This window comes from Psychrobacter sp. NPDC078929 (genome assembly GCF_050267985.1).
GTDB lineage: Bacteria > Pseudomonadota > Gammaproteobacteria > Pseudomonadales > Moraxellaceae > Psychrobacter.
Genome location: NZ_JBNNFX010000003.1, coordinates 57672 through 251679 on the forward strand (window position 1 = coordinate 57672; position 194008 = coordinate 251679).

The 194008-nt window shown below is 42.8% G+C and carries 161 protein-coding genes, 3 tRNA genes and 1 pseudogene; 78 read left to right on the forward strand and 87 right to left on the reverse strand.

Annotated elements, in window-relative coordinates:
• The first annotated feature begins 513 nt into the window (after positions 1–513).
• The 6 genes from yajC to ACQKCG_RS02610 all read left to right on the forward strand — a co-directional run bounded on the left by yajC (position 514) and on the right by ACQKCG_RS02610 (position 7259).
• On the forward strand, positions 514–843 hold the full coding sequence (gene yajC, locus ACQKCG_RS02585; RefSeq protein ID WP_057759529.1) for a preprotein translocase subunit YajC: 330 nt from the start codon (positions 514–516) through the stop codon (positions 841–843).
• Between the two features lie 392 nt (positions 844–1235).
• Complete coding sequence (gene secD / locus ACQKCG_RS02590; protein WP_101205370.1) at positions 1236–3113, forward strand: protein translocase subunit SecD; 1878 nt, start codon at positions 1236–1238, stop codon at positions 3111–3113.
• Between the two features lie 9 nt (positions 3114–3122).
• The gene (gene secF, locus ACQKCG_RS02595) at positions 3123–4385 is read left to right on the forward strand and encodes a protein translocase subunit SecF (protein ID WP_201606740.1); all 1263 of its coding nucleotides are present in this window, start codon (positions 3123–3125) and stop codon (positions 4383–4385) included.
• 231 nt (positions 4386–4616) lie between these two features.
• Entirely contained in the window at positions 4617–6023 is a 1407-nt protein-coding gene (locus ACQKCG_RS02600; protein WP_427585019.1) for an MATE family efflux transporter, read from the forward strand.
• A gap of 155 nt (positions 6024–6178) precedes the next feature.
• Complete coding sequence (locus ACQKCG_RS02605) at positions 6179–6910, forward strand: AzlC family ABC transporter permease (protein WP_427585020.1); 732 nt, start codon at positions 6179–6181, stop codon at positions 6908–6910.
• Entirely contained in the window at positions 6900–7259 is a 360-nt protein-coding gene (locus ACQKCG_RS02610; RefSeq protein WP_427585021.1) for an AzlD domain-containing protein, read from the forward strand. Before ACQKCG_RS02605 ends, ACQKCG_RS02610 begins: the two co-directional genes overlap by 11 nt.
• Positions 7260–7377: 118 nt before the next feature.
• Here the strand turns inward: ACQKCG_RS02610 and purF are convergent, their stop codons facing one another.
• From purF to ACQKCG_RS02665, 11 genes are all read right to left on the reverse strand, one after another.
• Positions 7378–8913, reverse strand: coding sequence for an amidophosphoribosyltransferase (purF, locus tag ACQKCG_RS02615; RefSeq protein WP_201566719.1), 1536 nt, complete (start codon positions 8911–8913; stop codon positions 7378–7380).
• Positions 8914–9149: 236 nt separating this feature from the next.
• Positions 9150–9647, reverse strand: a complete 498-nt coding sequence (locus tag ACQKCG_RS02620; RefSeq protein ID WP_427585023.1) for a CvpA family protein — start codon at positions 9645–9647, stop codon at positions 9150–9152.
• A 30-nt stretch (positions 9648–9677) separates the two neighbouring features.
• Positions 9678–10712 carry a quinone-dependent dihydroorotate dehydrogenase gene (locus ACQKCG_RS02625; RefSeq protein WP_057759514.1) on the reverse strand — a complete coding sequence of 345 codons (1035 nt, stop codon included), beginning with the start codon at positions 10710–10712 and terminating at the stop codon, positions 9678–9680.
• A gap of 214 nt (positions 10713–10926) precedes the next feature.
• Complete coding sequence (locus ACQKCG_RS02630; protein WP_227543679.1) at positions 10927–11328, reverse strand: DUF4870 family protein; 402 nt, start codon at positions 11326–11328, stop codon at positions 10927–10929.
• Positions 11329–11530: 202 nt separating this feature from the next.
• On the reverse strand, positions 11531–12100 hold the full coding sequence (gspM, locus tag ACQKCG_RS02635) for a type II secretion system protein GspM (protein WP_427585025.1): 570 nt from the start codon (positions 12098–12100) through the stop codon (positions 11531–11533).
• A 32-nt stretch (positions 12101–12132) separates the two neighbouring features.
• Complete coding sequence (gspL, locus tag ACQKCG_RS02640; RefSeq protein ID WP_427585026.1) at positions 12133–13404, reverse strand: type II secretion system protein GspL; 1272 nt, start codon at positions 13402–13404, stop codon at positions 12133–12135.
• A 160-nt stretch (positions 13405–13564) separates the two neighbouring features.
• Positions 13565–14023 (reverse strand): SixA phosphatase family protein, encoded by a 459-nt coding sequence (locus ACQKCG_RS02645; protein ID WP_427585027.1) that lies wholly within the window; start codon positions 14021–14023, stop codon positions 13565–13567.
• A gap of 57 nt (positions 14024–14080) precedes the next feature.
• Positions 14081–15373 (reverse strand): NAD(P)H-dependent glycerol-3-phosphate dehydrogenase, encoded by a 1293-nt coding sequence (locus tag ACQKCG_RS02650; protein WP_427585029.1) that lies wholly within the window; start codon positions 15371–15373, stop codon positions 14081–14083.
• Positions 15374–15499: 126 nt separating this feature from the next.
• Entirely contained in the window at positions 15500–16114 is a 615-nt protein-coding gene (locus ACQKCG_RS02655) for a nitroreductase family protein (RefSeq protein WP_427585122.1), read from the reverse strand.
• A gap of 166 nt (positions 16115–16280) precedes the next feature.
• On the reverse strand, positions 16281–17381 hold the full coding sequence (gene zapE / locus ACQKCG_RS02660; RefSeq protein ID WP_427585030.1) for a cell division protein ZapE: 1101 nt from the start codon (positions 17379–17381) through the stop codon (positions 16281–16283).
• A 133-nt stretch (positions 17382–17514) separates the two neighbouring features.
• Positions 17515–18174: an alpha/beta hydrolase gene (locus ACQKCG_RS02665; protein WP_102094774.1), complete on the reverse strand. Its 660-nt coding sequence runs from the start codon at positions 18172–18174 to the stop codon at positions 17515–17517.
• A gap of 302 nt (positions 18175–18476) precedes the next feature.
• Here ACQKCG_RS02665 and ACQKCG_RS02670 point away from each other — a divergent pair, with 302 nt between their 5' ends.
• The 3 genes from ACQKCG_RS02670 (at position 18477) to xseB (ending at position 21053) form a co-directional block, all read left to right on the forward strand.
• Positions 18477–18845: a hypothetical protein gene (locus ACQKCG_RS02670; RefSeq protein ID WP_102090963.1), complete on the forward strand. Its 369-nt coding sequence runs from the start codon at positions 18477–18479 to the stop codon at positions 18843–18845.
• 371 nt (positions 18846–19216) lie between these two features.
• On the forward strand, positions 19217–20749 hold the full coding sequence (gene xseA, locus ACQKCG_RS02675) for an exodeoxyribonuclease VII large subunit (protein ID WP_427585031.1): 1533 nt from the start codon (positions 19217–19219) through the stop codon (positions 20747–20749).
• 58 nt (positions 20750–20807) lie between these two features.
• Positions 20808–21053, forward strand: a complete 246-nt coding sequence (gene xseB / locus ACQKCG_RS02680) for an exodeoxyribonuclease VII small subunit (protein WP_101205385.1) — start codon at positions 20808–20810, stop codon at positions 21051–21053.
• 94 nt (positions 21054–21147) lie between these two features.
• Here the strand turns inward: xseB and pncB are convergent, their stop codons facing one another.
• The 4 genes from pncB to ACQKCG_RS02700 all read right to left on the reverse strand — a co-directional run bounded on the left by pncB (position 21148) and on the right by ACQKCG_RS02700 (position 27449).
• Positions 21148–22374 carry a nicotinate phosphoribosyltransferase gene (gene pncB, locus ACQKCG_RS02685; protein ID WP_201606755.1) on the reverse strand — a complete coding sequence of 409 codons (1227 nt, stop codon included), beginning with the start codon at positions 22372–22374 and terminating at the stop codon, positions 21148–21150.
• 272 nt (positions 22375–22646) lie between these two features.
• The gene (locus ACQKCG_RS02690) at positions 22647–23558 is read right to left on the reverse strand and encodes an ATP-binding cassette domain-containing protein (RefSeq protein WP_427585032.1); all 912 of its coding nucleotides are present in this window, start codon (positions 23556–23558) and stop codon (positions 22647–22649) included.
• 85 nt (positions 23559–23643) lie between these two features.
• Positions 23644–25572, reverse strand: a complete 1929-nt coding sequence (locus ACQKCG_RS02695) for a glycine betaine ABC transporter substrate-binding protein (RefSeq protein ID WP_427585033.1) — start codon at positions 25570–25572, stop codon at positions 23644–23646.
• A 392-nt stretch (positions 25573–25964) separates the two neighbouring features.
• Entirely contained in the window at positions 25965–27449 is a 1485-nt protein-coding gene (locus tag ACQKCG_RS02700; RefSeq protein WP_427585034.1) for a coniferyl aldehyde dehydrogenase, read from the reverse strand.
• Positions 27450–27859: 410 nt separating this feature from the next.
• On the opposite strand from ACQKCG_RS02700, the gene lipB reads away from it, so the two are divergent.
• From lipB to ACQKCG_RS02715, 3 genes are all read left to right on the forward strand, one after another.
• Positions 27860–28699 (forward strand): lipoyl(octanoyl) transferase LipB, encoded by an 840-nt coding sequence (gene lipB / locus ACQKCG_RS02705; protein WP_134292504.1) that lies wholly within the window; start codon positions 27860–27862, stop codon positions 28697–28699.
• A 194-nt stretch (positions 28700–28893) separates the two neighbouring features.
• Positions 28894–29424, forward strand: a complete 531-nt coding sequence (locus tag ACQKCG_RS02710; protein WP_057759479.1) for an inorganic diphosphatase — start codon at positions 28894–28896, stop codon at positions 29422–29424.
• Positions 29425–29602: 178 nt separating this feature from the next.
• Entirely contained in the window at positions 29603–30070 is a 468-nt protein-coding gene (locus ACQKCG_RS02715) for a hypothetical protein (RefSeq protein ID WP_427585035.1), read from the forward strand.
• Positions 30071–30217: 147 nt separating this feature from the next.
• On the opposite strand, the gene ACQKCG_RS02720 is transcribed toward ACQKCG_RS02715, so the two are convergent.
• The 5 genes from ACQKCG_RS02720 to ACQKCG_RS02740 all read right to left on the reverse strand — a co-directional run bounded on the left by ACQKCG_RS02720 (position 30218) and on the right by ACQKCG_RS02740 (position 35087).
• Positions 30218–31033, reverse strand: coding sequence for a sulfite exporter TauE/SafE family protein (locus ACQKCG_RS02720; protein WP_427585036.1), 816 nt, complete (start codon positions 31031–31033; stop codon positions 30218–30220).
• 113 nt (positions 31034–31146) lie between these two features.
• Positions 31147–31662, reverse strand: coding sequence for a flavin reductase (locus ACQKCG_RS02725; protein WP_420230432.1), 516 nt, complete (start codon positions 31660–31662; stop codon positions 31147–31149).
• 105 nt (positions 31663–31767) lie between these two features.
• On the reverse strand, positions 31768–32796 hold the full coding sequence (locus ACQKCG_RS02730; protein WP_427585038.1) for a methionine synthase: 1029 nt from the start codon (positions 32794–32796) through the stop codon (positions 31768–31770).
• Positions 32797–32850: 54 nt separating this feature from the next.
• Positions 32851–33888 (reverse strand): DUF1852 domain-containing protein, encoded by a 1038-nt coding sequence (locus tag ACQKCG_RS02735; RefSeq protein ID WP_427585040.1) that lies wholly within the window; start codon positions 33886–33888, stop codon positions 32851–32853.
• A gap of 311 nt (positions 33889–34199) precedes the next feature.
• Positions 34200–35087: an SDR family NAD(P)-dependent oxidoreductase gene (locus tag ACQKCG_RS02740; protein WP_057759469.1), complete on the reverse strand. Its 888-nt coding sequence runs from the start codon at positions 35085–35087 to the stop codon at positions 34200–34202.
• A 220-nt stretch (positions 35088–35307) separates the two neighbouring features.
• Between ACQKCG_RS02740 and ACQKCG_RS02745 the strand changes: the two genes are divergently transcribed.
• Positions 35308–35709: a DUF1622 domain-containing protein gene (locus tag ACQKCG_RS02745; protein WP_427585041.1), complete on the forward strand. Its 402-nt coding sequence runs from the start codon at positions 35308–35310 to the stop codon at positions 35707–35709.
• A gap of 89 nt (positions 35710–35798) precedes the next feature.
• Here the strand turns inward: ACQKCG_RS02745 and dusB are convergent, their stop codons facing one another.
• From dusB to ACQKCG_RS02760, 3 genes are all read right to left on the reverse strand, one after another.
• Positions 35799–36833 (reverse strand): tRNA dihydrouridine synthase DusB, encoded by a 1035-nt coding sequence (gene dusB, locus ACQKCG_RS02750; protein ID WP_427585043.1) that lies wholly within the window; start codon positions 36831–36833, stop codon positions 35799–35801.
• Positions 36834–36954: 121 nt separating this feature from the next.
• Positions 36955–39000 carry a BCCT family transporter gene (locus tag ACQKCG_RS02755; protein ID WP_427585045.1) on the reverse strand — a complete coding sequence of 682 codons (2046 nt, stop codon included), beginning with the start codon at positions 38998–39000 and terminating at the stop codon, positions 36955–36957.
• 313 nt (positions 39001–39313) lie between these two features.
• A complete protein-coding gene (locus ACQKCG_RS02760) occupies positions 39314–39754 on the reverse strand; it encodes an HIT family protein (protein ID WP_427585046.1) in 441 nt (146 codons plus the stop codon).
• 233 nt (positions 39755–39987) lie between these two features.
• On the opposite strand from ACQKCG_RS02760, the gene ACQKCG_RS02765 reads away from it, so the two are divergent.
• The 3 genes from ACQKCG_RS02765 to ACQKCG_RS02775 all read left to right on the forward strand — a co-directional run bounded on the left by ACQKCG_RS02765 (position 39988) and on the right by ACQKCG_RS02775 (position 44401).
• The gene (locus tag ACQKCG_RS02765) at positions 39988–40800 is read left to right on the forward strand and encodes a hypothetical protein (RefSeq protein ID WP_427585047.1); all 813 of its coding nucleotides are present in this window, start codon (positions 39988–39990) and stop codon (positions 40798–40800) included.
• Between the two features lie 220 nt (positions 40801–41020).
• Complete coding sequence (gene ilvD, locus ACQKCG_RS02770; RefSeq protein WP_427585049.1) at positions 41021–42907, forward strand: dihydroxy-acid dehydratase; 1887 nt, start codon at positions 41021–41023, stop codon at positions 42905–42907.
• A 246-nt stretch (positions 42908–43153) separates the two neighbouring features.
• Complete coding sequence (locus tag ACQKCG_RS02775) at positions 43154–44401, forward strand: cation:proton antiporter (RefSeq protein WP_427585050.1); 1248 nt, start codon at positions 43154–43156, stop codon at positions 44399–44401.
• 55 nt (positions 44402–44456) lie between these two features.
• Here ACQKCG_RS02775 and ACQKCG_RS02780 read toward each other — a convergent pair whose 3' ends face one another.
• From ACQKCG_RS02780 to ACQKCG_RS02795, 4 genes are all read right to left on the reverse strand, one after another.
• On the reverse strand, positions 44457–45893 hold the full coding sequence (locus tag ACQKCG_RS02780) for a serine hydrolase domain-containing protein (protein WP_427585052.1): 1437 nt from the start codon (positions 45891–45893) through the stop codon (positions 44457–44459).
• A 211-nt stretch (positions 45894–46104) separates the two neighbouring features.
• Positions 46105–46677 carry a beta-lactamase hydrolase domain-containing protein gene (locus ACQKCG_RS02785; RefSeq protein WP_427585054.1) on the reverse strand — a complete coding sequence of 191 codons (573 nt, stop codon included), beginning with the start codon at positions 46675–46677 and terminating at the stop codon, positions 46105–46107.
• A 57-nt stretch (positions 46678–46734) separates the two neighbouring features.
• Complete coding sequence (locus ACQKCG_RS02790; protein ID WP_427585055.1) at positions 46735–47649, reverse strand: MaoC family dehydratase; 915 nt, start codon at positions 47647–47649, stop codon at positions 46735–46737.
• A 324-nt stretch (positions 47650–47973) separates the two neighbouring features.
• Positions 47974–49374 (reverse strand): 3-oxoacyl-ACP reductase, encoded by a 1401-nt coding sequence (locus tag ACQKCG_RS02795; protein ID WP_427585056.1) that lies wholly within the window; start codon positions 49372–49374, stop codon positions 47974–47976.
• Positions 49375–49923: 549 nt separating this feature from the next.
• Here ACQKCG_RS02795 and ACQKCG_RS02800 point away from each other — a divergent pair.
• The gene (locus tag ACQKCG_RS02800; RefSeq protein ID WP_427585057.1) at positions 49924–51453 is read left to right on the forward strand and encodes an acetyl-CoA C-acetyltransferase; all 1530 of its coding nucleotides are present in this window, start codon (positions 49924–49926) and stop codon (positions 51451–51453) included.
• A 185-nt stretch (positions 51454–51638) separates the two neighbouring features.
• Positions 51639–52718: a polyphosphate kinase 2 gene (ppk2, locus tag ACQKCG_RS02805; RefSeq protein WP_404692351.1), complete on the forward strand. Its 1080-nt coding sequence runs from the start codon at positions 51639–51641 to the stop codon at positions 52716–52718.
• A gap of 165 nt (positions 52719–52883) precedes the next feature.
• On the opposite strand, the gene ACQKCG_RS02810 is transcribed toward ppk2, so the two are convergent.
• The 10 genes from ACQKCG_RS02810 to rsmG all read right to left on the reverse strand — a co-directional run bounded on the left by ACQKCG_RS02810 (position 52884) and on the right by rsmG (position 62841).
• On the reverse strand, positions 52884–53231 hold the full coding sequence (locus tag ACQKCG_RS02810; RefSeq protein ID WP_057759448.1) for a PilZ domain-containing protein: 348 nt from the start codon (positions 53229–53231) through the stop codon (positions 52884–52886).
• A 98-nt stretch (positions 53232–53329) separates the two neighbouring features.
• The gene (locus tag ACQKCG_RS02815; RefSeq protein WP_427585058.1) at positions 53330–54460 is read right to left on the reverse strand and encodes a DNA polymerase III subunit delta'; all 1131 of its coding nucleotides are present in this window, start codon (positions 54458–54460) and stop codon (positions 53330–53332) included.
• A 104-nt stretch (positions 54461–54564) separates the two neighbouring features.
• On the reverse strand, positions 54565–55377 hold the full coding sequence (kdsB, locus tag ACQKCG_RS02820) for a 3-deoxy-manno-octulosonate cytidylyltransferase (protein ID WP_427585059.1): 813 nt from the start codon (positions 55375–55377) through the stop codon (positions 54565–54567).
• Between the two features lie 49 nt (positions 55378–55426).
• Positions 55427–56557, reverse strand: a complete 1131-nt coding sequence (gene lpxK / locus ACQKCG_RS02825; RefSeq protein WP_427585060.1) for a tetraacyldisaccharide 4'-kinase — start codon at positions 56555–56557, stop codon at positions 55427–55429.
• Positions 56558–56623: 66 nt separating this feature from the next.
• Complete coding sequence (gene msbA, locus ACQKCG_RS02830) at positions 56624–58345, reverse strand: lipid A export permease/ATP-binding protein MsbA (RefSeq protein WP_427585123.1); 1722 nt, start codon at positions 58343–58345, stop codon at positions 56624–56626.
• A gap of 141 nt (positions 58346–58486) precedes the next feature.
• On the reverse strand, positions 58487–58918 hold the full coding sequence (locus ACQKCG_RS02835) for an ExbD/TolR family protein (protein WP_057759437.1): 432 nt from the start codon (positions 58916–58918) through the stop codon (positions 58487–58489).
• 65 nt (positions 58919–58983) lie between these two features.
• Positions 58984–59709, reverse strand: coding sequence for a MotA/TolQ/ExbB proton channel family protein (locus ACQKCG_RS02840; protein ID WP_201606777.1), 726 nt, complete (start codon positions 59707–59709; stop codon positions 58984–58986).
• An 85-nt stretch (positions 59710–59794) separates the two neighbouring features.
• The gene (locus tag ACQKCG_RS02845; RefSeq protein ID WP_427585062.1) at positions 59795–60946 is read right to left on the reverse strand and encodes a ParB/RepB/Spo0J family partition protein; all 1152 of its coding nucleotides are present in this window, start codon (positions 60944–60946) and stop codon (positions 59795–59797) included.
• A 158-nt stretch (positions 60947–61104) separates the two neighbouring features.
• On the reverse strand, positions 61105–61884 hold the full coding sequence (locus ACQKCG_RS02850; RefSeq protein ID WP_102078567.1) for a ParA family protein: 780 nt from the start codon (positions 61882–61884) through the stop codon (positions 61105–61107).
• A gap of 240 nt (positions 61885–62124) precedes the next feature.
• The gene (gene rsmG / locus ACQKCG_RS02855) at positions 62125–62841 is read right to left on the reverse strand and encodes a 16S rRNA (guanine(527)-N(7))-methyltransferase RsmG (RefSeq protein ID WP_238068330.1); all 717 of its coding nucleotides are present in this window, start codon (positions 62839–62841) and stop codon (positions 62125–62127) included.
• 357 nt (positions 62842–63198) lie between these two features.
• Here rsmG and ACQKCG_RS02860 point away from each other — a divergent pair, with 357 nt between their 5' ends.
• The 3 genes from ACQKCG_RS02860 (at position 63199) to ACQKCG_RS02870 (ending at position 68153) form a co-directional block, all read left to right on the forward strand.
• Positions 63199–66039 (forward strand): AAA family ATPase, encoded by a 2841-nt coding sequence (locus tag ACQKCG_RS02860; protein WP_427585063.1) that lies wholly within the window; start codon positions 63199–63201, stop codon positions 66037–66039.
• A gap of 226 nt (positions 66040–66265) precedes the next feature.
• Positions 66266–67408: a helix-turn-helix transcriptional regulator gene (locus ACQKCG_RS02865; RefSeq protein ID WP_427585064.1), complete on the forward strand. Its 1143-nt coding sequence runs from the start codon at positions 66266–66268 to the stop codon at positions 67406–67408.
• A gap of 97 nt (positions 67409–67505) precedes the next feature.
• A complete protein-coding gene (locus ACQKCG_RS02870; RefSeq protein WP_298807832.1) occupies positions 67506–68153 on the forward strand; it encodes a TerD family protein in 648 nt (215 codons plus the stop codon).
• Between the two features lie 127 nt (positions 68154–68280).
• Here ACQKCG_RS02870 and ACQKCG_RS02875 read toward each other — a convergent pair whose 3' ends face one another.
• Both ACQKCG_RS02875 and ACQKCG_RS02880 read right to left on the reverse strand, forming a co-directional pair.
• A complete protein-coding gene (locus ACQKCG_RS02875; protein ID WP_414558453.1) occupies positions 68281–69264 on the reverse strand; it encodes an ion transporter in 984 nt (327 codons plus the stop codon).
• A 177-nt stretch (positions 69265–69441) separates the two neighbouring features.
• Entirely contained in the window at positions 69442–69696 is a 255-nt protein-coding gene (locus ACQKCG_RS02880) for a hypothetical protein (protein WP_427585066.1), read from the reverse strand.
• Between the two features lie 282 nt (positions 69697–69978).
• Between ACQKCG_RS02880 and ACQKCG_RS02885 the strand changes: the two genes are divergently transcribed.
• Positions 69979–70608: an OmpW/AlkL family protein gene (locus ACQKCG_RS02885; protein WP_102078562.1), complete on the forward strand. Its 630-nt coding sequence runs from the start codon at positions 69979–69981 to the stop codon at positions 70606–70608.
• A gap of 195 nt (positions 70609–70803) precedes the next feature.
• Here the strand turns inward: ACQKCG_RS02885 and ACQKCG_RS02890 are convergent, their stop codons facing one another.
• Together ACQKCG_RS02890 and aceE are read right to left on the reverse strand one after the other, a co-directional pair.
• Entirely contained in the window at positions 70804–72522 is a 1719-nt protein-coding gene (locus tag ACQKCG_RS02890) for a 2-oxo acid dehydrogenase subunit E2 (RefSeq protein ID WP_427585067.1), read from the reverse strand.
• A gap of 28 nt (positions 72523–72550) precedes the next feature.
• Entirely contained in the window at positions 72551–75361 is a 2811-nt protein-coding gene (gene aceE / locus ACQKCG_RS02895) for a pyruvate dehydrogenase (acetyl-transferring), homodimeric type (RefSeq protein ID WP_427585068.1), read from the reverse strand.
• A 583-nt stretch (positions 75362–75944) separates the two neighbouring features.
• Here aceE and ACQKCG_RS02900 point away from each other — a divergent pair.
• The 5 genes from ACQKCG_RS02900 to ACQKCG_RS02920 all read left to right on the forward strand — a co-directional run bounded on the left by ACQKCG_RS02900 (position 75945) and on the right by ACQKCG_RS02920 (position 87252).
• Entirely contained in the window at positions 75945–77972 is a 2028-nt protein-coding gene (locus ACQKCG_RS02900) for a hypothetical protein (RefSeq protein WP_427585070.1), read from the forward strand.
• A gap of 241 nt (positions 77973–78213) precedes the next feature.
• Positions 78214–78678 carry a hypothetical protein gene (locus ACQKCG_RS02905; RefSeq protein WP_427585071.1) on the forward strand — a complete coding sequence of 155 codons (465 nt, stop codon included), beginning with the start codon at positions 78214–78216 and terminating at the stop codon, positions 78676–78678.
• 66 nt (positions 78679–78744) lie between these two features.
• A complete protein-coding gene (locus ACQKCG_RS02910; RefSeq protein ID WP_427585072.1) occupies positions 78745–80850 on the forward strand; it encodes a beta strand repeat-containing protein in 2106 nt (701 codons plus the stop codon).
• A 139-nt stretch (positions 80851–80989) separates the two neighbouring features.
• Positions 80990–86320: a hypothetical protein gene (locus ACQKCG_RS02915; RefSeq protein WP_427585073.1), complete on the forward strand. Its 5331-nt coding sequence runs from the start codon at positions 80990–80992 to the stop codon at positions 86318–86320.
• 155 nt (positions 86321–86475) lie between these two features.
• Positions 86476–87252 carry a hypothetical protein gene (locus ACQKCG_RS02920; RefSeq protein WP_427585074.1) on the forward strand — a complete coding sequence of 259 codons (777 nt, stop codon included), beginning with the start codon at positions 86476–86478 and terminating at the stop codon, positions 87250–87252.
• Between the two features lie 116 nt (positions 87253–87368).
• On the opposite strand, the gene ACQKCG_RS02925 is transcribed toward ACQKCG_RS02920, so the two are convergent.
• The 4 genes from ACQKCG_RS02925 to glpK form a co-directional block, all read right to left on the reverse strand.
• Positions 87369–88061 carry a TetR/AcrR family transcriptional regulator gene (locus ACQKCG_RS02925; protein WP_427585075.1) on the reverse strand — a complete coding sequence of 231 codons (693 nt, stop codon included), beginning with the start codon at positions 88059–88061 and terminating at the stop codon, positions 87369–87371.
• 236 nt (positions 88062–88297) lie between these two features.
• Positions 88298–89320, reverse strand: a complete 1023-nt coding sequence (locus ACQKCG_RS02930; protein WP_427585076.1) for an endonuclease/exonuclease/phosphatase family protein — start codon at positions 89318–89320, stop codon at positions 88298–88300.
• A gap of 266 nt (positions 89321–89586) precedes the next feature.
• The gene (locus ACQKCG_RS02935) at positions 89587–90099 is read right to left on the reverse strand and encodes a hypothetical protein (protein WP_057759401.1); all 513 of its coding nucleotides are present in this window, start codon (positions 90097–90099) and stop codon (positions 89587–89589) included.
• Between the two features lie 247 nt (positions 90100–90346).
• On the reverse strand, positions 90347–91957 hold the full coding sequence (glpK, locus tag ACQKCG_RS02940) for a glycerol kinase GlpK (protein WP_427585078.1): 1611 nt from the start codon (positions 91955–91957) through the stop codon (positions 90347–90349).
• 568 nt (positions 91958–92525) lie between these two features.
• On the opposite strand from glpK, the gene ACQKCG_RS02945 reads away from it, so the two are divergent.
• The 5 genes from ACQKCG_RS02945 (at position 92526) to ACQKCG_RS02965 (ending at position 98887) form a co-directional block, all read left to right on the forward strand.
• Positions 92526–94184: a TolC family protein gene (locus ACQKCG_RS02945; protein ID WP_427585079.1), complete on the forward strand. Its 1659-nt coding sequence runs from the start codon at positions 92526–92528 to the stop codon at positions 94182–94184.
• 102 nt (positions 94185–94286) lie between these two features.
• A complete protein-coding gene (locus ACQKCG_RS02950) occupies positions 94287–95153 on the forward strand; it encodes a YihY/virulence factor BrkB family protein (protein WP_427585080.1) in 867 nt (288 codons plus the stop codon).
• A gap of 48 nt (positions 95154–95201) precedes the next feature.
• Positions 95202–96401 carry an HlyD family secretion protein gene (locus ACQKCG_RS02955; RefSeq protein WP_427585081.1) on the forward strand — a complete coding sequence of 400 codons (1200 nt, stop codon included), beginning with the start codon at positions 95202–95204 and terminating at the stop codon, positions 96399–96401.
• A 3-nt stretch (positions 96402–96404) separates the two neighbouring features.
• Positions 96405–97712, forward strand: coding sequence for an ABC transporter permease (locus tag ACQKCG_RS02960; protein ID WP_427585082.1), 1308 nt, complete (start codon positions 96405–96407; stop codon positions 97710–97712).
• Positions 97712–98887: an ABC transporter permease gene (locus ACQKCG_RS02965; protein ID WP_427585083.1), complete on the forward strand. Its 1176-nt coding sequence runs from the start codon at positions 97712–97714 to the stop codon at positions 98885–98887. Before ACQKCG_RS02960 ends, ACQKCG_RS02965 begins: the two co-directional genes overlap by 1 nt.
• A gap of 103 nt (positions 98888–98990) precedes the next feature.
• Here ACQKCG_RS02965 and sthA read toward each other — a convergent pair whose 3' ends face one another.
• From sthA to ppsR, 3 genes are all read right to left on the reverse strand, one after another.
• Complete coding sequence (sthA, locus tag ACQKCG_RS02970; protein WP_427585084.1) at positions 98991–100640, reverse strand: Si-specific NAD(P)(+) transhydrogenase; 1650 nt, start codon at positions 100638–100640, stop codon at positions 98991–98993.
• 100 nt (positions 100641–100740) lie between these two features.
• On the reverse strand, positions 100741–101142 hold the full coding sequence (locus tag ACQKCG_RS02975) for a DUF4377 domain-containing protein (protein ID WP_347161993.1): 402 nt from the start codon (positions 101140–101142) through the stop codon (positions 100741–100743).
• Between the two features lie 129 nt (positions 101143–101271).
• Positions 101272–102168, reverse strand: a complete 897-nt coding sequence (gene ppsR / locus ACQKCG_RS02980) for a posphoenolpyruvate synthetase regulatory kinase/phosphorylase PpsR (RefSeq protein ID WP_101205440.1) — start codon at positions 102166–102168, stop codon at positions 101272–101274.
• A gap of 702 nt (positions 102169–102870) precedes the next feature.
• On the opposite strand from ppsR, the gene ppsA reads away from it, so the two are divergent.
• The 8 genes from ppsA to ACQKCG_RS03020 all read left to right on the forward strand — a co-directional run bounded on the left by ppsA (position 102871) and on the right by ACQKCG_RS03020 (position 111488).
• Positions 102871–105255 (forward strand): phosphoenolpyruvate synthase, encoded by a 2385-nt coding sequence (gene ppsA / locus ACQKCG_RS02985; protein WP_427585085.1) that lies wholly within the window; start codon positions 102871–102873, stop codon positions 105253–105255.
• A 114-nt stretch (positions 105256–105369) separates the two neighbouring features.
• Positions 105370–106353 carry an RDD family protein gene (locus tag ACQKCG_RS02990; protein WP_427585086.1) on the forward strand — a complete coding sequence of 328 codons (984 nt, stop codon included), beginning with the start codon at positions 105370–105372 and terminating at the stop codon, positions 106351–106353.
• A 284-nt stretch (positions 106354–106637) separates the two neighbouring features.
• A complete protein-coding gene (gene rpsF, locus ACQKCG_RS02995) occupies positions 106638–107042 on the forward strand; it encodes a 30S ribosomal protein S6 (protein WP_101205443.1) in 405 nt (134 codons plus the stop codon).
• 16 nt (positions 107043–107058) lie between these two features.
• Positions 107059–107289 (forward strand): 30S ribosomal protein S18, encoded by a 231-nt coding sequence (gene rpsR, locus ACQKCG_RS03000; protein WP_010198808.1) that lies wholly within the window; start codon positions 107059–107061, stop codon positions 107287–107289.
• 20 nt (positions 107290–107309) lie between these two features.
• Entirely contained in the window at positions 107310–107816 is a 507-nt protein-coding gene (gene rplI, locus ACQKCG_RS03005; protein ID WP_424510025.1) for a 50S ribosomal protein L9, read from the forward strand.
• A gap of 354 nt (positions 107817–108170) precedes the next feature.
• Positions 108171–108410: a hypothetical protein gene (locus tag ACQKCG_RS03010; protein ID WP_101205444.1), complete on the forward strand. Its 240-nt coding sequence runs from the start codon at positions 108171–108173 to the stop codon at positions 108408–108410.
• Positions 108411–108880: 470 nt separating this feature from the next.
• Positions 108881–110239, forward strand: a complete 1359-nt coding sequence (locus ACQKCG_RS03015; RefSeq protein WP_427585087.1) for a GntP family permease — start codon at positions 108881–108883, stop codon at positions 110237–110239.
• 112 nt (positions 110240–110351) lie between these two features.
• The gene (locus ACQKCG_RS03020) at positions 110352–111488 is read left to right on the forward strand and encodes a glycerate kinase (RefSeq protein ID WP_427585088.1); all 1137 of its coding nucleotides are present in this window, start codon (positions 110352–110354) and stop codon (positions 111486–111488) included.
• 115 nt (positions 111489–111603) lie between these two features.
• Here ACQKCG_RS03020 and ACQKCG_RS03025 read toward each other — a convergent pair whose 3' ends face one another.
• Positions 111604–112473, reverse strand: a complete 870-nt coding sequence (locus ACQKCG_RS03025) for a LysR family transcriptional regulator (protein ID WP_427585089.1) — start codon at positions 112471–112473, stop codon at positions 111604–111606.
• Positions 112474–112580: 107 nt separating this feature from the next.
• On the opposite strand from ACQKCG_RS03025, the gene ACQKCG_RS03030 reads away from it, so the two are divergent.
• Complete coding sequence (locus tag ACQKCG_RS03030) at positions 112581–113081, forward strand: lactoylglutathione lyase family protein (protein WP_427585090.1); 501 nt, start codon at positions 112581–112583, stop codon at positions 113079–113081.
• Between the two features lie 338 nt (positions 113082–113419).
• Positions 113420–114232 carry an enoyl-CoA hydratase gene (locus ACQKCG_RS03035; protein ID WP_427585092.1) on the forward strand — a complete coding sequence of 271 codons (813 nt, stop codon included), beginning with the start codon at positions 113420–113422 and terminating at the stop codon, positions 114230–114232.
• A gap of 189 nt (positions 114233–114421) precedes the next feature.
• Here the strand turns inward: ACQKCG_RS03035 and ACQKCG_RS03040 are convergent, their stop codons facing one another.
• The 3 genes from ACQKCG_RS03040 to ACQKCG_RS03050 form a co-directional block, all read right to left on the reverse strand.
• Positions 114422–114760 (reverse strand): RidA family protein, encoded by a 339-nt coding sequence (locus ACQKCG_RS03040; protein ID WP_055124581.1) that lies wholly within the window; start codon positions 114758–114760, stop codon positions 114422–114424.
• Positions 114761–114923: 163 nt separating this feature from the next.
• Entirely contained in the window at positions 114924–116171 is a 1248-nt protein-coding gene (locus ACQKCG_RS03045; RefSeq protein WP_102094905.1) for an NAD(P)/FAD-dependent oxidoreductase, read from the reverse strand.
• A 263-nt stretch (positions 116172–116434) separates the two neighbouring features.
• Complete coding sequence (locus ACQKCG_RS03050; RefSeq protein ID WP_102094906.1) at positions 116435–118633, reverse strand: ATP-dependent helicase; 2199 nt, start codon at positions 118631–118633, stop codon at positions 116435–116437.
• A gap of 409 nt (positions 118634–119042) precedes the next feature.
• Between ACQKCG_RS03050 and ychF the strand changes: the two genes are divergently transcribed.
• From ychF to ACQKCG_RS03070, 4 genes are all read left to right on the forward strand, one after another.
• Positions 119043–120134: a redox-regulated ATPase YchF gene (ychF, locus tag ACQKCG_RS03055; RefSeq protein ID WP_102094907.1), complete on the forward strand. Its 1092-nt coding sequence runs from the start codon at positions 119043–119045 to the stop codon at positions 120132–120134.
• Positions 120135–120262: 128 nt separating this feature from the next.
• Entirely contained in the window at positions 120263–120871 is a 609-nt protein-coding gene (locus ACQKCG_RS03060) for a hypothetical protein (RefSeq protein WP_102094908.1), read from the forward strand.
• Between the two features lie 273 nt (positions 120872–121144).
• The gene (locus tag ACQKCG_RS03065; protein ID WP_102094909.1) at positions 121145–122560 is read left to right on the forward strand and encodes a deoxyguanosinetriphosphate triphosphohydrolase; all 1416 of its coding nucleotides are present in this window, start codon (positions 121145–121147) and stop codon (positions 122558–122560) included.
• Positions 122561–122664: 104 nt separating this feature from the next.
• Positions 122665–123345: a TetR family transcriptional regulator gene (locus ACQKCG_RS03070; protein WP_102094910.1), complete on the forward strand. Its 681-nt coding sequence runs from the start codon at positions 122665–122667 to the stop codon at positions 123343–123345.
• A 22-nt stretch (positions 123346–123367) separates the two neighbouring features.
• Here ACQKCG_RS03070 and gspK read toward each other — a convergent pair whose 3' ends face one another.
• From gspK to ACQKCG_RS03100, 6 genes are all read right to left on the reverse strand, one after another.
• The gene (gene gspK / locus ACQKCG_RS03075; protein ID WP_228153259.1) at positions 123368–124435 is read right to left on the reverse strand and encodes a type II secretion system minor pseudopilin GspK; all 1068 of its coding nucleotides are present in this window, start codon (positions 124433–124435) and stop codon (positions 123368–123370) included.
• A gap of 48 nt (positions 124436–124483) precedes the next feature.
• Entirely contained in the window at positions 124484–125347 is an 864-nt protein-coding gene (gene gspJ / locus ACQKCG_RS03080) for a type II secretion system minor pseudopilin GspJ (protein WP_102094911.1), read from the reverse strand.
• The gene (gene gspI, locus ACQKCG_RS03085; protein ID WP_371546706.1) at positions 125344–125814 is read right to left on the reverse strand and encodes a type II secretion system minor pseudopilin GspI; all 471 of its coding nucleotides are present in this window, start codon (positions 125812–125814) and stop codon (positions 125344–125346) included. Before gspI ends, gspJ begins: the two co-directional genes overlap by 4 nt.
• A 38-nt stretch (positions 125815–125852) precedes the next feature.
• A complete protein-coding gene (locus tag ACQKCG_RS03090; RefSeq protein ID WP_371546707.1) occupies positions 125853–126479 on the reverse strand; it encodes a prepilin-type cleavage/methylation domain-containing protein in 627 nt (208 codons plus the stop codon).
• A gap of 409 nt (positions 126480–126888) precedes the next feature.
• Positions 126889–127572 carry a TetR/AcrR family transcriptional regulator gene (locus ACQKCG_RS03095; protein ID WP_057759351.1) on the reverse strand — a complete coding sequence of 228 codons (684 nt, stop codon included), beginning with the start codon at positions 127570–127572 and terminating at the stop codon, positions 126889–126891.
• 233 nt (positions 127573–127805) lie between these two features.
• On the reverse strand, positions 127806–128594 hold the full coding sequence (locus ACQKCG_RS03100) for a TatD family hydrolase (protein ID WP_102094913.1): 789 nt from the start codon (positions 128592–128594) through the stop codon (positions 127806–127808).
• Positions 128595–128847: 253 nt separating this feature from the next.
• Between ACQKCG_RS03100 and ACQKCG_RS03105 the strand changes: the two genes are divergently transcribed.
• On the forward strand, positions 128848–129513 hold the full coding sequence (locus ACQKCG_RS03105; protein WP_102094914.1) for an acyltransferase: 666 nt from the start codon (positions 128848–128850) through the stop codon (positions 129511–129513).
• A gap of 21 nt (positions 129514–129534) precedes the next feature.
• On the opposite strand, the gene ACQKCG_RS03110 is transcribed toward ACQKCG_RS03105, so the two are convergent.
• Together ACQKCG_RS03110 and tsaA are read right to left on the reverse strand one after the other, a co-directional pair.
• Positions 129535–131334 carry a GspE/PulE family protein gene (locus ACQKCG_RS03110; RefSeq protein WP_102094915.1) on the reverse strand — a complete coding sequence of 600 codons (1800 nt, stop codon included), beginning with the start codon at positions 131332–131334 and terminating at the stop codon, positions 129535–129537.
• A gap of 104 nt (positions 131335–131438) precedes the next feature.
• Complete coding sequence (gene tsaA, locus ACQKCG_RS03115; RefSeq protein ID WP_102094916.1) at positions 131439–132323, reverse strand: tRNA (N6-threonylcarbamoyladenosine(37)-N6)-methyltransferase TrmO; 885 nt, start codon at positions 132321–132323, stop codon at positions 131439–131441.
• 456 nt (positions 132324–132779) lie between these two features.
• On the opposite strand from tsaA, the gene ACQKCG_RS03120 reads away from it, so the two are divergent.
• Both ACQKCG_RS03120 and ACQKCG_RS03125 read left to right on the forward strand, forming a co-directional pair.
• Entirely contained in the window at positions 132780–133553 is a 774-nt protein-coding gene (locus ACQKCG_RS03120; RefSeq protein ID WP_025650828.1) for a ferredoxin--NADP reductase, read from the forward strand.
• A 139-nt stretch (positions 133554–133692) separates the two neighbouring features.
• Positions 133693–133778, forward strand: a tRNA-Leu gene (locus ACQKCG_RS03125).
• Between the two features lie 490 nt (positions 133779–134268).
• Here the strand turns inward: ACQKCG_RS03125 and ACQKCG_RS03130 are convergent.
• From ACQKCG_RS03130 to ACQKCG_RS03185, 12 genes are all read right to left on the reverse strand, one after another.
• Complete coding sequence (locus ACQKCG_RS03130; RefSeq protein ID WP_427585093.1) at positions 134269–134481, reverse strand: hypothetical protein; 213 nt, start codon at positions 134479–134481, stop codon at positions 134269–134271.
• Between the two features lie 3 nt (positions 134482–134484).
• Positions 134485–134724 (reverse strand): hypothetical protein, encoded by a 240-nt coding sequence (locus ACQKCG_RS03135; RefSeq protein ID WP_427585094.1) that lies wholly within the window; start codon positions 134722–134724, stop codon positions 134485–134487.
• Between the two features lie 3 nt (positions 134725–134727).
• The gene (locus tag ACQKCG_RS03140) at positions 134728–134982 is read right to left on the reverse strand and encodes a hypothetical protein (protein ID WP_427585096.1); all 255 of its coding nucleotides are present in this window, start codon (positions 134980–134982) and stop codon (positions 134728–134730) included.
• 9 nt (positions 134983–134991) lie between these two features.
• The gene (locus tag ACQKCG_RS03145; RefSeq protein WP_427585098.1) at positions 134992–135480 is read right to left on the reverse strand and encodes a hypothetical protein; all 489 of its coding nucleotides are present in this window, start codon (positions 135478–135480) and stop codon (positions 134992–134994) included.
• A 131-nt stretch (positions 135481–135611) separates the two neighbouring features.
• The gene (locus tag ACQKCG_RS03150) at positions 135612–136193 is read right to left on the reverse strand and encodes a hypothetical protein (RefSeq protein WP_427585099.1); all 582 of its coding nucleotides are present in this window, start codon (positions 136191–136193) and stop codon (positions 135612–135614) included.
• The gene (locus ACQKCG_RS03155) at positions 136190–138436 is read right to left on the reverse strand and encodes a DUF3631 domain-containing protein (protein WP_427585100.1); all 2247 of its coding nucleotides are present in this window, start codon (positions 138434–138436) and stop codon (positions 136190–136192) included. The genes ACQKCG_RS03150 and ACQKCG_RS03155 overlap by 4 nt, the downstream gene beginning before the upstream one ends.
• Positions 138433–138792 (reverse strand): CHC2 zinc finger domain-containing protein, encoded by a 360-nt coding sequence (locus tag ACQKCG_RS03160; RefSeq protein WP_427585102.1) that lies wholly within the window; start codon positions 138790–138792, stop codon positions 138433–138435. Before ACQKCG_RS03160 ends, ACQKCG_RS03155 begins: the two co-directional genes overlap by 4 nt.
• Positions 138792–139013: a hypothetical protein gene (locus ACQKCG_RS03165; RefSeq protein WP_427585103.1), complete on the reverse strand. Its 222-nt coding sequence runs from the start codon at positions 139011–139013 to the stop codon at positions 138792–138794. The genes ACQKCG_RS03160 and ACQKCG_RS03165 overlap by 1 nt, the downstream gene beginning before the upstream one ends.
• Positions 139006–139281, reverse strand: coding sequence for a hypothetical protein (locus ACQKCG_RS03170; RefSeq protein ID WP_427585104.1), 276 nt, complete (start codon positions 139279–139281; stop codon positions 139006–139008). The genes ACQKCG_RS03165 and ACQKCG_RS03170 overlap by 8 nt, the downstream gene beginning before the upstream one ends.
• Positions 139281–139514: a helix-turn-helix transcriptional regulator gene (locus ACQKCG_RS03175; protein ID WP_427585106.1), complete on the reverse strand. Its 234-nt coding sequence runs from the start codon at positions 139512–139514 to the stop codon at positions 139281–139283. Before ACQKCG_RS03175 ends, ACQKCG_RS03170 begins: the two co-directional genes overlap by 1 nt.
• Positions 139515–140184: 670 nt before the next feature.
• Positions 140185–141492, reverse strand: coding sequence for a tyrosine-type recombinase/integrase (locus ACQKCG_RS03180; RefSeq protein WP_427585107.1), 1308 nt, complete (start codon positions 141490–141492; stop codon positions 140185–140187).
• 296 nt (positions 141493–141788) lie between these two features.
• The gene (locus tag ACQKCG_RS03185; protein ID WP_057759343.1) at positions 141789–142034 is read right to left on the reverse strand and encodes a hypothetical protein; all 246 of its coding nucleotides are present in this window, start codon (positions 142032–142034) and stop codon (positions 141789–141791) included.
• Between the two features lie 506 nt (positions 142035–142540).
• On the opposite strand from ACQKCG_RS03185, the gene dinB reads away from it, so the two are divergent.
• The 7 genes from dinB (at position 142541) to infA (ending at position 151079) form a co-directional block, all read left to right on the forward strand.
• Positions 142541–143626, forward strand: coding sequence for a DNA polymerase IV (gene dinB / locus ACQKCG_RS03190; protein WP_102094917.1), 1086 nt, complete (start codon positions 142541–142543; stop codon positions 143624–143626).
• A gap of 170 nt (positions 143627–143796) precedes the next feature.
• Positions 143797–144999, forward strand: coding sequence for a tRNA preQ1(34) S-adenosylmethionine ribosyltransferase-isomerase QueA (gene queA, locus ACQKCG_RS03195; protein ID WP_102094918.1), 1203 nt, complete (start codon positions 143797–143799; stop codon positions 144997–144999).
• Between the two features lie 110 nt (positions 145000–145109).
• Positions 145110–146867: a type IV pilus assembly protein FimV gene (locus ACQKCG_RS03200; RefSeq protein ID WP_102094919.1), complete on the forward strand. Its 1758-nt coding sequence runs from the start codon at positions 145110–145112 to the stop codon at positions 146865–146867.
• A 51-nt stretch (positions 146868–146918) separates the two neighbouring features.
• The gene (locus tag ACQKCG_RS03205; RefSeq protein WP_427585108.1) at positions 146919–148595 is read left to right on the forward strand and encodes a FimV/HubP family polar landmark protein; all 1677 of its coding nucleotides are present in this window, start codon (positions 146919–146921) and stop codon (positions 148593–148595) included.
• A gap of 163 nt (positions 148596–148758) precedes the next feature.
• Positions 148759–149859, forward strand: a complete 1101-nt coding sequence (locus tag ACQKCG_RS03210; RefSeq protein WP_427585110.1) for an asparaginase — start codon at positions 148759–148761, stop codon at positions 149857–149859.
• 43 nt (positions 149860–149902) lie between these two features.
• The gene (gene truA, locus ACQKCG_RS03215; RefSeq protein ID WP_427585112.1) at positions 149903–150736 is read left to right on the forward strand and encodes a tRNA pseudouridine(38-40) synthase TruA; all 834 of its coding nucleotides are present in this window, start codon (positions 149903–149905) and stop codon (positions 150734–150736) included.
• 121 nt (positions 150737–150857) lie between these two features.
• A complete protein-coding gene (gene infA, locus ACQKCG_RS03220) occupies positions 150858–151079 on the forward strand; it encodes a translation initiation factor IF-1 (protein WP_021814850.1) in 222 nt (73 codons plus the stop codon).
• A gap of 260 nt (positions 151080–151339) precedes the next feature.
• Here the strand turns inward: infA and ACQKCG_RS03225 are convergent, their stop codons facing one another.
• The 5 genes from ACQKCG_RS03225 to leuC all read right to left on the reverse strand — a co-directional run bounded on the left by ACQKCG_RS03225 (position 151340) and on the right by leuC (position 157074).
• On the reverse strand, positions 151340–152461 hold the full coding sequence (locus ACQKCG_RS03225; RefSeq protein WP_427585113.1) for a L,D-transpeptidase family protein: 1122 nt from the start codon (positions 152459–152461) through the stop codon (positions 151340–151342).
• A gap of 379 nt (positions 152462–152840) precedes the next feature.
• The gene (leuB, locus tag ACQKCG_RS03230; RefSeq protein ID WP_427585115.1) at positions 152841–153944 is read right to left on the reverse strand and encodes a 3-isopropylmalate dehydrogenase; all 1104 of its coding nucleotides are present in this window, start codon (positions 153942–153944) and stop codon (positions 152841–152843) included.
• A gap of 62 nt (positions 153945–154006) precedes the next feature.
• The gene (locus ACQKCG_RS03235) at positions 154007–154726 is read right to left on the reverse strand and encodes a hypothetical protein (RefSeq protein WP_427585116.1); all 720 of its coding nucleotides are present in this window, start codon (positions 154724–154726) and stop codon (positions 154007–154009) included.
• Positions 154727–154862: 136 nt separating this feature from the next.
• Positions 154863–155513 (reverse strand): 3-isopropylmalate dehydratase small subunit, encoded by a 651-nt coding sequence (gene leuD, locus ACQKCG_RS03240; protein ID WP_424510179.1) that lies wholly within the window; start codon positions 155511–155513, stop codon positions 154863–154865.
• Positions 155514–155655: 142 nt separating this feature from the next.
• Positions 155656–157074 carry a 3-isopropylmalate dehydratase large subunit gene (gene leuC / locus ACQKCG_RS03245; protein ID WP_057759320.1) on the reverse strand — a complete coding sequence of 473 codons (1419 nt, stop codon included), beginning with the start codon at positions 157072–157074 and terminating at the stop codon, positions 155656–155658.
• A 374-nt stretch (positions 157075–157448) separates the two neighbouring features.
• Between leuC and ACQKCG_RS03250 the strand changes: the two genes are divergently transcribed.
• Both ACQKCG_RS03250 and putP read left to right on the forward strand, forming a co-directional pair.
• Positions 157449–158321, forward strand: a complete 873-nt coding sequence (locus tag ACQKCG_RS03250) for a LysR family transcriptional regulator (RefSeq protein ID WP_101205469.1) — start codon at positions 157449–157451, stop codon at positions 158319–158321.
• A 457-nt stretch (positions 158322–158778) separates the two neighbouring features.
• Entirely contained in the window at positions 158779–160278 is a 1500-nt protein-coding gene (gene putP / locus ACQKCG_RS03255) for a sodium/proline symporter PutP (protein ID WP_298807952.1), read from the forward strand.
• 558 nt (positions 160279–160836) lie between these two features.
• Here the strand turns inward: putP and ACQKCG_RS03260 are convergent.
• The 3 genes from ACQKCG_RS03260 to ACQKCG_RS03270 form a co-directional block, all read right to left on the reverse strand.
• Entirely contained in the window at positions 160837–162192 is a 1356-nt protein-coding gene (locus tag ACQKCG_RS03260; RefSeq protein ID WP_102094927.1) for an outer membrane protein transport protein, read from the reverse strand.
• A gap of 313 nt (positions 162193–162505) precedes the next feature.
• Positions 162506–164005, reverse strand: coding sequence for an outer membrane protein transport protein (locus ACQKCG_RS03265; protein WP_102094928.1), 1500 nt, complete (start codon positions 164003–164005; stop codon positions 162506–162508).
• 222 nt (positions 164006–164227) lie between these two features.
• A complete protein-coding gene (locus tag ACQKCG_RS03270; RefSeq protein WP_102094929.1) occupies positions 164228–164485 on the reverse strand; it encodes a SlyX family protein in 258 nt (85 codons plus the stop codon).
• 231 nt (positions 164486–164716) lie between these two features.
• Between ACQKCG_RS03270 and ACQKCG_RS03275 the strand changes: the two genes are divergently transcribed.
• The 6 genes from ACQKCG_RS03275 (at position 164717) to ACQKCG_RS03300 (ending at position 171088) form a co-directional block, all read left to right on the forward strand.
• The gene (locus ACQKCG_RS03275) at positions 164717–166660 is read left to right on the forward strand and encodes an ATP-binding cassette domain-containing protein (RefSeq protein ID WP_102094930.1); all 1944 of its coding nucleotides are present in this window, start codon (positions 164717–164719) and stop codon (positions 166658–166660) included.
• A 521-nt stretch (positions 166661–167181) separates the two neighbouring features.
• Positions 167182–167766 carry a ubiquinol-cytochrome c reductase iron-sulfur subunit gene (petA, locus tag ACQKCG_RS03280; RefSeq protein WP_057759305.1) on the forward strand — a complete coding sequence of 195 codons (585 nt, stop codon included), beginning with the start codon at positions 167182–167184 and terminating at the stop codon, positions 167764–167766.
• A 22-nt stretch (positions 167767–167788) separates the two neighbouring features.
• Positions 167789–168994 (forward strand): cytochrome b, encoded by a 1206-nt coding sequence (locus tag ACQKCG_RS03285; protein ID WP_179798892.1) that lies wholly within the window; start codon positions 167789–167791, stop codon positions 168992–168994.
• Positions 168994–169707, forward strand: coding sequence for a cytochrome c1 (locus ACQKCG_RS03290; protein WP_101205476.1), 714 nt, complete (start codon positions 168994–168996; stop codon positions 169705–169707). Before ACQKCG_RS03285 ends, ACQKCG_RS03290 begins: the two co-directional genes overlap by 1 nt.
• A gap of 195 nt (positions 169708–169902) precedes the next feature.
• Positions 169903–170517: a glutathione S-transferase N-terminal domain-containing protein gene (locus tag ACQKCG_RS03295; RefSeq protein WP_058024136.1), complete on the forward strand. Its 615-nt coding sequence runs from the start codon at positions 169903–169905 to the stop codon at positions 170515–170517.
• Positions 170518–170650: 133 nt separating this feature from the next.
• Positions 170651–171088 carry a ClpXP protease specificity-enhancing factor gene (locus ACQKCG_RS03300; RefSeq protein ID WP_102094931.1) on the forward strand — a complete coding sequence of 146 codons (438 nt, stop codon included), beginning with the start codon at positions 170651–170653 and terminating at the stop codon, positions 171086–171088.
• 149 nt (positions 171089–171237) lie between these two features.
• Here the strand turns inward: ACQKCG_RS03300 and dcd are convergent, their stop codons facing one another.
• The 5 genes from dcd to ACQKCG_RS03325 all read right to left on the reverse strand — a co-directional run bounded on the left by dcd (position 171238) and on the right by ACQKCG_RS03325 (position 175784).
• Positions 171238–171813: a dCTP deaminase gene (gene dcd / locus ACQKCG_RS03305; protein ID WP_058024138.1), complete on the reverse strand. Its 576-nt coding sequence runs from the start codon at positions 171811–171813 to the stop codon at positions 171238–171240.
• A gap of 176 nt (positions 171814–171989) precedes the next feature.
• Positions 171990–173216, reverse strand: coding sequence for an iron-sulfur cluster carrier protein ApbC (apbC, locus tag ACQKCG_RS03310; RefSeq protein WP_102094932.1), 1227 nt, complete (start codon positions 173214–173216; stop codon positions 171990–171992).
• Positions 173217–173420: 204 nt separating this feature from the next.
• The gene (locus ACQKCG_RS03315) at positions 173421–174221 is read right to left on the reverse strand and encodes a 3-hydroxybutyrate dehydrogenase (protein WP_102094933.1); all 801 of its coding nucleotides are present in this window, start codon (positions 174219–174221) and stop codon (positions 173421–173423) included.
• A 128-nt stretch (positions 174222–174349) separates the two neighbouring features.
• Entirely contained in the window at positions 174350–174979 is a 630-nt protein-coding gene (locus tag ACQKCG_RS03320) for a 3-oxoacid CoA-transferase subunit B (RefSeq protein WP_102094934.1), read from the reverse strand.
• Between the two features lie 103 nt (positions 174980–175082).
• Entirely contained in the window at positions 175083–175784 is a 702-nt protein-coding gene (locus ACQKCG_RS03325) for a CoA transferase subunit A (RefSeq protein ID WP_102094935.1), read from the reverse strand.
• A 364-nt stretch (positions 175785–176148) separates the two neighbouring features.
• On the opposite strand from ACQKCG_RS03325, the gene ACQKCG_RS03330 reads away from it, so the two are divergent.
• The 3 genes from ACQKCG_RS03330 (at position 176149) to ACQKCG_RS03340 (ending at position 179916) form a co-directional block, all read left to right on the forward strand.
• A complete protein-coding gene (locus ACQKCG_RS03330; protein ID WP_228153261.1) occupies positions 176149–177006 on the forward strand; it encodes a GntP family permease in 858 nt (285 codons plus the stop codon).
• Between the two features lie 231 nt (positions 177007–177237).
• Positions 177238–179331, forward strand: a complete 2094-nt coding sequence (gene metG / locus ACQKCG_RS03335; RefSeq protein ID WP_102094936.1) for a methionine--tRNA ligase — start codon at positions 177238–177240, stop codon at positions 179329–179331.
• 18 nt (positions 179332–179349) lie between these two features.
• On the forward strand, positions 179350–179916 hold the full coding sequence (locus ACQKCG_RS03340; protein ID WP_102094937.1) for a DUF2441 domain-containing protein: 567 nt from the start codon (positions 179350–179352) through the stop codon (positions 179914–179916).
• 93 nt (positions 179917–180009) lie between these two features.
• On the opposite strand, the gene ACQKCG_RS03345 is transcribed toward ACQKCG_RS03340, so the two are convergent.
• Positions 180010–180411, reverse strand: a complete 402-nt coding sequence (locus ACQKCG_RS03345; protein WP_102094938.1) for a hypothetical protein — start codon at positions 180409–180411, stop codon at positions 180010–180012.
• 604 nt (positions 180412–181015) lie between these two features.
• Between ACQKCG_RS03345 and ACQKCG_RS03350 the strand changes: the two genes are divergently transcribed.
• The 11 genes from ACQKCG_RS03350 (at position 181016) to ACQKCG_RS03400 (ending at position 193748) form a co-directional block, all read left to right on the forward strand.
• Entirely contained in the window at positions 181016–182065 is a 1050-nt protein-coding gene (locus tag ACQKCG_RS03350) for an ABC transporter substrate-binding protein (RefSeq protein WP_102094939.1), read from the forward strand.
• Positions 182066–182142: 77 nt separating this feature from the next.
• On the forward strand, positions 182143–183183 hold the full coding sequence (locus tag ACQKCG_RS03355; RefSeq protein WP_102094940.1) for an ABC transporter substrate-binding protein: 1041 nt from the start codon (positions 182143–182145) through the stop codon (positions 183181–183183).
• 446 nt (positions 183184–183629) lie between these two features.
• A complete protein-coding gene (locus tag ACQKCG_RS03360) occupies positions 183630–184529 on the forward strand; it encodes an ABC transporter permease (RefSeq protein ID WP_102094941.1) in 900 nt (299 codons plus the stop codon).
• A gap of 64 nt (positions 184530–184593) precedes the next feature.
• The gene (locus tag ACQKCG_RS03365; protein ID WP_057759272.1) at positions 184594–185388 is read left to right on the forward strand and encodes an ABC transporter ATP-binding protein; all 795 of its coding nucleotides are present in this window, start codon (positions 184594–184596) and stop codon (positions 185386–185388) included.
• A 215-nt stretch (positions 185389–185603) separates the two neighbouring features.
• Entirely contained in the window at positions 185604–187925 is a 2322-nt protein-coding gene (locus ACQKCG_RS03370; RefSeq protein ID WP_427585117.1) for an FdhF/YdeP family oxidoreductase, read from the forward strand.
• 94 nt (positions 187926–188019) lie between these two features.
• Positions 188020–189102, forward strand: coding sequence for a formate dehydrogenase accessory sulfurtransferase FdhD (gene fdhD / locus ACQKCG_RS03375; RefSeq protein WP_240990899.1), 1083 nt, complete (start codon positions 188020–188022; stop codon positions 189100–189102).
• 785 nt (positions 189103–189887) lie between these two features.
• Entirely contained in the window at positions 189888–191537 is a 1650-nt protein-coding gene (locus ACQKCG_RS03380) for a sodium:solute symporter family protein (RefSeq protein WP_322868758.1), read from the forward strand.
• 84 nt (positions 191538–191621) lie between these two features.
• On the forward strand, positions 191622–191756 hold the full coding sequence (locus tag ACQKCG_RS03385) for a putative transporter small subunit (protein ID WP_219621825.1): 135 nt from the start codon (positions 191622–191624) through the stop codon (positions 191754–191756).
• 181 nt (positions 191757–191937) lie between these two features.
• Positions 191938–192011, forward strand: a tRNA-Cys gene (locus ACQKCG_RS03390).
• 124 nt (positions 192012–192135) lie between these two features.
• A tRNA-Leu gene (locus ACQKCG_RS03395) sits at positions 192136–192222 on the forward strand.
• Between the two features lie 164 nt (positions 192223–192386).
• Complete coding sequence (locus tag ACQKCG_RS03400) at positions 192387–193748, forward strand: tyrosine-type recombinase/integrase (RefSeq protein ID WP_427585118.1); 1362 nt, start codon at positions 192387–192389, stop codon at positions 193746–193748.
• Positions 193749–193879: 131 nt separating this feature from the next.
• Here ACQKCG_RS03400 and ACQKCG_RS03405 read toward each other — a convergent pair.
• Positions 193880–194008 (reverse strand): annotated as a pseudogene (locus ACQKCG_RS03405) (IS5/IS1182 family transposase); the annotation flags it as partial.

The window sequence follows — 194008 nt, forward strand, 5'->3', positions numbered from 1 at the left end:
GTAAAAGGAAGATAATGTCATGAGCAATTTATATTGATTTTTAGATTATCTTTAACAAAGTAATAAAAGACATCTGTCTATCGTATAAATAGTTACTCAAAGCTGATTTAATCGCTATTTCAAAGCCATACTATGCTTCAATAAGCCGTAATATGGTTCAATATGTAGCATACTAAATCCATGCAATCATTGCCATTTGATAGTAGCATTGATGATACCATTTCACAATAAGTCACCATTTTTAAGTTTTTGTTTTTTGATGACTTTTATTGCCCTACTATTAACGGTTGTATGACGACATCTTTACTAGCCAATTCATGACAGCTATTTAGCCTGAGGCTTTATATAGATTATCTGAATATAGTAAAAACATTGTTGTCCTACCCATTGGCTGATAGTATGCCTTACGCTAAGAAAAACACGCTCAGCCTATGATTAACAGTTACCATGTCTGGGATTTTTTGTTACTATGCGTCTAATTTTATTATTGTCTATGACTTACTGAGAGATATTATGAGCTTATTTATTCAAGCTGCCCATGCTGCACCAGAGACTGCAGGTGCTGCAGGTCTATTCGGTCAGATTTTACTGCCTGTTGCGTTTTTTGCAATTTTTTACTTCTTGGTCATTCGCCCGCAGTCTAAGCGTACCAAAGAGCACCGTGCCATGGTTAACGCATTAACCGTTGGTAGTGAAATCATTTTTGCTGGTGGTTTAATGGGTCGTATCAAAGCAATCGAAGGCGATTACGCCGTCGTGAGCCTAAACAACAATACTGACGTCAAAGTACAACGTGCTTCTGTTATTTCAGTATTGCCTGCTGGCACGATCGAAAGCGTCTAATGAGAATGTTCACTAGCTTTTATTAGTGAAAATTTATTAGTGAACATTCAATAGTCGTCACATTAATGAATGTAATGACTAAAAAATGACCGTATATAATTTACGGTCATTTTTCACTATTAACACAGTAAGGTAAAATTGCTATATAAATTAGGCTTACTGTTTAGATGTCCTATCTTTATCCAAGTCAGCCATATGATTTTTGGTGACCAGATAAACAGACATCTGTATTATTTGCTTTACTGTTTTATGCGTTACTATCATCGCGGATGATCGCAATGGTGCATGATGACGGCTGCTGAACATAGCACTCGACCGTTGCTATCGCTAACTTCCCATCTGCTAACTTGTGGCCTACGTCGCCAGTCGTTTATCAACTTAAAGAAGTGATTATGCAATATCCCGCTTGGAAATACTTACTAATTGCCGTCGTGCTACTCGTTGCCGGTCTATATGCTGCCCCCAACCTTTATCCTGACGAACCTGCTGTGCAGATTACGAGCGCAGCCGCAGGAACTCAGCTGTCTGAAGGCATCTTAACCGAGTCTCAAAGCTTACTCGAAGAGGCAGGTCTAGATAACCACGATGGTACGTTTGAGGGCAACAGCGCGCTGGTACGCCTCAACAACCCAGTCGATCAGCTAAAGGCGCAAGAAGTGCTACGTCAAAACTTGGGCGAAGACTATGTCGTTGCCCTTAACCTAGCACAAACTACTCCGCAGTGGCTACGTGATATCGGTGCAAGACCGATGAAGCTTGGTCTTGATTTGCGTGGTGGTGTACGCTTTGTTCTCGAAGTCGATATGGACAAGGCGCTTGAACAGCGTTTGACCAGTGCCAGTCGCGATATGCGACGTGAGCTACGTGCTGAGCGAGTAGCAATCAAAGGTATCAAAACCGAAGATCGCGGCGTGGTATTGCACTTTGCTGATACTGATACTCGTAACCGTGCACAGAACGTATTACAAGGCTCAATGAGCAATACGTTTAACTTGCAGTCTTCTATTGATGATCAAGGTCCTGCATTGGTCTTATCGTATAACGATGCGACACTTGACGAAATCAATAGCTACGCGGTCAACCAGAACTTAACGACTCTACGTAACCGTATTGCTGAGCTGGGTGTTACCGAAGCTTTGGTACAGTCGCAAGGTGCTAGCCGTATCGTTGTTGAGCTACCTGGTGTACAAGATACTGCTGAAGCAAAACGTGTACTTGGTCGTACTGCAAACCTTGAGTTCCGTATGGTGGCAGAAGATGCTGATACCTATACTGGCGGCATACCTCCAGCAGGTACAGAGGCATTCCCATTTGAAACACTCGATGGCCCTCCTGTATTGTTAGATCGTCAAGCGATCGTCACAGGGGACAAAGTAACCAACGCACAAACTGGCTTGGATGAAAGCGGTCTACCTGAAGTAAGTATCACCTTGGACAGTGCTGGCGGCAAGCTCATGCAGAACGCCACTCGTACAGCTGTTGGTCAACAGATGGCTGTATTGTTCATTGAAAACAAACAAAGAATCACTTACGAAGAAGATCCAGCCACTGGTGAGACGACTGAAGTACGCACACCTTACGCTGAAACCAAGGTCATCAACCGCGCCAACATTCAGGCGGTACTGGGTTCGTCATTCCGTATTACTGGTCTAGATAGTAGTGCTGAAGCAGCTGAGCTTGCGCTATTGCTACGTTCAGGCGCACTTGCTGCACCGATGTACTTCGTAGAAGAGCGCACTATTGGTCCATCACTCGGTCAGGAAAACATCGATAAAGGATTGTTCTCTACGCAGGTCGGTTATCTATTAGTCTTCGCGTTTATGATTATCTTCTATCGTCTGTTTGGGGTGATTGCCAACGTTGCGCTAGCCGTTAACGTTATTATTATCATTGCGATTATGTCAATTTTGGGTTCATCACTTACCCTACCTGGTATCGCAGGTATCGTTTTGACCATCGGTATGGCAGTTGATGCCAACGTACTGATTTTTGAGCGAATACGAGAAGAGATTGCCAACGGTGTACGGCCAAAATCAGCCATCGTGGCAGGTTTTGATCGCGCATTTAGCAGTATTTTTGATGCCAACATTACAACCTTATTGGTCGCGTTTATCCTATTTGCGATTGGTACTGGTCCGATTAAGGGCTTTGCGATTACGCTAGCTATTGGTATTGTCAGCTCGCTATTCACCGCTATTTTGGTGACACGTGCACTGGTACAAATTGCTTACGGTAAGCGTAAATCCATCAAAAGTCTGAGCATCGGTTAGGAGAATATTATGGCGATCGATAATAACAACCCTTTAGAACAGCAGAATAATCCTGATCGAAATGGCTCAAACGGTGACACGACCAATGCAAGTACGCGTCGCCGTAACAAACCGCGTCGTAATGGTAAAGGTAGCAATACTAAAACCAATAACCCTACTACCGCAAAGTCAGGCAAAAGCCCTAGTCGTCGCGGCGGTAAAGGTCAAAATGCTAAAGACAGTCAAGCACTGTCTACCGCTGTTGATTCTGACGTAATATCAGGTGACGCCGCTGATGATGCCGCAGCTGTTGCTGAAGGTGGCATCAAAGCGGTTGGTAACCAGCGTATCATTCCATTTATGAAGATAGAAAAGCCGATGGCACTACTGTCTTTATTTATGGTGATCGGTAGTATCATTGCTATCGCGGTAAATGGTCTGAACTTAGGACTAGACTTTACTGGTGGTGTCTCTGCTGATGTGCGCTATGAGCAGCCTGTTGAGCAAGTTGCTGTTGTACAAGCACTAGCAGACAATGGTTTCGATGATGCGGTTGTACAGTATCTAGGTACTCGTGAAGAGCTATTGGTACGTTTGCCCCCTCAGTCTGATAACGTCGATGGGCTAAGCGCAAATCTGACGCAAGCATTGGCACTACCTAGCAACACCGCTACGATTAGCAACGTTAACATCATTGGTAGCCAAGTTGGTAATGAGGTTTATTTAAACTCAGTCATGGCATTGGTATTGGCACTGGTATGTATGCTTGGCTATGTTGCCCTACGCTTCCAGTTCAAATTGTCTTTAGGTGCTGTACTATCACTGTTCCATGATGCCGTCGTAACCATTGGTGTATTTGCACTATTCGGCTTCCCATTTGACTTAACGGTATTGGCTGCGGTATTGGCGTTGATTGGTTATTCATTGAACGATACCATCGTTGTCTATGACCGTATTCGTGAAAACTTCCGCCGTGTTCGCGGAATTACGCCAGAACAGACGATTGATTTGTCATTGACCGAGACGCTACGCCGTACGATTATGACCATCTCAACCGTTTTATTGGTCGTACTAGCCATGCTCTTCTTGGGCGGTGATGGGTTATACTGGTTCTCAGTAGCTCTGTTTATTGGTTTGCTTGCGGGTACTTACTCATCAACTTATATTGCCAGTTCGATTCCGCTGCGCATGGGTCTGTCGCGTGATGATTTTATCGTAAAAGTAAAACCAGAGTTTGAAGAAGAAATCGTTACTTTCAATGATCCAAAAATGTTTGAGCAAGACAACGTTTAGTAAGGTATATTCGATGGTTTGATACGCTGAAATAGCGTGTTATCACATTCTATATAATTACTGATTGCACAGATACAACGTTTAAATAAGAGCACCTGACTTATGAATAATGAGTCTAGGTGCTTTTGTCTTTATAGCTATTTTGTCTCTTACATTAAATGTACTGCCTTACAATTTTATTATTATTTAACGAATATACCTCTTTATCGTTCACGTATAAACGAGTCACCCATGTCAGCTAAATCCGCACCTTCTCACGCGATGCCACCTATTGACACAAGCTATAAGCGTATTGTCGCGATTGCATTGCCTGTACTGCTAGCCAATTTGGCCATGCCATTGCAGAGCGTTATTGATACGGCCATTGTTGGCAATATGAATGACACAGCGAAACTTGCTGGCATGGGTTTGGCCATACAGCTGCTGTCGCTATTGCTTGTTAGCTTTAACTTTTTGCAGTATGCATCATCTGGGCTTGCTGCGCAGGCATTGGGACAGCTGGCGAATAATACTAGCAATACATCGGCCGTATCAGTGCCCACGCCTTTGCTGTCTATCTTGCAACGCGCGTTACTATTGGCGTTTGTTATTGGAGCAATATTGCTACTGGCAAAGCCCTGGCTGATTGATTTTGGCTTACAAGCACTATCAGCCAATCCTGAGAGTGGACGCGCAGCGAAAACCTACTTAGACGTACGCTTTTGGGGCGTGATCGCAGAGCTGATGAATTTTGCATTTATTGGTTGGTTTGCAGGACAAGGTAAGACCCGTTATATGCTTTATCAACAGGGCTTTATTGCCGTACTTAATATCGTACTAACTCTGTTTTTTGTATTTGCAATGCAGATGGGATTGGCTGGTGTCGCACTAGGAACGACTATTGCATTTTGGTTTGGAATACTGATGGCACTGTGGTTGAGCCGCAAACATTTAAAAATATCGTGGTCTGTATTATTCAAAGCGGATCGACAGTATTTTACGAAAGAAAAGATGCTTAGGCTATTTTCTTTAAACAAAGATATCTTTGTACGTACTCTTATTTTAACGCTAAGCTTTGCTTGGATTACTCGACTATCTGCCCAAAGCGGTGATGTCATACTGGCTGCCAATGCTATTTTATTGCAAGTATTAAGCATATCTGCTTTCGCTCTTGATGGCGTCGCTGTCTCTGCTGAAACGCTAAGTGGACAAGCTGCAGGAAGACGTGATTGGCTACGTTTTCGTATTATTGTGAAGCGTACAGGCGTGGTTAGTTATGGCCTTGCTATCGTGTTAAGCGCCATTTGGTGGCTTTCGATGCCTATGTATTTGGGATTCATGACCAATATTGAGTCGGTGTTTACCCTCGCCTATGACTACCATTTATATGCCGTATTATTGCCTCTGGTTGGTGTTGGTGCCTACTGGCTGGATGGGATATTTTTTGGTTTGACGGCTGGTAGCGTGATTCGTAATGCGGCGCTGATACTGGCTGCTATTTTCTTCCCTTTGAGCTGGTTGCTCTATCAGCAATGGGATATGACTGGTATTTGGCTTAGCGTGTGGTGTCTATTATTATTGAGACTAGTCATTCTAGGTGGATTTTTGTACCGTGCCAATCAGACTGGCAGTTATGAGAAACTACAACCTGAAGCTTAGTTAGTTTTATACTATGTTTGCTCTATCAATTTTCGATAAATCATTTTTATTAAGCTCGTTTTTCATTTTTTAATTTTGCAGCAATACCGTTTGAATTAATAATTTTTATATCGATAGATTTATAAAAATATCATAAGAAAAATTTAGGATGTCGTGTGAATACTCATTCAAATGAATTAAGCCATCAACATGAAAACCGCTACCACTGGGCTGAGGGCTTTAAGAAAAGCTTGCCAGTTGCTATGGGATATCTGCCTGCCGGTATTGCCTTTGGTGTACTCGCACAGGTAGCAGGTATCCCGATATGGGCAACGATTATGCTCAGTATCGTTCTCTATGCTGGTGCAGCTCAGTATGCTTGTCTGCCAATGCTAAGCGCTGGCCTACCGATTGGCAATATCGCCACCAATATTGCCGCGATTAATCTACGTCATGTATTCTATGGTATGCCGTTATTACAGTATCTACCAAAAAATAAGCTGGCCAAGACATATTGTCTGTTTGCTTTGACCGATGAGACTTTTTCGATCATGACAAGCTTACCAAATGAGTCACGACGAGCCTTGATACTTCCTATTAGCTTATTTAACCAAAGTTGGTGGGTACTCGCGAGTACGGTTGGCGTAATGATTGGCAGTACACTCAGTGACTTGGTGCCAAATTTAGATTTTGCGTTGGTTTGTCTGTTTGCAATTCTCGCTTATGAGCAATTTCAAAGCATCAAACGCTACTTCCCGATTGGTATTGCCGTGCTTGGCTTAATCATTGCTTCGCTATTTACCAGTGACTGGTTGCTACTAGTAGCCATTACTATCTGTATGTTTATGATCTTGGTACGTGGGTTTTTGATAGAGCGTCAAAAGACGGGAGAACCTCATGACCAGTAGTTATCTTATTTTTGCCACGCTTGCTATGGCAGCAGTGACCTTTATTACTCGTGCATTGCCAGCACTGATACCTAGAAAGCTGCTGGATACACCTTGGCTACATCGGTTAAATGAGAGCTTACCGTTATCGGTAATGGTATTGCTTATTTTGACTAGCCTTTCCTATCAGGACTTATCGACGACTGTTACTTTAAATGACACCGAACTACATCTATTAATGGCGCAAGTCGGCGCACTTATTTTGGTATTGTTTATCTATCATATCAGCCGTCAGCTTTTGGTCAGTATGGTTGTCGGTATAGCAGCAATCAATGGTTTATTTTGGTTATTTAGCAGTTTTTTAGGCTAAAACTGTTTCGACCATTTATAAAACGCCAGTACCCTTAGCGATATTTTAAACATAAAAAAGCTAGATTCTATTTAGAATCTAGCTTTTTGTTATCTGAAAACAATGGCTTTAGTTTAGCTTAAAGCTCTTCTACACCCATCATGTCAACTGGGGTATCAGCCACTATTTGTACGCCTTTTTTACCAGTCTTGGCAGTATCGTTACGCTGCTCTTGCAGGTGATCAAGATACGCTTCATTGATCTGGCCAGTGATGTAGCAGCCGTTAAATACCGCACAATCAAAACCTTCCACTCGGCTGTGTTTGGTATCTTTTACCGCGTCGATCAAATCATCCAAATCTTGGAAGATCAAACGATCAGCACCGATAATATCACGTACTTCTTCGACACTATTGCCTGAGGCAATAAGCTCGCTACGTACTGGCATATCAATGCCGTATACGTTTGGAAATTTCACTGGTGGCGCAGCGCTGGCAAAAAACACCTTGTTAGCACCAGCATCTCGTGCCATTTGAATGATTTCATGACAAGTCGTACCACGAACGATAGAATCATCAACCAACAGTACATTTTTGCCTTTGAACTCTAGCGGCACAGCGCTGAGTTTCTGGCGAACTGATTTTTTGCGCTGCTGCTGACCTGGCATAATAAACGTACGACCGATGTAGCGGTTTTTCATAAACCCTTCACGGTACTTGACGTTCATTTTTAGCGCCAGCTCCATCGCTGAAGTACGCGATGTATCTGGAATTGGAATGACCACATCGATATCATGATTCTCACCCCATTCAGCAAGGATTTTATCTGCCAGTTTTTCGCCCATGCGTAGGCGTGATTTGTAAACTGAGATGTTGTCCATAATCGAATCTGGACGAGCAAAGTAAACATATTCAAAGATACAAGGCGTGTATTCTTTTTGCTCGACGCACTGATGCGTATGCAGTTTATGGTTCAAATCAATGAAAATTGCTTCGCCTGGTTTTACATCACGAACGATAGTAAAGCCAGAACCTGTCAATGCAACTGATTCAGAAGCAACCATATACTCAGTGCCGCCATTCGGTGCCATACGCTTACCAAAGATAAGTGGACGGATACCGTTTGGATCACGGAATGCAAGTAAGCCATGACCCGTGATCAGAGCTACAACGCCGTAAGCACCTTCACAGCGTTTATAGACAGCTTTTACTGCTTCAAAGATATCATCAGCCGTTGGATGTGTTTTACCTAGATTCTGCATCTCATGTGCCAGTACATTCAACAGTACTTCAGAATCTGAGTCAGTATTAAGGTGGCGGCGATCTTCGATGTACAAAGATTTGGCCAAACTCTCAGCATTGGTCAAGTTACCATTATGCGCAAGGGTAATACCATATGGTGAGTTGACATAAAATGGCTGCGCTTCGGCGCTGCTAGAAGTACCAGCTGTCGGGTAACGAACGTGACCGATACCGAACTTACCAACCAGTTTCATCATATGACGATTCATGAATACGTCACGTACCATGCCATTTTCTTTACGTAGATAGAGTCGTCCATCTTGCAAAGTGACAATACCTGCTGCATCTTGCCCGCGATGCTGTAGCATCGTCAAACCGTCATAAAGAATCTGATTGACTGGTTCGTGAGCTGCAACTCCAATGACTCCACACATAATAGCTATATCCTATTTTGACTCATACATTAGTACGACAATAACGGCAAACTTAACGACAGTATATTGCTAAAATCATTCACTGTCGTACGCCGCTAACCTGATGATATTGTAAGAAACTTAACGAGATTTTTCGATAATCTATGTTTGATTATCAGTGACACGTGCAAACATTTAGAAGTATAAAAAGAAGTAAAATAATGGACAGTTAGATAAAATAATAGGCAATTCAACAATTACGACTGACTGACCTGATCCCAAGCCATGCCTAATACGTCTGATACCAAAGCCTTGCCCATCGGTGCATACGGCATTAGCTCAGGCGCTAGTACGGAGGTTTGCCACTGCGGCATCTGTACTAGCAATGGCGCACTGACGCTCAGTACAACCAAGACCATTAGTACGTTTTTGGCAGCACCCAGTAAGCCGCCCGCCATCTTGTCCAAGACGCCCAAACGTAAGGTTTTAAGCACGCCTGAGAACACAAAAGCCATCAGATGCATGACTGCCAATATGGCAATCACTACCAATAAAAAAGCCATGGCCATCTGTAACACAGGGTTTTGTACGATACCCGTTAATTGGGGTGACACTACTCCTGCCAACCTAGTAGCAGCGATAAGAGCGATAAACCAACCTACCAAACCTATTGCTGTTTTAATCAGTCCTACTTGAAAGCCGCGCCATAAGCCAATCAAGACAACAGTAGCAATCACAATATCTAAACCACTCATGCTTTACGCCTTATTACCTTATTTATTGGATTAACTTTCCATGGCATCGTAATAGCCACCGATTGCCTGAATGCAAGACTGCACCAGCCCAGGACCACGATAGATAAGCCCCGTATAGAGCTGAACCATGTCTGCGCCTGCTTCAATTTTTTTGACGGCTTTAGCACCGCTATCGATACCGCCCACGCCTATCAAAGCGACTTTACCATCTAACTGATCAGAGAACTGTTGCAAAATCTGGGTACTAATATGACTCACAGGACGACCTGATAGACCACCCATTTGATCACCATCACGCAAGTCTTCGACACCTACGCGGCTCAATGTCGTATTAGTAGCAATCAAACCATCAATTTCAAAGTCTATTAATTGCTGCGAGATATAATCAACTTGTAATGGCTCTAAATCTGGAGCAACCTTAAGCACTAATGGGACATAAAAACCATATTCAGTAGCCAACTGACTGTGACGGTTTTTAATCGTATCCATCAACTGAGTTAGTGCTTCACCACTTTGCAAATCACGTAAATTTTTGGTATTTGGCGAGGAGATGTTGACCGTAATGTATGAGGCATGCGGATACACACGCTCTAAGCAATACACATAATCATCAGCGGCTTGCTCTACTGGCGTATCGGCATTTTTACCAATATTAATACCAATATTGCCTTTATATTTACAGCGTTTGACATTGTCGATCAGATAATCAACGCCTTCATTGTTAAAGCCCATACGATTGATAATCGCGTCTGCTTGCTTGATTCTAAACAGCCTTGGCTTGTCGTTGCCTACTTGCGGTCTTGGCGTGACGGTTCCTACTTCTATAAAACCAAACCCTAGCTCAGCCAGCGCGTCAATATAATCGCCGTTTTTATCCAAGCCTGCTGCCAGACCAACTGGATTAGAAAACTGCAAACCCATACAGTCTGTTGGTTGCATTGACTGACCATACGCCAAGCCTAAAACACGCGCTTTATGCGCTTTATCCAATAAAGATAGCGTCATCTCATGGGCGTGTTCAGGATCCATATTAAACAAAAAAGGACGAAGTAAGGCATAAGACATAGTGATGGCAGACCCTGCTTGGAAGAAATAGTGAATAAAAAATGCGAATGAAATCGGGCGCAGCGATTATATCAGCTTAACAGAAATAAGAGCAAAGTTTCAGTCGCTAAATTTCTACATTTAAGCGGTAACCAGTGCTGATGAATCTCTGCTACATAACGATGAATTGTCGTTTTCTAAGCTAAAGACATAGCACAAAGGCACTCTTAAACATCTAAGGTACTGGACGTCCATCAGTCAACGCAATCCAACCACGTATAATGCGATATAAATGCCAGATAAAGGTAAAGGTCATAATCAGCAAACCAAGCCCAGCCAATAATATTGAACCAATAGCGATATTGCCACTATCCGCTAGTACGCTAACGCCAAAGCCTCCTAGCGCAAAGGTAATCAAAATAATGCCAATGACGAACCAAACAACACTGTACCAAAAGGTCTTGATTTGCCAATCGAAATGCGTGGCTAGCCATGAACCATTAGCATCATGGCGCTTGGCATAGTTCATGACAATCGGCACAATCCACAACAGACCTGCAGTAAAGTAGCTGATCACATATAAGAAATAAGTGATATGGTTATAAGTAATTAAAGAACGGCGCTTATCGTTGCTCATACTGTCCCGCATTATGTGAGGTTTTCCTTACTGGTAATATTTTTATTCAATAGTCATATGGTTAACTATTTAATGGAGCCGGATAAATGGCTTTTCAATGATACCAACGATAAAGCATTATTTTGCTGTCGAGGATTGAGTGTCGAGTACTAGACACACAGTATTATAAGTATCTAAAATTTCTATCACAGTCTGACGCGTTTTAAGAAGTGACCGTTGCTTGTACCTGAATAGATTTATTGGTCAGGTCTTGCTGCATAGATAGCTGTGTAAATTGCCAACCTTGCTGTTCAAGCTTACCCAGTGCAGTGCTGACAACCGCTTGACTAGGATGCGTAAAGCTCAGTTGCACTGCATCACCAGTCGCAACCACCTGAGCACCTGCTATACCTGAGTTATTGAGCAGCGCATTGATACGACTAGCGGGTGGCATATCAGCCTCTCCAGTAGCGTTGTTACCAGAATTCAATGCACTATTATCAATATTACCTGCTTGAGCACGCAACCAAAAATAATCCGCCACTTGCTCCTGATAGTCGTTTTTACTATCGCTCGCTGCTTGATGAACGCTATAGCCACCATAGCCGCCTATAAACAACAGTAAAAATATAGACAATATAGCTAATGCTAGCTGATCACGTGGAGGTAATGCTTGCCAGCGCGTCGTTAGTACATTTTGATAATTATTCATACGCTCTGACAATACATGAGCCTTAGTACTGGTTGCAGAGACAGCTGCATTACGTTTGGTACGGCGTTGTAATCGTTTCATGTTTTGACCTTTATTACCAATACCTTGATGAGTTACGACGCTGTCGCATTGCTTGCCATGTCGCTGTTTTCTGCAATATTATTTTCTACCACATTGACAGTGACTTGACCACTAAACTGACCTTGGTCATTACTATTCACTTGTGCAAGTTTGGCATTTAAGCCTTGTGCTACCAGCGTGCTCGTAAATTTATCAAGACTACCGCGATCTGGAGCAATCAAGGTAAAACTGAGCGCTGATGGCTGCATTACCAGTGACTGTGCATGCAATGAGGACTGTTTAATTAATGGTGATATGCGTGACAGTGCGGCCATATGTGATGCAGGCGCTTGGCTATCGCTACGCAGTTTTGGTTGCAGCTGTACTTGCAGTTTAGTGCGCGTACTCAGTGGCTCATCGGCGAACCAAGATTGATATTGTGCTGCAATTGCAGTCTTGGTTGCTGCGGTTGCTTCATTATATTTATACCACTGTACGCCATCGGTTGCTATTTGCAGCACTAACGCTGATAGCGCAACCATCATCGCCACTCGCAAATATGGTGATAATTGTGAATCAGTAGATTTCATAAAGAAATTAAGCGCGTGACGTTCGGGACTGTCAATTGGCTTAGGTACTGTAGGCAGGGTCGTCAGCAATAGCTGATGATCGGTGATCAACATTTTAGTTTGCGCCACTAAATCCATGGTCGATGATAAATCTAGTGAGTCAAGCGATGCGTCAACAGGTGCCTCAATAGACGGCAGCACCATTACCTCACTCAAATGCGGGAAACGCTCAAACATTAGCGGTAAATAGCTGAGGGCCATACCCTGACGCAATGATTGGCGTAACAGCATAGTCTGCGAGTCTTGATAGAGGATCACTTGTTGACCTGCGCCCTCTTCTGGCGGTGGCAACAATAAAAAATCTGGCAGTAACGCTACTATATTCATACCGGCTAGCTGCGCACTTTGCTGCCATGCCTCAATATCGTTTTGTGCCAGTGCATACAGTTGCGTCGTATCAGCATGGCTCAATTGGCGGATGTTCAATTGCTCAATAGGCGTTAATGAGGTTTCTTCAAATAAGTACTGCTTACCACTATTACCAAGCTGTTTAAGCTGAGCAACATTAAGCGCCGTATCCACTTGCAACGCATGACTTGAGGGGAAATATAAACAAATTGCCTTTTGGCCATTCGATTTATGATGACCATAGATAGTTTGTAACTGTTGCCAACCATCAACCGTCTGCCATTTCTGTACATCTTCGCGCCAGACAGCTAGCGGGCTATGCTGCGCTCGTAACCAAACATGTAACACTAAACGTGTCCTCGATTATTGCTGCGGTTATAAAAGTACTGTGATGAAGCAGTGCTACTATTTAGAAAGGATTGAGTCATTTTATCTGCTGAGCCAGTCGCTTAATTGGCATGATTGCCTCACTCTGAATTCACCCTATCTAAGAAATGGCTAAGTCAGCCTAGTATGGTTGATCAGGTACAAAACGATCCACTTCAGTGGCCATCCCAGTCATAACAAACTCCATTTCAAACACTCTGGCTTCTGCCAAAGAGAATGACTCAGGATAATCACCAGTCAACAAGCCTTCGATATAAGCGACGATTGACATATGACAAACAACGACCAGACATTCTGCATCAATATTCGCAATATCAATTAAAGCCTCACGGGCATCATCAGAGGGCGTGATATTATCTTGTACTGTTGAAAGTACGTTTGGCATTCGTGACTGGAACGCACACAAAGTCTGCTGCGCTCTCGTATAAGGGCTAACCACAAAACGATCTGGGCTATAGTGAGTGGTCACATACTCTGCCGTTTGTGCTGCTTGATGCTGACCAAAGTCCGTCAGCTGACGTGCGCTATCTGGACGTGTCTCATCTTCTGCTTGACCATGACGTACTAATATAATTTTCATAACCTTCCTTGGAGCGCTAAGTTCGACTTTCTTAATACTGATTTTTAACGGTGTGTCTTACTTATCAGCATCACTGTCTTTGCTTTTAGTATTGCTACCAGAGGTTTTCATATGAGCCGTAAGCGCAGCATTGCTATGATCATGCGCCATGACAAACTCAACATCGCTACGGAATCCTGCTTCCATTAGATGTAGCGCAACGCCTAGAGCGGCCTTGTCTTCATAAATGACCGCATAGAGCGCATGAGTAATTGGCATATAGATACCCGCTTTGGTCGCTTTTTCATGTACTTGCTGAATGGTATTTACCCCTTCAGCAGTTTGGCCAAGCTTTTTGACCGCAGCATCAATACTCATACCGCGTCCAAGCATATTACCGATACGATAGTTACGACTTAGCTCTGAGCTACAAGTGGCGTATAAGTCGCCTACCCCTGACAAGCCCAAGAAAGTGAGCGGATTGGCACCTTCCTCAACGCCAAAACGACTCATTTCTGCCAAAGCACGAGTAAGAATCATCGCTTTAGTATTCTCACCTACTTCGTAAGCGGCTGCCATACCCATGGCAATTGCGTAGATGTTTTTTAGCGCGCCGCCAAGCTCGACGCCGCGTATATCATCACTAGCAAATACTCTAAAGAAAGCACTATGTAATGCTGCTTGTACAGCATGACGTAATGGTTCCGACTCACTTGCGATAACCGTAGCAGATGGCATATTTTTCATGATTTCGATAGCGAGGTTCGGTCCTGACATAACGCCAAAGTTCACTTCTGGCAACACTTCTTTGATGATATCACTCATCATCGCAAAGGTGTCTTTTTCCATACCTTTAGTCAACGATACAATGGACTGACCACTGATAAAAGGCGCGATGTTTTTTAGCGTTTCACGAAAGGCTAAACCTGGCACAGCAATAAAAATAATGTCTTTATCTTTGACACTTGCCGCCAAATCATGGCTGTATTTCAGTCGATCATCAAGCTTATAGCCTGGTAGATACTTTTTATTGGTCTGTGTTTTCGCCATTGCTTTTACCGTACGTTTGTTACGTACCCATAGCGTGGTATCACAGCCATTACGTGCGGCTAAATTTGCCATTGCCGTACCAAAGCTACCACCACCTAAAAACGCCAAGCGCAGCTTGGTAGGATTGCTATGAATGTCTGCCATATCCTTTGCCACAGCTGATCCAACAGGACTAGGGTTTGACTTTTTACGGCCAAGACCTGACTTGGTTGCTCGCTCAAGAATACCTGCAAGCATACCATTCTGCTTTTCAGACGACTCTTTGTCCGTCTCATTATTAGCACTGGTATTGTTTTTATTACTATTGTTAGGGCTTGTCATGTTCTTTTATCCGTGTTGACTGACGTATTATCAATAGAATCTATCGTGCTCAGCGACTGGCCTTATTATCTTTGAATTACAACTTTGTGCAATTATAATCTTATTAATAGACAGCACTGAGCTACATTACGACTCGAAGCGAACTAGCGGTTCGATATCGATAGGTTTGCGTTTGGACTCATCCTTGGGACTTGTGCCAGTATAAACAAAAGCGGTCACATAATCATCTGCGCCTACGCCAAAATATGCTTTTACCGCAGGCTCATTACATAGCAGCCCAGTGCGCCAAACCGTACTAAACCCTTGAGCTTTTAATGCCAAAATTAGGTTTTGTACAGCAGCACCCGCACTGAGCATTTGCTCAAAAGGTGGCACTTTTTTGTGCTCTTGCATTTGAGTCACAGCCGTTATGATCAGCGGCGCTCGCAGCGGCATATTTTGAGTTTTAATGATGGTCTTCTCAGACAACTCTTCGCCATCTTGTAGCGCTTTTGCTTGGGCTGCTTCGAGCAAGGCACGGCCTAACTCATGGCGCGCCTCACCTTGCGTAACTATGAAGCGCCACGGACGCAATTTTTTATGATCTGGCGCAGTTGCCGCACACTCAATGGCAGATTCAATCTGCGCACGCGTCGGTGCTGGCTCATCTAGATTGCCCATGCTGCGTCTTGAATTTATCCAACCTATCAGCTCATCACTGGTAGATGAGATATCATTCGCTGCTACGTTCTTCACAGGCAGTTTTTTGCCTTCTATTTCTTGGCTTTCATTATCTGATATAGTCACTGTTTTATCCTTATTTATTATTATCTATCACTACTTATTATTTATAATATCATTTTCTTATTTTTTAACAGCTATAGAGCAGTTGAGAACTACACGCAGGCAGTCTCAACTCAGCAATAAACTACGCAACATCTTCGACTCGGTGGTCCATGCGTAGATAGTCCTCTGACTGCATCTCAAGCAGACGTGAGCGAGTACGTTCAATCTCAAACGCCAACTTCTCTCCTTGGTACAAGTCTAGAATAGGTTGCTCTGCCCGTACCAATAGTTTTACACGGCGATCATAAAATTCATCCACGAGGTAAATGAAACGGCGCGTTGGATCACGCAAGTCGTCATCTAGTGCTGGCACAGAGTCAACTAAAACGGTACTAAATCGTTTGGCAAGCTCAATAAAATCAGCGGCTGATCGCGGCGCCATACAGAGATGACGGAAGTCACAGAATAAGATATCTTCGGTACAAGCGTTGATTTTTACTTCTCGTCCATTAATAGTAATGGGCTCTTTACTGATTTTCTGATTATTCGACAAGCTCGCAAAACGGTTGGCTAACCAATGGTAGTTCGCCTTAGTAAGCGGCGCTTCGTATAACTCAGCTTGCTGCAATACGCGCAGACGATAATCAATTCCCGAGTCGATATTCATTACCGTGGTATGACGCTCAACTTCCGAAATGGCAGGCATAAAACGGTCACGATGTAAGCCGTCTTTATACAGTCCAGCTGGCTCAATGTTTGAGGTGGCAACCAAAGTAATGCCGCGATTGAACAGCATAGTGAACAAATCGCCCAATATCATGGCATCAGAGACATTAGAAACAAAAAACTCATCAAAACAGATGATAACCGCTTCTTTATAAATAATATCAGCGACTTTCTCTAACGGATCACTCTCACCTTGTAGTTTATTAAGCTCTCTATGGACACGCTGCATAAAATGATGAAAATGCAGACGCATCTTGCGCTCGATGGTCAATGAGTCATAAAACATGTCCATCATCCACGTTTTACCGCGGCCGACACCGCCCCACATATAAAGACCCGTTGGCGCGACTGGCTTAGATTTCAAAAAGCCAAAAAAACCTTTCTTTTGCGGTGCGCTATTGATGAGCTGATGGTATATCTCATCAAGATAGCTCATGGCCTGAAATTGCTGCTCATCCCGAGTAAACTCATCTGTACTGACGGCTTTCTCGTAACGTTGCAATGGAGATAAACTCATAATACGACTCATCGTTGAATTAAATAAATATCAAAATAGTAGGATAATTTAGCATAACGCTGGTACTACCAAGCAAGCCATGCTAAACCATATCAAAACGGAAACCATCAAGCTGAGCTAGGTAACAAATAAATTAGCTGTCCTGCCCAAAGCTATGCTTGTCTAATAAGCCCTTGAGCTCTGATAAGCGACCATGGAAAAAGTGACCCGCGCCATCGACCACGCTGACTTCAATGCCTAATCGGTCTGCAAATGCCTGCATATTGTCAGGTTCAATCACTTCATCCGCATTACCATAAATCTCAAAAGTTCTATCCGCAGGCAAATTAATATCAGTACTGTCGTTTTTTTCGACTGATGGTGCGATAAGGGCAATTTTCGTCACTTCAAAGTCACCCAGCCCCCATATATGTGCGGCCTCAAGCACTTGTTCAGCCACGCGTGCTGTGACATAGCCACCAAAAGAAAAACCACCCAGCCATAGCTTTCGAGCATTGGTTTGTTCAGCAATCCATTGTAGCACGGTCATTGCATCGACCACTTCACCTTCCGCATAATCATGCTCGCCTGTCGATTGACCGACACCGCGAAAATTAAAGCGCACCACATGCATACCATTATCACGGGCAAAGCGATACATAGTGGTGACCACCTTGTTATTCATCGTACCATCAAACAATGGATTGGGATGGCACAGCAGCGCCACCGTGTCTGTATTTGGATCATTAGGATTGTCATTTTGCCACAGTGCGTCAACCTCGAGCACGCCAGCAGGAGCAGGAATCAATTGCATAGTATTACTTATTAATAAAAAATGAATGGGTCAATTATCCTAGATACAATTTATATTTCAAGTGATTTGCTGTGTACGGATGCGACTTGTTTTATTTTTGGTCAATAACGGTTGTCTGTAGTTTTACAATATTGCTGTTCTTGAGGTTGCAAATTGATTTATATTCAGTGCAAGGTTCATCGGCAATATACCCGTAATACAGCACACAATAACTGTCTAGACAGGTAATATCTAGATAAGCTACATTCATAAAGCTTTGCCCATAGCTAAGACGTTCTGTTTATATAAATCAGGAATTATTTATGAATACTTTTAATAAAACTGCCAGTTTGACGGCAACGTTAGTGGCTGCACTTGCTTTGAGCGCCTGTCAAAGTACACCTTCTTCACCAGTGATTCAGCGCGCCAACTCTATCTATGAGACAACCGGTATCGCTGATACCAAAGTCAAAGCACAACAAAATGCAATCGATAGTGCTCAAAAAACCTGTCGAAGCAAGCAAGTGATTATCGTTGATGATAATGTCAAATATAATGGTATCTTAAATGAGCGTACTGGCCGTATGGTTGGCCAAGTAGGTGCTGTCGTTGGCTCGATATTTGGCACGGGTACACCAGATTTGTCACGTAGCGATGATTATGAATACACCATTAACTTCCGCTGCCAATAAACATAGTCAATACCATATAAATCAGATACAGTGTCAGGCTCACTCAATCTACTATTTGTAGCACTTTCACTCGCCTTCCTTGTATCTGAATTATCTTGAACCGACTATATCTAGCTAAAAATACCCATCTACTTTTCTCTACACGACAACTTCTTTTAGACGGAAACAGATTTACGATCTAACCGCTAACATTAAGTGATATACAATCCTTCTTTGATTAAACAGCCAACAAACTGAGATATAGATAATATATCAATCAAAGCTTGTTGGCTTCGCTTTTTGTGCGCGCTGTTTTAAGTTAAACTGTTCCCTATTGTATTTAACCTGCCCTCATCAGCTTTTTCTGTTTTAATCATCTTTGGTCTTCTATCATGCGCAAACCCAATCTTTCAAACACCAAACAAGCCAAAGTATTAACGCCTGCTAAAGATTTGGCCACTCTAGAGGCAGAACTCGCTGAGCAGGAAGACCATCTAGAGGATACAGTCCTACGCCTAAGTGATTATTTATCAGCGGTTGAGATGGTCATCAAACAAACTTTTGATCACCGTGTCTGGGTAAAAGCTGAAATCCGTAATCTGTCGAGTAAAGGTGGTCATTACTACTTTGAACTGGCAGAAAAAGATGACGATGGCAAAGTGGTCGCCAGCTGCCGTGGCAATCTATGGCGCTTTAAAGCTGCTCGTGTATTAGCTAAGTTTGAACGTGCGACTGGCATGCCGCTCGAGCGTGATTTGACCGTACTCCTTAAAGTATCGGCAGGGTTCCATGCCCAGTACGGCTTTTCAATCACCATTGAAGATATCGATCCCAGCTATACACTAGGCGACTTAGCACGGCAATATGCAGAAATGGTTGACCGCCTAACAGGTGAAGGGTTATTACATCTCAATCAGCAGCTACCTGCCCCTTTTGATATTGAGCATGTGCTGGTCATCGCCCCTGAAAAGGCAGCTGGATTGGGTGATTTTCAAGCAGATGCCGATCGCTTAGCCAGTACAGGTGCATGTCACTTCCACTATCATAATGCGACTTTTCAAGGCAATCATGCACCCGCCGAGATACGCCAAGCCATCGTTAGCGCCCAGCAGCAATTTTACGATACTTATCAGCGTCTACCAGACTTGTTGGTTATTATTCGCGGCGGCGGTGCGGTTGGCGACTTAGCTTATCTCAATGATTATGAGCTGGCAGCTTTGGTTGCTGAGCAGCCTATTCCTGTCTGGGTGGGCATCGGTCATGAGCGTGACAAGGTCATCTTAGATGAAGTGGCACATACTAGCTTTGATACACCCTCAAAGGTGATTGCTGCTATCCATAGCCACTTGGCCCAGCTCGTCACTCAGACGCTACAATATCAAGCTCAAATCAAGCAAGCGGCACAGCGTCAATTGAATACTGCCGAGCAACAAACCGCACGCCAATTAAGCCAAATACAGTCGCAAACGATTGGCCAACTAACCGCTCTACGAAAAGACAGTGATTATGCATGGCGCAGTATTCAGCAAAGTGCCCAGCGTCAAGTAAAGCAAGCTATCAGACTGACAGCTGAGCGATACACACAAACGCAAACCTTGGCGCATCAACAGCTCGCAAAAGCCGCTACCAATAGCAAAAGTCATCAAGAGTCAATCATGCAAAACGCACAGCAGCAAATTGTGCAAGCACAGCGTGATAGCGAACATCTACGTGATATTGTGCTATTACATCGACCGTCTCGCGTACTCAAGCAGGGCTACACCATGCTCACGGATGCTAAAAACAAGCAAATACTCACTAGTAGTACCCAACTCTATCCTGAGCAAACCGTCAATATCATTTTAAAAGATGGCAACGCAAAAGCGCAGATTATCGATGTCACTATGGATAAAGAAGCAACGGAAACCTCAGGCGCTCTAACTTAACCACATAATAATATCTACAGATTACTCATCTACTTATCTTTAAAAATTAGGAAATTTTATGACTACCCCTACTCGCCGACGCAAAAAAGCCGCCCCAAAAACCTTTAAGGCGGCTTATGATATTTTAAAAACCAATGCGGCTGAACTACAGCAACAAGATGAGCCTGATATTGATAATCTAATGACAACGGTTGAAGAGTCTATTGCCGCTTATCGCGTTTGCGAGACTCGTATCAATGCTGTACAGCAAGCATTGGATGCCGCCTTTGCCGAAGAAAAATCTACTAGCAGTGTTGATAGTTAAATAAAAATCAGCCACTAGATAGCAGCTGATTGGTCAAACCAAGCGCATCAATCTTATTTGGCACATTTGGCAATGCAACAGTTTGATATTCGGTTTATTCTGGTTCGTCAACTTCAAAGACTTGGCGCAGGTAGGCAAGATACGTGTCGTTATTAATCATGGTCTTGCCTGGGCTATCAGACAGCTTTGCAACTGGCTGACCATTGCACTCTACCAACTTGAGCACGATATTAATCGGCGTAATGCCCATATCATTGGTTAGATTGGTGCCGATGCCGAAACTGGTTCTAATGCGACCTTTAAAGTATTGATGCAGCTCCCACGCCTTCTCTAAATCTAACCCATCGCTAAAAGTTAGAATCTTGGTTTTTGGGTCTATCTTTAGCTTCTCATAATGGGCAATCGCCTTATCACCCCAAATATATGGGTCGCCGCTATCATGACGCAGACCGTCGAATAGTTTAGCAAAATACAAATCGAAATCACGTAAGAACGCATCCATGCCGACTACGTCTGTCAATGCAATACCTAAGTCGCCACGATACTCATGCACCCACGCTTCAAGCGCGGCCTTTTGTGAATCTCGCAGACGCACATCTAATGCTTGAAACGCCTGCATAAACTCGTGCGCCATGGTGCCTATTGGCGTCATTCCTAATTGCTTGGCCAAATATACGTTTGATGTACCACCAACTATCTTTGGCTCGGCTTTATGTAACGTTTTCACTACGTGTGCTTGCCAGCGTCGACTAAAGCGTCTACGCGTGCCAAAATCAGCGACGATAAATGGCGGTGTATACTGACCGTACTGGGTTTGCTTTTCGGCATATTGATGTAATAGCGCTACTTTTGCATCGAGGCGACGTTGTCCTTCTTCAATCACGCTGTCATTAGATAGCGCATTAAAATACAGCTCATTGACAATAGCCAGTACAAATACTTCAAAGAACATCGCTTGAATCATCGGCCCTTCGATATCGATAAACAGGCGACCTTTATCGTCTGTACTTACCGTAATAAAACGACGCTTTAGCTTAAATAGCTCTAGATAGTCAACGAAATCTGAGCGAATAAAGCGTAAGCTACGCAAGTACTCGAGCTCATCTGGCAAAAATCGCAATTCGCATAAGCTGTCTAGTTGCTGCTCTAGATCTTTTTGGATATCAGCCAACGGATAGGCTGCATCTTTGTTATTACGGCAGCGAAAGCGATAAACACCATGGGTTTGCGGGAACTGATGCAGCATGGCTTGTAACATCGTAAATTTGTACAAATCATTATCAAGCAATGAAGTAATAATAGGTGCATAAGAAACGGTCATGCTATGGCCTTAAAAGTGCAAAATAAGAAACAAACGTCATTTGATAGACAAAGCGACATCATATGTGGACGATAAACAATACACGCTCATTCATTATGAGCCATCGATAAACCGTTCAGTATAACGAAGTTTGGTATTTATTTCAGAGTTCACTTTTGATTGCAGCAAAATGATAGTGAAAAGCCAGTAAAATGATTGCGATTATTTACACCATTCATAAAAACATTGTATAAGTCTATCCAGACAATCTATTCATAAATGGTTAGCACAACCTATGATTTTGCACTCATAAACTGCTCGACGTAGTCATCAGCAGGATTATGCCGCAACTCGCTTGGCGTCCCCGTTTGTATGAGTCGACCACCATTTAGCATACTGATACGCTGACCTACTTTGACAGCTTCATCGATGTCATGGGTAATAAATACAATGGTCTTGTTCAATCGATCTTGTAATTCGAGTAGTTGGTCTTGCAACTGAGCGCGAATGAGCGGATCAAGTGCAGAGAACGCTTCATCCATTAGCAAAATTGGATTATCCGTCGCTAAGGCACGAGCCAAACCAACGCGCTGCTGCATTCCCCCTGAGAGCTCATCAGGGTAGCTGTTTTCCAAATTGGATAGACCTACTTCATTAAGCCAATGTCGAGCCGTTTCGTGTCGCTCGTTTACGCTCATTTTTCGGACACGCAGACCATAAGCGACATTTTGTATGACCGTCATATGCGGCACTAAGCCGAAATGCTGAAAAACCATACTGACGGTCTGCTGACGATAATGCTGCAACTGTTTATCGTTGAGCGCTAAAATATTAATAGCCGTAGCAGAACGCTCTTCTACTACCGTACTTGTATTATCTGTCGCTGATTGCCTATCAGTCGTTGTATGAGTCGCATCTTCTCTATTCAGAGCAGTATCTACCCATATCTCACCACTGGTTGGATCTATCAAGCGGTTAATATGGCGTATCAGCGTTGACTTGCCCGATCCTGATAAACCCATGATGCAATGCAACTCGCCTGCCTTGATATCTAGATTGATATCATACAGACCAACTGAATAGCCGGTTTGCTCTTTTACTTTGATGCTATCCATACCCTCAGCCAGCAATGTCAATGCAGACTGTGCTTGCGTACTACTGGCATTATAAATCTTACTGATATTTTTTAATTGGATATGATTCATCGGTGCTCTCACTATTCACGTGGTTTTTAGTATTAGGGCTTCGGTCAATTACCATGGGTCCAATCGTATACCACTAGATAATTTTTTATCCAATCGGACGTCTGCCTGCTTCGATGGTTTTTTGACGGGTACGCTTACCTTGACCAAATGCTTGCGTAATACGGTCAATGATAATGGCAACGATAACGATGGCCGTACCTGCTTGTAGACCTTGACCGATATTGAGCGTTTGGATAGATTGCAATACATCTTCACCAAGCCCAGGAGCACCAATCATTGAAGCCAATACCACCATGGCAAGTGACATCATCACAGCCTGATTGATACCTGCCATAATACTGGGCAGCGCTTGTGGCAATTTAATCCAGAGAAGTAGCTGTAGGTGGGTACTACCAAAGGATCGTCCTGCCTCAACCATTTCATGATTGACTTGCGTAATCCCTAATGTCGTCAGACGAATCAAGGGTGGCAAAGCATAAATCACGGTCGCGAATAACGCAGGCACTTTACCAATACCAAACAACATCAGCACTGGTATGAGATATACAAAACTCGGCATGGTCTGCATGATATCTAGCACTGGCGTCACAATCTTGCGTAGCAGTTTGCTACCTGACATAGCGATACCAATAGGAATACCAATCACCACCGTGACCAGTACCGATACGATAAGCAGCGCTAAAGTATCGATCAGTGCGCCCCATAAGCCAAAAGCACCTATCAAAAACAGCCCTGCACCGCATGCCAGCGCAAACCAAATCTTGCGGACACCAAACCAGCCAAGCACAGTCACAAATGCAATAATCAGCCAAGGCGGGATAACCGTTAATAATCGTTCAATAGGTAGTAGCAAATAAGTAAGCGCCATCGTGCTAATAGTACGAAATACATCGCCATAGTTTTGGACAACATTTGCTAAAGCATTATTAAGTGGGGTCTCAAGCGACCATGAAGGAAAGCTTGATGCGAGCGCTGACGCATTGATACTAGATGCAGTTGCTTCTGTAGAGATAGCACCCGTTGAGCTAAGACCTAACTTGGTAGCGAGATTGGTAGCGGCTTCATCGGATAACCATGCTTGCCAAACCTCTGGGTTGTCACGCAAAAACACCATGGCTTGCTCATCACCAGTGCGTTTACTTTCGCTCATCTCCAAGATAGCACCGTTTAGCTCATCAGAGGTAAATTGCACCTTTTCAAAGACAGCTGCTAGTTCAGGATTGGATTCGATAAATGGAGTAGAAACAGCAATACCTAACGGCGATACTGGGAATCCTGACACGCAATCCATCTTACCATCAGCGAGCAAAAGGTTTTGCCAACAAGCATCCTCATAAGCTGGAAACTCTAATGGCGCAAGGTCATATTTGGCCATTAGCCCAGTAGGTTGCCAGTAGTAAAATAACAGTGGCTTATGCTGTTCGAAAGCGGAGGCAATTTCGGCATCAAGAGCAGCACCTGTACCAGGGTGTGCGTTGTTGAAAAGGCTGTCTAGACCGGTGGTTTTTAGCAAACGTGTGTTAAAAATCTCACACGTCCAACCAGAGGGACAGTTCATAAAACGTGATCTACCAGGATCTTCAGGGTCTTTAAATAGCTCCGTATATTTAGGCAGATCTTGATAGCTGCGAAGTCCTGGATTCTCTTCCAAGACGTATCGCGGGACATACCAGCCTTGAGTTGCACCACCTTTTAGCGTATCGCCGATGATGGCCACTTTATTTTGCTCAATGGCTTTTTCCATGATTGGCGAACGGCCAACCCACTGCTCCCCGATGACCTGAATGTCATTCTGTGAGAGCGCTGTATCAAGTGCAGGCCCTGCTCCTGGTACTTCTTCTACTGTGCAGCCGTATCCGTCTTCTACGATATATTTGAGTACGCCGGAGGTAAATTGCCCACTCTCCCAGGTTAGCGCCCCAAATTTAATCGGCGAGTTGCAGGCTGCAGACGCCGATACAGGCAATAGTATCGCGCTCATCCACAGTAAGCTTAATGCAATCCATTGGCGCATACTCTTTCCTATTATTATGTTGTATCGGCATGAAATCACTATCAAAACAATAGAACTAAAAAACAGCTGAAAGGTCTATATCAAGTTTACCAATGCTGGCTCTAGACCATTCAGCTACTATCTACTGTTGTTTAGACTTACTACAAAGTGTAGCGATTTATAGAAGTGATGACAAACGCTTATTTGTCGATTAACGCATTAGATAAATTTACGATAATTTTGATAAAGCTCTTATGAAAAGTCGCTCTTAATTTTAGAAATCTATATTTGTAAATTGGTATTTTAGATAAAAAAATAGCACCTATCTGGATAGGTGCTATTGGTTATGGTATCGATTAAAAAGGTCACTATTAATTTCTATAGCTACTATAAAATGTCTAACTCAAGAATTGTTATTTCAAAAACAGCGCCATCGCCTTTTTAAACAGTCCACCATAAGGCGGCAATAATAAATTCAAGCCATTGAGCTTAGTTTGGACAAAAATCGGCTTCATATGGCTGAGACGTTCAAAGCCAGCCTTACCATGGTACGCACCAGTACCAGAGTCACCCACGCCACCAAACGGCAAGTCGTGCTGAGCCACATGTATCAAAACTTCGTTGATACATAAGCCACCCGAGACCGTATTGTTACGCACGTTTTCGATACTGCTGTAATTGTCACTAAACACATATAGTGCCAATGGCCGTGGACGCGAGTTCACAAAGTAAATGGCATCATCAAGCGTCTCATAATGCATCAGCGGCAAAATCGGGGCAAAAATCTCATTTTGCATGAGGTCGCTGTCAGGCTCAGGCTCGCTGACGATGACTGGCGGCATTAAACGGGTCTCTATATTAGATTCAACGGCAGTTAACGCATGTAACTCGCCGCCTGTTAGCGCATCTAGATAGCCTTTTACCCGTTTGAACTGCTCACCATTAATAATGCGAGAATAATCTGGGTTTTCTTCGATATCAGGATAATGCTTGGTCATCCACTCTTTTGCGAGTTGGATAAACTGGTCATGGTATTGACGCTGAATCAAGACATAATCTGGAGCAATACACGTCTGCCCAGCATTTAGTGTCTTACCCATCATCACTCGATTGACAACAGACTCTAGATTGGCATCATCTAGTACGATTACAGGTGATTTACCACCAAGCTCAAGCGTCACTGGTGTTAAATTGGGCGCAGCGGCAGCCATTACCTTTTTGCCCACCGCAGTCGATCCGGTATATAGAAGATGGTCAAATGGTAGCTCACTAAAGGCGGCGGCAATCTCAACTTCACCGAGCACCACACAGATCATATCTGGCGAAAAATAACGAGCAATGGCGTCAGCAAACGTCTGAGCAAATTGCGGCGCGGCCTCACTCATTTTGACCATAATTCGGTTGCCTGCGGTGATTGCATCAATCATCGGGCCAATTGCTAAAAATAATGGATAGTTCCAAGGCACCATGATACCGACCACACCCAATGGCTGAGGCTGAATTTCATTATGGGCTGGCATATATAGCGCTGAAATAGGCGCACGATGTGCTTTCATCCACTTTTTGCCGTGTTTCTTGGCGTGGCTGATACCGGTAAAGCTAGGAAACAACTCAGCAAACTGCGTCTCTGACTGGCTACGATAGCCAAAGTCTGCACTAATCGCCTTTGCAAAACTCTCTTGGTTATCGCTAAGCATCACTTCTAGATTGTCTAGCTGCGTCGTACGTGTGCCCCAATCATTGATTGGCTGGGTACGGCTTAACATTTGCAAGCGTGCAAATTGCGCTTTCATCTCATCGATAGTCTTCGCCGTACTTAGTGCTTCAGGCACACGCTGCAGCGCAAAACCGGTCTCGGTCACTGGCTGCTCATGGGCGCTTTGGTTGCTATCTGTCATTTGTCTTCCTTGTCATAATCATAATAATAGTCATAAGGTTTGTAATCACTATACTATATTGGGTTAGAGGCTCTATCTTTCTTTCTAGTCAGGTGCACTCTTTGATAACCTACTCTGACTATAAACTTCATCAGATTCCATTCATCACACTTTAATGTAGCGCATCGACTGAGCAATGAACAGCATCTTTGGTTGACTACTGCGTCTGTACTAGCAGTACCTTTATAAGCGACTTACCACTGTTCTATACCTATTATTTCATCATCAATTGCTAGCTGTTTATTATTAGCATTTACGCCATTTACAGACATTGCACCAGTATATATCTTTGGGCGATAGTCGCCAAAACTGCTACACTACCGATGAGCATTATTTATTTTAAACTTGATAATAATAAGACAGATACTCTCATGCAAAATGACACACAACCCCTCAATGATACGCTTGTCAGCAAATCTCTATCAGCGGCCGATTATGTCCCTACTCTCGATGCGATGCTGGCACGCACCCTCGAACGTATCGACCTAAAAAAACAACAAGGGCTGCGTACGCCTGATGAATTGTGGATTGTCGATCATAACGATGTCTATACACTTGGACAGGCAGGCAAAGAAGAGCACATATTACAGCGCACTGATACGCCTATCATCAAGACCGATCGCGGTGGTCAGGTGACATGGCACGGTCATGGGCAGCTGGTTATCTATTGGTTGTTTGACTTAGACAGTCTCAAATGGAGTGTACGCAATCTCGTCTCCCATGCTGAGCAAGCGATAGAAGACGTCATCAATGACTGTTTGAGTAGCTCACCATCTAATAGTGATAATATCAGTGCTCATGCACGCCGTGATGCCCCAGGTGTCTACTTATATGCAGATACTGCTGCAACAGATGACAGCACCTCTACAGATGACAACTCTCTTGATAATAAGATTATGCTGGGCAAAATGGCCTCGCTAGGCTTTAAGATTAAGCATGGCTTTAGCTACCATGGTATTGCGATTAATTTAAATTGTGACCTATCTTCATTTAACGCCATCAATCCTTGTGGCTATGCTGGCATGCAAATGTTGCGATTGTCTGACTTTGTAGCCATGCAGACAGATTCAGAGCAAACAGAGCCAGATGCGCAGACTGAGCAGCAAATGAGCGATTCATTCAGCTATGAGACAGTCACTCAAAAACTTATTGATAACATCGCCAAGCGTCATGCTGGGCTGATTGAGTTGCGAGCTATCTCGCCCAAGTAAGTTCTGAGCCTATTTTTGCATAATCTTTTTTTGCATAATATCTTGCACGCTTAGACTTAAATATTAAGAGAAAATTCAGTACAAACTTGCTATAATCGCATGCAGTACAAATTGGACGCAGCAATTATCCTTGCTGTATCCCTAGCTCAACCCCTTATTCAAACATCTAAAACAAAAGCAAATTGGAGCATTTTATGGCAGATTTTAACAAAATTTTGGACGCAGGCGACGTAGACGGCGGCATCATCAATGTAGTAGTAGAGATCCCAGCTGGTAGCAGCCATAAAATTGAGTGGAATCGCGAATTGGCCGTATTTGAGCTTGATCGTATTGACCCACAGATTTTTGCCAAACCTTGTAACTATGGTTTCATCCCACAAACACTTGACGAAGACGGCGATGAGCTTGACGTATTGCTATTGACTGAGCAGCCATTACCGACTGGTATTTTCTTAAAAGCAAAAGTTATCGGTGTGATGAAGTTTGTTGATGATGGTGAAGTAGATGACAAAATCGTTGTTGTCCCTGCTGATGACCGTGACACAGGCAATGCTTACAACAGCTTAGAAGACCTACCAAAGCAGCTGATCAACCAATTAGAGTTCCATTTCAGTCATTACAAAGACCTGAAAAAAGCTGGTACGACGGTTGTTGAATCTTGGGGTGATGTTGCAGAAGCGAAAGAAGTCATCAAAGAATCTATCCAACGCTGGAAAGACCTATAATTTATTAAAATTGGCATAAATGCTAATCATAGATAAATACCAAAATACCGCGATCGCAATGTGATCGCGGTATTTTTTTGTTTGAATACTCTGTGTGTAACTTGAATACTCTATATGTAAAATGGTTATAATAAACGCGACTACTCATTCACACGCATACGCCGTAATAAGGACAGCCATGTTTAACCCCGACCCTAGCAAAAAGCCGGTCAATACCAAGTTGCCAAAAGACGTCATCATGATGGTCGAAAAAAACAACTTGGTAATGGCCATCAAAACGTTGGCGGCAGACGAAAACATCAGTATGGATGAAGCCAAAACTAGGATTGATGCTTATGAGACCCAGCTAAAAGTAAAGCAACAACAGAAGCTCAATACCATCGCTAATAAACAAGGCATTCCTAATCAGGCCATTAGCTTTGATAGAGAGCAAGAAACCGAAGACAATCCTGAACCCCTGGTAAAAAACCGCGTAAAAGCCGCTAGTCAGAAACAAGACTTTAAAAGCCTACAAACTGGTATGGATAGTAAATTAAACGACTTGGGATACAAGAAACCTCTACTGCCCTATTGGCTAAAACGACTGCTCGTCATTGCTGTCTTGATGATAGGAATATTTTGGATATTATGGCAAGTATTTGGTTAAGTGATTTAGCTAAATAAAGGACTGAATAAACATACCTTCTATAAAACTGCATACTGGCTAGCTATAATTTAAGAATGTAGCTAGTCAGCATGCTAACTGAAAACCTGCCCTTGAATCTTTTCACAGCGTCCACTAATCTAAAACTACTTAAAGCAATCCTTTATATAAGAAGTAACAGCCTACGAGGGTTAACAGTACTGCAAAGCATTTTTTCAGCAACTGTGGCGATAATGCATGAGCAACTTTTGCGCCTAGCTTGGCGGTGAAAAAGCTCATGATACTAATGCCCAAAAAAGCATAGATATGGACAAAGCCAATCGTATTGGGCACGTCGACTTGAGCTTGCATGCCAAAGAACATAAATCCTAGCGCACCTGCAATCGCGATAGGCAATCCACAAGCGGCTGAGGTTCCAACGGCTTTTTGCATAACCACACCGTAACGCGTGAGATAAGGTACGGTTAAGCTACCACCGCCAATCCCAAAAATAGCAGAAGCAATACCGATACCCGCCCCTGCTGCTAATTGCTTAGGCTTTGAAGGCAAGGCTATATGGACATTACCAGCATCGTTATTTGCTTTCTTTTTGCCACCCATAAACATTTTATAAGCGACCCAAAGCAAAAACACACCAACAATCAACTGCAGATATAAACCAGATATCTGTCCTGCGATCCCTGCTCCTAAAAAGCAGCCTATTGCTAAACCTGGCGTCAGATTTTTAAAGACAGGCCACATGACTGCGCCTTTCTTGTTGTGCGCCATGAGCGAGCTTATGGACGTAACGATAATAGTCGCCAGTGAAGTACCCAAGGCCAAATGCATAATAGTGTCAGGACTGTAACCCATTTGCGTAAAGACGATAAATAGCAGTGGTACGATAATAGTGCCACCGCCTACTCCAAATAGCCCCGCAGCAAATCCTGCTAGCGCCCCTATTATTAAAAAAGTTATTAATTCCACAGGATAGTTACTTCTTATTTAGATTTAATGAGATGATTATTATAGTTAAACGACTGCTCAATATTGCACGAGCAATAGCCCATAGGCTTAGGTGTTGAATAATAGGTATTAGATTAAATAAGTTCCACTTGCCCTACTCTAGAATAGGCACGGTTAAAATAAACCAACCCTTCATCAGTTCCGCCTTGTGGCTCAGCCTGATTGATGGCGACAACGCGGCACATAAAGACACTATGCGTACCGACTTCTTGAATTTGTTCAATCTCACAATCAAAGCTGACTAAGGCATCCTCCAATACAGGAGCGCCTGTTTGTAATTGTGTCCAAGAACCATATTCAAACCGTTCTTCTGAACACAGTTTAGAGGCAAAAGCATTGGATAGCTGCTCATGTTGCGCGCCTAATACATTGACACTTAAAATCTTGTTTTCCAGAAAATAGCCATGTGACCGAGACGTTTGATTCATACAGACAAGCAAGGTCGGCGGTGTGTCTGTGACACTACATACTGCCGATGCTGTAAACCCATGCATACCCGTTGCACCTGCTGTGGTCACCACATTGACCGCAGTCGTTAGCAAAGACATGGCATCTCTAAAGTCGGTCGCGTCAATCCTATCTTTAATCATTGCTTCAATCCCGAGAAACGTTAAAAAATAACGTTAAAAAATTGTGCTTCAATTTTAGTTTTGTAAGGGAAATTCTTTAAATAGAATTTCCTAAACGGCTAAACTCTAAGCAGTCAGTTCTTGACGAACGATTTGAGCACCAGCGCTTAAGGCTGCGAGCTTACCACGTGCGACTTGGCGAGACAAAGGTGCCATGCCGCAGTTGGTCGCAGGATACAGCTTATCAGCATCGACAAATTGTAGCGCTTTGCGTAGCGTATCTGCCACCTCTTCCGGTGTCTCGATAGTGTTGGTTGCCACATCAATGGCACCGACCATCACTTTTTTACCACGAATCAATTCAATCAGATCCATAGGTACACGTGAGTTTTGACACTCCAGTGAGATGATATCGATTTTCGACTGTTGCAGTTTAGGGAACGCTTTTTCATATTCGCGCCACTCTGAGCCCAGTGTCTTTTTCCAATCGGTATTGGCTTTGATGCCGTAGCCGTAGCAAATATGTACTGCTGTTTCGCATTTTAGACCTTCAACAGCACGCTCTAAAGTTGCAATACCCCAGTCGTTCACATCATCAAAGAATACGTTAAATGCAGGCTCATCAAACTGGATAATATCGACGCCAGCCGCCTCTAATTCTTTTGCTTCTTGGTTCAGGATTTTAGCAAATTCCCAAGCCAATCTTTCACGGCTTTTATAATGACCGTCATATAACGTATCAATCATCGTCATCGGCCCTGGCAGCGCCCATTTAATTGGCTGATCGGTTTGCTGACGTAAAAACTTGGCATCATCAACGAATACGGACTTTGGACGGCTCACCGCACCAACGACTGAGGGCACGCTCGCATCATAGCGATTACGGATTTTTACCGTCTCACGCTTCTCAAAGTCGACACCATCAAGGTGTTCGATGAACGTAGTCACAAAGTGCTGACGGGTCTGCTCGCCATCACTGACAATATCAATCCCTGCATGCTTTTGCTCTTGCAATGAAACGCGTAGCGCATCTCGCTTGGCTTCAAGCAACTGCTCGCCCTCTAACGCCCAAGGCGACCAAATTTTCTCTGGTTCTGCTAGCCAAGAAGGTTTTGGTAAGCTGCCAGCAGTAGACGTCGGTAATAGTAGTTTCATACGAGTTATCTTCTAATTAATTTATTTTTTATTATGTTGATGAGTGATGCTCAGTTAAGCGGCTTGCTTCCTAGCCGTTTCTTTATCAGCAGCTTCTTTTTCAGCAGTATCGCCTGTTACATCATAGCTTTCAGCCCATTCCTCAAGGATTGTTTGATACGGCTTAATAAAATGCGTCTCAGTAAATCTGCCTTGGGTCACTGCCATTTGACTACGCTCGGCGCGGTCATAGACCACTTGCGTCAATGAATAATCTTGGTAATTCAGGCTAGGTTGATACACTTGTCCAGCGCTTGAGTTGGCATTGTAAATCTCAGGACGGTAGATCTTCTGAAAGGTCTCCATAGTACTAATTGCACTAATCAGCTCAAGATCGGTGTAATCACTGAGCAAGTCCCCTGCAAAATAAAATGCTAATGGCGCGGCGCTACCTTCAGGCTTAAAATAACGTACCGTTAATCCCATTTTATGAAAATAGTCGTCGGTCAACGAGTATTCATCTTGCTTGTACTCAATGCCCAATACAGGATGCTGATTGACAGTACGGTAGTAAGTCTTGCTGGTTGACACGCTCAGGCAAATCACAGGTTTTTTGTGAAAGTGAGCGTTGTAAGCTTCTGAATTCAGTAAGTATTGAAACAGCTTGCCGTGCAACTCACCAAAATTATCTGGCGTTATGGATGCTAGGTTTTTGTCGCGATGCTCTGGTAACACAATACTAAAGTCATAATCACGTACATAAGATGAGAAGCTGTTGCCAACCATACCGTCGATACGCTTGTTTTCTTTGTGATCCACAATCGTTGTTTTTAGCGTTTCGATAATAGGAAACGTCTGACCATTGCCTTTAACATCTAGATCGACAGAAATGATATCAACTTCAACAGAATAACGATCTGCTGTCAGATTATCCCAATGCGCCAATGCATTGAATCGATTATTGATCATGGTTAACGTTTTGCGTAGGTTCTCTTGGCGGTGCTCGCCGCGTGCCAAATTTGCAAAGTTAGTCGTCAAACGCGTGCTATCTGCAGGCTGATAGTTTTCGTCAAAACGAATGTGCTTAATTGAACAATTGAATTCTTTACTCATGGTGATCCGCTACCTTATTTATCTGAGATAAAACCAAATCTGTGTATGAGGTGAATCATACCGAAATCTAAACATGAATAAAAACGATACAATTTAAACATAAGATGAATATTATTCATCTTATTAAAAACTAGAGATACAAAGGAAATCTAACAGTGCAAGTTTTAAGGATTTATTTAACGTATAACTAAGCCTTTCACATACTGGCGGTGAAGAAGGTTCTTATACTGCTTAAGCATATTTTTATGGCATAAAAAAAGGATACCGTAGTATCCTTTTTCATCGTATTCAAAGCTAATAATAAATCGACTCTAGTGATGCTCACCAGGAAGGATTTTGGCAAAGGCGCGCTGAGCAAGGTTAGGCTTGCTATCCGTCGTTTGCGCAGCGGTCGAACTTGGGAAAATACGATAGCCAATGGACTGAACGCCAACGTTAAAGGCTGGTACCAGTGAATAAGTCGCCGAGGCAAATTTACCCATATTACTAGCAATGCTATTTGGCTTATGAACGATGGCTTTTGCGACCATCATCGCTGCTTCATCGGGCATCAGTGCTGGCATGTAACGATACAGCTTGGTTGGCGCAATCATCGGGGTACGCACAAGTGGCATAAAGATATTGGTTACTTTGATATTATCGCCTTTGACTTCAGCAGCCAAACAGCGACTAAATGCATCTAAAGCCGCCTTTGACGCGACATACGCTGAAAAGCGAGGGCTGTTTGCCAATACCCCAATTGAGGATATGTTCACGATTTGACCAGTTTGACGACCAATCATCGTTGGCAAGAAACCAAGAATAATTTTGACCGCGCCAAAATAATTAATCTCCATGGTACGTTCAAAATCATGAAAACGGTTGACCGACTCATGCACTGAACGGCGAATCGAACGACCCGCATTGTTGACTAGTACATCGACATGCTTAAAATCAGCCAAAATCTTTTCACTGGTTTTTTCAATCTCATCCATATTGGTCAGATCACATGGATAGTAACTGGCCGCGCCGCCAAGTGTTTCAATATTTTCCTTGACCATTTTTAGCTTATCTTCAGTACGGGCCAGCAAAATAACATGCGCGCCGCATTCACTGAGCAAAAAAGCCGTACGCTCGCCGATACCACTTGAAGCGCCTGTGATGATAATATTCTTGCCTTTGACGGCTTTGGTGATTGCTTTTTTCGAGAGATTGGCCATAAAAAGTCCTTTTCGTTTATTCTATAGTTATTGGTATTCGGTTATAGCATAGCAAAAAATGTCGTATGGAGTGAACAAAACCATAGTGGGCGTTAGCTAACGGGACTTTTACAAATTTCGTCGTCAACATAAATATTTATAAATACATTTTTAGCTTATTGTTAAGTGCTAAGTACTAAGTGTTAAGCTTTTTTCTAATCTATTATGAGGAGTATCTGCTTTGATAGACACACTAACTCACTATATCGACTTAATTGCCAAAATGATCGAAGTCATTGGCGTCCTCATTATGTTTTTTGGGCTATTTCTTGCTTTATATAGAGCTTTTCGAGCGTCGGGGCATTTCAACAATGATACCTACGTCGAGATCAGACAGACCGTAGGCAAGTCTATATTGTTGGGGTTAGAGGTGCTAATTGCCGCTGATATCGTGGCTACTGTCGTCACCGAGCCATCGCTACGCAGCGTACTGGTGCTAGGTTTTATCGTACTGATTCGAACCTTTTTAAGCTTATCGCTACAGGTTGAATTAGAAGGACGATTCCCTTGGCAAAATAGAAAACCTGCGCCTGACAAACAGTCTGATACTGATCATAAGACTGTACCAATTGATAAAGCATAGCTGTTATATAAAAGAGCTATCGAAAGGCAAGACGTAAAAAGTACTGTGAAAAGTAACTAGCACTGATTTATAAAACAATATTTAAACGATTACGACTCATGTGCCTGTAAAAAAGTCTCGACCACTTTGAATTGCCCAGCGGTGCTTTCTTCACCATACATCGCCTGTCTAAAGGCGTTGGAGTTTGGAATCCCTGTCGTATACCATGCAATATGTTTGCGAGCGATACGGCAGCCTGAGTACTCCCCATAGAAATCATAGAGCTCTTGCAAATGGGCTAGTACGATCTCTTTTATCTCACTAACGCTCGGTGCCTCTAGACGCTCGCCAGTACGCAAGAAATGCTCAATATCGCGAAATATCCATGGTTGCCCTTGTGCAGCACGCCCAATCATCACCGCATCACAGCCTGTCATCTCATACACGTGTTGGGCTTTTTGTGCGCTATCGATATCGCCATTGGCAATGACAGGAATACTGATGCTTTCTTTGACTTCGCGTATTAGCTCATAGCGTGCATTGCCTGTATACATGTCTTCACGCGTACGGCCATGAATAGCAATCGCAGCAATGCCTGCCTGCTCAGCACGCTTGGCGACTCGTAAGATGTTTTCACGACCATTTTCAAAACCTAGACGTGTCTTTAGCGTGACAGGTGCATCAACGGCATTGACCGTTGCATCTAGCAAACGCGCGACCAAATCTTCGTCTTGCAACAATGCAGAACCTGCCAGCTTACGACAGACCTTCTTGGCCGGACAGCCCATATTGATATCGATAATCTGCGCACCATTATCAATTTGATAACGGGCCGCTTCAGCCAGTTTGTCCGGTTCAGCACCTGCTATCTGTGCCGAGATAGGCGCAATCTCATTGTCAAAATTGGCACGGTACAAGGATTTTTTGCGTGCATAAAGCGCCGTATCAGCGATGATCATCTCGCTGACCGCATGACCTGCGCCAAATGATTTGCACAATCGACGAAAAGGGTTGTCCGTCACGCCTGCCATCGGTGCGACCATCAAACGATTTTCAATCGTCAGGCCACCTATGTTCAATGGCTGCAACAATGGATGATCAGACAAAGTCGAGGACGAAGGTGAAATGGGAGAATCAATAGACATAAGAAAACGGCTTGATTTGTAAAGAAAACAAGCCGTTATTCTAAGGATTCCTGCGTTTATTGCAAGCGATTAACGTGAATAGCTTGCATAAGCGTTGGTCATTTTTGATACATTTCATGCATTATTTATCAAGCACACTGCCCTGCTCTAGCGTGATGTCATCATCATGCTCTTGCATGCGCCACGGTAGGCTATCAGGCGATACATTAAGGAAATGTAAATACTTCTCAAACTGATCAATGATGTCATTAATCACTGATTCAGATTTGTAGCCGTATAAATCATAGGTCTGACCACCACGGCGTAGATACACCTCAGCGCGATGATGGTGCTCTTGTGGCAAGGTATCTGCGCTGTCTTCAGTATAATAATCAGGCGCATCATGCTCAGATAAGCGCACCTCATACCAAAACTCGACATCGTCACCACGCTGTAGCTCTAATACGGCTCGGTTATTGACCGCGTCATAGTTGACCTCAGTCGTCCAGCCGGTTTCTGCAAATTTGGACGACACCTCCATCATCGAAGGCATAACTACTTCTTTAATATAGCTAAGAACCTTTTCACGCGTTGGCTTATCGGTCATATAATCAATACGCTCACGCCATGCAGACGGTTTGAGTAAATGCGGCGGCAGTCTGTTGTCATTACCAAGGCTTTGATTGCGATGGCCTTCGATACGTAACGCGCGCCACATACCAAACATAGAGATCAGAATAATAATGGCAAAAGGTAACGCACTAACGATAGCCGCTGTTTGTAGGGCTTCTAAACCACCTGCAAGTAGTAATACTGCTGCGACAGCACCTTCAGTCACTACCCAAAAGCTACGCTGCCACCATGGTGTATCACTGCGACCACCTGCCGCTAGCGAGTCAATTACCAATGATCCAGAATCCGATGACGTCACAAAAAAAGTAATAATCAATAAAATGGTCAACGACGACACAAATTCAGTAAACGGTAGATTCTCTAGCAGTTTAAACAAAGCAATCGCTTGGTTGTTTTGTACTTCATTGATTAATGAGGTATAACCATCGACCATAATCATATGTAGTGCGGTATCGCCAAACACCGAAAACCAAAAGAATGTAAAGAAAGTCGGTACTAGCATCACACCCAATACGAACTCACGAATAGTACGACCACGGCTAATCTTGGCGATAAACAGACCTACGAAAGGTGCCCATGCAATCGTCCATGCAAAAATAAATAAAGTCCAGCTGCCGATCCAATTGCTATTCTCGTATGCCTGCAAGCTAAAGGTACGTTCAACGATGTTACCCAGATAGCTACCCGTATTTTCCATAAAGGCATTCAAGATAAAAATGGTCGGACCGACAACAAATACGAACAGCATTAATGCAGTTGCCAATAGCATATTTAAAATAGATAAGCGTTTTACACCCTTATCCATCCCTGCCAATACCGATACCAATGCCGCGGCGGTCACCAAGGCAATGGCAATCACCTGCACGGTCGTATTCACTGGAATGATATCTGGCAATAGATAATTGAGTCCCGCATTAATTTGCGACACCGACAAGCCAAGACTGGTAGCAATACCAAACATCGTACCTAATATCGCAAACACATCGACTGTATGACCGATAGGGCCATGAATCCTGTCACCAATAATCGGGTACAGCGTCGAACGTATTGATAGTGGTAAACCATGACGAAACGCAAAATAAGCTAGTGATAAACCAACGACACCATAAATTGCCCAAATATGAAAACCCCAATGAAAATACGCTATTTGCATCGCCTCTTTTGCCGCAGCAATAGTCTGCGGATCCGACATTGGCGGACTAGAAAAGTGCATTACTGGTTCCGCTACCCCATAAAACAGTAGCGCAATCCCGTAACCTGCCGAAAACAGCATGGCAAACCATTCAAGGAATCCGTACTCCGCCTCAGCATGATCAGGGCCTAGCTTGATACTGCCATAAGACGAAAACGCCAGTACAATAATGAACATCAAAAACAGTGCCACTGCCAGCATATAAAACCAGCCGAATGTCTCAGTCGTAAAACTAAGCACATCACTAAACAGAGCACCCGCTGCTTCAGGATTAATAGCCGTACCAATGACCAATAGCAGCATAATAATTGCTGCAGGTACAAAGACTGGTAATAAAATAGTCGAACGAGGTAATTTACTCATGAAAGATAATATCCTCAAAAGTTGACGATGCCTTTTTATAGAAAAGTTTTAATTAAGGCAAAGATTAGAAAATGTGTGTGAATGGTTATAATAATTATCACACTCTTTTCCAAAACCCTAGACAAGCGTTCAACTCGTAACATGACTTTAACGAATGTTACATGACTATTACCAAGAAAATAAAAAAGGCAGCTTGCTAGCTGCCTTTGGATTGTATATGTACTCTACTTTGGTAATTTATAATCTATAAATGCTCGCTAATTCATAAATACCAGTATTTGTTGTACCTAAACAGAAGCAATCTGTTTCCTAACTAAGCATCAATCACTGCCGCCAACTTCTGCGCAATATCTGCCAAATCATTGTTATCAGCTTGGGTCACTGCATGACGACCCAATTCATGGATACTTGATGGAATGAGATGCACATGATAATGAAAGACTGTTTGACCTGCTTGTGAGCCATTCAACTGCATTTGGATAACGCCTTCACGCTCAAATACTTGGCGCTGAGCTTGCATGACTTTCTTAGACGTCATTAGCACCGCAGCAGCATATTCAGGCTCAAGATCCGCCAAATCAACGGCTTTCTGTTTTGGTATGACCAATACATGGCCTTCTGCTTGTGGCATGATATCCATAAAGGCCAGCGTTTTATCATCTTCATATACTTTGTGATATGGAATATCACCATCTAACATTTTGGCAAAAATATTATTGTCGTCATAAGCAGTCTTTTGATTTACTTCAGTCATTATTTTTTCCTTTAAGAGTTTTATTATTAGTTAATTAATAGCTCAATAGCTATCCAAAATAGATAAAAGCATCTGTCATATAGTGGACGAAATATAACTTTAGTACAAGTCAGTATGACAACCGAATTTGAAAAATATCAAGCCATATTCCAACCATGCTAGCTCACTAATTTGTTGGCGAGTCATGCCCTTAAAATGTTATATTAACCCTCTATTTTAATAACGCTATGCTTATGGATTTGCCTACTTTGCCAACCAATAGATCAGATAGCCTAGATAACGGCGACCCGTTTTCAACACTCAATGACAATGCCCAAACGTCTGGATCAAATGTCTCTGTGCCTGATAGTACTGGCTTAGAGCAAATTAGTACTGAGCCTGACAATAGTACTCAAACTATCGATCCAAGCGCTATCATATTAGCAGAAGCACTAACTGATAAAGCCATCAGCTGGCAGATACACAATTGTAAAATTATAAAGAAGACTGTCACGCAAGATTTGCCACTGCCTTTTTTGTATCACTATGACAGTTTAGATGATGCGATCAAACAAACGCACCCGCTCACTCCTGAGTTACTGCTTCAATTCAATACACCCATGTCGGCTCATGAGGCTGCCAAGTTAATTGGCATTGACGAGGAGCTGCTGACCAGTCCTTGGCATGTAAAAATTATCGGCTCGTTAGTGGTATTTAGTGAGGCATTGCAGTTGGCTGTACGGCTACATTGGACCAATACGGGTAAAGAGACGCAGCAGGTATATATTAAAGATGCTGCCGACGCTATTATTGCCGCTTTTAAAGACTGGCAGTTTTTTGGTCGTGTAGACGTCCTGTATAAAAACACTAAGCAAATATTAATTAGTATTGACGAGCAAAACCCTAATACGCAGGCACTACCTGCCGAGTCACTGCTGACGATTGAAGCTATTGGCGATTATCAGCAGCTACTGGCTACTCATGCGCTTGCAGCCATTGTAAAACTAGAAGCAGACAAAGCTGATCTTCCTTGGTTTGACAAAGCCATATTAGAACGTATTGAGTAGCTATTTTGAATAACTGTTTTTTCGCTCATCGCTTTTGGTTATTAATTCTTTATTATTAATTCACTGTTATTAGCATATTGTTTTTAGTTATTCATATCTAATGGTATGGTAACGAATTAGTATTATTCACTAGTACTCACTCTCTATAAAAAGCACACTATCCCTATTAAAACTGAGGGTGCACATTTTAACAACCCCGCCTATTTGTAAGGAATATCACATGGATTATCGCTCAAAAACCTCTACCGGCGGTCGTAATATGGCAGGCGCGCGCGCATTATGGCGTGCAACCGGCATGACTGACGGCGACTTTGGCAAGCCAATCATTGCGATTGCTAACTCTTTCACCCAGTTTGTACCCGGCCATGTGCATCTAAAAGACCTTGGACAACTGGTCGCCCGTGAGATTGAGCAAGCAGGCGGCGTTGCCAAAGAGTTCAATACCATTGCGGTCGATGATGGTATTGCGATGGGCCATAGCGGTATGTTGTACTCGCTACCAAGCCGTGATTTGATCGCTGATTCTGTCGAGTATATGGTCAATGCCCACTGTGCAGATGCGCTAGTTTGTATTTCTAACTGTGACAAAATCACTCCGGGTATGTTGATGGCCGCCATGCGCCTTAACATTCCAGTGGTATTTATCTCAGGTGGTCCAATGGAAGCGGGCAAAATCTTAGCCAGTACTGTTGGTAAGAGCCACAATACCGATAGTAGTGACAGCAGTGCTGTTCGCAAACTTGACCTTGTCGATGCGATGATGGACGCTGCTGATGATAGCATCAGTGATGAAGACGTCGCTGCTATTGAAGCCTCAGCCTGCCCTACTTGTGGCTCATGCTCTGGTATGTTTACCGCCAACTCGATGAACTGCTTGACCGAAGCTTTAGGCCTAGCACTACCAGGTAATGGCTCACTGCTAGCTACTCATTCATTACGCCGCGAGCTATTCTTAGAAGCGGGTCGTACCATCGTGTCGCTTGCTAAACGTCGTTATGAGCAAGATGATGACTCTGTACTACCACGCTCTATCGCTACCAAAGTCGCTTTTGAAAATGCCATGAGCTTAGATATCGCTATGGGCGGCTCAACCAATACCATCTTGCATCTACTTGCTGCGGCCAATGAAGCAGAGATCGATTTTAAGATGGCTGATATTGACCGTTTAAGTCGCGGTGTACCTTGTCTGGCAAAAGTAGCCCCTGCCTCACAGAAATACCATATGGAAGATGTGCATCGTGCTGGCGGTGTCTTTGCATTACTCGCTGAGCTTGATCGCGCTGAGTTATTAAAGACTGACGTGCCGACTATTCATAGCACAACGATGAAAGAAGCAATCGACAAGTGGGACATCATGAACCCTGATAATCATGAAGCTCGCGCACGCTTCCTTGCAGCACCTGGTGGCGTACGTACTACAGAGGCGTTTTCACAATCAAAAGAGTGGTCAAACCTCGACGTCAACCGTGAGTCAGGCTGTATCCGTAGTGCCCAACATGCCTACTCTACAGATGGCGGCTTAGCCGTACTATATGGCAATATCGCCGAGCGCGGCTGTGTGGTCAAAACCGCAGGCGTTGACGAAAGCATCTTGACCTTTACTGGTCGTGCGCGACTATTTGAATCACAAGATGATGCGGTTGCTGCGGTATTGGCTGACGAAATCGTTGCAGGCGATGTCGTCATCATTCGCTACGAAGGCCCTAAAGGTGGCCCTGGTATGCAAGAGATGCTGTACCCAACGACTTATCTGAAGTCAAAAGGATTGGGTAAAGAATGTGCTCTACTGACAGATGGTCGCTTCTCTGGTGGTACATCAGGTCTATCAATTGGTCATGCTAGCCCAGAAGCTGCTGAAGGCGGTGCGATTGGTTTGGTTGAAGAAGGCGATAGTATTCATATCGATATCCCAAATCGTACCATCAACATGCAAGTAAGCGATGCAGACTTAGCCGCTCGCCGAGAAGCCATGGAAGCGCGTGGACGTGATGCATGGAAACCTGTCAACCGTGATCGTCATGTCTCGCCGGCATTACGTGCTTATGCTGCTATGACTACCAGTGCTGATACTGGTGCCGTACGTGACGTGAGCCAAGTCGAGCGCTAGTCTGTAAACTAAATGCTCCAGACATACTGATAAGAATATTAAGCCTGCGCAATGCAGGCTTTTTTTTCACCAAAAAACAACGTAGCTGTCGTTTTGATAACTATTTTTTGCGGTAATTATTTTATTTTGACGTCATGATAAAGAGTATCAGTGACTGACTATCAACTATTGCTGTTAATTGTCATCAATATCTAAAATTACCTTCTTAAAATCGACCCTTAAAACATAACGACGTGCGTAAACCTTATGATTGAAAAATATAACTTATTCTTATTAATCTGCGGGATTGCCTTTTTACTAGGGGCATTGTTTCCTGTTATTTTTAAGCGCACCTCTATCTCATTACCGATGCTCCAAGTCAGCTTCGGTCTGATGATGGGCTACTGGTGGACGTCTTTATCCTTTTTAGACCCACTTGATAACGGTTTACTCATCGAAAAGCTGACTGAGATTGTTGTATTGGTCTCATTGGTTGGTGCTGGTATTAAAATCGACACTGAGTTGTCTTGGCGATTGTGGCGACCAACGGTAAGGCTACTACTCATCACCATGCCTATTGGTATTTTTGCGATGGCAGTCTTGGGGTATTACGCGTTTGGCTTAAGCCTTGGTGCTGCTATTCTGTTGGGTGCAGTGTTAGCACCTACTGATCCCGTGTTAGCTTCGAGCATTCAAGTGGGACCTCCCAATACAGGAGGAGAAGACACACCGCGCTTTACCTTAACATCAGAGGCCGGGTTGAACGATGGTTTGGCTTTTCCGTTTGTATATCTAGCGATTAAGATTGCAGAAGCGTTCAGTGAAGGCAAAGCCTTTACTTACGAGATGCTATGGTCGTGGTTTACTCATGATGTCTTGTGGAAGATTGGCGCAGGCGTAGTGGTGGGTGTATTAGTTGGTAAATTATTGGCCAAAATCGTGTTTTCTAAACATACCCGTGAGACTACCATCTCGCAAGGTTATGTGGTTATTGCGTTGACGCTACTAGCCTATGGTCTTGCAGAGTATGTACACAGTTATGGCTTTATCGCTGTATTTGTGGCCGCATTTGCGTTTCGTCGCTCGGAGTGTGAGCATACCTATCACCAAAAACTGCATGATTTCGCTGAGCAATCAGAAGGCTTATTGATGTCATTAGTGCTGGTTATCTTCGGCATGTTCCTTGGTCAAGGGTTGCAAGCAGGTGTCGAGCTGACATGGCGCGTCTATATTGTCAGCTTTACCTTCCTATTACTTATACGTCCGATTGGTGGGTTTATTGCTTTATCAGGATTGAACTTACCTCATACCGAAAAATATGCGATATCGGCTTTGGGTATTCGTGGTATCGGTACCTTATATTATCTGTCCTATGCGCTCAATCAAGGATTTTTCGCAGATGAAGATGCGCTCAAATTGTGGATTGTCTGTTCGATTGTCATTTTGACTTCTATCTTTATCCACGGTCTTAGCGCATCAAGACTGCTTAAAATGACACCAAAAAAGCAGCATTAAAATTAATGTTGCTTATATTTAAAACAGAATCAATTCGCGATTAAAACTAGCATAATTAAAGTATCTCTTCTACCCAGCTCAAGACGGCTTCTGTTAATGCAAACTGACGAACGTCATTGAGCATAGTGGTATCAAAATTATGAATAAAAGCAAATGACAATTGGCGCTCAGGGTCGCACCAAGCAACCGAGCCGTTATACCCCATATGCCCAAATCCTGATAATGCAGGACTCTTTCTCTTATCCGTATCCTCGTTGTTAACATACAGGCTAAATAATCTATGATAGCCCAATCGCCATTTCATAGCCGCTGGCATAACCGCATCTAAACTCTCAACCTGCGGAGTAGATAACTGCTCAAAAGTAGCACTATCGATCAGTATTTTTCCTTGCCATATACCGCCATTAGCGAGCATTGCGTAAATCGTTGCCAGTGCTTTAGCGGAAGCGACACCATTTGCCGCTGGAATAACAGCCTGTAATGTTTGACTCTTATGACAATCAAGGGCATGTTTGCCAGCAGGTATCAGCGCCGCCTTATAGTTTTTTAGATTGAGCTGACTGGTATTGAAATATAAGCTATTAATACGCGCAGTATTTAATACAGGCTGTGCGTTATCAATATCAGAGCTATCTAGATTTTCATCAAGGCTGTCATCAAGGCTACTTTGCCTCTCAGCTGCACGCTTGTCGTTTATCATTTCCTGCTGCCAGCAATGATAACTAGGTAAGCTTGCATAAGTACGTAAAGTCTCTTGAGAGTCTACTTTTAAGGTTGGTTTTTGGCGTCTCGATTTTAATTGGGAGCTCGTATCCTCTGTTTCTTCAAAATCTTTGGCCAATTTTGCCACCTGATCTACTTTGCTATCTGGTACACCAAAATAGCAGCTGTCGGTGATACCCAGAGGCTCTGTTAGATACTGCCGCAGTGCTGCAACGAATGGTAAATTCGTAACCGCCTCTACTAAGCCGCCCAATATCCAACCGTAGACCAACGCACTATAAGCGCTGTCATATTTGGGCGCATCTTCGGGAGAGGTAATGGGCATCGCTGCAATGTGGCGCAGCATCGTATCCCAATCGAGTACTGTCTCACTATCGACATCGATACTTTGAATCGAAAACAAATCGGCCTGATGCGACATGACTTGTCGCAACGTAATTTGGTCTTTGCCGTTTGCAGCAAACTCTGGCCAATAATGGGCAATAGGTTTGTCATATTCAAGCAGCTGCTGCGAAACCAGCACATGAACCAACGTTGCCAATACCCCTTTACCAGTAGAAAAGTTAATTGCCAACGTATCGGGCTGCCATGACATATCAGGACGCGCCATACCTGTACTGGCTTGCGCAATGCACTGACCTGCTTGATACACGGCCACAGCCCCGCCAGCAGGTGCATCATCAAGCTGTAAATCTGTCAGTAATTGCTGTAATTTTTTTTGAAAGTCAACGTTTATGGGTGTATTAGAATTTTCTGTATTGTGATCCATTATTATTACCTTGCTCCAGTGATATGAATTATTCTATTTTTAAGATGATAGTAATACACAAGCTATATAAAATATTCGAACCAGTATAAATGAATTATGAGCCAATAAAAAAGGCCACCTATTGGTCGCCTTTTTTATTATTTATTTCGATAATATTTTTAGAGTTTGCTCACGTCTCAGACAGCATTGAAATGCAGTGCTGTAAATTTAGTTAACGCGGTACTAGCAAACGATTATGAACTTCTTGTTCAAGCTTGGTCAAACCATGACTGCGACCACGTTCCATCGCTGTATCCATCTTACGTCCACGCAACCATCCTGCCCGCAGCGCTATTGCAGCTCCTACTCTATTACCCGACCCACAGTGCATAGCGACTTTTTTGCCATGATGTTGACGTAATACATTATCAAACGCCAATATCTTAAGCTGCTTTAGCTCTTTAGCACCGCTGATAGGCAGTTGTTCGTAGTGCATACCTGCTCGCTCAACTGCTGATGCCTCATCAAAGCTCAACTCATCATCAGGCTGCAAGTTGATGACCAGCTCGACGCCCGCTTTCGCTAAAGCCGTAACTTTTTCGTCATCTAATGCACCGCACACGATAGTGTTTGCATCTGGACGAAAATAAGGCTCAAAGATATCGGCCAAATCAACGCCATTATCGGCACTAAGATGAATGTTAGCGCCGCTATCGTTAGCAGAGACCGTATCGGTTGCTATCGAGCTATCTGTTTGATCTACGTCTATCGCGTTTTCTTCTGAAGGCATGTTTTGTGAAGTCATAATAATAAATATGTACGTTAAATATGGCTGTTAAATAGAAGCTTTATAATACTTACTCTACTTGCTGTCGCTCTTTAGGGTTACAACACCCGCCAAATGCGGTTTATTGTTTTTAGAGCTATATAATCCAAACTCACAAGTATCATCTACGTTTTTGAGCTGGGCTACTGGCTCAGCAATCAGCTCTACTTCAGCTGGTAAAAAGATAGGCAGCTTAAATGAGACATCAATTGTGTAAGCATCAGGCAAGTCACCCATTAGAGCAAGGCACTTAGCCTTTGACCACATACCATGTGCAATCGCTTTAGGGAAACCAAACGCACGTGCTGATAGTGGATGCAAATGAATTAAGTTAAAGTCGCCTGAGACAAAGGCATAACGACGACCGATATCTTCTGGCACTTCAAAAATGCTATGGACACCTTGTTCGTTTACTTCAGGCTTGACCATTACCGGACGCGGCGCGCTCTTCTTATCTTTACTGCTAGGTTTTTTGCTACGTGATAAATAAGTCGACGTACCTTCCCAGATGACTTCATCTTCTGACTTTACGATAGTCACGAAGTCAAACTGCTGACCTTGGGCATGATCGCGTAGATTATCAAAAGTGACGGACATTGCTACCGTTTCACGCTCTCCAATCGGACGATACTGAGTGACGCTATTATCGACGTGAACAAGACCCAACATGGCAAATGGGAACGGCTCTTTGACCATCATGTTCATCTGCAGCGTCTGTGATAATACCGAGAAGTAAGTCGCTGGCACTTTACCATCATCAGCAAAACCGCAAATTTTGCGATAGTCATCTAGGTTTTCTTGATCGATATGCAAGTCATCTACATAGTAAGTAGATTGTGGCAACTGGTCTCTACTGACCTTGCCACCATTACCGATAGGCAATAAGCTTTTGACAATATTGGCATAAGTGGTGTGCGCTTTTGGCAACGCATCATAATGTTTGTCTGACATAAGTACATCCTAAGTGTGGCTTGAACAAGTTCTTTAACGTATATAAAAATAATCTGCAGTCATTGACTAAAGCCTACTATTAAATCATCTAATAATCATTAAATTTAATCAACCTCATGAGTATCTTTAATAGCAAAAAATAGTTTGGCTATTGGTTCTTGTGTTTTTATCATAAAAAAGCCACCCTTGGGCAGCTTTATTACACTTTATCAGAGATTATTTCGTAAGCATATGTGATACAAACGAGAAATAATAGCTCATATGATACAACTACTGTCTCTATCTGTACCTTGTTTCTCACATATACCTATCAATTAATCAACATTATGCACCAAGTAAGCTTTGACCACAGACGCGAACCGTGTTGCCATTTAGACCGCCAGACGCAGGTGACGCGAACCATGCGATAGTCTCAGCCACATCTACTGGTAAGCCGCCTTGGCTCATTGAGTTCATGCGGCGACCAGCTTCACGAATAGCAAATGGAATGGCTTCTGTCATTTGGGTTTCGATGAAGCCAGGAGCGACTGCATTGATCGTCATACCTTTAGCATTGTCTTCTAATTGCTTGGCAGTTGCGTTAACCAAACCAATCACCCCAGCTTTAGAAGTGGCATAGTTAGTCTGACCCATGTTGCCAGCGATACCTGAAATTGATGATACACATACGATGCGTGCATTTTCTTTCAGTACATCATTGTCCAACAAGTAGCGATTCAATCTAGCGATACTGCCCAAATTGATATCGATGACCATGTTCCATTTTTTCTCATCCATCTTAGCCAACGTCTTATCACGAGTCACGCCAGCATTATGGATGATTGAATCTAGGCCACCACGTTTTTGGGCAGCGTCAGCGATTTCTGCACCAGCGTCTTCACTAGTGATATCTACTGTCAAAGCAGAACCACTGATTTCGCTAGCAACTTTTTGTAGGTCAGCTTGCTGCTGCGGTACATCTAGACAGATAACATGAGCCCCTTCACGAGCCAATACACGAGCGATAGCTTCGCCAATACCGCGACTTGCGCCAGTCACCAGCATCGTCTTGCCGCCCAAAGGCTGGTTCCAGTCAACATCGACTGAGCTGCCTTTACTGACACGTACTACTTGTCCTGATACGTAAGCTGAACGAGCTGAGGTAAAAAAGCGTAAGGTTGAATCTAGGTTTTGGTCTGCGCCTTCTTCAACATAAATCAGCTGCGCTGTGATACCGCGCTTAAACTCTTTACCCACTGACTTCACAAAACCTTCAAGCGAGCGTTGAGCCATTGCTGATTCAATATCCGTGATGTTCTCTGGCGTACGACCAACCACAATCACACGGCCTGATTTTTCTACGCGGCGCGCAACTGTATGGAAAAACTCATAAAGCTCTTTTAGCTGTTCAGCATTGCTGATATTGCTGGCATCAAAAAGCAGTACTTTGAATTGATCATCGCCGCCCGTGTTGGCTTTTGCCTCTACGCCTGCATCAGCAAGTGCGTCTTTGATATCATCGCTGCTATTTACATATACTTCAGCATGCACATCTGACAGGATACGGGCAACAGACTCACTGACACTTTTGTCATCACCAGTAGCACGGCCAACCAATACGCTACCACGCACCAAACGCTCGCCGCTTTCGAAACGATCAAGCGTCGTTGGCATCGGCAAACCTAAGTTTTTTGCTACTTTTTTGCCAATAGAAGATTGAACAAAATCACCGTAACGGTCTGACATAATATAATCCTTATAATTAATGATTCGTATAATAATAAAAAATGCAATGAATCTATTATATAGAGACATTGACATCGTCATTATTTAAATTTAGTAAATCGCCTCAAAACTAGCCTAACTATACACTTCCCTTATAAACAAGTCCAAAAACAGATAATGTCTACAACAATCTGTAAACAAGTCAGTATACAAGCCAGTCGTTTTTAGCAGCGTTAAGCGCCACTATAACATGTTAAAATCTGACCTATAGGTTATGGCATACTTAATTATTGATAACAATATATTATCAAACGTACTGTTATGCAATGCTAATATTTCTTACTAGTCAGTCTATTAGAGCGATGCGTCATGGTCATGAATCTACTACCGACCTCATACAAGCGTCACATAGTTTGCTAAAGAGATACATTAAGTGAATAAAAAACGCCTTATGATAAACAGCTGTATTGCGTAATAAGTGATAATATTTGCTTGTATAAAATAACTTAACTATTTTTTATTATTACCTATCACTTTTTACTTCTACCCATACTTTTTAAGGATAATATTATGAGTAATAAAAACAATCATCCAGATAGCCCTGTAGTTGAAAGTACAGTTGTTAAAGCAACGGATACAAAATCAGATACAACAAAAAAAGAAACCGCTGCAAAAAGCACCTCGACTAAAGACAATAGCTCTAAAGAAACTAGTGCTAAAGAAACTGTTAGCAAAAAAGCGGGCGATGAAAAAGTAGAAACCACTGCTGCCAAAAAACCTGCTCCAGCTAAAAAAGCCAGCGCGACCAAACCAGCTTCAAACCTAAACCGTGTTGCGATTTTAGGTGGTAACCGTATTCCATTTGCACGTTCAAATGGATCATACGCTGATGTTAGCAACACAGACATGCTAACAGCTGCATTGGACGGTTTGGTTGAGCGTTATAACCTGCAAGGCGAAACAGTAGGCGAAGTGGTATCTGGTGCAGTCATGAAACTTAGCCGTGATATCAACCTTACTCGTGAAGCCACATTGAATACCGCGCTAAACCCACATACGCCAACTTATGATATCTCACAAGCTTGCGGTACTGGCTTACAAGCGACCTTTGCTTCTGCTAACAAGATTGCACTTGGTCTGATTGATTCGGCGATTACTGGCGGTGTAGATACTACTTCTGATGCTCCTATCGCTGTCGGCGATGGCTTGCGCAAAGTACTGATCAAACTTGGTGCAGCAAAAGACAACAAACAACGTCTAAAAGCACTAATGGGTCTAAATCCAAAAGACTTAATCGATTCACCACAAAATGGTGAGCCGCGCACTGGCCTATCAATGGGCGATCATCAAGCGATTACCACGCTTGAATGGAATATCAGCCGTGAAGCACAGGATGAGCTTGCATTTAACAGCCATCAAAACCTAGCACGCGCTTATGACGAAGGCTTCTTTGACGACTTGATCACGCCATACAAAGGCTTAACTCGTGATAACAACTTGCGTCCAGATACTACATTAGAAAAACTGGGTAAATTAAAGCCAGTATTTGGTAGAAAAAATGCCAATCCAACGATGACAGCTGCCAACTCTACGCCGCTTACTGACGGTGCTTCTTGTGTACTACTAGGTACTGATGAGTGGGCAAAAGAGCACGGGCTAAAACCACTTGCTTATATCGTCCATCAAGAAACCGCAGCGGTAGACTTCATCGGTAAATCTGGCACCACAGAAGGCTTACTAATGGCACCAGCTTATGCGGTACCACGTATGCTTGAGCGCGCTGGTCTGACTCTACAAGACTTTGACTTTTATGAGATTCATGAAGCCTTCGCTTCACAAGTACTATCAACCTTAGCTGCTTGGGAAGATGAGAAATTCTGTGAAGAGCGCTTAGGCTTAGATGCACCACTAGGTTCTATCGATCGCAGCAAATTAAACGTAAACGGTTCATCACTAGCGGCAGGTCATCCATTTGCAGCAACTGGTGGTCGTATTTTAGCTACTGCTGCTAAATTATTGGATCAAAAAGGTTCGGGTCGTGCACTTATCTCTATCTGCGCAGCAGGTGGCCAAGGCGTGACTTGTATCCTAGAAAAATAAGCTTGGTTACTTTTAAGTGAAAAAGATACGCTGACTTATTATTTTAATCAGTACATATCTATTAATAAAAAATGCCCTTTAATTTATTTAAAGGGCATTTTTTATTGTCTGTACTTTGCTATGATAGAAACGACCTAGATAGTAGCCTCTTAAAAAAGCCGATACGCAAAACAAAGGTAATATTTATGGGTAAGACAAAAATTTTATTAAGAAAAATGAGGCAAGTCATTTTTGGCTCTGAAAAACTGGTGATGACAGAACCGCTTGCAACCGCTGATTTTCAATCTCTAACGACTGAGGAGGATATAGATCGGTACCATCAGGAACAAGCCATTCTTACTGAACGCATCGAAAAAGACATTCTTGATGATGATTTACGTCGAAAAATGCACCAAGACTTAATCGATACATATGATGAAGAACTAGAAAATGAAATAGATGACTATGCACGTGACTTTCGTTTTAACGGACGTGAGATGAGCGAGCAAGAAAAACTGGATCGACGCACCTACTTTCAAGAGTTGGTACGACTACAGCGAGAACTGATAAAACTACAAGATTGGGTCGTTGATCGCGGTGAGCGTATCGTCGTTATCTTTGAAGGGCGGGATTCTGCTGGTAAAGGTGGCGCCATTAAACGCATTACCCAACGATTAAACCCACGCGTGTGCAGGGTAGCTGCCCTGCCGGCTCCCACTGAGCGTGAGCAAACACAGTGGTACTTCCAACGTTACGTGGCCCACTTGCCTGCAGCAGGCGAAATCGTATTGTTTGACCGTAGTTGGTACAACCGCGGAGGCGTTGAGCGTGTCATGGGGTTTTGTACTGACGCGCAATATGAAGAATTTTTTCAATCAGTACCAGAGTTTGAGCGTATGCTCGTACGCTCAGGCATTCGCTTAGTAAAATACTGGTTTTCTATCACTGATGATGAGCAACATGCACGATTTATGAGCCGAATATATGATCCGCTAAAGCAGTGGAAACTCTCACCAATGGACCTACAGTCGCGCCGACGTTGGGAAGATTACACCAAAGCAAAAGAAACCATGTTTGAGCGCACTCATATCCCTGAAGCACCTTGGTGGGTTGTCGAAGGCAATAACAAGAAGCGAGCACGATTAAATTGTATTGCCCATTTGCTCGACCAAATCCCTTACAAAGAAGTGCCTCGTGACGAAATTGAGTTACCCAATCGCAAACGCGATGATGAGTACTACCGCGAACCTATTCCCGATGATATGTATGTGCCGCCTCGTTATTAAGCGACTAGCGCCTACTACTATAAAAATCTAAAGAAAATTGATCTAAAAAAGCAGCCTTACTAAATAATAAGGCTGCTTTTTTTATATTAATAAGTTCAAAACCACAGCCAAACTTATTAAAGATACAGGTGTGATTTCTAGATACTACCTAGTTATTAATAGATACTACATAGTATAAGTCGATTGCAAGCTATCGATTTTTCCCGCTAGTAGGCGCTCAACCTCATTCTTGATTCTTTGGCCAGAGACATCACTACCAATTTGTACAGCAAACCCTGCTGGGCGACTACCTTGACTCTTAGAGTTAATCCAAACCACCTTACCATTCATTGGTAGGCGTTCACTAGAGTTGGGTAGCGTGATAGCAATAAACACTTCATCACCCAATTGCTGAGCTTTGTCAGACGGTACAAACAAAGCGCCATTACTGACAAATGACAAATAGCTGGCATATAACATTTCGATACTTTCATAATGACAGGTTAAAATCCCGCCACGTCCTGGCATTGCCATAGTCAGCTTCCTTCATCAACTGGGTTTAATATATGTATATAAATAATTGACAGTATATTGCAAATTTTCGAACACTAATTAAGCGTTAAAACATGGCTCTATAAGCTTGCTAACTCTTGCATTAGCTTATCATAGGCAAATTTTTCTTGCACATTTTGTTGCAGTGCAATTTTGGTCTGCTGCACGCTGTTGGCAAATGCTTCTAACCCGTTATCAGTAGGCTGATAAGTCGCCAATATCGTTGATAGATTGACATCCTTTTGTAGTTCAACAAGGCCTAAACAGACACGGCGTATATCAAGGAGCATCAGCTCAGACAGCTGTATAAATTCTTTAATATTGAGCTGACCTTGCCAATAATCACTTGCCGCCACGCCACTGCGTTTACCACTACGTAGCGCCTGCCATGTGGTCAACCATAGGCTGCGCTTGTTATACCATGGTACTTGTGCCAAAGCTATAGCAGCTAACGGCGCACCGTTGGCCAGTTGTATTAACTGTTCAATCGCAGCGGTACCGACGGCTTCGCGGTTAATCGTATGACCTAGCGCCTGCGTCACATAATCGATAGCAACAGTTGGCTCAATTGTCTGTAGTGCCAACTGTTGCACACGACTCTTAATCGTTGGCAATAGCTGAGCAGGCGTATCACTAATCAAAAACAGATGCACCTGCGCTTGCGGTTCTTCCAATGTTTTAAGCAGCGCATTGGCAGCGGCTACTGTCATTTTTTCAGCATGATCTAATACACAGATACGCATTCCTTGCCCGCCTTGATAAATAAAAGGCTGCAAAGCACGAATGTCATCTACTTTGACTTTAAGAGCACTATTGCTAGTAGCTTTAGCGCCTTTTTTATCTTTTGTACTACTTGATTTTTCTTGAAGCGCATCGCTTTCGGCACTGATGGGCATACTAACGAGTGGTAATACTTGCAAGCTTGGATGAGTTCCCGACTTGAGCCACTGACAGCTCTCACATACTTCGCAAGCACCTAGTGGGTGTGCGCCACGCTCACGGCATAATAGCCAAGCGACCAATCGCCATACAAAGGCGCGTTTGCCCATACCTTGCATACCAGCAGCGAGCAATGCATGCGGCAAAGACTGCTGCTTAAGTACGCGCTCGGTCAACTGTAACCACAATACTTTTTGCCATGGCAATAGTGGTGCAAAATATATACGGTCTGTGTTATCTAGTGCGTCCATATTTCCTGTCAAATCATTCATGGTTATGGCTCTATCACATTGATTAGGTACTTTAGGTATAGCCACGACAACGATACTTTAGCGTTGTATGAAGCTTAAAATCGCACGCAACTTTGCTCAGACTATTACTTATGAGAGTTATGAAAGTTATCTAAGCTCATCGCGTTTAGACGGTCTAAATCTTCTTGTGTATCGACACCCGCTGGTAACTGACAGGCCGCTTCTGCGATAGCGATATGCTGACCATTTTCTAAAACACGTAACTGCTCTAAGCTTTCAAGTATCTCAAGTGGCGTTTGTGGCCAGTTTACGAACTGCTGTAATAGACTGACACGATAAGCGTATAAACCCAAATGGCGATAGGCGTTCTTTGGTGAGTGCATCTGATTATTATCAGCTAATACAACATCACGATCACAAGGAATCGGTGCGCGGCTAAAGTAAAGCGCACGTTGTAAGTTATTAGCAGATTGGCTGACCACTTTTACTACCGATGGCCGCTGGAACGTATCATAGTCATCGATAGGCTCACAAAGTGTGGCCATCACGCTATCCTCATCTGCTACCAAAAGCGCCTGTACTTGCTCTAAAAGTAATGGCGGTACAAGGGGTTCATCGCCTTGCATATTCACCACAATATCTTGGTCAGCCCAACCTTTGATAGCTGCTACCTCTGCCAAACGATCTGTACCTGAAGCATGCTCACTACTGGTCATAACCACATCAAAACCTGCATCGGTGCAAACTTTTGCGATTTGCTCATCATCAGTTGCTATACACATGTCATCAGCAAAACTTGCTGTCTGCGCTTTTTCTGCTACCCAAAGTATCATTGGTTTACCATGAATATTTAACAATGGCTTACCAGGTAGTCGTGTACTCTTAAAACGTGCAGGAATCACGATATGGGTTTTGGCAGGTGTGGTGACGAACGACATGGCGTATTCCTATAAAAATTATACGGCGATTTAAAATATTAGCTGATATTTATAATGAGGCTGAGGTGTTCATATCATGGTCGATACGAATCCCTAGCGCCTTTAGCTGCGCATCTAGATTATGGTAACTATTCTCAGATAATACAGCCGTCACTGGCAATACCCATAGTCTATTGACAAGTTCTACATACTCATCACTGAGTGCTTGTGTCGCTGTATAGTCTGCCAATAATGCGCTGATTTTTACCGCATCTTTACTGGTTACGATGATAGGATAATCACTATACTGTAAAAGCTCAGCCAAACTAAAATCATAGTGATCAGGGTAAGGATGCCCCATGACCTCAAAGCCAATAGATTCTAAGGTATCAAAAAACCGCTGTGGATAGCCGATACCACTAACAGCATGGACGCGGCTATTATTAGTAGGTTTAACACTATTTAGTTGAGCTGCACTCGATGTGGGATTCCATAGACGTTGCAACTCACCAGCTTGCAAATGCATGGTCAAACGGTCAGCAGACTGTATCTTATTATCACTTCTAGAAGTCTGAGTTGAATCTGTAATTGGCTTTTCATGATAGATAACATTTGCACCTTCTAATCGTGACATCGGCTCACGCAAAAAACCTGTTGGTAATAGCTGCTTGTTGCCAAACCCACGGGCGGCATCTACCACAATCCATTCGATATCACGCTGTAGTGCATAATGCTGCAAACCATCATCTGCAATAATCAATTGCAAATTAGGCTCTGCCTTTAATAGAGTGGCAATCGCTTGCTGACGATTGGGACACACTGCCATAGCAGCGCCTGTCATATGAGCAATCAAACAAGGCTCATCCCCTACTACATGGGGTAAGCTGGTAGCACTAACCAATGCTGGCATTTGACTCGTATCACCGCCATATCCGCGACTGATTACCCCTACTTTTATGCCTTTTTTTTGTAAGTAGCTGACCAGAGCAATAATCAGCGGCGTCTTACCACTACCGCCCACACTGATATTACCAATGACCATCACAGGAATAGGCGCTCGATAGCTTGATAACAGGCCAGCCTTATAAGCTTGACGACGCAAGAAGGTGATGAAACCGTACAACCAGCTGATAGGCAGCAACAACCACAACCAAACAGCTTGACGTTGCCATGCGCGGGTGACTGTCGTCTCAATACTCATTAATCAATATCGCTTATCTTATTGGTTCATGGCTGCATAAAAATTGGCTAAAAACTTCTAAACTGACTACTCGAAATCTCGAGCATACATTTGCGCATAGTGGCCTTGTAGCTGCATTAACTCATGATGCGTTCCTAATTCAACAATCTGGCCGCCATCCATTACAGCAATACGATCCGCCGATTCGATAGTTGTCAATCGATGGGCAATGACCAATGTAGTACGGTCTTTCATTACATTATCGAGCGCTTGCTGAATATAATATTCAGACTCATTATCAAGTGCGCTAGTGGCTTCATCTAAAATTAGAATCGGTGCATCTTTTAGTAGCGCACGAGCAATAGATAAACGCTGACGCTGACCACCAGATAGTTGCAACCCTTCAGCACCAATTTCACTCTGATAACCGTTTGGCATTTTCATAATAAAGTCATGAGCGAAGGCATCTTTTGCGGCTTGTTCAACCTCAGCTTGAGTCTTGTCAGCTAGGCTGCCGTAAGCAATATTATTAAATACAGTAGTATTAAACAATACTACCTGCTGGTTCACCATTGCAATCTGGGCACGCAGACTCTCTAACTTAATGTCTTCGATTGGGATACCATCCAATGTGATTTGCCCTGAAGACGTCTCTAGAGTTCGTGTTAATAAATTAACCAATGACGACTTGCCCGCGCCACTTCGCCCTACTAATGCAACTGTCTCGCCTGCTTTAATATTCAAGGTAAAGTCACGTAGAGCCACCGTCGAATCTGGATAAACCAAGCTGATATTATCTAACGACATTTGCCCTGATAGCGCTTTGCTGATTGTGCCCGTGTCTTCTTCTTCTGGCTCATCAAGTAGCGCAAAAATCGACTCACCGGCAGCCAGACCTTTTTGCAGCTTCTGATTAATATCGGTTAGTGAACGTACTGGCTTACTCAATAAACCTGCTGCTGCAATGTAAGAGATGAACTCACCTGCTGAAATATCATCTATTACTGCAGGTCGCAACGCAAGCCAGACGACAACGGCCATCGCAACCGCCATCAACAGCTGTACGGCTGGCGTATTAATACTATTGGTAACAACCACCTTCATACCTTGGCGTAAGTTTTTCTTGGATGTTTTGTCAAAACGTGCTGACTCGTATGATTGACCACCGTAGTTTTTGACCACTTGATAGCCGCCGATGACTTCATTGGTAATGTGACTGACATTACCCATCGTCTCTTGGATACCTTTTGAGAGCTTAAGATAGCGCTTTGATGCAATGCGCACTAGCCATAGTATTGGTGGCAGTACCACAAATAGAATAAGCGTTAGACGCCAATTGCTATAAAACAAAAAACCAATCAACGCGACAACGGTCAAACCATCACGCAGCAAGGTCTTCATTGAGTCTGTACTGGCAGCCGTGACTTGCTCAACATCAAATATCAATTTCGATGAAATCGTACCGGCTGGATTGGCCAAATAAAATGAACTAGGCAAGCGCAGTAATTTATTGAAAACTTCTACACGTAGCTCATAGACTAAGTTGCGTGAGACCAATGCAGAGTAATAGTTACCCAAAAAACTACCAACCCCGCGCACAAAGAATAGCAATATAATCAATAGCGGAAATAAGGTTTGTTTGCTTCGATCATTTTGATTGATAGCATCAGTAATATATTGCAGAAGCTTGGCGGTCCAAATCTCTGTCCCTGCATTAATTGCAAAACCTAACGCTGTCAATAGCAATGCCCACCAGTAAGGCTTTAAATACCTTAATAAGCGTAATAGTGTCTTACTCTTAGGCGTAATGGGCGATACTGCCGATGCATTTTTATCAGAAGATTTTTTAGAGTCAGGTGAATAAGCTTGGCTCATAAAAGCCTCAATTTGGGTATCGTGGTATGAATGGGCTGTGTGTCACACAGTTTTATGATGATAAGGCTATATATTTTATTGCGGCAGCGTTTGGCCAAGTGGCACCACTGTACTAATGTTTAAATTCAAAAATCCGAGCTTTCCAGCGATATCCATTACTCGTACCACAGACTGATGCGTCGCATTGGCATCCGCTGCAATGACAAATAACATATCGCGATTGCTGCCCGCCTCTTGCTGCAACATACTGGTCAGTTCAGCCTCATTGCTACTAGCAAGTGTAATGCCGTTGACCAAATAGCTACCATCTTCTTGCACAGCTACTTCGATACTGTTGTTTTGTTCTGTCAGTGCGACACCTTCCGCTTCAGGAAGGATAATATTTAAACGACTAAAGTGATTAAATGAGGTAGCAAGTAATAAAAACACAATCAAAAAAAGTAAACAATCAATCATCGGTGTTAGATTAATTTCAAGTGGTTCAACCGTTGGTTTTCTAAAACGCATATCAATCTCTTTAATTCAGCTACCATTTATAGGCTTAAGATTTCTATTCTTTAAAACCGCATTGACTACACTGCCGCTATGCTAGTCTTATCCGAATCCAACCCACCGAATGAACGTTCTTGCACAATACTATCTTCTATTGACGTACGGCTAGAAGATGTAGATGGCTGCGTACTAGCAAGCAAGTGATAGTCATACAACTCTTGAATCATAAGCCCTGCTTGAGTCTCAAACTGAGCATTAATATCAATGATACGGCGCTGAAAATAACGATAAGCAACCAGCGCAGGGATAGCAACAATCATACCTGCAGCGGTAGTTATTAGTGCCTGTGATACACCAGCGGCTAGCATCGTCGGATCTTGCATTGCGCCATCGGTAATCGCTAAGAATGAAGAGATGATTCCTAGTACCGTACCTAATAGACCAAGTAACGGCGCTATCGCACCGATAGTGCCTAACATATTGATGTTTTTTTCCAACTGATGAACTTGGACGCTGGCACGATTTTGCATGTGCATCGTCATCGACTCTAGCCCATACTGACGATATAGCAACCCCGTTGCCAAGATATCGCCAAGCGCCGTCTTTTCTTTTACATTCATCAATTGTGTGCGGCCAATATCGCCATTTTCACGTAAACGAGTTATTAGCTGTTCGCGCAACCTGCTAGGAGCGACTTTGTTAAACTGTAGCGTATGGCTACGTTCAATAATGATGACTAATGCCAATATAGAACAGACCACGATAGGTGTCATTAGCCAGCCACCTGCTTTTACCAACTCCCACATACCTACTCTCTTCCATATTTTTGCAAAAATAAATGTTCAGAGGCGACTTAGCAATTGGATAGATACGGCTAACTCGCAAACGTTATTAAGCTTGAGCTTCTATATGTTTAATCAACGCAGCTAATTGGTCTTGATTGTGGAAAAATATCTCAACACTACCTTGACCATCTTTTTTATGCTTTAGTTTGACTTCAGCACCAAGCATGTCTGTCAATCTTTGGGTCAAACGCTCTACATCACGAGATTGCGCTTGTTCAGCACGATTGATTTTGGGCGCTGGCTGCAAAATCGATTTGACCAATTTTTCAGCCTCTCGCACGGTCATACCGCCATCAATAATTTTTTGCGCGATGATAGGTTGTTGTTCAGAGGACAATGCTAAAAGTGTACGAGCATGACCCATATCTAGCGCACTGTTGGCTAAATGGTCTTTTACTGTATCATGCAGCTGATTTAAACGAAGTAGATTCGATACTGTCGTACGCGCCTTGCCAACGACTTCAGCGATCATGGCATGACTCATACCAAATTCCGTATGAAAGCGCTGCAATGCTGCCGCCTGCTCAATCACTGACAAGTCTTCACGCTGAATATTTTCAATCAGTGCTAATGCAATTGCCAACTCATCAGATAAGGCACGCTCAATCGCAGGGATAACCGCTTTTCCTGCCATTTTTGCTGCGCGCCAGCGGCGTTCACCAGCGATAATTTCGTGAGTGACAAACGCTTCACTCTTATCTTCGTTTGCCAATAGCGGGCGGATAACGATAGGCTGCATCACGCCATGCTGCTCGATAGAAGACGCCAATTCTGCAAGTGCCGTCTCACTCATATCACGACGAGGCTGGTACTTACCTGCTTGCAAACGTGTGACATCAATCTGCACAAGGCTAATCTGGTCTTCAGTTGCGCTCGTATCTGCACTATTGCCACGCGATTTATTGAGCGACGCCTTGCTAGTAGTACGAGGTGAACGTGACGTGCGAGTACTACTCTCACTAGCAGCATCGTTATCAGTAGTCTTCGCAGATGATTTTTTACTGGCTTTTGTCGGAGTGATATCAGGCGCTATATCTGTGGATACAGTATCTACAGGCGCATTGGTATCTGGCGTAGCATTGTCACGCGCCACCATGTCGTCTTGCAAGGCAGAGGCGGTAATTTGCTTTTCTTTTTTGATTGACCCTAATAAGGCATCTAAGCCCCGATTAGCAGCCAACCCTCTTTTCTTCGCCATGATTACCTATCCTCTAACGCTAAAATAAAAGCCAATTGATTACTGATGCGGCTTACTAAATACAATGTTAAGTGCTCTATGCTTATGCTATTCATTTACTGTCTTGATCAGTGACACTTTTTATCTAAAAATCCTTTGTGAGAGACTTTAGATAAAAACTAGCTGCTTTGCTTCATCACTTCAGCGGCAAGCTTTTGATATGCGCGTGCACCTTTTGACCATCTCTCATACGCAATAACTGGTAAGCCGTGAGCAGGAGCTTCTGCCAAGCGAATATTCCTTGGAATATGAGTCTTGTACATGATATCGCCAAAATGCGCTTCTAGCTCAGTAGAGACATCACGAGCAAGCGTATTACGCGCATCAAATAGCGTTCTGACCACACCGCGAATATACAGCTTAGGGTTCAACTCTGTTAGGCGTTCAATCGTTTGTGATAAGTCAGCCAATCCTTCTAGTGCATAGTACTCACACTGCATAGGGATAATCACACTGTCCGTAGCCACCAACGCATTAATCGTCAGTAGATTCAAACTAGGCGCACAATCGATAATCACATAATCGTATGGCTGTTTTTGTGTAGATACCTGATCGTTAACCAATTCGGCCATGGCGGTTTTAAACAGTTCATGACTATCGGTCTTGCTCATTAGCGTAATGTCCATGCCAGCCAAATCGCGATTGGCACCGATGACATCGAACCCTGCAGGACTAGTAACAATTGCTTCAGACAACGCGACGCCATCTAGCAAAACGTCCGCTATGGTAAGATCTAACTCGTTTTTGTCAACACCTGTACCACTGGTCGCATTACCTTGTGGGTCTAAGTCAATCAGCAGTACATGCTTGCGTTTAGCGGCCAAGCTGGCGGTCAAATTTACTGCCGTTGTGGTTTTACCCACACCGCCTTTTTGATTCGCAATTGCTATGATTTCCATACACTCACTCAATTTTATTAGGGTCTATTACTTTTGACTCGGTTGGTACAATTATTTTTTTATTCAATCTTGTGCAGCGACACTCGCTCAGTATTTAAAAATAAGCAATTTATGGTCTAAAATGCTCAGTTTGCGTTCGAGCATTTTAAATGCTTTTAAATACTATGTCATTTAGATACAGACGTAAACTGTGTTTCACAAAAAACAGGGCCTGTTTCATGACTGCGAAGTATTTATGGCTTAACTGTCTTTAGCAGACATTTCAATTAAATGGCGACTGTCGTGCAAACGTGGCACCGTCAGCTTAATGGTTTTGATATGCCAATCGCTATCGAGTGCTTGCAGCTCTTCTTCATTCGGGACTTTGCCTTTCATAGCACATAAGAAGCCACCATCTGCCAATCTTGGCTGCGCTACTTCTACAAAATCTATCAAACTGGCGAACGCTCGCGATGTCACCACCGCATAACTTGCTTCATGCGCTTCAATACGCGATGCGATCGGCTGCATATTACTCAAACCGAGCTCGCTGCTGATTTGCTTGATAAAGCGAATTTTCTTCTGATTGCTATCAAGCGCAGTACACTGGCGCTCAGGCTGACAAATGGCAATAATCACTGCTGGCAACCCTGCTCCCGTGCCGATATCTAGCAACGATCCGGCGGGTAAATGCGTTATAATAGACAGACAATCTATCACATGCTTGATCAGCGCTTCTTCTGGATCAGTGATGGCGGTCAGATTATACGCTTTATTCCATAGTAAAAGCTGGTCTAAGTACAATAATAACGTGCGCTGCTGCGTTTCACTTAACGGCAGACCCAGCTCATTTATCGCTTGCGCTAAGATATTGGCCAGCTTTGGCAGTTGCGCACCAAGCTTTACGAAACCAGTCGGATCAATATTGATATTACCCACACTAGCAGACGATGAAGAGTTTTTAGCGGAAGCTGACATACAACGAGTTATCCAGTTTTGACTTGTGAACCGTTTATTTTATCATGCAGTCTGCCCATTGAATAGTTGCAGATTGCGCCAATGTGGGACATCTTATACTATCTACGCTTATCATGAGGCGTTATTCTGCTTTGATTGCCTCCAATTCGCTGATTAAGTCATTTGTTTTTTACCAGTTTTACTCAATCATTTGTCTAAATATGATACAAAACTGCGCTTAATGACTTCGCTAATAGGTGACTATATCTTGTAAGATGTCATGATTGACTATAAAAAACTCAGAATACGCATGAACAGATAAGATCAATCACTCCTCATATTCCTTTAATACTTTTTAAGATGATTTTTCAAACGCCTATGACAGAACAACCCTACACCCCTATATCGCAAGTATCAAAAGACGCTAACAATATGGTAGTACCTGCTACCGATACAAAAAATCCTAAGCAAACAGCACCTGATACCCCAAACCCTATCTTCACAGAGGTTCAGCAAAATTGTCGCATTTCCGCTGAGCAATTAAAACGCTATAGCAACCCTGATGAATTGCCTACAGACACGCGCACTGCGCCCGACTTAGATGTGGGCTTCGGTCAACAACGCGCGCTCAAAGCATTACATACAGCGCTAGATATCAAAGCCAGTGGCTACCATGTGTTTGCCGCTGGTGAAAACGGTTTGGGCAAGCGTACTGTCATTAGTCGTCTGTTAACACGTATTGCCGCCGACGCACCAACGCCAGATGATTGGGTATACGTGCATAATTTCACTGATCCACGCACACCATTGGCGCTGCGTCTACCAGCTGGTCAAGCCTCGCTATTACAGCAGCAAGTTAATAACTTATGGCAGCAAGCAAAAAAGCGTTTGAGCCAACGCTTTCGTAGTGATCAATACCAAAGCAAAATCGAAGCCATCAAAAACAGTACCCATCAAAAAGAAAGTCATGCCTATGACGCGCTTAATGCTGAAGGCAAACAATATGACCTAGCATTGACGTTTCGCTCGTTCGATAATAAAGCAGTATTTGTTCATCCTAGTCAGCTGCCTACAGAAAGCAACAGCGGTGATAACAAACAGGTAGAAACATCTAACAATCAAAAAAATTCAGAAAAGCTCGATGATAGCGAAAAAGTTAACATTTTGAGCGATGAAAACACTGAAAGTAAAGAAAATAAAGATTCTACATATGGCAATAATGAGTATGAAGCTGAGCTGAATAACTTTGTACAAAAGAACCATATGCAAAAGCGCCTGAGTCAATTGACTATCGCCTTAGAGCAACTAGAAGACGAAGCCAATGATGAAATAGAGGCATTACATCGTAGTATTGCCCAACGTGCTTTACAGCCATTATTTACTCCTATTTATGAGCAGTTTGCGACTCATCCACTTGTCGTGGCATATCTCAAGGCTGTATTTGATGACATGGTCACTCACGTAGAGCGTATCGTCAATGGCGATGATGAGGAGTTTGTGACAGCAGTGTTGGCTACGACGCCCAGTCGTTATGCAGTCAATGTTATTGTCAGTCATACACCTGACAGTGGCGCACCTGTGGTCTTTGAGGATTTGCCAACCCATCTCAATTTGTTAGGGCATGTCGAGCAAATCACCCAATTAGGCACAGTAACCACTGACGTGAGTATGATTCGTGCAGGTGCTCTACATCGCGCCAATGGCGGCTATTTACTGTTAGAAGCTAGCCACGTCCTTGAGCATCCTTATGCATGGCAGGGCTTAAAGCGCGCATTACAATCACGAAAAATCAAACTGTCTAGTCTAGAACAAATGCTGACGCTAACCGGTAGCTTGTCTCTCTCACCAGCGCCTATTGATTTAGATATCAAGGTTATCTTGTTAGGGGAAGCAGATTTATATTACGAGCTGCTAGAGCTTGAGCCTGAATTTGATGCAGTATTCAAAGTCCGAGCTGATTTTCATGACGATGTGCCTCGTACCACTGAGCATGAATTGGCACTGGTCGCAAAAATGGCTGATATCATTGACTACGCCAACCTTTACCCGTTTGATAGTAGTGCGCAGGCCACGCTACTTGAGCACTTAAGCTTGCAAGCTGAAGAACAAGATCGCTTAAGCCTACACAGTGACTTATTGATTAAACTACTGCATGAGTCAAACCGTCACGCTCGCTTAAATAATGAGGCTATGGTGACGGCAGATCATGTCACTCAAGCAATCGATGACATGGATGAGCGTTCAGGATATTTGCGCGATCTGTACTGGGATGAGCTGAAAAACGGCCAGCAGTTGATCCAAACGCAAGGCGATGCTATAGGGCAAGTTAATGCATTGACTGTAGTCAGTTATGCAGATAGTGAGTTTGGCATGCCAGCACGTCTTACTGCGGTCATTCAGCCCAATATTGGCACAGGTGAAATTCTTGATATTGAGCGTGATGTAGACTTGGGCGGTAGTTTACACGCCAAAGGCATGCTGATTATGACCAGCTATTTGCGCGCGCTGTTTAGTCAACATCATGCGCTGAACTTTAGTGCCTCACTGGCGTTCGAGCAGAGCTACGCGCAAATCGATGGCGATAGTGCTACCGTTAGCGAAGGCTGTGCATTGCTATCCGCGTTAGCAAATGTGCCTATCAATCAGTCTCTTGCGATTACTGGATCTATGAACCAGTTAGGCGAAGTACAAGCAGTTGGTGGCATCAATGCCAAAATCGCAGGTTTCTTCGACGCATGCCGCGAGCAAGAGCTAACAGGCGATCAAGGCGTCGTCATTCCGATGGCTAATGTCAAACAACTGATGCTACGTGACGACATTATCGATGCAGTAAATAGAGGCAAATTTCATATTTATGGCGTCTATACTCTAAGTGAGGCCCTGACGCTGATGACTGGCTTGCCCATCAACACCATGAATAAAAAAGGCCGTTATCGTAAAGATACTTTATTTGGCAAAGTATTAAGCCGTCTGATGCTATGGGATGAAAACCAAGAAAGCACGGACGACATAGATGATGAAAAGTCCAAAAAGAAAGCGAAGAAAAAGCGTAAAGAAAAACGTCAAAAGAAAGAAGATAAGAGAATAAAAGAAAAGCGTAAAGATGAGAGAAGTAATGAGAAAGGTAGCGAGACAGGTAGCAAGCAAAGCGATGCTAAGCCTATTGATGACACCCTAAACGATAGCGAGACAACAGCTGTCGATGAAGATGGCAATTAAAATTTGAACGGTACTACCGATAAGCACGCACATTGCTGTTCGACTAGATTCATTGTTATGTTTATGGCTAGATCGAACAGCAACCATTGAATAGCAACTATTAAATAAACATACGCATGCATGAACGTCGCTAGACGCTACGCTGCTTTTCTGCGATGATTAACGGTCCCTGATCGAGTATATCGTGCCAGAAACCGACTTGTAACTTCATAAAGGGTATCTCTTAATGACTGTACATCCTACTGATGCTGATAACATCCAAGCTCAGTCCAATCCTAGTGAGCAGGCAAGTGCGCTTGCAACTGTAAACACTGGTACCTCAAAAGAGGCCAATGCCGCCAATATTAGTGACAATCGACATGGTGCGGCAACGACTGCTCGGCAATGGCAAGTACTATCACAACTGCAGCGTAATCGCTGGGTAGGCACCACGCATATTTATGAGCAACTGATGATGGCAGGCTTTGATATCAGCCTACGTACTGTCCAACGCGATTTGAATGCCCTTGCCAAACGCTTCCCTATCGAAAAAAACAATGCCAATCCTCAAGGATGGCGCTGGAAAGAAGACGCTCCATTACAAAGCTTGCCGCATATGAACTTATCACAAGCGGTTGCTTTTAATATGGTCGAGGCCAATCTGACCCAGTTACTGCCACCTGTTATCTTAGATGAATTATTTCCTTGGTTTGACTTAGCACGGCGACAGCTCAAGAACAGCAAAGTGACCCACTCTTGGATAGACAGAGTGCGTATTGAGCCTGCCACACAGCCACTCATCGCACCAGATATAGATTTGGACAGTAAAGACAATATTTACCACGCGCTATTTTATCAGCTGCAAATCCATGCTTGTTATACTCGTAGCAACAAATTACAAGCTAGCGAATACATCCTAAATCCAATCGCGATTATCCAGCGTGGCGTGATTATCTATCTACTGGCAACTCGTACCGACGATCCAGAAGCCACCATTCGCACCTTTGCCTTACATCGGTTTGATAGTGTTGAGATTCTCGAAACCGCTGCAAAAACACCGGAGAATTTTCAACTTGATACGTACTTAGATGAAGGTAGCATGGGCTTTAGCCACCCACTGTTTGGCGAATTGGACGAGCGTGGCAAGAATACCGCTGTTGAGCTTAGGTTCACTAGGCAAGCAGGTAAAAGTCTGACTGAAAGTAAGCTTAATGACGATCAAACCGTGATGCTAAATGAGGATAACACCCTTACTGTAAAGGCTACTGTTAATTTAACCTCACAGCTGGTCTGGTGGCTACGAGGATTTGGTAGTGGGTTATTAGATGCTAAGCCTGAGCTGCTCTATCAAGCGGTATTAGATAAGTCTTCGACAGCAATCAGTGAGTGATATCACTGGTATTAAGCTTGCGCAAATTACCATTACTCAAGTAAGCAGTCACTAAATCTAGATAACGGTTAGAAACTAAGAATAAAAAAGGAAAGTTATGTCGACCACTGCCCCATCACCACTGTTGTCAGATAGTTTACGAGGACTGGGACTAGACGCAGGGACTTTGTTCTTTGCGCTCAATTATGAATTTACCAAAATTGAGCCAAAAGGCATGTTTAAGCGCTTCAAAAAAAATCAAAGCGCGATGGATATTGATTTGGCTTGCGTGTTGTACGATGATAATTGCGTCATCAGTGACATCGTTTGGTTTAAGCAATTACGAGATAAAGCTGAGTCGGTCAAGCATCAAGGAGACAGCTTAAATGGTAAGGATCGCGGTGAACAAGCCATGTATCTTGCCCCACTTGATCAAGAACAAATCAGATTGGAGCTCGAAAAAATTCCCGCTCATATTACTCATATTGGTTTAATTGCCAACTCATACCATGGCCATTCGTTTTCTAGAGTCAAGAAAGGCGAAATTCATCTGAGTGACGATGAAGGAAACCGTTGTTTTGAAGTCAACCTTAAGCAGCTCCCACGCGACTGCACCACGCTATGGGTAGCGCATTTGCGTCGATCTGTTGACGACTGGCATTTAACATTGCAAAACTTACCACTCACTGCAGAAGATCTAGCAGATGCAGCACAAGAAGTGGCTCATGAGTTAGCACGTGCACTGCCTATTCCTCAGGGGATATAAGAGCAACTAGTCATCGAATATAAAAGAGGTCTTGTGCTATGTAAACACAAGACCTCTTTTTATGAGCAAAGCATTGACTGTAATTAACTGCTAAAAACCTATCTGTTCTAAATCATCTTACACTTCGCTATAAAACTTCACCGCAATGCGGACAGAAGTTCTTTTGGCGAGTCTCAACTTCTTTCTCACGCCGTTCAAGCTCTTGCTCTCGCAGTACCTGTAAGACGATATTTTGTGCCTGTTCTTTATCTAAACCCAGCTCTCGACGAATTTTATCAATCATCATTTGATTCTGCACCAAATCAAAATCGCTATCAATTAACTGCTCACGAAAATGCTGTTCAAGCTCTTCACGGCGCTGAGCCAATTCATTTGCCAATCCTGTCGCTAGAATACCAGCTGGCAGTGCGGCGAGACCAACGCCCAATATCGTAATGACGGCACCCAATATTTTGCCCGCATTAGTAATTGGTGTGACATCTCCATAGCCTACGGTTGTCAGTGTCACCACAGCCCACCACATCGCTTTAGGTATGGACTCAAACTCGTCTGGCTGTGCGTGATTCTCCACTAAATAAATACCGCTAGAGGCAGTCACAATCATAATAATAAGAATAAAGATAACGGCTTGAAACGAACCTCTTTCCTTGCTAATCACGACTAGCAAGATACGCATTGAGGCAAAATAACGCGTCAATTTTAGGATTCGAAATAAACGTAAAATACGTAAGAAACGCAAATCAATATTGACAAAGAAATTCAAAAAGGCGGGCACGATGGCTACTAAATCAATCAATGCGGATGGACTTCTAAGCCAATCCCATCGCTGTTTCCACGTTGTATTGTCAGGCTTTGCTTCAGCCACACTCCACAGACGCAGTAAGTACTCAATCGAAAAGACAATGATAGAGAAGTTTTCGAATAAGGTGAAGTAATCTTGATAAGGGTAATACCACTGATCGACAGACTCCGCTATTACAGCCGCTACGTTAGTCATAATCAAAAATATAAGAAAATAATCAACGTAACGGCTAAATAACGTGTCATGTTCTTCATTTTGTAAAATATCATAAACAAAATGACGCAAGCGCCGTATAGATTGGAATAACATGCCAGCCCTATGCGGTGAAATACCGATTTGATATTAGTAGAATAAAACAACGGTCAAACCATAAAAACCAAACTTTCATCACAGGACATAGGATATATTTGCAGCAATCATCCGTGACTTTTATCAGAAGCACTTCATTTCAGTACTGACCTATCCATTATTAGCCATGACTATCGGCTATACAAAATGCAGATAATAAATATAGACCGATACCAGCAGTATAAACACAATTAGTAGAATAGAGAACCTTAAGAACTGTTCGTCAGCGCGAAGCTGCTGGCTAATATCTTGCGCAGGTATCAAAAACAAGTGACATTCAGGACAACAAGAGTCTACTTGACTCAGTATTTTCATCGTACGCGCATTCGTACAGCGTAGAGGGGAGTTACTGCAATAGCCAAGCATAATATATTGCACCTCTTGTTGAATCATAAATAAGAGATACCGACTTACGTCAATGACACTTACTTAAAAAGCAGCTTTTGCTGTGTTTAATTATAGACTGTAGACAATTGAATTACACTTAAATGTAATTTATTGCAGAAACATTGCTAATTTACATTCAAAACCTTACCAGTAATAATGATTTTCGTATTATAATAGACATTAAATGTTACAGATTAAACTTTAATCATAACATTATGTATCAGTAGCTAATGCCATCCCTCATTAGCAAACTGCTGATAATTTTTTATTACGTTAAGGAATGAAATGATGAAACTACAATCCCTAGTTTTAGCGACTGCTGCTGCACTTACAATGACAACTGCTTTTGCAGTCCCTGCTGGTACTTGGTCTGTTGCTGCTGGCGCGCACATGGTTGATCCAAAAAGTGATAATGGTCAATTAGCTAACGGCACTTTAGCTGTAGAAGTTGACGACGACATTCGTCCAACTATCAGTGGTGAGTACTTTATCGCTAACAACGTTGGTGTTGAACTGCTAGCGGCGCTTCCATTCCATCATGATTTTGATCTAAATAATGCTGATGGTACACCAGCTTTGAAAGGTAAAACACAGCATTTACCACCTACTCTTTCTGTACAGTATCACTTCGATAATGACAGTATGCCAATGAATATCAAGCCTTTCATTGGCGTTGGTGTGAATTACACAACCTTTTTCAAAGAAAGAATTTCTACTGGTGGTGACTTAGACCTTGATGATAGCGTTGGTGTGGCTGGTCATGTTGGTCTTGATATTCCTTTTGCTCCTACCGAAGCTTTCCGTATCGATGCTCGTTATATGGACATCAAAACGGACGCTACTTTAGATGGTACAAACCTTGGCGAAATTGACATTAGTCCTTGGGTATATGGCGTAGCATTCGTTAAACAGTTCTAAATTAGTAAAGATACCATGTGTAATAAAAGCCAGCTTGATAGCTGGCTTTTTTGTGCCTATTAATTACGGCTACTACCGTTTTTCTACACCAGCTACTAGGCAATTATTTATAAAAATAGCTAATAATATACAAGAACAAATAATCTCCATAAAAAAGACCACCCGTGGGCAGTCTTTTTGTATTGCTAGTTAGCTTTAGATCAAGATACGACGTGGGTCTGCTAATAGCGTTGCGATATAACGAGTAAACACAGCAGCGTCTGCGCCATTAATCACACGGTGGTCATAAGACAAAGACAGTGGCAACATCAAACGTGGCTCAAAGCTTTGTGTTTTCGCATCCCAACGTGGCTGCATACTTGCTTCAGAGACACCTAAGATACCAACTTGTGGCCAGTTAACTAACGGCGTAAAGGCGGTGCCACCCAAGTTACCTTGGCTCGATATGGTAAAGCTTGCCCCTTGCAAATCTTTGGTACTGAGCTTCTTATCACGAGCTTTTACAGCAAGCTCGCCGATCTCAATCGCAATTTGCTTCAGACCTTTATCTTGTACGTTTTTGATAACAGGTACGATAAGACCATCATCTGTTGCCACAGCAATACCCATATTGACACTTTTACGCAATATGACCTGAGTATTGTCATCACTCAAGTGACTGTTGAATCGTGGATGCTGGGTCAACGCGTAAGCAGTTGCTTTAACCACAAAGGCCAAGATAGTAAAGCCAATACCTTCAGCTTTCATGCCACCTTTTAGCTCACCGCGTAGTTTTTCGGTCTCAGTGATATCAGACAGATCGAACTGCGTTACTTGCGGTAGCAAAGTATTGTAGTTGAGCTGTGGTATCGAGACTTTCTGCAAGCGGCTGAGGTCTTGTGTTTCTGTCTCACCCCAGATCTCAGCGTTACTCATGTCAGGCAGCTTCGGTAGACCTGAGCTAACAGGATTACTGCTCACAGGTGCCGCTTTCTGCTTGGTTAGACTGTTTTTAACATGTGCAAACAAGTCTTCTTTTAGAATGCGATCGTTTAGAGCTGAACCATTCACTTGTGTGATATCCACACCTAACTGACGCGCTAGTTTACGGACGGCAGGACCTGCATACACATCAACCAATTTTTCATTGACCTGTGCTTCAGTTAACTTACCCTCTGTTTTGCTAGCAGCTGTATCAGTATTGGTCGGTTTGGCAGCTTGTTTTGGCTCGCCAGTAGTTTTAGCAGCTGGTTTATCTTCTGTTTTGGCTGGTGCTGACTCTTGTGGCTTAGGAGCTTCAGATTCACTATCACTAGCATCATCTGTACTACTTTCCATGATGACGATAAAGTCCTGACCATTAGCAACCATATCACCTGCTTCGACCAAGATTTTCTCAATCTTGCCGGCAACTGGCGCTGGCACTTCAACTGAAGCTTTATCTGATTCGATTAGCAAAATGGACTGCTCAGCGCTAACAGTATCACCAACGCTCACCATGATTTCAGAAACTTGTGCCTCGTCAACACCTAAATCAGGTAATGCATGAGTAGTTGCTTTACCAGCATTAGCGGCTGGCTTGGCAGCAGACTCTGATTGCTTTGATTCAGTTGCAACAGGCTCAGGTTTTGATTCTGGTTTAACATCGTCTGTGCTGTTCGCTTCTTGCTCTTCAGCAGCATTTTCATCGTTGCTTTCTGCGCTATCATCTGCGCTTTCAAGCTCAATCAGCACCATACCTTCGCTGACTTGATCACCGATAGCAACGCTAATCTTAGTCACTTTACCAGCAGCAGAGCTTGGTACTTCAACCGATGCTTTGTCAGATTCTAATAATACAATGTTGTCGTCTTTTGCAATGACATCACCAACTTCTACCATAATCTCGCTGACTTCGGCGCTGTCCACACCTAAATCGGGGGCTTTAATGTCCATGATTTATTTCCTCGTCTTATGGTTATTATTATTTGACATCTTTATCATCAAGTACATTTGCATCTGCTTGATCTTCAGCACGACCTTCATTACTGATTTCATCATCGTCTTCAGCGATAAACTCAGGTACAGGATTTGGATTTACGTTACCTGGCGCTGGTGCATCTGGAGACTGGTCATAGTAAGATTGCTGTTGCCATGCAGGCGGATGATCCACATCGATACCTAAGCTTGAAATCGCGTCTTTAACCAAACGCATCTCAACTTCGCCTTCATCGGCTAGGCGTTTAAGCGTAGCCACAACGATATGCGCCGCATCAACGTTGAAGAAACTACGTAGGTTTTCGCGTGTATCAGAACGGCCATAACCATCGGTACCTAGAGTCGTGTAAGGACGGTTGTCTGGCAACCAAGCACGAATCTGCTCTGAGTAGTTACGCATATAATCTGTCGCTGCAACCACGATACCTTCGTGCGGTGCTAATTGCTCAGTAACCCAAGGCACTTTCTCTTCATCCATTGGATGTAGACGGTTGTAATCGTCACAAACCATACCATCGCGAGTCAACTCATTAAAGCTGGTTACACTCCAAACGTTAGACGTAATATTGAACTCGTCTTTTAATATCTGTGATGCTTTCTGTACTTCGCGTAAGATAACACCAGAACCTAATAGCTGTACTTGTGTTGAACCATTGTCCTCTAACAAGTACATACCACGTTTGATACCTTCCTCGCTTCCTTCTGGCATAGCAGGTTGCTCGTAGTTTTCGTTCATCAATGTCAAGTAATAGTAAACGCGCTCGCCTTCACCATACATACGGCGTAAACCATCATGCATGACCACAGCTAGCTCATAACCAAAGCAAGGATCATAGCTGACGCAGTTTGGCACGACATTGAACAGAATCTGTGAATGACCATCTTGATGCTGTAAGCCTTCGCCATTAAGCGTCGTACGACCAGCAGTTGCGCCTAACAAGAAGCCCTGTGCTTGACAATCACCTGCCGCCCAAGCCAAATCGCCCACACGCTGGAAACCAAACATTGAGTAATAGATATACATCGGAATCATCGGTAATGCGTTCACAGAATAACTGGTTGCCAATGCAATCCAAGTGCTCATTGCGCCTGCTTCGTTGATACCTTCTTCTAACATGTGACCATCGATGGCTTCTTTATAGCCCATCAACGCTTCACTGTCTTCTGGTGTATATTTTTGGCCAACAGCCGAGTAAATACCCAACTGACGGAACATACCTTCTAGACCAAACGTACGCGCTTCGTCAGGTACGATTGGTACGACGCGATCTTGGATGTCTTTGTTTTTAAGCATCGCAGATAGCAAGCGCACAAATACCATCGTCGTAGACTGCTCTTTACCATTACTGCCTTTTAATACCCGATCAAACATTGATAATTCAGGGATATTCAGTGGAATATGACCACTACGGCGGTTTGGTAGATGACCACCCAATGCTTCACGGCGACCTTTTAGATACTTCATCTCTGCCGAACCTTCTTCAGGACGGTAGAATGGTAGGGTCTCTAATTGCTCATCGGTAAATGGCAAATCAAAGCGATCACGGAAATAAACAAGCGCCTCTTGATCAAGCTTCTTCACCTGATGCGATTTGTTGACTGCTTGCGTTTGAGCAGATAAGCCATAACCTTTAACGGTCTTAACCAAAATAACCGTTGGTTGGCCTTTGGTTTTCATAGCTTCACTAAATGCAGCATAAACTTTAACTGGATCATGGCCGCCACGGTTTAGACGTGAGATTTCTTCGTCAGACAACGCATCTGCCATCTCTTCTAGCTCTGGATATTTACCAAAGAACTCTTTGCGAGTAAATTCAGGCGTACGCGCTTCATATAGCTGATACTCGCCATCCACCACTTCTTCCATACGTTGTTTAAGCACACCCGTATGATCTTTACCAAGTAATGAATCCCAGTTGCCGCCCCAAATGACTTTGATGACTCGCCAGCCTGCGCCGCGGAATACTGACTCTAGCTCTTGAATGATTTTACCGTTACCACGGACTGGACCATCAAGACGCTGCAAGTTACAGTTGACTACCCATATTAGGTTGTCCAGCTTCTCACGACCTGCCAGAGAAATAGCACCCAAGCTTTCTGGCTCATCCGTTTCACCATCACCTAAGAATGTCCAAATCTTACGACCTTCTTTTTCTAGCAAGCCACGGTTTTCCATATAACGATGTACATGGGCATGATAGATAGACATGATTGGGCCAAGTCCCATTGATACCGTTGGGAACTGCCAGTAATCAGGCATGAGATATGGATGCGGATAGCTTGATAGACCTTTACCACCTACTTCACGGCGGAAATTATCAAGCTGATCTTCGGTCAAACGACCTTCTAAATAAGAACGGGCATAGATACCTGGCGCTGAGTGACCTTGATAATAAATCATGTCACCACCGAAGTGATCGCTAGCGGCGCGGAAAAAATGGTTAAAACCTGTTTCATAAAGCGTTGCACTAGAGGCAAATGTCGCTAAATGACCACCCAAGTCGTCATCATTTTTATTGGCACGCATGACCATGGCAAGTGCATTATAACGAATCAAAGCACGTATCTTACGCTCCATGCCTAGATCGCCTGGGTACATTGGCTCATCTTCAACAGCGATACTATTGACATAAGCGGTGTCTAGTCTGTTGAACGGAAGACCTTCTTGAACCGCCATATTGTATAAGGCTTTTAGGAGAAACTGAGCACGATCCTTGTCTGCGTGTTTGACCACAGATTCAAAGGCTGCCAGCCACTCTTGGGTTTCGGTGCTATCAGCATCCTTATAATAATTCATTGTTGTTAATCCTTTTATATCAGTCATACCTACCTAATGGCAGGGCTTCATTGAAAAATGCATGATGAGAGATTGGTTTACTTATGACATCCTTGCTACGTCCAAGCATTCCATTGTTTTGTGCGATGATATACAGCTTGATTATAAAAATAGTATTACTCATATCGACAAATGCATCAAATCAACACATCTGCCAAACCGTCATAATGCTATAGCTATTCGTTTAATCATTATTTGACTATGACATTCCATTATAAGCTTTTACGGGCTAGTTGTTTATGGCTGTAGAGAAATGATGAAATAACAAGTATTTTTTAAATAAATAATGATTAGTTGTTAGGTAAATATTATTAACCATTATTCCGTTGATACCAAGATTTTAGTAATAGGTAGATGAAATTTGCTGTCCATAGCGGTAGATATCTGCTTTTTTAATTAATAAATACACTAATCGAAAATACACTTCTTGTTACTCATACCCTATAAATAGACATTCGTCTCATTTGTGTATATTAATTGTGATTTAAGTATTATTCTTATTATAAGATTATATGTATATTCTATCCTTGTTCTTGGAGCTATTATGAACCCGTATATTATACCATCGACTCTAAAGTCAAGAGTAACGCGTTGGATAGCTCTACCATCCTTATTAATCCTGCTACCTAATTATTTAGCTTTTGCAGCGATAACAACATGTCCTGCTGGTTACATTTCTGATGAGTTTTCAAGCACTGATTACAGCAACTTAGGATCGACAACATCACCACCTATTCTTGGTGTAAACCAACTTTTAAATGGTCTTAAAAGTGAAAGTTACACTGTTGCTTCTAACAGTTTGACTACTACTGGCAGTTTAGATGCAGGTGGCTCAAACTTTTATATACCTAAAACGCTAGCAGGCAACCTTCAATCGTTTGAATTTTTTCAGGACTTCGTTACCAAGGAATCCACTCGTACGGTTTCGTATACTTTTAAAAATAAGTTTGATGATCAACCGCAAGCCCTTACTAATGTAAGCTTAAGTATATACGACATAGATACAAACTATTTGGGAGTAGCTTACAATACTAGATTTTTTGAATTTTCTGACCAAGTTACGATAACAGGTATTACTAGTTCAGGCACAAGTGTAATTCCAATTCGAAAGTATAGTGGTGCTGGAATGACAACTACTGCACCTTATCGTCAAACTACTAGTACTAGTAGCGTTCTGTGTGCTACAGATTCTGTAGATGAAAAGTGCAAGGTTTCCGTAGCTTTTGATCAGCCCGTAGTCAGAGTGAATGTGACTTATGGTAATAATCCTGACCTGAGTTACTATGATTTCAGCACTTTTGGTAATCCTGGTGATCAGCTGATTAATGTCGTATTTGATGGATATTGCTACCAACCACAGCCACGCTTAACATACTCGAAAGCGCTTTCGACTTCTCGTAAAAAAAATACGGATCAATTCACTGTTCAAATTAAAGACAATGCAGATAATTCGATAGTTACGAGCGGCATTACTTCTGTTACTACAACAGGTTCAAATAGTACTGTCACGACTGGTACAGGTACTACAGGAACTTTCAAAGTTAACCCTACCAAAACCTATACATTGACAGAGTCAGGCTCAGGATCGACAAATTTAGCAGATTATAATGCCTTATATGCTTGTAGAAAATCAGATGGTACATCCGTTAGCACTTTAGACCCAAAAAACCTTAAGCTAACTTACGGGGATAATTGGGCATGTACAATCATAAATGATAGATCCAATTATGTCTTTTCAGGTACAGTATTTAACGATAACGGTAATGTTTTAAATCCATCTAAGGATGATATATCTAGCAAGTACTTAAATAATAGCCTTTATTTTAATGGCAAATACGATTCACCAACTGAATCTGGGATCCCCTTTACCACTGGTCACACCATTACTTTGAATAAATGTGCCGGTGATAGTGGGACGTTTTCACCTCAAACAGTGAATATCAATAGTGACGGTACCTACAGCTTCAATTTGACATCTGCACAAGTTGGCAGTTACACAAGACTCTGTGTCACTCAGAATGAACCTAGTAATTATACATATTCTGTAGACACGACAAGCGATGTGCGACAAATAAACATTATTAATAGTCAGTACAACTATCCTAGCAATGATTTCGGTGATGTTATTCAAGAAAATGCCGCATTGGTATTGATCAAAAGTCAGTATATTCATGACTGTAGTCTAAATAACCTTGCCACAATTGGTGTTAATTATGAAGGTAGTGCTAGTAGTGCGTATAGTACAAAACCTATATCTAACATTATTCCTGGACAATGTATCGCTTATAGAATTGAAGCTATCAATCGAGGTAATGTTTCTCTGACAGATATTGTTATCAAGGATAAGCTACAGAGTAAAAACGACTCTAATAATTCGCTAATTACCTCTACCTTAGCCAATCCAACACCTATTGGTGAAAATAGTGGTACTCCATCATTTGCAACAAACTCAGTATCTATTGGCAACAACGGTATAGTTACTACCAATACTTTCTCTTTAGGTACTACCACCACTACTCGCCGTCAGGCTATTCGTTTTAATACTAAATACGGTACTACCATTAGTAACTAAACACCTGTTTATTAAACCTTTACTCAAGCCCTGTCTAACCAGACAGGGCTTTTACCGTTTGTATCCTCCAAAATGCCAGTTGTCATTTTTGTGATGATTAATTGTATTAATTACGTGAAAATAGAAGAGAGGGAGATAGATGCCTTTTAAAACGATGAATGATATTAGATTACTAGCTCCTCCATCATGATATACGACGTTCGCTTTTTACTGATAGTCATGTTCTAAGAAAGGATTTTATATGAAACGTTTTAACCTATTACATAATGTCATGCTAGCAACTTTTGCCTCTGCTTGTTTGCTAGGTACTGCTCATGCTGACGACGCTCTAAAAATGGAACTAACAGCCAATCAAGTCATAAAGAATGCGGAAGGTAAAACAGTCTATACGCCAGTGCGCACCGCACCGGCAGGTACTGTGATTCAGTATAAAGCGAATTATACCAATACTATCGATAAAGATATTAACGATTTAATGGTGACGCTACCCATTCCTGCCAACATGACATTTACTGGTGATGCAATGCCTGCAAGTGCACAAGCCAGTATCGATGGTGAGAATTACGCTGATATACCACTTATGCGTAAAGTCGATGGCAAAATGGTCAAGATTCCATATTCTGAATACCGCACCTTACGCTGGAATATTAAGTTATTGCCAGCTAAAAAGTCAGCAGCTGTTGCTCTCAATACCACCGTTAATTAATTCAATAGACATTAAACCTTCACGCTTTTAACGTTTCAATTTTTAATCTTAACTCTGGAGCATTATATGAAATCAACCACTTTCAACTATAGCCTGCTAGCTGTCGGCGTCGCCGCAGTAATGGGTGTGTCTACTGGCGCTAATGCAGCGACCCCAGCTAACGCTGTAACAGCAGGCGCTGCGCCAATTATTAACGTAGCAACTGCAAGCTACAGTGTTGCTGGCGTCAGTCAGCCATCTGTAACCTCTAAACCAGTAACCGTTAACATTAGCGAAACGGCTAACTTTGCACTCACATCGACTGTTGATGATGGTAGTATTGGTGACGATACTGCTATCAATCAGACTGCTACGCCAGGTGGTACAACTACCTTTACTCATAATTTAACCAACACGGGTAACGTGACGGATACTTATACCATTAACACCACAGGTAATGACTCATCACTAGTAACGGCTGATCCCAACTACCCTTTAGGTACTGCGCCTGTTACGTTTACTATTGTACAAGCAGATGGCACTCCTTTAACTACTGCTCAGATAAACGCTTTAAATGGTCAAGCGCAGACAGGTACCCTAACTAATGGCGGTACTATTAGACTACAGCCAGGTACTAGAGCTAACTTAAGCTACGAAGCAGCTACGCCAGACAATCGTAACGGTAATGACAAAGGTGTAGGCACATTAACAGCGACCAGTACTTTCTTTACTGCTAATAATGCACCTGATGCGACATTGGTGAACGAAAACCAAACTATCGTGAGATTGCCTACCTTTAAAATTGTAAAAACAGCGACCAGTACTGTCGATTTGACAGTCGACAACCCACAGATTGCTTATAGTATCGTAGTCACTAACGCGATTACTGACTATAGTGCTGCTGCGACTGATATTGTTATCAGAGATGTCCTTCCTGTAGGTTTGAGTTTACCTAATGGCACAGCATCAGACGTGACCGTAACTGGTGGTGCTGGTACCGCTACGATTTCTACTGTTGGTACTCGACAAGCTATTAATGTTGCCGTAGCGAACTTAGCTGTTGGCGCAAGTCGCACGATTACTTTCACGGTTAACGTCGATAAAGATCAGTTTACATCTGCTAATAGTTCAGTAACTAACAACGCAGAAGTCTACGATAAGTTTGTCGGTCCGGTTAGCCCGCTACCTGCTAATCCTGTACTTGGTACTGACTATGATATTTTGGATAGTACAGATAGCAAGATAGGTGTTACTAGAATACCTGATGATGCGGGTGAAGGTAACGGCGCTGGTATAGATAGTCCTGGTGTGACTAGCTTTACCAGACGAGCGGTTATAGTGAGCAATCCAACGACTAGAGAAGTTCCCCCTGCTTCAGGTACTGCTAGTCAAGCGACTCATTCAACTCTCATTACTAACAGCGGTCAAGATGGTGAAGGTACCAATGCTAACCCATTGACTTTCACTATTGCTGATGGTGGCAATAATGGGGCTGTCAGACCTGTTACTGGTCCTGTTAGTGCTACTTATACGCCGCCTGGCAATGGCGCTTCGGTTACTATAACGCTGCAACCTACCGTTGCTGATGGTAATACATATACTCTTAATAGCACTACACTACCAACCGCTCAATTTCCAAATGGTATTGCACCTGGTGGCACATTAGCAATCAACTACAATGTGTCGTCGGGCAATGTAACTGCTCCTGCAACTGTTGCTGATGCTGCAGCTGTTGGTAGCACTGAAACTTCTGTTGTAACACTAACACCTGCTGGTATTAATGCACCTGCTGCTACTACAGTGACTGATACGACTAACGTTAGAGGTTTAACTTTAGTGAAGTCTCAAGCATTAGATGCGACTTGTTCAGGTACGGTTGCTGCAAGTACCTTTATTCAGACTGCGATCGATGCGGAACCTGATCAGTGTGTTATCTATCGTATTCAGGCGACTAATACTTCTTCAGCAGCGTTGGGTTTTAATCTTAACGATTTAACCATTTCGGATTTGTTGTCTAACTTTTCAGCTGGTGCGGATTTAGTAGCTGGTTCACCTGCTACTTCTGCGACTGCCTCATCTACTGCAGGCATAGCTAGTACTACCAGTACTGCAGTCCTTGGTACTAACTATACCCTAGTTCCTCAGGGCGTTGGCACCTTGACTTTTAAAATCAAAATTAAAAACGCTCGTTAATTGATATTTAACATTTCAAAGTCTATAAGCTTCACAAGACGCTTATAGACTAACGCTCCAGCTTGACCTAATTGATTTTGATGAGCCAAGCTGGAGAATTACTACCCGACCCTTTTATATTTTATTGGATAAGCGACACATGACTAAATCTTTAATGACACCGTCTAATCGTATTACGTTGCATACAGCGAAGATCTCTGCGCTGACGGCTGCAATGTTGCTTATGCAATCAAATATGGCGTTTGCTGCGCCCACCACTCTCGTACAAACTATCAACAATATCGCTAATGCTTCTTATGACGTCAATTCTATCAAACAGAATAGCATTTCAAACCAAGTTCAAGTCAAAGCCTCTGCCTTACCTGACTACGGTATTAATTTAACTCAGCAACCCTTGCGTACTGTCGCACCCAACACACTGGTGAATTGGGTTAATGTTCTTAGTAATACTAGCTATAGTGATCAGACTATTGAGCTGACGCTTGATGTATCGCCAACTCTATCTAATTTGAAAGTTTATCAAGACTTGAATAAAAACGGCATTGTCGATAGTGGTGATACACAACTGATTCTTGATAACATGAGTGCCCAAATCAAGCTTGGTCAGAGTGAAAACATTCAGTTTATTGTGCAAGCTCTATCAGATGCTAATGGTAAGGATGGAGATACTGCTGACATTAAGATTGGTGCAGTTGTATTAGAAGACCCGTCAGTGACTAGCGTGAGTGCGACCGATAGTTTAGTCATTATCGAATCTGGTATCAAATTCACCACTCCTAAATTTGATGAAAGCAAAACGATTTCACAAATTAATGATGACGTTTATGTCAGTGCCAGCTATGCGCAATGTAATGTACAAACTGACAAGCCTGATCAAGTATGGGTAACCATCAAATCAGCTAACCCGCCCATTGGTAGTGGTGATAGCTACTCACTTAAAGCTATAGAAACCGGTAATAACACAGGTAAATATCAGCTATCAGCAGCCACTCAAAATAACGCTAACGCTATTGACGATAAGCTTATCCAAACGTTGAACAGCGACACATTGACTGTCAGTTTAGATGCTTGTATCGCCCCTTCGGTTGGCATTGATGCTGATGAATTGCCAAATGCGTCTGACTTCACCGTGCGTATCAGTGATCTGAGCTCACAAATTAATATCGTCGATGACAACCCAGCTTTAGTTGTTACAAAGGAAAGTGACGTAAAAAGTGCTGAACTCGGCGATTATGTCAGCTATACCATCGAAATCAAAAATAGCGGTAAGTCTACTGCTTACGATGTACAACTAAAAGATGCCTTACCACGTGGTTTTGACTACGTTGAGAATAGTGTACGTGTTAGTCCAACGACTGATATTGATATCAATCAAGCACAGACCACCGAGTTTAAAGCTGATGGTAAATATCAGGTATTGAACTTAGGCGATATGGCAAATGGCGAAAGTAAAAAAATTACTTATCGTGTGCTTGTTGGTGCTTCATCACTAGGTGGTAATGGTATCAACCGCGCAATCGCAGTTGCTAACAATGAGCAAGGCCAAAGCTTAGTATCAAGAGAAGCACAGTGGAAAATCGACGTAGAACGCGGCGTCATGAATACTGACGGTATCATCGTTGGTAAAGTCTATCACGATATCAACCGTGACGGTATTCAACAAAAAGAAGATGGCGAGCTTGGGGTTGCTGGTGTCCGTATATATATGGAGAACGGCAACTTCATCGTTACTGATCCTGAAGGTAAATACAACTTTTATGGGGTCAGTGCCAAAACACACGTACTAAAAGTAGATAGCACGACGATCCCTAGAGAAACAGAGCTGGTCACCCAAAGCAACCGTAATGCGGGTGATGCTGGCAGCCGTTTTGTCGATTTGAAATATGGCGAGCTACATCGTGCAGATTTTGCGATTGTGGGCGGCATGGGCGATAGTACTGAGCGTCTGAACGCCGAGCTAATCGCTCGTAGCAAATCAGTGAGTGCTAAGAATGATACGCTAGAGCAAGCGGTAAAAACAGCGCTAACATTAGAGCCAAACTACGATGCCGACACGACTGATAATGTCGATGCAAGTGGCTGCAATATCAATAGCGACCTAGACCTTGGTAACAACTGTGATTCTGCTATTGTCAACGATATGATTGGGGATGCGACCAATCGTGTAGACATGGCTGTGACAACGGTTGCACCTCCAGTAGAAAAAGAGCTCGAAGAATATCTAAAAGAAGTGGCTAACAATAATGTCACCTTCATTAACCTAAATGAAGGTCAACAGCTCAGTACTTACAAGCAGATGGTACAGGTACAAGCACCACTTGGTTCAATATTTACTCTATACGCCAATGGCAAAGCGATATCAGAGCAGCAAATCGGTAAAACTGCTGAGCAAGAAAAACAGAATGTAACGGCTTTCGATTACTATGCTGTTGATTTACAGCGCGGCAAGAACACCTTACGTGGTGTTGCGACTGATATAAATGGTCAGGTCATCTCTGAGCAGACGATTAAGGTATTAACTCCTGATAGCTTACAAGCTATCGACTACCGTACTCAAGCACAGTTAGTTCCAGCTGATGGCATTAGTGAATACCAAGTCGTCATCAGCCTAAAAGATCGCGATAATCGTCCTTATATTGGTACTACTTCTCTTACGCTTGATACTAATATCGGTCGTATCAATCTAAAGGATGACAGTCAAGATAAAGCAGGCACTCAAATCACTGTTTCTGGTGGTGAGCTATTAATACCCGTAATTGCACCTAGCGTACCAGGTAAGGGCGAGCTAGTAATTGACACTGGTAGCAGCAAACAAATCATTCCGTTACAGTTTACTGCTCAACTACGTCCACTACTTGCTGTTGGTATTGTAGAAGGTGCTATTTCACTAAAAGACTTTGACGGTAGCAGCATTACCGATGCTCAAGGTGCATTTGAACAAGAGCTAAATGACTTTGCTGGTAACGATGATTACACAGCTTCTGGTCGTGCCGCGATGTTCCTAAAAGGAAAAGTACGCGGCGACTATCTGCTTACGCTTGCATATGATAGTGATAAAAAAGGCGAGCGTTTGTTCCGTGATATCGAGCCTGGCGAATACTATCCTGTCTATGGCGATTCATCAGCTAAAGGCTTCGATGCGCAGTCTACTAGCAAGCTTTACGTGCGCCTTGATAAAGGCCGTTCGTTCGCTATGTATGGTGATTTAAAAACTCAGATTGATGACGACGAAGGTATCAAGCTTGGTCAATACAACCGTACATTAACTGGTCTAAAGGCTCAATTTGAAGATAGCAACACTCGTGTTACTGCCTTTTTAGCAGAAACCAGTACTAGCCAACGTGTAAATGAGACTCGCGGTTTAGGCATTTCAGGCCCATATCCATTGGCTGAGAACTTCGATGCGGTATTAGAAAACTCTGAAACGGTTGAAGTTATTACTCGTGATGCCAACAACCCTGGACTCATTATCAATCGTGAGACGCTTACTCGCTTTGCTGATTATGAGATTGACCCTATCAGCCGCAGCTTATTCTTGACGGCACCGATTGCTAGTCAGGATATCGAAGGCAACCCTATCTATATCCGTGTCACTGTCGAAGTTGATGAAGGTGGTGAGGATTACTTCGTTGGTGGTATTGCCGCGAAGCAGCAACTAACGAATAAGGTCGCCATCGGTGGTAGCTATGTGAATAGCGATGACCCATTGAACAAAGAAGAGTTGGCTAGTGTTAATAGTGTTGTTAAATTCAATGATAAGCTAAAGCTGGTCGCAGAATATGCGATGAACAAAGCTGAGAATCCAAATTTTCAGTCAAGCAATCAAATCAACGCGACAGAATTGACTGATAGTGATGTTGAAGGTAACGCACTACGTATTGAGCTTGATTTTGATAATAAGAAAAATACGCGAGCTAAAGCTTATTATAATGATGCTGACGAAGGTTTTGTCACTGGTGCATCACCACTTACTGCTGGACGTACTGAGTCTGGTGTAGAGGTTACTCATACTCTAAATGATAAGCAGACTGCTCTTAAGTTAGAAGGCGTACGCACAGAAGAGCATACTACTGACGCTAGCCGCGAAGGCGTGCAAGCAAGCGTTGAGCATCGTTTAAGTGAAAACATCGTTGGTGAAATTGGGGTTCGTTATTACAAACAAGACGCGACTGCTGCCTCACGTAATACTCAAGCCGCGACAGACGTTGTAGATATTACAGACGACACTTTGTTTAATGATGACATCATCAATCAGTCAGCGTTGAGCAGCGTTAGTAATGCTGAAGAAGATATTGAAGGTACGACTGTTCGTGCTCGTATTACCTCTCGTCTACCTAAGTTGAATAATAGCTTGGTATTTGCAGAGTATGAGCAAGATATCAAAAATAGCTCACGTAATGCAACTTCTATCGGCAGTGAGACACCGCTCGGAAATCTAGGTCGACTATACGCACGTCATGATTTGATTAATAGCCTATCTGGTACTTATGGTCTTGATGATACAGATGAGCGTCAACGTACCACTGTTGGTTTTGATGCCACTTACATGAAAGATGGTAAGGTTTATAGCGAATACCGCATGCGCGATGCCATTAGTGCACGTGAGGCAGAAGCAGCTATTGGTCTAAAAAACAAGTGGTATGTTCAAGAAGGGCTAACCTTAAATACTTTATTTGAGCGTGTCGAGTCTCTGGAAGGTGAAGAAAGCAACACTGCAACAGCGGCAGGTATCGGTGTTGAATATCTTGCTAAAGAGAACTATAAGGCATCAGGACGTTTTGAAAAACGTTGGGGCGAAACAAGTGATACGCTACTTGGTAGTGCTGGTATCGCCTATCGCTATACTGATGAGGTTACCTTCTTAGCCAAAGACATCTACTCAAGCACTGACTATAGTGATGGTGATCGCACTATCAATCGTTTTCAGCTAGGTGCTGCGTATCGTGACTACGATAGCAATCAGTTAGATATGCTTGCAAAATTCGAATATCGTTTGGATGATAATAATACTGGCGATGACGCTTATCAAAAAGACACCATGGTTTGGTCATGGAATGGTAATTACCATCCTACGCGTCCGTTGACGTTGTCTGGACGTTATGCTGGTAAGTATACAGAATACGAAGCAGATAGCTTAACCAGCGATAACACGGCTCATGCTGTTTATGGCCGCGGTCTTTATGACATCAGTGAGCGCTGGGATATTGGATTACAAGCAGGCACTTACTGGAATGAGCAAGCAAATGACTTGGCTTATATGCTTGGTGCAGAAGTGGGTTATAGCCCAATGACCAACCTTTGGTTATCACTTGGTTATAACTTCATGGGCTTTGAAGATGAAGATATTGCTTATGACGACAGTACTCAGCAAGGTGCTTACTTTAGATTGCGCTTTAAGTTCGATGAAGACTTATTCAAACGTGAAGACCCACGTAAGAACCAACGTCTAAGCAGCAATTCTGCATTTTAATTGTCTGTTACTAATGATACTGTCGTAAGTACAATCTTATGACAGTATCATGCTTGTCTTATGACAAATTATTTTGTCATTCGATAAACAACTAAGTCAGCCCTAGTAATGGTAAATAATACCAACGTTTATTACCTTAACATAAGGTTTACACCATGTTTGATTCAACCATCAAAGCAGCACCTTTCAAGCGCTCAATATGCGTTACACTATCAGCTTTATTTTCGTTAACCTTTATGCAGCCAGCTTTAGCTAAGAGTGAGACTGTCCAAGTGGCTAACTCAACTAGCATGGCTGAATACTGCCGTGATGATAGTCAGACTCAAGCACGCTCTTATAGATATCAAAGCGAACAGCAGCGCCTATTAAATTGTATGGTCACGCAGTTAAAACCCTATCAACAAAAAGACAAGACAGCCGCTCAACAGTATTTCGCTTACAAAGCGCAAGCGTGGTTGAACTATGCTATTCATCAAGACAGTATGAATAGCCGCTCATCCGCAGGTCAAGTTGCGTTAGAAATGGCAGAACCTATATTGCAAGCGCTAGATAATGACACGATACAAGACTTGGGCTTGCATCAAGATATTCCGTCTACCTCTGCCTTAATGCGTCCTGATCTATGGGCAACTTTAAGCGCACTCAAAGATGGTGATGGCATAGCGTCAGCACCACGTGAGATGGCATTCAGTGAAGTGGCTTTGATTTGGGCAGCAACCAATCAATGCGCGCGAGGTTGGCGCGAATCTGGTATGCATTTTCGCATGGCAGACCGTTGGCTCGAACAAGCTCGCGAAGCTTACGTCAATGCCAATGACTCACAGACCAATGTAGCGCTAGAGAAGTCAATAGTCAGTTATCATAAGCAGTACTCGCCTTTAGACGCGAGCGATGATACTTGCCGTGGACAAGATTTGACGTCTAACCGTTAGAATAGTCGCTGTTTTATTAGAGATATTAATCTGTATTATTTCCAGTCCTATACTAAAAACTAAACATAAAAAAGCCGACCTATTTGTCGGCTTTTTTATGTTTAAAGTAAGCTCAATTAGCGGTTTTTACGTGGCAACTTTTCTGGTAGGTAACAACGTAAATAAGCAATAAATGCTGTATTTGCTTCTTGGATATACTCTTCAGTAATACTCTGATGACGGCGATAAGACAACGTAAAGATAGCATTTACGATGCTATAAGCAATCAACAAGGTATCTTGGATATCGTGGAAGTTTGGCATCTCATAACGCTCTGACAAACGCTTATAGACCAGATCAACGATTTGATGATCCATATCTTCACCAAAGCTGTCACCTTCAAAATCAGGTGTATTGGTGTCATAGATAAGCTTGGCTTTTGTCTCATCATTATGGAATATCGTAATACAACGATCGATAAGCGCCGTTAAATACCCTTGCCATCTGTCATAGTTGCCAATATCAACCGTCTCTATCATCTCTAATATTTCAATCGCATTCAAAAAACGCAATGCTAAAAATATTGCTTCAATATTAGGGAAGAAATGGTAAGCAGAAGCTCTTGGTATGCCCGCTTCTTCACACACAGCTGCTAACGTAATATCGTTAATAGCATGCGTTTCGCTCAATTTTTTGGCACCAGCCAATAGTTTTTGACGACGTGCACGGCCTTGCTGGCTAGTAAACTTAAACTTATTAGGTACAAGCTTCTTTGCCAATTCCGAATCCACCAACACATCTTCGATCTTTTCGTCTTTGTTATCACTCATTGTAAATCTCTTAATGTTACGCCCTATTTTATAAATATAACTTTCATCGAATAGTAATTATCCTCAAATCAAGGATAGTTGCCTGTTGGCTAAAATATAAAGCCTATATGGTCACTACTATATTCAATGCAGAGGCATCATAAACGCTTGTATAGCATCAAGCAAGGGACATGAATAGGTTAAAAACAATAATACGCTCAGCAATTTAATAGAGCTAACCGTCTAATTTTATAAAGTTAATCTTTGAGTTTTATTTTCGCCCTTATAATACCATGATCGGTCACTCTATCGTCATAGTCCCATTTCAAATGATCATTAAAATAATCGACTCGTTCAACATGACCAAGTGAAAACTTACTATCAGGCAAAAACTCTTCAGAGACAAATAGCTGATCGATAACTTCTGGCATACCTTGATATATATGGGTGTATGCGACATCTTTCATCCAACCATACCGTGCTTGAATACGAGCAGCATCAAAAAGTGCAACATCACGCATACTTTTATCGTAATTCACTTCCCCAGTTTCTGTCATCAACTGAGTAGTCACGCTACCTGTAACATCATTCATATCGCCCAATAGAATCAATGGTTCACGGGTATGTTGCAATCGCTCTATAATAGACATACGGATGGAGGCCGCTTCTGCCGCGCGCATACATAAACTACGAAGCTTGGCGCGAACTCGAATATTCGGATCGTCCATATCTTCTAATAGGTCACCATTTTCGTCACGTAAGAAAAAAGCACGTTTGCTTTTTAGATGCGCTGTAATAATAGTAATGGGCTGCCCATACGCGTCAACACGTAACACTAATGGAGGACGGTTGAAGCGTTGATAGGGACCGATATCAGATACATCAATAATGGCTTTTGGTGCTATATCTTCTAGCAAACTGGTTTCTAACTGCTCAAATCGGCTGATAATACCGACAGCAGGTGTATTCTGTGCACCCATGCCTTTGGTATATATACTCGCGTTATCGTTACTTGCAAGTGGAATGACCGCATGTTCAGGCTTGAAACCTAATGAAACAGCCAGCGCCTCTAATGCATTACTATCCCAAACCTCTTGTACTGCGATAATGTCAGCATGCGCTTTAGCCAATAAATCTGTAAGACCTCGCAGCTTATGTTCGTAGGCTTTATCGTTATAAGCTGGCGCATTTTCATAATAAGTTCGATTAGGGTTCGCAAAGTTCAGCAAGTTGGCCGTTGCGATATAAAACTGTTTATGACCTTCAGTGTTATTACTCATATATTCCCCATCGCTCTCATTATTATAGTACATAATATTCACGTATGTGTATACGCTGCAAATTTTATGCCTAAAAAAACTTCCAAAGTTAAACCTTGGAAGTTTTAAGATAGCATAAATGTTGATAAGTAGATTTACTAATAGAACTGGACATACAATTAATCTATTTTAGGTAGTGATATAGCAATCTCTAATATTAGCTAATTACTAAGTGCATTGGTCGCCAAGATGTTTGCCCAACCGCTCTATTAGTGACTTAAACTCTCTTATGATACGCGGTTCCATGCATCACGTGATGCTTGACGCGCTTCGTTCCATTCCATACGAGACTCACCTTTTACTTCGTGCCATGAACGCTCTAAATCTGCTTCATGATCTTCAAAACGAGCATCTACTGGATAACGAGCACGGTTCGCATAACCAACTGCATATGCTGGATGCAAATCACGGTCGAAATCGTATTCTTCTCTATGGTAATCGGCGTTTGCATACTCTGCACGCCAGTACGCTTCTTCGTGAGTTGGGTCAATAGCTTCTGCTGCTGCATGACCTGCGCCGCCACCAACGATAGCACCAATAGCACCACCAATTAACGTACCTAGTGGACCTGCCATCGTACCGATAGCTGCACCTGCTGCTGCACCGCCTACACCGCCGATACCTGTACCTACTGGATGTGAACCTGGCTCACCGGTAATGATGTCTGCGTTTAAATCTTCTTTTGTCTCTTTTGACATATGTTTTACTTCACTGCGATCGATAGCATCGTGGTTACTCATAGTATTGTCCTTAAATTATTTATTATTTATTGAATTATTTATTTGCTAATTATTAGCAGTCTTACTAAATCCAATTGAAGTATAAAAATTTATAGGTAAGGACAGATAGGCCGATTATGTAAACTGTGTCCATATTACGATTATCTTGCGTTACAGCCTGTATCTTTATCACATTTGTGTACGGCAGCCTCATACTTTGAGTAATTATAAATGTACGATCACAATGAATTTACTAAGTAAATCAATCTTATAACGGCATTAGAGACCTTTTGATAGCCTGCTGCCATTTAGCAAGATGTCGCTCACGAGCATCAGCCGACATACTTGGTTCAAACACGCGATCTACCTGCCATGAAGCTTTCATGGTCGATTCGTCATATAACCCAGTCTTTAAACCTGCGAGGAGTGCTGCGCCTTTTGCCGTAATCTCTGTATCTCTAGGACGTAATACCGGAACACCCAACAAATCTGCCTGAAATTGCATGAGCAAATCATTATTTGCAGCGCCGCCATCTACTCTCAGCTCAGTCAAAGGATGAGGGCTGTCCTTTTGCATAGCGATAAGCACATCATAGGTTTGATAAGCAACGGCCTCCAATGCAGCGCGTGCAATATGTGCCTTAGTAGTACCGCGGCTCATACCAGTGATGCTAGCACTGATATCCGAACGCCAATAAGGCGCGCCCAATCCAGTAAAAGCAGGTAATAGAACAACATCTTCGCTACTGTCTACTTGACGGGCTAGGTCCTCGACATCACTACTCTGCTGAATCATACCCAAATTATCACGCAGCCATTGAACGATAGCCCCCGCCATAAAGACACTGCCCTCTAGAGCATAAGTGACTTCCTTTTTAGGTGGCTGTAGCATGCGTTTGCCTGACTGTACAATTTGATCAAATGACAAATTATCAGGACGAATTGGTGAGGTTTTACGTTGCCACGCGATGGTGGTTAGCAGCTTATGCTCACTCAACTTTGGCTGCTGCCCAATATTCATTAGCATAAAGCAGCCTGTACCATAAGTGTTTTTGGCCATACCTGCATCAAGACAACCTTGTCCAAAGAGCGCTGCTTGCTGATCACCCAATACTGCTTGAATGGGTATTTGCTTTGCAAACAGGCCTTTTTTAGTTTTGCCAAAATCACCGTCGGATGGTAGTACTTTAGGCAATATATTCATAGGTATAGCAAAACGGTCACAAAGTGTCTCTGACCATTCCAGCTTATGAATATCGAATAACAATGTGCGAGAAGCATTGGTCACATCAATGACATGTTCACCGCCTGTGAGCTTATAAATCAGCCAACTATCAATCGTGCCGACCGCTATCTCACCTCTGCTGGCTCGTACACTCAGCTTCGGGTTGTTTTCGAGTAACCAAGCAATCTTACTGGCACTAAAATACGGATCTAAACGCAGACCTGTAATACGCTGTACTTCATGTGCCATATTGACACTATCAATGCTCTGATGCACAGGGTCATTCATGCTATTGGTAGCGCTTTCAGCAGCAAGCGTCTTACAGTAATTTGCGGTACGCCTGTCTTGCCAAATGATGGCAGGAGCCAGTGGCTTGCCAGTTTGCTTATCCCACATCACAATCGACTCACGCTGATTGGTAATCGCGATACTGGTAACGTCAGTGGCAAGCAACCCTGCCCGATTAATAACATCATGTGCACAGCTAATCTGAGTTTGCCAGATCTGCTGTGCATCTTGTTCAACGAATCCAGCTCTTGGTGTTTGCAGCGTCGTTGGCTGTTGTACCATTTTGATAGGACGCGCATGATCATCGTACAATATCGCTCGACTCGATGTGGTCCCTTGATCCAACGCTAAAATATACCCTGCCATGACACATCCTCTGCTAATATTGTTTATTCTGTTTGATAGCCATTTAGTGACTATTCATTGACTGATTGACTGATTGACTGATTGACTGATTGACTGATTGACTGATTGACTGATGCTTATTGAGCATTTTCTATTTGTTAATTACTGCCTAAATTTTTCATAATGAGATTAAAAACAAAATCTAACTAAAAATAAATTGCTTGAATTGAAAACGTCTTGTTGGCTATTTGGCTATGTTGTTACTTATAAACAGATATTTAAAAATTAAATCAATCCTCTATCATACCGCTACTGGTCGCACAATAGAAAACGGCAAAATACTGAGCATTGACCCGTCACCATTGTGGCTCTACAGTGTACCTCTTATGACGAATGACCGCTTGTTAGCACTTTTAATATAGACGTATTTTTATATTAGAATATGAATAATTTATTTGAGCATTATTTTTTGCGAGCTAACGAATAGTCTATAATGGTTCAGCGACTTTATATTCTGAGTGATGAAATCTATTGGTACTGTTCCTTATTTTATAATACCTTACATTCTAATTAATGGCTTATGTGACTTATGAAATTCATTTTATCAGCGCTACCGACTGCTATGATGACAGTTGCAGTCATGAGCGTGCCTGTCATGACTTATGCGAGCACTGACGCTGACAGTATAGAAGTGTCAGATGATGTTACACCAGTGGCGGTAACACAAATCATAGATACTGGTAGTCCGACTGATAATGATAAACCAGCTGTAGCGCCTTTTGATACAGTACCAAACCCTCAAAACGCTGAATCGCAGACACTGTCTACGCTTATTGACCCTATCACACATAAAGCTGTCGATAACAGCTATGCACTCGACGTCTCAAGCTTTTTGAGCTTAGAGCAAGCCCAGAAACTGCTGGTACAAGTATCACCTAAAATTGCTGCCAATCAAGCAGCGATTGCTGCCAGCGAATACCAAACTGACGCGCTCAGAACTATCGACAATCCGCTCGTATTTGCTCGAGTATCTGCCAGTGCCTATCATTTAGACGAGGATATAGATTTATCTTCTCTCAGAAGCGGTATCGTCAACGAAGTAAATAATGGGGTAGATAAAATAGTCCCTCGTACGGCAGACCTACCAGACTTTGGTGAGCTGGTCGGTGAGCGTATTCCCGATTCTTATAACCTCAAGCGCTCAGGCTCTACGTCGGGTGCAGGTCTTGGTGTCGTTTGGCCTATTTATACTGCTGGACGTACGGACGCACTGACTGGCGCCTCGGATGCACGTACGCAGGAAGCGATGGCTGATAGCGTACTGGATAAAAATGAACTTTATAATACGTTAATTGAGCGTTATTTTAAGGCACAGCTAGCGATTATCGCTGCTTACTTACGAGAAGACGCTTACGATACATTGCAACAGACCGACCATATGGCCGAGCGTCTGTTTGAAGAAGGTTTTATCTCACGTGTCGATAGACTAGAAGCGCAGTCGGCGCTTGCGGATGCCAAGAGTGAATCCGTTAATGCCAATAATGACGCGCGCCTAGCTATGATTGCGCTACAGCGTCTACTACGTACCGACTATCGCATCAAGCCGACCACGCCATTGTTTGTCTCTAGTCACCCCCTACCAGATGTGAGCTACTTTCAGGACTTGGCACTAAATAACCATCCTGGACTGCAAAAAGTTGCAGCCAAGCGGGCACAGGCTCAGCAGTTACATGCGCTATCAGATACAGGCTATAAGCCTACGGTATTACTATACGGTTATGGTCAGGTAGAGAAAGATCCAAGCTGGGTCGCTGGTATATCTGCCAGTTGGAAACTATGGGGCGGACTCGATAAAGCCGCATCACTAGCATCCAGTAGTGCCAAAATACGTCAGGCCGATCTCTCTGAGATTGAAGTCAGTGACAATTTATTGCTACTAGTAGAAAAAAACTGGCACGATGTCAATAATGCTCAATCACGCTATCAGGCATTGCAAAGTAATGTTGATTTGGCAGCAGAAGTATTGCGACTACGACGCTTAGGATTACAAGAAGGTGTAAATACCACGGTTGATGTAGTGCAAGCACAAACGCAATCACTTAAGGCACGTACTGAGCAAGCACAGGCTGCTAATGACTATGTACAGTCACTGGCTGCCCTTATGCAAAGCTGTGGTACGCCACTTGCTTTTAATGCTTATCTCAACGCCGCTGACATTCAATTGCCTACTTTATATACTGAGCAATGATGTAACGTGAGAAGCCATAAGTCGTGCTGATAAACGCTTTGTATTACTATGAAGCTGACATCAAAAATACTATTACCTACCTTATTATGAACAGCTGCTTTTATGAAAAAATTGACCTCTGAATCGATAAAAAACTGGCTACAGACGTTACTAGAAACGTGGCGTATTGCCAATAATTCTAACGTTTGGGCGCATTGCGCAAGCGTAGGTTTCTTTGGATTCTTATCAATTTTTCCCGTGATGGCTGTGTTTGTCCTACTTTATGGTCTTGCGTTTTCTCCCGCCGAGATGCAAGAGCAAATCTCGCTTTTGAGTCAATTTATACCTGATACAGTATATGAAGTGCTCAACTCCCGTCTGAGCGAGTTGGTTTCTACAACTACGTCTGCTCTGACTTTCAGCCTGCTTATATCGTCCTTGCTCGCACTTTATGCGGGCTCTAAAGGTATTAAGTCTTTAATTATTCTTATTAACCTTGCGTTTCATATTACGCAGGAGCGTAGTTTTGTACAAAGCACGATCCGCGCAGTTGGTTTGACCTTTGCAGCAGTAATCGTATTGATTATCGCGGTCTCTTCTATCGCGATTATTCCTTTGGGAGCCGCCTACTTTCCTTTCCCTCAGATAGCAAAGACAATTGCGCTTTGGAGCAGGTGGCCAATATTGACGGGTATCATATTCTTAAGCTTTTTAGGTCTTTATCGTCTAGCCCCAAATCGTGATGCTGTTGCCCTCAAAAAATTGATGCCGGGCGCTGCGTTAGCAACGGTTTTATGGATTATATTGTCCATCTTGTTTTCAATTTATGTGCAAAATTTTAATAATTATAGTGCTGAGTTTGGCGCGCTTTCAGCTGCCGTGGTCATTATGCTATGGCTCTATTATTCAGCATTTATCGTCGCCCTTGGTGCTATTTTTAATTCTGAAACCATAGACAACGCCAAGCCTTATGCGTTTCGAGTGTACTAGTAATAAACCCTTTATTTTCAACTTTGTTGCTTTAGGAATCTCATTGTCATGACAGAATTACCACGCGAATCAGACGACTCAAATAAATCAACTGATGCAACCGAGTCAGTGACCTCTCAAGATACACAAAATTCAGTCGATCCTGTAGAAGACGTGTCTGATATTGAACCAGAGCAACCGACACCTACTTATAATCGTAGCGCCTCTAAAACTGACAAATCTGCGCGTATGAAAAAAGGATTACTTGCACTATTCATACTGATTGTCCTTGGTACGATTGCGTACGGCTTATACAAAAGTAACGCGCATAGCGAGCCAGAAGTTATTACGCTGCAAGGACAAATGCAGATGCAGCAAACGTCTATCGCTGCAAAAGTACCAGGGCGTATTGCCCAGATTATGGTAACAGAGGGTGATACGGTAACGGCAGGTCAGCAACTGGTTGAGATGGATTCGCCTGAGATTAATGCCAAGATTAATCAAGCACGTGCTGGTAAGCAAATCGCACAAAGTCAATTAGATAAAGCAGAAAATGGTGCGCGCCCGCAAGAAATCGCCCAAGCAAAAGCCGCTTGGCAAGCTAATAAAGCGGCGTCTGACTTAGCAGAAAATACCTATCAGCGTGTCAATCGCCTTTACGAAGAAGGTTTGATGGCGCGACAAAAGCGCGATGAAGCATATGCGCAATATCTTGCTACTCAAGACCAAACCGAAGCAGCCCGCTTGCAGTATGATTTGGCACTAGAAGGCGCACGTACTGAAGATAAGTCAGCGGCCACTGCACAAGTCGCACAGGTCGATGCAAAACTTGATGAGGCGTTAGTAGCAAAAGAGGAAGCGAACCTAAGAAGTCCTATCGCTGGTATCGTTGATAATGTCATCGTGAGTGTTGGAGAAGTCATCGGTCAAGGGGTTCCGCTCCTGACGTTGGTAGATACCAATGACCAATGGGTAGTACTTAACGTCACTGAGTCTTACTTAAATCAATTTGCTATTGGTCAGACATTTACGGGTACTATCCCAGCACTGTCATCAGCGGATAAACCTTATACAAAACAATTTACCGTCTATGCGACATCGACTCTATCAGACTTTGCCACTTGGCGTCCGACCAACAACGATGATGGTTTTGATGTGCGTACTTTTGAGGTAAAGGCACGACCATCTAAGCCCGATGCTCGTATCCGCTCAGGTATGAGCGTGGTCGTACGTATCAACCCTACTCCTGTCAATCAGAACCAAGAGTAAGCCATGCACTTGACTAAGTTAAGTGAGGCTTTTTTACGCAGTGCAGCCTATGAGCGCCGTTTTTTGGCAAAAAATCACTGGGACTTTAGCATGGTGGTATGGATACCACTGGCAACGGTGCTGCTAATATGGTGGATATTCTCACAGACTCAAATTACCGATTTGCCTATCGGAGTCATCGATCAAGACAATAGCGCTGTTGCCAATACTGCCGTCCGTTACTTAGAGGCCAGTCCTACTTTGACGGTCAGACAGCTTTATTACTCCCAAGCGGATGCAGAGGCTGCGATTTTACAGCGTGACATTTACGCTGTCGTCATTATCCCAGAAGACTTTTCTCGTAATATATTATCGAGCCAGCCTGCTCCGTTGACTCTACAAGTCAATGCACAGTACGGTACGCACTCTGGTATTATTCAGGCAGGTGTCCAAGCGGTCGCTAGCACATTATCCGCAGGTGTAGAGATCAAGCGATTGGTTAAACAAGGCGTAGCGCCATCACAAGCGATGACGGCTTATGCGCCTATCAGTGTGCAGCGTATTAGCTTATTCAATGCTGCGACCAATTATCAGCAGTTTTTGGCATCGACTGTCATACCTGCCTTATTACATATATTGGCGATGGTCATTGGCGCAACTACGATTGGCCGCGAGTTACGTGATAAGAGTATCGGTCGCTGGTACCGTTTTATTGATACAGGAAAGCCTAATCTAACGTTATCCAGAGCCTCAGAAACATCATCTTCGCTATCAACCAAACAAAATAGCAGCTATAACAAAGCATCATCGAATGCAAAAATGCCCCATTCGGTCAGCCTATCAGTTTTAGTATTTGGTCTATTGGGTAAATACTTTTGGCCAATACTGGCTTATAGCTTGTGGTCAGCGTTGATATTGTGGCTGGCAACGTCCAATCAGAATATCAACATCATGTCTCTTATGGCAGTCTATGCTGGGTTTTTGTGCCTAATGGTATTGTCGTTTTGGCTGGGTGCTATTTTTACTTTGAATTCTTTTTCATTACGTATGGGTCTATCGACTACTGGATTTATTTCAGCGCCTTCTTACGCCTTTGCCGGTGTTACTTTTCCTTATATTGCGATTAGTGATAGCGCGCAATATTGGTCAAATGCCCTGCCGCTAACGCATTATCTCAAACTCCATATTGCACAGTTACAAATGCAAGCACCGATCGCCATATCGCTACCTATCGTCTATGGCCTCATGCTTGCAGCCATAATAGCGCTAATACTTGCGGCACTATTAACCAAACGCGCATTGGCGCATCCTGAACGTTGGGGAGCACGCTAATGTCTGCACACTCAAAAACCAAATCAACAGTCACCCCCACTCCACAAGGTTTTTGGAACAGCTTTATTCAAACTTTCAAAGACGTCTTTAGTGACAAAGGCGTACTTTTGATGTTGATTATTGCCCCTATTATCTATGGGTTTTTCTATCCTTGGCCTTACTCGTCTGAGGTGGTCAATCATGTGCCAGTAGGTATCATTGATCATGACAACAGCAACTTATCGCGTACTCTTGTTCGCTATGCGAGTGCTAGTCCATACCTAGATACTGAACGATTTATCAATGAGCAGGCGGCCAAAGAAGCCATATGGTCAGATCAAATTGCAGGCTATATGGTGATTCCAGCTGGTCTCGAAGAACAAGTTCAGTCCGGAGAGCAAGCGCACGTTAGCGTACTGGGTAATGGCGGTTATTTTATTTTAAATAAAAACGTCCAACTGGGTTTCTCTCAAGCGGTAGGTACGGTATCCGCCGGCATAAAGGTAAAGAAAAGCATTGCGAAAGGCGCTTATGCACCTACCGCAGCACAGAATACGCAAGCTGTACCGCTACGGATTATGCCACTGTATAACCAAACTGAGGGCTATGGTGCTTATGTCGTACCTGCTGTCTCTGTTATTATCTTACAGCAGACACTTTTGATGGCGACCGCCATGCTGATTGGCACATGGTATGAGCAGCGCCGTCACAGTACGAGTGTACGTGGCTGGTTGGGACGTATTGGGGCTTTGAGCTCACTTAGTTTTATCGTTGGCTGCTTTTATTATGGGTGGGCGTTTGAGCTACATCATTATCCACGCGGACAAAACATGCTTGGTACGCTGCTATTTTTGGCACTATTTTGTCCGACAGTCGCAACGCTCGGCTGCGTGCTCGGATTATGGTTCCGGCAGCGTGAGCGCAGTATGCAGATCTTAATCTTTATCTCCTTACCAATATTCTTCTTAAGCGGCTACCCTTGGCCAGCAGACCAATTGCCTCAAGTATTACAAGTAATACGTTGGCTGGTACCGACCACGCCTGCAATCAATACCTCTGTGCAGCTTAACCAAATGGGTGCCAGTGTTTCTCAAGTCGCTATAGGATTTTACGCGTTAGCTGGCTTATGGTTGCTCTATTTTGTTTTATTGCTATTTTTACGCAAGCGTATTCCGCAGCGAAAAGCCTACTTATAAATCTTCAAATTAATTAAATCTATGAGCATAAAAAAGCGCCTGCTAATATTAGCAGGCGCTTTTTTATACATATGACACTTTCACTTTGAGTCATTTTTAAACATTAAAATACTCGGTTCAAACCGTTAAGCGCAGCCACACGATACGCTTCTGCCATCGTTGGATAGTTAAAAGTCGTATTTACAAAATACTCAAGCGTATTGTTGCTCTTACACTTCATCACTGCTTGACCAATATGAATAATCTCTGAAGCATGGTTGCCGTAGCAATGAATGCCTAAAATCTCCAACGTATCACGATGGAACAATATCTTTAATACGCCCGAGCGTTCACCAATGATTTGGGCACGTGCCAGATGTTTGAAGAACGCTTGACCCACTTCATACGGAACTTTCTCATCCGTTAGCTCCTGCTCTGTTTTACCGATACAAGAGATTTCAGGAATGGTATAGATACCAGTTGGGACACTAGATACTGGCTCGGCATCACTATCACCGACCATAAAGGCAGCAGCACAGCGACCTTGATCATAGGCAGCAGAGGCTAATGATGGCCAACCGATGACATCACCAGCAGCATAAATATTGTCGACGTCCGTACAGTAAGTATCATCTACTTTTAACTGACCACGGCCATTTGCTTTTAGTCCAATGGCTTCTAAATTCAGGCCTTCGGTGTTACCTGAGCGACCATTTGACCAAAGAATGGCATCAGATTTGATGCGCTTGCCGCTCTTTAAGTGCAAGACCACATAATCATCATGAGTCTCAAGATGATCAATCTCTTCATTACTACGGATAAGCACACCGAACTGTCTAAAGTCATGCGCGATCGCATCACTGATTTCGCTGTCCAAGTAGTTGAGCAGCTGATCTTGGTTATTGATTAGATCAACCTTGTAGCCAAGACCCGTAAAGATAGACGCATACTCACAGCCAATCACCCCTGCACCATAGATGATGATTTTTTTGACCACATAATCCATTTGCAAGATTTTGTCAGAGTCAAAAACGCGTGGATGTTTAAAGTCTAAAATATCAGGACGGTAAGGACGACTACCGACAGTAATGATGGCTTTATTGAAAGTAATAGTTTCGTAGACATTGTCGTCGACTTCAATGCGCAGCGTATGAGCGTCAATAAAACTTGCCCAACCTTGAATAACTTCGATACGGTTGCGCTCATAAAAACGGGTATGCGTACTGACTTGACGACGGATTACTTGACGCGCCTTAGCCAATACTTCATTTAGCGGTACTTGTTTATATTCCATCGCTTTGGTAAACATCGGGTCGCGACGGAAGTTAATTAAGTTAAATACTGATTGGCGCAATGCTTTACTAGGAATTGTACCGACGTGAGTAGAGTTACCTCCTACTTGATCACGCGGATCGACGACGACCACTCTTTTACCAGATTTGGTCAGCTTCATGGCAGCAGCTTCACCAGCAGGACCTGCACCTAAAACCACCGCATCATACTCATACTCGTGATCGTCACTTTTTAGTCGACGAGAATCTTTGGTAAATCCAGATTTGACATCAATACGAGTGTCATCAAGCGGGTTGATGAGATCAGGGTAATGCATGATATCTTCAGTGACCTGCTCATGAGTCTGCTCGATTTTCTGTTTTGTGTCTTTACCTTCAGTATGCTCAGGATTGGGCGAACGACCATTAGTTTTATTCGATACTTCAGTATGGACGTCTTTACCAGTATCATTGGTCTCGTCGCTTGCACTTTTACTTACCATGATGTCCTCTTTATATTTATTTATCGAGTAAATGTTTGAGATATAAATGAATCAATATGTAGCTGAGTTAGTATCATGTAGATAAATGAATACCGCCCTACTAAGGCATGCCCACCATACGTTGTGACAGTATGTTTTGCAATGTCCAATGACCAGTGGCGCTCTGTTGCCCTTCATCAATCTGCGGGCGGGCGCTAATGATGTACTCTGTACCAAGGGCTGGTTTGAAATCGTCGATCCAGTCATAAGGAATCTGGAATACGCTACCGTCTTTAGACTTAGCAAGTAGGCATTGCATTGGTAATTCTGAAGCACAAGCAACACGGTTTGGCATGACAGTCAGTGTCTGTGCTTCTCCCAATACGATACTTGGAATATAGCGCGGCTCAGGTACTGGATCCTTTGCAAATGGTGATGTTTGACAAGCACTCAGTAAAGTCGCTGCACTGATTAGACCTGCCAGCAACAACGATGGCTTTATAGATTGATAGGCTGAAATCATAATATTCTCTATATGATAATTATCTAGGATGAAATGATGTATGTTTATTAGTGTTTTTTACGCATTTATTAAAGCTGCCTAAACACTGATTGATACCGATTGAACAGATACTGTTTAAGCTGACATTCATTATCCAATACGGCGTTTGAGACCTGTCATCTGCAAAATACGTGTGGCAATCTCTTCAACAGACATCTCTGATACATCTAAGCTTGGGATACCATGCGTGATATAGATACCCTGAATCGCGCGCTGCTCTTGCTGACACTGCTGATAGCTAGAATAACGGCTGCCTGCACGGCGCTCTTGACGGATTTTTACTAAGCGATCAGTATCAATAAGCAAACCAAACAACTTGTCTTTGTGCTCACGTAATGCTTTCGGCAACTGATTGTCGTACAAGTCATCTTCGGTTAAAGGATAGTTAGCCGCTCGAATACCGAATTGTAATGCTAAGTATAAAGAAGTCGGCGTCTTACCAGAGCGCGACACACCCACCAAAATAATATCGGCTGCATTGTAGTGACGAGTACGCGCGCCATCGTCATTGTCTAAGGCAAAATGCACTGCATCGATACGCTCTTTATAGGTTTCAGAATCGACATCATCATGTGCATGCCCTGAATGACCATCTGGCTCCACACCTGTCTCTTCTGCAACACGGCCAATCAGACCTTCATACATATCTAAGTTACAGCTGTGTGCTGAGTTTATCTTTTCGCGAATCTCAGGATTGACGATCGTATCAAACACCAATGGCAACGATCCATCGCGCTGATACGCCATATTGATTTGTTCAACCGCATCTTCTGCACGCTCTAAGCTATCGACGTATGGCAATACTCTTGTCTCAAAAGGAACTGAGGCAAACTGACTCAAAATAGCACGTCCAAGTGTCTCAGCCGTAATCGCTGTGCCATCTGAGATAAAAAACGCCGTTCTAATGGCTTGTGAGCTGTCCAAGTTTAGCGCATGGCGATTTTGGATAGTGGACTTAACTTGTTCAGATGGATTGCTTGAGTACATATCGTTGACACCTCGGTTGAAAACTCAATAGTGACCTTCATTTAGTTTTTGGTATAGATCTTAGTAATAATTCAGACTTGGTAAATGTTTAGCAGTTATTGACTATTAATAGCATTACTTTGACTATCATTAATAGTGTGGCTTTTACTTAGATTTTTACAGTTACCTTTATAACTCGTATAACTAAGTTTTATAACTGACTTCTTAAAACGAGCTTTTTTTAGCACCCATACCGCACATTTATCATGCAATGTGCATCAACTATCTATGCGCTACATTATACGCATATTAGCCTCTTAATAGAAATCAATGTTACAGGCGTACACTTAGGACCAACATTGTCTTTCATCTTGTTGTCATAGCTAATCCACCTCTCATTAAGGCGTTTTTTATGGCATCTTCGATATAGGAACATAAGATTGAAACATAAATGATGGAAATACTCTAAATATGGCTTATTTGAATGCATCTATTTTATGCAGTAATAGGCTTTTGAAAGCGCATAACATCATCACTAACAATGATATTTTTCATCTGAGTAAATAAGAAACTTGATTGGACTGGCCCTAATTTATGTAGCAAACCCCACAATTTGTATATTTTTAACAAGTTTTTTGGTGAAAACCCTCGAAATTGTCCTAATATGGCGGTATAATCCACCGTTATAATCTTTACTAAATAACCTTATTTTCTGGAGTTATCATGGCAGCGCAATCTACAGCACTTGTAATCAATCTTGATCAGCTAGGAAAAGACGACATCGAAATGGTTGGTGGTAAGAACGCTTCGCTTGGCGAAATGATCAGCCATCTTTCTGATTTAGGCGTTAGTGTTCCAGGCGGCTTTGCCACCACTTCAAATGCATTCAACCGCTTTTTGACTGAAACAGGCTTGCTTGAAAAAATCAACAGCGAGCTAAAAACACTAGACGTAAACGATGTTAATAAGCTTGCGGCTACTGGTAAAAAGATTCGTACTTGGATTATTGAACAAGAACTGCCAAAAGATCTTGAGCAAGAAGTACGTCAATCATTTGAAACCATGAGTGGCGGCGAAGATATCGCTGTTGCTGTACGTTCTTCTGCCACTGCTGAAGATTTGCCAGATGCGTCATTTGCCGGTCAACAAGAGACTTTCTTGAACATTCGCGGTATTGATAACGTCCTAATTGCTATTAAAGAAGTATTTGCCTCTCTATATAACGACCGTGCAATCTCTTACCGTGTACACAAAGGTTTTGAGCACGAAGGTGTTGCACTATCTGCTGCCGTACAGCGTATGGTACGTTCAGAGACTGGTGCTGCTGGTGTTATGTTCACGCTAGATACCGAAAGTGGCTTTGATCAAGTGGTATTCATCACCTCAAGCTATGGCCTAGGTGAAATGGTTGTACAGGGTGCAGTTAACCCAGATGAGTTCTATATTTCTAAGAAATTGCTAGCCAATGGTAAGCCATCAGTTATCCGCCGTAACCTAGGTAGCAAGCATAAGAAAATGGTTTATGGTGATGAAGGCAGCACTGCTAAATCAGTTAAAACCGTTGATGTTGAAAAACAAGATCGCATGCAGTTCTCTTTATCTACTGAAGAGCTAACCTCACTTGCCAAGCAAGCAGTAACGATTGAACAGCATTATGGCCAAGCGATGGACATCGAGTGGGCAAAAGACGGCGATACTAACGAGATATTTATCGTTCAAGCACGTCCTGAGACGGTTAAGAGCCGTCAAGACAGCAACGTAATGGAACGTTATGTCATCGACACGACTGGCGCAAAAGTATTGTGTGAAGGTCGTTCAATCGGTCAGCGTATCGGTTCAGGTAAAGTGCGTATCGTTAGCAACCTAAACGAGATGGACAAAGTAGAAGAAGGCGACGTACTCGTATCAGACATGACTGATCCGGATTGGGAACCAGTTATGAAGCGCGCTTCTGCTATCATCACTAACCGTGGTGGTCGTACCTGTCACGCTGCTATTATCGCGCGTGAGCTAGGTGTACCAGCTATCGTTGGTTGTGGTAACGCAACTGAGCTATTGGTTGATGGTCAAGACGTAACTGCTTCTTGTGCTGAAGGCGACACTGGTTTTATTTATGAAAGCCAGATTGATTTTGAAGTACAGACTAACTCTGTTGAATCTATGCCAGAGCTAGCATTCAAAGTGATGATGAACGTTGGCAACCCAGATCGCGCATTCTCATTTACCCAAATGCCAAACGAAGGTATCGGTCTTGCACGTCTAGAGTTCATCATCAACCGTATGATTGGTGTGCATCCAAAAGCCTTGCTAAACATGAACAGCTTGCCACGTGAAATTGCGCAAGCAATCCAAGAGCGTATCGCAGGCTATGCGTCACCTGTTGACTTTTATGTTGATAAATTGGTCGAAGGTATCTCAACGCTAGCTGTTGCCTTTATGGATCAGCCCGTTATCGTTCGTATGTCAGATTTCAAATCAAACGAATACGCTAACCTGCTTGGTGGTAAGTTATACGAGCCATCAGAAGAGAACCCAATGCTTGGTTTCCGCGGTGCTAGCCGTTATGTGTCTGATAACTTCCGTGACTGTTTTGAGCTTGAGTGTAAAGCACTAAAACGTGTACGTGATGACATGGGCTTGACCAACGTTGAGATCATGATTCCATTCGTGCGTACTGTTGGCGAAGCCAAAGAAGTCATCGAATTACTTGAGAAAAATGGTCTAAAACGTGGCGAAAATGGTCTACGCGTCATCATGATGTGTGAGCTACCAACCAACGCCTTATTGGCAGAAGAGTTCCTAGAGCATTTCGATGGTTTCTCAATCGGTTCTAACGATTTGACTCAGTTAACGCTTGGTCTTGACCGTGACTCAGGTATCGTCTCGCATCTATTTGATGAGCGTGATCCTGCTGTTAAGAAACTATTGTCTATGGCTATCGAAGCTTGCCGTAAGCAAAACAAATACGTCGGCATCTGTGGTCAAGGTCCATCAGACCATCCAGATCTGGCTTTCTGGCTAATGGAACAAGGTATCAGCTCAGTGTCATTGAACCCTGACTCAGTACTAGATACTTGGTTCTTCTTAGCTGGTGAAGAAGCGAAGTAAACCGCTACGTTTAGTCACAGCGGTCATTCACACAGTCATTAAAGATACCACTATGAGGGTCTATTTGATTTTTTCAAATAGACCCTAATATAATGTCCTAAGACATGACTAACTATGCAGGCAATTATGCAGATTTTCCTTGCTCGAAATAACGTACAAGCTGGTCCATACAATTTGGAACAGCTTAATATCATGATGGCATCAGGCGAAGTATTGCTTGATGATTTAATGTGGCATGAAGGCTTAGATCAGTGGCAGCGCGTAGGAAATGTGACCAATAATCAAACGGTTTATCGACCGACTGGTGCTACTACCCCTGATGCGAATGATTCTATTATTAATAATGTCACCTTCTTTCCTGAAGATACTAATTTTACTACTAAAGACGACAAGTCAGTATCATTAGACAGATTATATGGCAAGCCTGAACGTTCTAAAAATGTGAAGGCCGATATGACAACCAACCGTCATCAGACGCCGCACAACAATGTATCATTAAGCAAGCCGACTATTAAGAAGACTGCCACAGACAAAGATAAAACCGTGGGCAACGTGGTACTTGCCCCGATTATGTCGCGAGTATTGGCGACTGCGCTTAATGGGCTGCTGTATGTATTGGCTATATTGCCATTAGTAATGGCATTGACCAAAATGGATGTGGACTATACCAAATTCCAAAACATCCAAGATATGGATGCTGCTTATCAATACTCAATGACATTGATGGAAAGCCTTCCTAGTAGTACGCTCATGATGTCGCAAGTCATGGTTTTTGGCTTGTTTGCACTGCAGCTAGTATTTATCACCATGCGTGGTCAATCCCTAGGCAAAGTAATCACTGGTATTCGGGTTGTGGATCAGACCACACATCGTCTACCCTCGTTTATTAAGCTTGTCGGCACACGTACATTACTGTTATTTATTATCTATAATTTACTGTTCTCGTTTACTAGCTTTTTAGGCTTTGTGATTATCGCTATTCATTATTACATGGCATCTAAAAGCCCTGAAAACATTGGTTGGCATGACAAGCTTGCCAAAACCTTAGTGGTCAAAGCAGACAGTAGCCAACTGGTAAAGAAATCAAAATCTGAGTAACAGTATTTTAATTTGGTTATTGGTTTTATAGCTCGTTATACTTAAAAAAGCTGCGTACTATTGCGGCTTTTTTTATTGAGTAAACACAATAATTATATTATTTCGAAACTTTATTGACAGTCGCGTGATTATTAACCTTTGTGTTAAGCGCCAAGTACTGTTATAATACGGCGCTTTATAAACTAAGCTTATTTCTTACTATATTTTTAAGAACGTGGGCTTACCTTATAAATCTCCTTGCTATTGACATAGGGTTAATAGCTACTAATCCGTAAGGAGTCATAATGCGACATTACGAACTGGTGTTACTTGTACACCCAGACCAAAGCGACCAAGTGGTCGGCATGGTTGAGCGCTATATCAAGTTAGTTCAAGACAACAACGGTGTTATCCATCGTTTAGAAGATTGGGGCCGTCGTCAACTGGCTTACCCAATCAACAAGATTCACAAAGCTCATTACGTTCTTTTCAACATTGAAACTGACGGTGAAACTTTAGCTGAACTTGAAGAATTATTCCGTTATAACGACGCGATCATTCGTAGTCTAGTTATGCGCCGTGACGAAGCTGTCACTGAAGAGTCGCAGTTAGCCAAGAATGCCGATGAAAAACGCGCACGCAAAGCAACTACTCGTCGTCCAGACAATCGTGAAAACGATAATGACGACAACGACAACAGTGAAGACTAATTAAAGGAGAATACTCATGGCACGTTTCTATCGCCGTCGCAAATTCTGCCGTTTCACTGCTGAAGGCATCACTCACATCGACTATAAAGATGTTGAATTGCTAAAACAGTACATTAGTGATAATGGTAAAATCGTACCAAGCCGTATTACTGGTACATCTACTAAATATCAGCGTCAATTAGCGACTGCTATCAAGCAAGCTCGTTACTTATCGCTACTTCCATACACTGATAACCATCAAGGTTAACCGCTAACTAGGAATGACTCATGCAAATTATTTTGTTACAGCGTATCGTCAACCTTGGTAAACTCGGTGAAACTGTCGATGTAAAACCAGGTTACGGACGTAACTTTCTTATCCCTCAGGGCAAAGCGCTACCTGCTACTAAAGCTAACATTGAAAAGTTCGAAGCACGTCGTGCTGAACTTGAAGCTGAAGAAGCAAAAGAGATCGCTGTTGCTCAAGAGCGTGCTGATGCATTGACTGACGTTAATGTTATCATGCGTGCTAAATCAGGTGACGAAGGCAAGCTATTTGGCTCTATCGGTACTCGCGATATCGCTGAAGCATTGACTAACTCAGGTCTAGAAGTAGACCGTGCTGAAATCAAGCTACCTGAAGGCACTCTACGTCAAGTTGGCGAATACAATGTTGATATTCAGCTACACCATGACGTTACTGCTAGCATCTTAGTTACTATTCTTTCTGAAGATGGTAACAATGAAGATTCAGCTGACGAAGAAGTTGCTGAAGAAGACTATTCTGAAGAGTAATCTTCTATATAGTTAGACTCAGTCTACGAAAAGCCAGCAACTTAGGTTGCTGGCTTTTTTACGTGCGTCCTTTTTGACATTAGAGTTTATATATTTAGACAATTTATAACGCTAACTTGCACTCCTTTATCTCGATAAATTAGGATTTTATATATTCCTAAACAGCTTAGGATTTTCAAAAAATCTATTGCTATGATAACGGTGTTATCTATGCAATATTGTAGTAACTAAATGCAACAATTGCCTTAAAAACGCTATACCAAACAACAAGATACTGCCTATATAATCATCTTTATTACTATTAGCAGAATTGATAATCTACTGCTATCTAATGTACTAATAGGGCGCAAGAACATGAAAGAAAATCATAACATTCATACCAATGACAAGCTTATCTGTACTCAAGGTAATGCATACTACTCCGAAGGTGAGGTGTATACAGTTGGCAGAATAGTCAATGACAAATACTTTCAGCTGCTGACCAGTGGCAATGATGATCATTGGTATGCCACGTTGGACGATCAAGGTATTTATGTCAGCTTTGATACTGCAACTGCTACCAATAACAAAGCTTTTTTTGATAAGATTGCCTAACTATAAATAACGGTACTTCTTAGAATACCTATCCTAAAAATAATTATTACTCAGGTAGGTAAATATTGTTTAGACAAAAACTGGTCATTATAAATGGCCAGTTTTTTTTGGTTTGAAGTATTAGCAATTGCTAGTTATAAAAGTATTTCCACACACCTCTTCGACGTTTTATTACTAACTTCTCTCATTTCAAAATTAAGTATCTCTCGATTTTTTGTCAACAGCGCCAACTATTTAACGAATCTATTTCCTAGCGGCGTCTATTTGCTATAAAGTATGCCCCTTTAAAATTTCGTATCGTTAGTGATGCAGATAGTTGGTTCCATATCGTTTAAATGTAGACATGGTAAAAGCGCTTGAAAGCACTACGCAAAGTAGACTTAGCAAGCTATATACCGTGTTTAATCTCGATATAATTGGCTATATTGGCATTGGTAATCAATTAAGATGTAAACCATATTGAGACAGTGATGATTGTATTTTGGCTTGTGCTGACCATTCTTTTTATTATTTTCGCTACCGCAAAACTAAAGTGGCATCCCTTTTTAGTATTGATTCTCTCTGCTTTTTTGGTCGCGCTATTTTATCAAGTACCACTTAATACGGTCGCCAAGACGATCTCTGATGGTTTCGGTGGTATCTTAGGCTATATCGGTCTTGTGATTGTATTTGGTACGATTATTGGCTTAATTCTTGAAAAAACGGGTGCTGCTATCGTAATGGCAGAGTCAGTCATCAAAGTATTGGGGCCACGCTTTCCTACTTTGACCATGTCTATCGTCGGTGCGGTCGTTTCCATACCTGTATTTTGTGACTCTGGCTATATTATCTTGAACTCTCTAAAAGAGTCTTTAGCTGAGCGCTTACATGTATCAAGTGTCGCGATGAGCATTGCCTTGGCCACTGGTCTATACGCTACCCACACCTTTGTCCCACCGACGCCAGGTCCAATCGCAGCGGCAGGTAACTTAGGTCTAGAGTCAAACTTAGGTTTGGTCATTATGGTCGGTGTAGTCGTGACAGCAGTTGCGGTATTGGCTGGCTGGTGGTGGTCTAATCGCTTCCTTAACGCTACTCCTGACAATATCAATGCGGCAGATGCTCCTACAGCCGCAAGGCCTGAAGGAATGAAAACTCGTGATGATTATAATCATTTGCCTTCAGCAACAATGGCTTTCTTGCCGATTATCGTTCCTATCATATTAATCTGCTTATCTTCGGTTGCTAATTTCCCAAGCGCACCATTTGGCAGTAGCATGGTAGCGGAGATTTTGATATTCATTGGTAACCCATTGACTGCGTTACTTATCGGTTTGTTCTTATCGTTCTTCTTGATTAAATCAAGCCAAAAAACGCAAGAAATCAGCGACAGTATCTCGCAAGGCTTGGTAGTAGCTGCCCCTATCCTATTGATCACTGGTGCTGGTGGTGCGTTTGGTGCCATGCTAAAAGTGACGCCGATCGGTGATTACTTAGGTTCGACGCTATCTGCTTTGGGTTTAGGTATCTTCATGCCATTTATCGTCTCTGCTGCGTTAAAAACGGCACAAGGCTCAACCACAGTCGCATTGGTTACTACTTCTGCTATGGTTGCCCCACTATTGAACCAGATTGGCCTAGACAGCGAACTTGGACGTGTGTTCTGCGTGATGGCAATTGGTGCTGGTGCCATGACCATTTCACATGCCAATGACAGCTTCTTTTGGATCGTTAGCCAGTTTAGTCGCATGAGCGTGGCACAAGCGTACAAAGCTCATTCAATGGCCACTGGTATCCAAGGTGTGACTAGCATCGTATTTATCTGGTTATTGACCCTAGTGTTTATCTAGTTCATGAAATTGGGTATTTCTACATACGTTTATTTGATGATTGTTAAGTAAACGTTTTAAAACATGACACTATCGCAATGATCGTGTCATTAAGATATTCAAAGAGAGCCGTATGAAAATTTTGATCGCCCCTGACTCGTTTAAAGAAAGTTTAGAAGCACTGGACGTGTGCCACGCCATTCAATCTGGCTTTAGTCAAGTGTTTCCAGATGCTGACTATAAGCTACTGCCAATGGCCGATGGCGGTGAAGGTACCTCAGCGGTATTGTCTTATGTATTGGGCGGGCGCTGGAAAGAAGTCAGAGTACATGACCCATTGATGAGACCGATTACGGCAAAGTATCTATTATTGCCTGAAGCGACCGCTGTTATCGAAGTGGCTCAAGCCTGCGGATTGCACCTACTAACAGCTGATGAGCGTAATCCTGTTATTGCGAGCAGTTATGGTGTTGGGGAGCTGATCGAAGATGCGTTAGAAGAAGGTGCTAAGCGTATCGTCATTGGTCTGGGTGGTAGCGCAACCAATGATGCAGGACTTGGTATGCTAATGGCGTTAGGCATAACATTTCATGACATCAATGATAGCCTACTCACTCATGGTGGTGGCGCACTTGCCAGCCTACATAAGCTCGATAATACTAGCCTGCATGCAAGGATATCAGACACGGTATTTGAGGTTGCTTGTGATGTGACCAATCCACTATGCGGTCTGCTGGGTGCAAGCGCAGTATTTGGCCCACAAAAAGGCGCCTGTCCAGAACAGGTCAATAACTTGGACAAGGCACTCAGTCACTTTGCGACCATATGTGGACAGCATGGCTATGAAGACTGTCAATACGTTGAAGGCGCTGGCGCTGCTGGCGGTCTTGGCTATGCGATGATGACTTTCTTTCAAGCTCAGCTAAAGTCAGGCTTTGATACGGTTGCCGAAGTGGCTCACCTGTCACAGCATATCACAGAGGCTGATCTTGTCATCACTGGCGAAGGCAAGCTCGATGCGCAAACAGCCATGGGTAAAGTGGCAGGTGGTATCAGCCAAATCGCTAAGGCTAGCCGTACACCTGTCATCGCTATCTGTGGCAGTGTCGATGGACTAAAACCTGCCCAAACCAGTCAGTTCGATGTGGTTATGCCGAGTATCCAAAAAGTCGACACGATTGATAATGTGTTGGGTTCTGCTTACAACAATATTGAGACTACTGCTGCTAATATTGCTGCAAGTATCAAACTTGGGCAGACTTTAAGATAGACGCAATCTTTCATAGTCGCAATCTATCAATGAACCTCCTCCACTAAATGCGCAGCTATTGAACCTTTTATTAGCCCTTTGTTAGCTGTGCATGTATCATTCACTCTCAACATATCTATAGCCATTTTTTTACTTCATCAATGACCGTATGCATTCTATTAGAGAGTGCCTGCTGTCTTCTGACTGCCAGATATAGCGTTTCGCTAACGGCAACTGGTAAATGATGACTGTTAATCAGCTCAGGCTTTGGATAGGCAGCCACTGCATGTGCTGGCAAGACAGTAAAACCTATTCCTCTGCTGACGGGCTCTAGTATCAGGCCAATCTGATTCGAAAATCCTTTTTTCTCGAAATCATTGATATGCTGAAATTGCTCATAATTGGCAGTCAGTAGCATGCCTGCATGATGGGCACCATCTGGATGATCAATAAATCCAAGTTCGATAAGATGCTCCCAGCTAGGCTCTACTGTAGCCGCAGGGGTTACTAGTATCAATGCTTCTTGTGCCATAGGCCTGCAGCTAACTGTTTCATCGTCTGAGATATCTGTCATAAAGCCGATATCAATCTCGTGATTTGCCAGCGCCCGCTCAATATCAGAATTTGGAGCAAAACGGTAATCAATCACTAGTTTTGGATGCTGCTGCTGTAAAGACAAAAGCTGCGGATACAGCTTAAGTCCCACACTACCCGGTGACATCAACCGTACCAATCCTTCATAAGGCGGATCTTCACCGATTCGCTGTTCTAAATTTGATAATCGCTGCAGTATCTCGCCTGCTTCTTTATAAAGCTGCTCACCTGCATTGGTCAATGAAAACTGCTTTCCTTGACGAATCAACAAGTCCGTATCTAGTTGCTCTTCTAACTTACTTATGTGTTGGCTCACACCAGACTGCGTCATATATAGACGTTCAGCTGTGCGGGTAAAGTGCCCAACTTCAGCAAGCGTGCAAAAGGTGCGTAACCATGTGATATTTATCATTACTTTTCATAATTATTTATATAATATTTGATAATTTTACATAATGAATATGCGTTTGTATACTGGCCTCACGTTAAACAAGAATACAGCAAACAGGAGCACAAACTATGAACAACATTTATCCAAGAAGCTTTTCGCACATCGGTCTGTCAGTACCTGACTTAGATGCCGCCGTAAAATTTTATACTGAGGTGATGGGGTGGTACACCATCATGGAACCAACTGAGATTATCGAAGATGATAGCCCGATCGGTGAGATGTGTACTGAAGTATTCGGTGCAGGTTGGGGCAGCTTCCGTATCGCTCACCTATCTACTGGTGACCGTATCGGTGTTGAGATTTTTGAATTCAAAAATCAAGAAGACCCTGAAAATAACTTTGAATACTGGATAACGGGTATCTTCCACTTCTGTGTTCAAGATCCAAACGTTGAAGAGTTGGCTGAGCGTATGGTTGCAGCAGGCGGTAAAAAACGTATGGAAAAACCACGCTACTACTACCCTGGCGAAAAACCTTACCGCATGATCTATATGGAAGACCCGTTCGGCAACATCGTTGAAATCTATAGCCACAGCTACGAGCTTATCTATAGCGAAGGCGCATACTAGGTTCAGTATAAATACAGCTTAGTATAAATTTAAATTAGTATAGAGTTAGCTTATAGTCAAGTCTATATAAATCCGCTACAGCGTCATCCTCGCTAAGCATACTAATGTATAACTTGCACTCGGTTTCCTTGTATCGAAATTATATTGAACTGACTATATATCTGACTGAAAAACCAATAGCGTACTCATCATCTGAGTGCGCTATTTTTTTTCGTGCGCTTTCTATGTGCTCCATCTATTGTATAGAATATGAGCCATGCTACTATTTAAAACGCTTGATATAAATTCATAGATAGCAGCATTTGCCAAATCAAACCACCCATTATCAAGGATGATAAATGACTCAATCTGACATTACTCTAGACCTAGATGACCTTTTGGTTATTAGAGAAGACACTAAAGAAAGTGGCGTAGTCACGCTCACCTTAAACCAACCCAAACAATTCAATGCGTTGTCCGTTGAAGTTCTGTCTGCCATGCAAGCAGAGCTAGACAAAATCGCTCAAGACGATACGATTAGAGTGGTGGTTATTCAAGCGACAGGCAAGGCGTTCTGTGCTGGTCATAATCTAAAACAAATGCGCGCACACTCAGAGGCAGCGTTTCACCGTGCACTATTCCAGCAATGTAGCAAAATGATGCTTACCATCAACCGTATGCCGCAAGTCGTCATTGCAAAAGTACAAGGCATTGCTACCGCTGCAGGATGTCAGCTGGTCGCCGCTTGTGACTTGGCCGTTGCCGCTGATAATGCAAAATTTGCCACTTCTGGGATAAACGTTGGACTTTTCTGCTCCACGCCTGCCGTTGCTGTCAGCCGTAATCTACCTCGTAAGCAAGCGTTTGAAATGCTAATCACAGGTGAATTTATCGATGCGCATACTGCCTTGCAATATGGCTTGATCAATCGAGTCGCACCAGCAGAGCAACTCGATCAAACACTACAGTCACTGATAACAGCAATCACTGCCAAGTCTCCGGTGGCAGTAAAAACTGGCAAAGATATGTTTTATAAGCAGCTGGGTATGAGCGTTGAAGATGCTTATGACTATGCCAGTGAAGTAATGACGGGCAATATGATGGCAGACGATGTGGGTGAAGGGATTGATGCATTTATTGAGAAACGCCAAGCGGTATGGAAAGGGTGCTAATTCCTATAATACTAATCATTGTATTACTTAGCTAACGTCATACAGAATATGCTTGGTTTATAAAACGAGCATTTTCCTTTTCGATAATTAAACTTGCTTATTGCCAAGCATAAAAAAGGCCACGATATCGCTATCATGGCCTTTATTATTTCTATTTAATACAGGTACTATAGGTACTATGAGCAGTCTTTACTCAGCAGCGATAGCGATCATCTCAACCAATAGCTCAGGACGTGCTAAAGCTGACTCACCACAAGCGCGAGCTGGTGGCTGAATACCTTCAAACCACTGGTCATAGACTTCATTCATGGCAGCAAAGTCAGCCATGTCTTTGATCCAAACTGTTACTGATAGTAGCTTTGATTTGTCACTGCCTACCTCTTCTAGCAACGTTTGGATTTTTTCTAGACAAGTCAATGTTTGCGCTTTGATATCGTCTTCTGCATTACCTACCTGACCACACAAATAGATAGTTTGGTTATGGATTACGGTTTTGCTCATACGTTGATTGCTGTGTAGTTTCTTAATCATGTCTATACCTTTCATTTATTAATTTAAGTCTGTGCTAATTACAGTCAATCCACTATAAAAGCGTTACAGCGTTAACCTCGCTTGAAGTATGACATATACATCTGCACTCGGTTGCCTTGTACCGCTCTTAAACTGGACCAACTATATATCAGATGCGCGCTTAGTTAGAAAAACGCTGGGCACTAAATGGTGCAAGATCGACCAATGTAGGTTTATCGTGAATCATCTCTTCAATCAGACGACCTGTCATTGGCCCTAAGGTAAAGCCTTGATGACTGTGACCAAATGCGAACCATAGTTTGTCATGCTTGTCAGCAGGACCGATTACTGGCTTCATATCAGGCATACAAGGACGAGAGCCCGCCCATGCTTCACTCTCAACCGCATCTTCTAATGGCAAGATTTTTTTAGCAAGCTTCAATACGGTTTTTAACTGACCAAAGTTCTTTGGCGCATTCATCGTGGTCATCTCAGCACCAGTGGTGATACGGATACCCTGCTGCATTGGCCCCATCACAAAGCCTTTGTCCATATCAAACATACTGTGATTGATGGTGTTCTTTTCTGTCACTTTGAAATGCTGATGATAGCCGCGCATTGGGAACAATGGCAAGTTATAGCCAAGTGGTCTGATCAAATCATTAGACCATGGGCCTGCTGCGATAACCAATTTGTCACTATAGTAGGTATCGTTATCAGTGATAACTTTCCAGCCTTCGCCATCTTGAACGATTTCTTTTACATCATTTTCTTTGATCGTACCCTGCATGTCTTGGAAGTTTTTTGCATAAGCTTTCACGAGTGAGCTTGGGTTTGATACTTGCCATGAATTTAACCAATGAATCGCACCAACGAAACCTTCAAAATTGGCACGAGGCTCCATTGCTTTTAGCTCTTCAAGGTTCAGTACGTTATGCTCAACACCTTGGTTACGCGCATCAATGGCTGATGCTTGTGCTTCTTTGAATGTCTCTTCTGAGCGATGTAGCTGTAACCAACCATCACGAGTAATGAGCTCATCAGCACCAGAAGCGCTAATCATGGTTTGGTGCTCACTGGTGCAATGCTCAATCAACGTCTGCCACTCTGACTCGATTTTTTTGACAGACGCTGGGGTCGAATATTTCCAGTATTGCAGTAGCGCTTGATGATAACGCAGAATGGCTGGAATACGATAACGAATATCAGTACCTTGGTTCGGCAATACTCGGATCATCTCTGTCAGCTGACGAGGAAAAGGATGCGTATGAATCGCTTCGCGCTGAATCAAACCGGCATTACCATATGAGGTCTCTGACCCTGGCAATTTCTTGTCTAAGAGTAATACATTTGAGTTATTTTTTTGTAGATGCCACGCGATTGACGTGCCAACCATACCTGCACCGATAACGATAACTTCATAGCGCATAACCTATCCTTTTCTTAGGGTGTTAATACAGAGTATCAAATATAAGGGTCTAACCAAATTAGGTGGTAATAGTAACGCATTAGGATAAATTTGAAACCCTTATCTGAGAAATATTTTTACTATTAAATACTTTTGGCTATACCTTTATTTGCAGGTCATTTTCAAAAGGAATAGTTGGCGTATGAAGCCATGATTTGGTGATAAATACAAGACAATATTATCTGACATTTGAAGCAAAAACATTCGTCAATGACAATGAAAAATCACCACCACATTGGATCATCGTTATCTATGACAGGCAGCTTGGTTGTTTCGACTGTTACTTCATCAGCAGATAGCTCCGCGATAAAGCGTGAGGCCATGTCAAAGTATCCAGAATAGCTGGAAAAATAATTCGGCGCGGTCAAATATAACTGCGTCTTTGCACGACTACAGGCCACATAAAACAGCTTGCGCTCTTCTTCTAATGCTTCAAAGTCATCCAGCGAGCGATGATGCGGCGTAATGCCATCGACCAACGAGTTAACGAATACCACTGGCCACTCAAGCCCCTTAGCACTATGAATGGTTGAGATCGTGACTTTATCATTACTTTGTCCATCGTCAGAGCTTCCCATGACCGCGACAGAATCATTAGGTGGGTCGAGCGCGAGATTTTCTAAAAAGCTATCGAGGCTCGTGTGCTCTGTCGCTAAATTCTTTAGCACGCGAAAGTCTTCGGTACGCTCACGCCAATTGTCTTCAATCAGCTTCAAGACTGGAATATAAAACTCAAGAATATGCTCAATGGCTGTCTCGACCGTCTCTGCTTGCTGTGCATTGGTGAGCGTGTGGTATAGAGGCTTTAGCTGATCGCTTTTTTTGGCAAACGGCGCTGCTAGTAACGGCTCAAACGCATTATTGTCAGCAGTAATGGCTTGGGTCAACCGTGTCGCGGTGACTGCGCCTACTCCTTTGAACAAGGTCAAGATGCGGTGCCAAGCAATCGTATCATTTGGATTATAGAGGATTTTGACAAATGCTAACACGTCTTTGATGTGGCGTCTTTCAATGAACTTAATACCGCCTACCACGATAAAGGGAATATTGCGCGCCATAAATTCTAGCTGCACATAGTTGGACTGGAAAGACGTGCGGCATAATACAGCAAAGTCGTTGTAGTCATACTCTGGCTTTAGCGTGATGATCTTGTCAGTTATATAGCTGGCTTCTTTTGTCTCGTCGCTGAGTCGTCGGAATATTGGCTTCTCCCCTTCTATCGGTGCGTCAGAGTAAAGCTGCTTTTGATAGCCTAGCGTGATTTGTGCTGACAACGCATTGATATATGTTAAAACTGACGGCGAGCTACGATAATTTTGTTCAAGCTTGATAAGTTTGGCATTGGGATATGTCTCACCAAAGAGCAAAATATTTTCGTAATTGGCGCCGCGAAAGGCGTAGATGCTTTGATTGTCATCGCCAACGACCATTAGCGATACTGACTCAGGCTCACATATTAAGTCAATTAGCTGCTTTTGCGGAATATTGGTGTCTTGATATTCGTCAACCATAATGTAACGATATTGGCTTTGCAGCAGCTGTCGAAAGGTGTCATTGGTTTTTAAATGACGCACTACTTGGCTAATTATGTCATCAAAATCATATAAGTGATTGGCGCGCTTATACTCATGAAAATCGATTGCCAATTGCTCGATGATAGGAATGTGTACCGCAATATCAGGATAATTAGTCTCTATTAAATCACGAATATGAATCCGTCTGTTTCTAGACGTCGATATGATATTTTGCAGCGTTTTTTTGCGCGGGAAGGCTTGGGTTTTGGTTTGGGCAGGGTACTTTTTTTCTTTGTGTACCAAGTCAATAGCATCCTCACTATCGCCAGTATCTAAAATCGTAAATCGTGGATTGATACCGAGCAGGCCCGAGTATTGACGCAGCAGCATATTGCAAAATGAGTGAAAGGTGCCACTGGTGATACTGTTTAAGGCCTTGTCGGTTGGCAGCTTATCTTCAGCCAATGCATCATCAGATAGCTCTTGATTTGAAGGACTACTTGCCAGCAAAGATTTAGCGCGATCTTTGATTTCATTTGCCGCTTTGCGCGTAAAGGTCAGTAATAATATCTCTTTAGGCGACACGCCATTTTCTAATAGATAACTGGTACGGTAAGTCAAGGTTTTGGTTTTTCCCGATCCTGCCCCCGCAATCACCAATACTTTACCTTCGATAGTAGTGGCAGCCATGAGCTGATCGGGATTGAGCTCACTGGCATAATCTACTTTTAATCCTAAATAACTATCCAATCTTTGCGTCAACAACTTCGTGTTTGCTTGATCATTAGCATCAATGAGGTTTGCCTCTAACTTTTTGATGGCCTGCTCAAGTCGAGACAGTTTAGGCTTCATCTCAAGGAAGTTTTGCGGGTATTTATAGTGGCGTGTGTCAAAAATCGAGGTTGTCATTGTCTAAAATTGCCTTACATTTTATTTTGGCGATATTATCAGCGTATGTCTGACTGTTTATAACTTTAGAATAAGTATGATTTGCTAAAAGTAGCAGAATATATGTGCTGAATTTACGTGAACTTTAAGCCCTTATCTGTGCGTGACAGTTTACCATATTAAAAAATAGGGTTTATCAGCCCACATAAGCTATGTGTCACTCCTATTGATTCGCCTTGTTCATTTTCAAGCCTCAAATATGACCTACTTTTATCATAAAGCTGCGTATTATCATCGAGTAAAAACCTGAGCATATACCGTAACAACCTCACCCCTATTCAGGTAAATTTGCTACAATGTGCCCAATTTTGATTTATCATTTAACCAAACTTTATACCAACTGATTTTATTAATACATTGAGAGAATGTTATGGGTTTTAATTGCGGCATCGTCGGCCTACCAAACGTGGGCAAATCCACCTTGTTTAATGCGTTGACCAAAGCGGGTATCGCCGCTGAAAACTTTCCATTTTGTACCAAAGATCCCAACACGGGTATCGTGCCAGTACCAGACCCACGCCTAAAGCAACTGGCTGATATCGTCAATCCTGAACGCGTATTACCAACGACGATGGAGTTTGTCGATATCGCAGGTTTGGTTGCAGGGGCATCGAAAGGCGAAGGCATGGGTAACCAGTTCCTAGCGAACATCCGTGAGACCGATGCAATTGCTCACGTTGTACGCTGTTTCGATGATGACAACGTCGTACACGTTGATGGCCGCGTTAGCCCGATTGATGATATCGAAACCATCAACACTGAACTGGCACTTGCAGATTTAGAAGCTGTTGAACGTGCGGTATTTAACTTGACCAAAAAAGCAAAAGGCGGCGATAAAGACGCTGGTGCCATGCTTGATGTGTTCAAAAAGATTGAGCCATTACTAGCAGAAGGCAAAGCGGCTCGTGCTGCTAACCTAGACGCTGATGAGAAAAAACTGATCAGAAGCTATGGTTTAATCACGCTAAAGCCGACCATGTATATCGCTAACGTCTCTGAAGATGGTTTTGAAAACAACCCATATCTTGACGCTGTTCGTGACTATGCCACTGGTGAAGACTCTATCGTAATCGCGCTATGCAATCAGATCGAATCTGAAATTGCACAGCTCGATGAAGATGATAAAAAAGACTTCCTAGCTGAAATGGACATGGAAGAAGCCGGTCTTGACCAAGTAATCCGTGGTGGCTATGACTTACTTGATATGCAGACTTACTTTACCGCTGGCGTAAAAGAAGTACGTGCTTGGACTGTCGCTATTGGTGCGACAGCGCCGCAAGCAGCTGGCGTAATTCATACTGATTTTGAGCGCGGATTCATTCGTGCTGAGGTCATTGCCTATGACGACTTTATCGAATACAACGGTGAAAAAGGCGCTGCTGCTGCTGGTAAATCGCGTTTAGAAGGTAAAACTTACATCGTGCAAGATGGCGACGTGATGCACTTTAGATTTAACGTGTAACTTTAAATAGTATAGCTTGTTTAAAGTTAATTAGCCGATGTTGGATATTCTCCATCATCGGCTTTATTTTGTCATTATATTGTTATATTATAACATATCTTTATTTTGCTTATTTGAGGAATTATATTATGGCGGCTTATTTTTCTAAACTTGCAGGTATTACTATACTAGGTAGTGTGATGGCTGGCTCTTTACTGGGCTGTCAGCCGAACAACGATACCGATGCAGTGGTATCTGAAGAAGCACCAGTAGATAATCACGTCGAGCATGAACAAGATCATGAGATGCATGATGATAAAGAGTATGAAGAGCACGACCACGAAGAGCATAGTGATATGGAACATGACCATGAAGGGCCCGATGATGAAGGACACGATCATGAAAGTCATAGCCACGAGGAACATGCGCACGCAGGTCACGATCATGCAGCTCATGCCAGCAACAGCACTCCTTTCTCTTGTGAGCCTACTGCTACTATCGGCGTTTCTTATCATAGCGACAGTACACCACAGACAGCGCATTTGCTCATCGATGGTATCGAATACGATTTAACGGCTACTGCTAATAGTGAAACTGATGCTGATAAGGGCATCTATACCAGCGATATTGGATTAGACGATACCCACGGCATCATATGGCGAGTAAATGGAGACAAAGCGACATTGCTCAAGAAGACACTGGACAGCGATGTAGCTATCGACAAAGAAGACGTACTTTTTAACTGTCAAAAGTCTTAATATAGTCGTTTCAATATAATTTGGATACAAGCAAGGCGAGTGAAATTACTACAAATAGTAGGCTAAGCGAAACTGGCACCGTATACAATTTATAGGGCATTAACTCTAGTCAAAGAAGTCTAAAATGAGTACAAGGCAGCCGACTACAGATTGTACAAATAGCACCTTTAAGGAGGGGAACACCGTAGTCGTTTAGTAGTTCTCTGACTATATATCTGTACCAAGGGCGCTATTTTGCTATGCTAGAGGCTCCCTTGGTTTCGGATGTTTAATATGCTAAGTACACCAACTTCTTTGCCGTCTCCTACCACACAATGGTCTCATCTGCTCAACTCGCAGCGTCTTGGTGCTTCCAAGAAGTTCAACGCCAATACAAGCACTCGCTCTCAATTTCATAAAGACTATGACAGACTGGTGTTTTCGCACTCCTTTCGTCAGCTCAATCAAAAAACCCAAGTTCATCCGTTGACCAATCAGCTCGGCATTCATACTCGCCTGACGCATTCGCTTGAGGTCTCCTGTATTGGACGCTCTTTAGCAATGATGGCAGCAGAGAAGTTACATGATAAATTAGGCAATGGTTTACCAGCGGGTATCTCGCCTGCGGATGTCGGCGTTATTGTACAAGCCGCCTGCCTCGCTCATGATATTGGCAACCCGCCTTTTGGACATGCAGGAGAGTATGCGATTCGTGATTGGTTTAAGCAGCCTGAACCGCAAGCAATTTTGCAAAATTTAAGCAGCAACGAGCGACTGGACTTACTGGCATACGAGGGTAATGCTCAAGGGTTTCGCCTATTGGCACGTAATGAGCATCACCCTGACAAGGGTGGTATGCGGCTCACCTGTGCCACGCTAGGCGCCTTTATGAAGTATCCGTGGTTGGCAACTCACAGTAACGATGTCAATGACAACCATTATAACGTGCAAAAATTTGGCTGCTTTTATAGCGAGGCTTCTCAGTTAGAAGAGTTAGCTGCGTGTTTGCACTTACCGCGCTCAGAGCAACACGATGGCTTTGCGCGCCATCCATTGGCTTACTTGCTAGAAGCGGCAGATGACATCTGTTATGCGCTAATCGATTTAGAAGATGGCATCAATCTGAATATGCTAACCTATGCCGAAGTTGCCACGATATTTTATGAGCTGATTGGTGAGCGTCCAAGCAGCGTAAACTTGCCAGCGCATATGTCTGTCAGACAAAGTCTTGCCTCACTGCGGGCACGAGCCATGATGCGTTTGGTCAATACCGTCACCGATGCCTTTGTAGCCAATAGTGATGCATTGCTAACTGGAACGCTGCAAGGCAGCCTATTTGCCCATTGCGATACCAGTGTGCAGAATGGTATCAATCAAGCTAAGCAGCTGGCACGCGAAAAAATATTTAACCATCCGAGCAAAGTAAGAATGGAGCTGATGGCCAATCAGTGCTTGCATAGCCTATTGAATGCCTTTATGCCACTCGCTTGGACAGGGTCTCAATCTGCTACTATGCAGCCGCCGATGTCTTTTGAGCAGCAACGTCTGTTAAGATTACTACAGCCTCATCTTGACGAACATCGCCGCATCTTGTCTGACGATATCTATCATAATGTCTTAAATATTTTGGATTTTATTACAGGTATGAATGATCATGAAGCTTATCGACTGGCGCAAGAGTTGCAGGGTCATTGGGGCACAGTGGTTTAAAAGACCAATACAGGTTTAGTAAATTAACACGAATGGCGTATTTCAGTCGTATTTATGCGTTGAAATGAGTATGATAAACACCTACCGGACAATTTTGAAATATTATGAGCAGTCGCGAACAAAAAAAACTTCAAACTCGGCACGCCTTTTTTAATGCTGTGCTCGATTTATGTATGACAGGGCAATCTTTTAGCTCTATCAGTCTCAGACAAGTAACACGCGAGGTTGGCGTTGTGCCGACGGCGTTTTATCGCCATTTTGATGATATGGAGTCACTCGGGCGCGCTTTGGTCATTGAGGAATTGGGCGGTACGTTAGCCACGTTAAGTGATAGCCTGCAGATTGGCCGCAAACGTAGCTTTGATCGTCAAATCGCAAAAAGTATTCAGCTATTCTTGTATATGGTCAGCGATCAGCCTTATTACTGGCAGTTCTTGGTCAGTGAGCGTTATGGTGGATCAGAAGCAGTACGCAAAGCCATCAATGAGTTGATTAAGATACATGCTCAAGGGTTGGCCGACGACTTAGCGTTGCAGCCAGCGTTTACCCATATCAACGCTTATGACCGTCGTCTATTGGCTGAAGCTGGTGTGAATATGTTTTTCTCTTGGATTGTTGATTGGCTAGAGCTGACCTATACGGAAGATCATGATGATGAGATTGATCTAAATGAAATCGAAGAGAACAAACAGCTGATGCTACATAACTGTACTCGTCAAGCACAGATGCTTTTTTACGGGGCTTATAATTGGAAATCTAGCGAAGAAACACGCCTAAAAGACTAAATGTCGATCCCAATACTCTCTGCTAAAAGCTCGGACGAAATGCCCATAGTCGCTGTGTCACTACTTTGACTGCCTTGGGCATTTTACCGTTTGCCTCACTACTGTTACTCGCCTGATTATTATTAGCAGCCTCACTACTATTAACTACTTGATTATTATCAACGACAGTTTTACTAATCAAAACAGTGGCAAAACGCTCTCTCGCCTGTCCGACAGTTGCATTATCAATCGCTGTGATAAGCGCCATAAATGCTTGGCTGTCAACGGCAAGCATTGGTGTTAGTGCTTTTCGTTGCTCATCATTTAGACTGCCGAATATCGGTAATTGCCATACTGTATCAATAGACGTCAGCGCCTGCTGTGCGCGCATATCTACCAGTGATTGCATCTGTTGGCTGTTAGCACCCTCAATTAGTGCTGCTAACAATACAGGACTGGCAGTATTGATATTAATCGGCACATAATAAGGCACTGCGGTAAGATAAGGCCGTAATACTGCTAATGTCTCAGCGCTTACCCCTTTCACTTCTAGTAGCTGATCGATACTGACAAAAGGCTGATTTGGCAGAGCATCTGTTGCTACAGCGTTTGACTGCTGCGCATATACCGTACTTTCATCACCGCCATCTTGATATACCTCGCCGTCTGCATCTTGCCAATCAAGTATAGCAATAGCGATATCAGGCTCTAGATTTAGTTGCGTGAGTAGTCGTTGGAATACTGCTAAAGCAGTGGTATTGGCCGTCCCATCTTGATACAAGTTATTAATGTTAAAACGACCAGACTCATCGCGTAGCTCGATGCTGACACTGTGACTAGCCAATGTATAAGGTGGTATAGGCTGCGCCCAGATATCTTGCGCACTATCCGTATCATTGAGGTTGCTATCAGCGCGAATCATCGTCACAGCCAACTGTTGACCTGCATCGATATCTTGCAGCAACTGATTTTGATCGAATAACAGACCACTACGCCTAATCGCAATTTTTTGGCTAGCAAGCATTGATCCTGCAACCACAGTAATACTCACTACCAATAATAAGATAGTCAGCAGTGCAACACCGCGTTGAGAGTTCGCAGTCATCGACATACATAGCCTTTGTTGTTGAGCAATTGATGCATTTTAACTACTACCTTCTCAATTATTCGTTCCTACATTGCTATCATCCGCACTGCTATTATTGTCACTACCATCATTACCGCTGTTGTCATTATTGGCATTATCATTGCTACCACCCTCTGTATTATTGGCGATGCTTTGACTATTGCTATGCGATATCGGTTGCGGGGCAAGTGCCCATTGCCAAGTGATTGGCATGTCTTGGTATGTAAAGCTAACCGCGACTCCTTTCGGTAATAAAACAGCTGTTGGCTTGGAATTCGCTGTATTCGCTGATTGTACTACTGCTACGCTTGCACTACTGCCACTGTTAATGTCATCGCTCGGAAATCTGGTACTTAGCTCTGGTAGATAGGCTTGCCAGCTCCCTGCTGTGACACCTTCGAGCAATACGCTGTCCAAGCTGACGCTATCACGCCCGCCTTCCATACTGGTATATTGGCGACGTATCAAACGTTCATCCGCAAAAATATATTCGATACGTTGGAGGCTATTGCTACTCTGATATCTTGGATCAGGATCGGCAAAGCGTACAAAGCTGATATGCTCGCCATCTAAGCTCATAAAGGGCTCAGGCGCAATTTTGTTCATTTGCTCGCTTGATTGGGAGCTAGTGTTCGCGTTAGTACTATCGCTTGGACTGTTATTCGTCGCACTGACACTTTGAGTAGTAGCCGCTTGATAAGGGATAATTTGACCCATGTCTTGCTGTAATTGCAAATAGGCGTACTGCAAGACAGCCAGATTGTCAGCATGAAATTGCGCGCGCTCACGAGCACGGTTGACCCCATCAAATACTTGCCAGCATGCAACAGCTAGCATCGCAAATATTGCCATGGCAACCATTAGCTCAAGTAATGTGAAACCACGCTGATGCCTCACAGACCGCCCTCTGCTTGCCCGCTATCACCTGTTGTGCTTAGACCACTTAAATCCAAACTGCCCGTATCTTGCTCAGCATTACTTAGCATCACAGTGATATCAGTGACCGATGTGCGTGTCTGTCCATCTATAATAGGCGCAACTGCGATATTTACTTCTTTTAGGGCAGGTGTGATGGCGTCGCCGACTGTCATTGATATTTGCCAATCACGCCCTTGAGCGTTCACGGTTTGGGTGCGGTTGGCTGTCAGCCACGTCTCTTGAATACGCAAATCAGCGGCGGCATTTTGAGCGACGAAGTGAGCAAGCGTACGAGTACGCAATATATCAACTGAGCTCAGATATGCACTACTGGCACGGCTCGCCGCGACTGCTACCACTGCCAAAATAGCCAAAGCAACCATCACTTCGATAAGGGTAAAGCCGCTCTCGCGTCCACACTTGAGTGATATAGATCTTGGTGACACAGGCTGGCTTGTCATAGGAGGTTTATATAATCTAGCCACTATAACCCCTGTCCGATTCGCATGCTACCATCTGGCATTATCGTAATCACCTCGCCCACTAAACGCGAATCGTGAAGCACTTCAATGGTGACGGGCGTTGCTTGTCCTGTACCAAACCACAATACCTGCGGTACATTTTGATCGCTAAACCAAGGCTGTAACGTTTGGGTTCGTCCCGTACTCTGTAAACCGCTAGAATCCAAACTTTGAACTCTAATACTCACGCCAGTGGGCAGTTCAGGCAAATTGATATCCGACTCGACTTCCCAACTTGGCGTTGGTTTTTGCTCATCAGTAGAGCCTGATAGACCAGCAACCTCTGCCGACAGCTCCATAGCATTCTTAGGCTGACTGTCGGCGCTATCTGACATCATCTCTGTTGTCTGGTACGCGACATATGGATTTGATAATGTAACGATGACCGGCTCTACCTGCCCCTGCTTATCTGCCTGCATACGCAAACCCATCGGCTGCATACGTTCAGCCGACAATAGGCGAACGTAACTCAATGAATCGGTCAGATGCTCATAAAAAGCGCGGTTTTTGCGGGATTCACTGCTACCGACAGACAAACTCATTATGCCAGCAAATATAGACAAGATAGCCACTACCACCACGATTTCCACCAATGTAAAACCAGCCTGTGGCCGACTGTTTATTGATGAGAATGATGATAAGTGATAAGCATCACTTGATATGGAGACGCAGCTGCGACAATGGTCTGTAGGTCTTGTATCTAAGCAGCTTGACTGAGACGTTTGACTAATTAGAGTAAAAGAGCAAGTAGCCGCTGAACTGGACTGCGTCTTAACACTGACCGGCATATTGCACCTATAAGCCCAATTTTAATTGTCGCAGAATGAGAAAGGGGGTTTGAAGAATATTAGAAGATATATAAATTCATAATACAAATCGTGCTGCAATGGTAAGCATTACAACACGATTTATCAAAGCCGAAAAAGGTTCATAACCCAAAAATTACTTGCTACTTTATTAATAGTTACTTTGCTAAGAGATACTTTACCGATAACTAATTTAATAGTTGGTATTACGGTGCTCTTCTGATTCAGTATCGATTTGCTCTACCAGCTCTTGCATATCTTCATCCATGACCTCTTCATCATCAGCAGGATAATGGCTTGGCAACTCTAGCACTTGCTGAACAAAGGCATAACGCAGCGTATCACGGCGACCTAAGTAGCGTTGGTAAAAGCTTGAGTTTAAGAGCCCTGCACCGCCCTGACCAATCGCCCAAATAGACGATAGATAATCACGAGTACTCAAATTACTGTGCTCATCTTTTAGGTATGCGCTAATAATATCAATCAAACGCTTCATACGCTGGCGACGGATATCATATAACTCACCAAACAAACGATTGAGCCCAGTCACTGATGCTGCCAGACGCTCTTCGATTTGGTTCAATAGCATGGCTTTTTGCGGGTTGAATAACTGCTGAAAAATCATACGGGCAACGCCTGCCGAGGGGCAGTCATCAATACGGTTAATCTCAAACAATTGCTCTTCGTAACGAATAATAATACGCAGATAAAGCTCATCTTTACTGGAGAAATGCTTGTACAGGGTGCCTTTAGCCAAATCGAGCTGATCTGCCAAACTGTCTAAAGTGATATCACCATCGCCTGACTCAAGTAGCAATTGTTCTGCCATCGCTAAGATGTTCTCTTCTCGTGCCTTGAACTGGTGCTGACGACTCATAATCTCTCCTAAAACATGACAAGATTAAGCATATGACCATCAATTATGTGCGTACATTTGGCAATGAGCGTATAAAACTATACAAGAACTGCTGAAATACCATAAAAGGGATATGCTTATATTTACAAATAGTCATTGATAATCATATAGTTACATTTAGTAAATCAGATACTAAGGGGGATTGAGCTATACGACTATCACATAAATGACTGACTGGTCATAGCATAACCATTTTAGCGATACTGTGCCAGTAAATTTTCAAAGTTTTTTGCGGTTAATGCTCCGACCTCGTTACTATCACAACCATACATATCTGCGATAAAGCTCGCGACGTAGGGTACGTAGGCAGGCTCATTGGGACGACCACGCTTAGGCACAGGCGCCAAATATGGACTGTCGGTCTCAATCAAGATTCTGTCTCTAGGCATGTGCCTTGCAGCATCTTGGATATTTTGGGCACTTTTAAAACTGACAATACCTGAGAAGGAGATATAAAATCCTAAATCTAAAGCACGTTTTGCGGTCTCCCAGTCTTCAGTAAAGCAATGAATAATACCATGCTCAGCGCCTTCACTTTTTAAGATATCGATCGTATCTTCTTTTGCGTCACGCATGTGTATGACCAGCGGTTTTTTTAGTTGCTGACTGGCATGGATATGACGTGCAAGACTGGCTTGCTGCTCTTTTTTATTTTCTGTAGACCAGTAGTAATCTAGCCCCGTCTCGCCTATTGCCCATACATGATCTTTATCAGCAGTCTCTACTAAACGCTCAACCGTCGCTGATTTCAGTACATCAATATCTTCACAAGGATGAATCCCTACACTCATCCCTAGATTTAATGTCTCGTCACCATAGGTGCTCACAATATTGGCAATCTCATCATATTCTGCAAAATCACACATGATCGCCATCGCACGGGTAACATTAGCAGTTTTCATGGCGTCAATCGCGCCAGATAATTTACCATCGTATTTCGTCAAATCTAAACGGTTAAGGTGACAATGAGTATCTGTAAACATAAATAATCTCGTTTTTATAACTTATTAATTAAAAGTATGGGAATTAAAATTTAAATCTTATTTGCATTGGTTGCTGTGAAGGAATCTGTTTTCAAGTATCGTTTAACGGTACACTACATTAATAGCTATCAAAAATACTCTAAATAGAATTTATTCTAAATAAATGGATGATACGAGCTTAGTCGATACGTCATAACAGTCTTTTAAAAACCGAAGCTTTAAAACCTTTATTACCTCTCATAAGTGCCATAATATGAATCATAAAAAAACTATCACTTTACCGCATATATTCAAAACATTGTTACCGAAGCAACTCTATAGACAACGGTTTTTACTACAAGATAAAGGCCATAGTAATTACATTGAAATAGCTAACGACGTACGTATCATTGGCAACTCCACAATTACCATTCGTAAAGGTGATAACAATCGAATTACCATTGGTAGTCATGGGAAACTTAATAAATTAAAAATCGACATTAATGGTAATCACAATCAAGTCACTATCGCAGAACATGTTAAATTCTCTGGTCAATTATTAGTCGTTGGTAATCATTTACGCATTCATATTGGTGAGCATACCACTGCCATTGATTGCTATATCTTGGCACGTGACAAGAGTGTAACCATTGGTAAGTCTTGCATGATATCGCGTGGTATTGAAATTCGCGCTACCGATGTGCACAAGGTCTACGATATAGATACTAACGTACGAGTGAACAAAGCACATTCTGATGTCATTCTAGGAGATCATATTTGGATTGCGGCTAATGTGACTATTTCAAAAAACGTCTCTATCGCTGATGGATGTATCATCGCAGCAGGTGCCTTCGTCAATAAACCAGTCACTATACCAAACTGTATGGTAGCAGGCACACCAGCAAAAATTATTCGCCAAAACGTACGTTGGGAACGCTAAACACGACTTCAAATACAATAGTTAATTAAGAGGCACGACTCGCATCACCTCTTCTATGGTTGTCACGCCTTCACTAATACGTTTTGCCCCTGATAAACGCAATGGCTGTAGACCTTCACGATAGGCTTGTTGTTTGAGTACATCTAAGTTTGTATCGGCTGCGACCAGTTTTTTTAATTCGTTAGACAATGGCATAATCTCGTATAGGCCGACTCGTCCCTGATAACCAGTATGTCGACAATGCTCGCAGCCTTGAGCCATATAAATTTGTGCTGGGGCAGGTGCGCGCCAAGGTTGTACCAACTCCTGCCATTGAATGGCAATCTCACTGTCTGGCACAACGTCTACCGCTTTTTTGCAATGCGGGCATAGCGTACGTAACAACCGCTGTGCCATTACGCCCAATATAGTCGCTGATGTCAAAAATGGCTGAATACCCAAATCATGCAAGCGAGTGATTGAACTTGGCGCATCGTTGGTATGTAGTGTCGAGAGCACCAAATGCCCTGTTAATGAGGCTTGTACTGCCATATTGGCTGTTTCAGCATCACGAATCTCCCCCACCATAATAATATCAGGATCTTGACGCATCAAAGAGCGAATGCCGTCAGCAAAGTTTAAATCGACACCTGGATTCACTTGCATCTGGTTAAATGCAGGTTCAATCATCTCAATAGGATCTTCGATGGTACAGACATTAACTTGTTCAGTCGCTAGCTGCTTGAGAGTACTATACAAGGTCGTGGTCTTACCTGAACCTGTAGGCCCGGTGACCAAAATAATCCCATTTGGATGAGCAGTCAACTCATGCCACGTTTCAAGCTGCTTACCCGATAAACCAAGCTGAGCGAAGGAACGCACCAGCACTTCAGGATCGAATACCCGCATGACCAACTTTTCACCGAAAGCGGTTGGCATAGTCGACAAACGAAGTTCTGTCTCTAGCCCCTTTGGCGTTCGCGTCTTTAAACGACCATCTTGCGGTTTACGCTTTTCTGCAACATTTAGCCGTCCTAGAATTTTGATACGTGCGGTCACCGCGACGATGATTGCCAATGGCATCTCATACACCGTATGGAGTACACCATCAATTCGGAAGCGAACCTTACCTGTCTCACGACGTGGCTCTAAATGGATATCACTAGCTCGTTGCTCAAAGGCATATTGCAACAGCCAATCAACGACTCTGACAATATGCTGGTCATTGGCATCAGGGTTGGTATTGTCACCCAATTGTAATAATGCTTCGACATTGGTCACATCGGCAGCTGCACGTTTATGGACACTGTTTGCGCCTGCAATCGCTTGGGTGACTTGATAGAACTCTTGCCGATAGCGTTTAATCTGCTCAGGATTGATATAGACCGTACGATAGCTTTTTGATTTGATTAACTTTTCAATACTTGAGTGCCAGTCAGTATAAAAAGGCTGATCCGTTCCGATAACCACTTCGTCTACAGCGACCTCAATCGGTAAAATATGCTGCGAGCGCGCATATTCGAACGACATCAGCTGCGTGACGGCTGGCACATCAACTTTCAGTGGATCAATACGCACAAGTGGCATGTCTGCTTTGGCCGCTAGCCATTGATTGAGCCATGCTATCGTTAATTTACTCTCAGCATGACTATCAAGCGCATGATCATCCGCATGACCATTAGGCAACCCAAACTCACTAATCGTCAGAAGCGGATGCTGCGCCTTGTCACGGCGACTGGTTATCACCAGATTATAGCCGCGCTGATCAATTACTCTATCTGCTAGTAATTCATCAAGACACCAACGTAAATCAATCACGATCGAATATTTTTGAGCAGACATATTTTTCTTCTTTTATTGGTCAATAAATATTTCACAAATCAGCAGTTTATAGCTTTCACTTTCATGGCTTTGATAAAGCATAAATACAGTGCGCCAATTTCATGCTAAGGAGTCACTGCTACAACGGCCGTTATTTGCAACTGTCCCGATTCTATCAGCTGAAAGCTGACATCAACAGACTTATAGCGCATGGTAAAACGCTTATTTAACTCGGTGCGCCGATAGGCAGGACGTGGATCTTGGGCGATTAAGGCTTTGATAGTGTCTAGATCAGCCATCATTAACTGTTTTTGAGTTTTATCAATGACTGCTTTAACTGATGATTGCTTATTTTGAGCATTTTCTACCGCTGCATTTTGCGCACTTTGATTGGCGACAATTTGCAAAAACTGCTCATAAGCCAGCTCGATAATCGTCACATCCAACAAGTGCGGCGCAGTTTGCGCAAAACCACTTTTTGCATGACTCAATGCATCACTATAAGCCACATAAGGTTTGATATCGATAATGGGCGTACCATCTATCATATCAGCACCGCTGATGATAATTAATACCCGACCTTGTATCACCTCAATACGCTCAAGTTTCACCACAGACAATCCCAAAGCGGATGGTCGATACATACTACGACTGGCAAACACGCCTATTTTTTGATTACCACCAAGCCTTGGCGGTCGAACTTGTGGTCGAAAACCGCTACCTGTGATATCAAGTTGGTCGTTTTGATGTTTCTGTTCGTTTTTGTGATTCTGATTGTCTTTATATAAATAGTTGTGATGAAACTGCCAGCTGATCCAAATATGGCTAAAAGTGTCTAAGCCAATGAATGCCGCTGGCGTATCGTAAGGCGCTAGCATCTCAATTACACTAGTCAGCGCCACCAAATTCGGTTGTCTTGGCGCACCAAACTTCTGTGAGAGCGGCGCACGATGGTAGCCAATGATTGGTGCTCGATGCTGGTCATTCAACAAGGCATTATCGCCAGACATATGGTCACTCCACTGATAACAAACGGTCTTTATCGAGCCAATTGGCTCAAGCATACAAAATTACTCACTAACGATATTCCATTTTATCATGGTACATCGTGGCTGCTAGACAGATTTTTATTTTAAAGTTTGGTATTATGAGCGTGAAATTTATTGAGAATGGCTTGCATTCATACAATACCTATAGTGCTTATGAGGACAAAAACCTTATGACTAGCCTACGATTCCTTGTATAAATGTAAAAAAAATGCTTTGTAACTTGCTTCATACATTCACAATATTATTGGTTTTTGGCTAAAAAATATTTCAAAGCATGAGCATTTATAGTCATTTTAATATTTTAATAATAATTACCCGCTTATATATGGTTAGCGTCCAACAGCTATCATTGAAAATTCTAATTTCATACTCATTTACACTTAACGATAAAAATAGCGACTTATTAACGAGGACTTTATGTCAAAACTTCGCACCGAAACGGTTACAGAGGTTCATCATTGGAATGATGCCTTATTTAGCATCAAAACCACACGTGACGATGGCTTACGCTTTCGCAATGGCGAGTTTGCGATGATTGGTCTCGCTGTCGATGGCAGACCACTGCTACGCGCTTATTCGATTGCTAGCCCTAACTATGAAGACCATCTAGAGTTCTTTTCTATCAAGGTTCAAGACGGCCCTTTGACCTCACGCCTACAACATATCAAAGTCGGCGATGAGCTATTGGTCAGCAAAAAGCCCACCGGCACGCTAGTCTTAGACGATCTACTACCCGGTAAACACCTTTATATGTTGTCCACTGGTACGGGGCTTGCGCCATTTTTGGCCTTGGCACGTGACCCTGAGGTTTATGAGCGCTTTGATAAAATCATCTTGGTGCATGGCGTTCGTTATGCAGATGATTTGGCGTATCGTGACATGTTCGAAAATGAGCTACCCAACGATGAAATCTTTGGCGAATGGTTCCGCGAGAAGTTTATCTACTATCCAACGGTTACTCGCGAAGAATTTAGAAATCAAGGCCGTGTTACCGACTTAATGAAATCAGGCAAACTTTTTGAAGATATTGGTTTGCCACCGATGAATAAAGACGATGACCGTGTCATGATCTGTGGCAGCATGCCATTCAATGCGGAAGTCTCTGAGATTTTAGATGGTTTTGGTCTCACTGTGTCGCCACGCATGGGCGTGCAAGCGGACTATGCGGTTGAGCGCGCCTTTGTCGGTTAAGATTAATGTGATTAAAAGCACAATTATTATAAATAATTCTTGACGCTAAAAAATAGGCTGCTATAATACGCAGCCTATACAGAGAACACTGTAGCCCAATTCGATAAGGTTTCGCACAATAGACTTTATCACCTAACATGCCAGTGTGATGGAATTGGTAGACATGACGGATTCAAAATCCGTTGCCTATAAAGCGTGTCGGTTCGAGTCCGACCACTGGTACCAATACTTCAAGCTAAGTGCTTGATAGCTAAAAGATTAATCTCTGATTGCCTTTTAGCGTGTACATCACAGTGTACACTCTGATAAGATTTCGCACTTAACTTGATAAATCAGCCTCCTTAGTTGGGGGCTTTTTTATGTCTGTAGAAAATTGCTTAGTCATGCCAGCCATCAATCACGATTTGATACGCCCAATAGTGGACTGACTGCCTCGCTTACTATTATTTTGTAATTATTTTCACTGTTTGCTGTTTCAACATTTCTCAACACGGTAGGGCGGTGTAATTGTTCAGGACTTTGCAAGCGGTGACCGCAGCCATATGAATATTTTTACGCACGCGAAATTAAAAGTTTAGCTATTGCTTTTTGTTTGCATGGGGTTGAATTGCTAATCACTGCACGCGCTCAATAAATGCGCTTAAATGCGTGCGTTTTTAATGCGTTTCTGTGCATCTACATATCAGGTTTTGTAAGGTTCTAAGATGTCCGAAAACTAACACATCCTGTCAGGTTTGCGAGCGTCTTTGACATTCACTATCACACTGACTGGCTGCACCTCGTTATCATCAGTAACGCCCTTATCTAGCCCTAGCAGCTTTGCTTTGCTCATTGTGGCTGCAACCATAGCAGACGCTTGTCCGTTATCTTTGGCGGTCAATCTAGCATCGTCTAATTCTGTCATCAGGTCATCAATGCTCAGTTTCATTCTTTACCCCATAATATTTTTATAGGTTATCGCTGCTTGCTCAGATGACAGTTCATTCATCAGCTCGCTAATGGTCTGCACGTCATCAGCATGAATATCTTTAATCACTGGCTTATCAAGTCCTGTCAGCTTTGCCATAGTAGCAGTCGCTTGTATCATAGCGGTAGGCTTGCGCTCCTCTATTGCCATTTGCCTAGCCTGTTCTAACTGGTCGAGTAAGTCATCAAGCGTCAATCTGCTCATGGTTTAATACTCCTCATCTAATCGCTTACTGATTGCCAGTGCCACTTCAGGCGTTAATGGCTCTGGTGATACACCTGCGATATTAAAAACGACTGGCTGACCGTTATGCGGCGTTACGTCCCTCATGTTATCCATGCCAAGCAATTTAGCTTGTGCGACTGTAGCAGTAACTATGGCGTTCGGATTGCGGTCATCAATCGCTATCTGCTTTGCTGTCTGCAAGTCTGCTATCAGGTCGTTTAAATCAGGTATTTTCATTGCTTAGCCTCAACTGGTGCAACCGAGTTTATCGAGTGTTTGCTGCCATATCTTAGCCGTCACTCGCTCATGCTCATTCACTAGCCTTTCATACGTGCTGTGGTGCATTCCTTTAGGTCGTTCACCTATGCCATGAGCAACACCACTTTGCCAACCTAAACGCTGTCTAATTGCATCAGCACGACTGAATAATCTATCAATGGGTTGCTGTAGCTGTGAGTGATAATTAGCACCAATGCAATGACGGCATACATACACGCCAGCGCAATATAAAACACTGACACGCTGCGAGCATTTAGGGCATAGCCACCAGTAACGATAGCCGCCATAGTGACAAGCTGATTTTGTTAGCTGAATAGAATATTGATAGGGCTTGCTGCGGTGGGTGTAGCTGACTTCGATATATTTAGCGCTACCCTGTTTAAGCTGCTCACGATAACGTGAGATTGGTAGTTTTAAGTAGTCGTTTAGACTGTGAGTAGTGGCTAATGCTGGCATGATTGACGCTCAGAGTTATCTAAATCATTAGGTAATTTTGTTATATTATAACACTTTGCTGATTTTAACCTTAACATCAGGCACAAAAAAAGGCAGACGCGAACGCCTGCCTTTAATAAACAACTAACTACTTAATGATTGAGCATATATTCATCTAGCCCCCTAACTGTATCAGCTGGTAACTCTCTAATCCTGCCATGATTGACTATGCCAGTCGGTATTATTAAAAACCGCCCTCTTATACCTTTAGTTTCTGCCCACTCAATAAATGCATCAGCTGCTATCTCAAAGTTTGGTGAAGTACGTTCCACAGTCTCAAACATATTATTGAAATATACCCAGTGATTAGCTCTGAGGTCTTGCTCTAGTCGTTCCGTCTCCCAGTCATTGAGTGATAGCGCCATCTGATACCGTTTGCGCCAGTCACGCCGTTGTATGCTTACTGGTGCTTTAGCATATAGTAGCTGACTTCGCTTCTCTGCAATCATATCATCAATGATAGATAGCGCGACAAGCCAGCGCGTGGGCAGCGGCTCGTCATTGGCAGCTGGCAGACTGAGCGCCTCTATCAGCGCTTGCTTGTTGGTCTTTAAAATATCAATGATGTTTGCGGTAATGGCGCTCTCGTTGCCCTCATAATGCAAGCCGTCATCATCTGCCCACAAATTTACGCCTTGCTGCTCTAATTGATTGATGATGTCGATGGCATTCATAAGCACCCCCGAACGATTTTATCCGTTACAACTGGGGTGCTATGTGTTACATAATTTTTTGTATCGTTTGGCGCGTTTTTAGTGTTACACGTGCTGGTATCATCAGATAAGGGGTTTCTATCCGTCACAGCGTCACAAGTCCCGCCCTGTAAGGTCTGTAGCTGATTTCTATCCGTCACACTATCAGATGTTGTGACGCTTAGTTTTTCTCTGTAGCCCTTGCTATCACTGGTTTGTGACGTTGTGACGCTTAGAATAGGGGTGTCAGGAATGTAGCGCTTGAATGTGTCTTTAAAATCGGCAATATCATAACCTTTTCTATTATCTTGACCGATACGAATTGATTTTGACGATATTTTGTATTCTTTTAAGCGGTTGGCAAGTTGACGCTGTTTGATAGGCTGACCTCGGTTGTAGGTTGCCCAGTTCATTTCAGGGTCAGAGCATAACGCGGTGAGTAAATCCTCACTGAATATGCGCGTTGCCTTTTTGCGCTCAAAGATTTGCTTAATATCTATAAGCAGCTGCTCGTTAAGGCTCGGCTCGTCATGCTCGATGCCTGATATATCAATACACGCTTTATGAGCGCGATTGAGCCAGTCCTCACCTAGCAGCTGGGCAATCTTAAGCAGTATCTCCCAGTTGTCTTGCATCCGGTCATTGATGCTCTCAGGTAACATCACTTTGGTATCTTTGACCGCTGCTATATTGTCATCACTCCACCTTGCCAGCTTTGCCTTGATGGTGTCTGTGGTGTCACGTGATAAGTCACGCACACGGTCGCGGCGCTCGTGATTGTGCTTGCGGCGTAGCGTGAGGCTGATTGACCTGTCCATGATGGTTGAGGGTATTTTGCCAATACCTGATAACGCCTTTGCGCCATAAACAAAAAACTCTTTTGGTTCGTTGTCATCACCTGAACAGCGAATGATATAAGGATTGTCACGGCTATAGCCTGCGTTCAAGATGCCGCGCAAGTCCTCGTTATCTTTAATAAAAGTATCGACTTCATCAATCACAAGCGTAGGGTTGTATTTCTCAACACAGCGAAAGAGCGCCGCCGCCGTGATGTTTGATGTGGGCAGACTGCGCTTACTCATAAGGCTAATGAGCGTTAATAACTGCGACTTGCCACAGCGTTTTTCAGGGGCGTTAATCCATGCAATCGGCGCAATATGGCTTGCCTCGACTACCCATGTGAAAAATATCCATAAGGTCGTGGCGATTGCGACCGCATCGGTGCAAGCGATGTGCTGATTGATGATGCCATATATTTCATCGGCAGCCGCTGCGCCATCGACTGCCCTCTGATACGGCTCTGTGTCGATAACAAGGCTTTTGGTCTGCTCAACATCGAGCGCTGCGCGTGTCTCTTTGACCAGCTTATCAAGTGTGCCTACTGGCATATTATTTAAAGCTTTGGCAGCCTCGCCGCGTTTTAGCTGATATTCAAGCTCGTTCAATGCTGCGAGCTGCTCAATAACACTTTGCGCCAGCTGCGGCGTTACTTGCTCGCCATCTTGTGGTAAAATAAAGCTTGATGGCTCGGCTATGTCATCAGTTAAGATTGAGAGCTGCTCACTAGACATGGTGGGCAGCTTTTTTATTGCATCGACTAAATCATCGTTTGTCATATCAGGCTTAGCTTGCCGCTGTATTGCCACCCAGTCCACAATATCGCCTTTCTCAGGCAGTCCTAGATTATCAATATCTATAACCTGAACATCACAATCAAGCTGGCTTAGCGTCTGATACAGCGCGGTAAGCCACTTCGCGCCAGCATCATCATTATCAGCCCACAAGCACACGCTGCGACCTGCCAGCACCTCCCAGTGGTATTTATCAATCTGAGTGCTACCGCCCGATGTGGTGGCGATAAGCCCCAGTGATTGGGCAAGCTCGGCTTTTTGCTCACCCTCAAAAATATAGACCATTGATGAAGCATCACGCGCTAGGTCGTGAAGTAAGTAAAGCGGCTTTTTGCCGCCGCCCTCAGGATAAACGCGCTCAAAGTCAGGGTCACGCATTTGCCACTTACTGCTACTATCTTGACTGATAGAACGAATGTACTTATCACCAGTATTAAGGTTCTTTAACCTCGGTTTGAAGTAAAGACAAGCGCCGTCCTTATCAGTGTAGATATGCAAGTGAGTAGCAGTAAATCCCTTATCTTTTTGAGATTGGGTAACTTGTGCGGCGTATGCTTTAGCCGCTTCAATAGTTTTTGTATTATCTATCATCATGCCCCCTCAATCAGCTGTAATGAGCGACAAGCGTCTATAAAACTAACGCTATGCCATTGCATATAAAATCCGATACGGTCGCCAGTAGCGCCGCAAGCGTGGCATTTATAGCCGCCATGCTCTCGGCTTACGCCCATTGAAGCGTGCTTGTCATCATGAAAGGGACACTTGACCATCTGCCAACCGCGACCGCCTTTGATTTCAATATTAAATTGACGGTAAAAGTCGCTCGGATTGGGCAGCCGCGACTTGTTGACCTTGCCGCGCTTAGCGGCTTTGGTGTTTGGTTGCGCTGTCTGTGCTGATTGTGATTGCTGCTTGAGGCTTGATAAGTGATTACGGATAAAGTGGCTCATTACGTGCCCTCCTGTGCCATCGCCTGCGCGGTGTCGTCTGTCATCGCAATAACAAGCGGCATTGGCTGGCAAGATGGCATAATCAGCATCAAAAACAAGGCAATCAGCGCAAGCACTGGTACCAGCACACGCCTTGTAAAAGAACGTGATGATGGCGCAGTAGCGGCGCTGTGGTGTGTGTTTTGGGGTGTGGTCTGTGGTTTGGTATGGTCATCATGCATCGCTTGATACCTCCACTTGTGGTAGTAATACAAGCTCGCTTAGCATGATGCTAATGTCGGCGGCGTACTCATGATTAGCCAGTAGCGCGGTGCGAACGGCAACCACGATGCCCTGTGACGCTGGGTCATGGGTTTCAATCATGTTCAGCGCATAAGCAAGGCTTTCACAGTCGTTTGCTACGTCCTGAACACAGTCGTTAATATACTCGATTTGGTGGCTATCAGCTGCCACAAGGCGCGGCGGCAAGGTGTCGTGTGATTGGCTCATTACGCGCCCTCCCCATCATTGGCGGCGGTCTGAGCTTCAAGCCACTCAATCACGTCTTTATTGCGCCATGCTGTGATACCGTTTGTTATGCGGACTGGCTGGGGGAACGTGCCAGTTTTAATAAACTTCCAAAGGCTGGCGCGACCGAATGGCAGTAGCGGCAAAATGTCCTTTGCACGGGATAAGCCTTGCGGCGGTAGGATGTAGCTGGTATCAATATTTTTATCTGACATGGGATGTACCCTCTTAAAATTTTTATAAATAACGCCTGAGCCACAAAAAAAGTCATAAAAAATCTGTTCTGCCTCGGTAAGATTGAGGCAGAATATAAGTAAACTAATATTTTTTGTAACTTGACGTACGTTAGATTACACAAGGTGTTTAACGTATTTAAGAGAGGGAATAGCTACCTGAGGGGTATATTTAGCAGTTGCTAAAATTAATAGCGCTGCTAGTATATGATGTACTGAGTACCTAGTTATAGGTACAAAGTATTTAGTAATACCAGCATAAATAAAGCCCTGATATTTCTATCCTCTCTCTTGCTGTTTGGTTGGTTATGTCATGGTCTTATCTCCTTATGTTGGCTCTCATAAAATAGGTGGGCGGTAAGTCGCTCTCTAGGTCGCCAAACTTATCAAGCGACTTATCTGCTCCACTCTATTCTTCTATTCTCTTTTATTGTCTCAACTCTTCCTCATCTTGAGGATAGACTGCGTTATACAATAATATCCTAATTTAGCGGGAAATTTTTGAAAATGCTAGGCTTGATTTTATTCTAAATTTATGTGGATAAAACGACTTGTTATTACCATTTATCAGCAAAGGTCGATAACTCAAGGGTTAGACAGAAACGACAACAAGAATAAGATTTTTTGTAAAAAATAGCTCATATCTATTAACTTATTGATTACTTGCTAACTTTCTCGGCATTTTTATCACATTATCACTCTCACCAGTTTTTAACTTATCAATATAATCCGCCCAGTGCTGCATCATTGCCGTTCTCTCCTCTACAAACTCCCACCTATCATACGCCGTGCCGTTGGGGTCTTTGGTGATATGCCCCAGCGCCATCTCAATCACATCCTTATCATACTTGAGCTTGTGCCTGAGCATGGTTCTAGCAGATGCCCTAAAACCGTGGGCGCAGTGTGTGCCTTGATACCCTAACGACTTTAGCGCGTCATTGGCGGCGTTCTCGCTGATGATGTCGTTCTTGGTTGCTGTATCACTATAAAAGACATTATCAGTGTGACCAGTGATAGCTTGCTGCGCTTTTAGTATCTCAACCGCTTGCCGCGATAGAGGCACAATCATCTCTTTTACCATGCGTAGCTTGCTGGCTCCGTGTCCTTTCATCGGTTGTAAATCAATCTGCGCCGTATCAAGGTTAACATCCGACCAGCGCAGGCGGCGCAAGTCACCATTACGGATAAATAGCAGTGCAAGCAATTTGATAGAGTGAAAGACAGTGTCGTGAACAGCACCTTTTAGTGTCTCAACATCACGCATCAGCTGCCCAAACTCGGCAGGCGTGGTAATAGAGGGACGATGACCGTATTTATAACCATCAAGCATTGGCTTAACAAGTCTTGCGGGGTCATTGGTAGCATAGCCGTGTACGATTGCATGATTAAATATATCGCTAGCAATCACAGCACACCTATCCGCTTTATCGGTTGGTGTACCATCATCTTTTAGTGAATTGGCTTGAATATCTCTTAATACTTCAAGCATTTGCAGCGGCTCAATATCTCCGATAGGTGTATCGCCTAAATATGAACATAACAACTCATAACGCCCATGCTTGCGCTTCAAGGTAGTAGCTTTCTGCTTGTTTTTTAGCTGCTCAAAATGATGCCACGCGACTTTTTCAAAGGTGCTGGCAAGTGCTTTATGCTCGTCTTTGAGTTGCTGCTCACGGTGGGCTTTGGGGTCAATGCCTTGTTGCAATAGCTGCTCGTATTCTTGGCGCATGGCGGTAGCCTGAGCGAGAGTAACGGAGGGATAGCTGCCCAGTGATAGCTTGTGCTTAGATTTCATGACCGGATGGGTATAACGATATAGCCACAGCTTTGCGCCTGAGGAATTGACGCGTAGAAATAGCTTAGGATGTCCAGCTACTCTACAAAGTATTTCGCCTTTGGTTGGCGGCGTGATGCTCTTAATGGTTCTATCAGATTTGATAGTAATAGATTTGGTCGTCATGTGAACGTGTACCCTCAGCCTTAGCGTGTACATCGCAGTGTACACTATGACACTAGATTGAGGTGAACATCTTTAGACCGATTTAGACAGTAAACAAAAAGCCCTTACTCTAAAAACCTTTAAAATAAGGGCTTCATGCTTATATATTAGATTGTTACAGATTGTTATGGACAATAGGGCAAAATATTAATGGTTCCGACCACTGGTACCATTATTTAGTACAAATTAGCCTCCTTTATCGGAGGTTTTTTTGTGCTTATTATTTATATTTGTGTTTTAATAAATTCCTAGCTTGTTTATATCGATACTTCAAATGGCATGACAGCGCTTATCTTAATCGGTACCGCATAACTCCATGGCATGCCAGCACTACAATAAAAATATCCATCATTAAATGACACAATATAAGCGGTAAAATCATTACCACACTGATCCATCATCGCTTGTTCATCGCTTTCATCACACACCGCACACCATATATTTTCATCACCCCGCGCTAGCATTGCTCGTGTCAAATCGCTCCCTTTTAATTCATGACTCATCATCAGCTCCTTAATTATCTTGAACTTTCTCATTACTATTTTTTTAGAAAGTTAATTTGCCAGTACTCAATTCATAAGTTTGGTATGAGCTATAAACAATGTCTTATCAGGTAAATACAATTCCTATAAAAGACCATTTATTACTTTCATAACTATTGATTATCGTGGTTAATATATTGTAAAACGATAGCATTAGAACTGTAACATACAACTATAATATTCATGATGGAAGGCGATAATATTCAGACAGGCGGTATGGAAAATCTGAAAAACTTAAGGTATGTACCATACAGAACATCTATTAGTAAACATATGTTAACTATATTTAATTTATTAGTATTTTAACGCCATATATATCTGACTATTAACTTTACACTATATTTAATTATTGATATATGAATTATTCGCATATTGCCATATTTTTATGGTTCTATATTCGAAAAACCCCTTTACCGTTTAATAATCGATACTGAAATAAAAGTATTGAGTGATGTAAAATATTAATAATGAAAACTCTTACAGCATCCAATCCACGTAAAATCATTCATATAGATATGGATGCGTTTTATGCCAGTGTAGAACAACGTGACTTCCCAGAGTTACGGGGCAAGCCATTAGTTGTTGGTGGAGATCCAAATGGTCGCGGTGTTGTAGCAGCAGCTAGCTATGAGGTACGTCAGTTTGGGGTGCGCTCAGCTATGTCTTGTTATGAGGCTCGCAAACGTTGTCCAGAAGTCATATTTGTCAGACCACGTTTTGAAGTATATCGAGCTGTTAGCAGCGATATTCGCAATATCATGTACAGCTTAACGCCTCATGTTGAGCCATTATCGCTAGATGAGGCTTATCTTGATGTCACTGGTCTCACGGTACATAAAGGCTCAGCGACATTGATGGCCAATTGGTTAAGAACACAAATATTGCAACATACAGGATTGACTGCTTCTGCTGGCGTGTCCTTCAACAAAATGTTGGCCAAGATTGCCTCTGACATCAATAAGCCTAACGGCACCGCTATTATCACACCAGAAGACGCTGATGCTTTTATTAGTACACTGCCTATTGAACGATTTCATGGGATAGGTAAAGCAACGGCAAGACGATTACATGCGATGGGCGTGACTAACGGTGCTGATCTACGCCGTATGTCAGCCGAAGTATTGATTAATGAGTTTGGTAAGCGAGGACAGTTTTATCATGATATCGCTCATGGTCGCGATGAACGCGCTGTCAAGTCTGAGCGCCTGCATAAGTCTGTTGGTTCGGAGACTACTTTTAGAGAAAACCTAAACGATGACACGGCGTTACGTGTACAAATCTATGAACAAAATGCGGATGCCTTCGCGCAACTGCACAAAAAAAATCTCATCGCTCATACTATAACGCTCAAGGTTAAGTATGCCGACTTTACTCAGATTACCCGTACGCACACGCTGACTACCGCTTTTAGTAGTGCTGAATCTGCTCATTACTGGTTAGACAAATTATTCTTAGATATTCCGCGCCAGCTCCCTATCCGATTAGTCGGGGTTACTTTTTCGTCATTGACACCTGCAGCCCAACTATTGCCTCAATTAAATTTATTTGAGTAAAATAAACAAAGACTAACGTAATAAACATTAGGACAGTTAAAATTCATTGCTTAGGCTATTTAAGTAGTTCAAATATGTTTTGTGCACTTTGACTACTTAGTAAAGCAACCTTTTATAGCAGTATTTCTGCTACAATTATGCCAAAATTTCTATCCATTTAAAGACTGATTATGACCAACACTCACACTGCATCTTCCGATTCTAATGCCTCGCTTAATACCAATAACAATAGTGACGTCTTAGATTATCTAAGCGTGGAAGATTACGACTATGACCTACCAGATCGTTTGATTGCGCGATATCCATTAGCGCAGCGTTCTGCTTCAAGACTTTTGTACTTGCCTGCTCACACTGACACAAATGCTACGCCTGTAGAAGACTGTTTGTTTTCTAAGTTGCCTGATTTATTAGATGCTGGAGACCTGATTGTATTTAATGATACAAAGGTGATGAAGGCACGCCTATTTGGTCAAAAAGATACTGGCGGTAAACTTGAGGTTTTGATTGAGCGATTGGTTACTGTCTCAGACTTAGATATAACGACACTGCATTTAGAAGATTCAAATAATGAATCAGTCAACCAAGGACATATTGCCCTTTGCCATGTAAAAGCCAGCAAAGCACTGAAACTTGGTCAACGTTTTCAACTGGCCGATAGTCATATGAGTGGCGCGATGATTGGTCGTCAGGACAACTTGTTTATTTTAGCCTTTGATGCGCCAATTTTGCCTGATTTAGAACTTTACGGCGAGCTACCTATCCCGCCTTACTTTGAACGTCATGCTGACGATACTGATAATACTCGTTATCAAACGGTGTTTCATGATCCCGCTAAGCTTGCAAGTGTCGCTGCACCGACAGCAAGTTTGCATTTCGATGACTTGGTGCTCAATAAGCTGGTGGAAAAAGGCATCAGTACTGCTTTTGTGACATTGCATGTTGGCGCTGGTACCTTTGCGCCAGTTAAAACAGACAATCTACTCAATCATACTATGCACAGTGAGTATGCACATCTGCCACAAGCAACTGCTGAGCTGATTAATCAGACGCATGCAAATGGCAATAAGGTTATTGCTATTGGTACCACGGTGACTCGCGTCCTTGAAACGGTGTATCAAAAAACAGCTATCAATGGGCAAGCACTTTCTAGCTGGTCAGGGGACACGGACATTTTTATTTATCCAGGGTTTAAATTCGGTGTCATTGATCGACTGTTAACAAACTTTCATTTACCCAAATCGACGTTGCTAATGTTGGTATCAGCTTTTTCTGGCAAAGCATCGATTGAACAGGCATATCAACATGCTATTGAAAACGAATATCGATTCTTTAGCTATGGCGATGCGATGTTACTTGACAAGAAAACAAGCTGAACATTAATTAAACATTTATGCATTGGACGCAACAGTTGTGAAATAAACTGGTAAACTAAACCGTACTTTGTTATAACAGCAAAGATAACTTATTTTGTAAAGGACTGCTCATGTCTTGTCATTTATCTCGTCGCTTGACTCCTGTACATCGCGCGGTATCGATGGCATTACTTTATTCTGTAGGTTTGGCCGCTATTATTCCAAGCGCGCAAGCCGCGACTATCGGTAAGACAGTCGTTAGTTCAGCTCAGCATGAACCTTTGAGCGCAAGTATCGTGGTTACCGACATACGAGCGGCTGATTTTTCAGCGAGCTTGGCCAATCCAGTTATCTATCAGCAGATGGGCTTGACGCCGACTGATTCAATGCAGGTGCGCTTTCAAGCAACTTCAGCGACTAGCGGTCAAGTATTAATCAGCACATCACAGCCTGTGTCCAAGCCTTTTGCTGATTTGGTGTTATCGATCAATGATAATGGGCAGCAAAATGTCGTACCAAAAACATTATTAATGCCGTTAAGCGATAGTCTACCGATTAATAATGCTTCCAAGAACAGTGTTAAAGGCACTCAGAAACTCAATTTACCAAATGTTTCTGCAAGCGCTGCAAAACCGTTAACCGTAAGAAAAGGTGCACCGCCGCCACTAATATCGGTATCTAACGCTGCTGCAAATAAACCAGCTCTAGCAAACATAGCATCAGTTGATTCTTTCATTTCCAGATCAGTGTCTAAGATACAAGCTCCAACAGTGACAGCTACTTCGCAGACTAGCAACTTTACTTACGCGCCTAGTCGACTTGATAATGGGCGCTTAAATAGCGACTCTAATATAAAAAATACTATCAGTAATGCAAAGAATACTGATAACGGACTTAGTTCAGCGAACCGTTTAGATAGCAGTTCCTTAAATGCAAATAACGATACTGAAACTACGAAAGCTGTCATCAATGACAGCGCTAAGGCAAGTGTTAAAAACACTCCTATCTTAGATAAAGTGTTGATCGATAAACCACTCGATACTCTAAATATTCAAGTCACACGGCAGATACAACCGAGTCGTAAAAAAACAGACGCTGACGCCTCACCCGTACCTACTCTGATTCCTAGTATCATCGCAAGCAATACTGAGAAAAATGCTACTAGCGTCGTGGCAGCTTCTATTGGCAATGCAACGTCGAAACCCCCTAATAGCACTATTAATAATGTACCTTCAAATGATAGAGCAACAGATAGCTCGACAATCAATCAATACCAAGTACAACGTAACGATAGCCTATGGATTATTGCTCAACAGATTGCGCAAGAAAATAATCTAGATACTTCCATTGTGATGAAGCAAATTCAGTCACAAAACCCTGATGCCTTTATCAATAAAGACGCAGATCAATTAAAAGCAGATGCTAAGCTTATTTTGCCTAGTTACGATGTTATACCATCACAGAAAAACTTAGAAGCGGCTATCGATACACAAAGACAATATATTCGTAGAGCAAATACAGCGGCGATGCAAAAAGCAGCTCAGAGACCTTTTAAAAAACCTTCTATAAGTACGCAAGCGGTCAAACGCCCTGAGAAAGCCACGACAACTAAAACACAGACCTTATCAAAAGCACAATTTTCTGTGCTTGCGCCTGGGCGAGATGGCAATGCAGATGGCACTCAAGCAAAAGCAGCATCAAGTACAGGGAATGGTTTGAGTACAGATATATTAGAGACACTTAAAGCATCGCGGCAGCAGGCAGCATCACAGGCTCAACGATTATCAAGTACAAGTAGCACTCTTAGTAGCTATACTAAAAAAATTCAATTACAAAACCAAAAATTGGCTGAGCTACAGGCTCGTCTCGAAAAATTACGCAATCAATAATTGCCTAACTGATTCATACATTAGATTGTGATCACAGGCGTAGGAATAACTATGGACAATATGCTATATATCATCGCCGGATTGGCGCTTATTCTGTTAGTGGCTGCTTTATTCTTGCGCAAAAATAAGGCGCAGAAATCGTCATCACCTTCGCCTATTAATGCAAGAAAAGATACGCCTACTCCATCACCAAAAGTAGACTATGATACTCCTACCCACACTAATGTCAGCAATAGCCATAAATTTGACCATATCACTATTGCTCAACGCTTTATGGATCAGCAGCGCTATGACAAGGCGATCGAAACCATTAAACGTGGTCTAAGTGAAAAACCTCATAACAGTGCATTGTCTCTTAAACTACTCAGCATATACGCGACGATAAACCAGCCAGAAGATTTCAACCATATTTATGAGTCTATAAGAGCTCATAACGATAGTCAGACTATCGCTCAAGCAGACGAGATAAGAAGTCTATCTTTTGAGGAATTAGAACCTGCCGCTGTGCAAACGCTAGCCACAGACAATACCAAAGACGATTTTGTCGCTATCGACTTCGATTTACCTATTAGTCAGAATGATAGTACTAATGCAGTAGCTCATCAGCCAATTGAAGAAAGTAATAACGATACTGCACTAAATGAGATTGCAATAAATGATTCTATCGACAGCTTAGAGTTATCAGATAAAGTCGACAATGTTAGTTCTATTACCGAAAATCCGAATGATAGCTTTGATCTGACTCTCAGCGATCTAGAGAATGATTTCGATGCGCCTAATACGACAAGTGAAACGCCTGTCACACCATTGGACAATGTAAATAACGACGTTTTAGAGAGCTCCGCTAACGATAATATTAGTAATAACAAAGATAACGATCTTAGTGACTTTGAGTTTGACTTTGATTCATTTAATGATACTTCGAATGAATCATCTATAGACACTAACCTCTCATATGATGACAATGAGAAAGCCGCACTAGAAGAAGATTTTATCTTAGATTTCGATGATTTAGCAGCCGATACAGACAAAGACAATATCGTTCCTAATGACGTATCTACGAATTCAGAACAACACTCTATTGATACTATCCAAAACGGTGAAGATGACTTTGCTTTATCTTTGGGCAGTCTAGATGCATCAGATGATATCAGTACTGTCTCCAATGACGACCTATCTACGACTGAAAACGACAGTGATTTTGACAATTTCATTCTGGAAAATACTGATTTTGGAAGTAATGCTTCTGAGAGTATGACCCTTGAAGAAGACAACTTTGCAAATATTAATCTTGAGGAACCATTACTCAATGATGATATCGAGGTTAATGATGTTAGCGATGTTGAAGAATCGAATACCGCACCTGCTGCACCATTGAGATTTGACGACAATACACTGATAGACGATGATTTTAATATTGACGATGCTGATTCTCTATTTGACACTCCGTCGACCAATACTCCAGTCTCTACAGCTGCGCCAGTTGAGAGTGACACTTCTATCACGCCTCAAGAGACTGAATCAGCAGAAGACTTCTCATCACGGTTCGCAGCAGATTTTGATTTTGTAAAGTCGTTAGACAGTAATCAAGTGACGTTAGACTTGGCAGATCAATATCTGCAACTGGGTGAATATGACAGTGCAAAGCGTCTACTCAATGAGGTGATAGCTCAAGGTACCAGTGAGCAGAAACAGCAAGCACAGCTATTACTTGAACGTACTGCGTAGTTAATAGTCTAGTCTCTTATCAGCAAGTACTTCCTAATCACGGAATGTTTGCTGATTTTTTTTGCATTTAACTCTAATACTATCTATTATTGAACCCTTCAGCCATCGTTGCTCAATCCTCTAGCGCCTCTTTTCTTCCATAATTGTTTACTGTGTTGATACTATGCCATCTTCTGTTATGCTCAAAAATCTACCCGATCCTATTCAACTGATTTATGCTGGTGGTACCTTTGGTAGCTACGGCAGACCTTTAGCGCCACTATCAGCAGAAGTGTTTTTGCCTACCCTACAAAAGCTTTTATCTGCACAAGACAGTACGAGTAACTTACCGACAGTCTCATGGTTAGAAAACACCCTGATCAAAGACAGCAGCCAACTTACCCCTAGTGATTTTACGCATTTCTATCAACTACTACTAAATGCTTATACCAAAGGTGATAGACGCTTTGTACTCATCACTGGCACGGATACGTTGAGTTACTTAGGCGCATTTTTAGCAGAAGCGTTTGCAGGTAGTGATATTTGTATTGTTCTGACCGCAAGTATGCGCCCATTATTAGACAGTGAAATATTGCATTCCTATAACATCGACGAACATAGCGATGCTTGGGGCAATCTCAACAACTCATTAAAACTAGCCGCTGCTGGCGAATCAGGTGTGAAGATTAGTTTTGGGGGTGAATCATGGCCTGCTCAAACGGTACAAAAAATTCACAGCCATGATCTGATGGCATTTACTGGTCATTCTCGCGCCGCTTATCCAGCCAATAGCTATATAAAAAATCTACCTGACACGCGTAGGCAACATTGGCTTGATGACCAACAAGACTTGCTGTCCATTATTAAAGCACGCGCTGAAAACGCGAGTGTTCATGCTCTATACTGCCTACCTAACGATGTTTCGATGATAAACAACCAGCTACAAGCTTTATTGTCGCAGCCACCATGTGGCATCATTCTATTGGGATTTGGCGCCGGTAACATCCCTTACTCAGCTGCACTAGCAGAGACACTGACCCTTGCTCATGAGCGTGGACATATGGTGATATCAGCCAGTCAATGTCCGTTTGGTGGCGTCAGCGATAGCTATGCGGCAGGTAGTTGGCAGTACGAGCATCATGTCATTGCTGGTGGACGTTTGACCACACCTGCTATTTATGCCCGATTACTATGGTTGCTACTTCGCTATGACAGTCCTGCCAGACGCAGACAGCGTTGGTTGAATAATGTCAATCAAACCAGCACTAGCATCAAAAAGCGATAAGCGACTTTAAATTAATTCCAATTTTATAAGTTTAGAAACCCTAATGTCTGAGACTGAAATTATCGAAACTGAACCAACCTATACTTTAGCGATTGCCATTGAGTTCTTAGGAACGCATTATCATGGCTGGCAACGGCAACGAGAGGTTTTGGGTGTACAAGAAGCCTTAGAGACAGCTATCGGCAAAGTGGCTAACGAGCCTGTAGAAGTCATCGCAGCTGGGCGTACTGATGCCAGCGTCCATGCGAGTAATATGATTGCCCATTTTACAACTCATGCGTATCGCCCTACTCATAACTGGTTACGCGGTGTGAACAGCCTACTCCCTGATGATATTGCTTTACGCTGGATACAACCCATGCCAGTTGACTTTCATGCGCGTTTTGGTGCTATTGCTCGTCGCTATCGTTATATTACGCTCAACCAAGCACAGCGCCCTGCGATACTAAATCACCAAGTAACTCATATCTACGATCCGCTTGATTTGGGAGCCATGCAGCAAGCAGCAGCTGATATCGTCGGTACACATGATTTTAGCAGTTACCGTGCTGCGGCCTGTCAGTCCAATCAGCCAGTGCGCACGGTTAGCCATGCCAACCTTTTTGCTCATGGCCAATTTATCGTTTTTGATATACAAGCAGATGGGTTTTTACATCACATGGTTCGCAATTTGATGGGTACATTGTATGCCATTGGTAGACATGAGCTAGAGCCAGCAGACTTTTTGAATATTTTGCATAAAAAGGATCGAACGATTGCACCACCTACGGCTTCAGGTGATGGATTGTATTTTATCAATGCCTATTATCCTGAACGTTTCCAAAGTTTATTGCCAGATGCGCCATTAACGCCTGTCTGGTTAAATCTACCTGATTAAATCAATATCATTTGGCATACATATCACTTACATGCTGTCAAGTCAAAAGCAGGTTCGTATTGCTTTAATCCGCTAACTTACGTATAATATGGGCTTATTTTTTAATTGATTGATACAAATTATGGCAAAAGACGATATTATTGAATTTGAAGGCGAAGTCATTGATACCCTTCCTAATACTTTGTTCAAAGTTCGTTTAGAAAACGGGCACGAAATCATCGCGCATATCTCTGGTAAGATGCGTAAGCATTATATTCGTATCTTGACAGGTGATAAGGTTAAAGTTGAAATGACACCTTATGACCTATCTAAAGGCCGTATCACCTACCGTGGTAAAAACTAAATACTGACTGACCAATATGGTTATGAAAGTATTAGCATTGGTAAGATACAGCTAATAACTGAATAGCTACGTTATCGCTGATAGCTGATATGACGCTTGGGTAGTGAAACTGATAATAATAATGAAAATGCTAATCTGCTCATTATTGCCTATCAATATTTTAGTTATTTAGTATTGACTGTTTATACTTACCACAAAAAATACCGCTAGATTTTAGCGGTATTTTTTTGTCCATTTTTTATGATTTAGTACTGCCGTGTCTAACTAAACTCGACAGTTGCGCCGTTTTTTATGACTCCTAGCAAACTAAGCGCGTCCCAATTGGTCAAACGCACACAGCCTGCTGATGCCTGACGACTGATACGAGCAGGATCTGGCGATCCGTGAATGCCATAAGTTGGTTTACTAAGTCCAATCCATACCGAGCCAACTGGATTGTTAGGACCTGGTGGAATGATAGACTTGCTACCATCATTGGCCGTATAAGTGTAGTTGGGCTCGTGCACCTTTACCTTGACAGTATGAGTACCTGTTGGTGATGGTGTCGCTGTACTGCCCACTGTCGTCGGATAGCTAGCGATCAAATTATTGTTCTCATCATAAGCGTAAAGTGTTTCAGTGGCTTTATCAGCGACAACGCGATGCACAGGCTTGGTATTAGGATTACCAGGGTTGTATACCGTAATGATTTCACCGGCAGTAAAACTGGCATCAGGATTAAGCGATTTTAAGTACTTTTCACTAATATGAAACTTCTCTGCCAACGCCTCAGTAATGCTTTCGTAGTACATTCCCTCAAGCTTGGATTTGGCAACAGAATCAGCAGGTATGGTTGTGGTTTTGACATTCACGTCTGCTTCAGTAAGCTGATAACTGACTAGTACTGGTTGAGCCGTAAGCTTCTCATTCTTGGTCAGCGCTTGCCACGTCTCAGCGTTTAACGTATCGGTTACGTCTAAGCCATTTGCTTTTTGAAATGCCTGCATGGCTTTGCGAGTATTTTTGCCCCAGTAGCCATCGACAGGCCCTACTCCATTGTGATGCCAGTTTAATAGAGCCTGCAGCTTCGTTCCTATATTACGATCAATATCTGCATCTGCCGTCCAAGTGACATTGTTTATCTTTTTTGCATTGTCAGATAGGTTCTCAGTTGTGTATTTAATCGTAGGTAGTAGCTTATTCAATGAAATCGCGGCTTTACTATCTCCTGTTAACTTTTGACTTACGCCATTAGTCACTGGACTGACTTCTGCCGGAGCCTTAACGCTATTATTTGCGTTCACACTATCCGTTGTCTCTGCTGCAATGCTTTGTCCCATCAGTAGTAAGCTAGAGAGACTAAGCACTGTCAATGCTTTACTGATTCTTGTTAGTTGATACATGTAACACTCCTCATTTAATAAATTCTATTTTTATTTTCAGTTTTCAAATACTACAGTCTTTAAATTCTATATAACTTGATTTCGTTAATCTTACGTTTACTCTTATGCTTCTGCTAAAAGCAAAAGATTTTAAGTCTTTTACGAGTCATCAATATTGTCATATTACCTTGTGAGCATATAACAGCTTTGTGTTAAAAGGAGCTTTGTTGTACAGCGTCTCTGTTAATAAGGCGCTTATAAATAAGCTTTGCTAATAGATAAACGGTAAACGATAAACGATAAAAAACCCATAAGCCACTTAATAGCTTATGGGTATATAACATGCAAAATGAGCTTGCAGAAAATGCTATATAGGAATAGCCTTTAAACGCAAATTAACTTATATCAGTTTGGCCAAGACCGCCTGACCCATTTCCTTACAGCCTACCTGCTTAAGTCCAGCTTCGCTGCTATCTAAAATATCTAACGTACGTAGACCATCATCAAGCACATCACTAACTGCCTGTTCAATTGCTTGTGCCGCATCTTCCTGTTTAAAGGTATAACGCAGCATCATAGCAACAGATAAGATAGTCGCTAATGGGTTGGCTTTATCTTGTCCTGCGATGTCAGGCGCAGAACCATGACACGGCTCATACATACCCTTACCTGACTCATCTAAGCTCGCTGATGGCAACATACCGATAGAGCCTGTCAACATTGCAGCTTCATCAGATAGGATATCGCCAAACATATTTCCCGTCACCATGACATCGAACTGCTTAGGATCTTTAATCAACTGCATGCAAGCATTGTCGGCATACATATGTGATAACGCCACATCGCTATAGTCAGCTTGTTGCACTTCGATCATCGTCTGTTTCCACAGCTCGGTGACTTCTAATACATTGGCTTTATCAACTGAACATACCTTAGCTGCTGTGCCCGCTGCTTGCGCACGCGTTTTTGCCAATTCAAAGGCAACTTTACCAATACGCTGAATCTCACTTGTACTATACACCATCGTGTTATAGCCTTGTTGCTCGCCGTTTTCTAGTGTGCGAATACCACGAGGCTCACCGAAATAGATACCGCCTGTCAGTTCACGAACGATCAATAGATCTAAGCCTGAGATAATTTCAGGTTTGATACTTGAGGCATTAGCCAACTGTGGATAGAGCTTGGCTACGCGTAGGTTGGCAAATAAACCAAGCTCACCGCGGATTTTCAATAGACCGCGCTCAGGGCGTTTACTACGCTCGATTGCATCCCATTTAGGACCACCAACTGCACCTAGCAATACGGCATCTGCGGCGCGAGCACGGGCCAATGTCTCATCTGGCAAAGGCTCACCAGTTGCATCAATAGCTACACCGCCAATCAATCCGGACTCAAGCGTTAAATCAAGTGAAAATTTATCATTGACAGCTTTGAGCACGTCAATGGCTTGGGTCATGATTTCAGGGCCAATACCATCACCCGCTAATGTTAAAATCGTTGCCATACTGATCCTTTTGGAATGTTTTTATTGGTTGGTTATATTTTTGAGCTTTTTATACTCATATTTTATGCTGCCATTTTTTTGGCTTTGGGTGCTGATGTTACTGCTTTGGTCATGCCAGTCTCTACAAACTCGCCTTGATGCTCAGCGTCTAGTTGCTTGCAGAATCGGCGCTGTACTTTAGTGCCTTGCAATAGCTCAATACATAAAGGCTCAGGTGATGCTGTGTCCAATAGACTGCCTGATTTTTCGCTGCTCTTCTTTTGATAAGCACGTAACTGATAGGTACCCGCTTCAGTAAAATCATGAATCATCGCAAAACGCTCAACATAGCCCATGTTATTTTCTGGATAAAAATTAACATGTACCTCGTGTTTGGCAGGCATGACCCGTGCATAGTAGTTGGTCAATCCTGGCATACTCGAAGGCGCTAACGGCACAACTTTTATGGCATTTTTATTGACGAGTGGTGTCATATCCATATTTATCGATGTTTTTGCCATACCTTCTTGACGTGGTAAGGCTGTCATAATCTGAGGATTGATTGGCTCGTGACTGTTGGGCGCGATAATGAGTGTTTTATCTATCTGCACAATTTCGCAATGATATGTACCCACACAGGCAATATTTACTTCACCAGCAATAGGTTTAATTTTACCTACCCATGCCTCGGCACTCTCTGCCTCATTTATTTTTTGATAGCCCGTCAATAGCTGACAGCCTGACAATAATAAGCTTGCAGCAACAATGGTACTTGTCCATAGAGCATAACGTTTTGTATTCATAATGGCGGCTACTATTCAAGAGAGATAATAAAATGTAGTGAAAAACTATTCTTCATTTTAGACAGTTCACCGCCATAACTCAACGCTGCTTTGCGACTACTCATATTTTATTAGCAGTAGATTATAGAATGACCCTCTACGCTCTTACGTCGTTGAATATCCACGGTGTTTTTTGCATCATTTGTTGCTCATAATCTTTGATAGCATCACTTTGTTGTAAGGTTATACCAATATCATCCAGTCCGTTTAACAAGCAATGTTTACGAAAGGCATCTACTTCAAAAGCATACTCTTCACCAGTTGGTGTGATAACGACTTGACGCTCAAGATCTGCGGTCAACTCATAACCTTCGTTATCAAAAGTCGCCTTCATTAACGTATCTACAATCGCTTCATCTAATACAATCGGCAACATGCCATTTTTGAAACAGTTATTGTAAAATATATCTGCAAAACTCGGGGCAATTACCGTACGGAAACCATACTCTGATAACGCCCAAGGTGCGTGCTCACGACTAGAGCCACAGCCAAAGTTTCTACGTGCTAGTAAGATAGTAGCACCTTGATAACGTGGTTTGTTTAATACAAAATCTGGATTGATGACTCGTGTGCTGTTGTCTTGACCAGGATAGCCTTCGTCAAGATAGCGCCAATCGTCAAATAGATTTACGCCAAAACCTGTACGTTTAATAGACTTTAAAAACTGTTTTGCGATAATTTGGTCGGTATCGACGTTTGCGCGATCTAACGGGCAAACGATACCTGTTTGGGTGTTATAAGCTTGCATAAAATTTCCTATCAATTGTATTTTTGCTGGCTGATGATCTTGATAAGCATGTTAAATAGTAAATAAGTTTTTACCATCTTTGACAGCATGCTCATATATTTATCGTTAATACAAGCATGATGTCAGCTACTTATTATCAGACTTAAAACGTACGAACGTCTACAAAATGACCTGCCAACGCGGCGGCAGCTGCCATTGCTGGGCTTACCAAATGCGTACGACCACCATTACCCTGACGACCTTCAAAATTACGATTAGACGTTGAAGCGCAGTGCTCTTGCGGCTCAAGCTTGTCTGCATTCATCGCAAGACACATCGAGCAGCCCGGCTCACGCCATTCAAAACCAGCTTCAGTAAATAACGTATCCAAGCCTTCAGCCTCTGCTTGCAGTTTCACTTGTCCAGAGCCTGCAACAACGATCGCTTCTTTTACGTTATCAGCAACTTTGCGACCTTTGATTACCGCTGCCGCATCACGTAAATCTTCGATACGTGAATTGGTACATGAACCAATAAATATACGATCAAGTTGGATATCCGTAATTTTCTGACCAGCTTCTAGCCCCATATAAGTATAAGCGCGTAACCAGCCTTCTTCTTGAGCTTCATCAATAGCTTGATCTGGTGTCGGTACAGATTGCGTGATATCTACCACCATCTCAGGCGATGTACCCCAAGATACTTGCGGTGCAATCTGACTACCGTCGATTTCCACTACAGTATCAAATACCGCGTCATCGTCTGAATATAGTGTACGCCAGTAGGCTTCCGCTTGTTCCCATTGTGCTTCGCTTGGCGCATATGGACGACCTTTGACATAATCAATTGTCGTGTCATCGACCGCAACCATACCAACACGTGCACCTGCTTCAATCGCCATGTTACAGACGGTCATACGGCCTTCCATACTCATGTCTTCGAACACTTGACCTGCAAATTCAATCGCGTGTCCTGTTCCACCTGCTGTACCAATCTTCGCAATAATAGCTAATACCACATCTTTTGAAGTGACGCCAGCACCAAGTTGACCAGTGACACGGATTTGCATATTTTTTGATTTCTTTTGAATCAAACACTGTGTGGCCAATACATGCTCAACTTCAGAGGTTCCGATACCATGAGCCAAGCAACCAAGTGCTCCGTGAGTCGCTGTATGCGAGTCACCGCAAACAACCGTCATACCTGGCAAGACCAAACCTTGCTCAGGACCGACCACGTGCAAAATTCCTTGACGGGCATCATTGATAGTAAATTCAGCAATATCAAACTTGGTGCAATTATCGTCCAAAGTGACAACCTGCAAGCGTGATACCTTGTCTTTAATCCCAGGCACCCCTTCTAAGCGCTCTTTAGTGACGGTCGGCACATTATGATCTGGACTGGCAATGTTAGCCGATAAACGCCATGGCGCTCTATTTGCCAATTCCAACCCTTCAAATGCTTGTGGACTCGTCACTTCGTGCAACAGGTGGCGGTCGATATAAATCAGGCTCGAACCATCGTCGCGCTTAGTGACTTCGTGAGCGTTCCAAAGTTTGTCATATAACGTTTGACCAGCCATGTTGCTATCCTTTATAGGTTACTAATTACTTAATTTTTACTTACTTGCACATTGCCAAGCAAAGATTCTATGTAAATGCTATGTCTATCTATAATGTTTGATAATTACTGTCATATCTAAGATTTAAATACTATTTCTTTATGAGACCCAACATATGACTAAAATTAACGCTTAAAATACGTTTTAAGTGGCAAATAGCCAGTTTTTTAGGATAAATATGTCACAATACGCCTCGATGTCTTGTGATTATAGCAGGCAAATCCTATAATAATAATTGATGATTTTTAACCAGACGCAAACTTTTTTTTCTAATACGTTGTGATTGGGTCAGCCAACTTTTATTTATAGCTCCTAGAGTAGCTAAGGACATTCGTTTGAACACCACAAACTTGACGACATTCGTTACCGTTATGCACACTGGCAGTATCTCAGGTGCCGCAGAAAAGCTGTTTATCACTCAGCCTGCTGTCAGTAAACGTATCAAAAACTTAGAAGACGAGTTTAACATTACCTTGTTTGATACGGTAGGACGTGGGATTGTACCTACTCAAGCGGCTAGTGAAATGCTACCTCATGCTAAACGTTGGCTAGAAGACTATGAGAACTTTAAAATCAACTTGCAGCATTCTCAGCATATCGTCTCTGGCAAATTAGTCATTGGTACTAGCCATCATATTGGCCTACATCATTTAGCACCTGTCCTGAAACACTTCATTCAAGCTTATCCAGCTGTTCAGTTAGAAGTACACTTTGTAGATTCTGAAAAAGCTCATAAAGCAGTACTAGATGGTGATTTGTCTTTAGCCTTTGTTACGCTTCCACCTGTCTACGATAAGCGGCTAACCTATCACACGCTCTGGTCAGACCCTCTTTATTTTATGACGGGTACGCTATCACCTTTGGCTACCAAATCAAATGTCACTTTAGAGCAGTTAGCGCGCTACCCTGCCATTTTGCCTTCTGCCAATACCTTTACCAGTCAAATTACCTTGGCTGAGTTTGCCAAGCACAATCTGAAGCCTTATGCCACGATGAGCACCAACCCTCTTGAGTCTATCCGTATGCTGGTATCTGTTGGTCTTGGTTGGTCAGTACTACCACAAACGATGGTCAGTCAAGACTTGGAACGTATCGATATGGCTGACAATATTGAATTACAACGCTATTTAGGTGTGGTTATCAATCCAAAATTAACTCAATCTAGCAGCGTGACCGCCCTACTAGACTTACTTGCGCCTATTGAATAAAAAGAGCTCGCTATAACAGTCTAACCATTAAGCTATTCGCATTTGTGACTCTCATGCGTTATAATACGCTTGACGTTGTTTTTATAACAAAAATTTACCACAAGGACACTGATAGTCATATATTGAATACTTCTAGTAAGATATGATGGTTAACAGTAGGTTTAATGGTTTTGATTGATTGTATAGGTTGCTAATACTCATATACAAATAGCAGATGCGAGCAATAACAATAGATAAGTGGAATGCGAAATTCCCATTGTTCTCTATCTCTATATGAGTGCTAGCCATAGAACGACATCAATCATATATAACTACAGAAGATACTGAAAAAAGCCATTATGTCTTAATTAATGGCTTTTTTTGTCTTTAAATATTGTTTTGGACATCGCCTTGTAGGACAGAACTTTTATAGTTAAAAAATAATTACAGCCAACCATGTTGGTTAAGGACAATTTATATGAACGGAGTTTCTAGTGGCGTGCTGATATCACTCGGCGCCTATTTCTTAGTGATGATTGGGATTGGTGTTTACGCTTATTTTAAGCAAGCCAATGATACTGAAGGCTATATGTTAGGGGGTCGTAACTTAGGCCCAGCAGTAACCGCACTTTCTGCAGGTGCATCAGATATGTCAGGTTGGTTACTACTTGGCTTACCTGGTTATATGTTTGCCGATGGTGTGGTCAGTATTTGGATCGCGCTTGGTTTGACATTAGGTGCATTATTAAACTATCTCATCGTAGCACCTCGCCTTCGTGTTTATACTGAAGTGGCTGACAACGCTATCACCCTACCCGATTATTTTGCCAACCGCTTTGAAGACAAGTCGCACATGCTACGCGTCATCTCAGCAGTGGTCATCATTCTATTCTTTACCGTCTATACCGCTGCAAGTCTTGTAGGTGGTGGTAAACTCTTCGAAAGCTCACTTAACCTATCGTATAGTACTGGCCTATGGGTTACTGCTGGTGTGGTTGTGGCTTATACGCTATTCGGTGGTTTCTTAGCAGTATCTATGACCGATTTCGTACAGGGCGTCATCATGCTGTTTGCCATGGTAATCGTACCTGTCGTTGCCTTTACTGATCTTGGTGGTATTTCAGCCACTACAGAAGCGGTTAGAAACATCGACCCTACCCTTTTAGACGTTACTAGCGGTATGAGTGTTATCGGTATTATTTCGTTAATGGCATGGGGCTTAGGTTACTTTGGCCAACCGCATATTATCGTACGTTTTATGGCGATTCGTTCAGTGAGAGATGTACCGACTGCACGTAATATCGGTATGAGCTGGATGGTTGTGAGTCTTATTGGTTCACTAATGACTGGTTTTGCTGGTCGTGCCTACGTACAAAAAACTGCGATGACGCTGGATGATCCTGAGACTATCTTCTTAGTATTCACTCAGTTCTTGTTCCATCCATTGGTTTCAGGCTTCCTATTGGCAGCTATTTTAGCAGCAATTATGAGTACTATCTCATCACAGCTATTGGTTGTATCAAGCTCTTTAACCAAAGATGTATACAAACTATTCTTTGATAAAGATGCACCAGAAGCTCGCCAGGTATTGGTTGGTCGTGTTTCTGTCGTAGTGGTTGCTCTAGTATCTATCATGCTTGCTTCTAATCCAGATAGCTCAGTATTGAACCTAGTTTCTAATGCATGGGCAGGATTTGGTGCAGCGTTTGGTCCATTGGTTATCTTCAGCCTGACATGGCGTGGTATGAACCGTAATGGTGCTGTTGCCGGTATGGTTGTTGGTGCTTTGACTGTTATCCTATGGATTTATGGTCCTTTCCAAGTAGATGGTATGGCATTGAATAGCTGGTTATATGCTATCGTCCCAGGCTTTATCTTAAGTACTATCGCTATCTTTGCTGTTAGTATCATGACTGGTGGCCCAAGACCTTCAGTTTCTGCTAAGTACAAAGAGATGGAGCTAAACTTAAATAAATAAGTTTACGTAATATCTTAAGTTTATTGCTATAAAAAAACCTCGTCACTATTGGCGAGGTTTTTTTCATGAGTGACGACTTAGTATATTTAACCTACTACAGTATTAAACAAAGAGAACTTATGATCAATGAGACAGTAGTATGGATAGCTCTGTGATGGATATACTAAGCCAGATTGTCCTAGCCTATTTGGCATTCCAACTGCTGCTCACTTTTACGAAGTAAGCCTTTATCAACAATACTTCTTTTCTTAATATCACATTTGATTATCTATTTAGATCTTTTCCTTGTGTACCTCAAGTATGCTACGTTATTAACAACTCATTCGGTAAGGTACGAGTGCGTATAGGTTCTTAAATGCAAGGGTATTTGCTGTATATGGACACTAAGCTAAACTAGGCAAATAAAATGTAGTCGTGCTATATGAATTAGTACTATAAAGATTATATTTGCTGTTCTATCTATATTTGAGAACTTACAGTCAAATAGGTAATAGAAAGCCCATAAAAAAGCGACCTATGATAGGTCGCTCTTTGTTAGGTTGCTATTATAAAGTCAAATTATCTCGCTTGATAAGATAGCTTCACACCAGCGATAAAGCCGTCATTATCTTGGAAATCACCAACGATCTTTCCACTAGGTAGACGACCTTTTGCATCACCGAACCATAAGTATTTACCACCAGCAGACACTGCCCAGTTTTCCGTCACGTTGTATTTGGCACCAAGACCGACGCTGTAATAGCCATCGACAGGACCTAACGACGTTGTTGGATCACCGGCACCACTATCCCAACCCACAGTACCACTTATAGCAAGTGCAGGCGCGACACGCTTGGCAAGACCAAGCTCCACTTGCCATTGGTCATCTTCGTATTCAACCAAGTCCAAACCATCAGGGCCGTAATTACGTTTACTAACGTCATTATATAATGGTGGTGTGATGGCAAAATCGCTCCATGGTACCCAACGGACTTTTGCCGTTGCTAAAGTAGTCGGATTGATACCTGTTTGGAAATCAAAGTTGACTGATTTAGGGGTTGTAATCTCATAATTACTGTTCCGGTTAGCAGCCGCAGCCCCTATAGCCGCTGCCTGTGCTGGAGTCGCTCCTTGCTGCAAAGCAGCTCCTTGAGCCAAAATACCTGCTATAGGATAATTCTCAGAGATATCTATATCATGGTCAATCTCAGAACGATAAGTCAACGCTGCTTTTAGAGCAATTTCAGGCTTGCTATAGGCAATACCTGCTATATAACCGTAATCCATATCAGGATTGCTGTTTGAGGTATAACCACTAGCAGGCCCATAAGCTAAGCCACGCAGCTTGGTTTCAGATTGGATACGCTGAGCAACTGGACCACCATAAATTTGGAAGTTTTTATTCGCGCCGAACTTCATACCAAGGATACCCGTTAGGCTTTGGCTACGAACTTCTACATTGGTATTTTCACCTGCAGTACTTGCTTCGGCTAGTGCTATGGCACCTGCAGTCTGTGGGTCTACACCATCACCTACCAAAGCCCCTCCTGAAGCATTCCTGTCTTCACTTGCCACAAAATTGCTTTGAGTATACTCAGCAGCAGCACCAAATGGCTCATCGTATAAGATACCAACACTGAAAGTATCGTTAATATCTGCTTTTACGCCATAACGGAAGAAGTCATAAGATTCAGCAATGTCGCCCGTTTTATTGCCGCGCTCATAGTCATTTTGGCCAGGGTTGACATTCGCACTATCGTAGCCGCTTACATCAGCGTCAATATAAGTATAGACCGCTTCAGCGTAAGTGCCATCTTGAAAAAAGGCAGTGACATCTTGACCTGAGCGATCCAGACCAGCAGCGTTGGTTACGCTAGCAACAGAGAGAGTAGCAATAGCTACTGCGAGGGTTTTCAAATGAAAGGTAGTGCGCATTGTGTATCTCCAACGGTCCTTGTTGTATTAATACTTTAATAACCATTATGTAGCATTGCTATGCTCGATATTGATATTACTAAAGTCTTGTCCTAAGTTGAATACTAATGTCTTTTTGACACTAAAACAACATTTAAAGTGCTTTATTTCTCAATTATGACTGAACAGTACATATAAGATATAAATAAAATGCTGTGGTTTACTTTTTGTCTTTAATGTGATTTTTAAAAATACATAATAAAAAAGCGACCCTTAAAGGATCGCTTTTTTATCAATAACATTTAGGAGTTTTACTATATAACTAAGCTATGAATTACTGAGCTTGGTAAGAAACCTTTACACCAAGTACAAATCCATCGTTGCTTTCGAAGTCGCTCACAATAGCTTTCGTTGGAATCTGACCTTCTGCATCACCAAACCATAGATACTTACCACCGGCAGATACGGCCCAGTTCTCAGTAACGTTGTATTTAGCGCCTAAGCCTGCACTATAGTAGCCTTCGATAGGACCCAATGAAGTTACAGGGTTGCCAGCACCACTATCCCAACCGACAGTACCACTTACTGCCAATGCTGGCGCTAAGCGTTTGGCCAGACCTAACTCTACTTGCCATTGGTCATCGTCATAGCTGACTAAAGATAAACCTTTATCATCATTAGTTGCTTGCTTGCTTACTTCATTATAAAGTGGTGGAACGATTGCAAAATCACTCCATGGTACCCAGCGTACTTTGGCAGTTGCTAAGGTTGTAGGGTTAATACCAGTTTGGAAATCGAAGTTAACTGATTTAGGTGTAGTAATATCTAGCGTATTACCTTGATTCGCTTCACCACCTAAAGCTGCTACTACTGGATATATCTCATCGATATTCGAGCTGTGGTCAATTTCAGAACGATAGGTCAAAGCCGCCTTTAGAGCAATTTCAGGTTTACTATAAGATATACCAGCGATATAGCCATAGTCGGTATCAGGACTAATATGAGCGGTATAGCCTGTAGCAGCACTATAGGCACTACCACGAAGACTTACATCAGCTTTGATACGCTGAACAACAGGACCACCGTACACTTGGAATTCTTTGTTTTGACCAAACTTAGCACCTAGGATACCTGTGATGCTTTCGCTACGGACTTCAACATTTGTGCCTTCATCATTCGCAAGGCGACCATCCGCAAAGCCTTCTAATTGCTCAAGTTGATTTAACTGTGCTTGACCTTCTGCTAGCTGCGTTTCGCCAGCGGCGATACCTGCTAAACCAGCATTAATCTGTGGACGCAGTGCAGGCTCAAGTGCTGGGTTTTGATTAACAGCTGCTTGGGCTTGTCTTACTTGCTCTCTAACTGCATTTAAACGAGTTTCAGCAGCAGTTAACTGGTTTTGAGTACCTTCAACTAAACCTTTCAACTCTTCTACATTATTAACGCCTAATCCACCTAGACGCGATGCAATAATATTATTAACAGCATCAGTTGGTGCGCCTACAAAGTTATTATTTCCAGTGTAATCGGCTGCTGCACCAAAAGGCTCATCATATAAGATACCAACACTGAATGTATCGTTGATATCTGTTTTTACGCCATAACGGAAAAAATCATAAGACTCTGCGATGTCATCGATCTTATTACCTGAGGTATCTTTACCAGTAACATCAGCATCGATATAAGTGTAGACAGCTTCTGCATACGTGCCGTCTTGTAGGAATGCGGTGATATCTTGGCCTGAGCGATCAAGGCCAGCAGCACTAGCGACGCTAGCAACAGAAAGAGTAGCAACAGCTACTGCAAGAGTTTTTAAATGAAAGGTGTGGCGCATTTTATATCTCCAAACATCCGCATTGTTTTACTGTTTTACCAAGTATTAATTAATAGGTAATCAGCATCCGAGGTGGGAGATAGTAAAGACTTTTTAACACTAAAACAACTACAAAAACACATTATTTCTATGTTATGACCACATAGTCATCAGACAGTATCTATATATAAAAATACGTATATACTTCCCGCTATTAGATGCTTTCTTTCCAAATTCTACTCATTAATAATGTGGCGGTCTGTCTGCCATTACATCAAATGTTGCAATACCGCTTTCCGTATCTTGACCTTCAATCTGTTTATAAATCAGCTGTAATTGACGTTGCAGCGTATGAATATCTCTGTCTTGTCGCGTGATTACGTCATCCAGTCGTTCGACGGTCACTTCAAGATGCGCGAGGCTCATTTGCAAATCGATTACTTGGGCTTGCAAATCATTTTGAATATCAGAAGTATCATCTGTAATTCTAGGTTGGTTCATATTTTTCTCTAAATTATATTAAGTATTAAATTGAAAGGATGGATTGTTGAGAGGTACTGTAGATTAGAGATAAACCTACAAACATAGTCATGGAATAGGAGCAGTTAGTAAAAGCAATAAATAGTACTGATAAAACTATTTACTCGCACTACAGTAACGTGGTGGCATGTTATACTGCAGGCAATTTTGCAACAACCCCTACCTCACTATTATATAAGCTTAAGATACTCTATGGCACTGATTCATTTAAAAGACATTCACTTAGCCTTTGGCATCGCGCCTGTTCTTGATGGTATTGATTTTTCTATCAATACAGGCGAGCGTGTGTGCTTGATTGGCCGCAACGGCGAAGGTAAATCCACTTTGTTTAAACTGATCAATGGCTCATTGCAGCCTGACAGTGGCGAGATTATTACCAACAGTAGCATGCGTGTAGCGATGCTAGAACAAGACGTTCCCGAGACCAGTGGTCGCATATTAGACATCGTTATGGGCGGTAGTCGTCGCACGGCTGATTTGCTCATTAACTATAATAAGCAGGTCGATATGTGTGCGAATGGCGATATGGATGCCTGTGAGCACATGGCGACCCTACAACATGATATCGATGCGGTACATGGCTGGGACTTAGAACGCGATGCCATGCGTCTGATTACGACCATGGGCCTTAATCCAGAAGACGACTTATCATCCCTATCTGGTGGTCGTAAACGCCGCGTGTTACTCGCTCGTGCGCTAGTCACTAAGCCTGATGTGCTACTCCTAGATGAGCCAACCAACCATTTGGATGTTGAAAGTATCGAATGGTTAGAGCGCTTTTTGCTCGATTGGCAAGGCCTGACGTTGTTGTTCGTGACTCATGATAGAGCATTCGTCAATAAACTATCGACTCGCATTATTGAGCTTGACCGTGGCCAATTGACCAGCTATGACGTGACGCAAGGCGAAGGTGGTTACGCGCGCTATCAAGAGCTAAAAGAGCTACAGTTACAGGCTGAAGAAAAGAACAATGCCAACTTTGATAAAAAACTGGCACAAGAAGAAGTTTGGATTCGCCAAGGTATCAAAGCACGTCGCACTCGTAATGAGGGCCGTGTACGTGAACTAAAAGCCTTACGTGAAGAGCGTAGCGATCGCCGTGAGCAAGTGGGCAATGTAAACATCACCATGGGTCAAGGCGAGAAAAGCGGTAAGCTTGTCTGTAAAGTCAAAAACTTACATCTTGAATATGACGGCAACGTACTAGTAGATGATTTTACGACCACTATTATGCGTGGAGATAAGATTGGTATTGTCGGCCCTAACGGTGCGGGTAAAACTACGCTTATTAAAGCCCTACTCGATATGTCTGATGACGAAGTTACCAAGTCTGGTAGCGTCGAATTAGGTACTAATCTGAAAATCGCATTTTTCGATCAGCTGCGTGATCAATTGGACCTTGAAGCGAGCGTTGCACAAAACGTTTCGGAAGGCTCTGACTTTGTCGAAGTTGGCGGTCGTAAGACGCATATCATGAGCTACTTGCAAGATTTCTTATTTGCTCCAGAGCGCGCACGTACACCTGTCAAAGCCTTGTCTGGTGGTGAGCGTAACCGAGTACTACTGGCTAAACAGTTATTAAAACCTGCCAATATCTTAGTACTCGATGAGCCAACCAACGATTTGGATATGGCAACACTTGAGCTATTAGAAGAGTCAGTCGCCAGCTTTGGTGGTACGATTTTGCTGATCAGTCATGATCGTTCATTCATGGACAACGTCGTTACCTCTACGTGGGTGTTTGGCGAAGATGAAGATGGCAAAGGAGTGGTCAGTGAGTATGTAGGTGGTTATCAAGAGTACCTCGTACAAAAGAACCGCGAAGAAGCGTCTCGTGCTGCAAAAGCACCTGCCAACAATGCAGCAAGCAATAAAGCGACAAACAAGTCTGGCACAGCAGCGAAACCAAATAAGGCAGCCAAAAAGCTAAATTATAATGATCAACGCGAACTGGATAACTTGCCAAAAGAAATCGCTGCACTCGAAGCCGAACAAGCTCAATTGCAAGAAAAGCTGGCCGATGGCTCTTGGTTCAATACCGACTTTGATGCGGCGACAGCTGCTAGTGAGCGTCTCTTAACCATTGAAGATGAGATGATGCACAAGCTTGAACGCTGGAGCGAGCTTGAAGGCTAGTATTGGCAACTCTCTAGCTGAGTTTATTGGAATATCGCATGTGTATTTTGCATTGCTTATTTCGATAAACAAGTTTCTGATAGTCTGACAAAACATTATTAATCATTGTGAAGGCATCACCACTTTATTATATAGAGTGGTGATATTTGTTTTACAGCAACTTACAAAGTAGTTAGATGGTGAAAGTTAGTGAACATTACCTTAATTTCAAGTATCATTCGCTATTGCTGAAAATCCTTATTATTTATAAGGTCATCACATCATAATCCTTGTTAAAGCAAAGTTAGCGTTAAGCGTTGATAATCCAACTGTTTTGGTTTGATTATCATATTCAACCTTCTAATATGTCCTATTGAGGTTGCTTTATTTTTAACGCAATAATTTATTTTATCACCGAAATAGCTTAGAATAGCAACAATTAGCAAAATTAGGCACAGCTAAAGTGGCTTGATATTGTATATTTTCTAAGCCACAAACCCAGTGTGGGATAATCCCATTTCATTCACCTGGAGGAAGTATTAATGAGCCAAGCCGAAGGCGTTAATGTACAACGCCGTAGAGTTCTTATTGCCTCAACTGCCGCGATTGGTGCAGCTGGGGTAGCTGCCGTGGCGACACCTTTTGTCCGTTCTTGGTACCCAAGCGCTAAAGCTGAGGCTGCAGGGGCTGCAGTGACCCAAGATATTGGTTCTATCGAAGATGGACAAATGATCGTCGTCAAATACCGTGGTAAACCTATTTATGTGGTTAAGCGCACCGAAGACATGGTTGCAGGACTAGAGTCAGTCAAACCTCTATTATCTGATCCTGAGTCTGATGCGTCTCTACAACCTGAATATTGCAAAAATCCTACTCGCTCTTTAGATCCAACCGTATTGGTGGTCGAAGGCGTTTGCACACATTTGGGCTGTGCACCAAACTACCGTCCTGATGTGGGCGCGGTGGATTTAGGTGGTAATGATTGGTACGGCGGATTTTTCTGTCCGTGTCACGGGTCAAAATATGACTTAGCAGGTCGCGTATATAGCGGCGTTCCTGCACCACTTAATTTACCCGTTCCAGAATATGGTATGGATGGTACCATCTTGACGGTTGGGGAGGCTTGATATGAGTATGGGTAAAAAGTTAATGCATTGGGTGGACGCGCGTTTTCCAGCGACCGAAACCTATGAATACCATATGTCAAAGTACTACGCACCAAAGAACTTTAACTTTTGGTACTTCTTTGGCGTGCTATCAATGATCGTACTGGTCAACCAATTGGTGACTGGTATATGGCTTACGATGATGTACAACCCAAGTGCCGAAGGGGCATTTGCGTCTGTTGAATACATCATGCGTGACGTAAAAGGTGGTTGGCTCATTCGCTATATGCACTCAACCGGCGCATCTGCGTTTTTCGTCGTTGTATACCTGCATATGTTTAGAGCCTTGCTATATGGTTCATACCAAAAACCTCGTGAGCTTATCTGGCTCATCGGTATGGGTATCTACCTAGCACTTATGGCAGAAGGTTTCTTCGGTTACCTACTACCTTGGGGCAACATGTCATTCTGGGGTGCTCAGGTTATCTTGAACTTACCTGCAGCTCTACCTGTTATTGGTGATGGCCTTGCTGAATGGGTACGTGGTGACTATATCATCTCTGGTATTACTCTAAACCGTTTCTTTGCGCTACACGTTGTTGCTATTCCATTAGTACTGGTAGGCTTAGTATTCATGCATATTGTAGCATTGCATCATGTGGGCTCGAACAACCCTGATGGCATCGATATTAAGAAGCTAAAAGATAAAAATGGTGTGCCATTAGACGGTATCGAATTCCATCCGTACTACACTGTGCATGACATGGTTGGTATCGTAGTGTTCTTTATCTGTTTCTTTGCAGTGGTATTCTTCTTCCCAGAAGGCGGCGGTTTCTTCCTTGAACCACCAAACTTTGAGACAGCGAACTCACTGAAAACACCAGCACATATTGCACCAGTATGGTACTACACGCCGTTCTACGCTATTTTACGTGCGGTTCCTGACAAGCTTGGTGGCGTGATTGCGATGGGTGGTGCGATTGCCGTACTGTTCTTGATCCCATGGCTTGATAGGTCTCCTGTGCGCTCTATACGTTACAAAGGTATATTATCTAAGATTGCGCTGACCGTCTTTGCTATTAGCTTTGTTGTATTGGGCTACTTGGGTGCGACGCCTGCTACACCAACGGCAACCATCATGGCTCGTGTATTCACGATTCTATATTTCTTGTTCTTCTTACTGATGCCTTTCTACACTGCGATTGAGAAGTGTAAACAGCCACCAGAACGCGTTACCGGAGGTCACTAATGAACACGCTAATTAAATCCCTAGCTGGTCTAGGCTTAGGCGCGGCATTAACCTTGACTGCTGGTACGGCAATGGCTTCAGGCAGTGGCTGCGGTACATTCACCAATGCAGATGGCGTTGATGAACACCTGGCTTGTAGTACAGCTCCTATTGATTTTACCAATAAGGGCTCACTACAAAACGGCGCGAAGATCTTTATGAACTACTGTGCTGGGTGTCACTCAGCCAAGTACGTTCGTCATTCGCGCATTGCTAAAGATTTAGAGATACCGCCTGAGTTGGTTGAAAAGTATTTGATGGTTACTACCGATCAAATCGGTGACCACATTACTGCTGAGATAGATCCTGAGATTCAAGCATCTTGGTTTGGCGCAGCGCCGCCTGATCTATCACTTGAGACACGTCTACGTGGCGACGACTGGGTATATACTTACCTACTATCGTTCTATGAAGATCCAAGCCGTCCTTGGGGTGCAAACAACTTAGTACTGGCCAATGCAGCGATGCCTCACGTATTGCATAATATGCAAGAAGAGTTGAGCCAAGAAGAGTTTGAATCTGAAGTTGGTGACTTGGTTAACTTTATGGCGTGGATGGGTGAACCTGCTCGTCACGACCGTCAAGTAATTGGTTTCTTCGTCATTCTATTCTTATTAGTACTGCTCATACCAGTTTACTTATTAAATAAAGAGTTCTGGAAAGATGTTAAATAAGTCATAGTCAGCAGATAGTTCTTCGAATTAAAAAAGGCACTACTTCGGTAGTGCTTTTTTCTGCCTTGATATAGAGCATAAATACTAGATAAGCCGGAAAATAAGTCGCTCAGCGCTAATGTTTACGCACACTACCTTGATAAACGTTGCGAGTTTGTTTACGATGACAACCTTCACTATTAACATTAGGCTTTCATGATTGATGCGAATGACATTCCAAGTAGTCAGCTAATTTTGTATGCTGATGACGGCTACGACAGTCATGTGGTACGCCTATTACTTGAAGAAAAAAAGCTCGCTTACTATTTGTCTCGCTTACATTCTGAGCGCCCTGAAGATTTGACTGAGCTAAACCCCTATCATACCTTGCCTGTATTGCAGCAGCGTGAGATTGCGCTTTATGAGATTAACGTCATTTTTGAGTACCTTGAAGAGCGTTATCACACAAACAAACTGCTCCCTGAGACACCGCAAGAGCGTGCACAGTTTCGCCAACTGGCTTGGCGCATTCAACGTGATTGGTTAGTACTTGGCAAGCGTCTGCTGACGCATCCAGATAGCTTTAATAAAGCACAGGCTGCCGTTGCCAAAAAACAGCTTAGTGATTCGTTGATTACTCTGTCACCGCTGTTCGCTCATAAGCCTTATTTTATGGCTGATGAGTTTGGTTGGTGTGACGTGTTATTAGCACCACTATTATGGCGATTAGATGAGATGGGGATTGAGCTGCCACGTGCCATTAGCCGTCCATTGTTCGAATACCAAACGAGAGTGTTTGAGCGTAGTAGCTTCCAAAAAAGCGTGCGTTGATTAGACAAGTATCGAAAGCTGTCCTAAAATAAAGTATAAATAAGATAGACGTTAATTAGCATTTGTCATGTGATAAATTGCTAAACGAGATATTTTTCAATTATTAAAAATTATTAGTATAGGAAATCATTAGATGAGCGAAACCACCTCTATTACACCTACCCGTCCTTATATGGTACGCGCACTATATCAATGGATAGAAGACAACGCTCTGACACCATACTTGATGGTCGATGCCACGGCTGACAATGTGCAAATACCAACCGAACATGTGCAAGACGGTCGTATCGTATTAAATATTGCCAGCCGTGCTACTGGTAACATGAGTATGGAAAACGACTATATTCATTTTAGCGCACGCTTCGGTGGTGTATCACAAGAAATCTGGGTACCGCTTACTGCGGTGATGGGTATCTATGCAAAAGAGAACTCACAGGGTATGTTCTTTGATCCTAACGAGTATGACAACTATCAGCCAGAAGACGACTCAGCACCAATGTCTAACAACAGTCCTGCTAAAGCGCCTAAACCAAAGCGCGATAATAAAGCGGGTTTAAAGGTCTTAAAGTAGAAAATCTTGAAATAAATAGAACCTTAGAACAGTTCTATTTAACCCAATAAAAAAGCTAGCCATATTTAATATGACTAGCTTTTTTATTAACTATTTAAAGGCTTATTAACTTTCTATAACTGATAAGCTTTTAAACGGACGCCTACTGATTAGGTTCTTGGCAGTGTCACGCCACGTTGACCTTGGTATTTACCACCGCGGTCTTTGTAGCTGGTCTCACAAACATCATCAGCATCACTTTGGAAGAACAGCATTTGCGCAACGCCTTCACCAGCATAGATACGGGCTGGTAAATTAGTCGTATTACTAAACTCTAAAGTGACGTGCCCTTCCCACTCAGGCTCAAGCGGCGTTACGTTGACAATAATACCGCAGCGCGCGTAAGTTGACTTACCTAGGCAAATAGTCAATACATCACGTGGAATACGGAAGTACTCCATAGTACGTGCTAAAGCAAACGAGTTAGGTGGAATGATACACTCGTCACCAACGATATCGATAAAGCTTTTATCATCGAAGTTCTTAGGATCAACGACCACTGAATGTACATTGGTAAAAACTTTAAATTCAGGAGCACAGCGCACATCATAACCGTAGCTTGAGGTGCCGTAGCTAACCAAACGCTCGCCTGCATCATTAAAACGTACTTGACCCGGCTCGTATGGCTCAATCATGCCGTGCTCTTCGGCCATTTTACGAATCCAGCGGTCAGACTTAATAGACATTGTTGTTCCTTAGCAAATATTTAATAGCGACGATTATACGGAAGTGATGGCAAAATTTATAGCGTGATGGCTGTTTTATCCTACTTGCTTTTTTATCCCACATTGACTTCAGGATATTCAAACCACCATCACCTTATATCATTTTTATTCTTTACAGCTATTGTTATCAATACTCGCTAAAAAATCCGCTTGTCATCAATAGGTTTGGCAAATTTGTTAATATTGGCTTCGATATTTTTTGCAATGCTCACATAGTAGCTCGCAAACTCATCATCAGCCAAGACACTCGGTATGCCTTTATCTACTTGCGCACGAATACCACTCGCAAGTGGCAACTGACCCAGTAGTGGCACCTGATACTGCTCAGCGATAAACTCACCGCCGCCAGACCCAAAGATCGCTTCGGTATGGTTACAGTTGCTACAGGTATGTAGCGCCATGTTTTCAACCACACCCAGCACAGGAATGTTGGTTTTGTTAAACATCTCAACGCCTTTTTGTGCATCAAGCAGGGCAACATGCTGCGGTGTCGTGATAATGACAGCACCTGTGACTGGAATACGCTGCGCCAATGTCAACTGTATATCACCCGTACCAGGCGGCATATCAATTACTAAATAGTCTAGCTGCGGCCAGTTGGTTTGATTATATAGCTGCATCAATGCACCCGTGGCTTTTGGTCCACGCCATGCAACCGGCGTATTATCTCCATCGAGCAAACTACCGATAGAGAGCATTGCCATACCGTGCGCATCGACCGGTACGAATTGCTCGTTTTCTAACTGCGGTTTTACGTCAGCAACGCCTAACATGGTTGGCATACTAGGGCCGTAAATGTCAGCATCAAGCACACCAACACGATTACCAAGCTTTTGCAATGCCAACGCGATATTGACTGTCGTTGTCGATTTACCAACACCGCCTTTGCCTGATGCTACCACGATGATATGACGAATACGAGGATGCGCTGCTAATGAGGCTTGTGTTGGTGCTGCTTTAGTGATTGTTGGCTCAGCATCGGTATTGTTAGCACTGCTATCAACGTTCGATGATGGTTTAGATTGAGACACCATCGCGTCAGTCGTTTTTGGCATTGCCTTTGGTAAGCTTGAACCTGAGCCTTTTTCTGGCGCTGGCAGACGCACATTCATATGAATCGTGGTAATGCCATGCGGATGTAGCAACTGTCCCAGCTCCTGTTGGATAGCTTCAGGATTACTATCTTTCGGCAGACGCAAGTCTAACGTGAGTGCATCGCCTTTACGCTCAAGGCCGGTGACCATGGTGGTAATACTGACCGAGTTTATCTCGTAACCCAGCAATACCTTATCGACAGCGCTGTCTCGTTCCGCTTGCAACTGCGGCGTTTCTTCTGTGGGCTTTTTTTTCATAAAATTAAACATAGCGACTATTGTTGCCTATACAAGTGGATAGGTGTGGCAAACTGCTTAAGGCATATCGCAGCATATCTAACACATGCTGGTGGTGAGCCGATAGAGCCATTTAGCCAAACCTTTTATCGTGCTAGTGTAGCTGAATTGAACGCATAAAAAAACCACAACGCCAGTAGGTCTGACTTTGTGGTTTTTAGCATTTACATATATCGCTTAATTCATAAACCAACCATGGCTGGCCACGATAGATTGTCCGGTAAATACGTTGGTTGGAAAAGCGGCTAAAAATAGTGCCAATTGGGCAATGTCTTCCACCGTGGTAAATTCTTTATCTACTGTGTTCACCAGCATAATATCGTTGATCACTGACTCTTCACTGATGCCCTTTTCAGCTGCCTGCTCGGGGATTTGCTTTTCTACCAAAGGTGTTTTGACAAAGCCTGGACAAATCACATGCGAACGTACTTTGTGTGCTGCACCTTCTTTGGCGAGTACACGACACAGACCTAGTAATCCGTGCTTGGCGGTAACATAAGGCGCTTTATATAATGAAGCCTCATGTGAATGAGCAGAACCCATATAAATGACCGTGCCACCTTTATCGCCTTTATACATGTGCTTAATCGCGGCTTTAGTGGTCAAAAATGCACCATCCAAATGGATGTTAAGCATTTTTTTCCAATCGCTAAATGCCATCTTATCGATAGGATCAATGATCTGAATACCGGCATTCGAAACCAAAATATCAATGCCACCAAAAGTATCAACTAGCTGCTGTACACCGTCATTTACCGCATCTTCTGACGTCACATCCATGGCAATCGCGAGAGCACGTCCACCAGCAGCTTCAATCGCATCAACGGTTTTCTGAGCTGCTTCAAGATTGATATCAGCAATACCAACTGCCGCGCCTGCTTTGGCATAAGTCTCAGCGATGTCACGTCCGATACCACTTGCAGAGCCAGTGACCAATGCTACTTTGCCTGTCAAATCTTGTTGTAATTGAGTCGCCATACATATTCCTTATAATGGTCTAAAATACTATTAATTTTTATAAAAATAGAACTGAATGAATACGCCACTATAATTATAGTGGCGTATTTATCTGCGGGATGAAGCTCATTGATTTTAAGGCAATCACATTACTGGATAATGTTGACGGGCGTTTTTTCTTGTAACTCATCAAAGCTCACACCATCTGCCAGCTCAACCAATTTTAACCCGCTGTCAGTAACGTCTAATACGGCAAGCTCAGTGATGATACGATCAACCACGCCTTTACCCGTCAATGGTAGTTCGCAATTGGCCAGAATTTTTGGGTCGCCGTGTTTATTGACTTGTTCCATTAGGACAATCACGCGCTGTACGCCTGCAACCAAGTCCATCGCACCACCCATGCCTTTGACCATCTTTTTGGGAATCATCCAGTTAGCAAGATCGCCTTTTTCTGAGACTTCCATTGCGCCCAATATTGCCAAGTTGACATGACCGCCGCGAATCATCGAAAAGGACTCTGAACTACTAAAATAACTGGCCCCTGCTTCTGCGGTCACGGTTTGCTTGCCCGCATTAATCAGATCGGCATCGACGGCATCTAATGTAGGGAACTCACCAATACCCAGCAAGCCGTTCTCTGATTGTAGCCATACGTCTACGCCTTCAGGAATATAGTTAGCGACTAGCGTTGGTAGACCAATGCCTAAGTTGACATAATAGCCATCTTGTAGCTCTTTTGCAGCGCGTTGCGCCATTTGCTCTCTTGTCCATGCCATGCTGATTTCCTTATTTTTTACGATATTCTATTTTTACTTATCTAAACGATGAGCTATCTAAACTGTCATGAATATAAAAACTGATTATTAGTTTCAAACATAGTTAAGCTTTAGTCGTGGTTTTTTCGATGCGTTTTTCAGGGCTATTATTCAATACAATACGTTGAACAAAGATACCCGGTAGATGCACTTCATCTGGATCAAATGTGCCCGTCTCTACAATCTCTTCAACTTCGACAATCGTGATTTTACCCGCCATTGCACAGTCTGGGTTAAAGTTACGAGCTGTTTTATTGAACATCAAATTACCCGCTTTATCGGCTTTCTGTGCTTTGATTAGTGCGACATCTGCGCGCAATGAATGCTCTAGCACATAAGTACGACCATCAAAATCACGAGTCTCTTTGCCTTCAGCAACCAACGTACCTACGCCTGTTGCAGTATAAAACGCAGGAATACCAGCACCGCCTGAGCGCAATTTTTCAGCTAATGTCCCTTGTGGCGTCAACTCAACTTCTAACTCGCCTGCCAAGTACTGGCGCTCAAACTCTTTGTTCTCGCCCACATAAGATGAAATCATTTTTTTGATTTGACGTGTCTGTAGCAATAGTCCTAGACCGAAGTCATCGACACCAGCGTTATTACTGATACAGGTCAGCTCTTTGACTTTGCTATCACGCAGCGCTTTGATTAATGCTTCTGGAATACCGCATAGACCGAAGCCACCGATCGCGAGCGTTTGCCCATCACTGACCACACCTTTTAGCGCTTCTTCGGCACTGCTATATACTTTTGATTGACTCATGCTTGTCTCCTTGCAAGTCTGTTTTTGTTATTAACGTCCATTATCTATCATGATTTATTTATTGTGCCAATCAATAGCGCATTGACTGTTTTAAATTTAAATCAATACATATTATATCGGTATATCACGTACAAAATACTTATGCTAACTTAACATATTATTTTCGTAGCGCCTAGTTGCTTAGTGATTAGAAAATAACCCCAAGAGGACGCGAGTCAACAAAGTATTCCTTATCCTTCAGTAATATCTCAACTGGATTTATGTTTAATAAAATACAATAAATAAGGTTTTTTGATTAATTTTATTGACCTACATCGATAAGCGCGACATACACGCTGTCTTAATTTTGCCAAGGAGGGCTATCATGTTTAGTAAATTTGCGATTGTCATTACCCTATTATTACTCATGTTTTTTGCTTATCGCGGTTATTCTGTGCTGATCTTAGCACCGATTATGGCGACGCTAGCAGTCTTACTATCAGGTGATTTTTTAAACACCATCTCCGCTTATACCGATGTCTTTATGGGCGCGTTAAGTGGGTTCTTACTCAAATTCTTCCCTATATTCTTGCTAGGGGCATTGTTTGGGCGTTTGATGGCAGACTCTGGTGCGGCAACTGCCATCGCCAATACCGTTGTCGAAAAGCTCGGTGCCAGCAAGGCCATTCTTGCGGTGATTTTGGTCTGTGCTATTTTGACCTATGGCGGGGTATCACTGTTTGTGGTGGCTTTTGCCATTTATCCTATTGCCAAGGACTTGTTCAGAGCAGCCGATATTCCAAAACGTTTGATTCCTGCTGCCATTGCCCTAGGGTCATTTACCTTTACAATGACTGCACTGCCAGGCACGCCAGCTATTCAAAACGCTATTCCAATTCCTTACTACAATACCAACGTATTTGCCGCGCCTATCTTGGGTATCATTGGCGGTACAATCATGTTTATCTGTGGTTGGTTGTGGCTTCAGTCACGTGCCAAAAAAGCCAATGCAGCGGGGGAAGGTTATGGTCAGCATGATGAAGAGGATGTAGGCGGCGTTGGAGCGGCTGCAAAAGAAGCTGAGGTATTAAACACTCATCACACTTCATTCACCGTTGCCATGATTCCGCTGATATTGGTCATTGGCTTGAACGCTATATTGACCTATGTGGTTTTCCCATCGATAGATTTCAGTAGCCTAAAAACTCAATTCCCAGATGGGTTTTTTATGGCTGGTTTATGACCATCAACATGCGGTGTAAACCTATCGTTCATGGCTAATAAATGCTTGCCAAATGAGAAGTAATTACCAAGGAATATCACAAAATTATCTGAATTACGGTATCATAGGCACACTTTTGGATTTTTTATTATTTTTAGAAGTTTTTAGCATTAACGATGTCACATCGATGAGCGATGAGCCGCTTAAGATGTTCGATAACTAACCCGTTTATATAAAAATATAGGTGATTTTGTGCGTGAGATTCTAGTAACCAGTGCGCTGCCCTACGCCAATGGCTATATCCATTTGGGGCATCTTGTAGAATATATTCAGACCGACATTTGGGTACGTGCGATGAAAGCGCAAGGCCATCAGGTCACCTATGTCTGCGCGGATGATGCACACGGTACGGCAATCATGCTCAAAGCAGAAGCCAATGGCGTCACGCCAGAAGAGCAAATTGCCTCAGTCAAAGCCTCACACGAAGCGGATTTTTCAAAGTTCCTGATCAATTTTGATAATTATCACAGCACTCATTCAGAAGAAAACAAACAGTTCTCTGAGCTGATTTATCGTCGTCTCAATGATGCTGGTCATATCAGCACAAAGGATGTCGAGCAACTATTTGATCCTGAAAAGCAATTATTTCTAGCTGATCGCTTTGTCAAAGGTACTTGTCCAGAGTGTGATTCACCAGACCAGTACGGCGATAACTGTGAAGTATGTGGCACCACTTATGATGCAACGGATCTAAAAGACCCACATTCGACACTGTCTGATGCAACCCCTGTCCTTAAAACTTCTAAGCATTATTTCTTTGATTTGCCAGAGTTTGAGCAGTTCTTACAGGACTGGACGCGCAGTGACAATCGTTTGCAAACCTCAGTCGCCAACAAGCTACAAGAATGGTTTGATGCAGGACTTACCAGCTGGGATATCTCGCGCGATGCGCCCTACTTCGGTTTTCAAATTCCAGATACCCCAAGCGATGAGCCAGACAAATATTTTTATGTCTGGCTTGATGCGCCAGTTGGCTACATGGCAAGCTTTAAAAACCTATGTGATAAGCGTGCGGGAACAGAGCAAGCGCTTGATTTTGACCGCTACTGGGCACAAGAAAACGAGCACAAAACCGAAGTTTATCACTTCATCGGTAAAGACATCGTTTACTTCCATGCCTTGTTTTGGCCAGCGATGCTAGCAGGTAGTGAACTGCGTACGCCGACTGGCGTCTTTGCCCATGGTTTCTTGATGGTCAATGGCGAAAAAATGAGTAAGTCACGCGGTACTTTTATCAAAGCCGAGACGTATGCTGAGCACTTACATCCTGAATATCTGCGTTATTACTTTGCCAGCAAACTGTCTGATAAAGTTGAAGACATTAACTTAGACTTAGAAGACTTTATGCAAAAGGTCAACTCTGACTTGGTTGGTAAAGTCGTCAATATCGCCAGTCGTAGTGCAGGGTTCTTGGTTAAGAAGTACGACGGCATGCTGTCAGAAATTTGCGTCGAGTCAGAGCTGTTAGAAGACATCACCAAAACGGGCGATGAGATTGCTGCTGCCTATGAGAATCGTGAATTCTCACGTGCTATGCGTTTAATTATGCAATGTGCGGACAAAGCCAACGAATACATCGATGCCAAAAAACCATGGTCATTAGCGAAATTGGAAGGTACTGAGCAAGAGGTTCAAGACGTCTGCTCAGTCGCTATCAATATCTTCCGTCAATTAATGGTTTATCTTGCGCCAGTGCTACCTGAATTGACTAATAATGCCAAAGTGTTTTTGAACCTTGATGACTTAAGTTTTGCCAGTCGTAATGAGTGGTTACTAGGTCATAAAATCAATAAGTTCAAACCATTAATGCAACGTATCGAAGAAAAAGATATCGAAGCGATGGTCGAAGATTCTAAAGCATCCTTAACTCAAGCAGACGCTCCTGCTGCGACTGACAATAGTAAGCCTGCCGCAAAAGACAAAACACCTGCAACAAATGCAGGTGCTGAGCAAACTGACTATATTGGTATCGAAGACTTTGCCAAAGTTGAGATGAAAGTCGCACACGTTTTAGAGTGTAACCATGTGGAAGGTGCTGATAAGTTACTACAGTTCACGCTAGATGTTGGCGAAGATAAGCCACGTAACGTATTTAGCGGTATTCGCAAGTTTTATGAGCCTGAGCAATTGATTAATAGGAAAGTGATTTGCGTGACCAACCTTGCCCCGCGCAAGATGAAATTTGGCGTATCAGAAGGTATGGTATTGTCAACTGGCGAGCCAAAGACCGGCTTAACAGTCGTTACCTTACCGGATGCTTGTGTTGTTGGCGACGTACTGGCCTAATACTAGAAGGATGTAAACTTGTCAAAGTTCTATACAGTTGATCGCTCAAATAATATAGATCAAAATATGGTCTTTTCGCTTCAAAAAAACTATTCTGACCATAAAATATGGACTGTTCAAGATATATATGATGAAGAAGATGCAATCGCTAGAATAGAACAGCTTTACCCTGAAGGTTTATCATTTCATGGTATACAATATTTAATCAAAGAGTGTCTAGTTATTTTTAAAAATATGACAAGGGAACCTTTACCATTAGCTCCCACAACACCGATGATTGAAGCCGTATTTGAGCTTGTCCGTCGAAATGAGTTTCCTCAACTTCCTTCTCGCCTGCAGTCAATGTTTGCATGGTGTAACTTAGATGATGCAAGAGAATTTAATTCGTCTTTAGGCGACAAACATTCTATATTCGAGGTAGAAATCAAAAATGCTTTTATAGCAGATCAAAAACTACTTTACTTAGGCGGCTCTGTTATTGGTACGTATGAAATGGCTCGTAAATACTGGTCAGGTGACAGAAGCAATAACTGTAAACTAGAAGCTGTTATACCTTTGCCTGCAGTTATTGGTAACAAAGTCTAGATATTATCATTAACATCATTTAAAAAAAGATGCCCTAAGTGGCATCTTTTTTTATGGCTGATTTAGCAAATGGCTAAAAACCAAGCCTGATACTTATCTGCTCAAAATATCGATGATCTGCAACGTATCATTAATCACCGTCACAATGTTGTTTTCTGGCGTACGAATACGAACGTAACGGTCATCATAACGATCTAAAACGACAGAACGGTCATAATCCCTTCTATCAATCTTGCCGACTACTCTATAACCGTATCTATCAAGATCACGCTTAAATGAAGCATTTGGGCTAGCATTGCGATAAGCGTTAATACTTGGGTGGGCGTTGCCATTATGCTTATAGTTTTTACTGACATGGGCAGAGTTACCTTTGCTATTACCATGTCCATTACCGTGCCCGTTTCCATGACCATCTTTTGCCATAGCAGGCAATCCAATCAAAGAAGTAGCAGTGATACCAGCGATGGTTAATAATTTGAGATTAGCAGTGTTCATTATATTATCCTTAAAATAGTCATTCGAAAAATTTAGATAAACTATAAGGTCTATTTTGTATTCACTATGGCAGCACAATGTCACCAAAATGACTGGATTATCTTTAGACTTATCATGTTTCTCGTATGAAAATTAGCTTACGTTAATTATGAAGTGAGTACGTAATAGATGCGTTGCTAGGCTGTAAGCGTTTTGCATATGGTTTGAGCAAACAAAAGTACCTTAGTGGCATCCTTTATATTTAGATCTACATAAGAGCTTCAATGCATTACGCGTCTTGATAAGATAAAAAGAAGTGATGATTTTTTTATTATCCATCACCATGACCGCCACACATTAATTTTTTATTGCGATAACTTACATTACTGTCATAATATGAACATAATAATCGATGGAACGATTACTTTATTTAATTGTTAGCCTGCTATCTCAGCATCAACATAGCATTGACTTGGCTAATCTGCATTCTTCAATATCATGGCAAAAAACCAAAGTACACCAAACAGATGAGCAAAATGAATACTATATAAGTTAGTAGGCTCAGTCAGTCTGGCAGTATCCATTTGGTTTTTGCGATTGATATAACCTATGAGTTAACCTAATAATGACTATCGCTTCTACTCTACGCTTAAGCCTATATGGCGTTGCTCTTAGTGCCATTAGCACACTTGGACTAATCGGCTGCTCAAACTCCTCTACCGAGACCGCAGCGACTGCTGAAAATAGCACGGCTACAGACAAACCTGCCAAATCAATTGCCATTACTCAAATCGTTGAGCATCCATCATTAGATGATATGCGCCGCGGGATTATTGATGAATTGGCAGATAATGGTTATGTCGAAGGTCAAAACCTAACTGTTAACTTTCAAAGTGCGCAAGGAAACACAGCGACTGCAGGACAGATTGCCAAACAATTTGCAGGAGACAACCCTGATGCGATCGTAGCAATCTCAACGCCTTCTGCGCAGTCAGTGGTAGCCGCGACCACCACTATCCCTATTATCTATACTGCTGTGTCAGATCCGCTAGGTGCCAAACTCATCACAGCAGATGGCAAGCCCTTTCAAAGCAATTTGACTGGACTATCAAGCCAGCTGCCATTAGAGCCGCAATTAGATTTATTACAGCAAATAAAGCCTGACTTAAAAACCATCGGTTATGTCTATAGCCCAGGTGAAGCAAACTCAGTGTCATTGCGTGAGAACCTAAAACAAGCTCTACCAGCAAGAGGTCTGTCCCTATTAGACATTCCTGCCAATCGTCCAACGGATATCGGTATGGCGACGCGCAGCTTGCAAGGACGCGCAGATATCATCTATACCTCATTTGACAACAATGTTGCTTCTGCCTTTGAGGCCATGACCCAAGCAGCAAATGAGCTCAAGTTACCGATTATCGCGTCTGATGAATTCAGTGTAAAACGCGGCGCGACTGCTGCGCTTGGTGTTAATGACTATGACTTTGGTCGTACCACTGGCAAGATGGTATATCGCGTGTTAAATGGCGAAGCGGTCAACACCATCAAACCTGAAGTCATGAATGACCTGACCTTATATGTCAGTCCTAAGCACGCCAAAACACAAGGTGTCAGCTTGCCAGCAGAGTTACTAAAAAACGCCATCAATGTTGATATTGATGCTGAAACCAAATAAAAAGTAGTAAGCTATCTATTAGCTCGTCAATTATTTATATAGTGTACGGACACACTATTATTTTAGGAGTAAGACCCATGTTGTCTCAAAATCGTTTTGGTCGTTTTAATTTCGGTAAGGCTTTATTATTAGGCGGTGTATGTACGGCTATCTTGACTGGTTGTAACCAATCAGCACAAGATGATGGCTCTACGGATGCTGCCGCTAGTGGTGATGCAGCGACAGCTATGAAGACCGTTGCTATTACCGCTATCGTCGAACATCCAGCGCTTGATGATGTACGTAAAGGTGTCATCGACGAGCTAAACGAAGCAGGCTTCAAGGACGGTGAAAACTTAACCGTTAACTTCCAAAGCGCGCAAGGAAACACTGCTACTGCTGGTCAGATTGCCAAGCAATTTGTCGCTGATGCGCCAGATGTTATCGTCGCTATCGCAACGCCATCTGCTCAATCTGTTGCCGCTTCTACTAGCAGCATTCCATTGGTATTCTCAGCAGTTACTGACCCAGTAGCAGCCAAACTGGTACCTAAGCTAGATGGATCTGGCACCAACGTTACAGGCGCATCAGATGCCCTACCGTACGAGCCACAGATTGATTTGATGCGTCAAATCATTCCATCATTAAAGAACGTCGGTTATGTCTATAGCCCAGGTGAAGTCAACTCAACGATTATCTTAAAAAATCTTAAAGAGAAGCTAACACCACTCGGTATCAATGTACTTGAAGCACCTGCACAGCGTAGTAACGACATTGCGATGGCAGCCCGTAGTCTCGAAGGTAAGGTCGATATGATCTATACTTCAACTGACAACAACGTGGTATCAGCGTACGAATCACTTTATCAAATCGCTAAACAAAGTAAGATTCCTCTAATTGCCTCAGACACTAGCTCAGTTGAGCGCGGTGCCGTTGCTGCACTAGGCGTGGACTACTATGAGCTTGGCCGTGAAACGGGCAAAATCGTTGTGCGTATCCTGAACGGTGAAAAAGCGGGCGCTATCCCTGTTTACACCCCGCAAGCGCTTAATCTATATGTCAGCCCAAAACATGCCAAAGAAGAAGGCATTACTTTGTCACAAGCGGTTATCGATAAAGCAAAAGAAGTGGTAGAATAACGCACCTTTATATTTAGCTCAGAGTAGCAGCCGTTATAAGATAGCCGTAACGCTTATTAATTGATCGTCTATCTTATGCTTCGATGTTAAATGTTAGACAAGAAACCCAGCTATGAATCAGTAGGCTGGGCTTCTTGTTTCAGTAACGCCTATTTCAATAAGCTTGTTTCGTATATTGCGGTATTTAGCTTGTGGCTTATCTGGTACTTGTTGCGTAAAATATACTTTACCTCATCGAATATTGCTGTTGCTTGAATCAGAGCTTTAAACCAAGGTAACTTATGATCGTTATTAATCGTGACCTGTTTTGGTTTACCCTAACCGCAGATTGCTTAATCTGTTAAATTCACCGCTTAGCTGTTTAGCAGGTAGATGATTTTGGCAATTGCCACTTACCTATCTTGATACCATACGCTAGACACTGGGTTATGACTTACTGATCTCTTATGTCTTTAATTGCTTTTTTTGGTGCGCTTGAAAGTGGTCTGATTTATGGCCTAGTCGCACTCGGTGTGCTGATTTCATTTCGTACACTCGACTTTCCTGATTTGACCGCTGACGGTAGTTTTCCGTTAGGCGGCGCCGTCGCTGGCATTTCTATCGTCGCTGGTATCAACCCGTGGATCGCCTGTGCTTTTGGTATGTTAGCAGGGTCAGTCGCTGGTATCGTCACCGCATGGCTGCACGTCAAGCTCGGTATCCTGCAACTGCTCGCTAGTATCTTGGTGATGGTCGCTCTATATTCTGTCAACCTACGCATTATGGGTGCGCCAAACCTACCTTTGCTTGGTGAGACGACGGTATTTAGTAGCTTAGTCACTGACGGCAATGGTTATTGGATGCGCTGTCTGATTATCGGTGTCGTCGTCGCGCTCGCGATGTTATTTTTAAACTGGTTTTATAGCACCGAAACTGGGCTATCGATGCGCGCTACTGGCTCAAACTTAAGAATGGCACAGGCGCAAGGTATCAATACCTCATGGATGACCATCATCGGTATGGCGATTTCTAACGGCTTGATTGCCTTAGCGGGTGCGCTATTTGTCCAGACCCAAGGCGGCGCTGATATCTCTATCGGTATCGGTACCATCGTCATTGGTCTAGCAGCGGTCATCATCGGTGAGACCATCATTCCTGCCAAGCGTATTTGGCTGATTACCTTTGCCGTTGTTGTCGGCGCGGTACTGTATAAGCTATTTATTCAGGTCGCACTATCAAGCGATACGCTACGTAGCATCGGCTTTGGACCACAGGATTTGAACTTGATTACCGCATTGCTCGTGGTACTAGCCTTAGTATTGCCAAAAGCGAAAACCAAGTTTTTATCACGCAAAGTTCGCGCCTAATGACAGTCAAAGCAAGTATTGATAATACTTGTGACGCTTGAAGAGATAATAAGGAATAACGATTATGATGCAAGCCACCGATTTACGGTTGACCTTTAACCCAGGCACGCCAATCGAAAACCCTGCCCTACGTGGTATCAGCTTAAATATTGCTGATGGTGAATTTGTCACTGTCATCGGTACCAATGGCGCAGGTAAATCTACTTTTTTGAACGCGGTAAGCGGTACGACGCGTGTCGATAGTGGCTCAATCTTGCTAAATGGCATTGATGTGACCAAAAAGTCTGCTCATCAACGCGCGCATTGGGTTGCTCGTGTCTTTCAGGATCCGATGGCGGGCACTTGTGAAGCGCTCACGATTGAAGAAAATATGGCTTTGGCCTACAAACGCGGCGGTAATCGCGGTCTGAAATTTGCACTGAATCAAAACAACCGCGATTTGTTCCGAGAAAAACTATCCGTTTTAAAGTTAGGTCTAGAAAATCGTCTAACCGATCGTATGGGTCTACTCTCTGGTGGTCAACGTCAGGCAGTAAGTCTTCTAATGGCATCATTGCAGCCTTCTAAAATCTTGTTGCTTGATGAGCATACTGCAGCTCTTGATCCAAAGACTGCGGCTTTTGTCTTAGAATTGACTGATAAGATTGTCACGGATAATAAACTGACTACGATGATGGTTACCCACTCTATGCAACAAGCATTGGCACATGGTACACGCACCGTTATGCTGCATCAGGGTCAAGTCGTGTTGGATGTGGCTGGTGACATTCGCAAAGGCATGACCGTACATGATCTACTCGATATGTTTGAGCAAACACGTGGCGAAAAAGTTGAAGACGACAGTTTGATTTTGAGCTAAGTTTTTAAGCTAATGCTTTCCATGACTTACGACTTGTAAGTTGGTACCTGTCGGATATAATCATTTCCGATAACTTCAAAGACCTTCAAGAGAATTGATTTTTCTTGGAGGTTTTTTGTTATCTATAGTTAATGATCATATGAACTTTTCACTGACCATTATATAGTTGTCGTCTATCAAAGCTTCGCTATTGTCATCTATCTATGAGGTCTGTCATGCGCAAAATTCCTATCTACTCCCACCCTGCTGCTGGTTGGCCTGCGCTGATCTCATCTACCCAAAAACTAATGGACTATAAGACATTTTTGCGTGGCGGTATAAGTGTATTTAAAAGCAATCAGCCGCAAGGCGGATTTGACTGCCCAGGCTGTGCTTGGCCTGACCATAAGTCGCACAAAGCCATCGATGTCTGTGAAAACGGCATTAAAGTCATTGCCAGTGAGACCATGACCCACAAAGCAGATGCCGAGTTTTTTGCGAGACATACTGTCACTGAACTACAGGGATGGACTGGTTACGAGCTGGAACACAGTGGACGTTTATCAGAGCCGATGTATTACGATGCGGCGCAAGATCGCTATGTTCCTATCCCTTGGGAAGCCGCTTACAGCTTAATCGCTGAGCAGTTAGGACAGCTTGATTCACCTGATGAGGCATTATTTTATACATCAGGCCGTGTGACTAACGAGCCTGCCTTCTTATTTCAATTGTTCGTACGCTGCTTTGGTACCAATAATTTGCCTGATTGCTCAAATATGTGTCACGAGCCAACCTCAGTAATGCTAAGCAGACAGCTAGGTATTGGTAAAGCGACGGTCATGCTAGAAGATTTTGAGCAAGCCAAGCTGATATTGATGTTTGGGCAAAACCCAGCGACCAACCATCCACGTATGCTAGAGATGCTCGCCCATGCGCATGAGCAAGGCTGTCGAATCATCTCAATCAACCCGATGCGTGAACAAGGTTTAAGCAAGTTCAGAAATCCACAAAAACCAACTCACATGGCAGCCGGTCAAAGTGCTGATATGGTCGATGACGTTATTCAAATTCAAATCGGCGGTGATGCAGCCTTATTGACGGGCATTGCCAAGTGGTTAATCGAAAACGATAAAATCAATCATGATTTTATTACCACTCATACTTCAGGATTTGAACCTCTAAAACAGTGGCTAACAGAGCAATCATGGTCAGATATCACACTTGGCTGCGGTATTTCTCAGACAGATATTATCAATCTCGCTGAGCTGGTAGCTGATAGTCCAGCAACGATTTGCACTTGGGGCATGGGCATTACTCAGCATGTACAGGGTGATGACAATGTGGCGATGATTACCAACTTGCTCCTGCTGATGGGTATGATTGGTATCGACGGCGCTGGTGCATCCCCAGTACGTGGGCACTCCAACGTACAGGGCGATCGCACTATGGGTATCCATGAGCGTCCTAGCAAAAGCTTACTAGACAGTTTAGAGCGTGTGTTTAAGCACCCTATGCCACAAGAACATGGCTACGATGTCGTCACAGGTGCCAAGGCTCTTATCGCAGGTAAATTGAAAGTCTTTATGGGCATGGGTGGTAACTATGCAGTGGCCGCCCCTGATACCAGCGCGATTGAGCAAGCCTTAACCACTACTCAGCTTAATATATTTGTCGGTACTAAGCTCAATGAGACCATGCTATACCCCGGTGCTAACAATTTGATCCTACCTTGCTTAGGCCGTACCGAACGTATTGTCACAACAAAGGGTGAGCAATTTGCCACTATCGAAGACTCCATGTGTCAGATCGTACCCACTCAGGGCAAACTCAAACCTGTTAGTGATACTCTAAAATCTGAAGCTCAAATCGTAGCGGATATTGCGACCCATGTACTCGGCGCCGACTCGTCTATTCCTTGGCTTGCGATGAGTGAGGATTTCGATATTATTCGGGACTATATCGCTCAAGCGATTAATGGATTTGAAGACTTCAATCAGCGTATTCGTACCTCTGAGCGTGGCTTTCATTTGTATCATGCGGCGCGTCATCGTGTATGGAATACCGAAAGCGGCAAAGCCCAGTTTGAAGTCCCACAATATCCGATTACTTTTGTCGCTGCACAAATGGCAGCCGCAAACGATATCGATGATGTTGAAAATACAGCGCAAAAGATTTGGCAATTGACCAGTGTCCGCAGCCATGACCAATTTAACACTATGATTTTTGGGTTTAAAGACCGCTATCGTCAAACGGATCGTCGTGACGTGCTGTTCATGCATCCCGATGAAATAAGTCGTTTAGGTTGGCAAAAAGGTGACCGTGTTATAGTCACTCGCCAGCGTGCTAAAGATAGCCTAGAGCAACCACGCATATTGGGCCCATTGGTATTGAGCGAGATGGATATTGCCTCTAACGCTGTCGCCGCTTACTACCCTGAGTGCAATGATCTCTTTGATTTGGAGACACATGCGCCAGAATCTCATATCCCAGCGTACAAATCGACGACCGTCGTTTTAGAGCGCGTAGAGGCAAATACATCAATAGCTACGCCTGCGTAAATCATACTGCGGAGAGCCGATGAGAATGACATTTTCATTGGCTACTCCTCTAAATGACCATAAACACACTCATATTTCTAGGCCATGATAAACCGTGATAACCATTGAAAATAACGCTCAGCAAAGTGAGGCTCTTATCGACCCCGCTATGATAGATAACTCAACTAGCACTAAGATAGTTACACCTGAGCTGTCTAACGATGAGAGGTTGTCAGAGAGACCACTTGCTCGTAGCCACTTAGCACAAAAGCATCATTACCCGTCAGTTAGCAATAACCCTACTCATGACTCTCACCTTCAAATTGAATCTCAGACTACTAGCTTAGCCGTAGAAGCTGCGGTCTCTATCATTATTAATGGGATTCATTATGCTGTGTTGATGGCCAGTCCTCATCAGTTAGAGTATTTGGCTGTTGGGTTCTTATTTAGTGAAGGCTTAATTCAATACAGTCACGAGTTACTCGACTGGGAAGTGACTCACCTTGCAGATATCGCTAGCTACCAGAAGTTTGCTCAAGATTCGAATGATGAAAGCCTTGACTCAGTATCAATTGAGCAAAGCTTAGAACAATTTCAAGATTACGATATATATGTCGTGGAGTTGGTATTGAGCCAACGCTGCCATCAACGTATCCAAGCACAAAAACGACAGCTCGCAGGGCGTACAGGCTGCGGTATGTGCGGTATTACTGGACTAACGCAAGCTTTGCCTGATTTAAGTACTTACTCACAAGACCATTTACACCATGAACATAACCAACAGACAGGTATAAATGGCATTCAAACGAGCGCACCAAGTCTTGACTCCCTATTGGCACTGCGTCAACAAGTGGATGCCGCGCAACATACGCATCAACTGACAGGTGCGGTACATGCCGCAGCGACGATACATAATCAGCAGCTACATTTATTCGAGGATGTAGGCCGCCATAATGCACTTGATAAACTCATCGGTTGGCAATTACGCCAAAAAGCAGACGTTAGCTGTGTGCTTATGACTTCGCGTCTCTCTATTGAACTGGTTCAAAAGTCTATTCGAAGTCAAATCCCGTGGCTAGTTGGCATGTCAGCGCCTACCAGTACAGCAGTGCGCGTGGCTGAGCGTTATGGCCTTGGATTGGCTGGATTTTTACGTGATAACCGAGTCACTTACTATACCAAACAAGATAATATATAAAAATTCACTTCTACTTGTTCATTGAGAGCAACCATCATCTATCGCTCATTATCTATTTTTCTAATGAAAGCTTCAGCTAACCATTCATGGTTATAACTTAGCTCATAGCGATATATCACTCGATGCTACTAATAATAAAACCTTATCTTTCAATGCTTTATTAAAAATATTATTAAATCTCTTTAAATAAATACTTATATATCATCTTCGGTCATTGTTTGGTAAATATCGGATAATGTTTGAGGTTAATGACATAATAGGTTACTCTTATCCCGCAAATATGTTACAGGCACTTAACAAATATGTAGTTTTATTTATTAATGCCGCTTAGTAACACATCAATCGCAATAGATGAGTAGAGATTTCTCAGCTATTGTTTATTACAGCTGATAAGGCTGTCTAAATCGAGTTTGGGTCATTTTATCATGGCTTAGTGCTTATTCGTAATTCCGCTATAGACACTCATCACATGAGTTTTCTTTAGCATGTAGCTACCTTTGTGTATGCCTATTAATAGCGTGATGGTTTACCCATTAACTGACGCCTATTGAAAGTAGTCCCTGTCTTTTTGATTTGACAGTATCTGTCTCATTAAGATTTGGGCGTAACACTTAGCATTTGCTTACCACTGCAGTTGGTATTTTCGCTATTTATATTAGCCACATACGTTCGGTATGAGGACTGTGTAGGCTATGCTGTATTCCTAATGGTTTGGTATCTTTCATTTTTGCTGAACTTTATTCATCAACTAACAATTGCGAGGTCTGAGTTTGAAAACTGAGTCATTGTTCCAATTTTCATCATTAACGATTATTTTATTATTATTAGCATTTTATGGCGGCACCTATTTACTGTCCTTATTAATCAAAAAAGATAAAGAGACCACTTCTGGATTTATGGTCGCAGGTCACGGTGTTGGCTTTGGTATGGGTGCAGCCAGCATGACCGCCACTTGGATTTGGGCAGCCTCATTTTACGCTGCGGCCACCTCTGGCTATAAGTACGGCGTATCAGGGCCGATACATTATGGCTTTTGGGGTGCATTGATGATTTTATTCATCTACCCTTTTGGTATGCGCTTTCGTGAATTGGCACCAGATGGCCATACACTAGGTGAACTGATTCATGCCCGCCACGGTTCATCAAGCCAATTAATCTTAGCCATATCCAACATTATGGGCAGTTTAATTAGCTTGATGGTCAACTTTACTGCTGCTGGAGCCTTGGTATCTGTTCTTTCGCCATTATCTTTCCAAACAGGGGTAATGATTGCAGGTATTGGTGTCCTAAGTTATACGCTAACATCAGGCTTTCGAGCATCCGTCTTTACGGATTTCGCCCAGTTGGTCGCTCTAATGGCCATTGGTATTGTCATTATCCCAGCGGTATTATTTGCTATGGGCGGCCCTGAAGTTATGGTTAGCGGCCTGTCAAACCTGACTTTGGAGCAACAGAATTTCTTTTCTTCTGAGGCATTCTTTCAACAAGGTGCGCCTTATTTTGTAGCGGTATTGGCATATGCTATTGGTAATCAAACCATCACTCAGCGCCTATTTGCTATTGATAAGACCAAAATCAAAGCAACGTTTATCACTGCTACGGTTGGCTATGCGGGTATCGTCATCGGCCTTGGTATGATTGGATTAATGGCTGTGACTATTGGTGTTGAACCACTCGATGGCAATATGAATAACCTAATCCCTCAAATGGTTAGTACTTATCTACATCCAGTCTTTATTGCATTATTTTTTATTTTAGTGATTGGTTCATTGTCCTCAACTGCTGATTCAGATTTGTCAGCGCTATCAACTATTATGATGGCGGATGTCTACGGTAAAAATATCGCCAAAAAAGGCCATGTTAAACCTAAAACAATGATGCTAATTGGTCGCGGCACGATGATTGTTGCGACAGCAGCTGGACTAATTTTTGCGAGCTTTAAGCTTGATATTCTCGTCATGCTAGTATTTGTTGGTGCACTATGGGGGGCTATTGTCTTCCCTGTTATCGCCAGTGTGTTTTGGAATCGCGTCACCAACACTGCCTTTACCTCAGCAGTTATCGTCGGACTACTCTTATTTTGCGTTGCCCGTTTCGAATTACTCCCAATCACTGGTGTCACCGCCCTATTCTTTGAAATACTGGCCAGTGTCGGTGCAGCGGTTGTTATTGGGCTAATGGTCTTTGGATTCTTAGGTCGTAAGATTGGCATGGTCGCCGCAGTTATCACGCTAGTGCTGATGCTTATCTTCGCTACTGGCTTCTTACGTCAATATATGGTCCTGCTAGCCTCTCTAACAGCTTACGGCGCTAGTACCGTCGTCTGTGTGATTATCAGCCTGATGGGAGACGAACACTTCGACTTCGACTTAATTAAGCAGCGTGTGGGCAATTACGATAAAAAGTCGGAAATCCCATCGTCACTTAAATCTTAAATCAAAGTCGCTTTATCCAAGTGCCGATTGGCCAGAAGTATTTGGCTAATCGCTACTTACTTAGCGATATTATAAGGAGATATCATGGACAACGTTTTTATCTACGGCTTATATATCTTAATTTGGCCCGCCATTACTCTTGGCGTACTCGTATTAATTTGCACGGCCACTTATCGTGATGTGAAAAGTGCCAAACGTAACAATAAAGATATAGTTTAGCGCACTATATTTTAAACCATCATCATTAAACACTGGTTTACTAATAGTTTGAAAAAGCCTATTAACAGTATAAACGCTTCTAAATTGGGGCTAAATATAGATAAGATAATAAATAAGCTGTTTTTAATGAAAAAAGGACTTGTAATTTACTATATTTTTGCTAATATAGGCGACCTTGATTGGCTGGATGGCAGAGTGGTCATGCAGCGGACTGCAACTCCGTTAACGCCGGTTCGATTCCGACTCCAGCCTCCAATTATTTATTAACTTTACGTTAATTTTGGCTTGCATTATTATCACAACCGATTATAATAGCGACCACTTATCTAGTAACTAGATGGTCTATCAGCTAGTTTACATCTTAGATAAAACAAGTTTTGCCCGGGTGGTGAAATTGGTAGACACAAGGGATTTAAAATCCCTCGCTAGCAATAGCGTGCCGGTTCAAGTCCGGCTCCGGGTACCATTACATAGTCCTATACTATCTTATAGAACAGCTAAAGCCCCTGATATCAGGGGCTTTGTTGTATCTGGCGTTCTATACTGTCCTATGAATCTATCCTAATCCATGCACTTTGAGTATACTGTCAAGTATACCGAGTTTTGAGTCTACTCATAGAGATCTAGGATATGGAAAGAAAAGCGATCAGTTCAGACAGAAGCATCAGCAGCCATAAGCCTGAAGATAAGAAGTACTTCGTTGCTGTCAAAAATCATCCCAAACTATTCTTAATGGTACGTCCTACTGAGACTAAGTCATGGATGTACCGCTACTACCCTCCTTCAAATTCTAAGCAAAGTATTATATCCATTGGTATATATCCAAGTATCTCGTATGCACGTGCGTGTGAGGTTTGGCGTGAATATGAAGACCTGTTAAGCAAAGGTATTGACCCAAAATTTCATCGTGAAGAAATAAAGAAAATTATTATTAGTAAAACTAAAAACTCTTTTAATCATTTTGCTTGGGAGTATTTTGATAGCTTAGATCAGGCTCAGAAAAGTAACACCCTCATTCGTAAGAAAGGTCGTCTTGATCTTATATGCAAATATATTGGTGACGAGCCAATCAGCGATATTACATCTCCTAAAATGCTTGAAGTGCTATTAGACATCCAAGCTAAGTCATTAAACAAGGATGGTAAGCCCACAGACAAGGCTGAACGCTGTGCTGGCATTGCCAGTGATGTGTTTGTCTATGCTGGGGCACGAGGTTTCTGTACGAGTGATCCTGCGGCGCTCATTAAGAGCCAATTAGCTAAGTCAAGTTACGGTCATCGTCCTGCGGTTACTAAACCGAAGGACTTGGCTAAATTACTTAAAGCTATCGAAACAATAGAAGGTGACCCAAACACCATAAATTCCCTTAGGCTATTAGCGCTTCTGTTTGTTCGCAATGGTGATTTAAGACGTATGAGCTGGGCTGATCTAGACCTAGAAACTGGCAGATGGCGATTAAAGCCATTGAAGGGGCAAGGCAAGGTAAACATGGTCAAAGACATGGTCGTTCCCCTACCTCGTCAAGCCGTAGCTATATTGAGTGAACAACAAAAAATTAATGGTCATACTGAATACGTATTTTTTAGCCAGACGGCAAAAAAGCATCAGATCATCTCTGATGCGACAGCGAATAAGCGGTTAAAGGATTTAGGCTATAAAGATATACATTGTGCTCATGGCTTTAGAGCGACAGCGAAGACCATCCTACAAGAGCAGTTAAAGTATCCACTTGTGCTTGTAGAGATGGCATTGGGTCATACGACGAAAGATCCTAATGGAACCGCCTATGGTCGATTTGAATACATTGATGATCGTAGTAATATGATGCAGAAGTGGGCGGACTATTTAGATGCTTTGCGTGAAGGTAGAGATACGGCAGAATTTAGAGCAGATGCCCAAAACAAGTCTGATTCTACTACCCATCTGCAAGCGTTGATTGACCAGCTGGGAGAGGATAAGGTTTTAAGGATACTTCAAGCTGATGTAATGTGAATATAGGTAAAGCCAGCTGTATTATTAACATTAGTCAAATATATATTATTAATAGAAACATTTTTAATTCATGAATTATTTTGTTAGCTATAAAAGCTTTTGTAACACAGCCTTTAGGGTGTGTATAGAATTCAAATGAGTGGCAACCAGATAAAGACACAAGCAAGCATTACCGCCGCTGCATAGCTATCTTTGAGCTTATCATATCGCGTGGCAATGCCCCTAAAATGTTTCAATCTAGCAAAAGCGTTTTCTACCAA

What these genes read in the sequence shown, in the direction of transcription:
- ACQKCG_RS03165 (WP_427585103.1), bottom strand. Translation starts at nt 139,013, where the DNA reads ATGCATGATGACCATACCAAACCACAGACCACACCCCAAAACACACAC.
- ACQKCG_RS02650 (WP_427585029.1), bottom strand. Translation starts at nt 15,373, where the DNA reads ATGACAAGCCCTAACAATAGTAATAAAAACAATACCAGTGCTAATAAT.
- ACQKCG_RS03345 (WP_102094938.1), bottom strand. Translation starts at nt 180,411, where the DNA reads ATGAACACTGCTAATCTCAAATTATTAACCATCGCTGGTATCACTGCT.
- ACQKCG_RS02670 (WP_102090963.1), top strand. Translation starts at nt 18,477, where the DNA reads ATGAATACTTTTAATAAAACTGCCAGTTTGACGGCAACGTTAGTGGCT.
- ACQKCG_RS02990 (WP_427585086.1), top strand. Translation starts at nt 105,370, where the DNA reads ATGCAGGCAATTATGCAGATTTTCCTTGCTCGAAATAACGTACAAGCT.
- ACQKCG_RS02620 (WP_427585023.1), bottom strand. Translation starts at nt 9,647, where the DNA reads ATGAGTGGTTTAGATATTGTGATTGCTACTGTTGTCTTGATTGGCTTA.
- ACQKCG_RS02955 (WP_427585081.1), top strand. Translation starts at nt 95,202, where the DNA reads ATGACAGAATTACCACGCGAATCAGACGACTCAAATAAATCAACTGAT.
- ACQKCG_RS03120 (WP_025650828.1), top strand. Translation starts at nt 132,780, where the DNA reads ATGTCAAAACTTCGCACCGAAACGGTTACAGAGGTTCATCATTGGAAT.
- ACQKCG_RS02930 (WP_427585076.1), bottom strand. Translation starts at nt 89,320, where the DNA reads ATGAGTAATAACACTGAAGGTCATAAACAGTTTTATATCGCAACGGCC.
- ACQKCG_RS03315 (WP_102094933.1), bottom strand. Translation starts at nt 174,221, where the DNA reads ATGGCGACTCAATTACAACAAGATTTGACAGGCAAAGTAGCATTGGTC.
- ACQKCG_RS03370 (WP_427585117.1), top strand. Translation starts at nt 185,604, where the DNA reads ATGCGCAAAATTCCTATCTACTCCCACCCTGCTGCTGGTTGGCCTGCG.
- ACQKCG_RS03155 (WP_427585100.1), bottom strand. Translation starts at nt 138,436, where the DNA reads ATGATGATAGATAATACAAAAACTATTGAAGCGGCTAAAGCATACGCC.
- ACQKCG_RS02815 (WP_427585058.1), bottom strand. Translation starts at nt 54,460, where the DNA reads ATGAATGATTTGACAGGAAATATGGACGCACTAGATAACACAGACCGT.
- ACQKCG_RS02850 (WP_102078567.1), bottom strand. Translation starts at nt 61,884, where the DNA reads ATGGAAATCATAGCAATTGCGAATCAAAAAGGCGGTGTGGGTAAAACC.
- ACQKCG_RS03210 (WP_427585110.1), top strand. Translation starts at nt 148,759, where the DNA reads ATGCCATCTTCTGTTATGCTCAAAAATCTACCCGATCCTATTCAACTG.
- secF (WP_201606740.1), top strand. Translation starts at nt 3,123, where the DNA reads ATGGCGATCGATAATAACAACCCTTTAGAACAGCAGAATAATCCTGAT.
- ACQKCG_RS03150 (WP_427585099.1), bottom strand. Translation starts at nt 136,193, where the DNA reads ATGAATGCCATCGACATCATCAATCAATTAGAGCAGCAAGGCGTAAAT.
- ACQKCG_RS03385 (WP_219621825.1), top strand. Translation starts at nt 191,622, where the DNA reads ATGGACAACGTTTTTATCTACGGCTTATATATCTTAATTTGGCCCGCC.
- yajC (WP_057759529.1), top strand. Translation starts at nt 514, where the DNA reads ATGAGCTTATTTATTCAAGCTGCCCATGCTGCACCAGAGACTGCAGGT.
- ACQKCG_RS03295 (WP_058024136.1), top strand. Translation starts at nt 169,903, where the DNA reads ATGATTGATGCGAATGACATTCCAAGTAGTCAGCTAATTTTGTATGCT.
- zapE (WP_427585030.1), bottom strand. Translation starts at nt 17,381, where the DNA reads ATGAGTTTATCTCCATTGCAACGTTACGAGAAAGCCGTCAGTACAGAT.
- ACQKCG_RS03175 (WP_427585106.1), bottom strand. Translation starts at nt 139,514, where the DNA reads ATGTCAGATAAAAATATTGATACCAGCTACATCCTACCGCCGCAAGGC.
- glpK (WP_427585078.1), bottom strand. Translation starts at nt 91,957, where the DNA reads ATGGCAGGGTATATTTTAGCGTTGGATCAAGGGACCACATCGAGTCGA.
- ACQKCG_RS02795 (WP_427585056.1), bottom strand. Translation starts at nt 49,374, where the DNA reads ATGTCAGACCGTTACGGTGATTTTGTTCAATCTTCTATTGGCAAAAAA.
- ACQKCG_RS02695 (WP_427585033.1), bottom strand. Translation starts at nt 25,572, where the DNA reads ATGCGCCAATGGATTGCATTAAGCTTACTGTGGATGAGCGCGATACTA.
- rplI (WP_424510025.1), top strand. Translation starts at nt 107,310, where the DNA reads ATGCAAATTATTTTGTTACAGCGTATCGTCAACCTTGGTAAACTCGGT.
- ACQKCG_RS02630 (WP_227543679.1), bottom strand. Translation starts at nt 11,328, where the DNA reads ATGAGCAACGATAAGCGCCGTTCTTTAATTACTTATAACCATATCACT.
- rsmG (WP_238068330.1), bottom strand. Translation starts at nt 62,841, where the DNA reads ATGTCAGCTTCCGCTAAAAACTCTTCATCGTCTGCTAGTGTGGGTAAT.
- ACQKCG_RS02875 (WP_414558453.1), bottom strand. Translation starts at nt 69,264, where the DNA reads ATGTTATTCCAATCTATACGGCGCTTGCGTCATTTTGTTTATGATATT.
- ACQKCG_RS03045 (WP_102094905.1), bottom strand. Translation starts at nt 116,171, where the DNA reads ATGCGCTATGAAGTTATCGTTATCGGTGCAGGTATGGTTGGCACGTCA.
- ACQKCG_RS03035 (WP_427585092.1), top strand. Translation starts at nt 113,420, where the DNA reads ATGACTCAATCTGACATTACTCTAGACCTAGATGACCTTTTGGTTATT.
- ACQKCG_RS02885 (WP_102078562.1), top strand. Translation starts at nt 69,979, where the DNA reads ATGAAACTACAATCCCTAGTTTTAGCGACTGCTGCTGCACTTACAATG.
- ACQKCG_RS02690 (WP_427585032.1), bottom strand. Translation starts at nt 23,558, where the DNA reads ATGAATCATATCCAATTAAAAAATATCAGTAAGATTTATAATGCCAGT.
- ACQKCG_RS02810 (WP_057759448.1), bottom strand. Translation starts at nt 53,231, where the DNA reads ATGGCAATGCCAGGACGTGGCGGGATTTTAACCTGTCATTATGAAAGT.
- ACQKCG_RS02865 (WP_427585064.1), top strand. Translation starts at nt 66,266, where the DNA reads ATGACTGTACATCCTACTGATGCTGATAACATCCAAGCTCAGTCCAAT.
- ACQKCG_RS02715 (WP_427585035.1), top strand. Translation starts at nt 29,603, where the DNA reads ATGTTTAACCCCGACCCTAGCAAAAAGCCGGTCAATACCAAGTTGCCA.
- ACQKCG_RS03130 (WP_427585093.1), bottom strand. Translation starts at nt 134,481, where the DNA reads ATGAAACTGAGCATTGATGACCTGATGACAGAATTAGACGATGCTAGA.
- ACQKCG_RS02880 (WP_427585066.1), bottom strand. Translation starts at nt 69,696, where the DNA reads ATGATTCAACAAGAGGTGCAATATATTATGCTTGGCTATTGCAGTAAC.
- ACQKCG_RS03185 (WP_057759343.1), bottom strand. Translation starts at nt 142,034, where the DNA reads ATGAGTCATGAATTAAAAGGGAGCGATTTGACACGAGCAATGCTAGCG.
- queA (WP_102094918.1), top strand. Translation starts at nt 143,797, where the DNA reads ATGACCAACACTCACACTGCATCTTCCGATTCTAATGCCTCGCTTAAT.
- ACQKCG_RS03100 (WP_102094913.1), bottom strand. Translation starts at nt 128,594, where the DNA reads ATGTTTACAGATACTCATTGTCACCTTAACCGTTTAGATTTGACGAAA.
- ACQKCG_RS02900 (WP_427585070.1), top strand. Translation starts at nt 75,945, where the DNA reads ATGAACCCGTATATTATACCATCGACTCTAAAGTCAAGAGTAACGCGT.
- ACQKCG_RS02740 (WP_057759469.1), bottom strand. Translation starts at nt 35,087, where the DNA reads ATGGCCAATCTCTCGAAAAAAGCAATCACCAAAGCCGTCAAAGGCAAG.
- ACQKCG_RS02735 (WP_427585040.1), bottom strand. Translation starts at nt 33,888, where the DNA reads ATGAGTAAAGAATTCAATTGTTCAATTAAGCACATTCGTTTTGACGAA.
- ACQKCG_RS02975 (WP_347161993.1), bottom strand. Translation starts at nt 101,142, where the DNA reads ATGATTTCAGCCTATCAATCTATAAAGCCATCGTTGTTGCTGGCAGGT.
- ACQKCG_RS02870 (WP_298807832.1), top strand. Translation starts at nt 67,506, where the DNA reads ATGTCGACCACTGCCCCATCACCACTGTTGTCAGATAGTTTACGAGGA.
- ACQKCG_RS02645 (WP_427585027.1), bottom strand. Translation starts at nt 14,023, where the DNA reads ATGAAAATTATATTAGTACGTCATGGTCAAGCAGAAGATGAGACACGT.
- ACQKCG_RS03355 (WP_102094940.1), top strand. Translation starts at nt 182,143, where the DNA reads ATGTTGTCTCAAAATCGTTTTGGTCGTTTTAATTTCGGTAAGGCTTTA.
- ACQKCG_RS03285 (WP_179798892.1), top strand. Translation starts at nt 167,789, where the DNA reads ATGCATTGGGTGGACGCGCGTTTTCCAGCGACCGAAACCTATGAATAC.
- ACQKCG_RS02960 (WP_427585082.1), top strand. Translation starts at nt 96,405, where the DNA reads ATGCACTTGACTAAGTTAAGTGAGGCTTTTTTACGCAGTGCAGCCTAT.
- ACQKCG_RS02905 (WP_427585071.1), top strand. Translation starts at nt 78,214, where the DNA reads ATGAAACGTTTTAACCTATTACATAATGTCATGCTAGCAACTTTTGCC.
- ACQKCG_RS03160 (WP_427585102.1), bottom strand. Translation starts at nt 138,792, where the DNA reads ATGAGCCACTTTATCCGTAATCACTTATCAAGCCTCAAGCAGCAATCA.
- ACQKCG_RS02785 (WP_427585054.1), bottom strand. Translation starts at nt 46,677, where the DNA reads ATGACTTCACAAAACATGCCTTCAGAAGAAAACGCGATAGACGTAGAT.
- kdsB (WP_427585059.1), bottom strand. Translation starts at nt 55,377, where the DNA reads ATGTCGTTCGTCACCACACCTGCCAAAACCCATATCGTGATTCCTGCA.
- ACQKCG_RS03265 (WP_102094928.1), bottom strand. Translation starts at nt 164,005, where the DNA reads ATGCGCCACACCTTTCATTTAAAAACTCTTGCAGTAGCTGTTGCTACT.
- ACQKCG_RS02775 (WP_427585050.1), top strand. Translation starts at nt 43,154, where the DNA reads ATGATTGAAAAATATAACTTATTCTTATTAATCTGCGGGATTGCCTTT.
- ACQKCG_RS03275 (WP_102094930.1), top strand. Translation starts at nt 164,717, where the DNA reads ATGGCACTGATTCATTTAAAAGACATTCACTTAGCCTTTGGCATCGCG.
- ychF (WP_102094907.1), top strand. Translation starts at nt 119,043, where the DNA reads ATGGGTTTTAATTGCGGCATCGTCGGCCTACCAAACGTGGGCAAATCC.
- ACQKCG_RS02845 (WP_427585062.1), bottom strand. Translation starts at nt 60,946, where the DNA reads ATGGCGAAGAAAAGAGGGTTGGCTGCTAATCGGGGCTTAGATGCCTTA.
- ACQKCG_RS03260 (WP_102094927.1), bottom strand. Translation starts at nt 162,192, where the DNA reads ATGCGCACTACCTTTCATTTGAAAACCCTCGCAGTAGCTATTGCTACT.
- ACQKCG_RS02725 (WP_420230432.1), bottom strand. Translation starts at nt 31,662, where the DNA reads ATGATTAAAGATAGGATTGACGCGACCGACTTTAGAGATGCCATGTCT.
- lipB (WP_134292504.1), top strand. Translation starts at nt 27,860, where the DNA reads ATGCAAAATGACACACAACCCCTCAATGATACGCTTGTCAGCAAATCT.
- ACQKCG_RS03235 (WP_427585116.1), bottom strand. Translation starts at nt 154,726, where the DNA reads ATGAATACAAAACGTTATGCTCTATGGACAAGTACCATTGTTGCTGCA.
- ACQKCG_RS03290 (WP_101205476.1), top strand. Translation starts at nt 168,994, where the DNA reads ATGAACACGCTAATTAAATCCCTAGCTGGTCTAGGCTTAGGCGCGGCA.
- ACQKCG_RS03225 (WP_427585113.1), bottom strand. Translation starts at nt 152,461, where the DNA reads ATGTATCAACTAACAAGAATCAGTAAAGCATTGACAGTGCTTAGTCTC.
- pncB (WP_201606755.1), bottom strand. Translation starts at nt 22,374, where the DNA reads ATGACCGTTTCTTATGCACCTATTATTACTTCATTGCTTGATAATGAT.
- ACQKCG_RS02950 (WP_427585080.1), top strand. Translation starts at nt 94,287, where the DNA reads ATGAAAAAATTGACCTCTGAATCGATAAAAAACTGGCTACAGACGTTA.
- ACQKCG_RS02835 (WP_057759437.1), bottom strand. Translation starts at nt 58,918, where the DNA reads ATGCGTTTTAGAAAACCAACGGTTGAACCACTTGAAATTAATCTAACA.
- ACQKCG_RS03200 (WP_102094919.1), top strand. Translation starts at nt 145,110, where the DNA reads ATGTCTTGTCATTTATCTCGTCGCTTGACTCCTGTACATCGCGCGGTA.
- dusB (WP_427585043.1), bottom strand. Translation starts at nt 36,833, where the DNA reads ATGTCTATTGATTCTCCCATTTCACCTTCGTCCTCGACTTTGTCTGAT.
- ACQKCG_RS03070 (WP_102094910.1), top strand. Translation starts at nt 122,665, where the DNA reads ATGAGCAGTCGCGAACAAAAAAAACTTCAAACTCGGCACGCCTTTTTT.
- ACQKCG_RS02965 (WP_427585083.1), top strand. Translation starts at nt 97,712, where the DNA reads ATGTCTGCACACTCAAAAACCAAATCAACAGTCACCCCCACTCCACAA.
- ACQKCG_RS02780 (WP_427585052.1), bottom strand. Translation starts at nt 45,893, where the DNA reads ATGGATCACAATACAGAAAATTCTAATACACCCATAAACGTTGACTTT.
- ACQKCG_RS03330 (WP_228153261.1), top strand. Translation starts at nt 176,149, where the DNA reads ATGTTTAGTAAATTTGCGATTGTCATTACCCTATTATTACTCATGTTT.
- ACQKCG_RS03140 (WP_427585096.1), bottom strand. Translation starts at nt 134,982, where the DNA reads ATGAAAATACCTGATTTAAACGACCTGATAGCAGACTTGCAGACAGCA.
- ACQKCG_RS03065 (WP_102094909.1), top strand. Translation starts at nt 121,145, where the DNA reads ATGCTAAGTACACCAACTTCTTTGCCGTCTCCTACCACACAATGGTCT.
- ACQKCG_RS03020 (WP_427585088.1), top strand. Translation starts at nt 110,352, where the DNA reads ATGAAAATTTTGATCGCCCCTGACTCGTTTAAAGAAAGTTTAGAAGCA.
- ACQKCG_RS03365 (WP_057759272.1), top strand. Translation starts at nt 184,594, where the DNA reads ATGATGCAAGCCACCGATTTACGGTTGACCTTTAACCCAGGCACGCCA.
- petA (WP_057759305.1), top strand. Translation starts at nt 167,182, where the DNA reads ATGAGCCAAGCCGAAGGCGTTAATGTACAACGCCGTAGAGTTCTTATT.
- ACQKCG_RS02945 (WP_427585079.1), top strand. Translation starts at nt 92,526, where the DNA reads ATGAAATTCATTTTATCAGCGCTACCGACTGCTATGATGACAGTTGCA.
- ACQKCG_RS03300 (WP_102094931.1), top strand. Translation starts at nt 170,651, where the DNA reads ATGAGCGAAACCACCTCTATTACACCTACCCGTCCTTATATGGTACGC.
- ACQKCG_RS02710 (WP_057759479.1), top strand. Translation starts at nt 28,894, where the DNA reads ATGGCAGATTTTAACAAAATTTTGGACGCAGGCGACGTAGACGGCGGC.
- ACQKCG_RS02765 (WP_427585047.1), top strand. Translation starts at nt 39,988, where the DNA reads ATGGATTTGCCTACTTTGCCAACCAATAGATCAGATAGCCTAGATAAC.
- ACQKCG_RS02600 (WP_427585019.1), top strand. Translation starts at nt 4,617, where the DNA reads ATGTCAGCTAAATCCGCACCTTCTCACGCGATGCCACCTATTGACACA.
- dcd (WP_058024138.1), bottom strand. Translation starts at nt 171,813, where the DNA reads ATGTCTATTAAGTCTGACCGCTGGATTCGTAAAATGGCCGAAGAGCAC.
- ACQKCG_RS03170 (WP_427585104.1), bottom strand. Translation starts at nt 139,281, where the DNA reads ATGAGCCAATCACACGACACCTTGCCGCCGCGCCTTGTGGCAGCTGAT.
- ACQKCG_RS03105 (WP_102094914.1), top strand. Translation starts at nt 128,848, where the DNA reads ATGAATCATAAAAAAACTATCACTTTACCGCATATATTCAAAACATTG.
- gspK (WP_228153259.1), bottom strand. Translation starts at nt 124,435, where the DNA reads ATGTCGATGACTGCGAACTCTCAACGCGGTGTTGCACTGCTGACTATC.
- ACQKCG_RS02755 (WP_427585045.1), bottom strand. Translation starts at nt 39,000, where the DNA reads ATGAGTAAATTACCTCGTTCGACTATTTTATTACCAGTCTTTGTACCT.
- ACQKCG_RS02860 (WP_427585063.1), top strand. Translation starts at nt 63,199, where the DNA reads ATGACAGAACAACCCTACACCCCTATATCGCAAGTATCAAAAGACGCT.
- leuB (WP_427585115.1), bottom strand. Translation starts at nt 153,944, where the DNA reads ATGGCAACGATTTTAACATTAGCGGGTGATGGTATTGGCCCTGAAATC.
- rpsR (WP_010198808.1), top strand. Translation starts at nt 107,059, where the DNA reads ATGGCACGTTTCTATCGCCGTCGCAAATTCTGCCGTTTCACTGCTGAA.
- ACQKCG_RS02700 (WP_427585034.1), bottom strand. Translation starts at nt 27,449, where the DNA reads ATGACAGATAGCAACCAAAGCGCCCATGAGCAGCCAGTGACCGAGACC.
- sthA (WP_427585084.1), bottom strand. Translation starts at nt 100,640, where the DNA reads ATGGTAAGTAAAAGTGCAAGCGACGAGACCAATGATACTGGTAAAGAC.
- secD (WP_101205370.1), top strand. Translation starts at nt 1,236, where the DNA reads ATGCAATATCCCGCTTGGAAATACTTACTAATTGCCGTCGTGCTACTC.
- ACQKCG_RS02625 (WP_057759514.1), bottom strand. Translation starts at nt 10,712, where the DNA reads ATGTCTTATGCCTTACTTCGTCCTTTTTTGTTTAATATGGATCCTGAA.
- ACQKCG_RS02760 (WP_427585046.1), bottom strand. Translation starts at nt 39,754, where the DNA reads ATGACTGAAGTAAATCAAAAGACTGCTTATGACGACAATAATATTTTT.
- ACQKCG_RS02935 (WP_057759401.1), bottom strand. Translation starts at nt 90,099, where the DNA reads ATGAGTAACCACGATGCTATCGATCGCAGTGAAGTAAAACATATGTCA.
- ppk2 (WP_404692351.1), top strand. Translation starts at nt 51,639, where the DNA reads ATGGGTAAGACAAAAATTTTATTAAGAAAAATGAGGCAAGTCATTTTT.
- dinB (WP_102094917.1), top strand. Translation starts at nt 142,541, where the DNA reads ATGAAAACTCTTACAGCATCCAATCCACGTAAAATCATTCATATAGAT.
- ilvD (WP_427585049.1), top strand. Translation starts at nt 41,021, where the DNA reads ATGGATTATCGCTCAAAAACCTCTACCGGCGGTCGTAATATGGCAGGC.
- leuC (WP_057759320.1), bottom strand. Translation starts at nt 157,074, where the DNA reads ATGGCTGGTCAAACGTTATATGACAAACTTTGGAACGCTCACGAAGTC.
- ACQKCG_RS02790 (WP_427585055.1), bottom strand. Translation starts at nt 47,649, where the DNA reads ATGTCAGACAAACATTATGATGCGTTGCCAAAAGCGCACACCACTTAT.
- ACQKCG_RS02840 (WP_201606777.1), bottom strand. Translation starts at nt 59,709, where the DNA reads ATGTGGGAGTTGGTAAAAGCAGGTGGCTGGCTAATGACACCTATCGTG.
- ACQKCG_RS02910 (WP_427585072.1), top strand. Translation starts at nt 78,745, where the DNA reads ATGAAATCAACCACTTTCAACTATAGCCTGCTAGCTGTCGGCGTCGCC.
- ACQKCG_RS02915 (WP_427585073.1), top strand. Translation starts at nt 80,990, where the DNA reads ATGACTAAATCTTTAATGACACCGTCTAATCGTATTACGTTGCATACA.
- ACQKCG_RS02800 (WP_427585057.1), top strand. Translation starts at nt 49,924, where the DNA reads ATGAGTAATAAAAACAATCATCCAGATAGCCCTGTAGTTGAAAGTACA.
- ACQKCG_RS03015 (WP_427585087.1), top strand. Translation starts at nt 108,881, where the DNA reads ATGATTGTATTTTGGCTTGTGCTGACCATTCTTTTTATTATTTTCGCT.
- leuD (WP_424510179.1), bottom strand. Translation starts at nt 155,513, where the DNA reads ATGCAAGCTTATAACACCCAAACAGGTATCGTTTGCCCGTTAGATCGC.
- purF (WP_201566719.1), bottom strand. Translation starts at nt 8,913, where the DNA reads ATGTGTGGAGTCATTGGAGTTGCAGCTCACGAACCAGTCAATCAGATT.
- truA (WP_427585112.1), top strand. Translation starts at nt 149,903, where the DNA reads ATGTCTGAGACTGAAATTATCGAAACTGAACCAACCTATACTTTAGCG.
- ACQKCG_RS03270 (WP_102094929.1), bottom strand. Translation starts at nt 164,485, where the DNA reads ATGAACCAACCTAGAATTACAGATGATACTTCTGATATTCAAAATGAT.
- ACQKCG_RS02730 (WP_427585038.1), bottom strand. Translation starts at nt 32,796, where the DNA reads ATGAAACTACTATTACCGACGTCTACTGCTGGCAGCTTACCAAAACCT.
- ACQKCG_RS03050 (WP_102094906.1), bottom strand. Translation starts at nt 118,633, where the DNA reads ATGACAACCTCGATTTTTGACACACGCCACTATAAATACCCGCAAAAC.
- ACQKCG_RS03025 (WP_427585089.1), bottom strand. Translation starts at nt 112,473, where the DNA reads ATGATAAATATCACATGGTTACGCACCTTTTGCACGCTTGCTGAAGTT.
- ACQKCG_RS03030 (WP_427585090.1), top strand. Translation starts at nt 112,581, where the DNA reads ATGAACAACATTTATCCAAGAAGCTTTTCGCACATCGGTCTGTCAGTA.
- lpxK (WP_427585060.1), bottom strand. Translation starts at nt 56,557, where the DNA reads ATGAGTATTGAGACGACAGTCACCCGCGCATGGCAACGTCAAGCTGTT.
- ACQKCG_RS03135 (WP_427585094.1), bottom strand. Translation starts at nt 134,724, where the DNA reads ATGAGCAGATTGACGCTTGATGACTTACTCGACCAGTTAGAACAGGCT.
- ACQKCG_RS03145 (WP_427585098.1), bottom strand. Translation starts at nt 135,480, where the DNA reads ATGCCAGCATTAGCCACTACTCACAGTCTAAACGACTACTTAAAACTA.
- apbC (WP_102094932.1), bottom strand. Translation starts at nt 173,216, where the DNA reads ATGTTTAATTTTATGAAAAAAAAGCCCACAGAAGAAACGCCGCAGTTG.
- ACQKCG_RS03325 (WP_102094935.1), bottom strand. Translation starts at nt 175,784, where the DNA reads ATGAGTCAATCAAAAGTATATAGCAGTGCCGAAGAAGCGCTAAAAGGT.
- ppsR (WP_101205440.1), bottom strand. Translation starts at nt 102,168, where the DNA reads ATGTACTCAAGCAATCCATCTGAACAAGTTAAGTCCACTATCCAAAAT.
- ACQKCG_RS03400 (WP_427585118.1), top strand. Translation starts at nt 192,387, where the DNA reads ATGGAAAGAAAAGCGATCAGTTCAGACAGAAGCATCAGCAGCCATAAG.
- ppsA (WP_427585085.1), top strand. Translation starts at nt 102,871, where the DNA reads ATGGCAGCGCAATCTACAGCACTTGTAATCAATCTTGATCAGCTAGGA.
- ACQKCG_RS02925 (WP_427585075.1), bottom strand. Translation starts at nt 88,061, where the DNA reads ATGAGTGATAACAAAGACGAAAAGATCGAAGATGTGTTGGTGGATTCG.
- ACQKCG_RS03360 (WP_102094941.1), top strand. Translation starts at nt 183,630, where the DNA reads ATGTCTTTAATTGCTTTTTTTGGTGCGCTTGAAAGTGGTCTGATTTAT.
- rpsF (WP_101205443.1), top strand. Translation starts at nt 106,638, where the DNA reads ATGCGACATTACGAACTGGTGTTACTTGTACACCCAGACCAAAGCGAC.
- ACQKCG_RS02665 (WP_102094774.1), bottom strand. Translation starts at nt 18,174, where the DNA reads ATGCAATTGATTCCTGCTCCTGCTGGCGTGCTCGAGGTTGACGCACTG.
- ACQKCG_RS03320 (WP_102094934.1), bottom strand. Translation starts at nt 174,979, where the DNA reads ATGGCATGGACAAGAGAGCAAATGGCGCAACGCGCTGCAAAAGAGCTA.
- aceE (WP_427585068.1), bottom strand. Translation starts at nt 75,361, where the DNA reads ATGAATTATTATAAGGATGCTGATAGCACCGAAACCCAAGAGTGGCTG.
- ACQKCG_RS02610 (WP_427585021.1), top strand. Translation starts at nt 6,900, where the DNA reads ATGACCAGTAGTTATCTTATTTTTGCCACGCTTGCTATGGCAGCAGTG.
- infA (WP_021814850.1), top strand. Translation starts at nt 150,858, where the DNA reads ATGGCAAAAGACGATATTATTGAATTTGAAGGCGAAGTCATTGATACC.
- ACQKCG_RS03110 (WP_102094915.1), bottom strand. Translation starts at nt 131,334, where the DNA reads ATGTCTGCTCAAAAATATTCGATCGTGATTGATTTACGTTGGTGTCTT.
- xseA (WP_427585031.1), top strand. Translation starts at nt 19,217, where the DNA reads ATGCGCAAACCCAATCTTTCAAACACCAAACAAGCCAAAGTATTAACG.
- ACQKCG_RS02920 (WP_427585074.1), top strand. Translation starts at nt 86,476, where the DNA reads ATGTTTGATTCAACCATCAAAGCAGCACCTTTCAAGCGCTCAATATGC.
- tsaA (WP_102094916.1), bottom strand. Translation starts at nt 132,323, where the DNA reads ATGTCTGGCGATAATGCCTTGTTGAATGACCAGCATCGAGCACCAATC.
- ACQKCG_RS03010 (WP_101205444.1), top strand. Translation starts at nt 108,171, where the DNA reads ATGAAAGAAAATCATAACATTCATACCAATGACAAGCTTATCTGTACT.
- ACQKCG_RS02890 (WP_427585067.1), bottom strand. Translation starts at nt 72,522, where the DNA reads ATGGACATTAAAGCCCCCGATTTAGGTGTGGACAGCGCCGAAGTCAGC.
- ACQKCG_RS03180 (WP_427585107.1), bottom strand. Translation starts at nt 141,492, where the DNA reads ATGACGACCAAATCTATTACTATCAAATCTGATAGAACCATTAAGAGC.
- ACQKCG_RS03060 (WP_102094908.1), top strand. Translation starts at nt 120,263, where the DNA reads ATGGCGGCTTATTTTTCTAAACTTGCAGGTATTACTATACTAGGTAGT.
- xseB (WP_101205385.1), top strand. Translation starts at nt 20,808, where the DNA reads ATGACTACCCCTACTCGCCGACGCAAAAAAGCCGCCCCAAAAACCTTT.
- gspM (WP_427585025.1), bottom strand. Translation starts at nt 12,100, where the DNA reads ATGAAACGATTACAACGCCGTACCAAACGTAATGCAGCTGTCTCTGCA.
- ACQKCG_RS03205 (WP_427585108.1), top strand. Translation starts at nt 146,919, where the DNA reads ATGGACAATATGCTATATATCATCGCCGGATTGGCGCTTATTCTGTTA.
- ACQKCG_RS03350 (WP_102094939.1), top strand. Translation starts at nt 181,016, where the DNA reads ATGACTATCGCTTCTACTCTACGCTTAAGCCTATATGGCGTTGCTCTT.
- putP (WP_298807952.1), top strand. Translation starts at nt 158,779, where the DNA reads ATGAACGGAGTTTCTAGTGGCGTGCTGATATCACTCGGCGCCTATTTC.
- ACQKCG_RS03095 (WP_057759351.1), bottom strand. Translation starts at nt 127,572, where the DNA reads ATGAGTCGTCAGCACCAGTTCAAGGCACGAGAAGAGAACATCTTAGCG.